Source organism: Streptomyces nymphaeiformis, assembly GCF_014203895.1.
In the GTDB taxonomy this organism is placed as follows: Bacteria; Actinomycetota; Actinomycetes; order Streptomycetales; family Streptomycetaceae; genus Streptomyces; species Streptomyces nymphaeiformis.
In genome coordinates this window covers 277,754-507,171 of sequence record NZ_JACHJY010000009.1, presented here as the reverse complement: position 1 = coordinate 507,171, position 229,418 = coordinate 277,754, and the positions used below count along the sequence as shown (strand labels likewise).

Annotated in this window: 202 protein-coding genes, 2 pseudogenes and 1 riboswitch (2 of these 205 running past the window's edge); of the genes and pseudogenes, 119 read left to right on the top strand and 85 right to left on the bottom strand. The window is 72.4% G+C overall.

Going from position 1 to position 229,418, the window contains the following annotated elements; translation table 11 throughout:
* The 8 genes from GGE06_RS30910 to GGE06_RS30880 form a co-directional block, all read right to left on the bottom strand.
* Positions 1-349, bottom strand: the 5' portion of a protein-coding gene (locus tag GGE06_RS30910; protein WP_116158509.1) for a rhodanese-like domain-containing protein. Its footprint begins 59 nt before the window's first position; the window shows 349 of its 408 coding nt (coding positions 1-349); its start codon is at positions 347-349; the stop codon falls past the left edge of the window.
* Complete coding sequence (locus GGE06_RS30905) at positions 346-882, bottom strand: cupin domain-containing protein (RefSeq protein ID WP_184932371.1); 537 nt, start codon at positions 880-882, stop codon at positions 346-348. The genes GGE06_RS30910 and GGE06_RS30905 overlap by 4 nt, the downstream gene beginning before the upstream one ends.
* Before the next feature lie 92 nt (positions 883-974).
* Complete coding sequence (locus GGE06_RS43870) at positions 975-1,046, bottom strand: putative leader peptide (protein WP_310851512.1); 72 nt, start codon at positions 1,044-1,046, stop codon at positions 975-977.
* 47 nt (positions 1,047-1,093) lie between these two features.
* Positions 1,094-2,761: an FAD-dependent monooxygenase gene (locus GGE06_RS30900; RefSeq protein ID WP_116158507.1), complete on the bottom strand. Its 1,668-nt coding sequence runs from the start codon at positions 2,759-2,761 to the stop codon at positions 1,094-1,096.
* A gap of 192 nt (positions 2,762-2,953) precedes the next feature.
* Positions 2,954-3,844, bottom strand: coding sequence for an amino acid ABC transporter permease (locus GGE06_RS30895; protein ID WP_116158506.1), 891 nt, complete (start codon positions 3,842-3,844; stop codon positions 2,954-2,956).
* Positions 3,841-4,515, bottom strand: a complete 675-nt coding sequence (locus GGE06_RS30890; RefSeq protein WP_116158505.1) for an amino acid ABC transporter permease — start codon at positions 4,513-4,515, stop codon at positions 3,841-3,843. The genes GGE06_RS30895 and GGE06_RS30890 overlap by 4 nt, the downstream gene beginning before the upstream one ends.
* A gap of 119 nt (positions 4,516-4,634) precedes the next feature.
* Positions 4,635-5,453, bottom strand: coding sequence for a glutamate ABC transporter substrate-binding protein (locus GGE06_RS30885; RefSeq protein ID WP_116158504.1), 819 nt, complete (start codon positions 5,451-5,453; stop codon positions 4,635-4,637).
* Between the two features lie 55 nt (positions 5,454-5,508).
* Positions 5,509-6,294, bottom strand: coding sequence for an amino acid ABC transporter ATP-binding protein (locus tag GGE06_RS30880; RefSeq protein WP_116158503.1), 786 nt, complete (start codon positions 6,292-6,294; stop codon positions 5,509-5,511).
* A 293-nt stretch (positions 6,295-6,587) separates the two neighbouring features.
* Here GGE06_RS30880 and GGE06_RS30875 point away from each other — a divergent pair, with 293 nt between their 5' ends.
* Together GGE06_RS30875 and GGE06_RS30870 are read left to right on the top strand one after the other, a co-directional pair.
* A complete protein-coding gene (locus tag GGE06_RS30875; RefSeq protein ID WP_116158502.1) occupies positions 6,588-7,301 on the top strand; it encodes a response regulator transcription factor in 714 nt (237 codons plus the stop codon).
* Positions 7,302-7,319: 18 nt separating this feature from the next.
* Positions 7,320-8,717, top strand: coding sequence for a sensor histidine kinase (locus GGE06_RS30870; protein ID WP_184932370.1), 1,398 nt, complete (start codon positions 7,320-7,322; stop codon positions 8,715-8,717).
* 37 nt (positions 8,718-8,754) lie between these two features.
* On the opposite strand, the gene GGE06_RS30865 is transcribed toward GGE06_RS30870, so the two are convergent.
* From GGE06_RS30865 to GGE06_RS30850, 4 genes are all read right to left on the bottom strand, one after another.
* The gene (locus GGE06_RS30865) at positions 8,755-9,753 is read right to left on the bottom strand and encodes a TAXI family TRAP transporter solute-binding subunit (RefSeq protein ID WP_116158500.1); all 999 of its coding nucleotides are present in this window, start codon (positions 9,751-9,753) and stop codon (positions 8,755-8,757) included.
* Between the two features lie 101 nt (positions 9,754-9,854).
* Positions 9,855-11,036: an RCC1 domain-containing protein gene (locus GGE06_RS43530; protein ID WP_116158499.1), complete on the bottom strand. Its 1,182-nt coding sequence runs from the start codon at positions 11,034-11,036 to the stop codon at positions 9,855-9,857.
* A 15-nt stretch (positions 11,037-11,051) separates the two neighbouring features.
* A complete protein-coding gene (locus GGE06_RS30855; protein WP_116165282.1) occupies positions 11,052-12,209 on the bottom strand; it encodes an RCC1 domain-containing protein in 1,158 nt (385 codons plus the stop codon).
* A gap of 14 nt (positions 12,210-12,223) precedes the next feature.
* The gene (locus tag GGE06_RS30850) at positions 12,224-13,453 is read right to left on the bottom strand and encodes an RCC1-like domain-containing protein (RefSeq protein WP_184932369.1); all 1,230 of its coding nucleotides are present in this window, start codon (positions 13,451-13,453) and stop codon (positions 12,224-12,226) included.
* A 667-nt stretch (positions 13,454-14,120) separates the two neighbouring features.
* On the opposite strand from GGE06_RS30850, the gene GGE06_RS30845 reads away from it, so the two are divergent.
* From GGE06_RS30845 to GGE06_RS30835, 3 genes are read left to right on the top strand one after another with little or no spacing between them, the layout of a single operon-like run.
* Positions 14,121-14,600 (top strand): hypothetical protein, encoded by a 480-nt coding sequence (locus tag GGE06_RS30845; protein ID WP_116158497.1) that lies wholly within the window; start codon positions 14,121-14,123, stop codon positions 14,598-14,600.
* 44 nt (positions 14,601-14,644) lie between these two features.
* Positions 14,645-15,601, top strand: a complete 957-nt coding sequence (locus GGE06_RS30840; protein ID WP_181924481.1) for a hypothetical protein — start codon at positions 14,645-14,647, stop codon at positions 15,599-15,601.
* An 18-nt stretch (positions 15,602-15,619) separates the two neighbouring features.
* Entirely contained in the window at positions 15,620-16,993 is a 1,374-nt protein-coding gene (locus GGE06_RS30835) for a hypothetical protein (protein WP_184932368.1), read from the top strand.
* Here the strand turns inward: GGE06_RS30835 and GGE06_RS30830 are convergent, their stop codons facing one another.
* On the bottom strand, positions 16,994-18,631 hold the full coding sequence (locus tag GGE06_RS30830; RefSeq protein ID WP_116158495.1) for a glutamate--tRNA ligase: 1,638 nt from the start codon (positions 18,629-18,631) through the stop codon (positions 16,994-16,996). It lies immediately after the preceding gene.
* Positions 18,632-18,815: 184 nt separating this feature from the next.
* On the opposite strand from GGE06_RS30830, the gene GGE06_RS30825 reads away from it, so the two are divergent.
* The 13 genes from GGE06_RS30825 (at position 18,816) to hemL (ending at position 32,882) form a co-directional block, all read left to right on the top strand.
* The gene (locus GGE06_RS30825) at positions 18,816-20,027 is read left to right on the top strand and encodes an MFS transporter (RefSeq protein WP_184932367.1); all 1,212 of its coding nucleotides are present in this window, start codon (positions 18,816-18,818) and stop codon (positions 20,025-20,027) included.
* A complete protein-coding gene (locus GGE06_RS30820) occupies positions 20,024-20,941 on the top strand; it encodes a TIGR03619 family F420-dependent LLM class oxidoreductase (RefSeq protein ID WP_116158493.1) in 918 nt (305 codons plus the stop codon). The genes GGE06_RS30825 and GGE06_RS30820 overlap by 4 nt, the downstream gene beginning before the upstream one ends.
* Positions 20,942-20,978: 37 nt before the next feature.
* Positions 20,979-21,890, top strand: coding sequence for a LysR family transcriptional regulator (locus GGE06_RS30815; RefSeq protein WP_181924480.1), 912 nt, complete (start codon positions 20,979-20,981; stop codon positions 21,888-21,890).
* Positions 21,891-22,047: 157 nt separating this feature from the next.
* Positions 22,048-22,977 (top strand): DMT family transporter, encoded by a 930-nt coding sequence (locus tag GGE06_RS30810; RefSeq protein WP_116158491.1) that lies wholly within the window; start codon positions 22,048-22,050, stop codon positions 22,975-22,977.
* A 117-nt stretch (positions 22,978-23,094) separates the two neighbouring features.
* Positions 23,095-23,700 (top strand): LuxR C-terminal-related transcriptional regulator, encoded by a 606-nt coding sequence (locus tag GGE06_RS30805; RefSeq protein WP_116158490.1) that lies wholly within the window; start codon positions 23,095-23,097, stop codon positions 23,698-23,700.
* Between the two features lie 37 nt (positions 23,701-23,737).
* Complete coding sequence (locus GGE06_RS30800) at positions 23,738-24,157, top strand: tautomerase family protein (protein ID WP_184932366.1); 420 nt, start codon at positions 23,738-23,740, stop codon at positions 24,155-24,157.
* Positions 24,158-24,320: 163 nt separating this feature from the next.
* On the top strand, positions 24,321-25,073 hold the full coding sequence (locus GGE06_RS30795) for a maleate cis-trans isomerase family protein (RefSeq protein ID WP_116158488.1): 753 nt from the start codon (positions 24,321-24,323) through the stop codon (positions 25,071-25,073).
* Entirely contained in the window at positions 24,974-26,335 is a 1,362-nt protein-coding gene (locus GGE06_RS30790) for an FAD-dependent oxidoreductase (RefSeq protein ID WP_312883370.1), read from the top strand. Before GGE06_RS30795 ends, GGE06_RS30790 begins: the two co-directional genes overlap by 100 nt.
* Positions 26,304-27,104 carry an aspartate/glutamate racemase family protein gene (locus GGE06_RS30785; RefSeq protein WP_184932364.1) on the top strand — a complete coding sequence of 267 codons (801 nt, stop codon included), beginning with the start codon at positions 26,304-26,306 and terminating at the stop codon, positions 27,102-27,104. The genes GGE06_RS30790 and GGE06_RS30785 overlap by 32 nt, the downstream gene beginning before the upstream one ends.
* A 67-nt stretch (positions 27,105-27,171) precedes the next feature.
* Positions 27,172-28,191 carry a porphobilinogen synthase gene (gene hemB, locus GGE06_RS30780; RefSeq protein WP_116158485.1) on the top strand — a complete coding sequence of 340 codons (1,020 nt, stop codon included), beginning with the start codon at positions 27,172-27,174 and terminating at the stop codon, positions 28,189-28,191.
* Between the two features lie 4 nt (positions 28,192-28,195).
* The gene (hemA, locus tag GGE06_RS30775; protein WP_184932363.1) at positions 28,196-29,536 is read left to right on the top strand and encodes a glutamyl-tRNA reductase; all 1,341 of its coding nucleotides are present in this window, start codon (positions 28,196-28,198) and stop codon (positions 29,534-29,536) included.
* Positions 29,533-31,587 carry an acetate--CoA ligase family protein gene (locus tag GGE06_RS30770; RefSeq protein WP_116158483.1) on the top strand — a complete coding sequence of 685 codons (2,055 nt, stop codon included), beginning with the start codon at positions 29,533-29,535 and terminating at the stop codon, positions 31,585-31,587. Before hemA ends, GGE06_RS30770 begins: the two co-directional genes overlap by 4 nt.
* A complete protein-coding gene (hemL, locus tag GGE06_RS30765; RefSeq protein WP_116158482.1) occupies positions 31,584-32,882 on the top strand; it encodes a glutamate-1-semialdehyde 2,1-aminomutase in 1,299 nt (432 codons plus the stop codon). Before GGE06_RS30770 ends, hemL begins: the two co-directional genes overlap by 4 nt.
* Before the next feature lie 97 nt (positions 32,883-32,979).
* Here the strand turns inward: hemL and GGE06_RS30760 are convergent, their stop codons facing one another.
* Positions 32,980-33,396, bottom strand: coding sequence for an organic hydroperoxide resistance protein (locus GGE06_RS30760; RefSeq protein WP_116158481.1), 417 nt, complete (start codon positions 33,394-33,396; stop codon positions 32,980-32,982).
* Positions 33,397-33,546: 150 nt separating this feature from the next.
* Here GGE06_RS30760 and GGE06_RS30755 point away from each other — a divergent pair, with 150 nt between their 5' ends.
* On the top strand, positions 33,547-34,641 hold the full coding sequence (locus tag GGE06_RS30755; protein WP_184932362.1) for a CaiB/BaiF CoA transferase family protein: 1,095 nt from the start codon (positions 33,547-33,549) through the stop codon (positions 34,639-34,641).
* Here the strand turns inward: GGE06_RS30755 and GGE06_RS30750 are convergent.
* The 7 genes from GGE06_RS30750 to GGE06_RS30720 all read right to left on the bottom strand — a co-directional run bounded on the left by GGE06_RS30750 (position 34,626) and on the right by GGE06_RS30720 (position 39,974).
* Positions 34,626-35,270 carry a response regulator transcription factor gene (locus GGE06_RS30750; RefSeq protein WP_116158479.1) on the bottom strand — a complete coding sequence of 215 codons (645 nt, stop codon included), beginning with the start codon at positions 35,268-35,270 and terminating at the stop codon, positions 34,626-34,628. The two genes, GGE06_RS30755 and GGE06_RS30750, sit on opposite strands and share 16 nt — an antisense overlap.
* Positions 35,261-36,364 (bottom strand): sensor histidine kinase, encoded by a 1,104-nt coding sequence (locus GGE06_RS30745; RefSeq protein WP_116158478.1) that lies wholly within the window; start codon positions 36,362-36,364, stop codon positions 35,261-35,263. The genes GGE06_RS30750 and GGE06_RS30745 overlap by 10 nt, the downstream gene beginning before the upstream one ends.
* A gap of 80 nt (positions 36,365-36,444) precedes the next feature.
* A complete protein-coding gene (locus GGE06_RS30740; RefSeq protein ID WP_116158477.1) occupies positions 36,445-37,131 on the bottom strand; it encodes a DedA family protein in 687 nt (228 codons plus the stop codon).
* A gap of 142 nt (positions 37,132-37,273) precedes the next feature.
* Positions 37,274-37,936: an NUDIX domain-containing protein gene (locus tag GGE06_RS30735; RefSeq protein WP_116158476.1), complete on the bottom strand. Its 663-nt coding sequence runs from the start codon at positions 37,934-37,936 to the stop codon at positions 37,274-37,276.
* The gene (locus GGE06_RS30730; RefSeq protein ID WP_116158475.1) at positions 37,933-38,286 is read right to left on the bottom strand and encodes a DUF4406 domain-containing protein; all 354 of its coding nucleotides are present in this window, start codon (positions 38,284-38,286) and stop codon (positions 37,933-37,935) included. The genes GGE06_RS30735 and GGE06_RS30730 overlap by 4 nt, the downstream gene beginning before the upstream one ends.
* A 95-nt stretch (positions 38,287-38,381) precedes the next feature.
* On the bottom strand, positions 38,382-39,167 hold the full coding sequence (locus GGE06_RS30725; protein ID WP_116158474.1) for a DeoR/GlpR family DNA-binding transcription regulator: 786 nt from the start codon (positions 39,165-39,167) through the stop codon (positions 38,382-38,384).
* A 138-nt stretch (positions 39,168-39,305) separates the two neighbouring features.
* Positions 39,306-39,974 carry a GntR family transcriptional regulator gene (locus tag GGE06_RS30720; RefSeq protein ID WP_116158473.1) on the bottom strand — a complete coding sequence of 223 codons (669 nt, stop codon included), beginning with the start codon at positions 39,972-39,974 and terminating at the stop codon, positions 39,306-39,308.
* Between the two features lie 145 nt (positions 39,975-40,119).
* On the opposite strand from GGE06_RS30720, the gene GGE06_RS30715 reads away from it, so the two are divergent.
* The 3 genes from GGE06_RS30715 to GGE06_RS30705 are packed head-to-tail and all read left to right on the top strand — an operon-like array spanning position 40,120 to position 43,516.
* On the top strand, positions 40,120-41,448 hold the full coding sequence (locus GGE06_RS30715) for an MFS transporter (protein ID WP_220378528.1): 1,329 nt from the start codon (positions 40,120-40,122) through the stop codon (positions 41,446-41,448).
* Positions 41,445-42,611 (top strand): maleate cis-trans isomerase family protein, encoded by a 1,167-nt coding sequence (locus GGE06_RS42090; protein WP_221518653.1) that lies wholly within the window; start codon positions 41,445-41,447, stop codon positions 42,609-42,611. Before GGE06_RS30715 ends, GGE06_RS42090 begins: the two co-directional genes overlap by 4 nt.
* On the top strand, positions 42,608-43,516 hold the full coding sequence (locus GGE06_RS30705) for a polysaccharide deacetylase family protein (protein WP_184932361.1): 909 nt from the start codon (positions 42,608-42,610) through the stop codon (positions 43,514-43,516). Before GGE06_RS42090 ends, GGE06_RS30705 begins: the two co-directional genes overlap by 4 nt.
* Before the next feature lie 26 nt (positions 43,517-43,542).
* On the opposite strand, the gene GGE06_RS42910 is transcribed toward GGE06_RS30705, so the two are convergent.
* Positions 43,543-44,088, bottom strand: coding sequence for an SMI1/KNR4 family protein (locus GGE06_RS42910; protein ID WP_246532850.1), 546 nt, complete (start codon positions 44,086-44,088; stop codon positions 43,543-43,545).
* Between the two features lie 233 nt (positions 44,089-44,321).
* Here GGE06_RS42910 and miaB point away from each other — a divergent pair, with 233 nt between their 5' ends.
* Together miaB and GGE06_RS30690 are read left to right on the top strand one after the other, a co-directional pair.
* Positions 44,322-45,848, top strand: a complete 1,527-nt coding sequence (gene miaB, locus GGE06_RS30695; protein WP_116158471.1) for a tRNA (N6-isopentenyl adenosine(37)-C2)-methylthiotransferase MiaB — start codon at positions 44,322-44,324, stop codon at positions 45,846-45,848.
* Between the two features lie 126 nt (positions 45,849-45,974).
* On the top strand, positions 45,975-46,679 hold the full coding sequence (locus GGE06_RS30690) for a class III extradiol ring-cleavage dioxygenase family protein (RefSeq protein WP_116158470.1): 705 nt from the start codon (positions 45,975-45,977) through the stop codon (positions 46,677-46,679).
* A gap of 90 nt (positions 46,680-46,769) precedes the next feature.
* Here the strand turns inward: GGE06_RS30690 and GGE06_RS30685 are convergent, their stop codons facing one another.
* Together GGE06_RS30685 and GGE06_RS30680 are read right to left on the bottom strand one after the other, a co-directional pair.
* Positions 46,770-47,027, bottom strand: coding sequence for an antitoxin (locus GGE06_RS30685; RefSeq protein WP_116158469.1), 258 nt, complete (start codon positions 47,025-47,027; stop codon positions 46,770-46,772).
* 81 nt (positions 47,028-47,108) lie between these two features.
* The gene (locus GGE06_RS30680; protein ID WP_116158468.1) at positions 47,109-47,345 is read right to left on the bottom strand and encodes a gliding motility protein; all 237 of its coding nucleotides are present in this window, start codon (positions 47,343-47,345) and stop codon (positions 47,109-47,111) included.
* 154 nt (positions 47,346-47,499) lie between these two features.
* On the opposite strand from GGE06_RS30680, the gene miaA reads away from it, so the two are divergent.
* From miaA to hflX, 6 genes are all read left to right on the top strand, one after another.
* Positions 47,500-48,438, top strand: a complete 939-nt coding sequence (gene miaA / locus GGE06_RS30675) for a tRNA (adenosine(37)-N6)-dimethylallyltransferase MiaA (RefSeq protein ID WP_116158467.1) — start codon at positions 47,500-47,502, stop codon at positions 48,436-48,438.
* A 108-nt stretch (positions 48,439-48,546) separates the two neighbouring features.
* The gene (locus GGE06_RS30670) at positions 48,547-49,059 is read left to right on the top strand and encodes a hypothetical protein (protein WP_181924847.1); all 513 of its coding nucleotides are present in this window, start codon (positions 48,547-48,549) and stop codon (positions 49,057-49,059) included.
* A gap of 218 nt (positions 49,060-49,277) precedes the next feature.
* A complete protein-coding gene (gene dapF, locus GGE06_RS30665; RefSeq protein ID WP_116158466.1) occupies positions 49,278-50,156 on the top strand; it encodes a diaminopimelate epimerase in 879 nt (292 codons plus the stop codon).
* A 175-nt stretch (positions 50,157-50,331) separates the two neighbouring features.
* The gene (locus tag GGE06_RS30660) at positions 50,332-52,470 is read left to right on the top strand and encodes a RelA/SpoT family protein (RefSeq protein WP_184932359.1); all 2,139 of its coding nucleotides are present in this window, start codon (positions 50,332-50,334) and stop codon (positions 52,468-52,470) included.
* Positions 52,471-52,670: 200 nt separating this feature from the next.
* Positions 52,671-54,161, top strand: coding sequence for a M1 family metallopeptidase (locus GGE06_RS30655; RefSeq protein WP_184932358.1), 1,491 nt, complete (start codon positions 52,671-52,673; stop codon positions 54,159-54,161).
* A 147-nt stretch (positions 54,162-54,308) separates the two neighbouring features.
* Positions 54,309-55,802 (top strand): GTPase HflX, encoded by a 1,494-nt coding sequence (hflX, locus tag GGE06_RS30650; protein WP_116158463.1) that lies wholly within the window; start codon positions 54,309-54,311, stop codon positions 55,800-55,802.
* A 110-nt stretch (positions 55,803-55,912) separates the two neighbouring features.
* Here the strand turns inward: hflX and GGE06_RS30645 are convergent, their stop codons facing one another.
* Both GGE06_RS30645 and GGE06_RS30640 read right to left on the bottom strand, forming a co-directional pair.
* Positions 55,913-57,076, bottom strand: a complete 1,164-nt coding sequence (locus GGE06_RS30645) for a trypsin-like serine peptidase (RefSeq protein WP_184932357.1) — start codon at positions 57,074-57,076, stop codon at positions 55,913-55,915.
* Positions 57,077-57,253: 177 nt separating this feature from the next.
* On the bottom strand, positions 57,254-58,426 hold the full coding sequence (locus GGE06_RS30640; RefSeq protein ID WP_184932356.1) for a trypsin-like serine peptidase: 1,173 nt from the start codon (positions 58,424-58,426) through the stop codon (positions 57,254-57,256).
* Between the two features lie 336 nt (positions 58,427-58,762).
* On the opposite strand from GGE06_RS30640, the gene GGE06_RS30635 reads away from it, so the two are divergent.
* The 5 genes from GGE06_RS30635 to GGE06_RS30615 all read left to right on the top strand — a co-directional run bounded on the left by GGE06_RS30635 (position 58,763) and on the right by GGE06_RS30615 (position 67,005).
* The gene (locus GGE06_RS30635) at positions 58,763-60,256 is read left to right on the top strand and encodes a diaminobutyrate--2-oxoglutarate transaminase family protein (protein WP_376773604.1); all 1,494 of its coding nucleotides are present in this window, start codon (positions 58,763-58,765) and stop codon (positions 60,254-60,256) included.
* Between the two features lie 192 nt (positions 60,257-60,448).
* Positions 60,449-62,374 carry an IucA/IucC family protein gene (locus GGE06_RS30630; RefSeq protein ID WP_184932392.1) on the top strand — a complete coding sequence of 642 codons (1,926 nt, stop codon included), beginning with the start codon at positions 60,449-60,451 and terminating at the stop codon, positions 62,372-62,374.
* Between the two features lie 62 nt (positions 62,375-62,436).
* Positions 62,437-63,093 (top strand): GNAT family N-acetyltransferase, encoded by a 657-nt coding sequence (locus GGE06_RS30625; RefSeq protein WP_184932355.1) that lies wholly within the window; start codon positions 62,437-62,439, stop codon positions 63,091-63,093.
* Positions 63,094-63,152: 59 nt separating this feature from the next.
* On the top strand, positions 63,153-64,997 hold the full coding sequence (locus GGE06_RS30620) for an IucA/IucC family protein (protein ID WP_184932354.1): 1,845 nt from the start codon (positions 63,153-63,155) through the stop codon (positions 64,995-64,997).
* Between the two features lie 37 nt (positions 64,998-65,034).
* Positions 65,035-67,005 carry an ATP-dependent DNA helicase gene (locus GGE06_RS30615; protein WP_184932353.1) on the top strand — a complete coding sequence of 657 codons (1,971 nt, stop codon included), beginning with the start codon at positions 65,035-65,037 and terminating at the stop codon, positions 67,003-67,005.
* A 73-nt stretch (positions 67,006-67,078) separates the two neighbouring features.
* On the opposite strand, the gene lexA is transcribed toward GGE06_RS30615, so the two are convergent.
* Positions 67,079-67,867, bottom strand: coding sequence for a transcriptional repressor LexA (gene lexA, locus GGE06_RS30610; protein ID WP_116158457.1), 789 nt, complete (start codon positions 67,865-67,867; stop codon positions 67,079-67,081).
* A gap of 437 nt (positions 67,868-68,304) precedes the next feature.
* Here lexA and nrdR point away from each other — a divergent pair, with 437 nt between their 5' ends.
* Positions 68,305-68,814, top strand: coding sequence for a transcriptional regulator NrdR (nrdR, locus tag GGE06_RS30605; RefSeq protein WP_116158456.1), 510 nt, complete (start codon positions 68,305-68,307; stop codon positions 68,812-68,814).
* A 173-nt stretch (positions 68,815-68,987) separates the two neighbouring features.
* Entirely contained in the window at positions 68,988-71,882 is a 2,895-nt protein-coding gene (locus tag GGE06_RS30600) for a vitamin B12-dependent ribonucleotide reductase (protein WP_184932352.1), read from the top strand.
* Positions 71,883-71,983: 101 nt separating this feature from the next.
* On the opposite strand, the gene GGE06_RS30595 is transcribed toward GGE06_RS30600, so the two are convergent.
* Positions 71,984-72,514, bottom strand: coding sequence for a TerD family protein (locus tag GGE06_RS30595; RefSeq protein WP_184932351.1), 531 nt, complete (start codon positions 72,512-72,514; stop codon positions 71,984-71,986).
* 237 nt (positions 72,515-72,751) lie between these two features.
* Here GGE06_RS30595 and GGE06_RS30590 point away from each other — a divergent pair, with 237 nt between their 5' ends.
* From GGE06_RS30590 to GGE06_RS30575, 4 genes are all read left to right on the top strand, one after another.
* Positions 72,752-73,486 carry an arylamine N-acetyltransferase family protein gene (locus GGE06_RS30590; protein WP_312883365.1) on the top strand — a complete coding sequence of 245 codons (735 nt, stop codon included), beginning with the start codon at positions 72,752-72,754 and terminating at the stop codon, positions 73,484-73,486.
* Between the two features lie 42 nt (positions 73,487-73,528).
* Positions 73,529-74,134 (top strand): YdbC family protein, encoded by a 606-nt coding sequence (locus tag GGE06_RS30585; protein WP_116158453.1) that lies wholly within the window; start codon positions 73,529-73,531, stop codon positions 74,132-74,134.
* A gap of 84 nt (positions 74,135-74,218) precedes the next feature.
* Positions 74,219-74,878: a histidine phosphatase family protein gene (locus GGE06_RS30580; RefSeq protein ID WP_116158452.1), complete on the top strand. Its 660-nt coding sequence runs from the start codon at positions 74,219-74,221 to the stop codon at positions 74,876-74,878.
* Positions 74,879-74,890: 12 nt separating this feature from the next.
* The gene (locus GGE06_RS30575) at positions 74,891-75,799 is read left to right on the top strand and encodes an ADP-ribosylglycohydrolase family protein (protein WP_184932349.1); all 909 of its coding nucleotides are present in this window, start codon (positions 74,891-74,893) and stop codon (positions 75,797-75,799) included.
* A gap of 138 nt (positions 75,800-75,937) precedes the next feature.
* On the opposite strand, the gene GGE06_RS30570 is transcribed toward GGE06_RS30575, so the two are convergent.
* A complete protein-coding gene (locus GGE06_RS30570) occupies positions 75,938-77,491 on the bottom strand; it encodes an MFS transporter (RefSeq protein WP_376773603.1) in 1,554 nt (517 codons plus the stop codon).
* Positions 77,492-77,623: 132 nt separating this feature from the next.
* Here GGE06_RS30570 and GGE06_RS30565 point away from each other — a divergent pair, with 132 nt between their 5' ends.
* The 3 genes from GGE06_RS30565 to GGE06_RS30555 all read left to right on the top strand — a co-directional run bounded on the left by GGE06_RS30565 (position 77,624) and on the right by GGE06_RS30555 (position 79,885).
* A complete protein-coding gene (locus tag GGE06_RS30565; protein WP_116158449.1) occupies positions 77,624-78,241 on the top strand; it encodes a TetR/AcrR family transcriptional regulator in 618 nt (205 codons plus the stop codon).
* Positions 78,242-78,438: 197 nt separating this feature from the next.
* A complete protein-coding gene (rnhB, locus tag GGE06_RS30560) occupies positions 78,439-79,149 on the top strand; it encodes a ribonuclease HII (RefSeq protein ID WP_184932347.1) in 711 nt (236 codons plus the stop codon).
* Between the two features lie 106 nt (positions 79,150-79,255).
* Complete coding sequence (locus tag GGE06_RS30555) at positions 79,256-79,885, top strand: hypothetical protein (protein ID WP_116158447.1); 630 nt, start codon at positions 79,256-79,258, stop codon at positions 79,883-79,885.
* A gap of 304 nt (positions 79,886-80,189) precedes the next feature.
* Here the strand turns inward: GGE06_RS30555 and GGE06_RS30550 are convergent, their stop codons facing one another.
* Together GGE06_RS30550 and GGE06_RS30545 are read right to left on the bottom strand one after the other, a co-directional pair.
* Positions 80,190-80,819: a hypothetical protein gene (locus GGE06_RS30550; protein WP_116158446.1), complete on the bottom strand. Its 630-nt coding sequence runs from the start codon at positions 80,817-80,819 to the stop codon at positions 80,190-80,192.
* A 231-nt stretch (positions 80,820-81,050) separates the two neighbouring features.
* Positions 81,051-83,234 (bottom strand): RecQ family ATP-dependent DNA helicase, encoded by a 2,184-nt coding sequence (locus GGE06_RS30545; protein WP_184932346.1) that lies wholly within the window; start codon positions 83,232-83,234, stop codon positions 81,051-81,053.
* Positions 83,235-83,365: 131 nt separating this feature from the next.
* Here GGE06_RS30545 and GGE06_RS30540 point away from each other — a divergent pair, with 131 nt between their 5' ends.
* The 7 genes from GGE06_RS30540 to GGE06_RS30510 all read left to right on the top strand — a co-directional run bounded on the left by GGE06_RS30540 (position 83,366) and on the right by GGE06_RS30510 (position 93,755).
* Positions 83,366-84,835 carry a DUF4192 domain-containing protein gene (locus tag GGE06_RS30540; RefSeq protein WP_116158444.1) on the top strand — a complete coding sequence of 490 codons (1,470 nt, stop codon included), beginning with the start codon at positions 83,366-83,368 and terminating at the stop codon, positions 84,833-84,835.
* Between the two features lie 115 nt (positions 84,836-84,950).
* Entirely contained in the window at positions 84,951-87,026 is a 2,076-nt protein-coding gene (locus GGE06_RS30535) for an amylo-alpha-1,6-glucosidase (protein ID WP_184932345.1), read from the top strand.
* 109 nt (positions 87,027-87,135) lie between these two features.
* Complete coding sequence (locus GGE06_RS30530) at positions 87,136-87,915, top strand: NUDIX hydrolase (protein WP_116158442.1); 780 nt, start codon at positions 87,136-87,138, stop codon at positions 87,913-87,915.
* A 122-nt stretch (positions 87,916-88,037) separates the two neighbouring features.
* Positions 88,038-89,819 (top strand): ABC transporter ATP-binding protein, encoded by a 1,782-nt coding sequence (locus GGE06_RS30525; RefSeq protein ID WP_116158441.1) that lies wholly within the window; start codon positions 88,038-88,040, stop codon positions 89,817-89,819.
* A 160-nt stretch (positions 89,820-89,979) separates the two neighbouring features.
* Positions 89,980-90,867 (top strand): FadR/GntR family transcriptional regulator, encoded by an 888-nt coding sequence (locus GGE06_RS30520; protein ID WP_184932344.1) that lies wholly within the window; start codon positions 89,980-89,982, stop codon positions 90,865-90,867.
* Between the two features lie 378 nt (positions 90,868-91,245).
* Positions 91,246-92,793 (top strand): RNA polymerase sigma factor, encoded by a 1,548-nt coding sequence (locus GGE06_RS30515; RefSeq protein WP_184932343.1) that lies wholly within the window; start codon positions 91,246-91,248, stop codon positions 92,791-92,793.
* A gap of 143 nt (positions 92,794-92,936) precedes the next feature.
* A complete protein-coding gene (locus GGE06_RS30510) occupies positions 92,937-93,755 on the top strand; it encodes a S1 family serine peptidase (RefSeq protein WP_184932342.1) in 819 nt (272 codons plus the stop codon).
* Between the two features lie 100 nt (positions 93,756-93,855).
* Here GGE06_RS30510 and GGE06_RS30505 read toward each other — a convergent pair whose 3' ends face one another.
* Positions 93,856-94,089, bottom strand: coding sequence for a DUF7455 domain-containing protein (locus GGE06_RS30505; protein ID WP_030687247.1), 234 nt, complete (start codon positions 94,087-94,089; stop codon positions 93,856-93,858).
* Between the two features lie 433 nt (positions 94,090-94,522).
* Between GGE06_RS30505 and GGE06_RS30500 the strand changes: the two genes are divergently transcribed.
* The 5 genes from GGE06_RS30500 (at position 94,523) to GGE06_RS30480 (ending at position 101,029) form a co-directional block, all read left to right on the top strand.
* Entirely contained in the window at positions 94,523-96,640 is a 2,118-nt protein-coding gene (locus GGE06_RS30500) for a DNA gyrase/topoisomerase IV subunit B (protein WP_116158437.1), read from the top strand.
* Positions 96,641-96,818: 178 nt separating this feature from the next.
* The gene (locus tag GGE06_RS30495; RefSeq protein WP_312883364.1) at positions 96,819-98,024 is read left to right on the top strand and encodes a sensor histidine kinase; all 1,206 of its coding nucleotides are present in this window, start codon (positions 96,819-96,821) and stop codon (positions 98,022-98,024) included.
* Positions 98,021-98,854: a response regulator transcription factor gene (locus GGE06_RS30490; RefSeq protein ID WP_184932341.1), complete on the top strand. Its 834-nt coding sequence runs from the start codon at positions 98,021-98,023 to the stop codon at positions 98,852-98,854. The genes GGE06_RS30495 and GGE06_RS30490 overlap by 4 nt, the downstream gene beginning before the upstream one ends.
* 142 nt (positions 98,855-98,996) lie before the next feature.
* The gene (locus GGE06_RS30485) at positions 98,997-99,440 is read left to right on the top strand and encodes a DUF485 domain-containing protein (protein ID WP_181924846.1); all 444 of its coding nucleotides are present in this window, start codon (positions 98,997-98,999) and stop codon (positions 99,438-99,440) included.
* On the top strand, positions 99,437-101,029 hold the full coding sequence (locus GGE06_RS30480; RefSeq protein ID WP_116158435.1) for a monocarboxylic acid transporter: 1,593 nt from the start codon (positions 99,437-99,439) through the stop codon (positions 101,027-101,029). Before GGE06_RS30485 ends, GGE06_RS30480 begins: the two co-directional genes overlap by 4 nt.
* A gap of 37 nt (positions 101,030-101,066) precedes the next feature.
* Here GGE06_RS30480 and GGE06_RS30475 read toward each other — a convergent pair whose 3' ends face one another.
* The gene (locus GGE06_RS30475) at positions 101,067-101,756 is read right to left on the bottom strand and encodes a DUF7342 family protein (protein WP_116158434.1); all 690 of its coding nucleotides are present in this window, start codon (positions 101,754-101,756) and stop codon (positions 101,067-101,069) included.
* Positions 101,753-103,459 (bottom strand): sensor histidine kinase, encoded by a 1,707-nt coding sequence (locus GGE06_RS30470; protein ID WP_184932340.1) that lies wholly within the window; start codon positions 103,457-103,459, stop codon positions 101,753-101,755. The genes GGE06_RS30475 and GGE06_RS30470 overlap by 4 nt, the downstream gene beginning before the upstream one ends.
* A gap of 119 nt (positions 103,460-103,578) precedes the next feature.
* Here GGE06_RS30470 and GGE06_RS30465 point away from each other — a divergent pair, with 119 nt between their 5' ends.
* Positions 103,579-104,631 (top strand): CobW family GTP-binding protein, encoded by a 1,053-nt coding sequence (locus GGE06_RS30465; protein WP_184932339.1) that lies wholly within the window; start codon positions 103,579-103,581, stop codon positions 104,629-104,631.
* On the opposite strand, the gene GGE06_RS30460 is transcribed toward GGE06_RS30465, so the two are convergent.
* On the bottom strand, positions 104,628-107,084 hold the full coding sequence (locus GGE06_RS30460; RefSeq protein ID WP_116158431.1) for a DNA gyrase/topoisomerase IV subunit A: 2,457 nt from the start codon (positions 107,082-107,084) through the stop codon (positions 104,628-104,630). The genes GGE06_RS30465 and GGE06_RS30460 overlap by 4 nt on opposite strands.
* 181 nt (positions 107,085-107,265) lie before the next feature.
* Between GGE06_RS30460 and GGE06_RS30455 the strand changes: the two genes are divergently transcribed.
* The 4 genes from GGE06_RS30455 to GGE06_RS30440 all read left to right on the top strand — a co-directional run bounded on the left by GGE06_RS30455 (position 107,266) and on the right by GGE06_RS30440 (position 112,022).
* On the top strand, positions 107,266-108,621 hold the full coding sequence (locus tag GGE06_RS30455) for a M16 family metallopeptidase (RefSeq protein ID WP_116158430.1): 1,356 nt from the start codon (positions 107,266-107,268) through the stop codon (positions 108,619-108,621).
* Positions 108,618-110,015 carry a M16 family metallopeptidase gene (locus GGE06_RS30450; RefSeq protein ID WP_116158429.1) on the top strand — a complete coding sequence of 466 codons (1,398 nt, stop codon included), beginning with the start codon at positions 108,618-108,620 and terminating at the stop codon, positions 110,013-110,015. Before GGE06_RS30455 ends, GGE06_RS30450 begins: the two co-directional genes overlap by 4 nt.
* Positions 110,016-110,213: 198 nt before the next feature.
* A riboswitch (cyclic di-AMP (ydaO/yuaA leader) is annotated at positions 110,214-110,377 on the top strand.
* 12 nt (positions 110,378-110,389) lie between these two features.
* On the top strand, positions 110,390-111,160 hold the full coding sequence (locus GGE06_RS30445) for a M23 family metallopeptidase (protein ID WP_116158428.1): 771 nt from the start codon (positions 110,390-110,392) through the stop codon (positions 111,158-111,160).
* A 178-nt stretch (positions 111,161-111,338) separates the two neighbouring features.
* Positions 111,339-112,022, top strand: coding sequence for a GntR family transcriptional regulator (locus tag GGE06_RS30440; protein WP_116158427.1), 684 nt, complete (start codon positions 111,339-111,341; stop codon positions 112,020-112,022).
* Between the two features lie 134 nt (positions 112,023-112,156).
* Here the strand turns inward: GGE06_RS30440 and GGE06_RS30435 are convergent, their stop codons facing one another.
* Complete coding sequence (locus GGE06_RS30435; protein WP_015036698.1) at positions 112,157-112,438, bottom strand: HPr family phosphocarrier protein; 282 nt, start codon at positions 112,436-112,438, stop codon at positions 112,157-112,159.
* A 185-nt stretch (positions 112,439-112,623) separates the two neighbouring features.
* Between GGE06_RS30435 and GGE06_RS30430 the strand changes: the two genes are divergently transcribed.
* The 4 genes from GGE06_RS30430 (at position 112,624) to GGE06_RS30415 (ending at position 118,253) form a co-directional block, all read left to right on the top strand.
* Positions 112,624-115,560, top strand: a complete 2,937-nt coding sequence (locus GGE06_RS30430; RefSeq protein WP_221518651.1) for a bifunctional acetate--CoA ligase family protein/GNAT family N-acetyltransferase — start codon at positions 112,624-112,626, stop codon at positions 115,558-115,560.
* A gap of 199 nt (positions 115,561-115,759) precedes the next feature.
* Positions 115,760-116,356 carry a DUF5998 family protein gene (locus tag GGE06_RS30425; protein WP_116165273.1) on the top strand — a complete coding sequence of 199 codons (597 nt, stop codon included), beginning with the start codon at positions 115,760-115,762 and terminating at the stop codon, positions 116,354-116,356.
* The gene (locus GGE06_RS30420) at positions 116,356-117,561 is read left to right on the top strand and encodes an alkaline phosphatase family protein (protein ID WP_184932338.1); all 1,206 of its coding nucleotides are present in this window, start codon (positions 116,356-116,358) and stop codon (positions 117,559-117,561) included. Before GGE06_RS30425 ends, GGE06_RS30420 begins: the two co-directional genes overlap by 1 nt.
* Positions 117,562-117,602: 41 nt before the next feature.
* Positions 117,603-118,253 carry a thymidine kinase gene (locus tag GGE06_RS30415; RefSeq protein WP_116158424.1) on the top strand — a complete coding sequence of 217 codons (651 nt, stop codon included), beginning with the start codon at positions 117,603-117,605 and terminating at the stop codon, positions 118,251-118,253.
* 4 nt (positions 118,254-118,257) lie between these two features.
* Here the strand turns inward: GGE06_RS30415 and GGE06_RS30410 are convergent, their stop codons facing one another.
* A complete protein-coding gene (locus GGE06_RS30410) occupies positions 118,258-118,992 on the bottom strand; it encodes a TetR/AcrR family transcriptional regulator (protein ID WP_184932337.1) in 735 nt (244 codons plus the stop codon).
* 120 nt (positions 118,993-119,112) lie between these two features.
* Here GGE06_RS30410 and GGE06_RS30405 point away from each other — a divergent pair, with 120 nt between their 5' ends.
* The 4 genes from GGE06_RS30405 (at position 119,113) to GGE06_RS30390 (ending at position 124,875) form a co-directional block, all read left to right on the top strand.
* Positions 119,113-119,715: an isochorismatase family protein gene (locus GGE06_RS30405; protein ID WP_116158422.1), complete on the top strand. Its 603-nt coding sequence runs from the start codon at positions 119,113-119,115 to the stop codon at positions 119,713-119,715.
* 153 nt (positions 119,716-119,868) lie between these two features.
* Entirely contained in the window at positions 119,869-122,421 is a 2,553-nt protein-coding gene (locus tag GGE06_RS30400) for a YfhO family protein (RefSeq protein WP_184932336.1), read from the top strand.
* A gap of 129 nt (positions 122,422-122,550) precedes the next feature.
* The gene (locus GGE06_RS30395) at positions 122,551-123,516 is read left to right on the top strand and encodes a glycosyltransferase family 2 protein (RefSeq protein ID WP_116158420.1); all 966 of its coding nucleotides are present in this window, start codon (positions 122,551-122,553) and stop codon (positions 123,514-123,516) included.
* A gap of 3 nt (positions 123,517-123,519) precedes the next feature.
* Positions 123,520-124,875 (top strand): polysialyltransferase family glycosyltransferase, encoded by a 1,356-nt coding sequence (locus GGE06_RS30390; RefSeq protein ID WP_116158419.1) that lies wholly within the window; start codon positions 123,520-123,522, stop codon positions 124,873-124,875.
* A 69-nt stretch (positions 124,876-124,944) separates the two neighbouring features.
* On the opposite strand, the gene GGE06_RS30385 is transcribed toward GGE06_RS30390, so the two are convergent.
* A complete protein-coding gene (locus tag GGE06_RS30385; protein ID WP_116158418.1) occupies positions 124,945-125,718 on the bottom strand; it encodes a VOC family protein in 774 nt (257 codons plus the stop codon).
* Positions 125,719-125,878: 160 nt separating this feature from the next.
* On the opposite strand from GGE06_RS30385, the gene GGE06_RS30380 reads away from it, so the two are divergent.
* The gene (locus GGE06_RS30380) at positions 125,879-126,706 is read left to right on the top strand and encodes a sulfurtransferase (RefSeq protein WP_184932335.1); all 828 of its coding nucleotides are present in this window, start codon (positions 125,879-125,881) and stop codon (positions 126,704-126,706) included.
* A 166-nt stretch (positions 126,707-126,872) separates the two neighbouring features.
* Here the strand turns inward: GGE06_RS30380 and sepH are convergent, their stop codons facing one another.
* Positions 126,873-127,913 (bottom strand): septation protein SepH, encoded by a 1,041-nt coding sequence (gene sepH / locus GGE06_RS30375; protein WP_116158416.1) that lies wholly within the window; start codon positions 127,911-127,913, stop codon positions 126,873-126,875.
* Positions 127,914-128,400: 487 nt separating this feature from the next.
* On the opposite strand from sepH, the gene GGE06_RS30370 reads away from it, so the two are divergent.
* Positions 128,401-129,285: a hypothetical protein gene (locus GGE06_RS30370; RefSeq protein ID WP_184932334.1), complete on the top strand. Its 885-nt coding sequence runs from the start codon at positions 128,401-128,403 to the stop codon at positions 129,283-129,285.
* 3 nt (positions 129,286-129,288) lie between these two features.
* On the opposite strand, the gene GGE06_RS30365 is transcribed toward GGE06_RS30370, so the two are convergent.
* Both GGE06_RS30365 and GGE06_RS30360 read right to left on the bottom strand, forming a co-directional pair.
* Entirely contained in the window at positions 129,289-130,629 is a 1,341-nt protein-coding gene (locus GGE06_RS30365; protein ID WP_116158414.1) for a D-arabinono-1,4-lactone oxidase, read from the bottom strand.
* The gene (locus GGE06_RS30360) at positions 130,568-131,833 is read right to left on the bottom strand and encodes an MFS transporter (RefSeq protein ID WP_116158413.1); all 1,266 of its coding nucleotides are present in this window, start codon (positions 131,831-131,833) and stop codon (positions 130,568-130,570) included. Before GGE06_RS30360 ends, GGE06_RS30365 begins: the two co-directional genes overlap by 62 nt.
* A 163-nt stretch (positions 131,834-131,996) precedes the next feature.
* Between GGE06_RS30360 and GGE06_RS30355 the strand changes: the two genes are divergently transcribed.
* Positions 131,997-133,124 (top strand): ferrochelatase, encoded by a 1,128-nt coding sequence (locus tag GGE06_RS30355; protein ID WP_116158412.1) that lies wholly within the window; start codon positions 131,997-131,999, stop codon positions 133,122-133,124.
* 9 nt (positions 133,125-133,133) lie between these two features.
* Positions 133,134-133,934 (top strand): inositol monophosphatase family protein, encoded by an 801-nt coding sequence (locus GGE06_RS30350; RefSeq protein WP_116158411.1) that lies wholly within the window; start codon positions 133,134-133,136, stop codon positions 133,932-133,934.
* 96 nt (positions 133,935-134,030) lie between these two features.
* Here GGE06_RS30350 and GGE06_RS30345 read toward each other — a convergent pair whose 3' ends face one another.
* A complete protein-coding gene (locus GGE06_RS30345) occupies positions 134,031-134,204 on the bottom strand; it encodes a hypothetical protein (RefSeq protein ID WP_181924475.1) in 174 nt (57 codons plus the stop codon).
* Positions 134,205-134,566: 362 nt separating this feature from the next.
* Between GGE06_RS30345 and GGE06_RS30340 the strand changes: the two genes are divergently transcribed.
* The 4 genes from GGE06_RS30340 to GGE06_RS30325 all read left to right on the top strand — a co-directional run bounded on the left by GGE06_RS30340 (position 134,567) and on the right by GGE06_RS30325 (position 138,217).
* A complete protein-coding gene (locus GGE06_RS30340; RefSeq protein ID WP_030687123.1) occupies positions 134,567-135,220 on the top strand; it encodes a response regulator transcription factor in 654 nt (217 codons plus the stop codon).
* A 4-nt stretch (positions 135,221-135,224) separates the two neighbouring features.
* Positions 135,225-136,463, top strand: coding sequence for a sensor histidine kinase (locus GGE06_RS30335; protein ID WP_116158410.1), 1,239 nt, complete (start codon positions 135,225-135,227; stop codon positions 136,461-136,463).
* 395 nt (positions 136,464-136,858) lie between these two features.
* Entirely contained in the window at positions 136,859-137,155 is a 297-nt protein-coding gene (locus tag GGE06_RS30330) for a DUF4193 domain-containing protein (RefSeq protein WP_003955561.1), read from the top strand.
* A gap of 12 nt (positions 137,156-137,167) precedes the next feature.
* Complete coding sequence (locus GGE06_RS30325) at positions 137,168-138,217, top strand: hypothetical protein (RefSeq protein ID WP_184932333.1); 1,050 nt, start codon at positions 137,168-137,170, stop codon at positions 138,215-138,217.
* A gap of 64 nt (positions 138,218-138,281) precedes the next feature.
* On the opposite strand, the gene GGE06_RS30320 is transcribed toward GGE06_RS30325, so the two are convergent.
* Positions 138,282-138,773 carry a DUF3093 domain-containing protein gene (locus tag GGE06_RS30320; protein ID WP_116158408.1) on the bottom strand — a complete coding sequence of 164 codons (492 nt, stop codon included), beginning with the start codon at positions 138,771-138,773 and terminating at the stop codon, positions 138,282-138,284.
* A gap of 58 nt (positions 138,774-138,831) precedes the next feature.
* Between GGE06_RS30320 and GGE06_RS30315 the strand changes: the two genes are divergently transcribed.
* The 8 genes from GGE06_RS30315 (at position 138,832) to GGE06_RS30280 (ending at position 146,269) form a co-directional block, all read left to right on the top strand.
* Positions 138,832-139,416 (top strand): PaaI family thioesterase, encoded by a 585-nt coding sequence (locus GGE06_RS30315; RefSeq protein WP_116158407.1) that lies wholly within the window; start codon positions 138,832-138,834, stop codon positions 139,414-139,416.
* The gene (gene dut, locus GGE06_RS30310) at positions 139,416-139,928 is read left to right on the top strand and encodes a dUTP diphosphatase (RefSeq protein ID WP_116158406.1); all 513 of its coding nucleotides are present in this window, start codon (positions 139,416-139,418) and stop codon (positions 139,926-139,928) included. Before GGE06_RS30315 ends, dut begins: the two co-directional genes overlap by 1 nt.
* Position 139,929: 1 nt before the next feature.
* Positions 139,930-140,688 (top strand): DUF3710 domain-containing protein, encoded by a 759-nt coding sequence (locus GGE06_RS30305; protein WP_116158405.1) that lies wholly within the window; start codon positions 139,930-139,932, stop codon positions 140,686-140,688.
* Positions 140,689-140,882: 194 nt separating this feature from the next.
* Complete coding sequence (locus GGE06_RS30300; RefSeq protein WP_093878590.1) at positions 140,883-141,611, top strand: ABC transporter ATP-binding protein; 729 nt, start codon at positions 140,883-140,885, stop codon at positions 141,609-141,611.
* Between the two features lie 119 nt (positions 141,612-141,730).
* On the top strand, positions 141,731-144,277 hold the full coding sequence (locus GGE06_RS30295) for a DUF4118 domain-containing protein (protein WP_116158404.1): 2,547 nt from the start codon (positions 141,731-141,733) through the stop codon (positions 144,275-144,277).
* A gap of 84 nt (positions 144,278-144,361) precedes the next feature.
* Positions 144,362-145,048 (top strand): response regulator, encoded by a 687-nt coding sequence (locus tag GGE06_RS30290; RefSeq protein ID WP_116158403.1) that lies wholly within the window; start codon positions 144,362-144,364, stop codon positions 145,046-145,048.
* A 69-nt stretch (positions 145,049-145,117) separates the two neighbouring features.
* Positions 145,118-145,516 (top strand): OB-fold nucleic acid binding domain-containing protein, encoded by a 399-nt coding sequence (locus GGE06_RS30285; protein ID WP_015036728.1) that lies wholly within the window; start codon positions 145,118-145,120, stop codon positions 145,514-145,516.
* A gap of 3 nt (positions 145,517-145,519) precedes the next feature.
* On the top strand, positions 145,520-146,269 hold the full coding sequence (locus GGE06_RS30280; protein ID WP_030687101.1) for a DUF3159 domain-containing protein: 750 nt from the start codon (positions 145,520-145,522) through the stop codon (positions 146,267-146,269).
* 128 nt (positions 146,270-146,397) lie between these two features.
* Here GGE06_RS30280 and GGE06_RS30275 read toward each other — a convergent pair whose 3' ends face one another.
* Together GGE06_RS30275 and GGE06_RS30270 are read right to left on the bottom strand one after the other, a co-directional pair.
* Complete coding sequence (locus tag GGE06_RS30275; RefSeq protein ID WP_116158402.1) at positions 146,398-147,081, bottom strand: potassium channel family protein; 684 nt, start codon at positions 147,079-147,081, stop codon at positions 146,398-146,400.
* The gene (locus tag GGE06_RS30270) at positions 147,081-147,749 is read right to left on the bottom strand and encodes a potassium channel family protein (protein WP_041131658.1); all 669 of its coding nucleotides are present in this window, start codon (positions 147,747-147,749) and stop codon (positions 147,081-147,083) included. The genes GGE06_RS30275 and GGE06_RS30270 overlap by 1 nt, the downstream gene beginning before the upstream one ends.
* Positions 147,750-147,984: 235 nt before the next feature.
* Between GGE06_RS30270 and GGE06_RS30265 the strand changes: the two genes are divergently transcribed.
* The 11 genes from GGE06_RS30265 to GGE06_RS43860 all read left to right on the top strand — a co-directional run bounded on the left by GGE06_RS30265 (position 147,985) and on the right by GGE06_RS43860 (position 161,550).
* On the top strand, positions 147,985-150,036 hold the full coding sequence (locus tag GGE06_RS30265) for an APC family permease (RefSeq protein WP_116158401.1): 2,052 nt from the start codon (positions 147,985-147,987) through the stop codon (positions 150,034-150,036).
* 101 nt (positions 150,037-150,137) lie between these two features.
* Positions 150,138-151,466: a class I SAM-dependent RNA methyltransferase gene (locus tag GGE06_RS30260; RefSeq protein ID WP_184932332.1), complete on the top strand. Its 1,329-nt coding sequence runs from the start codon at positions 150,138-150,140 to the stop codon at positions 151,464-151,466.
* 377 nt (positions 151,467-151,843) lie between these two features.
* Positions 151,844-152,788 (top strand): hypothetical protein, encoded by a 945-nt coding sequence (locus GGE06_RS30255; RefSeq protein WP_246532848.1) that lies wholly within the window; start codon positions 151,844-151,846, stop codon positions 152,786-152,788.
* 103 nt (positions 152,789-152,891) lie between these two features.
* The gene (locus tag GGE06_RS30250) at positions 152,892-153,926 is read left to right on the top strand and encodes a LacI family DNA-binding transcriptional regulator (RefSeq protein ID WP_116158399.1); all 1,035 of its coding nucleotides are present in this window, start codon (positions 152,892-152,894) and stop codon (positions 153,924-153,926) included.
* A gap of 95 nt (positions 153,927-154,021) precedes the next feature.
* Positions 154,022-155,314 carry a sugar ABC transporter substrate-binding protein gene (locus GGE06_RS30245; protein ID WP_184932331.1) on the top strand — a complete coding sequence of 431 codons (1,293 nt, stop codon included), beginning with the start codon at positions 154,022-154,024 and terminating at the stop codon, positions 155,312-155,314.
* A gap of 62 nt (positions 155,315-155,376) precedes the next feature.
* Positions 155,377-156,375 (top strand): carbohydrate ABC transporter permease, encoded by a 999-nt coding sequence (locus tag GGE06_RS30240; protein WP_116158398.1) that lies wholly within the window; start codon positions 155,377-155,379, stop codon positions 156,373-156,375.
* Between the two features lie 3 nt (positions 156,376-156,378).
* Positions 156,379-157,302 carry a carbohydrate ABC transporter permease gene (locus tag GGE06_RS30235; protein WP_116158397.1) on the top strand — a complete coding sequence of 308 codons (924 nt, stop codon included), beginning with the start codon at positions 156,379-156,381 and terminating at the stop codon, positions 157,300-157,302.
* 162 nt (positions 157,303-157,464) lie between these two features.
* Positions 157,465-158,508, top strand: a complete 1,044-nt coding sequence (locus GGE06_RS30230) for a glycoside hydrolase family protein (RefSeq protein WP_116158396.1) — start codon at positions 157,465-157,467, stop codon at positions 158,506-158,508.
* Between the two features lie 52 nt (positions 158,509-158,560).
* Positions 158,561-160,615: a glycoside hydrolase family 32 protein gene (locus GGE06_RS30225; RefSeq protein WP_184932330.1), complete on the top strand. Its 2,055-nt coding sequence runs from the start codon at positions 158,561-158,563 to the stop codon at positions 160,613-160,615.
* Positions 160,616-160,732: 117 nt separating this feature from the next.
* Positions 160,733-161,059, top strand: coding sequence for a hypothetical protein (locus tag GGE06_RS43865; protein ID WP_312883372.1), 327 nt, complete (start codon positions 160,733-160,735; stop codon positions 161,057-161,059).
* A 65-nt stretch (positions 161,060-161,124) separates the two neighbouring features.
* Entirely contained in the window at positions 161,125-161,550 is a 426-nt protein-coding gene (locus GGE06_RS43860) for a PfkB family carbohydrate kinase (protein ID WP_312883359.1), read from the top strand.
* An 853-nt stretch (positions 161,551-162,403) separates the two neighbouring features.
* On the opposite strand, the gene GGE06_RS30215 is transcribed toward GGE06_RS43860, so the two are convergent.
* The 3 genes from GGE06_RS30215 to GGE06_RS30205 form a co-directional block, all read right to left on the bottom strand.
* Entirely contained in the window at positions 162,404-162,700 is a 297-nt protein-coding gene (locus GGE06_RS30215; protein WP_116158394.1) for a putative quinol monooxygenase, read from the bottom strand.
* Positions 162,701-162,825: 125 nt separating this feature from the next.
* Complete coding sequence (locus tag GGE06_RS30210) at positions 162,826-165,384, bottom strand: glycoside hydrolase family 32 protein (protein WP_246532847.1); 2,559 nt, start codon at positions 165,382-165,384, stop codon at positions 162,826-162,828.
* Positions 165,385-165,597: 213 nt separating this feature from the next.
* Entirely contained in the window at positions 165,598-166,569 is a 972-nt protein-coding gene (locus tag GGE06_RS30205) for a carbohydrate kinase family protein (RefSeq protein WP_184932328.1), read from the bottom strand.
* 298 nt (positions 166,570-166,867) lie between these two features.
* Between GGE06_RS30205 and GGE06_RS30200 the strand changes: the two genes are divergently transcribed.
* The 4 genes from GGE06_RS30200 to GGE06_RS30185 all read left to right on the top strand — a co-directional run bounded on the left by GGE06_RS30200 (position 166,868) and on the right by GGE06_RS30185 (position 171,083).
* Positions 166,868-167,881: a sugar ABC transporter substrate-binding protein gene (locus GGE06_RS30200; RefSeq protein WP_184932327.1), complete on the top strand. Its 1,014-nt coding sequence runs from the start codon at positions 166,868-166,870 to the stop codon at positions 167,879-167,881.
* A gap of 223 nt (positions 167,882-168,104) precedes the next feature.
* Positions 168,105-169,100 (top strand): ABC transporter permease, encoded by a 996-nt coding sequence (locus GGE06_RS30195; protein ID WP_116158390.1) that lies wholly within the window; start codon positions 168,105-168,107, stop codon positions 169,098-169,100.
* Positions 169,097-169,930: an ATP-binding cassette domain-containing protein gene (locus GGE06_RS30190; protein ID WP_116158389.1), complete on the top strand. Its 834-nt coding sequence runs from the start codon at positions 169,097-169,099 to the stop codon at positions 169,928-169,930. The genes GGE06_RS30195 and GGE06_RS30190 overlap by 4 nt, the downstream gene beginning before the upstream one ends.
* Positions 169,931-170,039: 109 nt before the next feature.
* Positions 170,040-171,083, top strand: a complete 1,044-nt coding sequence (locus GGE06_RS30185) for a LacI family DNA-binding transcriptional regulator (RefSeq protein ID WP_184932326.1) — start codon at positions 170,040-170,042, stop codon at positions 171,081-171,083.
* Between the two features lie 240 nt (positions 171,084-171,323).
* On the opposite strand, the pseudogene GGE06_RS42905 reads toward GGE06_RS30185, so the two are convergent.
* Positions 171,324-171,458, bottom strand: a pseudogene (locus tag GGE06_RS42905) (DNA-binding protein); the annotation flags it as partial.
* Between the two features lie 896 nt (positions 171,459-172,354).
* A complete protein-coding gene (locus GGE06_RS30180; protein WP_181924472.1) occupies positions 172,355-172,510 on the bottom strand; it encodes a hypothetical protein in 156 nt (51 codons plus the stop codon).
* Positions 172,511-172,985: 475 nt separating this feature from the next.
* Here GGE06_RS30180 and GGE06_RS30175 point away from each other — a divergent pair, with 475 nt between their 5' ends.
* Entirely contained in the window at positions 172,986-173,210 is a 225-nt protein-coding gene (locus GGE06_RS30175) for a hypothetical protein (protein ID WP_184932325.1), read from the top strand.
* Entirely contained in the window at positions 173,207-174,115 is a 909-nt protein-coding gene (locus GGE06_RS30170) for a hypothetical protein (RefSeq protein ID WP_184932324.1), read from the top strand. Before GGE06_RS30175 ends, GGE06_RS30170 begins: the two co-directional genes overlap by 4 nt.
* A 200-nt stretch (positions 174,116-174,315) precedes the next feature.
* Here GGE06_RS30170 and GGE06_RS30165 read toward each other — a convergent pair whose 3' ends face one another.
* From GGE06_RS30165 to GGE06_RS30160, 3 genes and pseudogenes are all read right to left on the bottom strand, one after another.
* On the bottom strand, positions 174,316-175,824 hold the full coding sequence (locus GGE06_RS30165; protein ID WP_246532873.1) for a sensor domain-containing diguanylate cyclase: 1,509 nt from the start codon (positions 175,822-175,824) through the stop codon (positions 174,316-174,318).
* Positions 175,825-175,962: 138 nt separating this feature from the next.
* A pseudogene (locus GGE06_RS42900) lies at positions 175,963-176,583 on the bottom strand (caspase family protein); the annotation flags it as partial.
* Between the two features lie 5 nt (positions 176,584-176,588).
* Positions 176,589-176,972 carry an effector-associated constant component EACC1 gene (locus GGE06_RS30160; RefSeq protein WP_184932323.1) on the bottom strand — a complete coding sequence of 128 codons (384 nt, stop codon included), beginning with the start codon at positions 176,970-176,972 and terminating at the stop codon, positions 176,589-176,591.
* A gap of 95 nt (positions 176,973-177,067) precedes the next feature.
* Between GGE06_RS30160 and GGE06_RS30155 the strand changes: the two genes are divergently transcribed.
* Positions 177,068-177,700 (top strand): phosphatase PAP2 family protein, encoded by a 633-nt coding sequence (locus GGE06_RS30155; RefSeq protein WP_116158385.1) that lies wholly within the window; start codon positions 177,068-177,070, stop codon positions 177,698-177,700.
* 2 nt (positions 177,701-177,702) lie between these two features.
* Here the strand turns inward: GGE06_RS30155 and GGE06_RS30150 are convergent, their stop codons facing one another.
* From GGE06_RS30150 to GGE06_RS30050, 21 genes are all read right to left on the bottom strand, one after another.
* On the bottom strand, positions 177,703-179,022 hold the full coding sequence (locus GGE06_RS30150; protein ID WP_116158384.1) for a glutamate-1-semialdehyde 2,1-aminomutase: 1,320 nt from the start codon (positions 179,020-179,022) through the stop codon (positions 177,703-177,705).
* 7 nt (positions 179,023-179,029) lie between these two features.
* Positions 179,030-179,581 (bottom strand): dTDP-4-dehydrorhamnose 3,5-epimerase, encoded by a 552-nt coding sequence (gene rfbC / locus GGE06_RS30145; protein ID WP_184932322.1) that lies wholly within the window; start codon positions 179,579-179,581, stop codon positions 179,030-179,032.
* Positions 179,578-180,768 carry a polysaccharide pyruvyl transferase family protein gene (locus GGE06_RS30140; RefSeq protein ID WP_116158382.1) on the bottom strand — a complete coding sequence of 397 codons (1,191 nt, stop codon included), beginning with the start codon at positions 180,766-180,768 and terminating at the stop codon, positions 179,578-179,580. Before GGE06_RS30140 ends, rfbC begins: the two co-directional genes overlap by 4 nt.
* A complete protein-coding gene (locus GGE06_RS30135; protein ID WP_116158381.1) occupies positions 180,765-181,715 on the bottom strand; it encodes a glycosyltransferase family 2 protein in 951 nt (316 codons plus the stop codon). The genes GGE06_RS30140 and GGE06_RS30135 overlap by 4 nt, the downstream gene beginning before the upstream one ends.
* Positions 181,712-183,010, bottom strand: a complete 1,299-nt coding sequence (locus GGE06_RS30130) for an MATE family efflux transporter (RefSeq protein WP_116158380.1) — start codon at positions 183,008-183,010, stop codon at positions 181,712-181,714. Before GGE06_RS30130 ends, GGE06_RS30135 begins: the two co-directional genes overlap by 4 nt.
* Complete coding sequence (locus GGE06_RS30125; RefSeq protein WP_116165270.1) at positions 183,007-184,299, bottom strand: DUF4910 domain-containing protein; 1,293 nt, start codon at positions 184,297-184,299, stop codon at positions 183,007-183,009. The genes GGE06_RS30130 and GGE06_RS30125 overlap by 4 nt, the downstream gene beginning before the upstream one ends.
* Positions 184,296-185,321: an NAD-dependent epimerase/dehydratase family protein gene (locus GGE06_RS30120; protein WP_116158379.1), complete on the bottom strand. Its 1,026-nt coding sequence runs from the start codon at positions 185,319-185,321 to the stop codon at positions 184,296-184,298. Before GGE06_RS30120 ends, GGE06_RS30125 begins: the two co-directional genes overlap by 4 nt.
* Before the next feature lie 3 nt (positions 185,322-185,324).
* Positions 185,325-185,972 (bottom strand): PIG-L deacetylase family protein, encoded by a 648-nt coding sequence (locus GGE06_RS30115; RefSeq protein ID WP_184932321.1) that lies wholly within the window; start codon positions 185,970-185,972, stop codon positions 185,325-185,327.
* On the bottom strand, positions 185,969-186,763 hold the full coding sequence (locus tag GGE06_RS30110) for a glycosyltransferase family protein (RefSeq protein ID WP_116158377.1): 795 nt from the start codon (positions 186,761-186,763) through the stop codon (positions 185,969-185,971). Before GGE06_RS30110 ends, GGE06_RS30115 begins: the two co-directional genes overlap by 4 nt.
* Entirely contained in the window at positions 186,760-187,995 is a 1,236-nt protein-coding gene (locus tag GGE06_RS30105) for a class I SAM-dependent methyltransferase (RefSeq protein WP_184932320.1), read from the bottom strand. The genes GGE06_RS30110 and GGE06_RS30105 overlap by 4 nt, the downstream gene beginning before the upstream one ends.
* Complete coding sequence (locus tag GGE06_RS30100; RefSeq protein WP_184932319.1) at positions 187,992-189,203, bottom strand: glycosyltransferase; 1,212 nt, start codon at positions 189,201-189,203, stop codon at positions 187,992-187,994. The genes GGE06_RS30105 and GGE06_RS30100 overlap by 4 nt, the downstream gene beginning before the upstream one ends.
* Positions 189,204-189,210: 7 nt before the next feature.
* Positions 189,211-190,461 (bottom strand): O-antigen ligase domain-containing protein, encoded by a 1,251-nt coding sequence (locus GGE06_RS30095; RefSeq protein ID WP_184932318.1) that lies wholly within the window; start codon positions 190,459-190,461, stop codon positions 189,211-189,213.
* 1 nt (position 190,462) lies between these two features.
* Positions 190,463-192,004, bottom strand: coding sequence for a right-handed parallel beta-helix repeat-containing protein (locus GGE06_RS30090; RefSeq protein WP_184932317.1), 1,542 nt, complete (start codon positions 192,002-192,004; stop codon positions 190,463-190,465).
* 11 nt (positions 192,005-192,015) lie between these two features.
* Positions 192,016-193,968 carry an alginate lyase family protein gene (locus GGE06_RS30085; RefSeq protein ID WP_181924470.1) on the bottom strand — a complete coding sequence of 651 codons (1,953 nt, stop codon included), beginning with the start codon at positions 193,966-193,968 and terminating at the stop codon, positions 192,016-192,018.
* Complete coding sequence (locus GGE06_RS30080; protein WP_184932316.1) at positions 193,965-196,145, bottom strand: bi-domain-containing oxidoreductase; 2,181 nt, start codon at positions 196,143-196,145, stop codon at positions 193,965-193,967. The genes GGE06_RS30085 and GGE06_RS30080 overlap by 4 nt, the downstream gene beginning before the upstream one ends.
* A 17-nt stretch (positions 196,146-196,162) precedes the next feature.
* Positions 196,163-198,097 (bottom strand): asparagine synthase (glutamine-hydrolyzing), encoded by a 1,935-nt coding sequence (gene asnB, locus GGE06_RS30075; RefSeq protein WP_116158371.1) that lies wholly within the window; start codon positions 198,095-198,097, stop codon positions 196,163-196,165.
* Positions 198,098-198,100: 3 nt separating this feature from the next.
* Positions 198,101-199,621: a Wzz/FepE/Etk N-terminal domain-containing protein gene (locus GGE06_RS30070; protein WP_116158370.1), complete on the bottom strand. Its 1,521-nt coding sequence runs from the start codon at positions 199,619-199,621 to the stop codon at positions 198,101-198,103.
* Positions 199,618-200,982 carry a Wzz/FepE/Etk N-terminal domain-containing protein gene (locus GGE06_RS30065; RefSeq protein WP_116158369.1) on the bottom strand — a complete coding sequence of 455 codons (1,365 nt, stop codon included), beginning with the start codon at positions 200,980-200,982 and terminating at the stop codon, positions 199,618-199,620. Before GGE06_RS30065 ends, GGE06_RS30070 begins: the two co-directional genes overlap by 4 nt.
* A complete protein-coding gene (locus GGE06_RS30060; protein ID WP_376773602.1) occupies positions 200,979-202,337 on the bottom strand; it encodes a glycosyltransferase family 4 protein in 1,359 nt (452 codons plus the stop codon). Before GGE06_RS30060 ends, GGE06_RS30065 begins: the two co-directional genes overlap by 4 nt.
* Entirely contained in the window at positions 202,327-203,643 is a 1,317-nt protein-coding gene (locus GGE06_RS30055) for a nucleotide sugar dehydrogenase (RefSeq protein ID WP_116158368.1), read from the bottom strand. Before GGE06_RS30055 ends, GGE06_RS30060 begins: the two co-directional genes overlap by 11 nt.
* A gap of 73 nt (positions 203,644-203,716) precedes the next feature.
* Positions 203,717-205,198, bottom strand: coding sequence for a sugar transferase (locus GGE06_RS30050; protein WP_184932315.1), 1,482 nt, complete (start codon positions 205,196-205,198; stop codon positions 203,717-203,719).
* A 532-nt stretch (positions 205,199-205,730) separates the two neighbouring features.
* On the opposite strand from GGE06_RS30050, the gene GGE06_RS30045 reads away from it, so the two are divergent.
* From GGE06_RS30045 to GGE06_RS30035, 3 genes are all read left to right on the top strand, one after another.
* Positions 205,731-206,207 carry a hypothetical protein gene (locus GGE06_RS30045; protein ID WP_376773601.1) on the top strand — a complete coding sequence of 159 codons (477 nt, stop codon included), beginning with the start codon at positions 205,731-205,733 and terminating at the stop codon, positions 206,205-206,207.
* 79 nt (positions 206,208-206,286) lie between these two features.
* Positions 206,287-206,976: an RNA polymerase sigma factor gene (locus GGE06_RS30040; protein WP_312883357.1), complete on the top strand. Its 690-nt coding sequence runs from the start codon at positions 206,287-206,289 to the stop codon at positions 206,974-206,976.
* A gap of 3 nt (positions 206,977-206,979) precedes the next feature.
* Positions 206,980-207,741, top strand: coding sequence for a hypothetical protein (locus GGE06_RS30035; RefSeq protein WP_184932314.1), 762 nt, complete (start codon positions 206,980-206,982; stop codon positions 207,739-207,741).
* Here GGE06_RS30035 and GGE06_RS30030 read toward each other — a convergent pair.
* Both GGE06_RS30030 and GGE06_RS30025 read right to left on the bottom strand, forming a co-directional pair.
* Entirely contained in the window at positions 207,738-208,193 is a 456-nt protein-coding gene (locus GGE06_RS30030) for a tellurite resistance TerB family protein (protein WP_116158365.1), read from the bottom strand. The two genes, GGE06_RS30035 and GGE06_RS30030, sit on opposite strands and share 4 nt — an antisense overlap.
* Before the next feature lie 93 nt (positions 208,194-208,286).
* Positions 208,287-208,463: a hypothetical protein gene (locus GGE06_RS30025; protein ID WP_184932313.1), complete on the bottom strand. Its 177-nt coding sequence runs from the start codon at positions 208,461-208,463 to the stop codon at positions 208,287-208,289.
* Between the two features lie 138 nt (positions 208,464-208,601).
* Here GGE06_RS30025 and GGE06_RS30020 point away from each other — a divergent pair, with 138 nt between their 5' ends.
* From GGE06_RS30020 to GGE06_RS30010, 3 genes are all read left to right on the top strand, one after another.
* On the top strand, positions 208,602-209,516 hold the full coding sequence (locus tag GGE06_RS30020) for a dihydrodipicolinate synthase family protein (protein ID WP_184932312.1): 915 nt from the start codon (positions 208,602-208,604) through the stop codon (positions 209,514-209,516).
* A gap of 31 nt (positions 209,517-209,547) precedes the next feature.
* Positions 209,548-210,552: a proline racemase family protein gene (locus GGE06_RS30015; RefSeq protein ID WP_116158363.1), complete on the top strand. Its 1,005-nt coding sequence runs from the start codon at positions 209,548-209,550 to the stop codon at positions 210,550-210,552.
* Positions 210,553-210,626: 74 nt separating this feature from the next.
* A complete protein-coding gene (locus GGE06_RS30010; RefSeq protein WP_116158362.1) occupies positions 210,627-211,304 on the top strand; it encodes a GntR family transcriptional regulator in 678 nt (225 codons plus the stop codon).
* Positions 211,305-211,317: 13 nt separating this feature from the next.
* Here GGE06_RS30010 and GGE06_RS30005 read toward each other — a convergent pair whose 3' ends face one another.
* From GGE06_RS30005 to GGE06_RS29970, 8 genes are all read right to left on the bottom strand, one after another.
* Positions 211,318-212,820, bottom strand: a complete 1,503-nt coding sequence (locus GGE06_RS30005; RefSeq protein WP_184932311.1) for a long-chain-fatty-acid--CoA ligase — start codon at positions 212,818-212,820, stop codon at positions 211,318-211,320.
* Between the two features lie 17 nt (positions 212,821-212,837).
* Positions 212,838-213,770 carry an alpha/beta hydrolase family protein gene (locus GGE06_RS30000; RefSeq protein ID WP_116158360.1) on the bottom strand — a complete coding sequence of 311 codons (933 nt, stop codon included), beginning with the start codon at positions 213,768-213,770 and terminating at the stop codon, positions 212,838-212,840.
* Positions 213,767-214,726 (bottom strand): beta-ketoacyl-ACP synthase 3, encoded by a 960-nt coding sequence (locus GGE06_RS29995; protein ID WP_116158359.1) that lies wholly within the window; start codon positions 214,724-214,726, stop codon positions 213,767-213,769. The genes GGE06_RS30000 and GGE06_RS29995 overlap by 4 nt, the downstream gene beginning before the upstream one ends.
* Positions 214,727-214,868: 142 nt before the next feature.
* Positions 214,869-215,762 (bottom strand): enoyl-ACP reductase FabI, encoded by an 894-nt coding sequence (gene fabI, locus GGE06_RS29990; RefSeq protein WP_116158358.1) that lies wholly within the window; start codon positions 215,760-215,762, stop codon positions 214,869-214,871.
* On the bottom strand, positions 215,762-217,006 hold the full coding sequence (locus tag GGE06_RS29985) for a beta-ketoacyl-[acyl-carrier-protein] synthase family protein (RefSeq protein WP_184932310.1): 1,245 nt from the start codon (positions 217,004-217,006) through the stop codon (positions 215,762-215,764). Before GGE06_RS29985 ends, fabI begins: the two co-directional genes overlap by 1 nt.
* Entirely contained in the window at positions 216,999-217,280 is a 282-nt protein-coding gene (locus GGE06_RS29980) for an acyl carrier protein (RefSeq protein WP_116158356.1), read from the bottom strand. The genes GGE06_RS29985 and GGE06_RS29980 overlap by 8 nt, the downstream gene beginning before the upstream one ends.
* Positions 217,281-217,314: 34 nt before the next feature.
* Entirely contained in the window at positions 217,315-218,430 is a 1,116-nt protein-coding gene (locus tag GGE06_RS29975) for a radical SAM protein (RefSeq protein WP_184932309.1), read from the bottom strand.
* 323 nt (positions 218,431-218,753) lie between these two features.
* Positions 218,754-219,473 carry a Phenylacetic acid catabolic protein gene (locus tag GGE06_RS29970; protein ID WP_181924468.1) on the bottom strand — a complete coding sequence of 240 codons (720 nt, stop codon included), beginning with the start codon at positions 219,471-219,473 and terminating at the stop codon, positions 218,754-218,756.
* Between the two features lie 466 nt (positions 219,474-219,939).
* Between GGE06_RS29970 and GGE06_RS29965 the strand changes: the two genes are divergently transcribed.
* The 6 genes from GGE06_RS29965 (at position 219,940) to GGE06_RS29940 (ending at position 224,837) form a co-directional block, all read left to right on the top strand.
* Positions 219,940-221,166 carry an aminotransferase-like domain-containing protein gene (locus GGE06_RS29965; RefSeq protein ID WP_181924467.1) on the top strand — a complete coding sequence of 409 codons (1,227 nt, stop codon included), beginning with the start codon at positions 219,940-219,942 and terminating at the stop codon, positions 221,164-221,166.
* Positions 221,166-221,660 carry a PaaI family thioesterase gene (locus GGE06_RS29960; RefSeq protein WP_116158353.1) on the top strand — a complete coding sequence of 165 codons (495 nt, stop codon included), beginning with the start codon at positions 221,166-221,168 and terminating at the stop codon, positions 221,658-221,660. Before GGE06_RS29965 ends, GGE06_RS29960 begins: the two co-directional genes overlap by 1 nt.
* An 84-nt stretch (positions 221,661-221,744) precedes the next feature.
* Positions 221,745-222,176, top strand: a complete 432-nt coding sequence (locus tag GGE06_RS29955; protein WP_116158352.1) for a cell division protein SepF — start codon at positions 221,745-221,747, stop codon at positions 222,174-222,176.
* Between the two features lie 556 nt (positions 222,177-222,732).
* A complete protein-coding gene (locus GGE06_RS29950; protein ID WP_221518691.1) occupies positions 222,733-223,827 on the top strand; it encodes an AAA family ATPase in 1,095 nt (364 codons plus the stop codon).
* Positions 223,824-224,219 carry a nucleotide pyrophosphohydrolase gene (locus GGE06_RS29945; RefSeq protein ID WP_116158351.1) on the top strand — a complete coding sequence of 132 codons (396 nt, stop codon included), beginning with the start codon at positions 223,824-223,826 and terminating at the stop codon, positions 224,217-224,219. Before GGE06_RS29950 ends, GGE06_RS29945 begins: the two co-directional genes overlap by 4 nt.
* 126 nt (positions 224,220-224,345) lie before the next feature.
* Positions 224,346-224,837, top strand: coding sequence for a DUF6099 family protein (locus GGE06_RS29940; protein ID WP_116158350.1), 492 nt, complete (start codon positions 224,346-224,348; stop codon positions 224,835-224,837).
* A 32-nt stretch (positions 224,838-224,869) separates the two neighbouring features.
* On the opposite strand, the gene GGE06_RS29935 is transcribed toward GGE06_RS29940, so the two are convergent.
* A complete protein-coding gene (locus GGE06_RS29935) occupies positions 224,870-225,079 on the bottom strand; it encodes a hypothetical protein (protein ID WP_184932307.1) in 210 nt (69 codons plus the stop codon).
* Between the two features lie 244 nt (positions 225,080-225,323).
* Between GGE06_RS29935 and GGE06_RS29930 the strand changes: the two genes are divergently transcribed.
* The 4 genes from GGE06_RS29930 to GGE06_RS29915 form a co-directional block, all read left to right on the top strand.
* Positions 225,324-226,247, top strand: coding sequence for an LLM class F420-dependent oxidoreductase (locus GGE06_RS29930; RefSeq protein ID WP_116158348.1), 924 nt, complete (start codon positions 225,324-225,326; stop codon positions 226,245-226,247).
* A gap of 13 nt (positions 226,248-226,260) precedes the next feature.
* On the top strand, positions 226,261-227,229 hold the full coding sequence (gene mmuM, locus GGE06_RS29925; RefSeq protein ID WP_184932306.1) for a homocysteine S-methyltransferase: 969 nt from the start codon (positions 226,261-226,263) through the stop codon (positions 227,227-227,229).
* Between the two features lie 72 nt (positions 227,230-227,301).
* Positions 227,302-228,834 (top strand): 3' terminal RNA ribose 2'-O-methyltransferase Hen1, encoded by a 1,533-nt coding sequence (locus GGE06_RS29920; RefSeq protein ID WP_184932305.1) that lies wholly within the window; start codon positions 227,302-227,304, stop codon positions 228,832-228,834.
* On the top strand, positions 228,831-229,418 hold the 5' end (the start) of the coding sequence (locus GGE06_RS29915) for a polynucleotide kinase-phosphatase (protein WP_184932304.1). 1,941 nt of this gene lie beyond the right edge of the window; 588 of the gene's 2,529 nt are visible here — the first part of the coding sequence; the start codon lies at positions 228,831-228,833; its stop codon lies off the right edge, out of view. The genes GGE06_RS29920 and GGE06_RS29915 overlap by 4 nt, the downstream gene beginning before the upstream one ends.

Below are 229,418 nucleotides of genomic sequence, written 5' to 3'. Positions count from 1 at the left end.
CGCCGATGACGTCCGTCGCGCGGTGGAGGCCCAGGCGGCGCAGGGACTCGGCCGCCAGGGAGGAGGCGTAGCCCTCGTTGCAGAAGACCACCACCCGCAGGTCGTGGCTGACGGCCTCCGGGGCGCGGTGGCTGCCCTGCGGGTCGAGCCGCCACTCCAGTTCGTTGCGCTCCACGACCAGCGCGCCCGGGATCAGGCCGTCCCGCTCGCGCAGGGCCGCGTAGCGCGTGTCCACCAGGAGCGCGTCACCCGCCTCGTACGCCTCGTACGCGGCCCGGGGTTCGATCCGGTCGAGGCCCGACCTGACCCGCTCCAGGAGCTCGTCGATGCCCACGTGCTCTTCGCTCACTGCCACTCCTCCGGACGCTCGACCTGCTCCAGACGGAGCACCGCACCCGTCCGGCTGAACCGCCGGATCAGCGGGAGCGGCGGATGGTAGGCGTGCACCGACACCGCGTGGGTGTCCGCGGACTCGTTGAGCACCTCGTGCACGTGGTGCCGTCCGAAGGCCCGGCCGGTGCCTTCCGACAGGCGCCGGGAGCGGTCGAGGCCGTCGGCCAGTTCCAGGGTCTTCCAGCCGCTCGCCGGCAGGCGGACCGCGAGCGCGTTCTCGGTCAGGGTGCCACGCGCGGTCGCGAAGGCGCCCAGCGACTCGGCGTGGTCGTGCCAGCCGGTGCCGGTACCGGGCGGCCAGCCGATGAGCCAGGCCTCGCTGCCGCCGGGGCCGTCGAGCCGTACCCAGGTACGGCCTTCGGGGTCGAGGGGCAGGGAGTCGACGAGTTCCCGGTCGGCCGCCGTACGGCGCACGAAGTCGAGGAGTTCGGCCGACGTCGGGGCGGAGGCGGGAGACAGGGGGGTGGGGGTGGTGACGTGTTGGGGCACGGTGACCGTCCTGAGATCGCGAAAGAGCGCGCGACGGCACACACGACGCACGGACGTGCGTCAGCGGCGGGGCGCGCGGGGGCAGGGCGAGATCAGCAGGACGGGCGACACACGCAGCCCGCATAGCGGAGGAGGTCCATATGGACCCTCCGCCACAGGCGCACATCGGTGTCGGTCACGCTCCGGAGTACACCATGCGCGCCTGCGCGAATCAATGCATGTCCGCCGTGCGGTCGCTCCCCACCGGCACCTCTTCGGCGGGTTCCGGGTCCGTGGCCTCGCCGCCACGGGCCGCGTCCGCCGCCGCGTACAGCTCCTCAGGGCGGACCCCGGAGAAGGCGGCGACGAGGTGCCCGTCGGGCCGTACGAGCAGGACGGCGTGGGCCGGAGCCCCCGGGTAGGCCTCCGTCACCAGGACCTCGGCCTTCACCGGGAGCGCGTCGACCGCCTCTTCGAGCCGGGGCATCACCCCCGCGGTGCGCCAGTGGCGCCGGTCCCACACGCCGGTGCCGGGGGCGACCAGGAGGACCAGGAGGCGGCCCTGGCCGAGGCGGTCCCGGAGCCGTACGGTCGTGCCGTCGGGGGCGGTCACACGGACGTCCTCGACGGGGGCGCCCGCCGGGGTGCCGACGGGCGTCTGCCCCTCGGTGTACTCGGGCGCGAGCGGGGAGTGGGGGTACGCCGGGGGCGCGCCGAGCGGGCCGCGCCCCACGTGGCCGTCGGTCAGCAGGGCGTCGTGGCCGCGGCCGGCCCCGGGGAGGTACGTCCGCAGGCCCCCGCCGCCGCGCAGCACCGGCAGCGACTGGTCCGCGGCGCGCAGCCGGGTCGCGACGGCCGTCCGCCGCTCGCTCTGGTAGCTGTCGAGCAGCCGGTCCGAGCCGCCGTGGTGCCAGGTGTGGGCGAGCTTCCAGGCGAGGTTGTCCACGTCCCGCAGCCCCTCGTCGAGGCCCTGGGTGCCGACCGCGCCGAGCAGGTGCGCCGCGTCCCCGGCGAGGAGGACCCGGTCGACCCGCCAGCGGCGGGCGAGCCGGTGGTGCAGGGTGTGGACGCCGGTGTCGATGAGTTCGTACGGGGGTGTCACGCCCTCGCACCAGCCGGCCAGGGTCTCGCGGATGCGGGCGACCAGCGCGTCCGGGGTGACGAGGTCGCCGCGGGGCGGCAGCAGCCAGTCGATCCGCCACACCCCGTCGGGCAGCGGACGCGCGGTGATCTCCTCGGCGGCGCCGCGCCACGGTGGCTGACGGTGCAACAGGGCCTCGCCGGGCCAGGGGAGTTCGGTGCGCAGCGCGGCGACGGCGTGCCGCTCCACCGCCGTGCGGCCGGGGAAACGGATCCCGAGCAGCTTGCGCACGGTCGAGCGGGCGCCGTCGCAGCCGACGAGATGGCTGCCGCGCCACCAGGTGCCCTCCGGGCCGCGGGTGTGGGCGACGACGCCGTCCTTGTCCTGCTCGATGGTGTCGAGCCGGGACTCGGTGACGAGCCGGATCAGCTTCTGCCGGGAGATGGCGTCGCGCAGTCCGCGGGCCAGGGCGTGCTGGGGGATGTGCAGCGGGGCGGCCGGGGCGGCGGGCGCGTCGGGGTCCTCGGACCACTCCTCCGTGCCGCCGAGCCCCAGGTCGAGGGTGAGCCGGCGCACCTCCTGGCGGCGGCGCATCCCGCGCCAGCCGATCCAGCGGACGCCCTCGTCACGGAGGGTCGTGCAGCCGAGCCGCTCGACCATCGCGGCCATGTCGGCGCGCAGGACGACGCTCCGCGCCGGGCGGGGCTCCTCCTTGCCGGTGCCCTCGTCGAGGACGACGCTGGGCACGCCCTGCGCGGCGAGCGCGAGGGAGAGCGCGAGGCCGACCGGCCCCGCGCCCACGATGATCACCGGGTCCACGGCGCGGCTCCTGAAGGCCGGACGGTCATGGGGGCAGCACAGCTGAGTGTGGCACGAGCCCGGTGGTTGATCACAGACCGTATGCAACCCACTGAGGGTGCCCGCGTCAAGCGACGGGGTGGGCGCGGTGCGGTTGACCTGGGATCAGTACCGCTCCGGCCCACCCCTGGTGGCTCACGGACCTCTTGGCCGTCAGGCGCCGCTGACGGCTTCCGACTTCACGTCGGTGGCTCCCGCCTGGGCGGGGAGGGTCACCGAGGGGGACTTCCTGCCACGCCGCAGCCGCTTCTCGAGACGGCTCGCGAGGGTGGTGAGGAGGAAGTTGAGGACGATGTAGAGGAGCGCGATGACCACGAGCGTGGCGATGGTGTTCGCGCCGTAGTTGGCCGTGATCTGCCGGTTCTGGCTGAGCAGCTCCCCGAAGCCGAGCAGGGCGCCGCCGAGCGCGGTGTCCTTCACGATGACGACGAGCTGGCTGACCAGGGCCGGGAGCATGACGGTCACGGCCTGCGGCAGCAGGACGTACAGCATGGTCTGGCCCTTGCGCATGCCGAGCGCGACGGCCGCGTCGCCCTGGCCCCGGGGCAGGGTGAGCACGCCGGCCCGGACGACCTCGGCGATGACGGAGGCGTTGTAGAGCACCAGGCCGGTGACGACCGCGTACAGCGGGCGGAAGTCGGAGCTGACGGTCGTGAACTCGCGGTACAGGGCGCTCGCGAACATCATCAGGAGCAGCACCGGGATGGCGCGGAAGAACTCCACGAGCGCGCCGACGGGCACGCGTACCCAGCGGTGGTCGGAGAGCCGGCCGATGCCGAGGGCCGCGCCGAGCGGCAGCGCGATGACGATGGACAGCGCCGCGGCCTTGAGGGTCTCGGTGAGGCCGGGCAGCAGGTACGTCGTCCAGACCTGGGAGTCGGTGACGAACGGACTCCACTTGTCCGCGTCCAGCTGGTGCTTGGCGTTCAGGGCGTCGAGCACCCACCAGCCCACCAGGGCGAGGACCGCGAGGAAGACGATCGTGTAGACGACGTTGCGCCGCTTCGCGCGCGGGCCGGGGGTGTCGTACAGGACGGAGCTCATCGCTTCACCGCCAGTCGCTTGGCCGCCCAGCCGAGGACCAGGCCGGTGGGGAGGGTGAGGACGATGAAGCCGAAGGCGAAGATCGCGAAGACGGTGAAGAGGGCGTCGGTCTCGTTCTCCAGCATCGTCTTCATCAGGAGCGAGGTCTCTGCGGCGCCGATCGCGGCCGCCACCGTGGTGTTCTTGGTGAGGGCGATCAGGACGTTCGCGAGGGGGGTCACCGAGGCGCGGAAGGCCTGCGGGAGGATCACGAGCCGGAGGACCTGGGTGAAGCTCAGGCCCAGCGCGCGGGCGGCCTCGGCCTGGCCCGGCGGCACGGTGTTGATGCCCGAGCGCAGCGCCTCGCAGACGAAGGTGCCGGTGTAGGCGACGAGTCCGAGGACGGCGAGGCGGAAGCCGATGTTCTCGAAGGTCTCCGCGCCGAGCGTGACGCCCAGGGTCTGGTTGAGGCCCAGCAGGCAGGCGACGAGGACCACCGTCAGCGGAGTGTTCCGGACGATGTTGACGTACGCGGTGGCGAAGCCCCGCATCAGCGGGACCGGGCTGACCCGCATGGCGACCAGGGCGGTGCCCCAGACCAGTGAGCCGATCGCCGAGTAGAGGGCGAGCTGAGCCGTCACCCAGAAGGCGCCGAGCAGGTCGTACTGCCCGGAATCAAGAAAGTCGAACACGATGCCCCGCGCTCTCCCCTGGTGGTCGGTCGGTGTGGAGGCCGCCGCGTGGGCGGCGGCCGGTGCCGGTGCGACGGCCGCCCGAGTGCGGGGCGGCCGTCACGGCAGAGGCGGGTGGGTTACTTCTGGATCGCCGGCGCGGCCTCGTACTTGTAGCCGGAGGGGCCGAAGTTCGCCTTGACGAGCTTCTCCCAGGTGCCGTCGGAGACCATCTTCTCCAGCGCCTTGTTGATCTTGCCGCGCAGCTCGTCGTCGCCCTTCTTCAGGCCGATGCCGTAGTTCTCGTCGCTCATCTTCAGGCCGACGAGCTTGAACTTGCCCTGGAGCTCCTTCTGCGAGGCGTAGCCCGCGAGGATGGAGGCGTCCGTGGTGAGGGCGTCGACGGCCTTGTTCTCCAGGCCGGTGAGGCACTCGGAGTAGCCGCCGAGCTGCTGGAGGTCGGCCTTCGGGGCGAGCTTCTCCTTGACGTTCTGCGCGGAGGTCGAGCCGGTGACCGAGCAGAGCTTCTTGGAGTTGAGGTCCTCGACCTTGGTGATCGAGTTGTCGTCGGCGCGGACGAGGAGGTCCTGGTGGGTCAGGAAGTACGGACCCGCGAAGTCGACCTCCTTCTTGCGCTTGTCGTTGATCGAGTAGCTGGCGACGACGAACTTCACGTCACCGTTCTTGATCAGGTTCTCGCGCTCGGCGCTCGGCGCCTGCTTCCAGTCGATCTTGTCCTCGGAGTAACCGAGCTCCTTCGCCACGTACTTGGCGACGTCCACGTCGAAACCGGCGTACTTGCCGTCCGGGGTCTTCAGGCCCAGGCCCGGCTGGTCGAACTTGATGCCGATGGTGATCTTGTCGCCGTTGCTGCCGGAGTCGGAGCCGCTGCCGCAGGCGGTGGCGGTGAGGGCGAGGACGACGACGGCCGCGGCGGCGGCGGTGCTGCGAAGCTTCATGGAGGAAAGTTCCCTTGAGTAGGCGTGAGTGGGGAAGACTAGGTCGTCAACTCGCTCAGTGGTGAAGGATTTTGGACAGGAAGTCCTTGGCCCGGTCACTGCGCGGGTTGCTGAAGAACTCCTCGGGTGTCGCCTGCTCGACGATCTTTCCGTCGGCCATGAAGACGACGCGGTTGGCGGCGGAGCGCGCGAAGCCCATCTCGTGGGTCACGACCACCATCGTCATGCCGTCCCGGGCCAGCTGCTGCATGACCTCCAGGACCTCGTTGATCATCTCCGGGTCCAGGGCCGAGGTCGGCTCGTCGAAGAGCATGACCTTCGGGTCCATGGCCAGCGCGCGGGCGATCGCCACGCGCTGCTGCTGGCCGCCGGAGAGCTGAGCGGGGTACTTGTCCGCCTGGGTGCCGACGCCGACCCGGTCGAGCAGGGCCCGGGCCTTGGTCTCGGCGGCCTTCTTCTCCGTCTTGCGGACCTTGATCTGGCCCAGCATCACGTTCTCGAGCACCGTCTTGTGCGCGAAGAGGTTGAACGACTGGAAGACCATGCCGACGTCGGAACGCAGCCTTGCCAGCTCCCGGCCCTCCTGCGGCAGCGGCTTGCCGTCGATGGTGATGGTGCCGGAGTCGATGCTCTCCAGCCGGTTGATCGTGCGGCACAGCGTCGACTTGCCGGACCCGGAGGGCCCGATGACGACCACGACCTCGCCGCGGGTGATCGTCAGATCGATGTCCTGGAGGACATGCAGCGCGCCGAAGTGCTTGTTCACGTCGGACAGTACGACCAGGTCGTCCGCGGCACGCGGGGTGGCCTCGGGACTCTTGGACACTGACTCTCCGCTCATCGGCCTCTTGCTCCGTCCTCCTCGGTTGGGGAGGACACTAGAGACCCGATGTGACGACCGTCATCACATCTGAGCGGAAATTGAGGATAACGATACGGCCGCAACCGGACACAGAGTGTGAAGGTGACGGCCGGGCCGTACCGGGTCCATAACGGAAACGCCGACGTAACAGGGGGACACTTGACTGTGACACCCATGTTCGGTGTTCATGCCCTGGTGGCACCTGGTACACAGAGAGCCGCCATCGACAGACCACGAAAGATCACGAAGCAATCTTCACGGAGGAGGTACGCATGCGACTGCTGCTCGTCGAGGACGACGACCACGTCGCCGCCGCTCTCTCCGCGATCCTCGCGAAGCACGGCTTCACGGTCAACCACGCGCGCAACGGCGAGGAGGCCCTCCAGGCCGTCCTGCCCACCGCGCAGGGCGAGCGTCCCTCGTACGGGGTGATCCTGCTCGACCTCGGACTGCCCGACCAGGACGGCTACCAGGTCTGCGGCCGCATCCGGAAGCTCACCACCACTCCGGTGATCATGGTGACCGCGCGCGGTGACGTGCGCTCCCGGATCCACGGGCTCAACCTCGGCGCCGACGACTACGTCGTCAAGCCCTACGACCCCGGCGAGCTCCTCGCCCGCATCCACGCCGTCAGCCGGCGCCGCGCCGGAACCGAGGAGACCGGCGGCACCCAGGGCACCGCCGACGGGACCGTTCTGCGGCTCGGCGCCGTCACCATCGAGCTGCCCACCCGACGGGTCAGCGTCGACGGCGAGAGCGTCCCGCTCACCCGCAAGGAGTTCGACCTGCTCGCCCTCCTCGCCCAGCGGCCCGGCGTCGTCTTCCGCCGCGAGCAGATCATCAGCGAGGTCTGGCACACCAGTTGGGAGGGGACCGGCCGCACCCTGGAGGTGCACGTCGCCTCCCTGCGCTCCAAGCTGCGCATGCCCGCCCTGATCGAGACCGTACGGGGCGTCGGCTACCGCCTCGTCGCCCCCGCGGCGTAAAACCCGGACGGCTCCGACGTGCGCACCCGACTCCTCCCGCTGCTCATCGTGCTGATGGCCGGCGTGCTGCTCGCCCTCGGCTTCCCGCTGGCCGCCAGCCTCGCCGCGTCCGAGCAGCAGCGGGTCGTCGTCGACCGGCTCGACGACGCCGCGCGCTTCGCCGCCCTCGCCCAGTTCGTCGGCGAGAGCAGCCCCGGCACCGACGAGCGGCGCGCCACGCTCAGCGGCGAACTCGCCAGCTACCACGACGTGTACGGCATCCGCGCCGGGATCTTCTACCGCGACAACCGCGCCATGGCCGCCGCCCCCGAGGACTGGGTCGTCCCGGACGCCGGGGAGGGCAGGCGCGCCTTCAACGAGGCACTGCTCGGCCGCCGCAGCCACGACCCGCCGCAGGTCTGGCCCTGGCAGGGCGACGCCCGGCTCACCATCGCCTCGCCCGTCGTCCGCGACGGGGACGTCGTCGCCGTCGTCGTCACCGACTCGCCCACCGGACAGCTCCGCTCCCGCATCCTGCGCGGCTGGCTGCTGATCTTCGCGGGCGAGGCCGCCGCGATGCTGCTCGCCGTCGGCGCCGCCTTCCGCCTCACCGGCTGGGTCCTCCGGCCGGTCCGCGTCCTCGACGCCGTCACCCACGACATCGCCACCGGCCGGATGAACTCCCGCGTCGCCGCCACCGGCGGACCGCCCGAACTGCGGCGCCTCGCCCACTCGTTCAACGAGATGGCCGACAACGTCGAGGACGCCCTCGAACAGCAGCGGGCCTTCGTCGCCGACGCCTCCCACCAGCTGCGCAACCCGCTCGCCGCGCTGCTCCTGCGGATCGAGCTGCTCGCCCTGGAGCTCCCCGAGGGCAACGAGGAGATCGCCTCCGTACGGACCGAGGGCAAGCGCCTCGCCCAGGTCCTCGACGACCTCCTCGACCTGGCGCTCGCCGAGCACGCGGCCGCCGAGCTGCGGCTCACCGACGTCGGCGCGCTCACCGACGAGCGGGTCGCGTCCTGGCGCCCGGTCGCCGAGGACAAGGGCGTCACGCTGACCGGGGAGTGCGGGGCGGTCACCGCCTGGGCCGACCCGGTGGCGCTCTCCAGCGCCCTCGACGCGGTGATCGACAACGCGCTGAAGTTCACCCCCGCCGGGGAGGAGGTCACGGTCACCGTCGTCCCGGACCGGTCGACCGTCGCCGTCGTCGTCGCCGACCACGGGCCGGGCCTCACCGAGGAGGAGCTCGGCCGCGTCGGCGACCGCTTCTGGCGCTCCGGCCGCCACCAGAACGTCAAGGGCTCCGGCCTCGGCCTCTCCATCGCGCGCGTCCTGCTCACGGCGGGCGGCGGAGGCGTGACCTTCGCCCCGAACGAGCCGCACGGGCTCCGGGTGACGGTGACGGTCCCGCGGCAGGCGCCCGCCGAGCGCTAGGGCTTCACGGCCCGGTGACAGCGGTGGGCGCCGAGCGTCAGGGCTTCACCGACTGGTAGTAGCGGCGGGCGCCGTCGTGGAGTTTCAGGGGCTCCGTGTAGACGGCGGTGCGCAGGTCCACCAGCTGGGCCGGGTGGACCTGGCGTCCGATCCCGTCGCGGCTCCTGATCACCGTACGGGTGAAGCCCTCGACCAGGTCGTCGTCGGCGTCCACCGTGGTGACCAGGAGGTTCGCCACCGCCAGGGTCTCGATCGGCCGGCCCTCCTGCGCCTTGCCGTACGCGTCCGCCGGGATCACCGCCGACCGGTAGTAGCGGGTCGAGTCGCCGACGTCGTGCAGCCGGTCGACCAGCTTCTCGTCCAGCGGGATCAGCCGGATCCGGAAGTGCCCGGACAGCGCCTGCACCGCCTCGGTCGGCAGTCCGCCCGACCAGAAGAAGGCGTCGAGCTCGTCCCGCTCAAGCAGCCCCGGCATCGTGTCGATGCCCGCCGCGACCGACCGCACGTCCAGGTCCGGGGTCAGGCCCGCCGCCGCGAGCACTCGGTCGGCGATCAGCCGCACGCCGGACCCGGCCTGGCCGACCCCGACCCGGAGCCCGCGCAGGTCCTGGACCTTCCGCACCGGAGAGCCGCTGGGCACGACGAGCTGTACGTAGTCGTCGTAGAGCCGTGCGCAGCCGCGCAGCCGCTCGAAGCCGGCCCTGCGCTCGCGCTGGTACTGGGCCACGGCGTCGGCCGTCGCGACCGTGAAGTCGGCCTCGCCCGTGGCGACCCGGGCCAGGTTCTGCTGGGAGCCCTCGCTGTCCTTGAGCGTTATCGACACCTTGGGCAGGTCCTGCGCCAGGGCGTTCTTGAGGAGCGCTCCGTACTTCTGGTAGACGCCGGTGGGGACCCCCGTACTGAACGTGACCGAGCCGCTCGGGGCGGGGGAACCGAACGGGACCAGCCACCACACCAGCACCCCGCACAGCGCGAGCAGCGCGGCCGAGACCGCCAGGACACGGCGGCGGGCGGCACGGGAGAGCGAGGCGAACATGCGGCGATCCTGCCAGGTCGCCGGCGCGTCTGGCCAGGGACGGCGGTGCCGGAGGCCGGCGCCGGAGGCCCGTGCGGGTGCCGCACGGGCCTCCGGACCCGTCAGTAGGCGAAGGCGGACTTGCCCGTCATCGTCGTGGCGACCTGGGTGATGCCGCTGCCGGGCGGCAGCGCCACGGTGGTGCCGGTGGGGTTGGTGGTCGAGCCGTCGCCGAGCTGCGCGGCCGCGTTGGCGCCCCAGCCGATCACCGAACCGTCGTCGAGCGCGGCCACCGTGAAGTCGGCGCCGCCCGCGATGCTCTGGACGCCCTTGATCGAGTCCAGGACGACCGGGGTGGTGCGGTTGGCGTTCGTGCCGTCGCCGAGCTGCTTGTCGGTGTTCTTGCCCCAGCCGGCCAGGCTGCCGTCGTCGAGGACGGCGAAGCCGGACGCGGAGGTGGCGAAGATCTTCGCCACGGCGTCGAGGTAGGCGACGTCCACCGGCTTGTTGCTGTCGGTGGTCGAGTCGTTGCCGAGCTGGCCCTCGGCGCCCTTGCCCCAGGCCTTCACGATGCCGTCGGCGGTGAGCGCGAGGACGTGGTCGCAACCCACGGCGATCGACTCGACGTCGACGAGGTCCGGGACCTTCTGCGGGGTCTCGCGGGTGGTGTTGTTGCCGGTGCCGAGGCGTCCGTTGTCGCCCTTGCCCCAGGTCCAGACCGTGCCGTCCTGCCGGAGCGCCACGCTGAAGTCGCACCCGGCGGCGACGTCCTTCACCTTGTCGAGGCTCTGCACGGGGATCGGGGCCTTGTACGGGTTGGTGGTGTCCTGACCGGTGCCCAGCTGCTTCGAGGCGTTGCTGCCCCAGGCGAGGACCCGGCCGCCCTTGACGGCGAGGACGTGGTTGGCGCCCGCGGAGACCTCGCTCACGCCGGAGAGCCCGGCGACGGTCGCGGGGAAGGACTGGGCGGTGAGGGTGCCGTTGCCGAGCTGGCCGGTGGCGTTGGAGCCCCAGCTCTTGACGGTGCCGTCCTTGAGGAGGGCGACGGCGAAGGGGTTGGCGGTGGTGCCGGTGCCGCCTCCGCCGCCGGACAGCTCGCGGACGTCGTCACGGGTGATGCCGATGACGGCGGCGGGGGTCTGCTGGGCGAGGACGCTGCCGTTGCCGAGCTGCCCCTGGGCGTTCTCGCCCCAGGCGCGGACCCAGGGGTCGGTGCCGGCGGCGTGGGCCGTCAGGCAGGGGGCGGCGAGGGCGGTGGCCGCCGTCAGGGCGGTGAGCAGGGTGATGCGTGCGGGGAGTTTCATGGGGACCTTTCGAGGTCAGTAGGCGTAGCTGGACCTGCCGACGGTGGAGGCCGCGACGCGGGTCGCGCCGCTGCCCGGGGGCAGGGCGACGACGGGGGTGACGGAGTTCGTGGTGGAGGCGTCGCCGAGCTGGCCGGTGTCGTTCTCCCCCCAGCCGAGGACGGAGCCGTCGGCGAGGACGGCGACGGTGTGGCTGTAGCCCCCGGCCAGGCCGAGGACGTCGGTCAGGGCGGGGACGGGGACGGGGGTGGTGCGGGAGACCGTGCTGCCGTCCCCCAGCTGGCCTCGGCCGTTCCAGCCCCAGGCGCGTACGGCTCCGTCGTCGAGGACGGCGAAGCTGTGGTAGGCGCAGGCGAAGATCCGGGCGACGTCGTCGAGGTGCTGGACGTCGACGGGGACGGAGCTGGGTGCGGTGCTGTCGTTCCCCAGCTGCCCGTTGGTGTTGTAGCCCCAGGCCTTCACCGTTCCGTCCGCCGTGCGGGCGAGCGAATGGTTGCAGCCGGCGGCGACCTCCACCACGTCCGTGAGTCCGGGGACCCGCTGAGGGGTGTTCCGGTTGTCGTTGGAACCGAGGCCGAGCTGGCCGGAATTGTTCTGCCCCCAGGTCCAGACCGTGCCGTCCTCGCGGAGGGCGACGGCGTGGTAGCAGCCGGCGGCGATGTCGGCGACCCGGTTCAGACTCTGGACGGCGACAGGCCGGTTGGTGCCCGTCGTCGAGCCGTCGCCGAGCTGCCCGTAGGCGTTGTCGCCCCAGGCGAGGACCCGGCCGCCGCGGACGGCGTAGCCGAAGTGGTAGCCGGCGGCCACCTGGGACACCCCGGAGAGTCCGGCGACGGCGGCCGGGAAGAACCGGTCCGTCGTGGTGCCGTCGCCGAGCTGGCCTTTGGAGTTGCCGCCCCAGGCCTGGACCGTGCCGTCGTTCATGAGGGCGACGGCGAAGGCGCTGCTGTCGGTCCAGCCGCCTCCCGCCAGCTCGCGGACGCCGGCTCGGGCCAGGCCCTGGACGTCGGCCGGGGTCTGCTGGACGAGGGTGGTGCCGTTGCCGAGCTGACCGGCGCCGTTCGCGCCCCAGGCCCGTACCCAGGGATCACGGGGTTCGGCGTGGGCGGGGACGGCGGTGAGGGCGGCCAGGGCGAGGGTCGCGACGACAGCGCGTACGTGTGCGTACGTCATGCCGGTCACCGGCCTCAGTACGCGTATGTCGTGTTGCCGCCCAGGGAGACGGCCACGTCCTTGATCGCCGAGCCCTCGTTGAGGATCTTCACCGACTCGAAGCGGGAGACCGTCGTGCCGTTGCCGAGCTGGCCCTCGCCGTTGTGGCCCCAGGCGAAGACGTCGTCCGCGGTGACGGCGACGCCGTGCCGGGCGCCCGCCGCGAGGTGCTGGACGCCCTCCAGGCGCGGGATCTCGACGGGGGCGGTGCGGTTGGTGCGGGAGATGTTGTCGCCGAAGGCCTCGTCGCCCTCCAGGAGCTGGCCGTACTGGTTGTTGCCCCAGCCGTAGACGTGGCTGTCGCTCGTCTTGGCGTAGTTGTGCCAGGCGCCCGCCTCGATGTCGGAGACGCCCTCCAGCCAGTCGACGTCCACCGGGGTGGTGGAGGACTTGGTGGAGGAGTTGCCGAGTTGGCCGTAGAGGTTGTAGCCCCAGGACTTCACCGTGTCGTCGGCGGTCAGCGCGAGGGCGTGGTAGCAGCCGGCGTCGATCTCGACGATGTTCTCCAGGCCCTGCACCTGCCGGGGCACGGAGCTCGTGGCGCGGTTGCCGGTGCCGAGCTGGCCGTGGATGCCGCGGCCCCAGGCGTACACCTTGCCGTTCTCCAGGAGGGCGAGGCTGAAGTCGCAGCCGGCCGAGATCTGCTTGACCTTCGGCATGCCCTGGACGCGGTCGGGGACCGTACGGCTGTCACCGGTGCGGTTGTTGCCGAGCTGGCCGTAGGCGTTGTCGCCCCAGGAGTAGACCTGGCCGTTGGTGTCGAGGGCCAGGGCGTGCTTCCCGCCGGCCGCGATGTCCTTGATGTTGGTCAGGCGCGGGACGGTGGTGGGCACGGTCTGGTTGGTGTTGCCGCCGTTGCCGAGCTGGCCGGAGGAGTTGTGGCCCCAGGACTTGACCGTCTTGTCGGTCCGGGCGAGGACGAACGAGTCGGCCGAGGACGTGCCGCCGGCCGACATCTGGTCGACGTCGCCGCGGAAGAGGCTGGTGACCGAGGTCGGGCTCAGGCTGTCGGCCAGGGTGCCGTTGCCGAGCTGGCCGGTGCGGCCGGCACCCCAGCTCAGGACGGTCGGATTGCCCTCGTTGGCGCTTGCAGCGGCCGGGGCGAGCGCCGGGACGGCGGCGAGCGCGGCGGCCGTGAGGACGGCGGCGGCGAACGGTAGGCCGCGGGAGGGGGTACGCAGGGGACTGCGGCGTGTACGGGACATGGCTCTGCTCTCCTTCGATGGGGACATACGGGAGCGCTGCGCCCGGTCGGCCGGCGGCTCCGCGGGGGAGGGCGGAGGCGCGCGCGGGACGGGCGCGGGTCATGCGGACAGGCCGTGCCGGTGCCTTGGGCATGGGGTGCCCAAGGCCTGGTGCGGCGGCCGGGACGGGCCGCCGGGCACAAGATCAGACTGTCCGAGAACGATCACCGCGGCGAGCCGGAGGCGATGAAACACCCGTCTGACGGACGCCCGTTCGGGGACGCGCCGAAGGGGGGCGCGTTCACCCTCCGGCCGCGTGTCGGCGGGGTCTTCGCGGCCGGCTCCGGTGGGCGGCCGAACGGAGGCGGCCGGGGGAGTGAGGCCCCCCGCCGCGTACGGTCGCCCGCCCTCACGCCCATGCCCGGGAATCCCTGCGAAAGGGTGGACCGGCGGCTCTACGGACGGCCCGCGAACGTCCCCGGTCCGGCTCCTCGCGACGGCCCCGAATGCGCTCCGCCGAAGTGGTGAGCGGGCCCGTCGGCGCGCGCCGCGCCGTGTGTCCTGCCGGGCCGCCGGGGCCCCTGCGGTTAGCGTCGAGTCACGCTCGGTGATCTTGAGGGCAGTCCCCTGTCCGCCCCTGGCGTCCCCTTCCGAGCTCGTCAACTCACCCCTGTCCCAAGGGAGTTCCATGTCCCACGTGAAGCCGCGCCGCCTGCTCGGCGCCGTCCTGCTCGCCGCCGCCCTGGCCCTGCCCATGACCTCGGTCGCCCACGCCGAGGAGTGCAAGCCCGACGACCAGGCCTGCCTGGACAAGGAGGCCAACGCCAAGGAGGCCAAGAAGATCGAGGAACAGCAGAAGAAGACCCAGGAGGCGGCCGGCAAGGCCGACAAGGACATCAAGGACGTCGGCAAGAAGATCGACGAGTGCCCGCCCGGCTCCGATTCCTGCATGGGCAAGCTGACCTCTGGCCAGGGCGCCGCCGAGGAGAAGGGCGTCAAGGACATGACCGAGACCATCTCCACGTTCGAGCCCGAGCCCACCGACAACGCGCAGTCAGCCGTGACCTCCACCTGCGCGGACTTCCCCGGCTCCCTGCCGCAGGGCTCCGGCGACCCGGGGCAGTCCCCCTTCCCGGTCGACCAGCTCTGCTCCCTGCTCGGCTCCTGACGTCGCCCGCCATCCACCCCCACGTCCCGAAGGGTTCCTCCGCCATGTCTCCGCGCAGTCCCCGCGCCGTCCTGCCCGCGCTCGTCCTCGGCCTCGCCGCGCCGCTCGCCCTGCTCGCCCCGCCCGCCGCCGCCGACGACGCGGGGCCGGGCGAGACCCCCGTCCCCCGCGCCCTCACCGCCGACGGGCGCCCGGCCAAGGTCGGCGACGTGCTGAGGTACTGCGGCTCCCAGCGCTCCGCCTGCACGTTCAAGATCGACCCGAAGCTGGGCCGTGAGTACGTCACCTCCGTGAAGTCGCTCGGCAACGCGGTGGTCAACTGCACCCAGAGCGACATGGCCGTCGAGCGGACGGTCAACCTGAGGATCAGCAGCACCGACAACATCGGCGGCGAGATCTCGGGGAAGATCGCCGCCGAGGGCACGGTCTCCGCCTCCGGCGAGGTCACCACGAACCTCACCAACGACATCACCAGCGAGAACAAGACCCCCAACCTCAAGGACGGTCCGACCTCGACGAACGGCACCAAGACCGGCGTCGCCGCGGGCGGCAAGGTGGCCGGCTCGCTGAGCGCCAAACTCGCCTTCGAGGCCGCGTTCAAGGCCACGTATTCCCGGTCCTGGACCGTGGAGAACACCGAGACGACCGTCTACAAGTCCACCGTCAACGCGCACGACATGCTCGTCTTCGGCGCGAGCATCTCCATGCGGCGCGTGGTCGGCAGCCTCGTCGGCAAGAACGGGCAGCGGATCCTCAACATCGCGGTGGACAGCCCCTCGTCGGTCTCCAGCAGCATGTTCGTCGCCCAGACGTACGCCGCCCCCGCCGGCCTCTGCAACGGCACGCGGCCCACCGGCCCCACCGCCCCCACCCCGGCCCCCGGCCCCGGCCCCGCCCCTGCCCCCGCTCCGCCGTCCGCCGCCGAAGTGCCCGCCGCGCGGGCCGTGCCCCCGGGCGCCGAGCCGAAGAGCGTCGTCGAACTGCCCGCCGACGCTTCCTGATCCGGGAGGAGAACCACCATGAACCGCACCACGCTCTCCGCCCTCGTCGTCCTCGGGGCCGCCGGACTCCTGCTGCCCGCGCCTCCCGTGTCGGCCGCCCCCGCCGAGCAGGACGTCGCCGTCCTCAACGGCGACTTCGCCGAGCCCGTGATGAAGGGCGACGGCCCCACCACCGTCGGCATCGACTTCTGGACCGGCCTCAACCAGCGCTACTCGCCCACCGCTTCGGGCCGCACCGACGCCTCCCACGGCGTCGCCCTCCAGAAGGACGGCAACACCCTCCGCCAGCGGCTCCGCGGGGTCCGCGCCGGGGCCAAGGTCACCGTGACCTACGAGGACAGCCCCGCCGTCTCCAAGGAGTGCACCGGTCCACAGGTCGCCGACGGCCAGCCGTACGCGGTGGACGGCTCCGGCGGCCCCGTCCAGGAGGTCACCACCGCCGGCGACCCCGACCGGGTCAAGGGCACTCCCGGCAAGGGCCGTTGGACCGGACGCGCCTACGTCTTCACGGCTGGCGAGAACGAGCCGATGCTCACCTTCACCTCACGCGTCACCGACTCCAAGACCCATGTGACCTGCACGCCGATGATCGCCCGCATCCGCGCCGTCGAGGTGCCGCCGCCCGTCGACATGACCGTCGACAAGACGAACCTCGGCACCTCGGAGGCGTACAAGGGCAACGAACGGGAGAGCAGCCTGCACAACGCGGCCGCCGCCTGCAACGGCGAGAACGCCTGCACCTTCCGGCCGGACGCCCGGACCTCCTTCCGCTACTACGACGAGGCGCGGGTCGTCGGCGAGGCCTTCGTCAACTGCACCCGGAACACCCTGGAGCACAGCCGGCTCCTCTCGTACGCCGAGCGCAGCCACGACAGCATCTCCCAGACGTACGCCGAGGCCGGCCTCGCGCTCCCCGAGGTGGCCCGGCTGCCCACCACCGGCGTACGGGAGGAGGACGAGAAGCGGATCAAGGAGCGGCCGATGGCCACCCAGTTCGCCCTCGCCTACGAGCAGGGCTGGCAGCGGCCCTGGCAGTGGTTCAGCAGCGACCAGCGGACGGTGGTGGAGCGGATCCAGCCCGGTGAGGTCAGCTGGGTCGAGATGCAGCCGAGCCGCGAGCGGGTCGAGGGCTGGTTCGTCAGCAAGAAGGACGACTACCGGCTGCACGCCGTCATCGACGGACCCTCGCGTGCCGTGCCCGACCGGCTGCTCCAGCGCACCGGTCCCATGTCCGAGGCCGAGAAGCAGCGCTGCGGAGCCGCCCGGCCGATGACCACGACCCCCGTGGGGGCGACCGCTCCCGCGAGCTCCAGCGACAAGGGCCTCCTCAAGGCGCCGGCGCCGACCGCCCCGGGCGTCCGCGCCTCGGCCCGGAGCCTGCCGCTGACGTAGTCACGGGCCCGCCACGGCGGTCAGGCGGCGCACCACCTCGTCCCGGCCCAGGGCGTGCGCCACGGCGACGAGGTCCGGGCTGCGGGTGGCGCCCGTCAGCGCGACCCGGACCACGTTCGCGACCTGCCTCGGCGGTCCCGCCCAGCGGTCCGGGTCCCGGCGCCAGGAGGCCGTGTCCGGGGCGAAGCCGTGGCGCCCGGCGATCTCCCCGAGCCTCGTGAACCACTCGTCGGGAGAGACGGTGGCGAACTCGGCTGCGACAGCCCGCACTCGGTCTGAAGGCAGGCCGCCGTAGCGGTCGTCCCCGGGCTCCGGCGCCGGGCCGAACAGGTCCGCGAAGAAGAAGCCGTACCGGTCGCGGAAGCACGACCAGCGCTCCAGGTCCTTGCGGGCCGGCGCGCCCTCCGGTCGTCCCGTCGCCACGGCCGCCAGGGCGAGGTCCTCGTGGCGGGCGAGCACGGAGCCGAGCTCCGGGTCGTACTCCTCCGCCCAGGCGAGCAGCTGCCCGTACAGCTCGCCCGGGGAGAGCGAGGCGATGAACTCGCGGCTCAGCGAGTGCAGTTTGGGCAGGTCGAGCAGTGGCCCCGAGGGGCGCATGCCGTCGAGCCGGACGTCGGCGGCGAGCGCCTCCGCGGTGGGGACGTCCATGAGCCGGATGTTGGCCAGGCCCCGCAGATAGTGCTGGACCGCGGCGGGCGGATAGCCGGCGGACAGGTAGTAGCCGACGGACGCCTCGGGGTCCTTGCGCTTGCTGAGCTTGCGGCGCGAGGGCCCCTCCGCCTTCATCAGCGGGGCGAGGTGCGCGTACGAAGGCGGCTCGAAGCCGAGCGCCGCGTGCAGCTGCAGATGGACCGGGGTCGAGGAGAGCCACTCCTCGCCGCGTACGACGAGGGTCACCCGCATCAGGTGGTCGTCCACGACGTGCGCGAAGTGGTAGGTGGGGAGGGGCAGTTCCTCCTCGGAGGACTTGAGGAGGACGATGTCGTTGCCGTTGTCCTGCATGGTGACGGAGGCCCGGATGCGGTCCGTGAACCGGACCCGGCCGGGGAACTCGTACGGGCAGCGGAACCGCACCACGTACGGCTCGCCGGCCGCGAGCCGCCGCGCCGCCTCCTCCGGCGCGAGCGTCCGGCACGGCGCCCAGCGCCCGTAGTAGCCCAGCGGCGAACGCCCCGCGCGCTGCTCCTCCGCGCTCCGGGCGAGCAGCTCCCGCCCGCAGAAGCAGGGGTACGCGCGGTCGCGGCGAAGGAGGTCCCGCACATGGCTGAGGTACACCTCCCGGCGCTCCGACTGGAGGTACGGCCCCCACGCCCCGTCCCCGGCGACACCGCCCTCGTCCGGGGCGAGCCCGAAGGCCCCGAGCAGCCGCGAGAACTCCTCGGCGGCGCCCGCCACCTGCCGGGACCGGTCGGTGTCCTCGACGCGCAGCACGTGCACCCCGCCCGACTGGCGGGCGAGCGCCCGGGCGACGGCCGCCGTGTAGAGGCCGCCGATGTGCAGGTGTCCGGTGGGGCTCGGGGCGAAGCGCGTGACCTCGGCGCCGTCCGGCAGGGCGCGCGGACCGAACCGCCGCTCCCAGTCGGCCGGTTCCGGGAGGTCTGGCGGGAACATCGCGTTGATGACGGACAGATCGAGCACGGTGGACTCCCTCCTGGGGTTCCTGGAGAGATCCACGGTAGGTCGATGACCGGCCGATTCGAGAGGAGCGACGGTCGGAGGCTGCGGAACTCCGAACCCTCCTCGGCGTTGTGGGCTGCGACGGGCAGGTCCGGTCAGTAGCGTCCCGAGGACCGTATCCACGCAGCGAACGTCAGGGGGTGTGATGGGCGGCACGCGCGCGGTGGGCCTGCTCGCGCTCGGCTCCTTCGCCATGGGGACCGACGCCTACGCGATGGCAGGACTGCTCCCGGACATGGGCGCCGACCTGGACGTCTCCGTCTCCCTCGCGGGACAGTCCGTCACCGCCTTCACCCTCTGCTACGCCCTCGCCGCCCCGCTCCTCTCGGCCGTCCTCGCCCGCTGGGGCACCCGCACGGTCCTCGTCACCGCACTCGTCGTCTTCGTCCTCGCCAACGCCGGGACGGCGCTCGCCGGTTCGTACGCCGCGCTGCTCGGCACCCGGGCCCTCGCCGGCGCCGGAGCGGGCCTCTTCACCCCGGCGGCGGCCACCGCGGCCGTCGCGCTCGTCCCGCCCGAGCGGCGCGGGCGCGCCCTCGGCCTGGTCCTCGGCGGGATGAGCGCGGGCACCGTGCTCGGCGTGCCGCTCGGGCTGCTCGTCGCGGAAGGCTCCGGCTGGCGGGCGGCCCTGTGGCTGGTCACCGGGCTCGGTCTGGCCGCGCTGCTGGGCGTCGCGACGGCGCTGCCGCCGGTACGGGGAGCCGCGGCGCCCTCGCTGCGGGCCCGGATCGGCGCCCTCGCCCGGCCCCGGGTCGCCGTGGTCGTCGCCGTCACCTTCACCCAGACCGTGGCGAGCCTCGGGCTCTACACCTACCTCCAGCCGGTGCTGCACCGCGTCGCCGGCATCGGCAGCGCCGTGCCGTACCTCTGGGTCTGGGGCATCGGCGGGGTCTGCGGCAGCTTCCTCGCCGGGACCCTCGTCGACCGGACGGGGCGGCCCGCCCGCCTCGCCGTCGTCCTCCTCGGCACCCTCGGCGGCGCCCTGGCGCTGCTGCCGTGGACCGGCGCCGTACCCGGGCTCGTCCTGCTGCCGCTGCTCGTCTGGGGCGCGGTCGGCTGGGCCTTCGTCGTGCCGCAGCAGCACCGGCTGCTCGACGGCGAGGCCTCCGGGGCCGCCGCCGTCGGCCTCAACAGCTCCGCCACCTACCTCGGCGGCGCCGTCGGCTCCGCGCTCGGCGGCCTCGCCCTCGCCCACGGGCTCGACGCCGGCCGGCTCCCGCTCCTCGCCGCCGCGGTCGCGCTCACGGGAGTCCTCCTCCACCTCGCGGTGGCCCGGCGCCTCACCGGGCCACCGCTTCGGAACAACGCCCAAGGGGCCGGCGCCGTGACCGCGGCCCCCGAAAGGAACGCCTCATGAAGTTCGGCGTCAATCTGCCCAACTACGGGCCCGAAGCCACTCCCGACGCCCTCGCCGACTGGGCGCTGCGGGTCGAGGCGATGGGCTACCACTACGCCATGGTCTCCGACCACGTCGCGCTCACCCCGGACGTCCAGCACCTCTTCCCCGCCCCGTTCTACGACCCCTTCGCGACCCTCGCCTGGCTCGCCGGGGTCACCAGGACGGTCGGGCTCGGCACCACGGTGACGATCCTCCCGTACCGGCATCCCGTGCACACCGCCCGCGTCGCCGCCAACATCGACCGGTTCAGCAACGGCCGTCTCGTGTTCGGCGCGGCGGCCGGCTGGGCCGCCCGGGAGTTCGCCGTCCTCGACGTCCCGTACCGCAGGCGCGGGGCGATCAGCGACGAGTACCTCGCCGCGATCAAGGCCTGCTGGGCCGACGAGGTCGCCTCCTTCGACGGCGCCCACGTCTCCTTCCGCGAGGTCCACACCGGGCCGCTGCCCGTGCAGCGCCCGGGACCGCCCGTCTGGGTCGGCGGCCACAGCTACGGAGCGCTGCGCCGCGCCGTCCGCCTCGGCGACGCCTGGCACCCCACCTCCGTCTCCGGCGACTGGCTCCTCGGCGTGGGCCTGCCGACCCTCCGGCAGGTCGCCGAGGAGCAGGAACGGCCCGTGCCCGCCCTCTGTCCCCGGATCAAACTGCGGGTCACGTCCCGGCCCCTGGGCCCCGGCCGGCTGCTCGGCGAGGGCACCCTGGCGCAGATCGCCGACGACCTCGGACTCCTCCAGGACCTCGGGGCGGACGCCGTCGTCCTCGACCCCACCTACCCGGGCGACCGGCGGGAGGCGGGCCGCACCGCGCGGGACCTCGACGTCCTGGAGACACTGGTCAAGGAGGTCATCGACGTGGACGCCGGCTGCGTACGATGACGAGACGCTGACGAAGGGCGGGGGAGGGGTGCGGGACATGACCGATCCGGACCTGCGGAAGCTGCGCGTGCTCAGGGAGCTCAGCGAGCGCGGCACCGTCAGCGCGGCCGCCCAGGCCCTCCACCTCACCCCGCAGGCCGTCTCGCAGCAGATCAGCGCCCTGGGACGGGAGTTGGGCGTCCCGCTCACCGAACCGTCCGGGCGCCGACTGCGTCTCACCGGCGCCGCGCGGATCGTCCTCCGGCACGCCGACGCCGTGTTCACCCAGATCGAGCAGATGCGAGCCGAACTCGCCGCGCACGGCAGCGGCGAGAGCGGCGAGGTCGCGGTGGCCGGTTTCTCCACCACCCTCTCGGCGCTGATCCTGCCCGCCGTGGCCCGGCTCCGGGAGAGCCGGCCGCTGCTGCGGACCTCGCTGGCCGAGGTCGACCCGCCGGAGAGCTTCTCCCTGCTGCACCGGGGGGAGACGGACGTCGTCATCTCCGCGGACACCGCGGGGACGGCCGGCGAGGACCCGCGCTTCCACCGGGTCGCGCTCTGTGACGACCCCTTCGACATCGCCCTGCCGGAGGGCCACCGGCTCCTCGACAGCCCCCGGCTGCTCCTCGCCGACCTCGCCGAGGAGACCTGGATCTTCGCGACGACCGGCATGTGCCACGACATCGGCGTCGCCGCCTGTACGGCCGCCGGGTTCACCCCGCAGGCCTCCCACGCCATCGGCGACTGGGACGCGACGCTCGCGGCGGTGCGGCTCGGCCTCGGGGTCGCGCTCGTCCCGCGGATGGCCAAGCCGGCGCCCCGGCCCGAGGTGACGATCCGCGCGTTCAGCGAGCAGGCCCCGTCCCGCACGGTCTTCGCGGCCGTACGGGAGGGCAGCCAGGCCTCCCCGGAGATCGCCGCCGTCCTGGACGCGCTCCGCACGGTCGCCAGGGCGGCCGTCGCCGCCTGACCAGGCGGAACGCAATACGTCACGGCTCGTGGAAGGTACCGTCCACGAGCCGTTGCTGGACCCGCCCGTCCGCCGCTGCGAGGCTCGGTCCCGTACCGCGGACCACTTCGCGCGTCCCCTTCTTCTCCCCTTGCCTTCCCCTGGAGCAGGAACACCCATGTCCAAAGCCACGTACGCGCGGCTGGCCGCGCTGAGCCTCATCTGGGGCTCCGTCTTCCTGTGGATCAAGATCGCCGGATACGGCTTCTCGCCCGTCCAGATGGTGCTCATCCGGCTCGCCCTCGGCGCCGTCGTCATCCTCGCCATCGGCTACGCGAAGGGGCTCCGGTTGCCCAAGGACCCCGCCACCTGGGGGCACCTGACGGTCGCCGCGCTCCTCGGCAACGCCGTCCCCTGGACCCTCTACGCCGAGGGCGAGATCGCCGGGTCCAGCAGCGTCGCCGCCGTCGTCAACGGCAGCGCGCCCATCTGGACCCTCGCGGCCGCGCTGCTCCTCGGCCAGGAGAAGCGGGTCTCCGCCTTCAAGGCCGGCGGCGTGCTGCTCGGCCTCGGAGGCACCGCGCTCATCGCCTCCCCCTGGAACGCCGCCTCGGCGGGCACCGGTTGGAGCATCCTCTGCTTCGTCCTCGGCTCGATCAGCTTCGGCGCCAGCTTCGCGTACATGGGCAGGTTCCTCGTGGGCAGGGGCATTCCGCCGCTGATGCTGGCGGGCGGGCAGCTCAGCGCCGCGACCGTGCTCCTCCTCGCCGCCTTCCCGTTCCTCGGCCTCCAGTCCGTGACCTGGCGCGCCGACTCGGTGATCTCCGTCCTCGTCCTCGGCGTGGTCTGCACCGGCTTCGCCGCGCTGCTCAACTTCGAGCTGATCATCAAGGACGGGCCCACGGTCGCTTCCACCGTCACCTACCTGATGACCGCGGTGGCCGTCGTCCTCGGCGCCGTCGTGCTGCGCGAGCCGCTCGGCTGGACCGTGTGGCTGGGCGCCGTGGCGGTGCTCGTCGCCACCGGTCTGCTGCGCCGCAAGCCCCGCCCGGCGGCCGAACCGGCTCCCGAGGCCGTCCCCGTACCGGCGCCGGCAGCGGCCGATTAGCCGGACCTGACGCATTCAGCAGGACCCAGAAATGCCGGGCCGTCAGCCGCAACATCGTGTTCATTAATGGAGCGGGTGCCGGATGGTAGCGTCACAAGTGGAAACACCCGGCCTTTTATGGGGGAGTCGCACGTGGCTTTTGTGGTCGAACTCGTTTTCCGTGGCAATGAGACGGACCGGTTGAGTTTCGGAGAGGCTCACCGGGCCTACTGGAAAAGAATGGCCGCGCGCGGCATCCTGCTCGGCGGCGGGCCCTGGCGTGACGGCACCGGGGAGTTCCTGGTCTGCGAGGCCCCCGACCGCCGCACGCTCTTACGGGTGCTCTACGCCGACCCGTACGCACAGGCACAGGTCATCGGCGAGCTGCGGGTCCGGGAATGGAACGCCGTCATGGGGCACGTCGTGCTCGCCGGCCTCGAACGGTCCACCGGAGGCGCCGGGACCCACGAGCGAATACGCGGGGGCGCGCCGGCACCCGTCGCGCCGCTCGCCCCGCCGGCACCCGCCGCGCCGAGCGCCCGCGAGGAGCTGACCGCCCACGAGCGGCGCATCGCCACGATGATGCTCGACGGTCTGACGAACAAGCAGATCGCCGAGTCCTTCACGGTCTCCACCCGGGCCGTGGAGCTGCACATCACCCGGATCTACCGGAAGCTCGACATCCGCCGGCGCGCCCAACTGGCCGCTGCCATCGACCGGTTCGAAGCCGCGCTGGCCTGCTGATCAGACCGTTCCACCCCCGTGATGCAAGGGAGTCGTCATGCCGCTCGTCGAGATAACCGTCCCCGAGGGCACCCTGTCCGAGGCAGCCGCGGAGGTCCTGCAGCAGCAGGTCGCCGACTCCGTGCTGACGGCCATGGAGCTGCCCCGCACCGAGTTCTTCGCCGCCGCCACCTGGGTGTACGTCCGCGAGGCCGCCAAGGGGCTCGCCACCACCGGCGCCGGCCGGCCCCCGGGCGTCCTGGTCGTCGTCACGCCCCTGGAGGGCTTCCTCGCGCCCGAACGCAACGAGGCGCTGGCGGCCGAGGTGACCCGGCACGTGCACGCGGCGACCGGGCCGGACACCGTCGTCTGGCTCGTCGTGAACGAGATACCGGAGGGGAACTGGGCCGTGAACGGCGGACTGACCCGCCGCGCGAAGATCGACGAACTCGTCGCCGAGGCGAACCGCGCGAGCTGAATTCCGTATTCCATTCGGAAAGGGCGCCGCACCGTATTCACGGTGCGGCGTCATTTCCGTTTCCCGGTCCCTCGGGAAGGGGTGCGGATTCCCGTATCGATGTGCGAGTCGCCCGGGCCGTACGGTGATCTCAATGGCACCGACGGTTGGGAGAGACTCGTTCATGGCTCTGCAATCGGCTCCGCGACTCGGTGTGGTGGTTCCGTCCGGAAACGCCGCAGCCGAACCCGAGATCGGCAGCCTCGTCAGCCCCGCATTCAATGTGCACACCTCACGATTCCCGGTGCTTCCCGGAAAAGACCTGCGCGGTCGTCTGGAGAAGTACAACGACGTGCTCCCCGAAGTGCTGGGGAATTTCGGCGGACTGCGTCTCGACGCGGTCGTCGTCTCCTGCACCGGTTCGCACTACCTCCTCACGCCCGAAGGCGACCGCGCGCTCTGCGCGGAACTCTCCGAGCGCGCCGGAGCGCCCGTACGGTCCGCGGCCCTGGCCATCCTCGACACCGCGCGGGCGGTGGGCGCCGAGCGGCTCGTCCTCGTCTCGCCGTACGAGCCCTGGCTCACCGAACTCTCCCAGGCGTACTGGGAGTCGGCCGGCCTCGCGGTCGACCGGGTCGTCAAGATCCGGGCCGGCGCGCGGTTCTCCCCGTACGACGTGACCACCGACGAGCTCGTCGCCCAGGTCCGGGAGGCCGAACTCCCCGAGGACGCCACGCTGTTGTTCACCGGCACCGGCATGTTCACCTTCGACGCCCTCGCCGAGCTCGGCCGGGACGGCGGGCGCACCCTGCTCACCTCCAACCTGGCGAGCGCCTGGTGGGCCCGCGACGCCCTCGGCCTCCCGGCGGACGGCCCCGACGCCCACCCGCTGCTGCGCCGGCTGGCCGAGCGGTCAGCGGCCGCGACCGTGTCGTGAGCGGCTCCTCAGCGGCCCACGGACCTGCGTCCCACGCCCCCGTCGCCGTCGTCGGCGCCGGTCCCGTGGGTCTGACCGCCGCGCTCGTCCTCGCCCGGGCCGGAGTCCCGGTGACCGTCCTGGAGTCCAGGAGCGAGCTGGCCACCGAGTCCCGTGCCTCCACCTTCCACCCCGCGACCCTCGACCTCCTCGACGAACTCGGCGTGGCGGCCGCCCTGCGCCGCCAGGGCCGCACCGTCGACCGCGTCCAGTGGCGCGACCTGGACGGCGCCGTGCACGCCGAGCTGGACTACGCCCTGCTCGCCGGGCACACCCGCCACCCGTACCGGCTCCACGTCGAACAGGCCCGGCTCACCCCGCTCCTGCTCGACGCGCTGACCACGACCGGGATCGCCGACGTGCGGTTCGGGGCCACCGTCACCGGCGCCGAGCAGACCGGCGCCGGGGTGCGGCTGCGGACCGAGGACGCGGCGGGACGACCCACCCACACCCACCACCCGTACGTCCTGGCCGCCGACGGCAGCCGCAGCCGGCTCCGCGAGCTCGCCGGACTGCCCGGCACGGCACAGGAGTACCCGGACTACGCGCTCCGCGTGGTCACCGACGCCCCGCTCGACGCGCTGGTCCCCGGGCTCGCCGCGCTGACGTACGTCCGCGACCCGCGGGGCTCGGTCAGCGCGCTCGGGATGCCCGACCACTGGCGGCTCATCTTCCGGATCCCGCGCGGGACGCCCCGCGACGAGGTGCTCGCGCCGGACGCCGTGCGCGCCCGGGTCGACCGGGCCCTGCCGGGCGGCGCCGGACGGGCCGTGCGCGTCACGGACGCGCACACCTACCGGCTCGCGCGGTTCCTGCTGCCCCGCTACAGGGACGGCCGGATCCTGTTCGCCGGGGACGCGGCCCACCTCACCTCCACCGCCGGCGGCCTGAACATGAACTGCGGCCTGCACGACGCCGTGGAGACCGGCCGGGCCCTCGCCGCCGTGCTGACCGACGGCACCGGCGACGAGACCCCGCTCGACGCGGCGCTCGCACACCGCCGCTCCATCGTCGAGACGGCGGTCCTCCCCCGCAGCGAGGCCCGCACCGCCGGGCTGGACAGCCCCGCCGAACTCCGCGCCCGGATCGCCGACCTGCGGCGCACCGCCGCCGATCCCCGCGCGGCCACCGACTACCTGCTCAAGGCCTCACTTCTCGACGTCGCACCACGACCCCGGAAAGGCGAGACACATGCGGATCTGGTTTCACAAGCACACCGTTGAGGGACGTCTGCCGCTGCTCGACCAGTGGTACCGCGAGCACCTCGACGCGATCGCCGCACCCGGCACCACCGTCGACATCAAGACCCTGCCGGCCGACACGTACCCCGACCGCACCCCCTTCGGGCTCGTCGGCCACCACTCCGCCCAGGTGCTGTTCAGCCGGCACTTCTCCGAGTCCGCGCTCGTCGCGGAGCGGGAGGGCTACGACGCCTGGGTGATCGCCGCCGGCCAGGACCCCGGCCTGCGCGACGCCCGCCACCTCGCCTCCATCCCCACCCTCGGATACGGCGAGACGGCCTTCTTCCTCTCGGCGCTCACCGGCCAGCGCTTCGGCGTCCTCGGCTTCATGCCGCCCCTGGAGGAGCCCATCAGGGCCAACATCCGCCAGTACCGCCTGGAGTCCTCGCTCAGTTCGTACGAGGTCGTGCCCGGCGGCTGGGACTCCGTGCACCGCTCCCTGGAAGGCGACTTCGACGAGTTCGTCGAGGTGTACTCGGCGGCCGCCGAGCGCGCCGCCCGGGCCGGAGCCGAGGTCATCATCCCCGCCGAGGGCATCCCCAACGAGATCCTCTGGCACCTCGGCATCCACGAACTCCACGGCCTGCCCGTGATCGACCCCGCCGGACTCGCCGTGAAGCTCGCGGAGACCCTCGTCCAGCTCGGCGAGCTGAAGCTCTTCCAGCGCAGCGAGCACGGCTACTGGTTCAGCCGCCCCGACGAGCCCGTCTCCAAGCACCTGGAGCAGGTCTTCCTCGGCTCGGCCCTCTAGGAGATGCCGTGTCCGACCCCCTGTACGCGAGCCCGCACGCCCCCACGCCCTCGAAGGAGTCACGCCCATGACGTACGACGCCTACGGCCGCAACACCGCGGCCACCGACCCCGCCGCCCCCTACTACCGCCCGCGCCGGCTCCGCCGCACCCCCGCGCTGCGCCGCTTCGCCGCCGAGACCCGCGTCGGCCCCGCCAACCTCGTCCAGCCCCTCTTCCTCCGCGAGGGCCTCACCGAAGCGCGTGAGATCCCCTCCATGCCGGGCGTCTTCCAGCACACCCGCGACACCCTCCGCAAGGCGGCCGCCGAGGCCGTCGCCAACGGGGTCGGCGGACTCATCCTCTTCGGCATCCCCGAGCACAAGGACCCCACCGGCACCGGCGCCGTCGACCCGGACGGCATCCTCCAGGTCGCCCTGCGCGACGTCGTCGCCGAGGTCGGCGACTCCACCGTGGTCATCGGCGACATCAACCTCGACGAGTACACCGACCACGGCCACACCGGCGTCCTCGACGCCGCCGGCGACGTCGACAACGACGCCAGCATCGAGCTGTACGCCCGGGCCGCCGTCGTCCAGGCCGACGCCGGCGCCCAGATCGTCGCCCCCAGCGGCATGATGGACGGCCAGGTCCGCCGCATCCGCGAAGCCCTCGACCAGGCGGGACACCAGTCCGTCGCCATCCTCGGCTACTCCGCCAAGTACGCCTCGCACTTCTACGGCCCCTTCCGCGACGCCGTCGAGTCCACCCTGCGCGGCGACCGCAAGGGCTACCAGCAGTACCCCGGCAACATCCGCGAATCGCTCCTGGAGGTCTCGCTCGACGTCGCCGAAGGAGCCGACCTGGTGATGGTCAAGCCCGCCCTCGCCTACCTCGACATCGTCCGGCTCATCGCCGACCACGTGCAGGTCCCCGTCTCCGCCTACCAGGTCTCCGGCGAGTACTCCATGGTCGAGGCGGCCGCCGCCAAGGGCTGGATCGACCGCGACCAGGTCGTCCGGGAGAGCCTCGCCTCCATCCACCGCGCCGGCGCCACCCAGATCATCACCTACTGGGCCTCCGAGTTCGCCCAGAGCCTGGACCGGTGACCCGGTGACCTCGTCCGCCACCATGCTGGTCCTCGGCATCAGCCACGCCAGCGCCCCGCTCGACCTCCTGGAGAGACTCGCCGGCACCGACCGGCCCGCCGAGGACCTCGTCTCCGACGTGACCTCCGTCGACGGCATCGACGCCGCCGTCGTCGTCTCCACCTGCAACCGCCTGGAGATCTACGCCGAGACCCGGGGCGGCACCTCCGACCCGGGCGAACTCGACGGCCTCGGCGAGCTGTTCGCCCAGCACACCGGCGTCGACCACGAGGAGCTCGCCCCGCACCTCTACAGCCACCACTCCGACGGAGCCGTACGCCACCTCTTCGCCGTCGCCTCCGGACTCGAATCGGTCGTGGTCGGCGAGGACCAGATCCTCGGCCAGGTGAAACTGGGCCTCGAACGGTCCCAGCGGCTCGACCGGACCGGCCGCGTCCTCGCCAAAGCCGTCCAGACCGCCCTCAGGGTCGGCAAGCGGGCCCGCAACGAGACCGGGCTCAACGAGGCCGGCCGCTCGCTCGCCACCGCCGGGCTCGGCTTCTTCGAGCGCCGCGTCGGCTCCCTGCACGGCAAGACCGCCCTCGTCATCGGCGCCGGAGCGTTCGCCGGAGTCGTCGTCGCCGCCCTGCGCCGCTCCGGCCTCGACCGGGTCCACGTCGCCAACCGCACCCCGGAGAAGGCCCAGCGGCTCGCCGAGACCACCGGGGGAGCGGGCTACGACCTGGCCGACCTGCCCCGGCTGCTCACCGAGGTCGACGTCGTCGTCGGCGCCACCGCCGCCACCGGACACCTCGTCACCGCCCGGGACGTCGAGGAGGCGCTCGCCGCCCGGGACGGCCGCGAGCTGTTCCTGCTCGACCTGTCACTGCCGCACAACATCGCCCCCACGGCGGCGGAACTTCCCGGCGTCACCTTCGTCGACCTGCGGCGGATCGCGGAGGAGGGCCAGGAGGACGAGATCTCCGCCGCCAGCGTCCAGGCCGCCCACGAGCTGATCGACGCCGAGGTCGAGCAGTTCCGCACGGGCCTCCGGCTCGCCGGCGCCAAGCCCGTCCTCACCGCCCTGCGCACCGCCGCCGCCGAGGCCGCCGAGGCCGAACTCGACCGGCTCGCCCGCCGCCTCGAAGGACTCGACGGCGCCGCGCGGCAGGAGATCGGCCGCAGCGTGCGCCGGATCGTCGACAAGGCGCTGCACCAGCCCACGGTCCTGGTGCGCGAGCTGGCGGCCGACCCGGACGGCGCCCGGCACATCGCCGCCTTCACCCGCCTGTTCGCCGCCGCGGAGTCCACCGACGGCAGCGACACCGACACCACGAACGAGAAGAAGATCGAGGCCATCGCATGAGTGACATCTCGGCCCTCTGGGAAGCCGAATCCATCGCCGTCATCGGGGCCAGCGAGCGCCCCGGCGCTTTGGGCCGCAAGCCGCTCGACTACCTCCTCCGGTACGGCTACAAGGGCCGCATCCTGCCGGTCAACCCGCGCTCCCCGGAGATCCTCGGCGTCCCCGCCTACCCCAGCGTCAAGGACGCCCCCGGCCCCGTCGACCTGGCCCTGATCATGGTCTCCGCCGAGCGGGTCCCCGGCGCCGTCGACGACTGCGTGGCCGCCGGCGTCAAGCTCGCCGTCATCGCCTCCTCCGGCTTCGCCGAGACCGGCGAGGAGGGCGCCCGCCTCCAGGCGGAGGTCGTCGCCAAGGCCCGCGCGGGCGGCCTGCGGATCATCGGCCCCAACTGCATCGGCGCCGTCGGCTACGAGAACCGGGTCCTCGCCACCTTCAGCCCGCTCTTCGGCGCCGAGTCCGTGCCCTTCGAGCCCGGCACCCTCGCCTTCGTCAGCCAGAGCGGCGCCCTCGGCTTCGGCGCCGCCAGCCTCGCCCTGGAGCGGGGCCTGCGTCCCGGCTGGGTCGTCAGCACCGGCAACGACGCCGACGTCACCGCCCTCGAAGTCCTCCGCGAACTGTCCGCCGTCCCCGAGGTCACCGGCCTCCTCGGCTACCTGGAGGACACCCCCGACATCGGGACCCTCCGCGAACTGGCCGGCTCCGGCAAGCCCGTCGCCCTCCTCAAGTCCGGCCGTACGGAGGCGGGCGGCCGCGCCGCCGCCTCGCACACCGGCGCCCTCGCCACCGACGACCGGGTCCTGGACGCCGCCCTGCGCGGTCTCGGCATCGTCCGCGTCGAGGACATCGACGAACTCCTCGACGTCGCCCGGGTCTTCGAGTCCGAGCGGCGCCCCGCCGGCAACCGCGTCGCCGTCGTCACCACCTCCGGCGGCTCCGGCATCCTCGCCGCCGACGCCGTCGAGGCCCACGGCCTGGAGCTCAGCGCCCTGGAGCCGCGGAGCAAGGAGGCGCTCGCCGAGATCGTCCCCGCGTTCGGGGCCATCGACAACCCGGTCGACATCACGGCCACCGTCCTCAGCGACCCGTCCCTGTTCGACCGCTCCCTCGACGTCCTGATCGCCGACGAGACCGTCGACATCATCGTCGCCGCCTTCTGCGTGATGGCCGGACCCGACGTCGAGAAGGCCGTCAACGCCCTCTCCCGCGCCGCCGTGAAGGGCGGAAAGCCGATCCTCGTCGCCCGCACCGGAGCCGACTTCCTCGCCCCCGACGCCCCCCGCGACCTGCGCGAGGCCGGCCTCCCCGAGTACCCGACCCCGGCCCGCGCCCTGCGCGCCGCCGCCGCCCTCTGGGAGGTCAGCCGCCCCCGTACGCTCCCGGACGCCCCGCGCCCCGGGACGGTCGCGGGACCCGGTGCCGAAGCGACCGAGCCCGAGCTGAAGCGGCTCCTCGCCGACGCGGGGATCCCCGTGCCGAAGGGCCGGATCGCGGCGGACGCCGAGGACGCGGCACGGGCCGTGACCGAGGTCGGCGGTACGGCGGTGCTGAAGGCCGTGGTGCCCGGACTGCTCCACAAGACGGAGGCCGGAGGCGTCGAGATCGGCGTCACCGCGGACACCGCTCCCGAGGCGTACGGCCGGCTCGCCGCGCTCGGCGGCCAGGTCCTCGTCGAGGAACTCGTCGAGGACGGCGTCGAGTTGATCGTCGGCGTCCACACCACCGACCTGGGCCCGGTGCTCACCGCCGGTCTCGGCGGGATCTTCACCGAGGTCCTCGACGACGTCGGCCACCGGCTCCTGCCGCTGGCCCCGGGCGAGGGCGCCGAGCTCCTCGCCGGGCTGCGCGGCGCGAAGGTGCTCGCCGGCACCCGGGGCCGGGCCGCCGCAGACGTCGAAGCGGCCGCCGCGCTCCTCCACGAGGTCGGCGACCTGGTCCAGGACTGGCCCGCCGGTTTCGCCCTCGACCTCAACCCGGTGCGGGTGCTCACGAAGGGCGCGGTCGTCCTGGACGCGGCGCTGAGCTTCGACACCTCCGAGGAGACGGCCCGATGAGCGGTACGGAGAACAGCAAGGCCCTCTTCGAGCGCGCCCGCGAGGTCACCCCCGGCGGCGTCAACTCGCCGGTCCGCGCCTTCGGCGCCGTCGGCGGCACCCCCCGCTTCATCGCCTCCGCCGAAGGCCCGTACCTCACCGACAGCGACGGCAACGAGTACGTCGACCTCATCTGCTCCTGGGGCCCGATGATCCTCGGCCACCGCCACCCGGCCGTCGTCGAGGCCGTCACCCGGGCCCTGGAGCGGGGCACCTCCTTCGGCGCCCCGTCCACCGGAGAGGTCGAACTCGCCGAGGAGATCGTCGACCGGGTCGCCCCGGTCGAGCAGGTGCGCCTGGTCAGCTCCGGCACCGAGGCCACGATGTCGGCGATCCGCCTCGCCCGCGGCTTCACGGGCCGGAGCAAGATCGTGAAGTTCGCCGGCTGCTACCACGGCCACGTGGACGCCCTCCTCGCCTCCGCCGGCTCGGGCCTCGCGACCTTCGCGCTGCCCGACACCCCGGGGGTCACCGGCGCCCAGGCGAGCGACACGATCGTCCTGCCGTACAACGACCTGGCGGCCGTCGAGAAGGCCTTCGCCGAGATCGGCGACGAGATCGCCGCCGTCATCACCGAGGCGGCCCCCGGCAACATGGGCGCCGTCCCCCCGCTGCCCGGCTTCAACGGCGGTCTCAAGGAGATCACCGCCCGCCACGGCGCGCTGTTCATCTCCGACGAGGTCATGACCGGCTTCCGGGCCAGCCGCTCCGGCTGGTACGGCCGCGACGGCGTCGCCCCCGACCTGCTGACCTTCGGCAAGGTCATGGGCGGCGGCTTCCCGGCGGCGGCCTTCGGCGGACGCGCGGACGTCATGGCCCACCTCGCCCCGGCGGGACCCGTCTACCAGGCGGGCACCCTCTCCGGGAACCCGGTCGCCACCGCCGCGGGCCTCGCCACCCTGCGGCACAGCACCCCCGAGGTGTACGAGCGGCTCGACCAGGTCTCGGCCACCATCGGCGCCGAGGTCTCCGCCGCCCTCGCCAAGGAGGGCGTGGCGCACCGGCTGCAGTACTCCGGCACCATGTTCTCCGTCTTCTTCGGGGAGGACGAGGTGGTGGACTTCGACGGGGTCCGCGCCACCGAGTCGTACCGCTACACGCCGTTCTTCCACGAGCTGCTGCGGCAGGGCGTCTATCTGCCGCCCTCGCCCTTCGAGGCCTGGTTCATCTCCGCCTCGCACGACGACCGGGCCGTGAGCCGGGTGGTCGAGGCGCTGCCGGCAGCGGCGGCGGCAGCGGCGTCGGCGAAACGCTGAGGACCCGACGCACAGGAGTCGTACAGGAGTCGTACGTGAAGAGCCCCCGTGGACCACGGGGGCTCTTCCGCCTGCCAGGAGACCTACTCGGCGGGATCTACCCGGCGAGATCGATCCGCACCTCGACGTTCCCCCGTATCGCCTTCGAGTACGGGCAGCGCCCGTGGGCGGCGTCCGCGAGCCGCCGCGCCTCGGCGGCGTCGAGGCCGGGCAGGCCGACGGTGAGGACCACCGACAGGTGGAAGCCGCCCTCCTCCTTGTGCAGCGCCACCTCGGCGGTGACGGTGTCGTCCGCGAGCGCGGTCCTGGACTCGCGCGCGGAGACCCGCAGCGCGCTGTGGAAGCAGGCGGCGTAGCCGGCGGCGAAGAGCTGCTCGGGGTTGGTCGCGGTGCCGGAGCCGCCGACGGCCTTGGGGCTCGACAGCGGCAGGTCGAGGAGCCCGTCGGAGGAGTGCACGGCGCCGTTGCGCCCGTCTCCGGTGGAGGTGACCTCGGCGGTGTAGACGACGGTCATGCGGCATTCCTTTCGCAAGCGGAGAAAAGGGAATCGCCTCAGTCTCGGGCGCTGCGGAATTCCCGGCGCTACGGATCTCCGCAGTCCTTTCCATAAGGGCGCGCAATAGCGTGGAGACATCACAAGCCCATGAATTCAAGGGAGTTGGCCATGGCAGGACCGCTGAGCGGAGTGCGCGTACTGGAATTCGCGGGTTCGGCGCCCACCGCGTTCGTCGGCACCGTCCTGTCCGGTCTCGGCGCCGACGTCGTACGGGTGGACAGGGCGCCCGCCGGCCCGCCCGCGCCCGACGCGGAGCGCCCGGCGGAGAACCCGCTGTCCCGGGGCCGCCGTTCGGTCGCCCTCGACCTGAAGAGCCCCGAGGGGATCGAGCAGGCGCTCCTCCTCGCCGAGCACGCCGACCTCCTCGTCGAGGGCTTCCGCCCCGGCGTCGCCGACCGCCTCGGCATCGGCCCCGAGGCGGCCCTCGCCCGCAACCCCCGCCTGGTGTACGGGCGGCTCAGCGGCTGGGGCGGCGAGGGCGAGTGGGCCGGGCGCGCCGCCCACGACCTCGCGGTGCTCGCCCTGACCGGCGCCCTGGACACCGACCCGGAGAGCGGGGCGCCGGTGCCGCCGCCCACCGCGTACCTCTCCAGCTTCGCCGGCGGCGCCAACGCCCATGTGCACGGGCTGCTCGCCGCCCTCCACGAGCGGGAGCGCTCGGGCCGGGGCCAGGTCGTGGACACCGCCCTCGCCGACGGCGCCGCCCTGATCGCCACCCTGATCCACCAGTGGCGCGCGGTCCCCGGCAACCACACCGTCACCGACGCCCCGCACTACTCCCTCTACGCGGCCGCCGACGGCCGGCACCTCGCCGTCGCCGCCATCGAACCCCGGCTCTACCGGAACCTCCTGGAGCAGCTGGGCCTGACGGACGACGGCAGCCTCCCCGACCGCGCCGATCCGGCCGCCTGGCCCGAGCTGCGCGCCCTGATCGCGGCCCGTTTCGCGACCCGGGACCGCGAGCACTGGGTGAAGCTCTTCGACGCCGTGGACGCCGGAGTGGCCCCGGTGCTGACCGCCACCGAGGCGGCCGAGCACCACCAACTGGCGGCGCGCGGCTCCTTCGTGGAGGTCGGCGGCGCCCTCCAGCCGGCCCCCGCCTCCCGCTTCGACCGCACCCCGGCGGACGCTCCGGGCCGCGCCCCGCTCCCGGGCGAGCACACCGACGAGGTGCTGAGCGAGTGGGCTCAGGCCTCCAGGTAGCGCAGCACGGCCAGGATCCGCCGGCTGTAGCCGTCGGTCCGGTGGAGCTCCAGCTTGTCGAAGACGGCGTTGAGGTACTTCTCCACCGCGCTCAGCGAGAGGTGCAGCTGCCGGGCGATGGCCGCGTTCGTGTAGCCCTGGGCCAGTACCTCCAGGACCTCCCGCTCGCGCGGGGTGAGCCGGGCCAGCGGATCGGCGTGGGTGCTGCGGACGACCAGCTGGTGCACGACCTGCGGGTCGATCGCCGCCCCGCCCGCGTGGATCCGGTCCAGCGCGTCGAGGAACTCCTCGACCTGGGCCACCCGGTCCTTGAGGAGGTAGCCGACGCGTTCGGCGCCGGCCGCGAGGAGCCGGGCCGCGTAGCTGCGTTCGACGTACTGGGAGAGCACCAGGACCCCCGTCTCCGGCAGCCGCTCGCGGATCTCCACGGCGGCCCGCAGCCCCTCGTCCGTATGGGTGGGCGGCATCCGGATGTCGGCGACGACGACGTCCGGGCGCCGCGCCTCCACCTCGGCGACGAGCGTCTCCGCGTCGCCGAGGGCCGCGAGCACCTCATGGCCCTCCTCGACGAGCAGCCGTACCAGGCCCTCCCGCAGCAGGGTCGAGTCCTCGGCCAGGATCACGCGCACGGCAGCTCCGCGACAAGAGTGGTGGGTCCCCCGAGGGGGCTGTCGACATGCAGGGTCCCGTCGAGCGCGGCGACCCGGCTGCGCAGGCCGGTGAGACCGCTGCCCGCCGGGTCCGCGCCGCCCCGGCCGTCGTCCTCGACCCGCACGGTGAGCAGCGGGCCGGTCCGCGTCACGGCCACGGAGACGGTGGAGGCGGAGGAATGCTTGGCGGCGTTGGTGACGGCCTCCGACACCACGAAGTACGCGGCGGACTCCACCGGCCGGGGGAGCGGCGCGTCGCCCGCGTCGAAGCGGACGCGCAACGGGATCGCGCAGCGCTCGGCCACCCCGCCGAGCGCCTCTTCGAGGCCCAGGCTGTCGAGGGCCGCCGGATACACCCGCCAGGCCACGTCCCGCAGTTCGGCCAGGACGTCCTGGGCCTCCCGGTGCGCCTGCCACAGCAGGGCGTCCGCCTGCTCCGGGTCGCGCTCCCGGCCCCGGCGCGCCCGGCCGAGCAGCATCGCCAGGGCCACGAGCCGCTGCTGGACGCCGTCGTGGAGGTCCCGCTCGATGCGCCGGCGCTCGGTGTCGACGGCCTGGACGACGGCGGCCCGGCTGAGGGCGAGTTCGTCGATGCGGCGCCGCAGCAGCTCCTCCTCGGAGGGGCCGAAGCACGCGCGCGCGAGGCGGGCGTCGAGCGCGGCCAGCGCGTACAGGCCCTGGACGTCGAGGTAGAGCAGGACGCCGCCGAGCAGCAGCTGACCGGGGAGTTCGGGCCAGCCGAGCGAGCCCCGGACCAGGCCCCGGACGAGCAGGACGGCCAGGACCTCGCCGAAGACGAGGAGCCCGAGAACGATCCCGGTCACCAGACCGGCCCCCACGCGGGCGGCGAGGTAGCGGAGGATCCGCCGGTCGGGGACCTCGTACGCACCGGGGAACCGGTCGCCGAAGAAGACCGCGCGGCGCCTCCGCTCCAGGGCGGCGAGCCGCCGGGCCCCGGCCATCAGGAGCGGCCGCGCGCGGGGCCAGGGTCCGAGGGCGGCTCCGGCGACGAGCAGGAAGACCGCGCCGGGGAGGGCGCTCAGGCAGCCGAGCACCACGCCGACGAGCCGCATGCCCGCGGACCTGGCCCCCGTACCGTCCCCTTCGCCCCCTCGCACGGTCCCGGAGCCTAGTACGGGGGTCCGTGCCCCGCTCACGAGGTACGGCGGTGCTTGGTACGCCCGCGCCCCCGGAGCCGTACGGCGAGGAACGCGGCCAGAGCCACGAGGACCAGCACGAGCACGGCCTTGGACAGCACGCCCACGTACCCCTCGACGAGGTCCCAGCGGTCCCCGAGCCAGTAGCCGGCCATCACCAGCACGCTGTTCCAGACCAGGCTGCCCAGGGTCGTCAGCGCGAGGAAGACGGGCAGCGGCATCCGCTCGACGCCCGCCGGGACGGAGATGAGACTGCGGAAGATCGGCACCATCCGGCCCAGGAACACCGCCTTGGTGCCGTGCCGGGCGAACCACCGCTCGGTGCGCTCCAGATCGGAGACCTTCACCAGCGGCAGCCGGGCCCAGAGCGCGTGCATCCGCCGCCGCCCGAAGAGCGCGCCGATCCAGTAGAGGGCGACCGCCCCGGTCACCGAGCCCAGCGTCGTCCAGAACAGTGCCGAGACCAGGCTGATCACCCCCTGCCCGGCGGCGAAGCCGGTCAGCGGCAGGATCACCTCGCTGGGCAGCGGCGGGAAGAGGTTCTCCAGCGCGATGGCGAGCCCCGCGCCGGGCCCGCCCATCGTGTCGACGAGCCCGGCGGCCCACCCGGCGAATCCGCCGGCGGGCTCCCCGGCCAGGGCCAGGGGGAGGGGCGGATGAGGGACGAGCGCGCTGAGGGGCATGGTGGGTCTCCAGGACGACGAGCGACTTCCCGAGGCCCGCGCCCCGGCATGCCCTCACGCTAGAAATCCCTGCTCACCGCCGGTACGAGGCTTCCCACCCGGCCCCCCTGCGGAAAACCGCAGGGGGCGGGGCCGTCGAGGGTCAGGCGCCCGGCCGGAACGGGCCGTCGAGGGCCGCCCACTGGAGCAGCATCACGGTCTTCGCATCGGCGATCCTGCCGTCGCGAACCATGGCGAGCGCCTCCGCGAAGGGGAGTTCCACGGTGGTGATGTCCTCGCCCTCGGCGGCGACGCCGTGTGCGCTGCCGGGGGAGCGGGCCGGGTCGTAGGGGGCGGCGAAGAAGTGCAGCCGCTCGGTGACCGAGCCGGGGCTCATGTAGACCTCGAAGACCCGCTCGGGGACACCGATGGAGTACCCGGTCTCCTCCTCGGCCTCGCGGCGGATCGCCTCCTCCGGGCTCTCGCCGTCCAGGAGCCCGGCGGCGGTTTCGAGCAGCATGCCGTCGGGGTGCCCGTTGACGTAGGCGGGAAGGCGGAACTGGCGGACCAGCAGCACGGTGCGGCGGTCGGTGTTGTGGAGCAGGACGGTCGCCCCGTCCCCGCGGTCGTAGGTCTCGCGCTGCTCACGGCTCCAGTGCCCGTCACCGTGCCGGTAGTCGAAGGTGGTCTTCCGCAGGACGTACCAGTCGCAGGACAGCACCTCGACGTCATGGATCCGCACCCCCGGGTTGCCGGTCAGGTCGCGGCCGTGCCGGTCGAGGCCGGTGCGGCCGCGGCGGTCGGGGGTGTCGATGCCGGCCGTCATCGGGCGGCCGGGACGGCGGCGATGTCCGTGTACACGGCCGCGCCCTGTCCGAGGGCCCTGGCGACCATCCGGTCCGCGCCCTCGGAGGGGCCGCCGATCCGCAGCACCGCGTCGCAGCGGGACAGCAGCCGCTCGGCCACGGGGTGGAAGATCTCGTCGAAGAGGGGGTCGCCGGGACCGGCGCTGCCGGCGGTCTCCACGAGCGGGAGGGCGAGGGCTTCGCCCGTGACGGGCAGGTGCCCGGCACGGAAGAGCACGAGCGCCGCCTCGTTCATCGCCCGCACGTTGGCGGCGAGCCTGTGGGGGTCGTCGCCGGTGCCGGACCGGTAGGGCCCGGCGACGAGGATCATCAGGGGGCGGGGTTCAGGGGTCACGACCGCATCACTCCTTGAGCAGGGGTACGGGTGGGGGCGTAGGTGTAGGCGCGGGCGCGAGGCGCCAGGGTTCAGGCGAGCACCGTCTCGACGCCCGCGTCGCGCAGGGCGTCCAGGGTCTCGGGGCCACGGGGGTGCGTGGCGGCGTCCTCGGCGGCCCGGTCGGTGACGAACTGGTGCACCGCGTCGAGGGGGGCGACCCGGCTGAACGCGCGCACGCCCAGCTTGGTCGCGTCCGCGACGGCGACCGTACGGGCGGCCCGGGCGAGTCCGGACTGCTTGACGGCCGCGTCGTCGAGGGAGAACTCCGACCATCCGTGCCCGGCGTGCACACCGCCGATGGACATCACGAAGCAGTCGAAGGCCAGGTCTCCGAGGGTGCGCAGCGCGAGCGGTCCGACGAGGGAGCGCTCGCCGGGACGCGAGCGGCCGCCCACGACGAGGAGGTCGATCCCGGGCCGGTCGGCCAGGACTGCCGCCGCCTGGAGGCTCAGCACGGCCACCGTCAGCGGGCCGCGCCCGGCCAGATGCTCGGCGACGTGCACGGTCGTGGTCCCCGCGTCGAGGAGCACGCGCGAACCGGGCTCCACGAGCGCGGCCACGGCCGCGCCGAGCCGGTCCTTGGTCGCGGCCTGCCAGGGCTCCCGTGCGGTGAACCCGGCCTGCTCCGCACGCACGCGCGTGGCGACGGCGCCACCGTGCACCCTGCGCACCAGACCCTGACGCTCCAGCGCGTCGAGGTCCCTGCGCACGGTCATCTCCGAGACACCCAGGCGAAGGGAGAGCTCCGACACGGAGACCCGGTCGGAGCCCTGCACCAGCCGCAGGGTCAGGTCCAGACGATTGGCGACACCCATGGCACTTTTCTACCACGCAGATGTGCGAATGAACATCATGATGTGCGAACCGTGGGTGCGGGGCGCAGGGTGCGGGGCGCGGAGTCCACGTGCCGCCCGGCGGCCCGAGGGGCGGGGGTGTCCCGCTCCGCCCCGCGCTCACGTCCCGTCGAAGAGCAGCCCCAGCGCCACCTCGCGGTAGTGGCGGATGTGGCGGAGGGAGCAGTCGGCCGCCGCGTCGGCGTCGCCCGCGGCGATCGCCTCGTACAGCATGCGGTGCTCCGCCCAGAGGGAGCCGGGGTCGTCGATCTGCTGGAAGAGCCAGCGGAGGCGTCCCTCCAGGGACTCCAGGGTGGTGGCGAGCATGTCGTTGCCCGCGAGTTCCACGATGTGGTGGTGGAAGGCGGCGTTGGCGCGGGAGACGCGCTCCGGACGCCCGGACAGCGTCACCTTGCGCGCTTCCTCCAACAGGGCGCGGAGCTCTTCGAGTTGGGCCTCCGTGCGGCGTTCGGCGGCCCTGCGGGCGGCCAGCACCTCCAGGGCCTCGCGCAGGTCGAAGAGGTTCTCCACGTCCTGCCCGGAGAGTTCGCGGACGACGATCCGGCGCGGTGAGAGGGCCTGCAGGAAGCCCTCGCCGAGCAGGATGCGGATGGCCTCGCGCACCGGGACGCGGGAGACCCCGAACTCCTCGGCCACGTCGCGCTCGACGAGCCGGTCCCCCGGCCGCAGCCGTCCGTCGATGATGCGGTCCCGCAGCCCCTCGCAGACCTGGTCGCGGAGCCAGCCGCCGCCGCTGGAGATGGTCGCGGCGCCCTCGGTCTCGGTCATGTGCCCTCCCCGTATCGATGCGGTCACGGTATACCAAACGCTTGACGGCCTCTCGGCTCACTGCTTTGGTATACCGAAACGCGGCTCGGGGCCCCGCCGCGCTCGACGTCTCACCCTGTGCGATCTGTGAATCGAGGGTTTGTCCGTGAGTACCACACCGCTCGGCAAGACCGTCCCCGCCGCGACCGCCCCCGCCCCCGCCGGCGGCCGTCCCAGCCGGGTCCGCTGGAAGATGTTCGTCCTGCTCCTCGGCGTCGTCGCGCTCAACTACATCGACCGCGGCTCCGTCTCCGTCGCCCTGCCCCTGATCACCGACGACCTGGGCCTCTCCAAGGAGACCACCGGCTTCGTCCTCAGCGCCTTCTTCTGGACGTACGCGCTGATGCAGATCCCCGGCGGCTGGCTCGCCGACCGCTTCGGCCCCCGCAGGATGGTCTCCGGCGCCTGCATCGGCTGGGGCGTGGCCCAGGCCGCGACCGCCGCCGCCACCGGCGCGGGATCCCTGCTCGGCTACCGCCTCCTCCTCGGCGCCGTCGAAGCCCCCGTCATGCCCGCCGGCGGCAAGCTCAACGCCCAGTGGCTGCCCGCGAAGGAACGCGGCCGGGGCGCGGTGCTGCTCGACGGCGGCGCCCCGCTCGGCGCCGCGCTCGGCGGCATCCTCATCTCCGCGCTCATCGCCTGGACCGGCAGCTGGCGGACCAGCTTCGTCATCGCCGGCGTGCTGACCGTCGTCATCGGCCTGTGCGCCGCCTGGTACGTCCGCGACACCCCGCGCGAGCACCCCGGCGTGAACGACGCCGAGGCCTCGTACATCGAGAGCGCGCACGCCGCCGAGGACGCGGCCGGCCCGGCCGACGAGCGCACCGGCCTACGCCCGTACCTCAGGCACCGCTCGTTCTGGGCGATGTGCCTGGGCTGGATGGGCTTCAACGGCGTCTTCTACGGCCTGCTCACCTGGGGCCCGCTCTACCTCTCCGAGACCAAGGGCTTCGACATCAAGACCATCGGCTGGTCGACCCTGGTCATCTTCGGCTCCGGCTTCGTCGGCGAGCTCACCGGCGGCTGGATCTCCGACCGCCGCAAGGCCGCCGGGGCGGGCGCCAACGCCGTGATGCGCACCATGATGGGCGTCGCGGGCGCGGCCGTCGTCGCGGGACTGCTCGGCGTGGTCCTCGTACCGGACCCGACGACCGCCGTCGTCCTCCTCTCCGCCGTCATGTTCTTCCTGCGCTGGGCGGGCCTCTACTGGTCGCTGCCCTCCACCCTGGCCGGCCGGTCCAACGCCGGCGTCGTCGGCGGCGCGATGAACCTCGCCGGCAACATCGCCGGAATCGTCACCCCCATCGCCGTCGGCTACATCGTCGGCGGCACCGGCTCGTACACCTGGGCGCTGCTCTACTTCGTCGGCGCGGGTGTCCTCTTCACCGTCTCGTCCCTCGTCATCGACTACAGCAGGAGGCTCGCCGTCCGATGATCCGTATCGGCATGCTCACCCCGTCCTCCAACACCTGTCTGGAGCCGGTCACCTACCGCCTCCTCGACGGGGCCCGGGACCTCGCGAGCGCCCACTTCGCGCGCGTCCCCGTCACCCGGATCGCCCTCGACGGCGGCTCCGACGCCCAGTTCGCCGCCGAACCGATGCTCGCGGCCGCCCGGCAGCTCGCCGACGCCCGCGTCGACGTCATCGCCTGGAACGGCACCTCCGGCTCCTGGCTCGGCGTCGACCACGACCGGCAGCTGGCCGCCGCGATCACCGCGGAGACCGGCGTCCCGGCCACCACCTCCACGCTCGCGCTGCTCGACGCCTGCGCCGCGTACGGCGTGACCCGGCTCGGCCTGGCCGTCCCCTACACCAGTGACGTCGCCGAGCGGATCGTCACCACGTACGCCGCCGAGGGCCTGGACTGCGCGCTCGCCGAGCCGTTCGGGGTCTCCGACAACGAGGCGTTCGCCCGCATCCCCGAGACCGACGTGGCCCGGCAGATCGAACAGGCCGCCGCGGACGCCCACGCCGTCGCGGTCGTGTGCACCAACGTGTACGGCGCGGGTGCCGCCGCCGGACTGGAGACCACACTTGGTATACCGGTCTTCGACAGCGTGACCGCCACGCTGTGGAAGGCGCTCGACCTGGCGGGCGCACACCCCGCCCTCGACGGCCACGGCGACCTGCTGCGCTCCGGAAGCCTGCGCGCCGGCTTCCAGCGGGTGCTCACCGAGCTGCGCACGGCCATCGGCGCCGACCGCACCACCCTGCGGCTCGACCTGCCCGGGCACGGCCTGCACGTGGACCTCACCGCAGGCGAGGCACTCGGCCCCGGCGTCCGCTCCATCCGTCGCGACGCGGGCCTCGACCAGCGCCGGCTCAACACCGTCGAGTGGCTGGAGCGGCACCGGATCCCGCTCGTCCAGCCCCACTTCCGGGACGACCCGAGGCCGCCACAGGCCCTGATCGACGTCTACGGCGTCCGCGCGCAACTGCTCGCGCCGGTCGTCCGCGACACCGACATGACCGGCTGGATCTCCGCCCACAGCCTCGCGGAGCGCGAGTGGAGCGCCACCGGCCGGGCCGCCATGGCCGCCGCGATCGCCGATGTGCACCACCTGCTCGACACGTACGGAAAGGCCCACGCCGCATGACCACGAAGGACATCAAGATCGCCCTGGGCGTCGACGTCGACGCCGTCGCCGGCTGGCTCGGCAGCTACGGCGGCGAGGACTCCCCGAACGACATCCAGCGGGGCGTCTTCGCGGGCGAGATCGGCACCCCGCGCCTGCTCAAGCTCTTCGAGCGGTACGGGATCCGGACCAGCTGGTTCATCCCCGGCCACTCCATCGAGACCTTCCCCGAGCAGACCCGCATGGTCGTGGAGGCGGGCCACGAGGTCGGCGCGCACGGCTACTCGCACGAGAACCCGATCGCGATGAGCCCCCGGCAGGAGGAGGACGTCCTCGCCCGCTCCGTCGAGTTGATCGAGGAGTACACCGGCCGCCGCCCGCGCGGCTACGTGGCGCCCTGGTGGGAGATGTCCCCGCACACGGCGGCCCTCCTCCACAAGTACGGCTTCTCCTACGACCACAGCCAGAACTACCGCGACTTCACCCCGTTCTACGCCCGCGTCGGCGACAGCTGGACGAAGATCGACTACGCGAAGGACGCCAAGGACTGGATGAAGCCGCTGGTCCACGGCCACGAGGTCGACCTCGTGGAGTTCTGCGGCAACTGGTACGTCGACGACCTGCCGCCCATGATGTTCAACAAGCACGCCCACAACAGCCACGGCTACGTCAGCCCCCGCGCCCTGGAGCAGGACTGGCGCGACCAGTTCGACTGGGTGTACCGCGAGCTCGACTACGCGGTCGTCCCGGTGACCCTCCACCCCGACGTGAGCGGCCGCCCGCAGGTCCTCCTCATGCTGGAACGCTTCATCGAGTACGTGTCGGGGCACGCCGGCGTCACCTTCTGCACCCTGGAGGACGCCGCCGACGACTTCCGCCGCCGCTTCCCCTTCGAAGGCGGGGCCCGCCCGGCGGACATGCGCTGAGGCGACGCCCGCAGATCAGCAGCCGATCACCTGACGTCGTCGCTCAGGCCCAGCACGCGCGGGTCGTGCCCGGGGAAATCCCCGGGCATGCCGCCCACCTCGACGGTGCGCCCGTAGACGCCCGCCAGGAACGCCACGGCACCGACCGGGAACTCCGACCAGTCGCCGTTGTCCCCGCGCACGACCACCGGCCACGCGTCCGGGTCGGCGGCCGGGCTCGTCCTCCAGTAGAACGCGTCCCCGGAACCGGACGACGCCCAGGCGATCAGACCGCCCGGCCGCGGGAAGGGGAGGTAGTCCCCGGTGTCGCCCATCTCGAACAGATCCTGGAGGACCTCGTCGTTCCCGGCCTCGGACGCCCACAGCGCCTCGGCGCCGGGCCGGGGAACCGACACCGTCAGGAAACCGTCGACGACCAGCACCGGATACGCCTCCGCCAGGGAACGGAAGTCCGAGGGCAGCGCCGTCCCGAGGCCCGCCTCCAGGGCGACCCAGTCCACGCCGCGCCCACCGGGCACGCGCCACGGAGTCATCGACGGGAGTACGGCCTCCAGCTCTTCCACGCTCACCATGCCGTCCGCCCCTCCGCGCCGTCGCCCGATCACGACGTCGCCGAACAGTACTGCTCCGGAACGCGGTCGCCCGATCTGATCCCCGCTTGCGCATGCCGAGCCCCCTCGCGATCGGCGACCGTCACGTCCGGAGCGCCACCGCCACCGGAGCCTTCGGCCGCGCGACCCGCGCCGGGGGACGGGGGCGGCAGCACCCGGGCCGTCGCCCCTCCGGAAGCACCTACCCTTGAGCCATGACCCTCAGCAGCGACCGGAGCCCGGCAGTGAACGTTCAAGGAACCAAGACCTACGAGATCCGCACCTACGGGTGCCAGATGAACGTCCACGACTCCGAGCGGCTCTCCGGTCTGCTGGAAGAGGCGGGTTACGTCCGGGCCCCCAAGGGCGCGGACGGCGACGCCGACGTCGTCGTCTTCAACACCTGCGCGGTCCGCGAGAACGCCGACAACAAGCTGTACGGCAACCTCGGCCGCCTCGCCCCGATGAAGACCACGCGCCCCGGCATGCAGATCGCCGTCGGCGGCTGTCTCGCCCAGAAGGACCGCGACACCATCGTCAAGAAGGCCCCCTGGGTCGACGTGGTGTTCGGCACGCACAACATCGGCAAGCTGCCGGTCCTCCTGGAGCGCGCCCGCGTCCAGGAGGAGGCGCAGATCGAGATCGCCGAGTCCCTGGAGGCCTTCCCCTCCACGCTGCCGACCCGCCGCGAGTCCGCGTACGCCGCCTGGGTGTCGATCTCCGTCGGCTGCAACAACACCTGCACGTTCTGTATCGTGCCCGCCCTGCGCGGCAAGGAGGAGGACCGCCGGCCCGGCGACATCCTCGCCGAGATCGAGGCCCTCGTCGCCGAGGGCGTCTCCGAGATCACCCTGCTCGGCCAGAACGTCAACGCGTACGGCTCCGACCTGGGCGACCGCGAGGCCTTCAGCAAGCTGCTGCGCGCCTGCGGGCAGATCGAGGGCCTGGAGCGCGTCCGCTTCACCTCCCCGCACCCCCGCGACTTCACGGACGACGTCATCGCGGCCATGGCCGAGACGCCGAACGTCATGCCGCAGCTGCACATGCCGCTCCAGTCCGGCTCGGACTCGATCCTCAAGGCCATGCGCCGCTCGTACCGGCAGGAGCGTTTCCTCGGCATCCTCGAGAAGGTCCGCGCGTCCATCCCGCACGCGGCCATCTCCACCGACATCATCGTGGGCTTCCCCGGCGAGACCGAGGAGGACTTCGAGCAGACGATGCACACCGTCCGCGAGGCCCGCTTCGCGAACGCGTTCACCTTCCAGTACTCCAAGCGCCCCGGAACCCCGGCGGCGACCATGGAGGGCCAGATCCCGAAGGAGGTCGTGCAGGCGCGCTACGAGCGCCTGGTCGCCCTCCAGGAGGAGATCTCCTGGGAGGAGAACAAGAAGCAGGTCGGCCGCACCCTGGAGGTCATGGTCGCGGAGGGCGAGGGCCGCAAGGACGGCGAGACCCACCGGCTCTCCGGCCGCGCCCCCGACAACCGGCTCGTCCACTTCACGAAGCCGGACGAGGACGTCCGTCCCGGCGACGTGGTGACCGTCGAGATCACGTACGCGGCGCCGCACCACCTCCTCGCCGAGGGCCCGACCACGGCCGTCCGCCGGACGCGGGCGGGCGACGCGTGGGAGAAGCGCACGACCGCCGCCCCGAAGCCGGCGGGCGTCATGCTGGGCCTCCCGCAGATCGGCGCCCCGGCCCCGCTCCCGCCCATGGACACCCCGGCCTGCGGCACCCACTGACCCGCACGCCCCGGGGCCCCGCTTCGTGCGGGCCCGTGCCCGCTGCCGTGTGGGCGATCGTCCCGCCCCAGCGGAACGATCGCCCACGACGAGAGGGCGCCGCGCCGGCGCAGTAGGCTGCGGATCATGCTTGTCGCCGCAGCCGTCTGCCCCAGCCCCCCGCTCCTCGTCCCCGAGGTCGCGACCGGTGCCGCACCCGAGCTGGACGCCGCGCGGGCGGCCTGTGCGGACGCCGTCGGGCTGCTCGCCGCCTCCCGCCCGGACCGGCTGTACGTCGTCGGGCCCGCCGAAGAGGGCGGTGTGTACCCGGCCGGTTCGGTGGGCTCCTTCGCCGGTTTCGGCGTCGACCTCTCCGTACAGCTGGGGGAGGGGCCACGCCCCGCCGGCCGCCCCCTCCCCACGCCCCTCGCCGTCGCCGCCTGGCTCCTCGCCCGAGCCGCCTGGGCCGACGCGCCGATCGAGGGCCGGGCCGTCGACGCGGCGGCGACGCCCGACGTCTGCGCGGGGATCGGCCGCGAGCTGGCGGGTTCCGCCGAGCGCGTCGCCCTCCTGGTGATGGGCGACGGCAGCGCCTGCCGGACCGTGAAGGCCCCCGGCTACCTGGACGAGCGTGCCGCCGGTTTCGACGCGGAGGCGGCCCGCGCCCTGGGGACGGCCGACACGACCGCGCTGCTCGCGCTGGACGCCGGGCTCGCGGCCGAGCTGAAGGCGGCGGGCCGCGCCCCCTGGCAGGTCCTCGCGGGCGCCGCCGAGGGCGCGGGGCTCGACGGCCGGCTGCTCTTCGAGGACGCCCCGTACGGCGTGGGGTACTTCGTCGCTGCCTGGTCGTAAGAGACAGGAACGACGAACGGCGGACGGCCGCGGAGCGCGAAGCTCCGCGGCCGTCCGCCGTGCGGAGGGACTGTCGGGTGACGTCGGTCGTCAGGCGGCCGGCGGCGGCGTGGCGCCACCGCTCCCGGGCGTGCCGTCGTCCTTGTGACCGATCCGGTCGATGGCGTCCTTCGCCTTGCCCGTACCGGACTGGATCTTGTCGCTGTACTTGCCCTTGGTCTTCTCGTCGACGAACTTTCCGGCCTTGTCCAGGCCGTGGTCGATCTTCTCGCCGTGCTGCTGCGCGAGGTCGGCGACCTTGTCCTTGGCCGGGGCGAGCTTGGCCTTCAGCGAATCCAGGAGACCCATGGGGCACCTTCCCTCCGCGGACCTCGGGGGTCCGTGTTCCGTGTCGTGCGTTCCGTGTGCTGCCCCCAGGACCCCGGGGGCCTACCTGCGGGCGCCGTCGCCCGCCTCGTTGTCGGCGGCGGCCTCGACCGACTGCTGCTTCGGGATCTCCACGGCCGCCTCGACGACCACCTCGACGTCCCCGGCACGGTCCGCGCCGTCCCCGGCACCGTCCGCCTCGTCCTCGGCCGGAGCCGTCAGGGCCTCGGCGGCGACGTCCGCCCCGGCGTCGGTCCCGGTCTCCTCCGGGGAGGTCTCCTGCTTCTTACGGCGAAACATTGCAAAAAAGCCCATATCCACTCCATAGCGTACTCGGACGGGAGCGGCTCCGAGCTGATCGACAGTCGGAACCTCGCAACGGGCAACGAAGCCGGGGGAGGCCCGTCACGTAGCTCGTTCGGGGGCCGGTCCCGAGGTTTGCGAGACTGGGACGGTGAGAAGCGCAGCTCCCGCCCCGCGGGTCATCGCCGTCGTCGGCCCCACGGCAGCCGGAAAGTCCGATCTGGGTGTATTCCTGGCCCAGCAGCTCGGCGGCGAGGTCGTCAACGCCGACTCGATGCAGCTCTACCGGGGGATGGACATCGGGACCGCCAAGCTGACGCCCGAGGAGCGCGGCGGCATCCCGCACCACCTCCTCGACATCTGGGACGTGACGGAGGCCGCCAGCGTCGCCGAGTACCAGCGGCTCGCGCGCGCCGAGATCGACCGTCTCCTCGCCGCCGGCCGCACCCCGGTCCTCGTCGGCGGTTCCGGGCTCTACGTACGGGGGGCCGTCGACGCCCTGGAGTTCCCCGGCACCGACCCCGCCGTCCGGGCCCGCCTGGAGGCCGAGCTGGAGGAGCGCGGCTCCGGCGTCCTGCACGCCCGACTCGCCGACGCCGACCCGGAGGCGGCCCGCGCGATCCTGCCCAGCAACGGCCGCCGCATCGTCCGGGCCCTCGAGGTGATCGAGATCACCGGCAAGCCCTTCACCGCCAACCTCCCGGGCCCCGACTCCGTCTACGACACCGTCCAGATCGGCGTCGACGTGGCCCGCCCCGAGCTCGACGAGCGGATCGCCACGCGCGTGGACCGGATGTGGGAGGCCGGTCTCGTCGACGAGGTACGCGACCTGGAGGCGCGGGGGCTGCGCGAGGGACGCACGGCGGCCCGCGCCCTCGGCTACCAGCAGGTCCTCGCGGCGCTCGCGGGGGAGTGCACCGAGGACGAGGCGCGCGCGGAGACCGTGCGGGCCACCAAGCGCTTCGCGCGCCGCCAGGACTCGTGGTTCCGCCGGGACCCGCGGGTGCACTGGCTCAGCGGAGCCGCCGATCACCGCGGGGAACTCCCGCGGGAGGCGCTGTCGTTGGTCGAACGAGCGGTTACAGCCTGATCACGTGATGGCATCGGGACGCACTGCCCGTCATTTCGGCGGTCATGAGCGTGCCATCATCGAGCATCGATCGACCAAGTGAAGTCCGAGTGGGGAGGGCGCGTGGCGATGGAGGCCGGCCCTCGCGACAGAGAACAGCACGAGGCGGCCCTGGGTGACCCGACGGCGGATCCGTCGGTCGACACGCCGGGCCACCCGACGGACGACGCACCCGTCGCGGCCCCGGGGCTGACCCCGGACGGTCCCGACGACGCCGTGGGCACGGCCGTCGAGGTCGACACCGACGAGGTCGAGGTCGAGCTGCGCCCCCAGCGCCGGCTGCGGATCTGGCAGCTCGCCCCGATCGTGGGCCTGGCCGCCGTCGGCTCGCTGATGTTCGCCTTCCCGCTCGCGTTCGGCTCGGGGGACGGCGGCGCCGTCGTCGCCATGCTCGGACTGCTGATCAGCTCCTGCGCGGCGGGCTGGGGCATGATGGCCGCCCGCAAGGTCGGCTACACCTGGCCGGGACTCCCGCAGCGCGGCTCGGGCGAACGCCCCGACTGGCGCGTCCTCGCCCTGTACCTGACGACGATCGCGGCCCTGGTGGCCCTGGCCGTCTGGCGCGTGGCGCGCCTGCGCTGAACCGCGGGACCCGCACGGGCGCATGCGCGCCCTGCCTGCAGGCGCCTCCGCCCGTACGTGCCTTCGCCCGTACGGAGCCCCTCGCCCCGTACGAAGCCCGGCCCGGTCCCGGGCGGGCGTGGGCCGGGAGCGGAGGGGGCCGGGGGCGCCCGGTCCGGCGGGGCCCGGGCCGTGGACAGGTGGGTCGGGTGTCGGGGGTGGCACGTACAGTTGATCGTGTGACCAGCACGCAGACCTCGCCGCTCCCCTTCCTCAAGGGCCACGGCACCGAGAACGACTTCGTGATCGTCCCCGACGCGGAGAACGCCGTCGACCTGCCGCCCGCCGTCGTCGCGCGGCTCTGCGACCGGCGGGCCGGCATCGGGGGCGACGGGCTGCTGCACGTCGTGCGCAGCGCCGCCCACCCCGACGCCCGCCACCTGGCCGACGAGGCCGAGTGGTTCATGGACTACCGCAACGCCGACGGCTCGGTCGCCGAGATGTGCGGGAACGGCGTCCGGGTCTTCGCCCGCTACCTGGAGCACGCGGGGCACGTCACCGCGGGCGAGGTCGCGGTCGCCACCCGGGGCGGCGTCAAGTACGTCCACCTCGACAAGGACGGCTCCGTCACCGTCGCCATGGGCCGCGCCGTGCTCCCCGAGGACGGCGTCACCGTCACCGTCGACGGCCGCAGCTGGCCCGCCCGCAACGTGAACATGGGCAACCCGCACGCGGTCGCCTTCGTCGAGGACCTCGCCCACGCCGGGACCCTGTACGACGAGCCGCCGTACGAGCCGGCCGCCGTGTACCCGGACGGCGTGAACATCGAGTTCGTCGTCGACCGCGGCCCCCGCCACGTCGCCATGCGCGTCCACGAGCGCGGCGCGTCCGAGACCCGCTCCTGCGGCACCGGCGCCTGCGCCGTCGCCGTCGCCACCGCCCGCCGGGACGGCGTCGACCCCGCCGAGAGCGGCACCCCCGTCACGTACACCGTCGACGTGCTCGGCGGCACCCTGGTCATCACCGAGCACCCCGACGGCCGGATCGACATGACGGGACCCGCGGTCATCGTCGCCGAGGGCACCGTCGACCCGGAGTGGCTCCAGCCGGCTTCGTGATCGCCCGCGAGGGAATCGAAACTGTCAACGACTCGTTTATCGCTCGAATGGGTGATCCGATTCACGCTGAGCGAGAGCGTGACTGCGCCACGTGGTGGGGTCGGTAGCATCAAGCACCGGCCCCCCGGGCACATCTGGCCCGCCCACCGCCGGTCCATGTTGCCGGAGGTGCCCCATGAGCGCAGAGGCCACCAACCCCGAGGCCGCCCCCACCGACGTGACCGTCCGCAGACGCGGACGCGCCCGGATCGACCTGCGCCGCCTCGGCCGCGCCGCCCTGCTGAACGCCACCGCGGGACCGGCACCCCGTGACCGCCTGCCCGACGCCATCAGCCATGTGGCGGAGGCGCACCGCGCCCACCATCCCGAGGCCGACCTGACGGTGCTCGGCCGGGCGTACGTCCTCGCCGAGTCCTCGCACCGCGGCCAGTTCCGCAAGAGCGGCGAGCCCTACATCACCCATCCGCTCGCCGTCACCCTCATCCTCGCCGAACTCGGCGCGGAGACCACCACCCTGACCGCCTCCCTCCTCCACGACACCGTCGAGGACACCGAGGTGACGCTCGACCAGGTGCGCCGCGAGTTCGGCGACGAGGTCGCCTACCTCGTCGACGGCGTCACCAAGGTCGAGAAGATCGACTACGGCGCCGCGGCCGAGCCCGAGACCTTCCGCAAGATGCTCGTCGCCACCGGCAGCGACGTCCGGGTCATGTCGATCAAGCTCGCCGACCGCCTCCACAACATGCGCACCCTCGGCGTGATGCGCCCCGAGAAACAGGCCAGGATCGCCAAGGTCACCCGTGACGTCCTCATCCCGCTCGCCGAGCGCCTCGGAGTCCAGGCCCTCAAGACCGAGCTGGAAGACCTCGTCTTCGCGATCCTCCACCCCGAGGAGTGCGAGACCACCCGCGCGCTCATCGCCGACAACCCCGGCGCCGACGACGCGCTCGGCGCCGTCGCCGAACAGGTCACCGCCGTCCTGCGCGAAGCCGGCATCGGCGCGGAAGTCCTCGTCCGGCCCCGGCACTTCGTCTCCGTCCACCGGGCCCGCCTCAAGCGCGGCGAGCTGCGCGGCTGCGACTTCGGCCGGCTCCTCGTCCTCGTCGCCGAGGACGCCGACTGCTACGCGGTCCTCGGCGAGCTCCACACCTGCTTCACCCCGGTGATCTCCGAGTTCAAGGACTTCATCGCCGCCCCCAAGTTCAACCTCTACCAGTCCCTGCACACCGCGATCGCCGCCCCCGACGGCGCCGTCGCCGAGGTCCTCATCCGGACCCACCGGATGCACAAGGTCGCCGAGGCCGGAGTCGTCGCCCTCGGCAACCCCCACGTCGGCCAGGAGTCGGACACCGCAGGCTCGCAGGCCGACGACGGCGAGCGCGTCGACCCCACCCGCCCCGGCTGGCTCTCCCGCCTCCTCGACTGGCAGCAGTCCGCCCCCGACCCCGACACCTTCTGGACCTCGCTCCGCGCCGACCTCGCCGAGGACGACGAGATCACCGTCTTCCGCGCCGACGGCAGCGCCCCCGGCACGATCAGCCTCCCCGCCGGCGCCAGCTGCGTCGACGCCGCGTACGCCCAGCACGGCGAGGCCGCCCACACCTGCCTCGGCGCCCGCGTCAACGGCCGCCTCGCCCCGCTCAGCACCGTCCTCGGCGACGGCGACACCGTCCAGCTGCTGCTCGCCCAGGACGCCGTGTCCGGGCCGTCCCCGGAGTGGCTCGACCACGCCCGCACCCCCGCCGCCCGGATCGCGATCACCGGCTGGCTCCGCGCTCACCCCGAGAGCGCCGCGCCGCCCGCCCCCACCGACCCGCGCCCCCAGGTCAGCGTCCCCGCCGACCGCCGCTCCGGCGCCGAGCTCCACGCCGACCTGGACGGCGAGCAGCCCGCGGCCGTCCGCCCCGCGGGCTGCTGCACCCCCGTACCGCCCGACGAGATCACCGGCTTCCGCGTCCGCGGCGGATCGGTCACCGTCCACCGCGCCCGCTGCTCGGCCGTCGACGCCATGCGCGGCCTCGGCCGCGAACCCGTCACCGTCCGCTGGGGCGACACCCCGCAGGGCAGGGTCACCCTCGTCGCCGAGTCCTTCGGACGGCCCGGACTGCTCGCCGACCTCACCGAGGCCATCGCCACCTTCGGCGCCGCCGTCGTCTCGGCGAACGTCGAGCCGCCCAGCGAGCAGCGGGTCCGCCACACGTACACCCTCCACCTCCCCGACGTGACCGGCCTCGCCGCGCTCATGCGCGCCATGCGGGACGTGCCGGGGGTGTACGACGTCAGCCGCGCCCACCCGTCGCGGGGCGTGAGCTGAGCACGCCCCTCCTCCGGACGCCCGCCGTTCCCGCGGCCTGAGCGGAGGACCCCCCTTCCCCGGATGCCCGCCGTTCCCGCGTCCTGAGCCGGCGACCGGCCCCGGGTGTCCCCCTTCGGGTGGCCGGTGCGCGCGCCGCCCCCGCGCACGGCGGCCGCACTGGTAGCCGTAGGGCCATTCCTCCGGAAAGGCCCTGGCCCATGCCGCTCGTCCGAACGCCCCTGCCCCGCGCGCGGTGGCTCCGCTCCGCCGTCCTGGTCGCCGCCTCGGCCGGGCTCGTCGCCGCCGCGCTGCCCGCCCCCGCGCCGCTCGGCATCGGGGACCCGCTCTTCCCCCACCTCGGCAACCCCGGTTACGACGTCCTCGCGTACACGCTCGACCTCACCTATCCCGGGGCCAACACCAAGCCCCTCGCCGCCGTCACCCGCATCGACGCGCGCGCCACCGAGGAGCTGGAGCGGCTCAACCTCGACTTCACCCACGGCACGGTCTCCGCCGTCACCGTCGACGGCCTGCCCGCCCGGTACGAGAGCAGCGGCGAGGACCTGGTCGTCACCCCCGTCGTGCCGATCGACGCGGGCGAGGAGGTCGAGATCACCGTCACCCACACCAGCGACCCCACCGGTCCCGCCGCCACCGGCGGCTGGGTCCGCACCGGCGACGGCCTCGCCATGGCCAACCAGGCCGACGCCGCCCACCGGGTCTTCCCCTCCAACGACCACCCGTCCGACAAGGCCTGGTTCACCTTCCGGATCACCGCCCCCAGCGAGCTCACCGTCGTCGCCAACGGCCTCCCCGAGGGCCGCGTCGACCACGGCGCCACCACCACCTGGACGTACCGCAGCCGGCACCCCATGGCCACCGAGCTCGCCCAGGTCTCCATCGGCCGCTCCACCGTCGTCCACCGCGAGGGCCCCCACGGGCTGCCCGTACGGGACGTCGTCGCCACCGCCGACCGGCAGCTCATGGAGCCCTGGCTGCGCCGCACCCCCGGCCACCTGGAGTGGATGGAGCGGCAGGTCGGCCCGTACCCCTTCGAGACGTACGGCGTGCTCATCGCCGACGCGGACACCGGCTTCGAGCTGGAGACCCAGACCCTCTCGCTCTTCGAACGCGGCATCTTCACCGAGCCCGCCTACCCCGAGTGGTACGTCGACTCCGTCATGGTCCACGAGCTGGCCCACCAGTGGTTCGGCGACAGCGTCTCGCCCCGCACCTGGTCCGACCTGTGGCTCAACGAGGGACACGCCAGCTGGTACGAGGCGCTGTACGCCGAGGAGACCGCCGGCAAGTCGCTGGAGCGCCGCATGAAGGCCGCGTACGCCGCCTCCGACGGGTGGCGGGCCGACGGCGGCCCCCCGGCCGCCCCGGAACCCCCGACGCCCGACCACAAGATCAGCCTCTTCCGGCCCGTCGTGTACGACGGCAGCGCCCTCGTCCTCTACGCGCTCCGCCAGGAGATCGGCACCGAGCCCTTCAGGACCCTGGAGCGCCGCTGGGTCGCCGAGCACCGGGACGGGACCGCCACCACCGCCGACTTCGTCGCACTCGCCGGCGAGGTTGCCGGACGCGACCTCACCGCCTTCCTCCACGGCTGGCTGTACGAGGCGAAGACCCCGGCGATGCCCGGGCACCCGGACTGGCGCAGCCGCCCCGCCGGGGCACCGAAGACCGCGGCGAAACCCGGGTGAGGGACGCGCCGAAACCCGGGTGACGTGCCGTGTGGGGCCGTGACACCATCTTCAGGTCGGCGACGCGGCCGCGGACGGGAATCTTCCGGCATCCGCAGGCGTTGTGACCGGCACAGACACATATCTCCTCATCGACGTTAGGACCCAATGACCTCCTCTTCTTCCCCTTCCCAGGACGAGCAGAGCTTCGCGGAGACGAGCCGTACCGAGAGCCTTCGGGCCGATGCCCTGATGGAAGAGGACGTCGCCTGGAGCCACGAGATCGACGGAGAGCGGGACGGCGACCAGTTCGACCGCTCCGAGCGTGCGGCGCTGCGCCGTGTCGCGGGCCTCTCCACCGAGCTCGAGGACGTCACCGAGGTCGAGTACCGCCAGCTGCGCCTGGAGCGCGTCGTGCTGGTCGGTGTCTGGACCTCCGGGACGGTGCAGGACGCGGAGAACTCCCTCGCGGAGCTCGCCGCCCTCGCCGAGACGGCCGGCGCCCTCGTGCTCGACGGCGTGATCCAGCGCCGCGACAAGCCGGACCCGGCCACCTTCATCGGCTCGGGCAAGGCGCGCGAGCTGCGCGACATCGTGCTCGAGACCGGTGCCGACACCGTCGTCTGCGACGGTGAGCTCAGCCCCGGCCAGCTCATCGCCCTCGAAGACGTCGTCAAGGTGAAGGTGGTCGACCGGACCGCCCTCATCCTCGACATCTTCGCCCAGCACGCCAAGTCCCGAGAGGGCAAGGCGCAGGTCGCACTCGCGCAGATGCAGTACATGCTGCCGCGACTGCGCGGCTGGGGTCAGTCGCTCTCCCGTCAGATGGGTGGCGGCGGTGGCGGCGGCATGGCCACCCGTGGCCCCGGTGAGACCAAGATCGAGACCGACCGGCGCCGCATCCGCGAGAAGATGGCGAAGATGCGCCGGGAGATCGCGGAGATGAAGACCGGCCGCGACATCAAGCGGCAGGAGCGCCGTCGCAACAAGGTGCCGTCGGTCGCCATCGCCGGATACACCAACGCCGGCAAGTCCTCCCTGCTCAACCGCCTCACCGGCGCGGGCGTCCTCGTGGAGAACGCGCTGTTCGCCACCCTCGACCCGACGGTCCGCCGGGCCGAGACGCCCACCGGCCGGATCTACACCCTGGCCGACACCGTCGGCTTCGTCCGGCACCTGCCGCACCACCTGGTCGAGGCGTTCCGCTCCACCATGGAGGAGGTCGGCGAGTCCGACCTCATCCTGCACGTGGTGGACGGCTCGCACCCCGCCCCGGAGGAGCAGCTGGCCGCCGTGCGCGAGGTCTTCCGCGACGTCGGCGCGGTGAACGTGCCGGAGATCGTCGTCGTCAACAAGGCCGACGCGGCCGACCCGCTGGTCCTCCAGCGCCTGCTGCGGATGGAGAAGCACTCCATCGTGGTCTCGGCCCGCTCGGGCCAGGGCATCGACGAGCTGCTCGCGCTCATCGACCGTGAGCTGCCGCGCCCGGAGGTCGAGCTGGAGGTCCTCGTGCCGTACACGCAGGGCGGTCTCGTCTCGCGGGTGCACGCCGAGGGCGAGGTGGACTCCGAGGAGCACACCCCGGAGGGCACCCTGCTCAAGGCCCGGGTGCACGAGGAACTGGCGGCGCTGCTCGCGCCGTACGTCCCGGCCGCGCACTGACGAACGGCGAAGGCGCCGGGCTCCCCCCTCTCGGGAGGAGCCCGGCGCCTTCTGCTGTCCACCGCTCTGCTGTCCACCGCTCTCGGCGGGTCAGCCCGCGGCTCGGGGTGTCAGCCCGCGAACTTCTTGCTGACCATCTCGTGCACGGCCTGGGCGCCACGGCCGAGCTGCGGGCCGGCGAGCCAGCCGTTGCTGCCGGCCGGGCCGATCGAGGTGTTCGACACGAGCGCCGTCTTGCCGTTGGGCAGGACACGGAACCAGCCGCCGCCCGAGGAGCCGCCGGTCATCGTGCACCCGATGCGGTACATCGTCGGCGTGGCCGGAGCCGTGGTGAGGCGCGTCGGCCGGTCGAGGCACTTGTGCATGATCATGCCGTTGTACGGCGGCGCCGCCGGGTAGCCCCAGGCGCCCATCGTCCCGGCCTGCGCGGCCGACGGCGCGGAGAAGTCGACCGGCAGGGCGACGCCGACGGTCTCCTCCAGGGACTTCCCGCCGCGCTCCGGCTGCACGTGCAGCACGGCGTAGTCGTACGGCCAGGCCTGGTTGGTGCCGCCCGCGTTGATCCACTCGCCCGAGGTCACGGCCCAGTCGGCCCAGAACTGGCCGTACGGGTAGACCTCCTGCGGCTGCGCGTTCTCCAGCGCGGCGGGGGACTTGCCCAGGTCGTTGAAGGCCGGGACGAAGGCGATGTTGCGGTACCAGCCGCCCTTCTGGCCGGCGTGCACGCAGTGGCCGGCCGTCCAGACCAGGTTCGACTTCCCGGGGTGGCGCGGGTCCTTCACGATGGTGCCGGAGCAGACCATCGAGCCCTCGGGCGAGTCGAAGAAGATCTTGCCGACCGGGGCCGCGTTGCGGTGGTACGGCGTCTTCTCGCGCTGGGCCTGGACGGGGCGGGGCGTCGGGTCGGTGCCGCCGGTGCCCGCCTGCGCGGTGATCGTCTGGTCCGGGCTCTTCGCCGACTGCATGCGCGCCGGGTCCCAGAGGCCGTCGATCACCGGGTTGACGAAGTCCTCGGCCTCACGGAGCCAGGTGTCCTTGTCCCAGTTCTTCCACTCGCCGTTCTTCCACTTGTCCAGGTCGACGCCGTGCTTCTTCAGCTTGTCGGCGAGGTCCTTGGTGAGGTCGGCGCCGCCCTTGCCGGCGTCGGCGGAGCTGCTCGCCCCGGCGGCCGGCGTGCCGTCGGCCGGGGTCTCGGTGGGGCCGCAGGCCGTGGCGGTCAGCGCGAGCGCGGTGACCATGCCGAGGACGGCGGGTATGAGTCGTACAGAACGCATGAAGGTGATCCCCGTTGGTGTTGCCCGGTGTTCCCATGGGCACGCGCCGGCATGAAGGAGTGCCGCCAGGGACGCGTGTTGCCATGGACGTGTCATGAGTGGTGCACAGTATGCCGGTCGGGCCGGACATGGGGGGAGGCGGGACCCCCGAGGGCCCCGCCTCCGTGCTCAATGCCCCTACTGGCCTGCGTACTTCTTGCTGACCTCGTCGTAGACGGCCTTGGCCTCCGGACCGAGGCGCGGACCCGCGAGCCAGCCCGCCGTCGACGGGCCGATCGAGGTGTTCGACACCAGCGCCGGCTTGCCGTCGTGGCCCTGGGCGACCCAGCCGCCGCCGGACGAACCACCGGTCATCGTGCAGCCGATCCGGTACATCGTCGGCTGCTCGGCCTTCAGGGACAGCCGGCCCGGCTTGTCCGTGCACTGGAACATCTTCTGGCCGTCGAACGGCGGCGCCGCCGGGAAACCGGTCGCCGTCAGGCTCGCGATCTTCGGCACGGCGGGGGCGTTGAACTCCACCGGGAGCGCCGAACCGACCGTCTCCTCCAGGGACTTGCCCGAGGAGCCCTTCTCCGGGGTCACCTTGATGACCGCGAAGTCGTAGGGAGCACCGGCACCGCCGGTGGACGCGCCCTCGGCGATCCACTGGTCGGAGGTCTTGACCCAGTCGGCCCACCACACGCCGTACGGGGCGATCTGCTCCCGCGTGGCCTTCTCCAGGTCCGAGGTCGCCATCGCCGAGTCGTTGTACGACGGGACGAAGGCGATGTTGCGGTACCAGCCGCCCTGCTTGCCCTTGTGCACGCAGTGGCCGGCCGTCCAGACCAGGTTGGACTTGCCCGGGTGCGCCGGGTCCTTCACGACCGTGGCCGAGCAGACCATCGAGCCCTCGGGGCTGTCGAAGAAGACCTTGCCGGACTCGGGGGCGTTGTCGTGGTACTTCGCCGCCACGGCCTTCGCCTTCACCGGGGCCGGAGTCGGGTCGGTGACACCCTTGTCGCCCGAGATGTCCTCCTCCTCGACCGGCTTGTCGGGGCGCTCGGCCTCGCGCATCCGGTCCGGGTCCCAGAGGTCCTCGATGATCGGGTTGACGAAGTCCTTGGCCTCACGCAACCACTTGTCGCGGTCCCAGTTCTTCCAGTCGCCGTTCCGCCACTTGTCGAGATCGATCCCGTGTTCCTTCAGGCGGTTCTTCAGGTCCTCCGGAATCTTGATCTTGCCCGGGTCCAGGCTCGCGGGCGCGGAGGGCGTACCCCCCGCGTTCTCCTCGCTCGGACCGCAGGCCGTGACGGTGAGCGTCAGCGCCGCGACGGCGGAAGCCGCCATCAGCAGCGGACGAATCGATCGCATTCGTGATCCCCCTGGGACTACGTCAACTTGTGGAACGTGTGCAGCTCATGCATGCGCGAACAGCGGCCGGGCCCTCGCGGACACGACCGACGGCCCCCACTATGCCGGTGCCGGAGGGGACGGTACGCGCCCCGTCGGCGGTTCCGTGCATGGTTCAGCCGTTGCCGTGCCGTGATCCGGGACACGCCAAGTTCCTGCCTTTCGGCCCGTGATCCCCGGCAGTTCCCGTCGTTGGTACGTACGGGGGACACAACGGTGGCGTTCAGGGCGGCCCTTGCGACGGCTCCACGACGCCCCGATGTGCAACGCAACTGTTACAGCGGGAGGACACGAGCCGTGGCCGTGACCGAATCAGCTCCGGCCGCACCACCGGCCACGCACACCCAGACCCGGCCGACGGACCAGGGGGCGGAGCAAGCGACGGGCCAGGGGACAGGGCAGGAGAGAGGCCAGGGGGGCGAGCACGAAGGCATCCTGCGTCGCCAGTCCCAGCGCGAGTCCGCCGCGCGCACCTACGCCCGCTCCCTGCCGATCGTCCCCGTACGGGCCCGGGGGCTGACCATCGAGGGCGCCGACGGCCGCCGCTACCTCGACTGCCTGTCCGGCGCGGGGACCCTCGCCCTCGGCCACAACCACCCCGTGGTCCTGGAAGCCATCAGGAAGGTCCTCGACTCGGGAGCCCCCCTCCACGTCCTCGACCTCGCCACCCCCCTCAAGGACGCCTTCACCTCCGAACTGTTCGCCACCCTCCCCGGCGCGCTCGCCGACGACGCCCGCATCCAGTTCTGCGGACCGGCGGGCACGGACGCCGTAGAGGCGGCCCTCAAGCTCGTCCGGACGGCCACCGGCCGGAGCGGACTCCTCGCCTTCACCGGCGCCTACCACGGCATGACGGCCGGAGCCCTCGACGCCTCCGGAGGCGCGGCCGACGTCCGCGTCACCCGGCTGCCCTACCCGCAGCGGTACCGCTGCCCCTTCGGTGCCGGCGGCGAGCGCGGCGCCGAACTCTCGGCCCGCTGGACCGAGAACCTCCTCGACGACCCCAAGAGCGGCGTCACCACACCCGCCGGAATGATCCTCGAAGCCGTCCAGGGCGAGGGCGGGGTCATCCCCGCCCCCGACGACTGGATGCGCCGGATGCGCCGGATCACCGCCGACCGGTCCATCCCCCTGGTCGTCGACGAGGTCCAGACCGGCGTCGGCCGCACCGGCGCCTTCTGGGCCGTCGAGCACAGCGGCGTCGTGCCCGACGTGATGGTCCTCTCCAAAGCCATCGGCGGCTCCCTCCCGCTCGCGGTCATCGTCTACCGGTCGGAACTCGACGTCTGGGAACCCGGAGCCCACGCCGGCACCTTCCGCGGCAACCAACTCGCCATGGCCGCCGGCACCGCCACCCTCGCCTACGTCCGCGAGAACAAGCTCGCCGAACGGGCCGGCACCCTCGGCGCCCGTATCCTCGGCCGGCTCCAGGGACTCGCCGCCGCCCACCCCTGCGTCGGCGACGTCCGCGGCCGGGGCCTGATGATCGGCGTCGAACTCGTCGACCCCGACGCGGCCGGACCGGACGACTCCGTCCCGCCCCCCGCCCCCGCCCTGGCCCTGGCCGTCCAACAGGAGTGCCTCGCCCGCGGCCTCATCGTCGAACTCGGCGGCCGCCACTCCGCGGTGGTCCGGCTCCTGCCCCCGCTCACCCTCACCGACGAGCAGGCCACCGCAGTCCTGGACCGCTTCGCCGACGCCCTGGCCGCGGCCGAACGGGCCCACACCCCCCACCTGCCCGCCTCCCGCCGGGCCACGGCCCCCCGGAACGCCTCCGGCCCGTCCCTCTGACCCCGGACCGCCCCGGCCCCCACCCCCAAGGAAGCCCCCGTGAACCCCACCCCCACCTCCCCGACCCCCACCACCGACCGCCCCCACACCATCCCCCTCCCCGAATCCCCGCTCGACACGGAGGTCCTCAACGCGGAGGCCCTCAACAGGGAGGCCCTCAACAGGGAGGGCTTCCACGCGGATCCCCTCCTGCTGGAGCCCCTCCACCCGGAGCCCCTCCACCCGGCGCCCCTCCACCCGGCGCCCCTCCGTGCCGCGGCCCTTCGCGCCGAGGTCCTCCACCCCGAGGTCGTTCATCCCGAGGCCCTCCACCCCGAGGCCCCTCCCTCCGAGGAGCCGACCGTCCCGCGCCAGCACACCGGGCCGTTCGAGCCGCGGTCCCCGCGCCCGGCCGCCACCCCCGACCCCCTGGACGACCCCGACCCCCAGCGCGCCGCCGACGCCGCCGCCGTCGAGAACCTCCTCCGCTGCTGGGTCCGGGAGAAGAACCTGCCCGCCCCCGGATCCGCCCCCCTGCGCATCCCCCTCGACGCCAGCGGCACCGCCCTCCTCGTCCCCGTCCGCTACTGGTCGCCCACCGGCTGGCACCGCTTCGGCGCGCCCCTCCTCGAAGGGCTCCCGGCCTCGGCGCCGGCCGCCGACGCCGTCACGGTGGCCGCCCTGCTCAGCCGGGAGACCGGCCGCTCCGAAGGCGCCGATCTCGTCGGCCGCGTCGCCGACTCCGCCCGCCGCACCGCCGACTTCCTGGCCGAGCGCCGCCGCCGGCCCGAGCCCCACCCGGACGCCGACCTCTTCCTCGCCGCCGAACAGTCCCTGCTGCTCGGCCACCCGCTCCACCCCACCCCCAAGAGCCGCGAAGGACTCTCCGAGGCCGAGGGCCGGCTCTACTCACCCGAACTCCACGGCTCGTTCCCCCTCCACTGGATCGCGGTCGACCGCGCCCTCCTCGCCTCCGACTCCGCCTGGACCGAACAGGGCCGGCCCGTCAGCGCCGAACAACTCGCCTCCGGTCTCGCCGAAGGCCTCACCCTCCCCACCGGAACCGCACCACTGCCCCTGCACCCCTGGCAGGCCCGCGAACTCCTGCACCGCTCCGACGTCCGCGCTCTCCTCGACGCGGGCCTCCTCCACGACCTCGGCCTCCACGGCAGCCCCTGGCACCCCACCTCCTCCGTCCGCACCGTGCACCGCCCGGGCGCCCGGGCCATGCTCAAGCTCTCCCTCGGCCTGCGCATCACCAACTCCCGCCGCGAGAACCTCCGCAAGGAACTCCACCGCGGCGTCGAGGTCCACCGGCTGCTCCGCACCGGCCTCGTCGACGAGTGGCAGGCCGCCCACCCGAGCTTCGACATCGTCCGCGACCCCGCCTGGCTCGCCGTGGACGCCCCGGACGGCACCTCCGTCCCCGGCCTCGACGTCATGATCCGCCACAACCCCTTCGGTCACGGCGACGACGCCGTCTGCATCGCCTCCCTCACCGCTCCCCGCCCGTGGCCCGGAGCCACCACGATGCGCTCCCGGCTCGCCGACGTCATCGGACGGCTCTCCGCCCGCACCGGCCGCCCCACGGCCGCCGTCGCCGCCGAGTGGTTCCTCCGCTACCTCGACCAGGTCGTCCGCCCCGTCCTCTGGCTCGACGGCCACGCCGGCATCGCCCTGGAGGCCCACCAGCAGAACACCCTGGTGCTCCTGGATCCGGACGGCTGGCCGGTCGGCGGCCGGTACCGCGACAACCAGGGCTACTACTTCCGCGAGTCCCACCGCGGCGAGCTGGAGAGCCGCCTCCCCGGCATCGGCGCCGACAGCGACACGTTCGTCTCCGACCAGGTCACCGACGAGCGCTTCGCCTACTACCTCGGCATCAACAACGTCCTCGGTCTGATCGGCGCCTTCGGCGCCCAGCACCTCGCCGACGAACGCGTCCTGCTCGCCGCCTTCCGCAGCTTCCTCACCTCCGCCACCGGCCTCGGCTCACCCCTTCCCCACCGGCTCCTGGAAGCCGCGACCCTGCGCAGCAAGGCCAACCTCCTCACCCGTCTGCACGGCCTGGACGAGCTCGTCGGGCCCGTCGACACCCAGTCCGTCTACGTCACCGTCACCAACCCCCTCCGTACCTGAACCCGCCGGCGCCGTCCCACGCCCGCCCGACCACATCCCACCGCCGAGAGGAGAGCGACACCGTGTCACCCACCCGCCCACCGGCCGATCCGCCCGGGGACGACACCCTGGACCTGAGGGTCGACGACCTCGTCGCCCTCCTCGACGGCGATCTCCTCGACTCCGTCGCCGCCTGGGGACCCGCCGAGACCCCCGTGGGCTCCTTCCAGCTCGTACCCGTGCGACTCGAACGGGATCTGCCGCTGCTCGCCCGGTGGATGAACGCCCCCGCCGTCGCCGCCTTCTGGGAGCTCGCCGGCCCCGACACCGTCACCGCCGAGCACGTCCGCGCCCAACTCGAGGGCGACGGCCGCAGTGTCCCCTGCCTCGGCGTCCTCGACGGCACGCCCATGAGCTACTTCGAGATCTACCGCGCCGATCTCGACCCGCTCGCCCGGTACTACCCGGCGCGTCCCCACGACACGGGTATCCACCTGCTGATCGGAGGCGTCACGGACCGGGGCCGGGGCGTCGGCACCACGCTGCTGCGCGCCGTCGCCGATCTGGTGCTGGACCACCGTCCCCGCTGTACCCGCGTCGTTGCCGAACCCGACATCCTCAACACCCCCTCCGTCTCCGCGTTCCTCAGTGGCGGCTTCCGCTACGCGGCGGAAGCCGACCTCCCCGACAAAAGAGCCGCGCTCATGATCCGAGACCGGGCTCTTCGTCACGTTCTGTGATCACCCCTGCCTTGTAAACGCCGCTCCACCCACAGCGGTTCCCACTCCGAGGAGTCCTCGTGTCGACGTCCCCTGCACCTCACGACTCCGCACGACCCGCCCCCGCCGCCCCGGCTCCCGTCACCGAAGCCGATGCGGCTCCCGTGCTGCTCGCACCCCCCGAGCTGAACGCCACGGCCTGGGCGCGGGCGTCCTCCCGGCTCCTCGCCAAGGCCCTCTCCGAGTTCGCCTACGAGGAGATCGTCGAACCCGTCCCCACGGACGACGGCGAGTCCGACCGGTACGCACTGCGCCTCGACGACGGCACCACGCTCACCTTCCGTGCCCGCCGCGGCGCCTACGGCAGCTGGCACATCACCGCCGGCTCGATCACCCACGAGGGCCGGCCCCTCACCGACCCCTTCGACTTCCTGGTCCGCGCCCGCCGCCTCCTCCGGCTCGACGGCGCCACCCTCGGCCACCTGATCCGCGAGCTCTCCGCCACCCTGGCCGCCGACGTCCGCCTCGATCACACCGCACTCACCGCCGACCGGCTGGCCGACCTCTCCTACGCGGAACTGGAAGGCCACCAGACCGGCCACCCCTGGCTGGTCCTCAACAAGGGCCGCATCGGCTTCTCCGCCACCGACGCCGCCCGCTGGACCCCCGAGGCGCGCCGCCCGACCCGGCTGCCGTGGATCGCCGTCAGCAACCGCATCGCCGCCTACCGGGGCGTGGCCGGCCTGGAGACCCCCGACCGCCTCTACGCCCGAGAGCTCGACCCCGAGGTCCACGCAGCCTTCCGCGCCGCGCTGACCGCCCGAGGCCACGAGCCCGACGACTACTTCCTGCTGCCCGTCCATCCCTGGCAGTGGGACGAGGTCCTGCTCCCGCTCTACGCCCCGGCCGTCGCCGCCGGGACCGTCGTCCCGCTTCCAGCCGACGACGATCTTCGCCTGCCGCAGCAGTCCGTCCGTACCTTCCTCAACACCAGCCGCCCCGACCGGCACACCGTCAAGCTGCCGCTGTCGGTGCTCAACACCCTGGTCTGGCGCGGACTGCCCACCGAGCGGACCCTCGCCGCGCCCGCCGTGACCGCCTGGGTCCACGGCCTGCGCGACGCCGACCCGTTCCTCCGGGACGAGTGCCGGGTGGTCCTCCTCGGCGAGGTCGCCTCCGTCACGGTCGAGCACCCCCTGTACGACCGGCTGCCCGAAGTCCCGTACCAGTACAAGGAACTGCTCGGCGCGATCTGGCGCGAACCGCTGAGGCTGCCCCCGGGCGAGCGGGCCCGTACCCTCGCCTCCCTCCTCCACACCGACCCGGAAGGCCGGGCGTTCGTCGCCGAGCTCGTCGAGCGCTCCGGGCTTGCCCCCGCTGTCTGGCTCCAGCACCTCTTCACCGCTCTGCTCCCCCCGCTGCTGCATTTCCTCTACCGGTACGGCACGGTCTTCTCGCCCCACGGCGAGAACGCGATCGTCGTGTACGACGGCGACGACGTCCCGGTCCGGCTGGCGATCAAGGACTTCGTCGACGATGTGAACATCAGTGCCCACCCGCTTCCCGAACACGCCACCCTTGCGGATGACGTCCGTGACGTCCTGTTGACGGAGGCGCCCGGATTCCTGATCCAGTTCATCCACTCGGGGCTCTTCGTCGGCGTCTTCCGCTACCTGGCACCGCTCTGCGAGGACCAACTCGGGGTGTCCGAGGAGGATTTCTGGGGCCTCGTCCGGGCGGAGATCCTGCGGCACCAGTCACGCTTCCCGGAGCTGAAGGAACGGTTCGAGCTCTTCGACCTCCTGACCCCGCGCATCGAGCGGCTCTGCCTCAACCGCAACCGTCTGCACCTGGACGGCTACCGGGACCGGCCCGAGCGCCCGCACGCGGCCGTCCACGGGACCGTCCGCAATCCGCTCGCGTGACCCGGCTGTCAGTCCCGCCCCGTAGGGTGGGAGCGCTATGACGAAGCCATCCCTCCCCGACCTCCTCCACGCCGCCGTCTCAGCCGTCGGCGGCACGGAGCGGCCCGGCCAGGTCACCATGGCCGAGGCCGTGGCCGAGGCCATCGACGACAACTCCCACCTCCTCGTCCAGGCCGGCACCGGCACGGGCAAGTCGCTCGGCTACCTCGTGCCGGCGCTGGCCCAGGGCGAGCGGGTGGTGGTGGCCACGGCCACCCTGGCGCTCCAGCGCCAGCTCGTCGAGCGCGACCTTCCCCGGACGGTCGAGGCGCTGCACCCGCAGCTGCGCCGCCGCCCGCAGTTCGCCATGCTCAAGGGCCGGTCGAACTACCTCTGTCTGCACCGGCTCCACGAAGGGGTCCCGCAGGACGAGGAAGAGGGCCTCTTCGATCCGTTCGAGGCGGCCGCTCCGTCGAGCAAGCTGGGCCAGGACCTGCTGCGGCTGCGGGACTGGTCGGACGAGACGGAGACCGGGGACCGGGACGACCTGACGCCGGGCGTCTCCGACAAGGCCTGGGCGCAGGTCTCGGTCTCCTCCCGCGAGTGCCTCGGCGCGAGCAAGTGCGCGTACGGGCCGGAGTGCTTCGCCGAGGCGGCACGCGAGCGCGCCAAGCTCGCGGACGTCGTCGTCACCAACCACGCACTGCTCGCCATCGACGCCATCGAGGGCGCCCCGGTGCTCCCGCAGCACGAGGTGCTGATCGTCGACGAGGCCCATGAGCTGGTCTCCCGGGTCACGGGTGTCGCCACCGGCGAGCTCACCCCGGGCCAGGTCAACCGTGCCGTGCGCCGGGCCGCCAAGCTCGTCGACGAGAAGACGGCCGACCAGCTGCAGACCGCGGCGGAGGGCTTCGAGCGGGTCATGGAGCTGGCACTGCCGGGCCGCCTGGAGGAGATCCCGGAGGACCTGGCGTACGCCTTGATGGCGCTGCGGGACGCGGCCCGCGCCGTGATCACGGCCCTGGGCAACACCCGGGACCGGTCCGTGCAGGACGAGGACGCGGTGCGCAAGCAGGCCATGGCCTCCGTGGAGACCGTGCACGGTGTTGCGGAGCGGATCACCCACGGTTCCGAGTACGACGTCGTCTGGTACGAGCGCCACGACCGGTTCGGGGCCTCGCTGCGGGTCGCGCCGCTGACCGTCTCGGGCCTGCTCAGGGAGAAGCTCTTCACGGAGCGGTCCGTGGTGCTCGCCTCGGCCACGCTCAAGCTGGGTGGCGACTTCAACGGCGTCGGCGCGTCGCTCGGACTGGCCCCCGAGGGCACCGAGGGCGACGACCTGCCCGTCTGGAAGGGCATCGACGTCGGCTCCCCGTTCGACTATCCGAAGCAGGGCATCCTGTACGTCGCCAAGCACCTCTCGAAGCCCGCGCGTGACGGGCAGCGGGGCGACATGCTCGACGAGCTCACCGAACTGATGCAGGCCGCCGGCGGGCGGACCCTCGGTCTCTTCTCCTCCATGCGCGCCGCGCAGCAGGCGGCGGAGGAGCTGCGGAGCCGGGTCCCGGAGCTGCCGATCCTGCTCCAGGGCGAGGACACCCTGGGCGAGCTGATCAAGAACTTCGCGGCCGACCCGAAGACCTGTCTCTTCGGCACGCTCTCGCTCTGGCAGGGCGTGGACGTCCCGGGGCCGAGCTGTCAGCTGGTCGTGATGGACAAGATCCCGTTCCCGCGGCCGGACGACCCGCTGATGAGCGCCCGGCAGAAGGCCGTCGAGGAGGCCGGGGGGAACGGTTTCATGGCGGTCGCGGCGACCCATGCGGCCCTGCTGATGGCCCAGGGCGCCGGCCGGCTGGTGCGGGCGACCGGCGACCGGGGTGTCGTGGCGGTCCTGGATCCCCGGCTGGCCACTGCGCGCTACGGCAGCTATCTGAAGGCCTCGCTGCCCGATTTCTGGTACACCACGGACCGCAACCAGGTCCGGAAGTCCCTCGCGGCCATCGACGCCGCCTCGAAGGCGGCCGACTAGTGGGTCGGGACACGGCAGGGCCCCGAGACCGGCGCAGTGGGTCCCGGGGCCCGGTCAGAGCCGGCGGGGAGCATCACACCCGCCGCAGCACCGCCACGACCTTGCCGAGGATGGTGGCCTCGTCGCCGGGGATGGGCTGGTACGCCGCGTTGTGCGGGAGCAGCCAGACGTGGCCGTCCTCGCGCTTGAAGCGCTTGACGGTGGCCTCGCCGTCGAGCATCGCGGCGACGATGTCGCCGTTCTCCGCGACGGGCTGACGGCGGACGGTGACCCAGTCGCCGTCACAGATGGCGGCCTCGATCATCGAGTCGCCGACGACCTTCAGGACGAACAGCTCGCCGTCGCCGACCAGCTGCCGGGGGAGGGGGAAGACGTCCTCGACGGACTCCTCGGCCAGGATCGGGCCACCGGCCGCGATGCGGCCGACCAGCGGCACGTAGGACGCGGCCGGCTTGCCGGTGGTGTCCGTCGGCTGGGTGCTCGGCTGGTCGGAGCCGCGGACCTCGTAGGCGCGGGGCCGGTGCGGGTCGCGGCGGAGGAAGCCCTTGCGCTCCAGCGCCATGAGCTGGTGCGCCACCGAGGAGGTGCTGGAGAGGCCGACCGCCTGCCCGATCTCGCGCATCGACGGCGGGTAGCCGCGCCGCTGGACCGAGTCGCGGATGACTTCGATGACCCTGCGCTGCCGGTCGGTGAGTCCGGAGCTGTCGGCGCGGATGCCTGGAGGTCGTCCGGGGAGGGCGCGGGCGGGTCGCCCGGGCTCCTCGCCGTTCATGCTTGCGTCAGTCATGGCGTGCACCGGCTCGAGTCGGCCCTGGGAGCGGTCCTGGGCGGTGATGGTGGCACTGTCTGCGGTGGTGGTCACGTCGTCGGCCCCTCTCGAATGGTCTCCCTCGCTGGCACAACGGTAGTGGCTTTCGAAAGGTTGCGCCAAACACACGTTCGAGTGAAAATTCGCAGATTGCCTTACGCGCGTATGTGCGGGGGTGTATGAGCGGGTTCACGTCGCCGCCCCAAATCGGTCGTTACGGTAGCCTTCGCCGCTGGGGCGCGAGTGATCGGCGCACCGCTCAGTGTCGCATCCGGAGGGCCGGATCCCAGGGAGTGCCCGGGCCGCGACACGCGGAGGGGGCGGAAATGCCCCTAACCCAAGATCTAGTGGTTGGATGGCATCCGCCACCCAGGGGTAGTGGTCCCCGGTCTGCCGGGGGTGCTCGCATCGCCTATGCTGGTGGTCGCTTCGCGGGGCCTTGACAGGCCGGGCGAGGTGAGTCAGTCGTGCCGCGAGGAGGGTTGGAACCAATGCACTGCCCCTTCTGCAGGCACCCCGACAGCCGTGTCGTCGACAGTCGCACCACCGACGACGGGACGTCGATCCGACGTCGTCGCCAGTGCCCCGACTGCTCCCGTCGTTTCACGACGGTGGAGACGTGCTCGCTCATGGTGGTGAAGCGCTCCGGTGTCACCGAGCCCTTCAGTCGTACCAAGGTCATTTCTGGCGTGCGCAAGGCGTGCCAGGGGCGACCGGTCACCGAGGACGCCCTCGCCAAGCTCGGCCAGCGGGTCGAGGAGGCGGTGCGCGCCACCGGAAGCGCCGAGCTGACCACCCATGACGTGGGCCTGGCCATCCTCGGCCCCCTGCAGGAGCTCGACCTCGTCGCCTACCTGCGCTTCGCGTCCGTGTACAAGGCTTTCGACAGCCTCGAAGACTTCGAGGCCGCCATCGCGGAACTCCGCGTGCGGCCTCCCGCTGAGAACAGCGGGACCGGTGCGACCCCTGAGGTCCCCGTTCCCGCCACCGCCGCCGACTAGACCGGCGGTCCGGGCCTTCCACGGCCCGGCGACCGGCCGCCGTGCGGCCCGGCAGACGTGCCCCGGGTGACCTCTGTGGTCCCTGTGGCAGCAGTACAGAACGACGTACAGAAGACGGTGCCCTGGGACTATCTGGGTGCCAAAGTGTGTTTTGCCCGTATATGGGAGGCGGCATGACAGAGACGGCGAGCGGCCCGGCACGTGGTTCCCGCACCAAGGGAGCCAAGTCGGCGAGCAAGGGCCTGCGTATCGAGCGCATCCACACCACCCCCGGCGTGCATCCGTACGACGAGGTGGCGTGGGAGCCCCGTGACGTCGTCATGACCAACTGGCGCGACGGCTCGATCAACTTCGAGCAGCGCGGCGTCGAGTTCCCCGACTTCTGGTCGGTGAACGCGGTCAACATCGTCACCAGCAAGTACTTCCGCGGTGCCGTCGGCACTCCGCAGCGCGAGACCGGTCTCAAGCAGCTCATCGACCGGATCGTGAAGACGTACACGAAGGCCGGCGAGGAGTACGGCTACTTCGCCTCGCCCGCCGACGCCGAGATCTTCGAGCACGAGCTGGCCTACGCCCTCCTGCACCAGATCTTCAGCTTCAACTCGCCGGTCTGGTTCAACGTCGGCACGCCGCAGCCCCAGCAGGTCTCCGCCTGCTTCATCCTGTCCGTCGACGACTCCATGGAGTCCATCCTCGACTGGTACAAGGAAGAGGGCATGATCTTCAAGGGCGGCTCCGGCGCCGGCCTGAACCTCTCCCGCATCCGCTCCTCCAAGGAGCTCCTCTCCTCCGGCGGCAACGCCTCCGGCCCCGTCTCCTTCATGCGCGGCGCCGACGCCTCCGCCGGCACGATCAAGTCGGGCGGCGCCACCCGTCGCGCGGCCAAGATGGTCATCCTCGACGTCGACCACCCCGACATCGAGGACTTCATCGAGACCAAGGTCAAGGAGGAGGAGAAGATCCGCGCCCTCCGCGACGCGGGCTTCGACATGGACCTGGGCGGCGACGACATCACGTCCGTCCAGTACCAGAACGCCAACAACTCCGTCCGCGTGAACGACACGTTCATGAAGGCCGTCGAGTCCGGCGGCAAGTTCGGCCTCACCTCGCGCATGACCGGCGAGGTCATCGAGGAGGTCGACGCCAAGGCGCTCTTCCGCAAGATGGCCGAGGCCGCGTGGGCCTGCGCCGACCCGGGCATCCAGTACGACGACACGATCAACCACTGGCACACCTGCCCCGAGTCCGGCCGCATCAACGGCTCGAACCCGTGCAGCGAGTACATGCACCTGGACAACACGTCCTGCAACCTCGCCTCGCTGAACCTGATGAAGTTCCTCAAGGACGACGGCAAGGGCAACCAGTCCTTCGACGTCGAGCGCTTCGCCAAGGTCGTCGAGCTCGTCATCACCGCGATGGACATCTCCATCTGCTTCGCCGACTTCCCCACCCAGAAGATCGGCGAGAACACCCGCGCCTACCGCCAGCTCGGCATCGGCTACGCCAACCTCGGCGCCCTGCTGATGGCGACCGGCCACGCGTACGACTCCGACGGCGGCCGCGCCCTCGCCGGTGCCATCACCTCCCTGATGACCGGCACCTCGTACAAGCGCTCCGCCGAACTCGCAGCGGTCGTCGGCGCGTACGACGGCTACGCCCTCAACGCCGAGCCGCACCAGCGCGTCATGCAGCAGCACGCCGACGAGAACACCAAGGCCGTCCGCATGGACGACCTGGACTCGCCGATCTGGGCCGCCGCCACGGAGGCCTGGCAGGACGTGATCCGCCTCGGCGCCAAGAACGGCTTCCGCAACGCCCAGGCCTCGGTCATCGCCCCCACCGGCACCATCGGTCTCGCGATGTCCTGCGACACCACCGGCCTCGAGCCCGACCTCGCCCTGGTCAAGTTCAAGAAGCTCGTCGGCGGCGGCTCGATGCAGATCGTCAACGGCACCGTCCCGCAGGCCCTGCGCCGCCTGGGCTACCAGGAGGAGCAGATCGAGGCGATCGTCGCCCACATCGCCGAGCACGGCAATGTGATCGACGCCCCCGGCCTGAAGACCGAGCACTACGAGGTCTTCGACTGCGCCATGGGCGAGCGCTCCATCTCCGCGATGGGCCACGTCCGCATGATGGCCGCCATCCAGCCGTGGATCTCGGGCGCCCTCTCCAAGACCGTCAACCTGCCGGAGACGGCCACGGTCGAGGACGTCGAGGAGGTCTACTTCGAGGCCTGGAAGATGGGCGTCAAGGCGCTCGCGATCTACCGCGACAACTGCAAGGTCGGCCAGCCGCTCTCCGCCAAGAAGAAGGAGGACGAGAAGGCCGAGGTCACCGCGAAGTCCGAGGCGACGATCCGCGAGGCCGTCGAGAAGGTCGTCGAGTACCGCCCGGTCCGCAAGCGTCTGCCCAAGGGCCGTCCGGGGATCACCACCTCCTTCACCGTCGGCGGCGCCGAGGGCTACATGACCGCCAACTCCTACCCGGACGACGGTCTCGGTGAGGTCTTCCTGAAGATGTCCAAGCAGGGCTCCACCCTCGCCGGCATGATGGACGCCTTCTCCATCGCCGTCTCGGTCGGTCTGCAGTACGGCGTCCCGCTCGAGACCTACGTCTCGAAGTTCACCAACATGCGCTTCGAGCCGGCCGGCATGACCGACGACCCGGACGTGCGGATGGCGCAGTCGATCGTCGACTACATCTTCCGCCGCCTGGCGCTGGACTTCCTGCCCTTCGAGACCCGCTCCGCCCTCGGCATCCACTCGGCCGAGGAGCGCCAGCGCCACCTGGACACCGGCTCGTACGAGCAGGTGGAGGACGAGGACGTCGACGTCGAGGCCCTGGCCCAGTCCGCGCCTCGCGCCCAGGAGCCGAAGGCCGTCGCCGCCCCGGCCCCGAAGGCCGAGGTCCCGGCTCCGAAGCAGGCCCACACCTCCGCGGAGCTCGTCGAGATGCAGCTCGGCATCAGCGCCGACGCCCCGCTCTGCTTCTCCTGCGGTACGAAGATGCAGCGGGCCGGCTCCTGCTACATCTGCGAGGGCTGCGGCTCGACCAGCGGCTGCAGCTGACCCCGCCCCGGTGCGCTGAGGGGCGGAAGCCGCTGAGCGCACCGGATCGCCCGTGAGGGGGCGCCGACCACCGGTCGGCGCCCCTTTTCACATGAGGGGCGTCAGGACACCGTGGAGCCCAGGAGCGTGCCGAAGGTCTGCGGGTCGGCGTCGAAGCCGCGGCTGATCGAGCGGTACGACCAGCCGTCCGCCCCGTCACGGGTGAACTCCACGACCGTCGCCGCACGGGCCCCGGGGACGTCCGCGAAGTCATGGGTCAGCAGGTCGGTGTAGCCCTCGCGGACCCGTATGCCCGTGTTCGCTATGTCGCCGAAGGTCAGCCGCCCGCCGCCCTGCTGTATGGCCACGCCCACCACCACCCGCGCGTACCGCGCGTCGAGGCGGTTCAGCTCCACGGTCATGGCCTCGTCGTAGCCGAATCCCTGCCCCGTACGGCTGTCGCGGTGGAGCGTGATCGTGCCGTCCGGGGAGCGGCTGCCGAAGTGCACCAGATGGACCGGCGCACCGTGCGGATCGCCCGCGGCGAAGACCCCGGCGACCAGATCGAGGTCGTGCGCCGACGCGCCGGCCGGGGCGGGGTCCCACTTGAGCGTGACCTCGACGCGTCCCACCCCTTTGTTGAGTCCGCTCATGGTGCTTCCCCTCTCCGCGCACGCCCCCGCGCACGCCCTCGCCTCGTACCGTCGTCCCTTCAAAAGCCCGTGGTCGTGGGCCTCTTGCTCATGGTGTCATGTGCCTACGACAGAGGAACCGACGCTGAGGGGGAGAGCGGTTTGTGGAGTGGTGACGAGCTGGATCTCGACGCATATCTGGCTCGAATCGGATACGACATCGCGCGGGACGGGGAACTCGCGCCCGATCTGCGGACCTTGACGTCCCTTCATCGGGCGCACGCCTCGACCATTCCCTTCGAGAACCTCGACGTCGCCCTCGGGCGGCCGATCCCCCTGGACCTGAAGAGCCTGCAGGCCAAGCTCGTCGAGCGGCGCCGGGGAGGCTACTGCTACGAGCAGAACTCCCTCCTGGCGGCGGCCCTCGAACAGATCGGCTTCCACGTGGAGGGCCGCGGCGCGCGCAACCGCTCGCGGGGCACGACAAGGCCGCCGGTCACCCACGCGCTCCTCGCCGTGACGGTCGAGGGCGAACAGTGGCTCGCCGACGTCGGGTTCGGCTGGCAGGGGCCGCTGGAGCCCGTGCCGCTCCGGGACGGCGCGCGCGTCGAGCAGGACGGCTGGACGTTCGGCGTCGCCGTCGAGGACGACGGCACCCGTGTGCTGCGCTCGCTGCGGTCGACGGGCTGGATGGACGTGTACGCGTTCTCGCCGCAGGCGTACCAGCCCGGAGACTTCACCGTCCTCAACCACTACAGCTCCAGCCATCCGGAGTCACGTTTCCTGGGCCAGGTCGTCGCCCAGCGGCCGGGCGCGGACGTGCGGAGATCGCTGCTGCGCGGGACGCTCTCGCTCGTCCGCCCGGACGGATCCGTCGAAGAAAGGATCCTGACGGCCGACGAGTTGGCCGCCGCCCTGGAGACCGAGTTCGGCATCGAACTGGACGCCGAGGAGCGCGCGGGTCTGGAGCCACTGCACCCGGCGGGAGCCTGACGGGGTCTGCCGGGGTGCCCTCCGGCCCCGTACGATGGCGCGGTGCTGGTCAAGTGGATTCGCTGCACCGTCGTGGACCGTCGAGGGTTCGAGCGGGGACAGCGGAAATGGGCGGGGCTGCTCGGTGAGCCGGGATTCCGGGGACAGGGCGGCGGGTGGAGCCGGGGTCGCCCGGACGTCGCCCACATCTTCGCGTTCTGGGAGAGCCGCGCCTTCTACGACTCTTTCATGGCGAGGTCGCACGATCGTCTGGCGGCCTCCCAGGTCGGCACGTTCAAGGACGCCCAGGTCAAGCTCTTCGACCACCGCTTCGACGTGAAGACGGGCTTCGAGCCGCGGTTCGCCGACGCCGACGTGGCGCGGGTGGCGCACTGCCGGGTCCACGAGGACCGTGCCGAGCACTTCGCGCTCATGCAGGAGAAGGTGTGGAACCCGGCGATGGCCGGGTCTCCCGGCATGCTGCGGGGCCTGTTCGGCGAGGCGCCCGGCAGCGAGTTCCTGGTGCTCTCGATGTGGCAGTCCGCCGCCGAGCACGGAAAGTACCGGGTCGAGCGCGTGGAACGGCTGGGGCTGCGGGCCCGTACCGCGGCCGACGTGGCGGCGCTGAACGGGGACGTGGTGCAGCTCGAACCGTCCTGGACGGTCTGACCCCCCACCCCCTGCTCCCTCGGATGGACTCCGGGACCGGCCTCGGCTGCGCCCGCCGGAGAGCGGCGATCTAGGGTCGGGGGTATGGCACGACCGCGGCGCATCGTTCTCGTACGGCACGGAGAGTCCGAGGGCAATGTCGATGACACGGTGTACGAACGCGAGCCCGACCATGCCCTGAGACTGACCGAGACCGGGTGGCGGCAGGCGGCGGAGACGGGGGAGCGGCTGCGGGAACTCTTCGGGGACGAACCGGTCAGCGTCTACGTCTCGCCGTACCGCCGCACCCATGAGACCCTCCGTGCCTTCAGGCTCCCCGCGGAGCAGGTCCGGGTACGGGAGGAGCCCAGGCTGCGGGAGCAGGACTGGGGCAACTGGCAGGAACGGGAGGACGTCCGTCTGCAGAAGGCCTACCGGGACGCGTACGGGCACTTCTTCTACCGCTTCGCCCAGGGTGAGTCCGGTGCCGACGTCTACGACCGCGTCGGCGCCTTCCTGGAGAGCCTGTACCGCAGCTTCGAGGCGCCCGACCACCCTCCCAACGTCCTGCTCGTCACCCACGGGCTGACCATGCGGCTGTTCTGCATGCGCTGGTTCCACTGGACGGTCGCGGACTTCGAGTCGCTGTCGAATCCCGGCAATGCCGAGACCCGCACCCTCCTGCTCGGAAACGACGGCCGCTACCGCCTGGACAGGCCGTTCGAACGCTGGCGTACCCCGGAACCGTACGGCCCTACCGGATAGAGTGGTAGACCGATGACCGCTGACTCCTCACCCGACCGGCGCTTCGAACGCGCCCTGGCCAGCCTGCGCGGGCTGTCCGTGGGAGACGCCCTGGGCTCCCAGTTCTTCGTACCCTCGAACTATCCCCTGCTGAAGCGGCGCGAGCTGCCCGCCGGCCCCTGGCAGTGGACCGACGACACCGAGATGGCCTGCTCCGTCCTGGCCGTCCTCGCCCACCACGACCGGATCGACCAGGACGCCCTGGCCCTCTCCTTCGCCCAGCACCACGACTTCGACCGGGGCTACGGTCCGGCCGTCAACCGGATGCTCCGGCTCATCCGCGAGGGTGGCGACTGGCGGGAACTCGCCGCCGCGCTCTTCAAGGGGCAGGGCTCCTGGGGCAACGGCGCCGCGATGCGGATCGCCCCGCTGGGAGCCTGGTACGCCGACGACCCCGAGCAGGCGACCCACCAGGCCGAGATCTCCTCGTACACGACCCACCAGCACCGGGAGGCCGTGGTCGGCGCCATGGCCGTCGCCGCCGCCGCGGCGATCGCCGCCGACCCCGCCGGACCGCCGACACCCGAGTCGCTGCTCGACGGGGTGATCGCCCTGGTGCCGCGCAGCGCGGTCGGGGCGGGTCTGCGCAGGGCCCGCGACATGCTCGACTACGGCGACGCGAACACCGTCGCCGCGGTCCTCGGCAGCGGCCGCCGGACGAGCGCCCACGACACGGTCCCCTTCGCGCTCTGGTCCGCCGCGCGCGGGCTCGGCGACTTCGAGCGGGTGTTCTGGACGACCGCGCAGGTGGGCGGAGACGTCGACACGACCTGCGCCATCGCCGGCGGAGTGGTCGCCTCCACCGCGGCCGGCGCGCCGCCGGAGGACTGGCTGCGGCAGACCGAGGAACTTCCGGGCTGGGTCCCGGACGGGAGGGCCTGACGCGGGGTGATGTCTGTACGGGGGGCGCCATACGGCACGGGTCCGAGCGGAACCTGAACCTGCCGGTGCGGCGTCCCCCCCGGACCCCGACGTGTCCCCTGAGCCCCACGCGGGACTCAGGGGACGCCGACGTCCGGATCAGGCCATCGGCCCCGCGGCCTCCGCCCGGCCGCTCAGCGCCTCCAGGTCGCTCCTGCGGACCCGGATCACCAGGGCGGCCGTCACCAGTGCGATCAGCACCATGCCGACGGCGGCCGTGAAGGCCGAGGAGATGCCGGCGGTCAGCACCTCGTGGCCCCAGGGCGCGGGCAGTTCCTTCGCCTTCAACGCCTCGGCCTTCTGTTCGGGCGTCGCGTGCGCGAGGAAGTCCGGCAGCTGCTTCTCGCTCTCCTTCCGGCCGGCCGTGCCGAAGACGGTGACCAGGATGGAGAGGCCGAGCGAGCCGCCGACCTGCTGGGTCGCGTTGAGCAGACCCGAGGCGGCGCCGGCCTCGTGCTCGGCCACTCCGGAGACGGCCGTGAGCGTGAGCGTCACGAAGTTGAGGCCCATGCCGCAGCCGAACACGACCATCGGGCCGAGTACCCCGCCCAGGTAACTGCTGTCCGACGAGATGAACGTCAGCCAGGCGAGCCCCGCGCCGGTGAGCGACGCGCCGGTCACCATGAACGGCTTGGGACCGAGGACCGGCAGCATCCGCTGGGCGAACCCGGCCCCGACGCCGATCGCGACGGTCACGGGGAGGAAGGCGAGGCCGGACTTCACCGGGCTGTAGCCCAGGACGTTCTGCACCCACAGCACGATGAAGAAGAACATGCCGAACATGGCGGCCGACAGGCTGAGCATGATGACGTACGTGCCCGAGCGGTTGCGGTCCGCGAACATCCGCAGTGGCGTGATCGGTTCCTTGGCCCGCGACTCCACCACGGCGAACGCCACGAGCAGAACCACCGCGGTGACGAACGAGCCGATGGTCAGCTCGTCCTTCCAGCCCTCCTTGGACGCGCGGATGAACCCGTAGACCAGCGCCGCCATCCCCAGCGTCGACGTCGCGGCGCCCGCGAGGTCGAACCAGCCCGGGTGGCGCTCCGACTCCGCGATGTAGCGCGGGGTGAGGAAGGCGATCAGCAGGCCGATCGGCACGTTGACGAAGAAGACCCAGCGCCAGTCGAGCCACTGGGTGAGCGCTCCGCCGGCGAGCAGGCCGATGGCGCCGCCGCCGGCCGAGACCGCCGCGAACACACCGAACGCCCGGTTCCGCTCCGGTCCTTCGGGGAACGTCGTGGTGATCAGGGCGAGTGAGGTCGGCGAGGCGATCGCGCCGCCCACGCCCTGCAGGGCGCGCGCCGCGAGCAGCTGCCACGGCTCCTGGGCGAAGCCGCCGAGCAGCGAGGCGAACGTGAAGAGCAGGATGCCGGCCATGAACACCCGGCGGCGGCCCAGGATGTCTCCGGCGCGTCCGCCGAGGAGCAACAAGCCGCCGAAGGTGAGGGTGTAGGCGCTGAGCACCCACGACAGGTCGGTGGTCGAGAAGGAGAGCGCGTCCTGGATGTGCGGCAGTGCGATGTTCACGATGGTGGCGTCGAGGACGACCATCAGCTGGCAGGCGGCGATGACGGTCAAGGCGATGCCCGGCCGACCTTCGGCGCGAGCTGGCTCGTCCTTGACCTGTGTGTCCACCGGAGAAGTTGTCACTATGGATCCCCCCACGGAAAATTAGTGAACGCACCCGTTCACTGTTCACCACGGTAGTGAGTCCCCCTCAGTGAACGCAACCGTTCACTGAGAACTGCCGACGAATCGAATCGCGTCAACGGAGAGATCCTGATGGTTACTTCGCGCTCCACGGCCGCCGCCCGGCCGGAGGGGGCGGCGCTGCGACGCCGCGGACCCGTGCTCGAGCGGGCGATCCTGGAGGCCGCGCTCGACCAGCTGAGCAGCGTCGGCTGGAGCGGTCTCACGATGGAGGGTGTCGCGGTCGGCGCACAGACGGGCAAAGCCGCGGTGTACCGGCGATGGTCCTCCAAGGAAGACCTCGTCGCGGACGCGCTCCAGGCCGGACTGCCTGCGATCGACGAGGCTCCCGACACCGGTCGCGTGCGTCAGGATCTGTACGAGCTGTGCTGCCGGGTCCGGGACGTGATGTACTCCAAGCCCGGCTTCGCCCTGCGCGCCGTGCTTCACGAATGCGACACCGAAGCCGCCGAGCGCTTCCACGGGCTGATCGAGACGGGCGTGACCCAGCCCTCGAAGCGCCTCTTCCGGGACGTGCTGCGCCGCGGAATCTCGCGTGGAGAGGTGCGGAACGATGCGATCGACGACCTCGTCCTCGACGTCATCCCCGCCATGATGATGTACCGCTCCAAAGTGTGCGGAAGCGAATGGCCGGACAGTGAGATCGCCGACCTGGTCGACCGGATCATGGTGCCTCTGGTGCGTGCCTGAGCCGGACCGGGCGCTTTTCGGGTGCGGTGGCGGCTGCTCCCCGGGGCGAGGCGCCGGCGGCTTTCGGGGGCCGGGTGGCGGTGGGCTCCGGGGCCTGCTGGAGACCGGATCCCGGGCCTGGTGGAGCGGGCCTTCGGGCGCCCACGGGTAATCCGGGTATCGCAGGTGACGTCAGGCGGCGTAACCTGTCTGGCGCCATGCCGTACGAACCTCCCACCCACACTGTCGAGCGGTCGCTCCGAGCCACCACCGGCGCCAAGATCGTCGCCGGGGTCGACGAGGTCGGACGCGGAGCGTGGGCCGGCCCCGTCACGGTGTGCGCGGCCGTCACCGGCCTGCGCCGGCCCCCCGAGGGGCTCACCGACTCGAAGCTGCTCACCCCCAAGCGCCGGAACGCGCTGGCCGCGGAGCTCGAAGGCTGGGTCACCGCGTACGCGCTCGGCGACGCCTCCCCGCAGGAGATCGACGACCTCGGGATGACCGCGGCGCTGCGACTCGCGGCCGTCCGCGCCCTCGAAGGCCTTCCCGTACGGCCCGACGCGGTGATCCTCGACGGCAAGCACGACTACCTCGGCAGCCCCTGGCGCGTCCGTACGGTGATCAAGGGCGACCAGTCCTGCGTCGCCGTCGCGGCTGCCTCCGTCATCGCGAAGGTCCGGCGCGACGCCCTCATGACGGAGCTGGAGGCCGAGGGTGACCAGTACGCCGCGTACGCCTTCGGTGCCAACGCGGGCTACCCTTCGCCGGTCCACAAGGCGGCACTCGAAGAGCTGGGGCCCACCCCGTACCACCGTCTCTCCTGGTCGTACCTGGACGCGCTGCCCCAGTGGCGCCACCTCAAAAAGGTCCGCCTCTCCGCCGAGGCGGCCGCGCTGGAAAGCGGGGGCCAACTCGGCTTCGACTTCTGAACTTCCGGTCACGGAGCCCTGTCCAAGGGGCGTCCACGCGGCCGGGGTGCACATGTGTGCCCACCCGCCGGTGCTCCGCGCAGCGGCGTTTGATAGACATCCATTCATGCCTCTCATCCCCGAGGAGCCTCAGATTCACGAGAGCGCCCAGGGTCCCCGCGCCACCGCGGCCGCCGGCCGCCCCGCGTCGACCCCCCGTCCCGTACCCGGCCCGCGTTCAGCGGCCTCCCCGCGTCCCGGACGCCCCGTCCCCGGTCCGGCCAAGCCCGCCGCGCCGGCCCCGCACCCCGGTGCCGGGCAGTCTCCGGCCGAGCGCCCGGAGAATCGTTCCGACCAGCGATCCACCCCGCAGCTCCAGCTGATCCCGGCTCCGGTCGACGGCGCGCTCGACGCCGCCGAGGAGGCCCTGGACCTGCTCCTGGAGAGCGGACGCGCCCCCGGCGAGATCCTGGTGCTCACCACCGGCGACCCGCACCCGTGGGCGGCTCACGAGCTGTCCTTCGGTGAGGCCGCCTACTGGGCCCAACAGGACACCCGCGAGGACGTGTTCTTCGCCGATGCCTCCGCGGAGCAGGCTGCCGGCCGCCCCGTGGTGATCGTCGCCGTCAACGGCGGAGCCGAGGAGACGGCCGTTCGGGCCCTTCCGTCGGCGATGGCCCGCGCGGGCGCGCTGCTCGTCGTCTGCGGTGACCCGCAGCGCATCACGGCGCTCCTCGGAGTCGGCGCAGGCGTCTGACCGACCGAGCTCCTCCGCCGGCCCCCACCGGGGCCGGCGGGGGCCCGGCGCCGCGTGATCGGCGCCCTGAGGCTCGGTGCCGCTTGGCCTGATCTGCGCCCGGCGGCCCGGCGTCGCATGGCGTGATCGATGCCCTGAAGCTCCGGTGTCGCCTGGGGTGACCTGTGCCCAGCGGCCCGGCGGCCCGGCGCGGTTTGGCGTGATCGACGCGCCGTGGCCTTGTGCCGCCTGGTGGATCAGCGTGCGGCTCCCCGGCATCGTCCGGTGCGGTCAGCGTGCGGCGGCTGGGCGTGGTCCGGCGTGATCAGCGTGCGGCGGCCCGGCGCAAGGGTTCGGTCGCGCCGCTCGCCGTCCTCGGCGTGAGCAGGCCGAGCTCGGACGGCCCGTCACCCAACGGCAGGGGCAGCGAGTCGGAGCTCGGACGACGGCCTCCCCGGCCCTCACCGAGCACCTGCCAGCCCGCTCCGGTCAGCGTGATGTACGCGCCGCAGCGGAGCCCGTGCAGCGTGCAGGCGTCCCGGAGCCCCCACATCCAGGCCCCGTCCTCCTCCGTCCAGCGCTCGTCGCCGTCGCGGCAGTACAGCAGGACCGCCGTCCGCACGGGCGCGCGTCTGCGGAGGTCGTGCGGGATGACCCGCCGCAGATGTGCGAGCAGCGCGTTGCGGAACTCCCAGCCGTCCGCCGCGACGGGGCGACGGACGAACGAGGCACTCGCGGTGAGCCGCTCCTCGTGGTCCAGGACGGCGAGTACCGCCGTCCTGGGCGTGGGCGCGTGGCGCGAGTGGAGGCCGCTGACGACCTCACGCGGGTTGCCCAGCAAGGGGATTCCCGCCGCGGCCCACTCGGAGGGTGCGAGTATCCGGGCGAGGCGGCTGGCGGACTCGGACGACGATCTGAGCGAGGCGGCTGTGGGCGGAGCGAATCCGAGGGTCACGGTCCTCCCTTCGGATACGCGCCCGCTCGGCGGCGGGCAAGGTCGGGTGAGGGCGCACCACGGCACAGTCCTTCCGGACCGCTGACGGGCCGTGCGGGGCGGTTTCCCAATTCTTGCTGGCCCGTGCGCGGGCGGCAACGAGCAATTGAGTCTGCTGACGGGAATGGGCCGGTATGCCACTCATATCCCTGCCCAGTTGCCCATTGTTCACTCCCCGTTTCCCCTCCTGTTTCACCCCTGGACGGCGAGCACCAGCGGAAACACGCCTTCCGCTCCCGCCCGTCGCAGCAGCCGCGCCGCCACCGCCAACGTCCAGCCGGTGTCGGAGAGATCGTCCACGAGCAGAATCGGCCCGCCCGCGCCGGCCAGCCGCTCGCCCAGCTCCGGAGGGACCGTCAGCGTCCGCTGGAGACCCACGACCCGCTGGGCGCTGTTGGTCCGCGAGAGACGGAGGTCCTCCGCCTCCGGCGCGTACTCCACCATGCCGAGGAACGGCATCCTGCCGATCTCGGCGATCCGCTGCCCGAGCGAACCCACCAGACGCGGCTTGCGGTGGGAGGCGACCGTGACCACGCCGGCGGGCCGGGCCGGAGCGTCCGGCGCCCCGGAGGCCCAACCGCCGGGCCCCTTGGCCCAGTCCGCCAGCACATGCACCACCGCCTGCACGACATCGTCCGGAACGGGCCCGTCCGGCGTTGCGTCGGCAAGCAGCGGACGCAGTCGGTTGCCCCAGCCGATGTCCGAGAGTCGCCCCAGGGCCCGGCCGGCGAACGACTGCTCCCCGAGCGGAATGCGGCCCTTCAGGTCGACCCCGACCGCGGCGAGCCCGGTGGGCCACATCTTCCGCGGCTCGACCTCCACGCCGGGCCGCCCCAGCTCGCCCTTGGCCGCGTCCAGCGCCGCGTCGGACACCTTCGGGTCGAACCGGGACCCCGCGCAGTTGTCGCAGCGACCGCACGGAGAGGCCTCCTCGTCGTCCAACTGACGCCGCAGGAACTCCATCCGGCACCCGGTCGTCGCCGCGTAGTCGCGCATCGCCTGCTGCTCGGCCGCCCGCTGGCGCGCCACCCAGGCGTACCGCTCGGTGTCGTACACCCAGGGCTGCCCGGTGCTCTCCCAGCCGCCCTTCACCCGGTGCACCGCGCCGTCCACGTCCAGGACCTTGAGCATGGTCTCCAGCCGCGTCCTGCGCAGCTCGACCAGCGGTTCGAGGGCGGGCAGGGACAAGGGCCGGCCCGCCTGCGCGAGCACGTCGATCGTGCGGCGCACCTGCTCCTCGGGAGGAAAGGCCACCGAGGCGAAGTAGCGCCAGATGGCCTCGTCCTCCTGACCGGGCAACAGCAGCACCTCCGCGTGCTCCACCCCTCGCCCGGCCCGGCCGACCTGCTGGTAGTACGCGATGGGGGAGGACGGCGACCCGAGGTGCACCACGAAGCCCAGGTCCGGCTTGTCGAAGCCCATGCCGAGGGCCGAGGTCGCCACGAGCGCCTTGACCCGGTTGGCCTGGAGGTCGTCCTCCGCCTGCTGCCGGTCGGCGTTCTCCGTGCGCCCGGTGTAGGAGGACACCGTGTGCCCGCACTGGCGCAGATAGGCGGTGACCTCGTCGGCCGCGGCGACCGTCAGCGTGTAGATGATGCCGGAGCCGGGCAGCTCGCCGAGGTGGTCGGCGAGCCAGGCCAGCCGGTGCGCGGCGTCCGGAAGTCTGACCACACCCAGACTCAGGCTCTCCCGGTCGAGGGGCCCGCGCAGGACCAGGGCGTCCGTGCCCGCGCCCGTGCCGAGCTGCTCGGCGACGTCCGCCGTCACCCGAGCGTTCGCCGTCGCCGTGGTGGCCAGCACCGGAACACCGGAGGGCAGGTCCGCCAGCATGGTCCGCAGCCGCCGGTAGTCCGGCCGGAAGTCGTGGCCCCAGTCCGAGATGCAGTGCGCCTCGTCGACCACGAGCAGTCCGGTGGCCGCGGCCAGCCGGGGCAGCACCTGGTCGCGGAAGTCGGGATTGTTGAGCCGTTCCGGACTCACCAGGAGCACGTCCACCTCGCCGGCTGCCACCTCCTCCTGGACGGTCTCCCACTCCTCGGTGTTCGACGAGTTGATCGTCCGCGCGCGGATGCCCGCACGGGCCGCCGCCTCCACCTGGTTGCGCATCAGCGCGAGCAGGGGGGAGACGATCACGGTGGGACCGCTGCCGCGCTCGCGGAGCAGCGAGGTCGCCACGAAGTACACGGCCGACTTGCCCCAGCCCGTCCGCTGCACCACCAGGGCCCGGCGCCGGTCGGCGACCAGGGCCTCGATGGCCCGCCACTGGTCCTCGCGCAGTCTGGCCCTGCCCGTCGGGTCGGAGACGAGACGGGCGAGCACGGCGTCGGCGGCGGCTCGGAGGGCGGCGCGGTCTTCCAGCGGAGCTGCTTGGGTCATGCCCCCATGCAACCCGATGCCTCGGACATCGCGCGAACCGGACGCCGAACCTGTGGACAACTCGGATGCCGCGTTCCAGGAGTTATCCACAGGGGTTTCGGATTTCGGGAGATCACGAGACCGTCCTGACCATGAACGCGAATCACCACGAATCCAGTGGACCTTCCCGTACCCAGCAGATCACCCTGCGCGGCCCGGCGGAGCTGGCCGACGCCCTGCCCTTCGTGCTGGGCTTCCATCCCACCGACTCCGTCGTCCTGGTCGCCCTTCACGGCGAGCACGGCCGCTTCGGGGGCCGGGTCAGGCTCGGGATCCCCCGCTCGCCCCGGGAGTGGGCGTCCACGGCCGATCACCTGGCCGAGTGCCTCGTCGAGGGAGGCTCCCGGACCGGCGCGCGGCCGGACGGCATCGTCGTCTTCCTGTGCCAGGACCCCGCGCCCGGCGAGACGGGCCGCAGGGTCATGGAGCGACTGCGGCCCTTCGCCCAGCGCCTGAGGACCGCCTGCGGCGCGCTCGACATCCCCGTCTACGAGGCACTCTGCATCACCGACGGGCTCTACTTCTCGTACTGCTGCCCGGACCAGCGCTGCTGCCCGCCCGACGGGACCCCGCTCGCGCTCAGCGGCACTTCGGTGATGGCGGCGGCCGCGACGTACGCCGGAGTGCAGGTACGGGGCTCCCTGCGGGACATGGAGGCCCGGCTGAAGCCGCGCGGGGGACCCGGGGACGAGGAGCAGCGGGCCGCTCTCGACGCGTCCGCCGCCTCGCTCGTCCCCCGGATCCTCGAAGGCGCCGAAGGGCAGGGACGGGAGGAGGTGCGCGAAGCCACGCTGCGTCTCGCCCGCGAGATCCTCCGCCGATTCGTGAACCCGAAGCCCCCGAACAGCCCGAAGATCCCGAACGGTCCGGGGAGCCAGGCCGGTGCGGCGGGTGCGCTGAGCACGGCACGCCCGGTGCGGCCGGTCGTGCCGGCCCGGTTCGCCGGCGCCACGACCGCGGCAGCGGAAGACGCGGCCGACGACGCACTGATCACGGCCGACGAGGCGGCGGCTCTGGTCCTCGGCCTCCAGGACCGGGTCACCCGGGACCGCGCTGCGGAGTGGATGGAGGGCTGGGAGGGGACCGCCGCCCTGCGGCTCTGGCGCGTCCTGGCCCGGCGCTGTGTCACGCCCTACCAGGAGCACGCCGCCGCGCCCCTCACCCTCGCGGGCTGGACGGCCTGGTCCACGGGCGACGAGCCCACCGCCCGGGTCGCCCTCGGGCTGGCACTCGACGCCGACCCCGAGTACGTCTTCGCCCGTCTGCTGCACCAGGCCTGCAACGAGGGGCTCGACCCCGAGTCGCTCCGCTCCTGCCTGAGGAGCGAGCGGGACGACCGGGCCGCCGCGGAGCAGGAGACTCCGTCGCCCTCCAAGAGGACCCGGATGAGGGCCACGCGCAGGCCGGGCACCCCGCTGACCCTCAGGAAGCCGGGTCGGCAGACCGGTGGGAGCGAGCGCCGGGCGGCGGCCGGAGTCCGCCCCGGCGGGCCCGCGAGCGGGAGGCCGGGGAGCGGGATTCCACGGCACGGCGGGCAGCGCGGCTCCAGGAGTGACCGATGACGACCGTGACCCGGCCGCCCGCATGCGCGTTCACCTCTCTGGCGGAGTCGCACGAGCCGTCCCGCCGACACCCCGCCGGCCGCCCGGTTCGCACAGAGAGCACCCCGTACCCGCCATGGCTCCCAGCCCCGTACCGGCCCCCGGTCACCCCACCGGCCAGTCGTTCGGACACGCCTCCGGACACACGTCCGGCGCCGGCATCGCCTTCCCGCGCGCGGCCCGTCCCGCGGAACTCCCCGCGGTGCACGGTGCGCTCCTCTGCGTGGCTCTGCCCGCCCTCGCCGTCTGCGCCGAGCACGGCCAGCTCACCGGCGAAGGAGCCGAGGGGGTGTACGACGCGGGGCGACGGCTTCTGTCCCGCTGCGTCCTGCGGGTCGCAGGGCAGGAACCCGTCCCGCTCCAGGGACGCATGGAGGCCTCGGACCGGGCGGCGTTCCTCGGCGCCCTACGGGTCCCCGGCGACGCCGGGCCCGACCCCGCCCTCACCGTCGAACGCACGCGGAGCGCCGACGGAGCCGAGCGGATCACCCTGCGCAGCGCGGCGGCCCGGCCCCTCCGGCTCCCCGTGGAAGTCGCTCTGGGCACGGATCTCGCGGACCTGGGCACGGTGGCGTCCGGGAGAACCGGCCCCGAACTCGCCGCGACCGTCCACGGCACCGGACTGCGGTGGACCGGCGGCGACGGCCGGTCCGTCGCCGTCACGGCGGACCCGCCGCCCACGGACTCCCTGGCGGCGGCGGGAGTGCTGCGCTGGGAAGCCGAGCTGGCGCCCCGAGGCACGTTCACGATCCGGCTGCGCCTACGAGGGGAGTCCGCCGCCCGACCCGCCGCCTCCACCGGTGTGGGCTCCGGACGGCCCGGCGGCCACCTCCTCGCCGAGGTCCGCGCCGAGGGCGACGACCCGAGGCCGGGAGAACTGCTCCGCACATCCGTCGAGGACCTGCGGTCCCTGCTCCAGCGCGACCCGGCTCACCCCGCGGACGTGTACCTCGCCGCCGGCGTCCCCTGGCGCTGCGGACCGGTCACCTCCGAGGCGCTCTGGGCGGCCCGCATGGCCCTGCCCCTCGGCACCCGGCTCGCCGCCACCACCCTGCGCGCCCTCGGACGCACCCAACTCTCCGGCGGCGGAGCGGAGGCCGGCCGCCTCCAGGGAGCCCTCAGGGACGCGGGCCCGCACCTGCCGCCCCGCTGCACGGGCATCGAGGCCACCCTCGCCTTCCCGGCCGTGCTCGCCGAGGCCCGCCGCTGGGGGCTCCCGGCCACCGACCTGGAGGAGCTGCTCCCCGTGGCGGAGCGCTGCCTCGACTGGCTCCGGCGTACGACCGGTCGCGGCGGGTTCGTGCCGGACCCGGGCCCCGCCGGGCCTTGGCGGGCCGAGACCCAGGCACACGCCCACCGCGCCGCGCTGCTCGGTGCCGACCTCCTCGACGGCTGCGGGAGGCCAGGGGGAGACGCCCTGCGCGACCTGGCGCGGACGCTGCGCGAGCGGTTCCGGCGTGAGTTCTGGCTCGACGATCCGGCGGGCGGCCGCCCTGCCGTCGCCCGCACATCCGACGGGCGGACCTGGCCCCATCTGGGAGGTTGGGCCGCGCACCTGCTCGACACCGGGCTGCTCGGCGGCGGGCGGTACGCACCGGGCCTCCTGGACAGGACGGAGACGGAACAGGTGGCCAGGCTGCTCGGTACCCCGGCGCTCGACTCCGGCTGGGGATTGCGGAGTCTCGGGACGAAGGAGCCGGGCCACAACCCCTTCGGTCACCGGGCCGGAGCGGTCCGGGTGCACGAGACGGCGGTCGCCGTGACGGGCCTCGCCGCCGCCGGTCACGAGAAGGAGGCAGCCTCCCTCCTTCGAGGGCTGCTCGACGCCGCGGAGGCCTTCACCCATCGGCTCCCGGAGATGTACGCCGGGGAGCAGCGGACGGCGGGTGGGCGCCCGGTGCCGCACCCTGCGGCGTGCCGGCCGGCGGCCGTCGCGGCCGCCGGGGCGATTCAGGCGCTTCTCGCCCTCGTGGGCGTCAGGCCCGATGTGCCGGGCAGGTCCGTCTCGGTGCACCCGGTGGCCTCGGCCCCGCTCGGCGCGATCAGTCTGTCGGGGCTCGTGGTCGCCGGCGAGCCCTTCGCGGCGCGGGTGAGCAGGCTGGGTCTCGGTATGGTCGAGGAGGCCGCCGAGGGCCTTCAACTGGGGGTGTGACGGGATGCCGGGCACAGAGACGCGGGAAGCCTCGCGGCGCGGTGAGGAAGTCGCGGTCGATGCTTCCGCGGGGCGTGTTTATCGTCAGGAAGACGACTATGATCGCGGCATGCCTCCCTACGACCCGTCGGCCTTTCCTCCCTTCGCCGTGACCGTCGATCTGGTCGTGCTCACCGTGCGGCGCCACGCACTCTGCACCCTGGTCGTACGGCGAGGAGAGTCGCCGTACCAGGGGCGTTGGGCGCTTCCCGGCGGTTTCGTACGGGCGGAGGAGGACCTCGGGGCCGCGGCGGCCCGCGAGCTGGTCGAGGAGACCGGCCTCTGTGCGTACGACCCGGCCTCCCCGCCGCCCGTACCGAGCAACGGCGCGCACCTGGAGCAACTGGCGACGTACGGGGCGCCCGACCGCGACCCGCGCATGCGGGTGGTGAGCGTCGCGCACCTGGCGCTCGCGCCGGACCTTCCCGCGCCGCGCGCCGGCGGCGACGCGAACAGCGCCCGCTGGGCCCCGGTCGAGGAGATCCTCGGCAAGGACGAGGCCGCCGTGGCCGCCGCGGCCGAGGACGGAGGGCCGGAGGCGCTCGCGTTCGACCACGCCCGGATCCTCGCGGACGGGGTGGAGCGCGCCCGCTCCAAGATCGAGTACTCCTCCCTGGCCACGGCCTTCTGCCCGCCGGAGTTCACGGTCGGAGAGCTGCGGCGCGTCTACGAGGCGGTCTGGGGCGTGTCCCTCGACCCGCGCAACTTCCACCGCAAGGTGACCGGCACGCCCGGCTTCCTGGTCCCGGCCGGCGGCACCACGACCCGTCAGGGAGGGCGTCCCGCACAGCTCTTCCGGGCAGGTGGGGCCACTCTTCTCAACCCGCCGATGCTGCGCCCCGAGGTCTGAGAGCCGTGCGCATCCGGCACTCTTGGGCGCCAAACCTGCGTGGAAAGTCCGAAATGTAGCGTTATCTTGCTGCGGTAGCGCCGCCCTGCCGCGGAGCGGTGTCACCTACCGCGAGAGAAGCGATGCTCCAGGCAATCGGACTGACCAGCACTCCCCGCCGCGATCGCCCGCCCGCCGTGGACGATCTGTCCTTCGAGGCCCGGCCGGGCACCGTGACCGCCCTCCTCGGCCCTCGGGGATCCGGCAAGACCACGGCCCTCCGGCTCATGCTCGAACTGGAGCCGGGCCGTGGGATCACCTACTTCCGCGGCCGTCCGCTGCATCGCATCGCCCACCCCCCTCGCGAGGTCGGCGTGCTCCTCGGTGACGTCCCCGGACATCCCTCCCGCACCCTCCGGGGACAGTTGCGGATGCTCTGCGCCGCCAACGGTCTTCCCGCCGCGCGAGCCGATGAGCTGGTGCGGACCGTGGGCCTCGCCGGTCTCGAGCGCCGACGGATCGGCACCCTGCCGATCGGCGCCGACCGCCGACTCGGACTCGCCGCGGCACTGTTGGGCACCCCGCACACCCTGCTGCTCGACGAGCCGGCCGCCGGTCTCTCCGTACCCGAGAGCGCGTGGCTCCACGAGGTGCTGCGCGCGCATGCCGCGGAGGGGGGAACCGTGCTGTACACCACGGAGGACCCCAAGGACGCGGCCGGGAACGCCGACCGTGTCGTCACCCTCGACGGCGGACGGCTCGTCGCCGACCAGGACGCCGTCGAGTTCGCCCGGACCCGTCTGCGCCCCCGGGTCGTCGTCCGGACCCCGCACGCCGCGCGGCTGGCCGCGGTCGTCACGCAGGAGGCCCGAGCCGCCCGACGCCCCGTAGAGGTGGTGGCAGAGGACGGGAACCGTCTGTCCGTCTACGGCACCGACTGCGCGGCCGTCGGCGACACCGCCTTCCGGCACGGCGTGCCGATCCACCGGCTCGCCGACGAGAGGGGAGGAGACGGTGGCACCTCGCAGGCGCGGCGTACCCGGGAAGGCGAGGACGCAGGGAAAACCGAAACCCCTGCCGTCTCGTCCCCCGGTGCCGGGGGCGCGACGAAGGAAGGTCGGCGAAGGCGGCGGGGTGCCGGACGGAGGCCCATGCGCTCCCCCCTGCGCCCACTGCGGTACGAGCTTCACCGTCTCCTGGGCGTGCCCTCCACCCCGCTCGTCGTGGCTGCCGTGCTGCTCGTCTCCGTGACGCTCGCCCTGCTCCTCGGCCGCGGCGGTCGAGCCGAGCTGCCGGCCGTGTTCACCGGCTGGCCCGCGCTGTCCCCCCTGCCGCCCGCGGCTCTGGGCGCCGGGCTGCTCGGAGCCTTCTCCTTCGGCGAGGAGTACCGCTATCCCGCGCTCACCACGGGACGCGGAGCCGTGCCCCGCAGGCCGGGCCTGCTGCTCGCGAAGCTCGCCGTGGCGGCCGTCGTCGCCCTTGCGCTCGGGGCGCTCGTCGTGGCGGCCGACCTGACGGCCCTGCGATTCGTCTACGGCGGCGAGTTGGTCCCCGTGCCGAAGAACTGGCCCACTCTCTCGGCGAGTTGGCTTGGCCTGGTCGTGGGCTGCGCGTGGGCCGGGGTGCTCGGTGCCGGGGTGTTCCGGGCCGCCGCGGCCGGCGTGGCGGCGGTGCTCGCGGTGCCGGTCGCCTTCGTTCCGCTGATGCAGAAGGTGCTGTCGGGGCCGTCGGTGCGCTCGGCGGCCGGACTCCCGGCGCGACTGCGCGAGTTCGCCGGTCCGCAGTGGTCGCCGGCCTTGGACCGTTGGCTGGCGGGGGCGCTGCGAGTGGTCGCCCAGCCTGCGGGGGTGGCGCTCTCGCTGACGTTGACGGGCTTGCTCTGCGCCTACGTGTTCACCGGCCTTCGTCGCAAGGCTCGTTGGTGATCACTTGCCGACTCAAAGATTCCGGTTCCCCGCCAACTCCCTTAAAGTCCGCCTTAAATGTCCGATTGATCGTCAATTGTGTAGGGGGTGCCGATCACCCTTTCGTGTGCTTTTCACCAAAGACCTCAAGGGTCACGGAGGCAACGCCGACAAAGGATGCGTGAGTACCCTTGCGCACACCATGATGACCGCCGCCCGCCCCGTCGACTCCGGCCTCGGCGCCCCGGGCGATCTCGACCGCTACCCCTACGCGGAGGCGCCCGCCGCCGGCCGTGTGGCCCCGCCCGCCTGGGAGGGGGTGGACACCGACCTCGGCCGCGTCGGCCGCCGGACCGCCGGCAACCGGGGCCGCGGACTGCACGGGCAGCTCGTCCAGCAGCTCGGCCAGATGATCGTCTCCGGCGACCTGGGGGCCGACCGCCCGCTCGTCCCCGAGGAGATCGGCCAGCGGTTCGAGGTCTCGCGCACGGTCGTGCGCGAGTCGCTGCGCGTGCTCGAGGCGAAGGGGCTCGTGAGCGCCCGCCCGAACGTCGGCACGCGGGTCAGGCCCGTCAGTGACTGGAACCTCCTCGACCCCGACATCATCGAATGGCGAGCCTTCGGTCCCCAGCGTGACGACCAGCGCCGCGAGCTGAACGAGCTGCGGTGGACGATCGAGCCCCTGGCCGCCCGCCTCGCCGCCGGGCACGGTCGCGAGGACGTGCAGCAGCGCCTCGCCGACATGGTCGAGATCATGGGGCACGCGTTCGCCCAGGGAGACGGCATCACCTTCTCCCGGGCCGACACGGAGTTCCACTCCCTTCTCATCCAGCTGGCCGGAAACCGGATGCTGGAGCACCTGTCCGGCATCGTCGCCTCCGCGCTCCAGGTCTCCGGCGGCCCCGCCACCGGCTGCGACCGGCCGAGCGAGGCCTGCCTGGCGCATCACGCCCGGATCGTGGACGCGCTCGCCACCGGGGACGCCCATGGAGCCGAGAGCGCCATGCGGCAGCTGCTCACGGTCCACCCCGAGGGGGAGCGCGTCGTCCCCGCCCCTCGCGAACACTGACCCCCGGGCCGTGGCCGGGAGTACGCAGGCGCACGCACGGCGTGCCGCCGGGTCCGAGCACCACCCGGGGGCCCGGCAGGGCCTCCCCGGGCGGCGCCCGGGTTCCGGCGGCGCGAATGTGCCATGATCGACCGCTCTGGGCGTTTCGTCGCAAATGAGGTGTGACTCGGGCCACGAAGATTGGGCGTAACACTCCTCCGAGCCGTGCGATGACCTAAGAGGTGACAGCCGAGGAAGGAATACAGCAGCCGATGGAGGCGCTGTGCAGTTCCCCGGTCCAGCCCGCGCCGTCGACACATTCCCCGTCGACGGTCGTCGGCTCCAGCCCGATCCAGGGTGGGGCCGGAAGCCGTTTTCCATCGTTCCGAGAGGTTGTTCGTGTCGGCCAGCACATCCCGTACGCTCCCGCCGGAGATCGCCGAGTCCGAGTCTGTGATGGCGCTCATCGAGCGGGGAAAGGCTGATGGGCAGATCGCCGGCGATGACGTGCGTCGGGCCTTCGAAGCTGACCAGATTCCGCCAACCCAGTGGAAGAATGTTCTGCGCAGCCTCAATCAGATCCTCGAGGAAGAGGGTGTGACGCTGATGGTCAGTGCAGCGGAGTCGCCGAAGCGCGCCCGCAAGAGCGTCGCAGCGAAGAGCCCGGCCAAGCGCACCGCCACCAAGACCGTCACCGCCAGGACGACCGTGACGAAGACCACCGTCTCGGCTTCCACGGCCTCGTCGGCCGAGGGCACCGACCCGGCCGACGAGGCCGGATCGCCCGCGAAGAAGGCGGCCGCGAAGAAGACCGTCGCCAAGAAGGCGGTGGCCAAGAAGACCGTCGCCAAGAAGACGGCGGCCAAGAAGACCGCGTCCAAGAAGGACGCCGACGAGCTCGTCGAGGGCGAGGAGCTCCTCGAGGACGTCGCGCCCGGCAAGGGTGAGGACGAGGAGACCGAGGGCGAGAGCAAGGGCTTCGTCCTGTCCGACGAGGACGAGGACGACGCTCCGGCGCAGCAGGTCGCCGTCGCCGGTGCCACCGCCGACCCGGTCAAGGACTACCTCAAGCAGATCGGCAAGGTCCCGCTGCTCAACGCCGAGCAGGAGGTCGAGCTCGCCAAGCGCATCGAGGCCGGTCTGTTCGCCGAGGACAAGCTGGCGAACTCCGACAAGCTCGCCCCGAAGCTCAAGCGCGAGCTGGAGATCATCGCCGAGGACGGCCGCCGGGCCAAGAACCACCTCCTGGAGGCCAACCTCCGTCTGGTGGTCTCGCTGGCCAAGCGCTACACCGGCCGCGGCATGCTCTTCCTGGACCTGATCCAGGAAGGCAACCTGGGTCTGATCCGCGCCGTCGAGAAGTTCGACTACACCAAGGGCTACAAGTTCTCCACGTACGCCACCTGGTGGATCCGTCAGGCGATCACCCGCGCCATGGCCGACCAGGCCCGCACCATCCGTATCCCGGTGCACATGGTCGAGGTCATCAACAAGCTCGCGCGCGTGCAGCGCCAGATGCTCCAGGACCTGGGCCGCGAGCCCACCCCGGAGGAGCTGGCCAAGGAGCTCGACATGACCCCGGAGAAGGTCATCGAGGTTCAGAAGTACGGCCGTGAGCCGATCTCCCTCCACACCCCGCTGGGTGAGGACGGAGACAGCGAGTTCGGTGACCTCATCGAGGACTCCGAGGCGGTCGTGCCGGCCGACGCGGTCAGCTTCACGCTCCTCCAGGAGCAGCTGCACTCCGTCCTCGACACGCTCTCCGAGCGTGAGGCGGGCGTCGTCTCCATGCGCTTCGGCCTCACCGACGGCCAGCCGAAGACGCTGGACGAGATCGGCAAGGTCTACGGCGTGACGCGAGAGCGGATCCGCCAGATCGAGTCGAAGACGATGTCGAAGCTCCGCCACCCGTCGCGCTCGCAGGTCCTGCGCGACTACCTCGACTGATCCGTACGAGGTACGCACCGGCACACGGAAGGGCCCGGTTCCCCGAGAGGGGGAGCCGGGCCCTCCGGCTTTGCGCGGGTGCGGGGTCCGGGAGCGTGCTGGACGCTGGGTGAACCGACATCACCCGAGAGTCAGGAGGCTCCATGCGTGGTTCCCTCACCCGAGCATTGACGGGTGCTCTGGGCCTGATCGCCGCGGCGGCGGGGCAGCTCGTCACCGCCGGTTCCGTGGCCGCCGACAGCGTCGTGGTGGGCGGGCGGGCGACTCAGATCACGGACGCGCCGTGGGCCGTGGCGCTGTCCAGCCGTGACCGGTTCGGGGGTACGCGCGCGGGGCAGTTCTGCGGGGGTGTGGTCGTCGCGCCGACCAAGGTGCTCACGGCGGCCCACTGCCTGGGCCGTGAGGTGCTCGGCGGGGAGCCCTGGGAGGTGCGCGACTTCGTGGTGATCGCGGGCCGCGCGGCGCTGCGGGGGCAGGAGGGGCAGGAGGTGCGGATCTCCGACACCTGGATCAACCCCGACTACGACCCGACGACCAACTCGGGCGACCTGGCCGTGCTGACGCTGGTGAGCGCGCTGCCGCAGTCGTACGTGATCGGCGTCGCGCGGTCCGGGGACGCGGCGTACGCGCCGGGGACGGAGGCTGACGTCTACGGCTGGGGTGACACGACCGGCAACGGGACCTACGCCTCCGCGCTGCGGACGGCGCGCGTCCAGGTGCTGCCGGACACGGCGTGCGAGCGGGCGTACCCGGGCGGTTTCGGCGTCCGCTACCAGAGCGGGACGATGCTGTGCGCGGGGGACCCGCAGGGCGGGAAGGACGCGTGCCAGGGCGACAGCGGCGGCCCGCTGGTGGCCCGGGGGCTCCTCGTCGGTCTGGTGTCCTGGGGCAGCGGCTGCGGGCAGGCGGAGAACCCGGGCGTCTACACGCGCGTCTCCGCGGTGCTTCCCGCACGCTTCTGAGACGCCGTCGGATACGAGAACGGGCGGTCACCCGCGCGAGCGTGCGAGTGACCGCCCGTCGTCCGGTCAGCGACCGGCCCTGGGCTCGTCGTGGATGGCGTCAGGCGTGGTCCTCGCCCATCGTGCGGGCCGGCACGTCCGTCAGCCGGTCCGTCTCATCCTGTATCTCAACGGCGATCTTCTTGAGTTCCGGCTCGAACTTACGTCCGTGGTGGGCGCAGAAGAGCAAGTCACCTCCGCTGGTCAGAACGACGCGCAGGTATGCCTGGGCGCCGCAGCGGTCGCAACGGTCAGCGGCCGTCAGGGGGCTCGCGGGGGTCAGAACAGTAGTCACGTCGCCTCTTCTCTAGCTCGACGAGCTGTCGTACCAGGGTCAACATCCAACCAGGCCGAAAACGTTCCCGCTCGTGGCTTTCCCTTGAAACTTCTTCCCAAGGTGGCTGTCTGCTGCCGGTTGGCGGCGAATGAGCCGTATTGCGTCGCTCTACGGATTTCGCGTTGCTTGTGTCGGTTAGCCCTCCCGGCGTGGTTGCCGGTTGTTCATGAGGACGTGCCCGGAGCCTAAATGGTTCATGCCTGGAAGGGAACGTGATGTTCACGTCACCCCATCGAGGGATCGAACATCCATACGACCCTGGACTAGCATGAGGAATCGGGGTGGGTGGCGTTACAACGGCTCTACCAGGCATCGGTACCCTCTGTGCGGTGACCGACGCAGGGCCTTACCCCACCGGGCCAGATTTCAAATTCAGCGAGGAGCGAACCGCGTGACCGCCGAGACGTCCGTGCCGTCCAGTGCGCTGCTGACCGCAGACCGTGACGGTTCCAACTACACCGCGCGGCACCTGCTCGTACTCGAAGGGCTCGAAGCGGTCCGCAAGCGCCCCGGCATGTACATCGGGTCCACCGACAGCCGCGGCCTGATGCACTGCATCTGGGAGATCATCGACAACTCGGTCGACGAGGCCCTCGGCGGCTTCTGCGATCACATCGAGGTCATCCTCCACGACGACGGTTCGGTCGAGGTCCAGGACAACGGCCGGGGCATCCCGGTCGACGTCGAGCCGAAGACCGGCCTCTCCGGCGTCGAGGTCGTCATGACCAAGCTGCACGCCGGCGGAAAGTTCGGCGGAGGGTCGTACGCGGCCTCGGGCGGTCTGCACGGCGTCGGCGCCTCCGTGGTGAACGCCCTGTCGGCCCGCCTCGACGTCGAGGTCGACCGGAACAGCGCGACCCACTCGATCTCCTTCCGCCGCGGCGTCCCCGGCATCTTCACCGAGCAGGGCCCCGACAGCCCCTTCGACCCGGCCAACGGCCTCATCAAGGGCAAGCGCGTCCCCAAGACCCGCACCGGCACGCGCATCCGCTACTGGGCGGACCGGCAGATCTTCCTCAAGGACGCCAAGCTCTCCCTGGAGACGCTCCACCAGCGCGCCCGGCAGACCGCCTTCCTCGTCCCGGGCCTCACCATCGTCGTCCGCGACGAGCGGGATCTGGCCGGCGTCGGCAAGAGCGAGGAGACCTTCCGCTTCGACGGAGGCATCAGCGAGTTCTGCGAGTACCTCGCACAGGACAAGGCCGTCTGCGACATCCAGCGCCTCACCGGGCAGGGCACCTTCAAGGAGACCGTCCCGGTCCTCGACGAGCGCGGCCACATGACCCCGACCGAGGTCACCCGCGAGCTCGCCGTCGACGTCGCCCTGCGCTGGGGCACCGGCTACGACTCCACGGTCAAGTCCTTCGTCAACATCATCGCCACGCCCAAGGGCGGCACCCACGTCTCCGGCTTCGAGCAGGCCATCACCAAGACGGTCAACGAGGTGCTGCGCTCGGCCAAGATGCTGCGCGTCGCCGAGGACGACATCGTCAAGGACGACGCCCTGGAGGGGCTCACGGCCGTCGTGACGGTCCGCCTCGCCGAGCCGCAGTTCGAGGGACAGACCAAGGAGATCCTCGGCACCTCCGCCGCCCGCCGCATCGTGGCGAACGTGGTGGCCAAGGAGCTCAAGACCTTCCTCACCTCCACCAAGCGGGACGCCAAGGCGCAGGCGCGTGCCGTGCTCGAGAAGGCCGTCGCCGCGGCGCGGACCCGGATCGCGGCCCGCCAGCACAAGGAGGCCCAGCGCAGGAAGACCGCGCTCGAGTCCTCCTCGCTGCCGGCCAAGCTCGCCGACTGCCGCAGCGACGACGTGGAGCGCAGCGAGCTCTTCATCGTCGAGGGTGACTCGGCTCTCGGTACGGCCAAGCTCGCCCGGAACAGTGAGTTCCAGGCGCTGCTGCCGATCCGCGGCAAGATCCTCAACGTCCAGAAGTCGTCCGTCTCGGACATGCTGAAGAACGCCGAGTGCGGCGCGATCATCCAGGTCATAGGAGCGGGCTCGGGCCGCACCTTCGACATCGACGCCGCGCGCTACGGGAAGATCGTCCTTCTCGTCGACGCCGATGTCGACGGCGCCCACATCCGCTGCCTGCTGCTGACGCTCTTCCAGCGGTACATGCGGCCCATGGTCGAGGCCGGCCGGGTCTTCGCCGCGGTGCCGCCGCTGCACCGGATCGAGCTCGTCCAGCCCAAGAAGGGCCAGGACAAGTACGTCTACACGTACTCGGACAACGAGCTGCGGCAGACCCTCCTGGAGTTCCAGCGCAAGGGGGTCCGCTACAAGGACGCCATCCAGCGCTACAAGGGTCTGGGCGAGATGGACGCCGACCAGCTCGCGGAGACCACGATGGATCCGCGTCACCGCACCCTGCGCCGGATCAACATCGGCGACCTGGACGCGGCGGAGCAGGTCTTCGACCTCCTCATGGGCAACGACGTGGCGCCCCGCAAGGAGTTCATCACCGGCTCGGCGGCGACCCTCGACCGTTCGCGCATCGACGCCTGAGGAACTCCACCCGTGGGTGGAGCCATACGCTCCACCCACGGGCCGATCACACGATCGACTACTCTCCGTAGCATTGAACCGTCGGAGGGGGACGATGGCGATGACGGGCGAGAAGCGCGATCGAGGATTCGCGGGCGCGGGCACACGTACGAGTTCGGGCGCAGGCGCAGGCGCGAGGGTGAGGGAGTCGGCGGAGGCGAGTGGCGGTACGGCGCTCGGTGCCTCGTGGCGCTCCTGGCCCTCGCGGGAGGCACTCACCCGGGTCGGTTTCCCACGGGGTCGGATCGTCCTCGACTACACCATGATCGTGGGCCTGAGCGTCTTCGTGGTGACCGGCTGCTACACCTCGGGCGCGTTCGACGGCTGGTGGGCGCCGCTGCCTCCGCTGGGATTCGGGCTCTGCGCGGCGGCGGCGCTGCGGTACCACCACACGACCCTCGACCGTCGCCTCGCGGCCTCGTTGGGGCTGCTCGCGGTGATCACGCTCTGCGGTCTGGGAGCCTACGCGGCGGGCGCCCCGAAACCCGCGACGGTGCTCTGGTTCGTCGTCGCGGTCATGGCGATGGAGAGACTGCCGCTCTCGATCGGGCTGGCCACCGTGGCGGTGCTGGCGGCCGGGTTCGCGGAGGCCGACGAGACGGGGGTCATCGGGGCCGGTGTCACCACGGCGGCCGCGCTGCTCGCCGGCTACTCGCTCAGGCTGGACGCGGAGGCGCGGGGAGCCGGGTTCCAACTGCTCGCCCAGGAGCGCCTCGCCCGAGAAGCGGAGGCGGCCTCGGCGGCGCTCGCCGAGCGGGCCAGGATCGCCCGGGAGATACATGACGTGCTCGCCCACAGCCTCTCCGCCCAGATGGTGCGCCTGGAGGTCGCGCGGCTCCAGATCGAGGCCGGGGCTGACCGTGCGGAGATCCTGAAACTGGTGACCTCGGCAAGATCCATGGCCAAAGAGGGGCTCACCGAGACCCGCCACGCGCTCTCGGCCCTGCGCGGGGACATGGTGCCGGTCGAGGACTATCTGCGGGAACTGGCGAGGGAGGACCGCGCCGAGGTCGATGTCACCGGCGAGCGCCGGGACCTGCCCGCCGAGGCCGCGCAGGCCGTCCGTCGGGTCGCGCAGGAGGCCCTCGCCAATGTCCGCAAGCACGCCCAGGGGGCCAGGACCAGGATCCGGTTCGTCTACGGGACGGACGCGGTCTCACTGGAGATACGTGACTCCGGCCCGCCTCCCGCGGTCGACGGCGCGCGGCTGGGGGAGGAGCTGGGGTCCTCCGGCTCCGGGTACGGGCTGCTCGGCATGAGAGAGCGGGCCGAACTGCTCGGCGGCAGCCTGGAGGCGGGGCCCGAGGGGACCGGGTTCACGGTGCGGCTGCGGGTGCCGGTATGAGCGCCGCGGACGGCGACCGTGTCGCGCGCGTCCTCGTCGCCGACGACCAGGCCGTCGTGCGGGAGGGGATCGTGATGCTGCTGGGCCTGCTTCCCGGGATCGAGGTCGTCGGGTCGGCCCGGGACGGGGAGGAGGCGGTCGCGCTCACCGCCGAGCTAGGTCCCGATGTCGTCCTGATGGACCTGCGGATGCCGCGCTGCGACGGCGTCGAGGCCACCCGCCGGATTCGCGACCGGCATCCCGGGACGGAGGTCGTCGTACTCACCACGTACGCCGACGACGACTCGCTGTTCCCGGCGCTGCAGGCCGGGGCGCGCGGTTACCTCACCAAGGACGCCGGTGGGGAGGAGATCGAGCGGGCCGTGCGGGACGTGATCGACGGGCGGGCCGGACTGTCCCCCGCCGTGCAGCGACGGCTCCTTGAGAGGCTGATCGACCGGGATGGCCGGGCCGGCCGGGCTGAGAGGGACGGCGGAGACGGCGGGGATGGCTGGGGCGACCGCGACGACCGCGATGGCTGGGGCGATCCGAACACTCGGGGCGAGCCGTCGGTGGCGGGAGGGGGCCTGGGGGCGAGGTCCGGGGCCTCGGGCGGGTCGTCCGGGCCGGGCGTCGACGGGCTGACCGAGCGGGAGACGGAGGTGCTCGTGCTGGTCGCGGACGGGCTGTCCAACCCGGAGATCGCCGGGCGGCTGAGGATCTCCACGGCAACGGTCAAAACTCACATCAACAACCTCTTCGCCAAGACCGGGGTGCGCGACCGTGTGCAGGCGGTGCGGTACGCATATCAGCACGGTCTGGTCAGGGCGCCTGGGAGAAGAGTCACCTGATGGGGTGAAGAGAGGGAGGAGAAGAGTCCGGGATCTTCCCGCTCTGTCCATCCTTGGGCATACGCGGCCGAAACGGTTCGCTGACAAGGAGAGTTGGTCGGTGGAGCAGGTGGACAGGCAAGAGGGGCGCGACGCCACGGCGATGGCGGTCGACGACCCCTGGTACGAGGCGACGGCTTCCGGTTGGAGCGGAGAGACGGCGACCGGGGCATCCGGCGACGGCCGCCTCGACGCGGTGCCGCGGCAGCGGGTCCACAGCGCGGCGGAGATCTATCTGGAGGTCCAGCGGAGCCCCGCCTTCCAGGAAGTCCGCCGCCGCTACCGTCGGTTCGTCTTCCCGGCCACCCTGGCGTTCCTCCTCTGGTACCTCGCCTACGTGGTCGCGGCGACCGCGGCACCCGGGCTGATGGCGCGGCCGGTGGCCGGAGCGGTGAACGTGGCGATGATCGCGGGACTCGGGCAGTTCCTCACCACCTTCCTACTGACCTGGGCGTACGCGCGGCACGCGCGGCTGCGCAGGGACCGGGCCGCGCTGGAACTGCGGTGGGACACGCAGGAGATGACCCGGGGGATGGTGCAGCCGTGACCGGAAGCCACCAGACGCTGGCGCTCGTGCTGTTCAGCGTCTTCGTCGCCGTGACCCTGGCGATCACCACCTGGGTGAGCCGCCACCGCCACGGTTCGGCGGAGGAGTTCTACGCCGGAGGGCGACTGTTCTCGCCCCTGGAGAACGGCTTCGCCATCGCCGGGGACTACATGTCCGCGGCCTCCTTCCTCGGCATCTCCGGGCTGATCGCGCTCTACGGCTACGACGGCATGCTGTACTCCGTCGGCTTCCTCGTCGCCTGGCTGGTCGTGCTGCTGCTGGTCGCCGAACTGGTGCGCAACTGCGGCCGGTTCACGCTGGCCGACGTCGTCGCGGCGCGGATGGCGGAGCGGCCGGTGCGGATCGCCGCGGGAACGTCCTCGGTGGCCGTCTCCGTGCTGTACCTCGTGGCGCAGATGGTGGGTGCCGGGAGCCTGGTGGCGCTGCTGCTCGGCGGTTCCAGCGAGGCGGCGCGCTCGTGGACGGTGATCGGCGTGGGCGCGCTGATGGTGATCTACGTGTCGCTCGGCGGGATGCGGGCCACCACCTGGATCCAGATCGTCAAGGCGGTCCTGCTCATGGCGGGCACGATCGCGCTCACCGTCCTCGTCCTGCTCCGGTTCCACGGCGACGTGAACAGCCTGCTCTCCACCGCGGCCGAGCGCAGCGGGCACGGCCCGGGCTTCCTCGCGCCCGGGCTGCGGTACGGCGGCGACTGGACGGCCCGCCTCGACTTCATCAGCCTCGGCCTCGCCCTCGTGCTGGGCACGGCCGGACTGCCGCACATCCTGTCGCGCTTCTACACCGTGCCGACCGCCCGTGCCGCCCGCCGCTCCGTCGTCTGGTCCATCGGGCTCATCGGCAGCTTCTACCTGATGACCATCGTGCTCGGTTTCGGCGCGGCCGCGCTGATCGGCCCCGACGAGGTCCGTGCGTCCAACGCCTCAGGGAACACGGCCGTACCGCTGCTCGCCCTCGATCTCGGCGGCGGCGCGGGCTCGACCGGTGGCACGGTGCTGTTCGCGGTCGTCGCCGCCGTCGCCTTCGCGACCATCCTCGCCGTCGTCGCCGGGATCACGCTGGCCTCCTCGGCCTCCGTCGCCCACGACCTGTACACCTCGCTGCGCCGCCCGCACGCGAAGCAGTACAGCGAGGTGGCCGTGGCCAGGGTCGCCGCGGCCGGGATCGGCGCCGCCGCCATCGGCCTCGGCCTGCTCGCCCGCGACCTCAACGTGGCCTTCCTCGTCGGGCTGGCCTTCGCGGTCGCGGCCTCCGCCAATCTGCCGGTGCTGCTCTACTCGCTGTTCTGGCGGAAGTTCACCACCCGGGGCGCGGTCTGGTCGGTGTACGGCGGCCTGATCCCCGCGGTGCTGCTCGTCCTGGTCTCCCCGGTCGTCTCGGGCAGCCCGGAGTCGTTGTTCCCGGGCGTCGACTTCCACCTCTTCCCGCTGCAGAACCCGGGGGCGGTCTCCATCCCGCTCGGCTTCCTGGCCGGATGGATCGGCACCGTCACCTCGCCCGAGCCGCCCGACGAGGCCCGGCACGCAGAGACCGAGGTGCGCTCCCTGACGGGCGCGGGCGCGGTCTGACCGTCCCGTCGCTGGGCCACCCGTCCGGGCCCGGGCGTCAGCCGCCGGTCGGTGAGCTCGCCCAGGCGTACCGGTGCTCGGGGCGGCCGGTCTCCCCGTACCGGAGGGAGAGGCGCACCCGCCCGGTGCGTTCCAGGAGCTTGAGGTAGCGCTGGGCGGTCTGGCGGCTGACGCCGGCCCGCTCGGCGATCTCCTGGGCGGACAGCGGTCCGCCGGCCGCGAGCAGTACCTGCCGGACCACCTCGGCGGTGGTGGGGGAGTGGCCCTTGGGGAGGTCGGGGGTGACGGCGCCCGCCGACAGGACCCCGAAGATCCGGTCCACCTCGGCCTGCTCCGCCTCGCCGCCGCTCTCCAGGGTGCGGCGGAGCGTGGCGTACGCCTCCAGCTTGGCGCGGAGCCCGGCGAAGTTGAACGGCTTGACCAGGTACTGGAGCGCGCCGTGCCGCATCGCCGACTGCACGGTGGCCACGTCACGGGCCGCCGTCACCATGATCACGTCGCACTGATGGCCACGGGCGCGGAGCTCCCGTACGGCCGCGAGTCCGTTCTCGTCGGGCAGGTAGTGGTCCAGGAGGATCAGGTCGACCGGCTGTCCGTCCAGAGCGGCGAGTGCCTCGGCGGTCGAGTGGGCGGTGGCGACCACCCGGAAGCCGGGCACTTTGGCGACATAGGCGGCGTTGATCCGCGCGACCAGCACGTCGTCGTCCACCACGAGCACGTCGATCATCGCGACGCCTCCTCAGAGCGGTCCGAAGAGCGGTCCGAAGCCGGTTCCGGCCCGGTGGGCCCCGGCTCGGTGGGCCCCGGCTCGGTCAGGGCGTCCGGGAGGACGACCGTGAACACCGCGCCGCCCTCGGGACCGTCGGCCACCTCGGCGGTGCCGCCCCGGCGCTCGGCGAGCCGGCGCACCAGGGCGAGGCCGAGCCCGCGCTTCCCGTGGGACGGCAGCTCCTTCGTCGTCCAGCCTTCGGTGAAGATCAGCTCTCGACGGTCCTCGGGGACGCCCGGGCCACTGTCCGTGACCCGCAGCACCACCGTACGGCCGTCGGCGAGGAAGGAGACCTCGACGCGGGCGCCGGGGGTGCCGGCGACGGCGTCCAGGGCGTTGTCGACCAGATTGCCGACGACGGTGACCAGTTCGCGCGGGTCGACGAGTCGGTCCGGCAGCAGGGAGTCGGGTGCGAGCCGCAGCGAGACGCCCCGCTCGGCGGCGACGGTCGCCTTCCCGACCAGAAGCGCGGCGAGGAGCGGATCGTGGACCTTCTCCGTGACCTGCTCGGCGGTGGCCCGGTGCACGCCGACGACCTCCGTGACGAACTCGACCGCCTCCTCGTGCATCTCCAGCTCCAGGAGGCCGAGGAGGGTGTGCAACCGGTTGGCGTGCTCGTGGTCCTGGGCGCGGAGCGCGTCGATCAGGCCGCGGGTGGAGTCGAGCTCGCGTCCGAGGCGTTCCAGTTCGGTGCGGTCGCGGAGGGTCGCCACGGCGCCGCCGTCGTGCGTGGGCATCCGGTTGGCGATCAGGACCCGGTGCCCCCGGACGGTGAGCAGGTCCTCGCCGGTGACCCGGCCCGCGAGGACGTCGGCGGTACGGCCCCCGCCGAGGACCTCGTCGAGCGGCCGGCCCGCCGCCTCGGGGCCGAGGCCGAGGAGCCGCTGTGCCTCGTCGTTCATGAGACGGACGGAGCCGTTGCGGTCGAGGGCCACGACGCCCTCGCGGATGCCGTGCAGCATGGCCTCGCGTTCGGCGAGCAGCGCGGAGATGTCGGAGAAGGCCAGGTCGTGGGTCTGGCGCTGGAGCCGCCGGGAGATCAGATAGGCGGCGAGCGCCCCGGCCGCGAGCGCGCCGCCCGCGTAGGCCAGCAGGCCGGGGATGGCGGCGAGGAGCCGGTCGCGGACGCTGTCGTACTCGATGCCGACGGAGACCGCGCCGACGATCCGCTCGTCGGCGTCCCGCAGCGGCACCTTGCCGCGCGCCGAGCGGCCCAGGGTGCCGCTGTCGATCTCCATCACCTCGTGCCCGGCGAGGACGGCGCTCGGGTCGGTGGAGACGAGCCTGCCGATCTGCGCGGGGTCGGTGTGCGACCAGCGCACCCCGCGCGTGTCCATGACCACGACGTACTCGGCGCCCGTGGAGGTCCTGATCCGCTCCGCCTCCGTCTGGACCGGGCCCCGCGCGGACGGCCGGCTGCCGGTGAGGTCCGCGGCGAGCCGGGGCGACGCGGTGGTCCCGGCGATGGCGAGGGCCCGCCGCATGGCCTGGTCGTCGAGCTGGGCGCTCAGCGGGGCGAGGAACAGGCCGGTGGCGAGGACGGTCACACCGGTCGCGATGGCCAGCTGCATCAGCAGGACCTGCGAGAACACCCGCTGCGGCCACCCGAACCGCCGACGGCGCGCGCGGGCGCGCGGCGGGCTGGTCTGTGCGGGGCTCATGCCGGAAACCGTAAGCGGCCGCGCCCCGGGACCGGAAATGGTGACGGAACGGGCGCCTATTCTGGGGGCTGCCCACGGCGCCCACGGCCGTGGGACCGAAGGAACCGGAGGCACGTCCCTTGACCACGCAGCAGATCCCCGTCGTCGTCCTGGCCGGGTTTCTCGGGGCCGGGAAGACCACGCTCCTCAACCATCTGCTGCGCAGCGCCCGGGGCACCCGCATCGGAGTCATGGTCAACGACTTCGGTGACATCGGCATCGACGCGATGACCGTCGCCGGCCAGGTCGGGTCCACCGTCTCCCTCGGCAACGGCTGCCTGTGCTGCGCCGTCGACGCCGGCGAGCTCGACGAGTACCTGGAGGTCCTCACCCGGCCCGAGTCCCGGCTCGACGTGATCGTGATCGAGGCGAGCGGGCTCGCGGAGCCGGAGGAGCTGGTCCGCATGGTGCTCGCCAGCGAGAACGAGCGGGTCGTGTACGGGGGACTCGTCCAGGTCGTCGACGCGGCCGAGTTCGAGGCCACCTGGCAGCGGCACCCCGGGACCGACCGGCACCTCGCCCTCGCCGACCTCGTCGTCGTCAACAAGGCGGACCGGGTGGCGGAGGACGAGCTGCGGAGCGTACGGAAGACGGTGGCCGCGCTCGCCGGGCGCGCCGCCGTGGTCGAGGCCTCCCACGGGCGCGTCGATCCGGAGCTGCTCTTCGACCGGGTCGCACCGGAGGGCGAGATCGAGGGCCAGATGTCGATCGAGGACATCCTGTACGGCTCCGAGGACGACGACCACGCCCATCCGCACGCGGCCTACGAGAGCCTCTCGGTGACGTCCTCGACGCCGCTGCACCCGCGCCGCCTGATGGCCTTCCTCGACTCGCGCCCCGAGGGCCTCTACCGGATCAAGGGCTTCGTCGACCTCGGCCCCGCCGACCCGGCCAACCGCTACGCCGTACACGCCGTCGGCCGTTTCCTGCGCTTCTACCCCGAACCCTGGCCCGCCGGCGAGGAACGCCTCACCCAACTCGTCCTGATCGGCTCCGGCACCGACGCGTCCGCCCTGCGCAAGGAACTCGCCGCCTGCGAACTGAACGGCCCGCAGGACACCCCCGACGAACACAGCATGTGGGGCGTCCTGCGGTACGTGCAGCGGACGGAAGAGGAGCCTGACGAGTCCTAGCTCGCCGGGCCCGCCACCACGTCGATCGGCTTCGGGAGGGGGGTGCCCGAGCCGTCGCGGCGGGGGTCCGGGGTGGGGAGGTCGACCGGGGTGCCGTTCTTCTGGGCGGCGTGGGCCGGGGTGGGGCCCGCCCAGGCCAGGGTCAGGACGTCCTCGCCCTTCAGGAAGCGCTGGCAGCGGACGCCGCCGGTCGCGCGGCCCTTGCGCGGGTACTGGTCGAAGGGGGTCAGCTTCGCCGACGTGCCCGCCGAGGAGTCCAGGGTGCCGGTGGAGCCCGCCACGGTGAAGACGACGGCGTCCGACGCCGGGTCGACGGCCGTGAACGAGATGACCTCGGCGCCCGCGGTGAGCTTGATGCCCGCCATGCCGCCCGCCGGGCGGCCCTGGGGCCGCACCTGCGAGGCCTGGTAGCGCAGCAGCTGGGCGTCGGAGGTGATGAAGACGAGGTCCTCCTCGCCCGTCTGCAGCTCCGTCGCGCCGACGATCCGGTCACCGTCCTTGAGGGTGATGACCTCCAGCTCTTCCTTGTTCGCCGGGTAGTCCGGCACGACGCGCTTCACGACGCCCTGCAGCGTGCCGAGGGCGAGGCCCGGCGAGGACTCCTCGAGGGTGGTCAGGCAGACCACCGTCTCGTCCGCCTCCAGGGAGAGGAACTCGGAGAGCGGCGCGCCGCCCGCGAGGTTCGGGGCGGTCGCGGTGTCCGGGAGCTGCGGAAGGTCGATCACCGCGATCCGCAGCAGCCGGCCGGCCGAGGTCACCGCGCCGACGTCACCGCGCTGGGTGGCGGCGACCGTCGAGACGATCGCGTCGTGCTTGGCGCGCTTGCCGTCCGTCACGGGCGGGAGGTGCTCGGTCACCGTGCGGGCCAGCAGGCCCGTCGAGGAGAGCAGCACCCGGCACGGGTCGTCCGCGACCTCGAGGGACACGGCGGCTACGGGCGCGCCCGCCGATTCCAGGAGGACCGTCCGCCGGTCCGTGGCGAACTTCTTGGCGACGGCGGCCAGCTCCGCCGAGACCAGCTTGCGCAGCTCCGCGTCGGAGTCGAGGATCCCGGTCAGCTCGTCGATCTCGCCGTTGAGGCGGTCGCGCTCGCTCTCCAGTTCAAGGCGGTCGAACTTGGTGAGGCGGCGCAGCGGGGTGTCCAGGATGTACTGCGTCTGGATCTCGCTCAGGGAGAAGCGCTCCATCAGGCGCTCCTTGGCCTGGGCGGAGTTCTCGCTCTCGCGGATGAGCCGGATGACCTCGTCGATGTCGAGGAGCGCGACGAGGAGGCCCTCGACCAGGTGGAGCCGGTCGCGCTTCTTGGTGCGGCGGAACTCGGAGCGGCGCCTGACCACCTCGAAGCGGTGGTCGAGGTAGACCTCGAGGAGCTCCTTGAGGCCGAGGGTGAGCGGCTGTCCGTCGACCAGCGCCACGTTGTTGATGCCGAAGGACTCCTCCATCGGCGTCAGCTTGTAGAGCTGCTCCAGGACCGCCTCGGGCACGAAGCCGTTCTTGATCTCGATGACCAGGCGGAGGCCGTGGCTGCGGTCGGTGAGGTCCTTGACGTCCGCGATGCCCTGGAGCTTCTTGGAGCCGACCAGGTCCTTGATCTTGGAGACGACCTTCTCGGGGCCGACCGTGAAGGGCAGCTCGGTCACGACGATGCCCTTGCGGCGCGCCGTGACGGTCTCCACGGTCGCGGTGGCGCGGATCTTGAAGGAGCCGCGGCCCGACGCGTACGCGTCCTTGATGCCGGAGAGGCCGACGATCCGGCCGCCGGTCGGCAGGTCGGGGCCGGGCACGAAGCGCATCAGCGCCTCGAGGTCGGCGTTGGGGTAGCGGATCAGGTGGCGGGCGGCCGCGACGACCTCGCCCAGGTTGTGCGGGGGCATGTTCGTCGCCATGCCGACCGCGATTCCGGACGCGCCGTTGACCAGCAGGTTCGGGTAGGCCGCGGGGAGCGCGACCGGCTCCTGCTCCTGGCCGTCGTAGTTCGGCGCGAAGTCGACCGTGTCCTCGTCGATGGACTCGGTCATGAGCAGCGCGGCCGGGGCCATCCGCGACTCGGTGTACCGCATGGCGGCCGGCGGGTCGTCGTTGCCCAGGGAGCCGAAGTTGCCGTGGCCGTCGACGAGGGGGAGGCGCATGGAGAAGGACTGGGCCATGCGGACCATCGCGTCGTAGATCGACGCGTCGCCGTGCGGGTGGAGCTTGCCCATCACCTCGCCGACGACACGGGCGCACTTGACGAAGCCGCGGTCGGGACGGAGTCCCATCTCGCCCATCTGGTAGACGATGCGCCGCTGGACGGGCTTCATGCCGTCGCGGGCGTCGGGGAGGGCGCGCGAGTAGATCACCGAGTACGCGTACTCGAGGAAGGAGCCCTGCATCTCGTCGACGACGTCGATGTCGAGGATTCGCTCCTCGAACGCGTCGTCCGGCGGCGGTGTCTTCGTGCTGCGGCGGGCCATCGCGGCTGCGGCTCCTTCACCAACAAGGTTGATCTGACGCGGACCATTGTGGACCGTGCCACCGACAACGCCGACCGCGACCCGGAAGAGGGACATCACGAAGGTCCGGGAACTTCGCCAGGTGTCGGCGCGCTTGCATACAGTGGCAGGACTTTTTCACATCGCGATCGAAGGGACGTACATGCCCATGGGTCACACGGCCACGGCCGAGGCCGGCTCCGGCGGCCTGACAGCGACCGAGCACCGGTTGGCGAACGGCCTGCGCGTGGTGCTCTCCGAGGACCACCTGACCCCGGTCGCCGCGGTCTGCCTCTGGTACGACGTCGGCTCGCGCCACGAGGTCAAGGGCCGCACGGGCCTCGCCCACCTCTTCGAGCACCTGATGTTCCAGGGCTCGAAGCAGGTGCACGGCAACGGCCACTTCGAGCTGGTGCAGGGCGCCGGCGGTTCGCTCAACGGCACGACGAGCTTCGAGCGCACCAACTACTTCGAGACCATGCCCGCGCACCAGCTGGAGCTCGCGCTCTGGCTGGAGGCCGACCGCATGGGCTCGCTGCTCGCCGCCCTGGACGACGAGTCCATGGAGAACCAGCGCGACGTCGTCAAGAACGAGCGCCGCCAGCGCTACGACAACGTGCCGTACGGCACGGCCTTCGAGCGGCTGACCGCCCTCGCCTACCCGGAGGGCCACCCGTACCACCACACGCCGATCGGTTCCATGGCCGACCTGGACGCGGCCACCCTGGAGGACGCGCGGAACTTCTTCCGCACGTACTACGCCCCGAACAACGCGGTGCTGTCGGTCGTCGGCGACATCGACCCGGTGCAGACGCTCGCCTGGGTCGAGAAGTACTTCGGCTCCATCCCCGCCCACGACGGCAAGCCCGAGCCGCGCTCCGGCGAGCTGCCCGAGGTCATCGGCGAGCAGCTGCGCGAGGTCGTCGAGGAGGAGGTCCCGGCCCGTGCGCTGATGGCCGCCTACCGCCTGCCGCACGACGGCACGCGCGCGTGCGACGCCGCCGACCTGGCCCTGACGGTCCTGGGCGGCGGGGAGTCCTCCCGTCTGCACAACCGTCTGGTCCGCCGTGACCGTACGGCCGTCGCCGCCGGCTTCGGCCTGCTGCGGCTCGCCGGGGCGCCCTCGCTGGGCTGGCTCGACGTCAAGACCTCCGGAGGCGTCGAGGTCCCGCAGATCGAGGCCGCCGTCGACGAGGAGCTCGCCCGGTTCGCCGCCGAGGGCCCCACGCCCGAGGAGATGGAGCGCGCGCAGGCCCAGTTGGAGCGCGAGTGGCTGGACCGGCTCGGCACGGTCGCGGGCCGCGCCGACGAACTGTGCCGGTTCGCCGTGCTGTTCGGCGACCCGCAGCTCGCCCTGACCGCCGTCGACCGCGTCCTGGACATCACCGCCGACGAGGTGCGCGAGGCCGCCGCGGCCAAGCTGCGCCCCGACAACCGCGCGGTGCTCGTCTACGAGCCCCTGGCGACCGAGCAGAGCGACAACGCCGACGGCGATGACGAAGAGGGAGCGGACCAGTGACCGACGCCGCCGTGTCTTTGACGAGCATGGACTTCCACCCGCAGCCCCAGCCGGGCGCCGCGAAGCCGTGGGCCTTCCCGGCCCCGGACCGCGGCACGCTGGACAACGGGCTGACCGTGCTCACCAGCCACCGCCCCGGCCAGCAGGTCGTCGCCGTGGAGATCTTCCTGCCGGCCCCGCTGGACGCCGAGCCCGCCGGTCTCGACGGTGTCGCGACCATCATGGCCCGCGCGCTCTCCGAGGGCACCGACCAGCACAGCGCCGAGGAGTTCGCGGCCGAGCTGGAGCGCTGCGGCGCCACGCTCGACGCGCACGCCGACCACCCGGGCGTACGGGTCTCCCTCGAGGTCCCGGTCTCCCGGCTGCCCAAGGCGCTCGGGCTGCTCTCCGAGGCCCTCATCGCCCCGGCGTTCCTGGACACCGAGATCGAGCGCCTGGTGCGCAACCGTCTCGACGAGATCCCGCACGAGACGGCCAACCCGGGGCGCCGCGCCGCCAAGCAGCTCTCCAAGGAGCTGTTCCCGGCCGAGTCCCGGATGTCCCGGCCGCGCCAGGGCACCGAGGAGACCGTCGCCGCGATCGACGCCGCCGCCGTCCGCGCCTTCTTCGAGGCGTACGTCCGGCCCGGCACGGCCACCGCCGTGGTCGTCGGCGACCTGACGGGCGTCGACCTGGAGAAGGTCCTCGCCGAGACGCTGGGCGCCTGGACCGGTGAGCCGGCCGAGCCGCTCCCGATGCCGCCGATCACCGCCGACGACACCGGACGGGTCGTCATCGTGGACCGCCCCGGCGCCGTTCAGACGCAGCTGCTGATCGGCCGGGTCGGCCCCGACCGGCACGACGGCGTCTGGCCGGCCCAGGTCCTCGGCACGTACTGCCTGGGCGGCACCCTGACCTCGCGTCTGGACCGGGTCCTGCGCGAGGAGAAGGGCTACACGTACGGCGTGCGGGCCTTCGGCCAGGTGCTCCGCTCGGACGCCGAGGGCAACGGCGCGTCGATGCTCGCCATCAGCGGCTCCGTCGACACCCCCAACACGGGCCCGGCGCTCGACGACCTGTGGAAGGTGCTGCGCACCCTCGCCGCCGAGGGCCTCACGGACGCCGAGCGGGAGACGGCCGTGCAGAACCTGGTGGGGGTGGCGCCCCTCAAGTACGAGACGGCGGCCTCCGTCGCCGGGACGCTCGCCGACCAGGTGGAGCAGCACCTCCCGGACGACTTCCAGGCCCAGTTGTACGCGCGGCTGGCCGAGACCGGCACCGTCGAGGCGACGGCCGCCGTGGTCAGCGCCTTCCCGGTGGACCGGCTCGTCACCGTGCTCGTCGGCGACGCTTCGCAGATCGCGGAGCCGGTGCGTGCGCTCGGCATCGGTGAAGTGACCGTCGTGACGGGCTGATTCCGGCCCCGAGACGCCAACGAGAGGACCCCGACGGCATAGTTCGTCGGGGTCCTCCGCTTTGTCCGTATTGCGGTCAAGATGATCGTTTGCCCTGTGGCATGTCTTACAAAAGGCGTGTCCGGTTGGTGATTGAAAGACGATCCGCATAGCGTCGGTGCGGCTGTTCGTCAGTGCACGTGCCGCAACCGCGGCATCGGACAGTCATCGCCGAGTCCCCGTCAGGCGCGAGCCTGGGGAGCCGGGGACCCACATCGTCCCTGGGGTGAATCGGGCGCCTTCGTCTCGTGCGGAGGGGCTCGTAGGAGACCTTCCTGCTCCGAACCCGTCAGCTAACCCGGTAGGCGAGAAGGAAGGAAAGGACCAGCCTCTACATGGCGTTCACCCGTGCCACCGGGAAGCATCGTGGTCCGAGCCGGATGGCGCGCCGCAGCGTGGGCATCGCCGGCGTCGCGACGCTCGCCACCACCGGCGTCATCGGAACCCTCGCCTCCCCGGCACTCGCCGCCGACACGGACGACCGCTCCGTCGAGGACACCGGCCTCACCCAGGTGATCACCGAGGACTCCCTCGTCGACCCGATCAACGCCCAGGCCACCGCCCAGGAGCAGGAGGCCGTCGAGGCCATCGCCGAGGCGAAGGCCAAGGCCGAGGCGAAGCGCAAGGCAGAGGCCCGCGCCAAGGAGATCCGGCTGGAGCGCGAGCGCGCCGCCCGCGAGGCCGAGCGCCGCCGCCTCGCCTCCTTCCAGGCCCCCGTCGCCGGCTCGTACGTCTCCACCGGCTACAAGACCGGCGGCTCGCTCTGGTCCTCCGGCCACCACTCCGGCATCGACTTCCACGCCGCCTACGGCACCCGGGTCGGCTCCGTCGGCTCCGGCACCGTCGTCGAGGCCGGCTGGGGCGGCGCGTACGGCAACAACATCGTGATCCGGATGAACGACGGCACGTACACCCAGTACGGGCACCTCTCCTCCATCGGGGTCTACGTCGGCCAGACCGTCGAGCCGGGCCAGCAGATAGGCGTCTCCGGCTCCTCCGGCAACTCGACCGGCCCGCACCTCCACTTCGAGGCGCGCACCAGCCCCGAGTACGGCTCGGACATCAACCCGATCACGTACCTCCGCGCCCGCGGCGTGAACGTCTGACCCGCACCGCGTCTCAAAAGCCCCGGCTCGTACGGAGCCGGGGCTTTTCGCTGTCCAAAAGACTTCCATGGATTACGTCGGGGCATCGGAAATTCCGGCGGGCTGCAATAGAGTCGACGATCGGCGCAGAACAGGCGCCGCTGGAATTGTCTCGCGCGCACCAAGGCGGAGGTCGGACATGCGCATTCCCGCGCACTCGGTATGCACGGCGATCCGGGACGACATCGTCTCCGGCGTGTACGAGCGGGGCGGTCGGCTGACCGAGGAGCAGCTCGCCCGCCGGTACGGGGTCTCCCGGGTCCCGGTCCGCGAGGCGCTGCGCACCCTGGAGTCCGAGGGCTTCGTCGTCACCCGCCGCCACGCGGGCGCCCACGTCGCCGAGCCGACCGAGCAGGAGGCCGCCGATCTGCTCGACATGCGGGCGCTGCTCGAACCGCTGGGGGCCGCACGGGCCGCGCAGCGGCGCACCGACGCCCACCTCAAAGTGCTGCGCGGCCTGGTCAGGCTGGGGCAGGAGCGGGCCAGGCGCGATCAGGGCGAGGATCTGCGCTCGCTCGGCGGCTGGTTCCACGAGACGCTCGCGCAGGCCTCCGGGAGCCCCGCTCTGACGGCGCTGCTCATTCAGCTGAGGCAGAAGATCGCCTGGACGTACGTCGTGGAGCAGCCCGCCCAGCCGGTCGAGGCCTGGGCCGAGCACGGCGCGATCGTGGACGCCGTGGCGCGCGGGGACGCCGAGCGGGCGCGGGCGCTGACCGCGCTCCACGCGGAACGCTCGCTGCCGCTGCACCGGCTCAAAAGTCCGGAGCGGGGCCGTGTGAGGGTTTCGCAACATGCCGTCAACACGGCGAGCGCTCGGAATTAACAGCCGCACCGTATACAAAGAACAGGAATTCGGTGCGCGCTTTGTGCTGCCCGAAAAAAGGTCCTGATAATGCGCGTGGCCGTGTCCGCCGGAATTCCGGCGGACACGGCCACGCGTCGTGCGGGGGACCGGGCTCAGACGGTCTCGGGCAGCTCGTCCAGGCCCTCGGCGACCAGCTTCGCCAGGCGGTCGAGCGCGGCCTCGGCGCCGTCGGCCTCCGAAGCGAGAACGATCTCCTCGCCGCCCTGCGCGCCCAGGCCGAGCACCGCGAGCATGGAGGCGGCGTTCACGGGGGTGCCGTCGGACTTGGCGATCGTCACCGGCACGCCGGAAGCCGTGGCGGCACGGACGAAGATGGACGCGGGGCGGGCGTGCAGGCCCTCGGCCCAGCCGACGTTGACGCGGCGCTCAGCCATGGTGTTGCCCTTCAAGTCTCAAGCGGGTTGTCTAGACCAGTCTCTCACGGGTTGCGCGGTGCTCACGCCGACCTTCGGCCCGGACCGGACCGCCCTTCGGCCCTCCCTACCTTGCAACACCTTGCGGCCCGCACACCTGCCACGCGACCGGTGCCGCAGTCGTGTCGCGGCCGTAGGCTGACCCCATGCAGAGCGCGTCGGAGCAGTCGGAAGCGGCGAGAACACCGGCCCCACCCGCCCCGGCGGAGCACGCCTATCCCGACCACTGGGAGGCGGACGTGGTGCTCCGCGACGGCGGCACCGCGCGGATCAGGCCCATCACGGCCGACGACGCCGACCGGCTCGTCAGCTTCTACGAGCAGGTCTCGGACGAGTCGAAGTACTACCGCTTCTTCGCCCCCTACCCGCGCCTGTCCGCCAAGGACGTCCACCGCTTCACCCACCACGACTTCGTGGACAGGGTCGGGCTGGCGGCGACCGTCGGCGGCGAGTTCATCGCCACCGTCCGCTACGACCGCATCAACGCCCAGGGGCTGCCCGCCTCCGCCCCGGCCGACGAGGCCGAGGTCGCCTTCCTCGTCCAGGACGCGCACCAGGGCAGGGGCGTCGCCTCAGCCCTCCTCGAACACATCGCCGCGGTCGCGCGCGAGCGGGACATCCGGCGCTTCGCCGCCGAGGTGCTCCCCGCCAACACCAAGATGATCAAGGTCTTCACCGACGCGGGCTACACCCAGAAGCGCAGCTTCGAGGACGGCTCCGTCCGTCTCCACCTCGACCTCGAACCGACCGACCGCTCCCTCGCCGTCCAGCGGGCCCGCGAGCAGCGCGCCGAGGCCCGGTCCGTGCAGCGCCTCCTCACCCCCGGCTCCGTCGCCGTCGTCGGCGCCGGGCGCGCACCCGGCGGCGTCGGCCGGACCGTGCTCCGCAACCTCCTCGGGGCCGGCTTCACGGGACGGGTGTACGCGGTGAACGCCGCGCTCACCGGAGAGACCGAGCTCGACGGCGTCCCCGCCCACCCCTCGGTCGGCGCCATCGGCGAACCCGTGGACCTGGCCGTCGTCGCCGTCCCCGCCGAACGGGTCCCCGAGGCCGTCGCCGACTGCGGCGAACACGGGGTGCGCGGCCTCGTCGTGCTCTCCGCCGGATACGCCGAGAGCGGGGCCGCCGGCCGCGAGCGCCAGCGCGCGCTCGTACGGCAGGCCCGCTCGTACGGCATGCGGATCATCGGCCCCAACGCCTTCGGGATCATCAACACCGCCGACGACGTCCGGCTCAACGCCTCCCTCGCGCCGCAGATGCCGGCCGCCGGGCGGATCGGGCTCTTCACCCAGTCCGGCGCCATCGGGATCGCCCTGCTCGCCGGGCTCCACCGGCGCGGCGCGGGGCTCTCCTCCTTCATCTCGGCCGGCAACCGCGCCGACGTCTCCGGCAACGACTTCCTCCAGCACTGGTACGACGACCCCGGCACCGACGTCGTCCTCCTCTACCTGGAGTCGATCGGCAACCCGCGGAAGTTCACCCGGCTCGCCCGCCGCACCGCCGCCGTCAAGCCCGTCGTCGTCGTCAAGGGCGCCCGGCACAGCGGCAGCGCCCCGCCCGGCCACCGGGTGCCGGTCACCCGCATCCCGCACGCCACGGTCTCCGCCCTGCTCCGCCAGGCCGGGGTGATCCGCGTCGACACCGTCACCGAACTCGTCGACGCCGGGTTGCTCCTCGCCGCCCAGCCGCTGCCCGCAGGCCCCCGGGTCGCGATCCTCGGCAACTCGGAGTCGCTCGGGCTCCTCACGTACGACGCCTGCCTGACCGAGGGGCTGCGCCCGCTGCGGCCCCTCGACCTCACGACGGCGGCGGTCCCGGCGGACTTCCGGGACGCGCTGGCGGCGGCGCTCGCCGACGAGACCTCCGACGCGGTCGTCGTCAACGCGATCCCCTGGGTCGGCGAGGACGGGGCCACCGAGTTCGGCGACGGCGAGGTGCTCGCGGCCTCCCTCCGCGAGGCCGTCGCCTCCGCCCCCGCGCCGACCAAGCCGGTCGTCGTCGTCCACGTCGAGATGGGCGGCCTCGCGGAGGCCCTGGCGGTCGCCACGAGCACCCGGCCGGCGGCGGCCGGACGCGGCGCCGTGACCACGGAGAACCGTGCGGCCGGTGCGGCGGCGCCGGCGGGAGCGGGGACGACCGGATCCGCCCCCGGCCCCTCCGCCGCGGCCCCGGGCACCGCCGCCCCCGCGCAGTCCGGCACCCCCGCCCAGGCCACCATCCCCGCCTATCCCGCCGCCGAGCGGGCCGTACGGGCCCTGGCCGAGGCCGTCCGGTACGGGCAGTGGCGGCGGCAGGCCGCCGAGCCGGGGCGGGTGCCCGAGTACGAGGACATCGACGAGGCCGGCGCCGCCGCGCTCATCGAAGGGGTCCTCGGCGGCGACGGCGTGGACGACCGCGGTGTGACCCTCGACACCGAGGAGGCCGGGGCGCTGCTCGCCCGGTACGGGATCGCCGTCCGGCCGACCCTCCCCGCGCCCACGCCCGACGCCGCCGTCGCGGCCGCCGCCCGGCTCGGCTACCCCGTCGCGCTCAAGACGACCGCGCCCCACCTCCGCCACCGCCCCGACCTCGGGGGCGTCCGGCTCGACCTCGCCACCGAGGAGCAGCTGCGCACGGCGTACGCCGAGCTGACCGAGGTCCTCGGCAAACCGGAGGAGCTCCAGCCCGTCGTCCAGGCGATGGTGCCCCGGGGCGTCGACACCGTCGTCCGCTCCGCGATCGACCCGGCCGTCGGCGCCGTCCTCTCCTTCGGCCTCGCGGGCGCGCCCTCCGAACTGCTCGGGGACACGGCCCACCGGCTGGTCCCGGCCACCGACCGGGACGCCGCCGAACTCGTCCGCTCCCTGCGCACCGCCCCGCTGCTCTTCGGCTGGCGCGGCTCCGCGCCCGTCGACACCCCGGCCCTGGAGGAGCTGCTCCTGCGGGTCTCCCGGCTCGTCGACGACCACCCCGAGGTGGTCGCGGTCTCCCTGGAGCCGGTGGTCGTGGCCCCCCGCGGACTCTCCGTCCTCGGCGCGACCGTCCGACTGGCCCCGCCCGCACCCCGCACCGACCTCGGCCCGCGGAGCCTGCCGCGGTACTGAGACCGGCGGAGCCTTCCGCGTTCCTGAGACCAGCGGAGCCTCCCGCGTCACCGACACCGGCGGGGCTCCCGCGTCGCAGAGACCCGCGGGGCTCCCGCGTCACCGAGGCCCTCGGGAACCGCCGCGTCACCGAGGCCCGCGGAGCCGCCGCGTCGCGGACGGGCCTGAGGGGCCCCCTCCGCCCCGTAGGATGGAGCTCATGGCAAAGAGCGGTACGACGACCCAGGGGCTGCGCGCGGCGATCGAGCGCAGCGGCTACTACCCGGCCCTCGTGGCCGAGGCGGTGGAGGCCGCCGTCGGCGGCGAGGCCATCACGTCGTACGTGGTGCACCAGGAGACCACCTTCGACGCGAACGAGGTCCGGCGCCACGTCACCGTCCTCGTCCTGACGCCGCACCGTTTCATCGTCAGCCACACCGACGAGCAGGGCGCCGACACGAGCTCCCCGTCGCCGTACGCCACGACCTCCACCGAGTCCGTGAAGCTCGACCGGATCTCGTCGGTCGTCGTCAGCCGCGTCGTCGCCAACCCCGAGTCGTACACGCCGGGCACGCTGCCCCGCGAGGTGGTCCTCACCATCGGCTGGGGCGCCGTCTCCCGCATCGACCTGGAGCCCGCCGCCTGCGGCGACCCCAACTGCGACGCCGACCACGGCTACACCGGCAACGCCACCGCCGACGACCTCAGCCTGCGCGTGAGCGACGCCGGTGACGGCCCGGACACCGTCCGGCAGACCCTCGCGTTCGCCCAGGCCCTCTCCGAAGCCATCGCGGCGACCGCCGCGCCCACCCGCTGATGGTGCAGCCGACCGCCGTGACCCACGGCTGGCCCGACGACCCGGTCCCGCTCGCGCCGGAGACCGCGCCGGTGCCCGAGTACACCTCCGGCTCGCTCGGCGACCTGCTGCCGACGCTCGTGGCCGGCCAGGACGTGCCCGGCTTCGAGGCGCGGATCGCGGAGCTGGCCCCGGCCGACCGGAACTGCGTCTTCCTGATCGACGGGCTCGGCTGGGAGCAGATCAAGGCGCACCCGGACGAGGCCCCGTACCTGACCTCGCTCCTCGGCACCTCGCGCGGCGGCACGGGCCGCCCGGTCACCGCCGGCTTCCCCGCCACCACCGCGACCTCGCTCGCCTCCGTCGGCACCGGCCTCCACCCCGGGACGCACGGACTGCCCGGCTACACCGTGCGCAACCCCGAGACCGGCGAGCTGATGAACCAGCTGCGCTGGAAGCCGTGGACCGCGCCGCACGTCTGGCAGCCGTACCCCACCGTCTTCCAGCACGCGCACGAGGCCGGGATCCACACCGCCCAGGTGTCCTCCCCGATCTTCGAGCAGACCCCGCTCACCAAGGTCGCGCTCAGTGGCGGAACGTTTCACGGGCGGCTCTCCGGCGAGGAGCGCATGGACTTCGCCGCCGAGCAGCTCGCCGCCGGCGATCGCTCGCTGGTCTACACGTACTACAGCGAACTCGACGGCGCCGGCCACCGCTTCGGCATCGATTCCGACGCCTGGCGCGGCCAGCTGATGTTCGTCGACCGGCTCGTCCAGCGGCTCGCCGAGCAGCTGCCGCCCCGCTCGGCCCTGTACGTCACGGCCGACCACGGCATGGTCGACATCCCCTTCGACGAGCAGCACCGCATCGACTTCGACGAGGACTGGGAGCTGCGCGCGGGCGTCGCCCTCCTCGGCGGCGAGGGCCGCGCCCGTCACGTCTACGCCGTGCCCGGCGCCGAGGCGGACGTCCTCACCTGCTGGCGCGAGGTCGTCGGGGAGCAGTTCTGGGTGGCGAGCCGGGACGAGGCCATCGACCTCGGCTGGTTCGGCGCCGAGGTCGACGAGCGGGTGTACGGCCGGATCGGCGACGTCATCGCCGCGGCCCACGACGACGTGGCGATCACCGCCTCCGTCAACGAGCCCAACGAGTCCGCGATGGTCGGCATGCACGGGTCCATGACCCCCGCGGAGCAGCTCGTCCCGCTGCTCGAAGTCCGTTCCTGATCCCCGATTCCGCCCACGCCCCGAAAGGTCCCTGTCCCGTCATGCCCGAGCTGGTCTTCTTCTCCGGAACCATGGACTGCGGGAAGAGCACCCTGGCGCTCCAGATCGCCCACAACCGCGACGCGCGGGGGCTTCAGGGCGTGATCTTCACCCGTGACGACCGCGCGGGCGAGGGAAAGCTGTCCTCCCGGCTCGGCCTCGTGACGGACGCGGTCGAGGCACCGCGGGACATGGACCTGTACGCGTACCTCGTCAGCCAGCTCTCGCAGGGCGGCAAGGCCGACTACGTGATCGTGGACGAGGCCCAGTTCCTCGCCCCCGAGCAGATCGACCAGCTCGCCCGCATCGTCGACGACCTCGGCCTGGACGTCTTCGCCTTCGGGATCACGACGGACTTCCGCACGAAGCTGTTCCCGGGCTCGCAGCGGCTGATCGAGCTGGCGGACCGCATCGAGCAGCTCCAGGTCGAGGCCCTGTGCTGGTGCGGCGCCCGTGCCACGCACAACGCCCGTACGGTGGGCGGCGAGATGGTCGTCGAGGGCGAGCAGGTCGTCGTCGGCGATGTGAACCGCCCGGCCGAGGAGATCGGCTACCAGGTCCTCTGCCGCCGCCACCACCGCCGCCGCGTGACCTCGGCCGCGGCCCACGCGGGCGCCCTGTCCCCGGACGTCCTGCCGGTCGGCAACGCCTGACGTCTCAGTCCGACGGCCCGATGTCCGACGGCCCGATGTCCGACGGCCCGATGTCCGACGGCCCGATGGCCGGCGGTCGCAGGGCGCGCGTCAGGTCGTCGAGTGCCGTCCCGGTGACCGGAGCCGTTCCCGTCAGGGTGCCGACCAGGACCTGGGCCAGGACGGTCGCGGTGCCGAGGCGGTCGTCCTCGCGCTCGTCGCCGGTGACCGTCCCGATGACGGCGTCCCGTACCGCCGGCGAGACGGCGGGGTCCCCGAACAGTTCGGGGAAGGACAGCGCCATCATGCACACGCCCACGTTGGCGGAGAGGATCGACTGGCCGGCCAACTCCGGGGCCATGAGCAGGCGTCCGGCGTCGCGGCAGCGCTCCACGGCCTTCAGGAGGATCGCCTGGGCCTCCTTGATGGCCTGCGGCTTGGCGTCGCCCGTCGGCGTGAACATCAGGCGGTAGAGGTACGGGTTGCGCAGCGCGAACGCGACGTGGCTGTCCCAGGCCGTGCGCAGGTCCGCCACCGGGTCCTCGGTGAGCGGGTTCCGACGCTTCTCCGCGAGGAAGCGCTCGAAGCCGATGTCGGCGACCGCCGTGAGCAGCCCCTGCTTGTCGCCGAACTGGCGGTAGATCTCCGGCGCGCCGACCTTCGCCCGGTCGCAGATGGCCCGGGTGGAGATGGCCAGCGCGTCCTTGGTGGCGAGGAGTTCCCCGGTGGCTTCCAGGATGCGCTCTCGTGCCGTCGACATGGGTCCCACGATAACAGCGCTAACACGGCGGATCTGGGCAATCCCGGATGGGCGATAGCGTCGTTAACGAACTGTGTTAGCGTCTATAACGTCAGTTGCGCCCGACCGAGAGGAACCGCCATGACCGCGTCCACCACCCTGCGCGATGTGATCGGCCTGCCCCAGGAGCTGCCGCGCCTTGGCGACTCGGCCCTGATCCTGATCGACTTCCAGAACACCTACCGCACCGGTGTCATGCGGCTCCCCGGGGCCGAGGAGGCCGTCGCCGCCGGTGCCCGGCTGCTCGCCGCCGCCCGCGCCGCGGGTGCCCCGGTCGTCCACGTCGTCAACGACGGAGGTGAGGGCACCCCGTACGACATCCGGGCCGAGATCGGCTCCATCAGCGACGAAGTCGCCCCGGTCGAGGGGGAGAAGGTCGTCGTCAAGCAGTTCCCCGACGCCTTCCACGCCACGGACCTGGAGGAGACCCTCAAGGAGCTCGGCGTGGGCGGCGACCTGGTCATCGCCGGCTTCATGACGCACATGTGCGTCCTCTTCACCGCCCAGGGCGCCTTCAACCTCGGCTACCGCCCCACCGTGGTCGCCGAGGCCACCGCCACCCGCCCCCTGGAGGCGCCGGACGGCACCGTCCTGTCCCCGGAGGCCCTCCAGGCCGCGAGCCTCACGACGGTCCGGGACCTCTTCGGCACGGTGGCCCGCACGGTCGACGAGCTCGTCGGCTGACGCCACCGGCGCCGCCGGCACCCGGAGTTCACCAGGGGTGTGCCTGAAGAGCGCCTGCTGATCGGTTGCGGGTCGCCCGCCTCGGCGGTAATGGCGGACGGCCCGTGACGACCCCTCCGGGTCTCCCCGTGCCGTGTGCCCCCTGGAGGACGTGTGCCACCCGCCGCCGAGGCCGTGTACGCCGAGGACGAGACCGTACGCGAGGAGGCGGAGCGGCACCGCGGCGACGAGCCGCGGCGCTCCGCCCTCCGGGCCCCGGCCGCCGCCGCCCTGCTCACCGCCGTGCTGCTCTGCCTCGCCACCCGGCTCTCCCGCACGTACCCCTTCGGGCCGGTGACCCGGAACATCGTCGACCTCGGCCAGCAGTACCTGCCGTACCACGCCTACTGGCGGGCCTTCCTGCTCGGCGAGACGCACGGCGACGCCTTCCTCAACTGGAACTCCGGCTTCGGATCCAACTTCCTCGGCGACATCGGCACGTACCTGAGCAGCCCCTTCGACCTGCTCGTCGTGCTCTTCCCGGCGGACCGCGTCGAACTCGCGCTGTACGTCGTCACCGCCGCCAAGATCAGCGCCGCGGCGGCCGCGATGGCACTCCTCCTCCTGCGGCTGCGCCCCGGCCCGTGGCCGGTCGCCGCCGTGCTCGGCACCGCGTACGCCCTCTCCGGCTGGACCCTCAACTACGGCGCCACCGTCCCGATGTGGCTCGACGGCCTCGTCGCCTTCCCCCTGCTCTGCCTGGTCGGCGAATGGGCCCGCACCGCCCGCCGTCCCGTCCTCGGCCCGCTCGTCGTCGCCCTGGCCTGGATCTCCAACTTCTACACCGCGTACATGGCGACCCTCGGCGCGGCCGTCTTCCTCCTCGTCCGCCTGCTCACCGCCGAGGAGACCGCAAGCGCCCGGCAGCGCCTCGCCGGGGCGCTGCGCGCCGCCCGGAGCGTCCTCATCGGCATCGGGCTCGCCGCACCGCTCGTCGTGGTCGTCTTCCTCGCCACGAAGGTCGCCGACCCCACCCCCGAGACGGTCTTCGCGCCGGCACCCTGGACGGACGTCCTCGCCCGGTTCCTGCCCGCCACCGCGAGCGTCGCCAGCCCCGCCCTCTTCATCGGCACGCCCGCCCTCGCGCTGGCCCTCACCCTGCCCTTCAACCGGGCCGTCGCCCCGCGCGTCCGGGCCGGTTGGACGGCCGCGATCGTCCTGGTGACGCTCTCCCTGCAGTGGGAGCCCACACACCTGCTGTGGCACGCGGGCGCCTCGCCCAACGGCATCCCGTACCGTCAGACCTTCGTCCTGTGCGGCCTGCTGCTCATCGCCGCCTGGTTCTCCGCTGCCCGCGGCGTGCCCCGGCCGGCCGCGCTCCTCGCGGGCGTGACGCTGCTCGGGGTCCTGGCGTGGGCGGCCCGGGGGAGCGTCGACATCGACCGGTGGACCTTCCCCGCCTTCGGCACCGCCGCCCTCCTGGCGGGCGCCGCCGTCCTTCTCGCGCCGGCCGGCGCCCGCCGGGGGCACGCGCGCGTGCAGCCGGATCGGGTGCCACGCGCGCGCGTACTCCCCGTCCTGGCCGTGGTCCTGCTCGCCGCCGCACAGGCCGGCGAGGTGGCCGTCACCGGAATGCGGATCGAGGAGCAGCAGCGGAGCAAGGTCTCCTGGTCGCCCCGGGTCGGCCCCTGGCAGGAGGCCGCCGCCGACGAGGTCGCCCGCGCGGACGCCTGGCCCCGCCACCGCACGGACCCCGGCGAAGTCCCCGGCGGCAATGACGTGCTGCTCGTCGGAGGCCAGGGCGCCGACTACTACAGCAGTCTCACCGCCGACGTGACCTCCCGGACCCTGGCCTCCCTCGGCTTCGGCTACTACGCCAAGGGCAGGCACCCCGTCAGCCTGGACAACCCGGTCGCGGACGCCCTCTTCTCCATCGGCACCCGGCTGCGCTCGAAGCCCACGGAGCCGGTACGACAGGACGCGCCGCCCCGCGCCACGGTCACCGTCACCACCACCCCCGTCCCGCCGCTGGTCACGGTCCGCCCGCCGGGGCGGCCGGCCACACATCCCGGGGACTCGGCCTTCGCCCGGCAGGAACGCCTGCTCGGCGCCGACGTGTACGAGCTGCCTGCCCCACGCCGTACCGGACGCAGCCTCACCGCCCGCTGCCCCGCGGGCTCCCAGGTCTGGTTCTGGGCGCCCGAGTACCGGGGCGAGGCGGCCCTGGCGGGGGAGCGGCCCGTGGGCTTCGACGGCAAGCCGCCCTCCGTCCGCGCCCCCCTGCAGGCCCTCGGCACCGTCCCCGACTCCGGTGCGGTACGGATCGACCTGGCGCCCGAGGGCAAGCTGCGGCTGCCCCGTGAACCGGTCGGCTGCCTCGTCGCCGCCCGGCTCGACTCCGCCGTACGCCGGCTCACCGCCACCGGCGCCACGCGCGTGCGTGCCAGCGGACACACCGTCACCGCCGAACTGCCGCCCGGCAGCAAGGGCGTCGCGGTCCTCGCCGCGCCCCGCATCTCCGGCTGGCGCTGCGCCGCGGGCGACGCGGACGCCCGCCCCGCGCGCGCGTACGAGGGCCTCGTCGCCGTCCCCCTCGACGGGCGCGCGAGCTCGGTCAGCTGCTCCTTCCGGCCACCGGGGATGAAGCTCGGCGGCGCGGCCGGCGCGGCGGCGCTCCTGGCGCTCGCCGTGACGGGACTGCTGCATCGCCGACGGGTCCGGCGGTGACGGGGTTTCCGCCGGGGACGACAAGAGTTCACCCGGAGTGCACGCGTGGATCGTTCACCCGGAGAAGTCGGCCGTTACTGTGCCCGCCGTAACGGCGTTAAATTGTTCGATTCAGTGTGGGGATCCCGAGTGCCGAAACTGTCCGTCGTCGTACCGTTCCACAATGTCGGTCCCTATGCGCCCGACACCCTGCGCAGCCTCGCGAACAACGCGGATCCGGAATTCGAGTTCCTGCTGATCGACGACTGCTCGACGGACGACACCCCGGAGATCCTCGACCGCTGGCGCGACCGCCTGCCGAACGCCACCGTCATCCGGCACGAGACGAACAAGGGCGTCGCCCAGGCCCGGAACACCGGAATCGACGCCGCGCGCGGCGACTACCTCACGTTCCTCGACGGCGACGACTGGTACGCGCCCGGCCACCTGAGCGCCGCCGTGGCCGGAATCTCCCGCCTGGACTGCGATTTCGCCCGGACCGACCACGTCCTGTCGGAAGGCCGGAAACGGCAGATCCGCTATGCCCCGGCCAAGCGGCGCGACGCCGTGATGGACCCCAGGGACGGAATCTCGCCGGCCAGCATGGTGACGATGGTCGACTATCCGTTCGTGCCTTTCGGCATTTACAGCGGGCGTCTTTTCGAGAACGGGGAATCCCGTTTCGAGACCTCCCTCAGAACGGCCGAGGACCGCCTCTGGATCTGGCGGCTGCACCTCAAGGCGCGCACGTTCGCGGCGCTCTCCCTGCACGGCGTCTTCTACCGGCGGGGCGTCACCACCTCGCTCACCCAGATCACCGACAACCGGCAGCTGGACTTCATCCCCTCGTACGACCTCCTGCTCGACGACGTCTCCCGGGACCCCGAGGCCGACCGTTTCCTCCCGAAGGCGGTCCGCACCTACTGCGCGATGATCGCCTTCCACATGGGGAAGGCCGACGCGTACGAACCGGCCGTCGCCGCGCGCCTCCGCGCCGACGTCCGCGACGCGCTGCACCGCATGCCGCAGCAGGTCCTCGACGAGACCCTCGCCACCATGGACACCCCGCGCAGCACCCTCCTCCGGAGCCTGCGCGACACCGGAAGGACCGCCTGACCCATGGCCCCCGAAGCCACCCACGACCTGCCGGTCCAGATCTTCCAGGTGTCCACCCTGTACGGCGCGGCCACCCTCGCCGCCGCGCTCGACGCAGGACAGTTCGGCCCCCGCGACTCCGCCCGCAGGCTCCTGCTGATCTCGCACAACGCCGAGATCCCGGAGACCGCGCTCCGCCTGGAGACCATGACCGGGTACGAGCGGATCGCCGCCCGCTTCGACGGCACCCTCGACTGGAACGAGACGATCCACCCGTACCACCCCGCCGCCTGGGCCCCCCGCCCCGAGGAGGCCCCGCTCTGGCAGCGCGTCCTGCGCACCGCCTGGGACCTCGGCACCGGACCGGTCGAGCTGATCGTCGAATCCATCCAGGTCAACCCGGCCAAGGCGCTCGCCGGCTGCTTCCCCGAGAGCACCGTCCACGTCTACGCCGACGGTCTGATGAGCTACGGCCCGACCCGCTCCGACCTCGCGCAGTCCATCGCCTGCCGCGTCCGCCGCGTGCTCCACCTCGACCTGGTCCCGGGCCTGCGCCCGCTCCTGCTCAGCGAGTACGGGATCGAGCCCGAACTCGTCCCCGACACCGCCTTCCGCGCCGTCCTCGCCGAGATCGCCGAGGACGCGGCCGACGACCCGGACATCGCGCGGGCGGCCGCCGCCGAGCCGACGGCCCTGCTCCTCGGCCAGTACCTCGCCGCCCTCTCCCTGCTCACCGCCGAGGAGGAAGAGGAACTGCACGTACGGATGCTCCGCGGCGCCGCCGCGGCCGGACACCGCTCGGTGGTCTTCAAGCCGCACCCGACCGCCCCCGCCCGCTACTCCCAGGCCCTGGACGAGGAGGCCGAGCGGAGCGGCGTACGGCTCACGGTCCTCGCCGGTCCGCTGCTCGCCGAGACCTTCTACGAGCGCTGCCGGCCCGAGCTCGTCGTCGGCTGCTTCTCCACGGCGATGCTCACCGCCGCCGTCTACTACGACGTCCCCATCGCGCGCGTGGGCACGGCCGAGGTCCTCGAACGGCTCACCCCCTTCGAGAACAGCAACCGCATCCCGCTCACCCTCGTCGACCACCTCGTCGCGGACCTGGAGGGCGGAGAGGAGCCCGCCGTCCCGGGAGCGGCCCCGGCCTCGCTCACGCCCCTGGTCAGGGCCGTCGGCTACTGCATGCGACCCAAGGCGCACCCCGGGCTCCGCCAGGAGGCCGCCGCCTTCCTGGCGCAGCACCACGCCGACCCCGGCACCGCACACCACTTCACCGTCGAACGGCTGACCGAGCTCGGCCTCCCGGGCGGAGGACCCGCCCCGGACCGGACCGGCACGTCCCGGCTGCGTCGCAGCCTGGTCCGGAGCCGGCGCGGCTGAACCGGAGACGGCGCCGAACCGCGCGGCTGAGCCGGTGCGGGGCTCGGTGTGCGGGCTCGCTGCGCGGGCTCAGCGCGCGGCGGACCTGACCAGCGTGAAGACCGCGCCCTCCGGGTCCGCCACCACGGCGAGCCGTCCCGCCTGGCCCTCGCGCGGCGCGCGCAGCACATGACCGCCGAGCTCCTGGACGAGCCGCGCGGCCTCGTCCGTGTCGGCGACCTCGAAGTACGTCATCCAGTGCGGGCCCCGGTCCCGGGGGAGCGCGTTGCCGACGCCGTGCAGCGAGGCCACCGGCTCCCCGGCCACGTGCAGCGTCGCGTAGTCGTGCTCGGCGGAGACGACCGGCTCCACCTCGTAGCCGAAGACCATCCGGTAGAACTTGCCGGTCGCGGACGCCTCGTACGTGAGGAGCTCGTTCCACACCGGCGTCCCGGGCGGTCCCGCCGCCGCCGTGCCGTGGTGGGCCTCCGCCTGCCAGACGCCGAAGACCGCGCCGGTCGGGTCGGAGCAGATGGCGAGACGGCCCGCCTCGCCCGCGTCCAGCGGGCCGACGGCGACGGTGCCGCCGCAGCCGCGGATGGTCTCGGCGGTCTCGTCGGCGTCGTCGGTGGCCAGGTAGGGGGTCCAGGCGATGCGCAGGTGCCGGTCGGGCGGCAGCTGGCCGATGCCCGCCACCTCCCTGCCGTCGAGCAGCGCGCGCACGTACGGGCCGAGCTGCTGCGGACCGGGGATGAACTCCCAACCGAAGAGCGTGCGGTAGAACTCCTGCGTGGCGTCAATCCCGTGCACCATCAGGCTCACCCAGCAGGGTGTGCCCGGAGGGCGCGGAGTCGCCTCGGTCATCGTCGTACTCTCCTCGGACCGTCGTCGTGGCCGTGCTCCCGTCCGATGGTGACACCGACGCCGCGGCGGCGCGCCCCCGCCGCACCGATCGTGGCGTGATCCTGTCGGAGGTCGCCGGGTCCGTCCCGCGCGGCCGTGCGGCTGCGCGAGGATGGCTCCCATGAAGCCCATCATCTCCGCAAGCGAACTGCAGAGCGAGTCGGCCGGGGCCCGGCCGCCGGTCCTCCTTGACGTCCGCTGGACGCTCGGCGGCCCGCCCGGGCGGCCCGCCTACGAGGCCGGCCACCTCCCCGGCGCGGTCTACGTCGACCTGGACGCGGAACTCGCGGGCCCGCCCGGGAGCGGCGGCCGCCACCCGCTGCCCGACCCCGAGGCCTTCGGGGCCGTGATGCGCCGGGCGGGCGTCTCGGCGGACCGGCCGGTCGTCGTCTACGACGGGGGCCTCGGCTGGGGCGCGGCCCGCGCCTGGTGGCTGCTGCGCTGGGCGGGCCACCCGGACGTGCGGGTCCTGGACGGGGGCCTCGCGGCCTGGACGGGGGAGCTCACGGAGAAGGTCCCCGCGCCGGAGCCGGGCGACTTCCGGCCGGAGCCCGGCGCCCTGGGGCTGCTCGACGCCGACGGGGCCGCCGCGTTCCCGGACGCGGGTCTGCTCCTGGACGCGCGGGCGGCGGAGCGCTACCGGGGCGACGTGGAGCCGATCGACCGGGTCGGCGGGCACATCCCGGGCGCGGTCTCGGCCCCGACGACGGAGAACGTCGACGCCGAGGGCCTCTTCCTGGCCGCCGACGTCCTGCGGGACCGCTTCACCGCGCTCGGCGCGGCCGAGGGGACCCCGGTGGCCGTCTACTGCGGCTCGGGCGTCTCGGGCGCCCACGAGGTGCTGGCCCTGGAGATCGCGGGCATCCCCGCGGGCCTCTACGCCGGCTCCTGGTCGGAGTGGTCCTCGGACCCCGCCCGCCCGGTCGCCACGGGCCCGGACCCGCGGTAGCGGCATACGAGCAGGGCCCGCGCCGTCACCTGGCGCGGGCCCTGCTCGTACGCCCACTGCACACGTACGCGCGCGCGTGAAGCGGCCGGTCCCGCCATGCCCCTGCACGCGCGTAGAGCAGTCAGGCCTGCCACGCCCCCGGACGGGGGCCGGGCGCGTACCGCCGTCAGTCCTGCTTCTTCCTGCGGGTGCCGAAGACGATCTCGTCCCAGCTCGGTACGGCCGCGCGGCGGCCCGGGCGGACGCCGTCCGCCTCGGCCTGGCGGTCCGTGGCGCCGTGCAGACGGTCGCGGTGGCCCGAGACCGCGCGCGGCATCAGGACGTCGGCGTAGGCCGAACCCGCGCCCGCCGAGGCGGCCGGGGCCGGGGGCTCCTCCGCCTCCGTCTCCTCCGAGGGCTCGGTGTCCGGCTGCTCCGGCACGACCATGTCGCCGCGGAAGCTCGGCACGGCCTCCAGGAGGCTCGTCAGCGAGTCCCGCTCCTCCTCCGGCTCGACGGGCGAGGGCGCCCGCTCCAGCTGCCGGTCGGAACGGTCGATCTGGCGGTCCAGGGCACGGTCGAGCGGCCTGTCCCGGGGCAGCCGGGCGATGCGCGGCACGAACGGGAAGCTCGGCTCCGGCGCGGCGGCGATCGTGTCGTCCGTCTCGCCGATCAGGGCACGGGCCTCGTCGTCCACGGCCTGGACGAGCCGGCGCGGCGGGTCGTACGTCCAGCTGGCCGTGTGGACCTCGCCCGCGACGCGGTAGACGAGCAGCACCTCCCAGGTGCCGTCGTCCCGACGCCAGGAGTCCCACTGCACGGTGTCCTTCTCGGCGCCGCGCAGCAGCAGCCGCTCCTGCACCGCCTCGCCGAGCTGCGGGCCGCTGTTCTCGCCGGGCCTGCGCACCGGGGTCTTGCGGGCCCGCTCGGCCATGAAGGCGCGCTCCGCGAGCACGGGGCCCTCGAAGCGGCGCACGCGGTCGACGGGGATGCCGGCGAGCTGGGCGACCTCCTCCGCGGAGGCACCGGCCCTTATGCGCGCCTGGATGTCACGGGGGCGGAGGTGGCTCTCGACCTCGATCTCGATCTGGCCGAGGCGCGCGCGGTCGTTGCGCACGGCGGCACGCAGCCGCTCGTCGATCGGAAGCGTGTACTCCGTGCTGTCAGCAGCCTTCAGCACCAGTCGTGTGCCGTCGTTGGAGACGGCCACGACACGCAGTTCGGGCATGGGGACCTCCCGGGTGGTGCCTGCCGACGTCACGTGCGTCGCTGCTTCCGCTAGTCGAGTGTGGCCTGCCCGGGTGCAGCCTGCCACTACCTTGCCGAGTTGCCCGGCGTGTCGGGCATGGACCCTGGAGCGCCGTTATGACACGGTTACCTGTTTCACTACTCGGAGTGACTGGCGGTCACTCTGTGCAGTCGGTTCCCGTGCGATGCCGAGGCGCCGCCGGTTCGAGCGCCGTGTCCGGCCCCCTCCCCTTGATCCAGGGCACCCGTGAGGGCGTCCGGACCCAGGGTTCGTCAATGTACTCCATTCGGGCCACCTGGGTGGACCGGCGCGCCGCTCAACTTCTCGGGCGGTACGGGAGTTGAGTGTCCGCGATCTTCCCCCGTACGTGTCGCTCTTCACAGAAACAGCAGAAACGGAACTATTCGCTTCGCCGGTTTGTCCCTTCTGGGTGCAAGGCGAACGGATGAGCCACCAGGGGTCGGAGATGCGTCACAGGCCGGAAACCGACGGGGACGAGCCGGAGGAGGGGAAGAAGGGCAGCGGCAGGAGGATCGATCTGAGCGTGGCTCAGGTCTCGGGCAGTGCCCTGGCCGCGGTCGTCGCCGCCAAGCTCGCCTCGACCCTCGGCGTGTACGGCACGATCCTGGGCGCCGGTGTGATCAGTGTCATCGCGACCTGCGGCGGACCGCTCTTCCAACAGCTCTTCAAGCGCACCGGCGAACAGGTCCGCGACGTGACCGCGGCGGCCAAGCCGAAGGCGCGTCAGGTCCCGGCCCCGGCCGGTCCGCGGGACGACCGCACCCTCATGCTGGGCGCGCTCCCGGCCCCGGCGCCGTCCGACGAGGAGTTCGGCGAGGCGACCACCCACGGGACCCGCGTCCGGGGCTGGAAGCGCCCGGCGATCGCCGCCGCCCTGGTCTTCGGCGTCACCATGGGCGGCATCACCGCGTACGAACTGGTCTCCGGGGAGGACTTCAGCGGCAAGCAGGGGACCACCACCTTCGGCTCCGTCGTCCGCGGCGGCGGGAGCACCGGCCACGACGCGCCCGAGCGGGATCGCGGGCCCACCCCCGCGCCGTCGGGGTCCGCGGACGGCACCGGCCAGCGGCAGGACGGCGCCGGCACCCCCACGACGGGTGCCACGTCGACCCCGGGCGGCCAGGAGACCGGGACCGGGACGCCGTCGGCCGACCCCACCCCGTCCGGCTCCGCCGGCGAGGGGACGACGCCCCCGCCGACGCCGACCGGCCCGACGACGGAACCGACCGCGCCGACCCAGGAGCCGACCACCGGCACGGGACAGCCCGAAGCGCCGACGGCCCCGGCGACGGCCGGAGCCGACGCCGGGACCGGCACGGGAGCCGAGTGACCGTCAGTCGCCCAGGACGCGGCGCAGGTAGTCGTTGGCGAACAGACGGTCCGGGTCCAGCCGGTCGCGCAGGGCCGTGAACTCGGCGAAGCGCGGGTAGGCCTCGGAGAAGTAGGCGGCGTCGCGGGTGTGGACCTTGCCCCAGTGCGGGCGGCCCCCGTGCGCCGTCATGATGCGCTCCACCGCGGTGAAGTACGCCTGGTGGGGCGTGCCCTTGTAGAGGTGGACGGCGATGTACGCGGTCTCCCGCCCCGAGGCCGTGGACAGCGCGATGTCGTCCGCCGGGGCCGTGCGCACCTCCACCGGGAAGCTCACCTTGAGCGGAGAGCGCTCGATCATCGCCTTGAGCTCGCGCAGCGCGGCGACCGCGGCCTCACGCGGAAGCGCGTACTCCATCTCCAGGAAGCGGACCCGGCGCGGCGAGGTGAAGACCTTGTACGGGATGTCGGTGTACGTACGGGCCGACAGGGCCCGGCTGGAGACCTTGGCGATCGACGGGATGACCGGCGGCACCGCGCGGCCCAATGAGCAGGCGACCTGGAAGATCCCGTTGGAGAGGAGCTCGTCCTCGATCCAGCCGCTGATCCGCCCGGGGGGAGCGGCGGGGCCCGCGCTGCGGTTGTTGCGCTTGGTGTTGCAGTTGTCCGTGTGGGGGAACCAGTAGAACTCGAAGTGCTCGTTCTCCGCGTGCAGCGCGTCGAACTCCGAGGTGACCTGGTCGAAGCTCATCGGCTCCTCGCGCGCGGTGAGCAGGAAGACCGGCTCCACCGCGAAGGTGATGGCCGTGACCACGCCGAGGGCGCCGAGCCCGATCCTGGCGGCCGCGAACACCTCCGGATTCTCCTTCTCCGAGCAGGTGAGCAGCTCGCCCGAGGCCGTCACCAGCTCCAGCTCGCGGATCTGCGCGGCTATGGACGCCGACTCGCGGCCCGTGCCGTGGGTGCCCGTGGAGGTCGCGCCGGCGACGGTCTGCTCCATGATGTCGCCCATGTTCGTGAGCGACAGGCCCTCCCGGGCCAGCGCCACGTTGAGCCGCTTCAGGGGCGTGCCCGACTCGACCGTCACGGTCATCGCCTCGCGGTCGATCCGCCGGATCCCGGTCAGCAGGCCCGGCCGGATCAGCACGCCGTCGGTGGCCGCGATCGAGGTGAACGAGTGGCCGGTGCCGACCGTCTTCACCCGCAGCCCGTCCTCGGCCGCGCGGCGCACCGCCTCGGCGAGCTCCTCGGCCGAGGCCGGGCTCACCTCGCGCACCGGGCGGGAGGTGACGTTCCCCGCCCAGTTACGCCACGGGCTGCCCGCCGCCCCGGCGCTCCCCGACCCCGCTGCTGTCGTCCCGCTCACGCTGCCCCTCCCGGTTCGGCGCCGGCCTGCGCAGCCGGCGGTGTCCGAGGAGACCCACCGCGACCGCGAGCGCGCCCGAGACGACGGGCACCACGTACCCCGCCTTCGCCCCCGACGCGTCGACCACCCAGCCGGCGGCCGAGGAGCCGAGCGCCACGCCGATCGCGAGGCCGGTACCCGTCCAGGTCATGCCCTCGGTCAGCTTGGTGCGCGGTACGTGCGCTTCGACGAGGGCCATCGTGGTCACCATCGTCGGTGCGATGGACAGGCCCGCGACAAAGAGCGCCACGGCCAGCAACGGCAGGTTCCCGGCCAGTAGGAGGGGGATCATACTCACGGCCATCGCGCAGATTCCCAGGAGCCACCTGCGGGACGCCTCGCCCTTGAGGTGGAGCAGTCCGAAGACGGCGCCGGCCAGTCCCGAGCCCAGCGCGTAGACGGCCAGGACGAGGCTGGCGGCGGCCTTCTGGCCCCGCTCCTCGGCGAAGGCCACGGTCACCACGTCCACCGAGCCGAAGATCGCGCCGGTGGCGACGAAGGCCAGCGTGAGCACCTGGAGGCCGCGGGAGCGGAGCGCGGAGGTGCCCCGGGCGGTGCCCTCCGCGGGGTGGGGGACCGGCTCCGTGGCGCGCTGCGAGGTCAGCCAGAAGACGCCGACGGCCAGGAACCCCCCGGCGAACAGCGGCCCGGCCTCGGGGAACCAGGCGGTCGACAGGCCGATCGAGAGGATCGGCCCGAAGATGAAGCACACCTCGTCGACGATCGACTCCCAGGAGTACGCCGTGTGCAGGCGCCGCTCCTCGCCCCGGTAGATCTCCGCCCAGCGGGCCCTGGTCATCGCGCCGAGGCTCGGCACGCAGCCGATCACGGCGGTGAAGACGAACAGGGTCCAGTCCGGGGCCTTCTGCTGCACGCACAGGAGCAGGCCGGCGGCAGCGGCGAGCGAGACCAGCGTGACCGGGCGGAGCACCTTGCGCTGCCCGTGCCGGTCGACGAGGCGCGAGACCAGGGGGCCGAGGACCGCGGCGGACATCGCGAGCGTCGCGGAGAGCGCGCCGGCGAGGCCGTACCGGCCGGTGACCTGCGAAATCATGGTCACGATCCCGATGCCCATCATGGACAGCGGCATGCGACCGAGGAACCCCGCGACGGAGAACGAGGCGGTTCCGGGCGCCGCGAAGATCGCGCGGTAGGGACTGGGCAAGAGAGGTCCTTGGTCAACACGTGTAATTAATAGCTAAAGCCTACGGTGTTGAAGTCGATCGGTCATCCCTGTTTTTTCGGAGGAACTTCGGAAGAACGTCGGAAGAACACCCTCGGTCGGGCCGCGCCCGTGGCCGTCAGGGGCGGGTGGGAGGATCGGTGCCATGTCCGAGAAGCACGATCCCGCCCCGTACGACGCCCTGCTGCTGCTCTCCTTCGGCGGCCCCGAGGGCCCGGACGACGTGGTCCCGTTCCTGGAGAACGTGACACGCGGCCGCGGCATCCCGAAGGAACGGCTCAAGGAAGTGGGCCGGCACTACTTCCTCTTCGGCGGCGTCTCCCCGATCAACGGCCAGAACCGCGCGCTGCTCGACGCGCTGCGGACGGACTTCGAGCAGGCCGGGCTCGGTCTGCCGGTCTACTGGGGAAACCGGAACTGGGCGCCGTACCTCACCGACACCCTCCGCGAGATGATCACCGACGGGCGGCGCCACATCGCCGTCCTCACCACCAGCGCGTACGCCTCCTACTCCGGCTGCCGCCAGTACCGCGAGAACCTCGCCGACGCGCTCGCCACCCTGGAGGCGGAAGGGCTCCCGCTGCCCCGGGTCGACAAGCTCCGGCACTACTTCAACCACCCCGGCTTCGTCGAGCCCATGATCGAGGGCGTCCTCGCCTCGCTCGCCGAGCTCGACCCGGCCGTGCGGGACGGCGCCCACCTCGCCTTCACCACCCACTCCATCCCCGACTCCGCCGCCGACACCTCGGGACCGGTCACCGAGCACGGCGAGGGCGGCGCCTACGTGCGCCAGCACCTCGACGTGGCGCGGCTCATCGCCGACGCGGTCCGCGAGGAGACCGGGATCGACCACCCCTGGAAGCTCGTCTACCAGTCCCGCAGCGGCGCCCCCCACGTCCCGTGGCTCGAGCCCGACATCTGCGACCACCTGGAGGAGCTCCACGGCGCCGGCGCGCCCGCCGCCGTCATGGTCCCCATCGGCTTCGTCTCCGACCACATGGAGGTCCTCTACGACCTCGACACGGAGGCCACCGCCAAGGCCGCCGAGCTCGGCCTGCCCGTCCGGCGCTCGGCCACCGTCGGCGCCGACCCGCGCTTCGCCGCCGCCGTGCGCGAGCTCGTCCTGGAGCGGGCGGCGCACGAGCGGGGGAGCAGGGCCGAGCGGTGCGCCCTGGGCGCGCTCGGGGCCTCCCACGACCTGTGCCCGATCGGCTGCTGCCCGGCCAGGGCCGAGCGGCCCGCGGCGGCCGGTGCCGACAGCCCGTACGCGTAAGGAGTCAGCGTGACCGACCCTCTGCTCACCGAACTGCACGACCTCGCCCTGGAGGCCGCCCGGCGGGCCGGAGCGCTGCTGCGCGACGGCCGGCCGGACGACCTGGCCGTGGCGAAGACCAAGTCGAGCCCCATCGACGTCGTCACCGAGATGGACATCGCCGCCGAGAAGCTGATCACCGGCTTCCTCTCCGAGCACCGCCCGCACGACGGCTTCCTCGGCGAGGAGGGCGCGTCGAGCCCCGGGACGAGCGGGGTCCGCTGGGTGATCGACCCGCTCGACGGCACGGTGAACTACCTGTACGGCCTCCCCACCTGGGCGGTCTCGATCGCCGCCGAGCGGGACGGCGAGACCGTCGTCGGCGTCGTCGAGGCCCCGATGCGCGGCGAGACGTACCGGGCCGTCCTCGGCGGCGGCGCGTACGAGGGGGAGCGGCGCCTCGCCGTCCGCCCCTCGCCCGCGCTCGACCAGGCCCTCCTGGGCACCGGCTTCGGGTACGTCCAGGCCCGCCGCGCCCACCAGGCCGACGTGGCCCAGCGGGTCATCCCGCGCGTCCGCGACATCCGCCGCGGAGGCTCGGCCGCCATCGACCTCTGCGACGTCGCGGCCGGTCGCCTCGACGCGTACTACGAGCGCGGCCTCAACCCCTGGGACCTCGCGGCGGGCGCGCTCATCGCCCGCGAGGCGGGCGGCCTCACGGGCGGCCGCCCCGGGGAGCCGGAGTCCGGCGAACTGGTGCTCGCGGCCTCCCCGGGCCTCTTCGCGCCCCTCCAGGAGCTCCTGGAGGAGCTGGGGGCCTGGCACGACTAGCGCCTGCCGGGCGGACGCACGAGGGCCCCGGTGCCGGGACGGCACCGGGGCCCACGCGTACGTGCTCGAGGTCGGACAGGGTCCGGGTGAGACGGGTCAGACGCCCGGCGCGGCCACCTCCACGCCGTGCTCGGCGGCCAGCCGGTGCAGGTCGTCAAGCTCCGCCTGCTCCACCTCCGCCAGGTAGTCGTCGCCCGTCTCACGGGCCCGCGTGAGGTCCGTCTGCGTGGTCCTGATGCGGTGCAGCAGTCCTGCGGTGAAAGCGTCCATCGTGCGCCCCCTCCTCGTGGGTCCGGTGGCACGGGGGTGTGCCGAGGGTGGGTGGATCACGCACTGCGAACTCTGGGGGACAGAGAGCGGTAGGTGGCGCGCCACATACAGGGCGTGATCACGGGGTGTGCAGTCGTCCTCCCCAGCCCGTTCCTCAGAGAAACCTCAACTGGCCCGAGAATCCGGTGAATTCTTCGTTCCGGCGCACGCGCCCCGCCGCGCGCCCCCTCCCGCCGGAGGCCCCGCACCGCCGTCTTACAGCCGGTTTACGCGCGTACGGGGCAGGATGGACACGCACAGTCAGTGCTCAGTTTTCAGCCGGTCCCACCCCGGACAGCGGCTCAACGGGAAGGATTAACGACGTGCGCGTACTCGTCGTCGAGGACGAGCAGCTGCTCGCCGATGCGGTGGCCACCGGACTGCGCCGGGAGGCCATGGCCGTCGACGTCGTGTACGACGGCGCCGCGGCCCTGGAGCGCGTCGGGGTCAACGACTACGACGTCGTCGTCCTCGACCGCGACCTCCCGCTCGTCCACGGCGACGACGTCTGCCGCAAGATCGTCGAGCTCGGCATGCCCACCCGCGTCCTGATGCTCACCGCCTCCGGCGACGTCAGCGACCGCGTCGAGGGCCTGGAGCTCGGGGCGGACGACTACCTCCCCAAGCCCTTCGCCTTCACCGAGCTCACCGCGCGCGTGCGCGCCCTCGGCCGCCGCACCACCGTCCCGCTCCCGCCCGTCCTGGAGCGCGCCGGCATCAAGCTCGACCCCAACCGCCGCGAGGTCTTCCGCGAGGGCCGCGAGGTCCAGCTCGCACCGAAGGAGTTCGCCGTCCTGGAGGTCCTCATGCGCAGCGAGGGCGCCGTCGTCTCGGCCGAGCAGCTCCTGGAGAAGGCCTGGGACGAGAACACCGATCCGTTCACCAACGTCGTGCGCGTCACCGTCATGACCCTGCGGCGCAAGCTCGGCGAGCCGCCGGTCATCGTCACCGTCCCCGGCTCCGGGTATCGGATCTGACCCGATGGCCACGACCCCCGCGCCCCACCCCCAGGCGCCCCCGAAACCCACCTGGGACCCCCGCGACCCCGTCCGGCCGCTGCTGCGCCCGACCATCCGGATACGGCTCACGCTGCTGTACGGCGGGATGTTCCTGATCGCCGGCATCCTGCTGCTGTCGATCATCTACCTGTTCACCGCCCAGGCCCTCAGCGACAGCACCAGCCAGCTGCCCTTCAAGGTCGTCAACGGCACGGTCCAGCCCACCACCTCCTGGTGCCGGCTGCCCGAGTCGCCCACCGGCGACCAGCTCAACGACGCGGTCACGCTGTGCCTCCGGCACCAGAGCGACATCGCCCTGGAAGACCTCCTGCGCCGGTCCCTCTTCGCCCTGCTCGGCCTGAGCATCATCGCCTTCGCCTTCGGCTACGCCATGGCGGGACGGGTGCTCTCCCCGCTCGGCCGGATCACCCGGACCGCCCGCCAGGTGGCCAGTTCGGACCTGTCCCGGCGGATCGAGCTGGACGGCCCGGACGACGAGCTCAAGGAGCTCGCCGACACCTTCGACGAGATGCTGGACCGCCTGGAGCGGGCCTTCACGGCCCAGCAGCGGTTCGTCGCGAACGCCTCGCACGAGCTGCGGACCCCGCTCGCGATCAACCGCACCCTCCTGGAGGTCCACCTCTCGGACCCCGGGGCGCCGGTGGAGCTCCATCAGCTCGGCAAGACCCTGCTCGCCACCAACGAGCGCAGCGAACAGCTCGTCGAGGGCCTGCTGCTGCTCGCGCGGAGCGACAACCAGATCATCGAGCGCAAACCCGTCGACCTGGCCGAGGTCGCCGAGCGGGGCGTCGACCAGGTGCACGCCGAGGCCGACGCCAAGGGCGTGGAGATCCGCGGCGAGCGCGAGCCCGCCGTCGTCCAGGGCAACGGCGTCCTGCTCGAACGGATCGTCCTGAACCTGCTCCAGAACGCCGTGCGGTACAACGTGCCGGAGGGCGGCTGGGTGGAGGTCACCACCGAGGCCAAGGACGGCCAGGCGGTCCTGGTCGTCTCGAACACGGGACCGGTGGTCCCCGCGTACGAGATCGACAACCTCTTCGAGCCGTTCAGAAGGCTCCGGCAGGAGCGGACCGGCAGCGACAAGGGGGTCGGTCTCGGCCTGTCGATCGCGCGGTCCGTGGCCCGCGCCCACGGCGGCCGTATCATCGCGGAGCCGCGCGAGGGCGGCGGACTCGTGATGCGCGTCACTCTGCCGATCTGACACACTGCACGAGCCGACCGGTTCCGTTCGCTTTGCGCGGAATTCCGGGGCCCCGATTCTGAGACGCTCATGTGTGATCGATCACAGGAGAGGGTGTCCGGCCCTCCACTCTCCGTGACCGAGAAATCCCTCGGAAAACCAGGAAAAGTCCGGGTTTCCGGGGCCCGGAATGACGGGAAGTACACGGGGTGGCGCCCGTGAGGGTCGCCCGGAGGACCGTGTACGGTCCGGTTCGCCACCCGAAGCCGATCACTCGCGAGAGTGCCCGACGGGTGTCGATTGAGTAACAGACCTTGATGTGAGGCAAAATCTCCGCCTCAGGTCGGGCACAAGTCCGACCTCTCACGCGTTACGTGCGCTGGAGACACCGCAACCACCCAGAGGGGGAGAGCGACATGGCAACGGATTACGACACCCCACGCAAGACCGACGACGACGTCGACTCGGACAGCCTTGAGGAACTGAAGGCCCGCCGGAACGACAAGTCGACCTCGACCGTCGACGTCGACGAGTTCGAGGCCGCCGAAGGCCTGGAGCTTCCCGGCGCCGACCTCTCGAACGAGGAGCTGGCCGTCCGGGTCCTGCCCAAGCAGGCCGACGAGTTCACCTGCATGAGCTGCTTCCTCGTGCACCACCGCAGCCAGCTGGCCCGGGAGAAGAACGGCCAGCCGATCTGCCGCGACTGCGACTGAGACCGCTCGGCCGTGGCAGGCGACACACCGTCCCGGAAGCGGCGTCTGCGGCTCCCCAGGAGCTCGGAGACGCACAAGGGCGGCTCAGGCCCGGCAGAGGGCGCCCTGGAGGCACCTGAAGCCGAGCCCACCGCCTCGCTGCCCTCCCTCGGCGCACGTGACGACGAGCGAGGCCTCCCGGCCTCGCTCGAAGCAGTCATCGAGATCGCCGAGACGGATCCGGCGCGCCTGCCGGTCCGGCAGGAAGCGACCGAAGCCCCGGCCGCATCGTGGCAGGGCGGACGCTTCGGCGCCGTCAGGCGGCTGGCCAACCCCGCGCGGGCCCAGCTCGACCGGATCAGGATCGACTCCGACCGGATCGACGCCGTCCGGCGCGGCGTCACACAGGGCGTCCGGCAGGGCGTGAGGCGCAGCGGGGACGGCGCCAAGGCCGGCCTCGGCTACCTGGCCGACCGGCTGATCGACCTCGCCCCGCGGATCCCCGTCCGCGACCTGGCGACCCTGCGCAGACAGTTCCCCGGGCTCGGCCCCGAGGAGATCGCCGACAAACTCGTCGCAGGCGCGGCGAACGCGAGTTCGACCGTGGGTGCGGGCGTCGGCGCCGCCGCCATGCTCCCCGTGGCCCCGGCCATGCCCGCCGAGCTGGCGGCCGAGATCACCGGCGTCGCCGCCGTGGAGATCAAGCTCATCGCCGAGCTGCACGAGGTCTACGGGCTGCGGCCCCCCGGCCGGCTCACCCAGCGCTCGATGGCCTATCTGACCTCGTGGACCGAGGAGCGGGGCATCGAGCCCACCAAGCCCACCACGGTCAACGCCGCACTCGGCGGTCAGCTCAAGCGCGAACTGCGCCAGCAGATCATGAAACGCATGATGCGGAACCTGCCGAACCTCATGCCCTTCATGGTGGGCGCCGCCGTCGGCGCCGTCATGAACCGCCGCGACACCAAGAAACTCGCCGCGCACATCCGCAAGGACCTGCGCCGCCGCCAGATCCCCTGGGACGCACTCCCGGAGCTGCCACCGCTGGAGCAGCCCGAGAACCCGAAGGAACTGGGCTTCTGACGCCGGAGGGCGCGCCGGATGGGGCGCGCTCCGAACGAGCCTGCTCGGGTCAGGCCCGCTCGGGTCAGGCGCGCTCCGCCTCCAGGGCCGCGACCAGCGCCTCCGGCTCGCGGCTGGACAGGTACACGTACGGCGTCGGGTCCGCCGGGTCCGTCACCTCGACCCGTACCGCCTTCGGCACGTAGCTGCGCATCAGCATGAACGCGCGCGGGTCCGCCTTGTACGTCCGCCAGGCGCGCGCCTCCTCCGCGTCGAGCGTCTCGGCCGCCCCGAGCGCCTCCACCGGGATCCGCGCGTCGCCCGCCACCAGCGAACCGGAAACCACCCGGATCCGGGCGGAGCCGTACGAGGAGACCGCCACACCTGCGACCACCGCCGCCACGATCAGGCCGCCCAGCATCGGGACCGTGCCCAGCGGGAACATGATCAGGCCGCCGGACAGACCGAGCAGACCGACGATCACCCACCACGAGCGGGGCGCCGTCAGCCGCTCGTCGAAGCGCGGCGCGGCGGAGGGAGCGGGGGAGGAGGCCGGGGACGGTGCGGAAGGCTGCATGCGTCCAAGCTTGGCACGGCGCGACCTGCGCCCATCCGCGCGGGTAAGGTCTGCGGCTGTGACTGCAACATCTGCCGCCCTCACCCCGCCGGCCGACGCCATACCGCCGGTACGCCACCCCGACGCGCCGGCCCCCGGCGAGCTGCTCGGTGCGCACTACGAGTACTGCTTCGGGTGCGGCGGCGGGCAGCCCCACGGCCTCCACCTGGAAGCGCGCGCGGGCGAGGGCGTGACCGTCACCGCCGAGTTCACGGTGACCTCCGACCACCAGGGCGCCCCCGGCCTCGCGCACGGCGGCGTGCTCGCCACCGCGCTCGACGAGACCCTCGGCTCCCTGAACTGGCTGCTGCGGGTCATCGCCGTGACCGGACGCCTGGAGACCGACTTCGCCCGGCCCGTCCCGGTCGGCACCGTGCTCCACCTGGAGGCCGCCGTCACCGCCGTGCACGGCCGCAAGATCTACTCGACCGCGGTCGGACGGATCGGCGGGCCCGAGGGCCCCGTCGCCGTCCGCGCCGACGCCCTCTTCATCGAGGTCAAGGTCGACCACTTCATCGACAACGGCCGCCAGGAGGAGATCCAGGCCGCCATGTCCGACCCCGACCAGGTCCGGCGCGCCCGCGCCTTCGAGGTGAACCCCTGATGCGCAACCCCGTCGACGTACTGATCCGGCGAGTGGACCCGGAGGTGCCGATCCCGGCCTACGGGCATCCCGGCGACGCCGGGGCCGACCTCGTGACCACCGAGGCGGTCGTCCTCGCCCCCGGCGAGCGCGCCGTGCTGCCCACCGGGGTCTCCATCGCCCTGCCGGACGGGTACGCGGCCTTCGTGCACCCGCGCTCCGGTCTCGCCGCCCGATGCGGAGTGGCGCTCGTGAATGCCCCGGGGACGGTGGATGCCGGGTACCGTGGAGAGATCAAGGTGATCGTGGTCAATCTCGACCCGCGCGAGGACGTGCGGTTCGAACGATTCGATCGGATTGCCCAACTTGTCGTCCAGCAGGTCGAGAAGGTCCGCTTCCACGAGGTGGCGGAGCTTCCCGGGTCGGCGCGGGCCGAGGGGGGCTTCGGGTCCACCGGCGGTCATGCCGCCGTGGACGGCACAACGGGTGGGAATCGATACGCTTCGGTCGTATCCGACCGGGAAGGACAGTGACGTGTTCGGACGTCGCAAGAAGAGCGGTGCCGCCGAGGACGCGGCGAGCGAGGCCGAGCAGGTCGTCGACGCGGTGGAGGACGAGGACGCGGCCGCGCCGCGCCGCGTGAACCTTCCGCCGGCGCCCCGGCCCGACGGGCCCTGGGACATCTCCGAGGTCGCCAAGCCCGACGAGGGCCGCGTGGACCTCGGCGGGATCTTCGTGCCCGGAGTCGAGGGCATGGAACTGCGGGTGGAGGTGGCGGGCGACGCGATCGTCGCGGCCACCGTCGTCCTGCGTGACAGCGCCGTACAGCTGCAGGCCTTCGCCGCGCCCAAGAACGAGGGCATCTGGGGCGAGGTCCGCGACGAGATCGCCACGGGCATCGTCCAGCAGGGCGGCGCCATCGACGAGGTCGAGGGCCCGCTCGGCTGGGAGCTGCGGGCGCAGGTCCCGGTGCAGCTGCCGGACGGCAACCGCGGCGTGCAGCTGGTCCGCTTCGTGGGCGTCGACGGACCCCGCTGGTTCCTGCGCGGAGTGATCTCCGGGCAGGGCGCGGTCCAGCCCGAGGCCGCCGGCCTCCTGGAGCAGATCGTCCGGGACACCGTGGTCGTCCGCGGCGACGGCCCGATGGCCCCGCGCGACCCGATCGTCCTCAAGCTGCCGAACGACGCGCAGATGGTGCCGGACGGCGTGCAGCAGGAGGAGCAGGAGAACTCCCGCTTCTCCGGCGGCATGGGCCAGCTCCAGCGCGGCCCGGAGATCTCCGAGATCCGCTGATCCCCACGCAACACCGGTGGGCCGCTTCCCGTACCTCTCGTACGGGAAGCGGCCCACCGGCCGTTTTCCCCAGGCCCGCGGTCCGGCAAGGAGGCCGCGGGCCGTTTTCCACAGGTCCTGGCCCCGGCTCTGGTCCTCGGGCACGGCCGCGGACCATACTGGCGGCGCAGATGATCGAGGAGGGGGAGTACGGGATGAGTGAGAGCAGCACCAGGTCCGCCACGGCCGTCGTCGAGGACCCGGCCGGACCGCCGATGGTCCGTGTGGAGGGCCTGCGCCGCTCGTACGGCACGGGCGAGGCCGCCGTCCACGCCCTGCGCGGCGTCTCCTTCGAGATCCCGCGCGGCGAGCTCGTCGCGCTCAAGGGCCGCTCGGGCTCCGGCAAGACGACCCTGCTCAATCTCGTGGGCGGCCTCGACACCGCCGACGGCGGCCGGATCGTCATCGACGGCACCGACCTCTCCACGCTCGGCGAGAGCGGGCTCCTGGAGCTGCGCCGCGACCGGATCGGCTTCATCTTCCAGTCCTTCGGCCTGCTCCCGATCCTCTCCGCCGCCGAGAACGTGGGCGTGCCCCTGCGGCTGCGCAAGACGGACCCCAAGGAGCGCGAGGAGCGGGTCGCCCTGATGCTCGGGCTCGTGGGCCTCGCCGACCACGCGAACCAGCGGCCGGGCGAGCTCTCCGGCGGCCAGCAGCAGCGCGTCGCCATCGCCCGCGCCCTCGCCAACAAGCCGGCGCTGCTCATAGCCGACGAGCCCACGGGCCAGCTGGACGCGGAGACCGGCCTCGCCGTCATGCAGCTGCTGCGCGCGGTGGTCCGCAGCGAGGGCTGCACGGCCCTGGTCGCCACCCACGACCCCCAGCTGCTCGGCCTCGCGGACCGGGTCCTGGAGCTGAGCGACGGCGAGATCATCGAGCACTGACGCGCGGGGGGCGCGTCGGCGGCGGAGCAGGTCGCGGGGCACATCAGGATCACGTCAATACCGGCCCCGGCCTCTCCCCGTGCGCGGAATGTCCGATTGGCTGGAGATATGGTCGAGCCATGGGACGCGGCAAGCTTCGGATCTACCTCGGCGCGGCGCCGGGCGTCGGCAAGACCTACGCCATGTTGTCCGAGGCCCACCGCCGGGTGGAGCGCGGCACGGACTGCGTGGTGGCCTTCGTGGAGCACCACGACCGCCCGCGCACCGAGGTCATGCTGCACGGCCTGGAGACGGTCCCGCGCCGCACCCTGGAGCACCGGGGCGCGACCTTCACCGAGATGGACGTCGACGCCGTCCTCGCCCGCCGTCCCGCCGTCGCGCTGGTCGACGAGCTCGCCCACACGAACGTGCCGGGCTCCCGCAACCCCAAGCGGTGGCAGGACGTCGCCGAGCTCCTCGCGGCCGGCATCGACGTCGTGTCCACCGTGAACATCCAGCACCTGGAGTCCCTCGGAGACGTCGTCGAGGCGATCACCGGGGTGCGCCAGCGGGAGACCGTCCCCGACGAGGTGGTGCGCCGGGCGGACCAGATCGAGCTGGTCGACATGTCCCCGGAGGCGCTGCGGCGCCGGATGGCCCACGGCAACATCTACAAGCCGGACAGGATCGACGCGTCCCTGTCGAACTACTTCCGCCCGGGCAACCTCACGGCCCTGCGCGAGCTGGCGCTGCTCTGGACCGCCGACCGGGTCGACGAGTACCTCCGGCAGTACCGGGGCGAGCACGGCATCCGCTCGACCTGGCAGGCCCGGGAGCGGATCGTCGTCGGCCTGACCGGCGGCCCCGAGGGCCGCACCCTCATACGGCGCGCCACCCGGCTCGCGGAGAAGGGCGCCGGCGGCGAGGTCCTCGCCGTCTACATCGCCCGCAGCGACGGGCTCACCGCCGCCTCCCCGAAGGAGCTGGCGGTCCAGCGGACCCTCGTCGAGGACCTCGGCGGAACGTTCCACCACGTCATCGGCGACGACATCCCCTCCGCGCTCCTGGAATTCGCCCGCGGGGTCAACGCCACCCAGATCGTCCTCGGCTCCAGCCGCCGCAGGACCTGGCAGTACGTGCTCGGCCCCGGCGTCGGCCAGACCGTGGCCCGCGACTCGGGACCCGACCTCGACGTCCACATCGTCACCCACGGCGAGGTCGCCAAGGGCCGGGGCCTGCCGGTCGCGCGCGGAGCCCGCCTCGGCCGCTCCCGGATCCTCGGCGGCTGGCTCGTCGGCGTCGCCGGCCCGGTCTGCCTGGCCCTGCTGCTCACGCACGTCGACGCCGATCTCGGCCTCGCCAACGACATGCTGCTCTTCCTCGCCCTGACGGTCGGCGCGGCCCTCCTCGGCGGCTTCCTCCCCGCGCTCGCCTCGGCGGCCGTCGGCTCCTTCCTCCTCAACTGGTTCTTCACCCCGCCCCTCCACCGGCTGACCATCGCCGACCCCCTGAACATCGTCGCCATCGCCGTCTTCTTCGGCGTCGCGATGGCGGTGGCCTCCGTGGTCGACCTCGCCGCCCGGCGCACCCATCAGGCCGCCCGGCTGCGCGCCGAGGCGGAGGTGCTCTCCTACCTCGCCGGCAGCGTGCTGCGCGGCGAGACGAGCCTGGACGCCCTCCTGGAACGGGTCCGCGAGACCTTCTCGATGGAGTCCGTGGCCCTTCTGGAGCGCGCGGACGAGATCGAGCCGTGGACCAGGGCGGCCAGCGTCGGCCCCCACCCGGCGGCCCGGCCGGAGGACGCCGACGTGGACATGCCGGTCGGTGACCACCTGGCGCTCGCCCTGAGCGGCCGGGTGCTGCCCGCCGAGGACCGGCGGGTGCTCGGCGCGTTCGCGGCGCAGGCCGCGGTCGTCCTCGACCGGCAGCGGCTCGTCGACGAGGCGGAGGAGGCCAGGAAGCAGGCCGAGGGCAACAAGATCCGCACGTCCCTGCTCGCCGCCGTCAGCCACGACCTGCGGACCCCGCTCGCGAGCATCAAGGCGTCCGTCTCCTCGCTCCGCTCCGACGACGTCGACTGGTCCGAACAGGACCGGGCCGAGCTCCTGGAGGGCATCGAGGCCGGCGCCGACCGCCTGGACCACCTCGTGGGCAACCTCCTGGACATGTCCCGCCTCCAGACCGGCACCGTCACCCCCCTGATCCGTGCGGTCGACCTCGACGAGGTCGTCCCCATGGCCCTCGGGGGAGTGCCGGACGGCAGCGCCGAGCTCGACATCCCCGAGACCCTGCCCATGGTCGAGGTCGACAAGGGCCTCCTGGAGCGGGCCGTCGCCAACATCGTGGAGAACGCCGTGAAGTACAGCCCCGGGGGCGTGCCCGTCGCCGTCGCCGCCAGCGCCCTGGGCGCGCGGGTCGAGTTGCGGGTCACCGACCGCGGCCCCGGCGTCCCCGACGAGGCCAAGGAGGGCATCTTCGAGCCCTTCCAGCGCTTCGGCGACGCCCCGCGCGGCGCCGGCGTCGGCCTGGGCCTCGCGGTCGCCCGCGGCTTCGTGGAGGCCATGGGCGGGACGCTCGGAGCCGAGGACACCCCCGGCGGCGGCCTCACGATGGTCCTCACCCTGCGCGCCGCGCCGGGCGGCCCCCAGGCCCCGCCCGCCGACCTCCCGGCCCACGCCGTGACCTGACCGCCGGGCCCGTACCCGCGCCCGTGAGCACAGCCGCACCCACCTCCGTACCCACCGATACGACGAAGAAGGCAGGCCCCCTCCATGACCCGGGTCCTCGTGGTCGACGACGAGCCGCAGATCGTCCGCGCCCTGGTGATCAACCTGAAGGCGCGGAAGTACGAGGTCGACGCCGCGCCCGACGGCGCCACCGCCCTCCGGCTCGCCGCCGAACGCCATCCCGACGTCGTCGTCCTCGACCTCGGACTGCCCGACATGGACGGCGTCGAGGTCATCAAGGGCCTGCGCGGCTGGACGAGGGTGCCGATCCTGGTCCTGTCCGCCCGGCAGACCTCCGACGAGAAGGTCGAGGCGCTCGACGCGGGCGCCGACGACTACGTCACCAAGCCCTTCGGCATGGACGAGCTGCTCGCCCGGCTGCGCGCCGCCGTGCGCCGCGCCGAGCCCGTCGGCGGCGCCGAGGACGGGGTCGTCGTGGTCGAGACCGAGGACTTCACCGTCGACCTGGCCGCGAAGAAGGTGCACCGCGACGGGCGCGACGTCCGGCTCACCCCCACCGAGTGGCACCTCCTGGAGGTCCTCGTCCGCAACAGCGGCCGTTTGGTCAGCCAGAAGCAGCTGCTCCAGGAGGTCTGGGGACCCTCGTACGGCACGGAGACCAACTACCTCCGGGTCTACATGGCGCAGCTCCGCCGCAAGCTGGAGACCGACCCCTCCCACCCGCGCCACTTCGTCACCGAACCGGGCATGGGGTACCGCTTCGAACGCTGAAACGGGGGCCGTACGGACGGGTGGTCCGGGGCCGCCGCCGGCGTCGGCGGCGGCCGGTACGCTTTCTGTATGAGTGCTGCACCGCGTACAGAGAAGCCGGCCGGACGGTTCCGCCGGATGCTCGACCGGCTCTCCTCCTCGCCGGAGGACCTGGAGTCGGAGGAGCTCCAGGAGGACGCCGAGGCCTCGGGGTGCACGCGTATCTCCGACTGCTCCGACCGACAGATAGTCAAGGTGACTGGTACCTTGCGCACGGTCACGCTGCGTCCCCGGGCCGGTGTGCCCGCGCTGGAGGCCGAACTCTTCGACGGCACGGCACCGCTCGACGTCGTGTGGCTCGGTCGGCGCTCCATCGTGGGCATCGAACCGGGCCGCAAGCTGATCGCCTCCGGCCGGATCTCCATGAGCCACGGCCGGCGGGTCCTCTTCAACCCCAAATACGAGCTCCGACCGCTCGGACAGGAGTAGCCGGTGACGTCCCTCGACAAGCCGACCGCGGACCGGTCGACCCCGGACCAGGACGCCCAGGCGGACAAGGCCGTGACCGAGGCCGCGCTCTTCGAGGCCTTCGGCGGTCTGCGGGGCATGATCGAGACGGTCCTGCCCGGCCTGCTGTTCGTCACGATCTTCACGATCAACAAGGACCTGCACGTCTCGGCGATCGCCGCGCTCGCGGTCTCGCTGGTCCTGGTGGCCGTCCGGCTGATCCGGCGGGACACCGTCAAGCACGCCTTCAGCGGCGTCTTCGGCGTCGCCTTCGGCGTGGTCTTCGCGATGATGACGGGCAACGCCAAGGACTTCTACCTGCCGGGCATGCTCTACACGCTCGGCCTCGCCCTCGCGTACATCATCACCGCGCTCGCCGGAGTGCCCCTGATCGGCCTGATCCTCGGCCCGGTCTTCAAGGAGAACCTCTCCTGGCGCACCCGCAACCCGGGCCGCAAGAAGGCGTACACCAAGGCCAGCTGGGCCTGGGGCCTGATCCTGCTCGGCAAGTGCGCGATCCTCTTCCCGATGTACTGGTGGGCCGACACCACCAAGTTCGGCTGGGTCCTCGTCGCCCTGAAGATCCCGCCGTTCCTGCTCGCGGTCTACCTCACCTGGGTGTTCCTCGCGAAGGCCCCGGCGCCGATCGACGTCTTCGCCGAGATGGAGGCCGAGGAGCGCGCCGAGAAGGAGCGCAAGGCGGCCGCGGCCGCGCAGCGCCACCCGGAGGCCTGAGCCGGCGCACGGGGAAGCCCCCGAAGCCCGGGACGGTACGCGGAAGGGCCCGGACCTGACGAACAGGTCCGGGCCCTTCCCCGTACTCGTACGCGCTCCGGAGCGGTACTCGTACGCACTCCGGAGCGTCAGGCCTCCGTGCCGCTGCCCTCGCGGCGGACCTGCAGGAGGTCCTCCAGCTGCTCCTCGCGGGCCTGCGCGGCCACGAACAGCAGCTCGTCGCCGGCCTCCAGGGTCTCCTCGGCGCTCGGCGTCAGCACCCGCGAACCGCGGATGATCGTCACCAGCGAGGTGTCCTGCGGCCAGGCCACGTCCCCGACGGCCGTGCCGGCGACCGCCGACTCCGGCGGAAGCGTCAGCTCGACCAGGTTCGCGTCGCCGTGGCTGAAGCGCAGCAGCCGGACCAGGTCGCCGACGCTCACCGCCTCCTCGACCAGGGCCGACATCAGGCGCGGCGTCGAGACGGCCACGTCCACGCCCCAGGCCTCGTTGAACAGCCACTCGTTCTTCGGGTTGTTCACCCGGGCGACCACACGCGGCACGCCGTACTCGGTCTTGGCGAGCAGCGAGACGACCAGGTTCACCTTGTCGTCACCGGTCGCCGCGATGACCACGTTGCAGCGCTGCAGCGCCGCCTCGTCCAGCGAGGTGATCTCGCAGGCGTCGGCGAGCAGCCACTCCGCCTGCGGCACCCGCTCCACCGAGATGGCGGTCGGCGCCTTGTCGACGAGCAGGACCTCGTGGCCGTTCTCCAGGAGCTCGCCCGCGATGGACCGGCCCACCGCACCCGCGCCCGCAATAGCGACACGCATCAGTGACCGCCCTCCTCGGGACCCTCGGCGAAGGCCGCCTCGACCTTCGCGATCTCGTCCGTACGCATCATCACGTGCACCAGGTCGCCTTCCTGGAGCACCGTCTGCGAGGTCGGCAGAATCGCTTCGCCCAGTCGGGTGAGGAAGGCGACGCGGACGCCGGTCTCCTCCTGGAGCCGGCTCACCTTGTGGCCGATCCACGCAGGGGAGGTGTGCACCTCGGCGAGCTGCACGCCACCGCTCGGGTCGCGCCACAGCGGCTCCGCGCCCGAGGGCAGCAGCCGGCGGAGCATCTGGTCGGCGGTCCAGCGGACCGTCGCGACCGTCGGGATCCCGAGGCGCTGGTACACCTCGGCGCGACGCGGGTCGTAGATCCGCGCCGCCACGTTCTCGATGCCGAACATCTCGCGCGCGACCCGCGCCGCGATGATGTTGGAGTTGTCGCCGCTGCTCACCGCGGCGAAGGCACCGGCCTCCTCGATCCCGGCCTCACGCAGCGTGTCCTGGTCGAAGCCCACGCCCGTGACCCGCCGGCCGCCGAAGCCCGAGCCCAGGCGGCGGAAAGCCGTCGGGTCCTGGTCCACGACCGCGACGGTGTGCCCCTGCTGTTCGAGGGTCTGCGCGAGAGCGGCTCCCACTCGCCCGCAGCCCATGATGACGATGTGCACGTCCCCGCTACCCCGCACTCCTGATCGCCTTGCTGACCTGCGAATACACCCTGCTCACAACTTTCCTCGCCCGATCGGCCCGGGCCGTGGCGGACGACGCCCTGACGGGTCGCCCGGTCCGAGCTTAAGCGGCAACGCTGGCGAGGACCGCACCGGAGGTGGTACTCAGGGAGATTCGGTGCGGATCGGGGGTGCCGGTGCGCGTGGCTCTTTTCGAACGCTTACGATCCTCTCCGTGTCCAAACTGACCGACGTGCCCAAACGGATCCTGATCGGGCGGGCCCTGCGCAGCGACAAGCTGGGAGAGACCCTTCTCCCGAAGCGGATCGCCCTCCCCGTCTTCGCCTCCGACCCGCTGTCCTCGGTGGCGTACGCGCCCGGCGAGGTGCTGCTCGTCCTCTCCGTCGCCGGCCTGTCGGCCTACCACTTCAGCCCGTGGATCGCGCTCGCGGTCGTCGTCCTGATGTTCACGGTGGTCGCGTCGTACCGGCAGAACGTGCACGCGTACCCGAGCGGCGGCGGCGACTACGAGGTCGCCACCACCAACCTCGGGCCGAAGGCCGGACTCACCGTCGCGAGCGCGCTGCTCGTCGACTACGTCCTGACCGTCGCCGTGTCGATCGCCTCGGGCATCGAGAACCTCGGTTCGGCGATCCCCTTCGTCGTCGAGCACAAGGTGGCCTGCGCGGTCGGCGTCATCGTGCTGCTCACCCTGATGAACCTGCGCGGGGTGAAGGAGTCGGGCAGCCTCTTCGCGATCCCGACGTACGTCTTCGTCGCCGGTGTCTTCATCATGATCATCTGGGGCGCGTACAAGGGCATCGTCCTCGACGAGACCATGAAGGCCCCCACCGCCGATTTCACGATCAAGGCCGAGCACCAGGGCCTGGCCGGCTTCGCGCTGGTCTTCCTGCTGCTGCGGGCGTTCTCCTCCGGCTGTGCCGCCCTCACCGGCGTCGAGGCCATCTCCAACGGCGTCCCCGCCTTCCGCAAGCCGAAGTCGAAGAACGCCGCCACCACGCTCGCGCTCATGGGCGGCCTGGCCGTCACCATGTTCTGCGGCATCATCTTCCTGGCCATGGCCACCGACGTCCGGATGGCCGAGAACCCGGGCGAGGACCTGCTGCACAACGGCGTCCCGCTCGGCGCGGGCTACGTCCAGGACCCGGTGATCTCCCAGGTCGCGGCCGCCGTCTTCGGCGACGGAACGTTCTTCTTCGTCGTCCTCGCCGCCGCCACCGCGCTCGTCCTCTTCCTGGCCGCCAACACCGCGTACAACGGCTTCCCGCTCCTCGGCTCGATCCTCGCCCAGGACCGGTACCTCCCGCGCCAGCTGCACACCCGCGGCGACCGCCTCGCCTTCTCCAACGGCATCGTGCTCCTCGCCGGCGCCGCAGCCCTCCTCGTCTGGGTCTACGGAGCCGACTCCACCCGGCTGATCCAGCTCTACATCGTCGGCGTGTTCGTCTCCTTCACGCTCAGCCAGATCGGCATGGTCCGGCACTGGAACCGGCACCTGGCGGCGGAGCGCGACACGGCCAAGCGCCGCCACATGATCCGCTCCCGCGCGATCAACGCCTTCGGTGCCTTCTTCACCGGCCTCGTCCTCGTCGTCGTCCTCGCCACCAAGTTCACGCACGGCGCCTGGGTCGCCCTGCTCGGCATGGTGATCTTCTACGGGACGATGACCGCGATCCGCAGGCACTACGACTCCGTGGCCGACGAGATCGCCGCCGCGGAGGAACGCCCCGACGAGTACGTGCGCCCCTCCCGGGTCCGCTCGCTCGTCCTCGTCTCCAAGCTCCACAAGCCGACCCTGCGCGCCCTGGCCTACGCCAAGCTGCTGCACGCCAACGAGGTGGAAGCGCTCACGGTGAACGTCGACCCCGCGGAGACCAAGGCGCTCAAGGAGGAGTGGGAGCGGCGCGGCATCAACGTGCCGCTCAAGATCCTCGACTCGCCCTACCGCGAGATCACCCGGCCGGTCATCGAGTACGTGAAGAACATACGCCGCGAGAGCCCGCGCGACGCCGTCTCCGTCTACATCCCCGAGTACGTCGTCGGCCACTGGTACGAGCACCTGCTGCACAACCAGAGCGCCCTGCGCCTCAAGGGCCGCCTGCTCTTCACCCCCGGCGTGATGGTCACCTCCGTCCCGTACCAGCTCCAGTCCTCCGAGGCCGCGAAGAAGCGGGCCAGGAAGCGCCAGGAGTGGAACGCGCCGGGCTCCGTCCGCCGCGGACCGGTGGAGAAGCGCCAGAAGGAACCGGCCGCAAAGAACAACTGAGAAACAGCAACTAGACTGGTGGGCTGCCGTCGGACTCGGGTCCGGAACGGCAGCCCGCTCTCTATCTCCCCCATCTCCCCCTCTCCCTGGAGTCCCCGCTCATGCAGAACACCCCTGTTACGTCGCTGGTCGGGGCGGAGTACGAGGTAGAGGTCGGTCCGGTCGCCCACGGCGGCCACTGCATCGCCCGTACGGAAGCCGGCCGGGTCCTCTTCGTCCGCCACGCCCTGCCCGGCGAGCGCGTCCGGGTCCGGGTCACCGAGGGCGAGGAGACCTCCCGCTTCCTGCGCGCCGACGCGATCGAGATCCTCGACGCCTCCAAGGACCGCGTCGAGGCCCCCTGCCCCTTCGCGGGCCCCGGAAAGTGCGGCGGTTGCGACTGGCAGCACGCCAAGCCGGGCGCCCAGCGCCGCCTCAAGGGCGAGGTCATCGCGGAACAGCTCCTGCGCCTGGCCGGGCTCACCCCGGAGGAGGCCGGCTGGGACGGCACCGTCATGCCGGCCGAGGGCGACAAGCTCCCCTCGGGCGAGGTCCCGCAGTGGCGCACCCGCGTCCAGTACGCCGTCGACGCCGAGGGCCACGCCGGCTTGCGCAAGCACCGGTCCCACGAGGTCGAGATCATCGACCACTGCATGATCGCCGCCGAGGGCGTCTCGGAGCTGGGCATCGAGAAGCGCGACTGGCCCGGCATGGCCTCCGTCGAGGCCATCGCCGCCTCGGGCTCGAACGACCGCCAGGTCATCCTCACCCCCCGCCCCGGCGCCCGCCTCCCCCTGGTGGAGCTGGACAAGCCGGTCTCGGTCATGCGCGTCGACGAGAAGGACGGCGGAGTCCACCGCGTCCACGGCCGCGCCTTCGTCCGTGAGCGCGCCGACGACCGCACCTACCGCGTCGGCAGCGGCGGCTTCTGGCAGGTCCACCCCAAGGCCGCGCAGACCCTGATGCTCGCCGTCATGCAGGGCCTCACCCCCCGCAAGGGCGAGACGGCCCTCGACCTCTACTGCGGCGTCGGCCTCTTCGCGGGCGCCCTCGCCGACCGCGTCGGCGACCAGGGCGCGGTCCTCGGCATCGAGTCCGGCAAGCGCGCGGTCGAGGACGCCCGCCACAACCTGGCCGGCTTCCCGCGCGTCCGCATCGAACAGGGCAAGGTCGAGTCGGTCCTCCCGCGCACCGGCATCACCGAGGTCGACCTCATCGTCCTGGACCCCCCGCGCGCCGGCGCCGGCAAGCAGACCGTCCACCACCTCGCCGGCCTCGGCGCCCGCCGCATCGCCTACGTGGCCTGCGACCCGGCCGCCCTGGCCCGAGACCTCGCCTACTTCGCGGACCGCGGCTACCGGGTGCGGACGCTGCGGGCGTTCGACCTGTTCCCGATGACGCACCACGTGGAGTGCGTGGCGATCCTGGAGCCGGTGAAGAAGGAAGCCTGACCTGCGGTTTCGCGGGTGCGCGGTCTGTGCGGTGTGGGCGTTGCGGGCGATGTCTCGACGCTGAGATGACGCTCGCGACGCTCATTTGACGCTCGTTCTGATGGAGCGTCAAGCTCGGGGGTCGGCCAGGCCCGACGAGCACCGTGCACTGCCCTACCCTCCGGTGGAGCGAGTCAGGCCCCTTCCACGACCGAGAGGTGGTGGCGGAGTTCGTCGGCCACTCGTGCCATGTCGCCGTCGGCGGGGAGGCGCCAGTCGGTCTCGATGCCCCGTTCCACGGTCGGCTCGCTGCTGAAGCGGACGAGGTCGGGGGCGGGCAGGTAGGCGTCGCGCAGCCAGAGAAGGAAAGACGCCGCCTCGCTGGCCGTGGTGTCGTCGTGGACTTCGTGCTCACGATCGGGATCTCCATCGCTGCCGCCGCCAGCGCCGTCATCGCACTCTTCCCGGGCCTCGTGCCCTTCCGGATCCCGCTTGCGTTGCTCCTGCTGCTCGTGGTGGCGGGACTGACCTGGTTCGGACACGTCGGCAGACTGCTGTTCGCCGTCATGACGGTGGCCTTCGTCCTCGTGTGCGTCTCCGTGCTCGTGCGCGGATTCGCCGCCCCGCACTCGGTCTGTACGGCGTCCGCCGCCACCGACCCGGGCAGGTCCGCCGCACTCGCGGTCGCCCTCGCGTTCCCTGTGGCGACGGCCCTGGCCACCGGAGTCGAAGCCCCGTCCACGGCCATCGCCCAGCTCGGCCGGCTCGACGACACCCACCGCCGGCGCTTCGGGCGCGGCACACTCGCCCTGCTGTCGGTCGTGGTCGGCGGGCTCACCCTGGCCCTGACGGCTCTCGCGGTACGCCTGCACATCGGCATCCCGGGCGAGGACTCCACGCAGATCGCGGACATCGCGGTCGCCGCGGCCGGATCCGGGTGGCTCTACGGCGCGTTCCAGCTCACCAGCTCCTTGCTGCTTCTCGCCGCCGCCGGCTCCTCCTTCCAGGCGGGGCCGGGGCTGCTCAAGGCTCTCGCCGGCTCGGCCGAGCGGCCCGGGATGATCCCCGTGGTACCGGGCGGGGCGATGACCCTCCTCGCCGTACCCCATGCCCCGAACAGCCGACCACTGGTCCATACCGTTTCGGTCACGTGCCCGCTCGGGGTCGGCCGTTCCCTCACGAAGTCGGCGTCCAGCGGGTCCGGCGCCCGCTCGGCCGCCCCGGTCGGGGACCATGGTCGACCCTGGCCGGCTCGCGGAGCCGCCCGGGCGCCTCGGCGACCCGTCCCGCGGGACGGGCGGAGAGGTCGCCGGACCGGATGTCGGGAGCCGATGTTGCAGTGAGGTCACGCCCCCACGGATGCCTTGACCGTGTAACGAGGCGGTTGCATACTCACTGCGCGGCAGTTAATCGATTAAACACAGAAGAAGCGAGTGGTGGTTCGTCATGGCTCGGGTGCGGATGTCGGACGTCGCGGTCGCCGCGGGAGTCTCGACCGCCACGGTGTCGATGGTGCTGAGCGGTGCCGGCAGCGACCGCATCTCGCCGCAGACGCAGGCGCGCGTCCGGGAGGCCGCCGCGGCGATCGGGTACGCGCCCAACTCCGTGGCCCGCAGCCTGCGGACCCAGCGGACGCGCATGATCGGGCTGGTCTCGGACACGATCGCCACCACGCCGTTCGCCGGCCGCATGCTGGCCGGCGCCAACGACGTCGCCAGGGACCACGGCAACCTCGTGGTCCTGGTCAACACGGACGACGACGCGGCGCAGGAGAGGCAGGCGATCCAGGCGCTGACCGGTCAGCGCGTCGACGCGATGATCTACGCCCGGATGTGGCACCGGGTGGTGGACGCGCCGGCGGGCCTCCCGGCGGACACGGTGTTCCTCGACTGCCGGCCCGCCCAGGGCGGCTGGCCGGCCGTGGTACCGGACGACCGGCGGGGCGGCGTCGTGGCGACGCGCGAGCTGGTGGCCGCCGGCCACCGGCGGATCGCCTACGTCGACGCGCCGCGGGACGACGAGGTCGTGGCCTCGCGGCTGCGGCACGAGGGCTACCTGGAAGTGCTCGCCGAGGCGGGCATCACCCCGGACCCCGCCCTGCACGTGCGTGGCATCACCGATGCCGGCGGCGGTCGGGCGGCCACCGAGGAACTGTTCGCGCTGCCCGCGGAGCGGCGTCCGACCGCGATCTTCTGCTTCAACGACCGCATGGCGATGGGGGCCTACACCGCCGCGTACCGCCGCGGCCTGAGGATCCCGGACGACCTGTCGATCGTCGGCTACGACGACCAGCAGCTGATCGCCGCGGAGATCGACCCGCCGCTCACCACGGTCGCACTGCCCCACTACGAGATGGGCCGGTGGGCGATGGAGGTCGCCCTCGGCGTGCGGGAGTCCGACCGGGACGCCCCGCTTCTCATGGACTGCCCGATGATCCGTCGGGACTCCGTGGGCCCGCCGCCGACCCCGGCCGGAAACTGAGACCGGCGGCGGACTCACCGACAACACATGGCAGTTGACGCTGCCATTCATGCGGAGTTCGACCTGGCAGTCGAACTCCGGGAAAGGGACCACCTGTGCGCAATCCCCTTGCGATCGTAGCAGCGGCGAGCCTCCTCGGGACGGTGGCACTGACCGGCTGCGCCAAGGCCAAGCACGACGGCACGTCCTCCGGGGGCGGCCCGACGCAGATCACCATGTGGACGCACTCCGCGGGCAACCCCGGGGAGCTGGCCGTCTACAAGAAGATCATCGGCGATTTCAACGCCTCGCAGAAGAAGTACCAGGTCGTCCAGCAGAACTTCCCGCAGGGCTCGTACAACGACGCGATCACCGCGGCCGCCGCCGCCCGCAACCTGCCCTGTCTCCTCGACATGGACGGCCCGATCATGCCCAACTGGGCCTGGGCCGGCTACCTTCGGCCGCTCGACCTGCCGACCTCACTGACCGACTCGCTGCTGCCCACCGCGGTCGGCCGCTACAAGGGCAAGGTGTACTCCGCGGGCTACTGGGACGCCGCGCTGTCGATCTTCGCCCGCAAATCGGTGCTCGACAAGGCCGGAATCCGGATTCCCACCGTCGACAAGCCGTGGACCCTGGATGAGTTCGACGCCGCGGTCGGCAAGCTGAAGGGCTCCGGATACAAGACCCCGCTCGACCTCGGCGCGGCCGACAAGGGCGAGTGGTGGCCGTACGCGTACTCGCCGATGCTGCAGAGCTCGGGCGGCGACCTGATCGACCGCGGTGCGATGAAGTCCGCCGACGGCGCGCTCAACGGTCCGGACTCGGTGAAGTTCTTCTCCTGGTTCCAGAAGGCGTTCAAGAACGGCTGGGCGAACAGCGACGGTCCCATCGGCAACCAGCGGTTCATCGACGACAAGGTCGCGCTGAGCTACACCGGCGTGTGGAACGCCAAGGACGCGCTGGACAAGGTCGGTTCGGACCTGCTGATCCTTCCGCCCGTCGACTTCGGCAAGGGACCCAAGATCGGCGGCGGGTCCTGGCAGTGGGGCATCTCCAGCGGCTGCGGCGACGAGCAGGCCGAAGGCGCCCGTGCGTACCTGAAGTTCAGCTTCCAGGACAAGTACCTCACGGCCTTCGCCGACAGCCAGGTGGTCATCCCGGCGACCGACGGTGCCGCCGCCGCCTCGAAGTACTTCGGCGCGAACGGCTCGCTGCGCCAGTTCGCCGTCCTGTCACGGAAGTTCGCTCTGGCCCGGCCGGCCACTCCCGGATACCCGCTGATCTCGACCACGTTCGAGAAGGCCGCCAAGGACATCATGAACGGCGCCGACGTCACGTCGACCCTGGACACCGCCGTGAAGGCGATCGACACCGACATCAAGTCGAACAACGGCTACGGCAACTGACGCGGCGGCAAGCGGAGGAGGGGCGGCGGCCCGCCTCCTCTCCTCCGGAAAGGCGTGACACCATGACGGCGACCTTCCGTCTCGAAACCCCAGCCGGCCCCGACGACGGCACCCCGTCGCCCGCGGCGGAGCGCGACACCCTGGACGCGGCCCGGCCCCGGCCACGCGGGCGCCGCCCGCGCGCCGCACGCCGCGGCGAGGCCCGCGCGGGCCTCGCGATGGCGACCCCCGCGATCGTCCTGTTGCTCGGCTTCCTGATCGTGCCGGTACTGCTCGGCTTCGCGCTCTCCTTCACCAACGCCCGGCTGATCTCACCGGAACCCCTGCGGTTCGTAGGCTTCGACAACTTCGTCCGCGCGTTCACCATCGACCCGACCTTCTTCCGTTCGGCGCTCAACACCTTCGCCTTCGCGGCGGTGGTCGTGCCCGTGCAGGCCGGCTTCGGGCTGCTGCTGGCCCTGCTGGTCAACCAGAAGATCCGCGGCGTGACCGCGTTCCGGGTGATCTTCTTCATCCCGGTCGTGACCTCGATCGTCGTGGTCTCGATCCTCTGGAAGTTCATGTACCAGCCGGAAGGGCTGATCAACTCCTTCATCGACTCGATCACCTTCGGCGCCTGGCAGGGCACGGCCTGGCTCAACGATCCGGACACCGCGTTGCCCGCGATCATCGTGCTGTCCATCTGGCAGGCCGTCGGCTTCCACATGCTGATCTGGCTGTCCGGACTGCAGACCATCCCGGAGGAGCTCTACGAGGCGGCCCGGATGGACGGCGCCGGCACCTGGCGCCAGTTCAAGGACGTCACCTGGCCTTGCCTGCGGCCGACCAGGATCTTCGTCCTGATCACCATCACCATCGCGGCGCTCGGCCTGTTCGTGCAGATCGACGTGATGACCCAGGGCGGCCCGGTCGACTCCACGTCGACGCTCGTGTACCACGCCGTGCTCACGGGCTACCGCCAGCAGCAGATCGGCTACGGCTCAGCGCTGTCCCTGATCTTCTTCGTGATCGTGCTCGTCATCGCGCTGATCCAGCGCCACCTCACCCGTGACAAGGACTGACCCATGGCCCAGACACCGCGTACCCGCCGTACGCGCCCCGAGGCGAGCGAGCGCCGGTTCCGCAGCCGCCGGCGCGTCTGGTCCTATCTGGTCCTGGTCGGCCTGGCCGTGTTCTTTCTCTTCCCGCTGGTCTTCATGTTCGTGGCCAGCCTCAAGCCGGACAGCCAGATCCTCTCCGACCTCGGCGGCTGGCGGGCGTTCCTGCCGGTCGGCGAGGTGGGCCTGGACAACTACAGTGCGGTCTTCGACCGGGTGCCGGTCGGGCAGTTCCTGTTCAACTCTCTGCTGGTCACCGTGCTGATCGTCGTCCTCGGCCTGGTCGTCAACTCGATGGCAGGCTTCGCCCTCTCCCGGCTGCGCTGGCGCGGCCGCGGGCTCGTGCTCAGCGTCGTCATCGCCACACTGATCGTCCCGTTCGAGACGTACGCCGTCCCGCTCGTCTACTGGGTCGCCCACCTGCCCACCCTGCTCGTACAGGACGGCACGGTGGTGTACGACATCGGCTGGCTCAACAGCTACGAGGTGCAGATCATCCCGTTCGTCGCGAACGCGTTCTCCATCTTCCTGTTCAGCCAGTACTTCTCGACCATCCCCACCTCGCTGGACGAGGCCGCCCGTATCGACGGCGCGAGCTGGTTCACCATCTACCGGAAGATCGTGGTCCCGCTGTCCGGGCCGGCCTTCGCCACGGTGGCGATCCTGACCTTCCTCCCGGCCTGGAACCAGTACCTGTGGCCGACGATGGTGGTCCAGGACGAGAAGCTGCGGCCCGTCATGGTCGGCATGCAGTACTTCTTCCAGGACAACCCCGCCTGGGGCGAGATCATGGCGTACACCTCGATGATCACCCTGCCGGTGCTCGTGGTCTTCCTCGCCTTCCAGCGCGCCTTCGTCAGCAGCGTCGCCGCCAGCGGCGTCAAGGGCTGACCCCGCCGGGCCCGGCCCCGCCGCGCAGCCGCGGGTCCGCGGTCGGCACGTCGTCGGAGGCCCGGCACTTCCTCCGGCGGCCCCGCATCCGACGTCATTTCATCCCTCACCCGCCGCGCCGCGCGCGGCCGGGTTCCTCACGCCTGCCTCGAAAGGCCCCGCATGTTCACGCTGCCCGACTCCTGGGTCTGGGACTTCTGGTTCGCCGACGACGGGGAGCAGTACCACCTGTTCTTCCTGTACGCCTCCCGCGCCCTGCACGACCCCGACGCCCGGCACTACCGCGCCTCCATCGGCCACGCCGTCTCCACCGACCTGGAGCACTGGACCCGCGTCCCCGACGCCCTGGTCCGCGCCGACCCCCCCGCCTTCGACGACCTCGCCACCTGGACCGGCTCGGTCGTCCGCCACCCCGACGGCACGTGGTTCCTGTTCTACACGGGCTCCACCCGCGCCACCGACGGCAAGAACATCCAGCGCATCGGCTACGCGACCTCCGCCGACCTGATCACCTGGCACAAGGCCGGAGACAACCCGGTGCTCGGCGCCGGCGGCACCTGGTACGAGACCCTCACCGACGGCCAGTGGCACGACGAGGCCTTCCGCGACCCCTGGGTCTTCGCCGACCCCGGCGGCGACGGCTGGCACATGCTGATCACCGCACGGGCCCCCCACGGCGCGGCCTTCGAGCGCGGCGTCGTCGGCCACGCGGTCTCCGCGGACCTGCGCCACTGGGAGCTGCGACCGCCGCTCTCCGCCCCCTCCTCGCACGGCTTCGGACAGCTGGAGGTGACGCAGACCGAGATCGTCGACGGTCGGCCCGTACTCGTCTTCTCCTGCCTGGCGGAGCACGCCTCCGAGAGCCGCCGCGCCACCGGCACCCGCGGCGGCATCTGGGCGGCCCCCGCCGACAGCCTGCTCGGTCCCTTCGACATCGACACCGCCGAGCAGGTCACCGACGACCGCTTCTACAGCGGCAAGCTCCTCCGCCGGCGCAGCGACGACCGGTGGGTGCTGATGGGCTTCCACCACACCGGCCCCGACGGCGGTTTCGCCGGCGGTGTCAGCGATCCCATGCCGGTCCGCTGGGACGGCCGCCGCCTGTCGGTGGAGGCCCCGCACGCCGTCCTGGACGCCGAGTCCTCCCCCAAGCTCTCGGCTTCGCTTGAGCAGGGGGGACCCTCATCTGCACCCGTGGCCCTCTGACCACCCGCGCTCACCCCGTACGCCCCTCCCCCCAGAAGTTCAGGAGTCGCGCATGACCTCCCGCTCTTCGCACCACGGGGCCGACGCCGCCGGGACGCCGCGCCGGCCCCGCCCGGCCCGGCTCGGCCTCGCCGTCCTCCTCGGCCTCACCCTGACCTCGCTCGGCATCGCCGCCCCCGGCCCGGCCGCACCACCCGCGGCCCGGGCCGCCGACGCCGGCGACTCGTACCGCGCCGTCTACCACTTCACCGTGCCCGACCACTGGAAGAACGACCCTCAGCGGCCGATCTTCGTCAACGGCGCGTTCCAGTACTACTACCTCTACAACGCCGACTACGGAGAGTCCGTCGGCACCGCGTGGCGGCTGGCCACCACCACCGACAACGTCGCCTTCCACGACCAGGGCGTCGCCGCGCCGAAGAAGACCAACGCCAACTACGACCTCTGGTCCGGCTCCGCTGTCGTCGACACCGGGAACACCGCTGGATTCGGGGCGGGGGCGATCGTCATCATGGTCACGCAGATGGACCACCCCACCCCCGCCGAGATCGCCGACGCCTCGGGCCCGCAGGCCCAGTTCCTCTGGTACTCCACGGACGGTGGCCGCAACTTCCGCCCGTACGGCGACACTCCCGTGCTGCCCAACGCAGGCCGCAAGGACTTCCGCGACCCCAAGCTCGTCTGGGACGCCCCGCGGCAACGCTGGGTCGCGCTCATCGCCGAAGGCGACCGCGTCGGCTTCTACACCTCACCGGACCTGAAGAACTGGACCCCGGCCTCCGAGTACGTCAACACCACCCTCGGCACCCTCGAATGCCCGGATCTCTTCCAGATCAGGGCCGACGACGGCACCACCCACTGGGTGATGGGCGTCAGCGCCAACGGCTACCTCACCGGTGACCCCAATACGTACGCCTATTGGACCGGCAGCTTCGACGGCACCGTCTTCACACCCGACACCACGGCGCCCCAATGGCTCGACCGTGGCTTCGACTGGTACGGCGGCGTCACCTGGGACGACCCGGCCGCTCCGCTCGACCGCCGCTTCGGCGTCGGCTGGATGAACAACTGGTCCTACGCGCACTCCGCCCCCACCTGGACGTCCGACGGTTTCAACGGCACCGACTCGATCACCCGCGAGATCACGCTCAAACGCTACGCCGACGGCTACGCCCTGGCTTCCCGGCCGGCGGCCGCTCTCGCCCAGCACGCCACCGACGTCAAGAACCTCGGCACCGTCCAGGTCGACGGGGTGACACCGCTCGGCCACCGCGGCACCGCGTACCGGCTCGACGCGGACGTCAGCTGGAGCACCCTCGACAACCTGGGCGTGCGACTGCGGGTGTCCGCCGACGGCACCCGTCACACCGACGCCGGCATCTACCGCGACCACAGTTACCTGAACCGGCGCGACGGCGGGAACCCCGACCCGTCCGGAGCGCACGCGGAGAGCCACGCACCGTACGACCCGGCGAAGAAGCAGGCGCATCTGACGATCCTGGTCGATCGCACCTCCGTCGAGTACTTCGTCGACGACGGCCGCCAGGTTCACTCCAGCCAGGTCTTCGCCGACCCCGCCGACGACGGCCTGGGGCTCTTCACCAGCGGCGGCAGCGCGACGTTCTCCGACATCACCATCACCGAGTACGAGAACCTCGCCCAGCGCCCCGCCAAGGTCCTCGCGGACTTCGAGGGCGGCACGTACGGAGAGGCCTGGACCGCTACCGGCGGCTTCGCCGGCACCGGGCCGACGCAGGCGCAGCCACCGGGTTCCGTCGGCACCGCCGTACTGGACACCTTCACGGGCGGCGGGGACCCGGCCACGGGCACCATCACCTCGCCCGCCTTCACCATCGACCGCCGCAGCCTCCACCTGCTCCTCGCCGGCGGCGACCATCCGCTCGGCCTGCCGGGCGCCACGAGCGTCAACCTGCTCGTCGACGGACAGCCCGTACGCACGGCCACCGGCGACGACACGGGCGAGCTGAAGCCCGTCTCCTGGGGCCTCGACGACCTTCAGGGCCGGAGCGCGCAGCTGCAGATCCTCGACGATGCCACCGGTAGCTGGGGACACCTGATCGTCGACCAGGTCACCTTGACCGACTGACGGCCGGGCCGGGCCGGCGCGCCGGGCACGCGGGAGCGCGTCGCCGACGTCGTCCGCGCTCCCGGCCGACCGGCCGACCCGCCCCCCGGCGGCAGCCCGGCCAACGGCTCCTACGGCCTGGCCAGGCTCGGCCTGCGGACCGCGCTCCTCACCCCGCTCGGCCGGGACCTGATGGGCGAACTGATCCGGACCCACCTGACCGGCGCGGGCGGGGCGGTCCTGACGGACGACAGCGAACCGCCCACCCCCACGGCGCTCGTCACCCTCGACGAACAGGGCCAGGCCCACTGCGAGTTCGCCATCACCTGGAGCCTCCGGCGAGCGTCGCCGCCGCGCGCCGGCCACGTCCACCTCGGCTCCCTCGCGTCGGTCATGGTCCCGGGAGCGGCCCATGCGCGCCAACTGCTGCGGGATCTTCGCGCCTCGGGGACAACCGTCTCGTAGGACCCCGACATCCGCGCCGTGCTGTTCGGCGAACAGACTGCCGGATCGCAGCCGTGGAGGAATGCGTGACGCTCAGCTATGCGGTCAAGGCCGGCCACGAGGATCTGGAATGGCTGTACCCGGGAGTTCCGGCCGGCGAGAGCGCGGCCCGTCGGCTCGCACCGGGTCCGGACGTCGTGATCGTCACCTGCGGCCGCGAGGGGGCGTTCACGCTCACCCGCGACGGCGAGTTCCGTGCCGCGGCGATACCGAGCGAGGTCGTCGACACCGTGGGTGCCGGGGACTCGTTCACGGCCGCCGTACTTGCGTCACCGGCCGGCCATGCCCCGGACGCCCGAGCGGTTTTGCGCTCCGCGCTGAGGGCGGCGACGGCCGCCGCGGCGATCACCGTCTCCCGCGTCGGCGCCAAGCCCCCCACGGCGACCGAGCTCGTCGAGAGCCTGTCTGGAGCAGAGGCAGAGGCAGAGGCAGAGGCGGGAGCAAGCGCGTAGCGCAACCGGGCGGGCTCCCTGTTCATCGAGCGCTCCTGGCGCAGCCCCAGCTCGTCCCGCTTCTGGTCGCTCGCGGTTGTTCCTGCGTTCGTGCTGCTCGTAGCCGTCCCCCATCACCGCCGGAACGGTCTCCGTCGACCGCGACCGCGACCGCGACCGCGACCGCGACCGGGCCTGCCCGGCGGTGCGTCCGGTGCGTTCGCCGGTGGCGGTGGGCGTCGGCCGGTGCGGTACTCGACCAGCACCTCCCGGCGTACGAGGTGGACGAGGACGCCGCAGGCCACACCCCACCACAGGCCGTTGAAGGTTCCGACGACCACGGCCAGGGCGGCCGGGACGATGACGGCGGCCGTCGCGACCGCGCCCGCGGGGACGCCTTGGTGGGCGGCGGCCCCGCCTTTGGCCGCGAGATAGGCGTAGACGCGCGGGAGGCGACCACGGCCGGCGCGGTGGCCGCGGCTCGAACAGGGCCCCGGCGTCGGCGAAGTGGGTCCGGCCGGCGATGTCGTGCAGCGGTCGGTGGTCGCTGACGTCGGCGCCGTCGAGGAAGTGCGCCTGGCCCGGACCACGGTGTGGGAGGCGGGTCAGCCGGGAGGGGACGGGGACGGTTTCGAGGACGGCAAGGCGCCAGGCGGGGATGTCGACGGACGGGGAAGCCGAAGGCGTCGTGCGGGGGCCGGCCTTCTTCCACCCTTGCCCGGGGCACTGCAGTGGGCCGCTCGGGCCGGGCAATGCGACTTCCGCACGGCCGACTTCACGGCTCAGCGCCAGGAGTGGTCGGAGCGCTGTGCGGAGGAGTTGCGGAAGCCGTCGGCGAGGAACGCGGCGTACGCACGCGAGGTGCGCCGCCGGTTCATCGGTCGAGCGGGCTCAGGAAGGTGAGCACGGACTCCTTCTCCTCGATCAACGGCTGGAGCGCGGCGTTGAACGGTGGGCCATAGGGTGCTGCCAAGTGGGCCCGGAAGGCGGCTTCGTCCGTGTACACCTCGAAGATGCAGTAGGCCAGGGGAGCGGCTTCCTTGGTGTACACCTCGAACGCCAGGTTCCCGGGCTCTTCACGGACACGAACGGCGTAGTCTTCGACCAGCTCGGCGACGTGTTCCGCGCTTCCGGGGAGCACGGTGAACTCGGCCAGCAGTGTTTTCCTCATGTCTGCCTCCTGTCTCTCGCCGGCCACACCGGCATGGCGGAACGGCGCGGAGGCGATACCGGAGCGGTCCGCCTCCACACCGTCAACGGGTTCGCACAGGTGGTTCAGTCGCGACACGCGTGTGGTCAGTCGCGGTACGACCGCACCTGCCGGACCTTGGCGCTGTCCAGACGGGCGGAGCCGCCTTCGGCGAAGACCTGGATGCCATCGCTGTCCGGGCTCGGGAAGATCTGGTCCGTGATCACGGCCTCTCCGCCGCCGCCGAACACCTCGACCGACGACCAGTCGACCAGGATGCGGAGCTCGACCTTGCCGTTCCGGGCCGTCAGCGGCGCGCGCTGCACGCCGGGGAAGTCACTGTGGAAGTCCACCGCTCCCGACCGGGTCCGGTCGACGTACAGCTCCTGTGTCTCGGTGTCGTAGCCGATGACCGTCTTCTGCCCCTCGCCCGTGCGGACCGTGAAACCGAACCGCTCGGCGTCACCCGGGGAGAACGTGGCCCGGATGTCGAGTGCCTTGCCGTCGGCACGACCCCCTGCCAGTGGCGCGGAGCCTTCCGCGATCTTCACGTCGCGCACACCGACCGCGGTTCCGGCGTACAGCGACTCCACCGTGGACACAGGCTGCTGGGTGAGCCGGAGCCGGCCGTTCACGGTGCGCAGCGCCATCTCGCGCGGGATGCTCTGCGCGCTGCGCCAGGGGGATGTCGGAATGTCGTTACCGTACTGCCAGTTGTTCATCCAGCCGATCATGCGTCGCTTGCCGTCCGGGGTGTCCTCCCAGGAGACGGCCGCGTAGTAGTCCTTGCCGTGGTCGACCCAGGAGGCCCGCCGGACGCTCGGGATCGCCGGCTGGTCGGCGGCGACGAAGTGGTCGGCCAGGATGTGGCCCCAGCCGCCCCGGTTCACGTCGACGATCTGGATGACGGCTTGCTTGCCCTGGTGGGCGCGCAGGTCGAAGGACGCCCAGTCCAGGCTGCCGCCGTTCCCGCCGGTCTCGCTCTGGACGATCTCGCCGTCGATGAGGAGATCGACCGCCGTCTCGGTCGAGCGGGGGCGCGCCGGGGTGTCGGACTGCATGACCTGGTCGAGCAGGATGTGCCCCCAGCCGCCGGTGCTCTGGTCGACGACCTCGATGTGCGCGGTCCTGCCGGCGAGGTCGTCGACGTCCCAGGAGGCCCAGTTGAGCTCTTCCGTGTCGGAGCCGGTGGCGCTGCGCAGGGTCTTGCCGTCGACGACGAGCCGGACGGCGGTGGGTGCGTCGGAACCGGAGGGGTGATTGCCGCCGCCGATGAGGAAGTTGATGTGCTTCGCGGTGATGGTGAACTCGGGCGAAGTGAGGGTGCCCGTGGTCGCGTCGCCGTCGAGGAAGCTGTTCACCAGGCCGTCGCCGTCGTGGCCGGTCACCGTGGACTGCCCGGGGAGCGTGCCGTGTGCGGGGCCGTTGCCGAAGGCGGTGCCCGTGGCGGTCCAGGAGCCGTAGCCGTTCTGCTCGAAGTCGGCGAGAACCTCTCCCGCGGGCGCGGGAGAGTCGCCCATCGCGGAGCCGGGGATGTGCGGGTGACGGCCGCCGGCCACCTTGAAGTTGAGATAGGCGCTGTCGATGGTGAAGGGCGGTGAGGTGAGGGTGCCGGTCTCGACGTCGCCGCCCCGGAAACTGTCGACGAACCCCCGGCCCTCGACCCCGCTCGTGCCCGACGTGCCGGGCGCGGGCGCGGGGACCGGTCCGTCGCCGAAGGCGGTGCCGGTCGTCTGCCAGGTGCCGTAGTCGTCCCCCTCGAAGTCCTGCACCACCACTCCGGGCGGGGGCGTGTAGGAGCCGTCGTCGTCGGCGGTGAACCGCTTGCCGTCGAAGTCGCCCACGAAGTACTGGGCGGCCGAACCACCGGCGATGCCGCCGGGGTTGATGTTGACGACGAGTACCCACTTGATGCGCTTGGGGTCGCCGTCGACGGGCAGCGGGAACAGGTCCGGGCACTCCCAGACGCCGCCCACCGCGTTCTGCGGGCCGAAGTCGCTCAGATACGTCCAGCTCTTGAGGTCCTTGGAGGAGTAGAACCGGACTTTGTGCTCGGCGGACAGCGACACCGTCATCAGCCAGGTCCTGGTGGGTGCGTACCACTGGACCTTGGGGTCGCGGAACTCCTTCGACCCGATGTCGAGCACGGGGTTCCCGGCGTACTTGGTCCAGGTGCGGCCGCGGTCGGTGCTGTACGCCAGGGACTGCGCCTGCTTGCCGTCGTCCTTGAAGTGGCTGGTGTAGACGGCCACCATCGCGGGGTTCTCCTTGGTCCCGAACCCCGTGGTGTTCTCGTGGTCGACGACGGCGCTGCCGGAGAAGACCATCTCCTCGTCGTCGTGCGGGATGGCGAGGGGGAGTTCCTGCCAGTGCACCAGATCCTTGCTGACGGCGTGGCCCCAGGACATGTTGCCCCAGGTGTTGCCGCTCGGGTTGTACTGGTAGAAGAGGTGGTACTCGCCCTGGAACCAGACCAGTCCGTTGGGGTCGTTCATCCAGTTCTTCGCGGGGCTGAAGTGGAACTGGGGGCGGTACGTCTCCGCGTACGGCCGGCTGACCTCCGCCGCCGCCTGGGGGGTCACGGCGGTGACGGTCAGCGCGCAGGTCGCGGCCGCGGCGGCGACGAGGCGCAGCGGGACACGACGGCGTGCGGGGGCTCGGCTCATGGTTTCTCCTGCACTGGGGGGCGGCGGCGTCGTGTCCGCGTCCGCTGCGGCGGTACGGCGCCGGGGGATTCGCAGTGCCGGGCGGTGGGGGCGACCCGGAAACGGATTGTCATCGATGACATGTGACAGCGATGACATCCGTTGGGGGGTGATGATGTGCGTGGTCCGGGCGGCGCGTCAATGCCCTGGGCCGAGTTCGATCGGTCCGTGCGTTCAGCGGACGGTGCGTCCGGCCGCGGGTGCCGGCAGCCGCAACTGGCCGGCCCACGGAGGGTTCGGCCCGACGACGCCGCAGGTCAGCGCCGCCACCTGGGAGGCGAAAGCGCAGGCGTCGAAGACGTCGTCGACCCGCAGATCCGTCAGGCGCCCACCGAGGAGACCCTTGGCGCCGAAATGGTGCAGGAGCCCGGCGGTGAAGGAGTCGCCGGCGCCGACGGTGTCGACCACGTCGGTCAGGGGTGCCGGTACGACGACCCGCTCGCCGTCCAGCGAGGCGACCGCGCCGCGTTCCCCGCGGGTGATCACCACGAGCGGGACGCCCGCCGCATGCCAGGCGTCGCAGGCTCGCTCGATTGTGTACTCGGGTAGCAGCAGTTCCAGGTCGTCCTCGCTCAACCGGAGGATGTCCGCGAGCGCGCACCAGCGCGGCAGGCGTTCGCGGTAGACCTCAAGACCCACGAGCAGCGGCCGGACGTTCGGGTCGACGGAGATCGTGGCCGTGGCGGAGGCGCGCGCGAGGAACTCCTCCACGACCGTGTCGCCCGGTTCCCGCACCAGGGCCAGGGAGCCCGAGTGCAGGCAGGCAGTGGAGGCGAGGTCCGTCGTGGCGAGTTCGTCCGCCGTCCACTGCCAGTCCGCGGTGCCCTGGGCGTGGAAGGAGTACGCCGCCCGGCCCTGGGCGTCGAGTTCGGCGATGGCCAGCGTGCTGGGCTCGGGTGCGTGGATGGCGGCCGTGAGATCGACACCCGAGGCCTCCATGTGACTGCGGAACAGGCGGCCGAAGACATCGTCGGACAGTCGTGCCAGGAGGCGGGCGGGTGTGCCCAGGCGGGCGAGCGCCACGGCTGTGTTCGCCGGACCACCGCCCGGCAGGACCCGCAGGGCGAGCTCGCCCTGCGTGGGTGCGGGGACGGTGAAGGCGTCCGCGACGCATTCTCCGAGGACGGTGACCAGAGGCAGGCGCATGACTCGTTCTCTCCAGGTGGGCAGCGCGAGAAGGCTGCGATCGCAAGGGGCTTTGAGGAATCTCACGGAGAGCGCTGCTCTCGATGTGAGGCGGTGCGGGCGGCGTTGCCGATTTGTGACGGCGCCAAGGCATTGACGTTTCCGGGTGACGGAGTTCATCATCCTCCGCAAGCAGTGTCAACGATGACATAGGTCAACGATGACACCGCCGCCAGTGCGCTCGACAGCAGCAGTCCCCTCGCGCCGCGGCCCTTCGATCCGCGCGGCCGCTCCGCCCTCGTCCAGCAGGAGATCAGTCATGCTTCGCAGAAACCGCACCATCCGCGCATCCATCGGATTCACCGCTCTCGCCGCCGTCTCGGCGCTGACACTGACGGCCTGCGGCTCCGGTGCGCAGGGAGGCTCCGGCGGCGGTGGAACCAAGGTCGGGCTGATCACCAAGACGGACACGAACCCGTTCTTCGTGAAGATGAAGGAGGGCGCCGAGCAGGCCGCGAAGGACAACGGCGTCGAACTCGTCAGCGCGGCCGGGAAGTTCGACGGCGACAATGCGGGCCAGGTCACCGCCATCGAGAACATGGTCAACTCCGGTGTGAAGGGCATCCTCATCACGCCCAACGACTCCAAGGCCATCGTCCCCGCCCTCCAGAAGGCACGCGCCAAGGGCGTCCTGGTCATCGCGCTCGACAGCCCGACCGAGCCGCAGGACGCCACCGACGCCCTGTTCGCCACCGACAACGTCAAGGCGGGCGAGCTCATCGGCCGGTACGCCAAGGCCGCCATGGCCGGCAAGGCGGCGAAGATCGCCACCCTGGACCTCGCTCCCGGCGTCGCGGTGGGTGTGCAGCGCCACCAGGGCTTCCTCAACGGCTTCGGCGTCGCGGAGGGCGCCCCGTCGATCGTGTGCATGCAGGACACCGGCGGTGACCAGGCCAAGGGCCAGGCGGCGATGGAGAACTGCCTCCAGAAGTCCCCGGACATCAACGTCGTCTACACGATCAACGAGCCGGCGGCGCTGGGCGCCTACACCGCGCTCAAGGCGAAGGGCCTGGAGAAGAAGGTCCTGGTCGTCTCCGTCGACGGCGGCTGTACCGGTACGAAGGCCGTCAAGGAAGGCAAGATCGCGGCGACCTCGCAGCAGTACCCGCTCGAGATGGCGTCCCAGGGCGTCAAGGCGGTCGCCGACTTCGCCAAGGGCGGCAAGAAGGCCTCCGGCTACACGGACACCGGCGTCACACTCATCACCGACGCGGCCGAGCCGGGTGTCGACGCCAAGGACACGGCGTACGGCCTGGAGAAGTGCTGGGGCTGATGCGCGGTGACAGGGCGCGCCGCGGAAGTCCTCTTCTGACCGGCCGCCTCGCGGCCGAACCTTCCGAACCCGACCTCGCTGTCCCTGGGGTCGGACCGCGCGCCCTTCCGAGGATCACCCTTGCGGCACTCTCCGGCGAACGCCTCCTGCGGCGAGAGCCCTCTGGCACGTCACCCCTGACGAACCCCGCTCCGCCGACCATCGACCACCGCCAAGGACCACCATGACTGCCACACCCCTGCCTTACGACCAGCTGAAAGGGCCGACCACGGTCCGACGACTGCTCGCCACACCGACCACGGGCCCACTCGTCGCCCTGCTGCTGGCCTGCGCCTTCTTCTCCCTGACGACCGAGCAGTTCCTCTCCGGCGGGAACTTCTCGCTGATCGTCCAGCAGGTCATGGTCGTGGGCACGCTGGCCATCGGTCAGACCCTGATCATCCTCACCGCCGGCATCGACCTCTCCTGCGGTGCCGTCATGGCGTTCGGCAGCATCGTCATCGCCAAGACGGCTGCCGAGGGCGGCCTGCCGCCACTCGCCGCGATCACTCTCGGCCTGGTCGTCAGTGCGGTCTTCGGCCTGGTCAACGGCCTGCTGGTGCAGCTGATCCCACTCCCGCCGTTCATCGTCACCCTCGGCATGCTGAACGTGGCGTTCGCCCTCACCCACATCTACTCGGCCGAGCAGACGATCACCAGCCTCCCGGCGCAATTGACCGCCCTCGGCGAGACGTTCCCGCTCGGCAACACCGACATCACCTACGGCTCGCTCGTGACGATCGCCCTGTTCCTGCTCTTCGCCTACGCGCTGAGCGGCACGTCCTGGGGTCGGCACGTGTACGCGCTCGGCAACAGTCCCGAGGCCGCCCGCCTCAACGGCATCCGCACCTCCCGGCTGACGATCGGCCTGTACACCCTGGCCGGAGTCGTCTACGGGATCGCCGCACTGCTCCTGATCTCCCGCACCGGCGTCGGCGACCCGCAGGCCGGCCAGACCGACAACCTGGACAGCATCACCGCCGTCGTCCTCGGCGGCACCAGCCTCTTCGGCGGGCGCGGCTCCGTCCTCGGCACCTTCATCGGCGTCCTCATCGTCGGTGTGTTCCGCAACGGTCTCCAGCTGATGGGCGTCGCCTCCATCTACCAGACCCTGATCACCGGCGTGCTGGTGATCCTGGCCGTGACCGTCGACCAGATCTCCCGGAGGAAGGCACGATGACCACTGCCGATGTCACGCCAGTGCTCCAGGCCCGCGGCCTGGTCAAGCGGTACGGTCATGTCACCGCCATCGACGGCGCCGACTTCGATCTGCTGCCCGGTGAGGTCCTCGCCGTCATCGGCGACAACGGCGCCGGAAAGACGAGCCTGATCAAAGCCCTCACCGGTGCGATCACCCCCGACGAGGGCGAGATCCGGCTGAACGGCGACCCCATCCGGTTCACCGGGCCGCAGAGCGCCCGGCAGCACGGCATCGAGACCGTCTACCAGGACCTGGCCGTCGCTGCCTCCATGGACATCGCCTCCAACATGTTCCTCGGCCGCGAACTGCGCCGGCCGGGCTTCCTCGGCAGCGCGCTGCGCATGCTCGACAAGAAGCGCATGCGCCAGGAGGCGGCGGCCCACATGGCCGACCTCAAGATCGGACTGCGGTCGCTGACGCAGCCGGTGGAGACACTGTCCGGCGGTCAGCGCCAGGCCGTGGCGGTCGCGCGGTCCGTCGCCTGGGCCAAGAGCGTCGTCGTGATGGACGAGCCCACCGCCGCGCTGGGGGTCAAGGAGTCGGGGCAGGTCCTCGACCTCATCCGCCGAGTCCGCGACAAGGGCATGCCCGTGGTCCTGATCAGCCACAACATGCCGCACGTCTTCGAGATCGCCGACCGCATCCACATCCACCGGCTCGGCCGCCGCGAGGCGCTGATCAAGCCGTCCGACCATTCCATGGCGGAGGTCGTCGCCATCATGACGGGGGCGCTCAGGGTGAGCGACGATGGAGGTACCGTCGTTGCCGACGCGGATGCCGCCGAGGCGGCAGGCGTGTCCGCCCACTGAGTAGCCGCAGGGGCGACGCCTCGCAGACCACAGGGTCGCCGCACAGGCAGAACAGCGGGACCGGCCCCGGGCAGGGCCGGTCCCGACGAACGCACAGGAACGGTGGAACATGGCCGCGAACCGCCGCCCCACACTGGCCGATGTCGCCAGGGAAGTGGGCGTCAGCGCCAAGACGGTGTCCCGGGTGCTCAACGAGGACGGGCCGAGTTCCCCCCAGACTCGCGAGCGCGTGCTCGCCGCGGTCGCCAAGCTCGGCTTCCAGCCGAACCTGATGGCCCGCAATATCCGTGTCGGGGGCCCCGACACCACCGTCGGCCTGGTCGTACCCGACCTCGGCAACCCCTTCTTCGGCACCGTCGCCAGCGGCATAGAGGACGTCGTGCGCAGCCGTGGGCTCACCCTTCTTATGGGCTCGTCGGCCGAAGACCCGGACCGAGAGCGGGCGTTGATCCAAACCTTCCTCGCCCGGCGTGTCAGCATGCTGATGGTCGTCCCCGCGTTCGGAGCCGATCACAGCCATCTCAAGGCACCGCGCGCGGCCGGTCTGCCGGTGGTGTTCCTCGACCGGCCGGGAGTCGGACTGTCCGCCGACTGCGTGGTCAGCTCCAACCAGACCGGCGTCCACGAGGGGGTCTCCCACCTCATCGCCCGCGGCCACCGCCGAATCGGTTTCATCGGAGACCTTCCCGCCAAGCTCTACACCCGGCGCGAACGGCTCGCCGGCTACCGCTCGGCGCTCGCCGAGGCCGGCCTGTCCTACGACCGGACCCTGGTGACCGGCGCCCACAGCCAGGAAGCGGCCGCCGCCGCGACCACCGCACTGCTTGACCTGCCGCACCCCCCCACCGCCCTGTTCGCGGCGAACAACATCATGGCCCTCGGGGTCATCGCCCGACTCACCCGTGCGGGACGCAAGGACATCGCCCTGGTCACCTTCGACGACCTCCCGCTCGCCGATGTCCTCGAACCGGCCCTGACCGTCGTGGCCCAGGACCCGGCGGCCGTCGGCGAGGCGGCGGCCAGGACCGCCCTCGCCCGCCTGGACGGCGACCGCACCCGCGCCCGGACCATCATGGTCCCCACCCGTCTGGTGGTCCGCGGCTCCAGCGAACTGCTTCCGTATCCCGCCGAGCAGGCACCGGCCGGGAGCTGAGCAGCACGACCGTGGCGCGCCCGGGCTCGGGGCCCTGCCCTTGGCGAGGGAGAGGGAGCCCGAGGAGACCGGCCAGGCGACGCGGTCCGCGGTGGCCGGCACGCTGTGCGACGGAGTCGTGCCGGAGCTGACCCGGATGGGCCAGGACGGCGTCCTTTGGATAACGCCATCCCTACCCACCTGGCCGCGCGAGCACAGGTCGCGGTACGCCGGTGCCCGGCGCCGGCTCTTCGGATCGACCGCGCACAGCAGTGTGGCGACGGACTGGGCGAGGGAGCGGGTGACGGGTTCGACCCGTAGCCGGGACAGGGTCCACTTCAGCGCGGTGTCGTTGATCCGGAGGTGGATCACCTCGACGAGGATCGCGGCCGAGGATCAAGGCGCCGCTCACGCGGCCGTCCCGGCGTCGGAGGATGAGCTGCCGGTGCCGGGACGGTCGCCGGGAGGGAAGTCGGGTTCGCCGTCAGCCTGACACGGGTATGGCATTTCGAATGCCATACGGCGAGATTCTCGGCAACGCGGACCCTCGGATGCCCTTCGGGACGTGCGTCCGACGTCGCGCGAAGCGCCCAGAGTGCACGTAATACACATCGATCCTGAGCCCGTTTTGCGTCTCGCGCGCTGCTGACCTGCGGTTTCGCGGGTGGGCTTGATGTGCGGTGTGGGCGTTACGGGCGATATCTTGACGCTGAGATGACGCTCTTTCTGGTGGGCCGTCAGGCGATTTCGCGTGCCATTCAGCACCAGGTCGGGTGCGACGGACGGGTGGTTCGTGAGCGTGCACGGGCCGCCTGAGCGTGAGGGGTACATGGCGCAGCCGACTGGGCTCGCCGGAGACAGACGAGAAAGAGCGGCAAGGGACTGGCAAGGCCGCTGCCACTCCAGCCATGTCGACGTGGACGACCGCTCAGAGCTTCCGCGCCGGCGTGTCTCATGAGGTGGTGGCCGATTTCCCCCTCGCACTCGAAGTGTGCGGGTGACTCACCGCCTGCTTCGACGGACCCGAGACAGTTCTCGCTGCGGCCCGCGCCCAGGGCTGGATTCGGGATATCGACCGCCCCCGCACTGCGGTTCTCGATCCCTGCCTCGTGGCCGGCATCTCGCTTGAGGACGTGTCGGTGCTTGTCCATGACTGCGGCCCGCGGACCGGGTTGCTCGCCCGGCAGGTGTGGGCTGAACCCGTACTCGGCGATCCGTACATGTGGTGCGCCAGCTTCAGCGCGAGCGTGCCCCTCATGCGGCACACGGGAACGAAGGCGCGTGCATGGCGACTACGAGCCAGGGGACGGTGTGAGCCCCGGCTCGATCGTCGAGCGGAGGTAGATCCGGGTCGTGCCCGGCGTGTACTCGTGAGAGAACACCTTCACGCAGTAGGCGAGGTGCTCGGCGTCGGGCGAATCCACGTTGTCGGGGCAGAAGCCTCCCATGTGACGACCAGATTCATCGACCCCGAACCCGCGCCTTCGGGACCGGCCGAGTTGAGCCGAGTTCCCGCCGACTGTCGGTCCCGCGACGCGGACACGATCGTGGCCCAGTCGTCATCGAACCCCATGACTTACCCCCGCTCGACGTCAATGGCTTGCCGAAAGCCCCATGCGACGAGTGACGTTGACGTCGTTGCACATGTTATGGCCAGCTCATCGAGGCGAAGCAGGTTCGGGACCCGGACTGTACGAGCAAGAGCTTCCGCACACTCGACCGAGTCGAGGACCTCTAAGGGCCGGCCGCAGGCAAGCAGCTCAAACCGCCCAACGCGCGCCACACTGTTTCGGGGGCGACCGGTGGTGAGGTGAAAGAGAGCAGCAGCGTCATCCTGCGAGGCCATCAGAGCGCTGTTGCCCGGGACACAGCCGGCATCGCCAGCGGTAAGGCGACCTACGTCAAGGACCCGACCGCTACGAGGTGAACGGGCGGACCCACGGTGTCGAAGACTCAGGAAGGGTCTATCCCGACTCCGGTCCGGGCATCGTGAAGCTCGGCAGAAACGAGTACGCAGCCCTGCAGCAGGTAGCCAAGGCGAAGGGGGGCATCAGCGCCGCACCGCAGCTGACCAGGAACCCGCGTTTCACCAACGACCCAGGCACCGTCGAGAAAGCCCTGGCCATCTACAACGGGACGTATCCGTGACGTACAACCTCCTTACCGTCGGCGCCGTCAGCCCCGAGACCATGGGCGTCGCACTTGCCGGAAGCCTTGGTATCGCGGGCGGTGATGTGGAGGTGGCCGATCCTGACGGCGACCCCGACCTCCGGAACTGGGATGCGCCCGTCTCGTGCGAACACCGCGCGGTCCACGGTGACATCGCGTGGTCGCTGGACATTTATGTCCAGGACGAAGCGGCTGATCAGCCGCTCGAGTCCGAGATTGCCGCGGCTTTTGCGAAGGCGGCCACGACGACGGTCCTGTACCCCGCAGCCGAAGCACTTCCGAGCGCCTATTGGGCAGTGACGCCGGACGGCCTTCTCACCCGCGCCCGGCTCGAACTCTCCGACGACGAACCCCCTCTCTACGAGGTCACCGCCGTCGAGGCGCCGGTGCCGCAGTTGCCCCGGGCGATCGTGACGAGGTTTGCCGAGATCGTGCGGGAACAGAAGCCGGACACTCCTGTGGCCGAAGCCTTTGCGACATCGGTGGAGCAGGTGCGGGAAGCAGCCTCGGGCCTGGCGCGGCTTGCCTGGGACGCCGACACGGGCAGCCCCGTCTGGTCCGCCAAGGGCAACCTGGTCGTATGGGAGCGAGCCGTCAGGCAGCTGGAATCCGGGTGGGCGCCATCGGGGTGGTATCCGGCCGACCTCTATCGAGAACGGTTGGAAGCCCGCGACGAGCTCGCCGGCATCGGTGTCCGACTGCCTCGCGAGGTCACCGAGCTGCTTGACGAAGCTCTGGAGGAACTGGACAGCCGGTTTGCCGCGGCAACGGCTGAAGACCCCTCGGGAAGCCTTCGCAGGGAGCTGACCGGGGCGACTGAACAGACCTCGGTCGGCTGGTGGTGGCATCGCCGCCCAGATCCCACACCGTGGGAACAGGACTGACTTCGTGCAGACCGATCTGGTCCTGCCTTTACGGCACCGGGCCTGCCGCCACGGAGTGGGGAGCGGTCAGCCTCCATCGCCTGGCTGGAGGCTGCCTTCGGGCGGAAGCCTGACGGAACAACCATGGACCGCTCGCCAACGCCCCGGTCTGCAGATGGTCAAGAAGACAGGGCTTACAGGCCGTCACGAAAGTCCATGCGTCACGTTCGGGTGGGTCCGGGCAGGAGTTTCCTGCCGTGGAGCAGCTCTCCCGAGCGCCCCAGCACCTGGTCGGCGGTGGTGCCGCAGGTCGCCCAGCACAGGATGCCGGTCGCCTCCAGGGGGCCGGTACGGAGAGCTTGGCGCAGTCGGGCCACCAGCGTCTCGGCGGGCGCCTTGTCCAGGTCCGGAACGAGGGCGACGAACTCGTCTCCTCGGATCCGGGCGAGGACCGCGGGCTCCCGGTCTCCCCCGCCACTCCGCTCGCGGTCCAGCTCGTTCCGGAGCCGGCCGGCGATTTCCACGAGCGCGGCGTCCCCGGCAGCCCGGCCGTGGCGCGCGTTGTACGGCTTGAACCCGTCGACGCCAAAGTGCAGCACGGCGAGCGTGGGATCCGGGCCGATCGGCAGGCCTCGGTGCCGGTGGGGCGCGTACGGTTCGAGGCCGTACGGATCGTTCGCCCCGGGGGCCGCGTCCGGTGTGTCGCACAACGCGCGGGCCAGGCGGATCCGTAGCTCCGACTCCGTGTAAAGGCCGGTGAGTTCGTCGAGGGTCGCCCGGCGCTCCAGCTCGGACTCGCGCTGTTTCCGCTCACCCATGTCAACGACGTGGGTGAGGAGGAACCGGGGCCCGTCGGCGGTGTCGGCGACGACGGAGTTGGACACCGAGACCCAGACGTACGAGCCGTCGCGGCGGCCGAGCCGCAGCTCGCCGCTGCCGCCCTCGGCGGAGGTACGGAGCAGGACGTCGACGTCCTCCGGGTGGACGAGGTCGCTGAACGAGTAGCGGCGCAGGGTGGACTGGGGCCGGCCGAGCAGTCGACACAGGGCGTCGTTGGCACGCAGCAGCCGCCCGTGGCTGTCGCCGCCCATCTCGGCGATGGCCATGCCGGCCGGCGCGTACTCGAAGGCCTGCCGGAACGACTCCTCGCTGGCGCGCAGGGCCGTCTGCTCGCGGTCCAGCCGCACCAGCGCCCGCTGCATGTTCGCCCGCAGACGCGCCATGCTGATGGCGATGGCGGAGTGGAAGGCGTACGTGCGCAGCGCCTCGCGAGCCTGGGCGCCCGGGCGGCGGCCGTCCTTCGGACGGTCGACGGAGATCACGCCGACCAGCTCGCCGTGCGGCGCGTACATGGGTGCGAAGAGCCGGTCGTCGGGGTGCCACCCGTCGTCGTGCTCGGGCGGGGGGCCTTCGGTGTGCCACTGCGGTACGTCGTCGTCGTTGAGCACCCAGCCTTCCGTGTGCGGGATGAAGCGCAGCCCCGACCAGTCCTCGCCCATGTGCAGCCGGCGGTCCCAGGAGGCGCGGGAGCCGACCCGTCCGGTGATCAGCGCCTCGGCGGCGGGGTTGCCCGCCAGGGCGGCGACGATGAGGTCTCCGTCGGGGCGGACGAGGTTGACGCAGGCCAGCTCGTAACCGAATCCGGAGACGGCAGCGTCGGCGATGGCCTGGAGCGTGTCGGCCAGGCTGCGGGCCGTGTAGATCTCGGCGATGGCCTGGTCGGTCCGCAGGGGCTCCGGCGCCTGGGGCGGGCCGGTGACGAGTGTCGGCTCGGGCGGCGGGGTGTAGGCGGCGTTGCGGATGAAGGGCGCCTGCCCGAGCTGGTTGCGGCACAGCCGCTGCGGCTCCGGGCGGTCGCGGGTGACCAGTCGCGTACGGAGCCGGGTGAAGAGCGTGTCGAGGTCCAGGTACTCGGGCCCGCCCGGCATGCCCTCCTGCATCAGCGTGACCAGCTCACCGGTGAAGGCGGTGAGCGGCTCGCCCGGCGGGGAGAGCGCCACGGCCGTCTCCGCGGATGCCGCGAGGAGGTAGGTGCCGTCCACCTCCAGCGCGGCGGCGGCCGACTGGACCCCGAAGGCCCGCGCGCTGTAGCAGCAGTCCAGGACGACGATCCGGCGCATGGCCGGGCTCTTCTCGACCGGCCAGCGGATCCACTCGTAGGGCGTGGCGGTGTCGTGGACCGACTTGGGATCGCTCGTCTCGGTGGCCAGGTGGAGTTTCCCGGTACGGGGATCGAGCAGGCCGTGACCCGCGTAGTAGACGAGCAGGGTGTCCGTGGCCGCGTCGACGGCCTCCTGGACCGCCCGCGACACGTCACGGGGGATGGAGGGGTTCGCGACCACGGTGACGTGACCGGGCGGCAGTTTCCACAGGTCCGTGAAGAGGTCGCGGAGCAGGGCCAGATTGCCCGCCACGGCCGACAGGCCGTCCAGGGAGGTGAACTCGCTCGCCCCGATCAGCAGGACCCGGGTCCCGTCCGGGTCGGGCAACGCGGTCAAGCCGCCGAACCCCCCGGACCCTCGCCGTCGTTCAGGAGCGAGCGCATCAGTTTCTCCGCCTCCTCCTGGCTGTGCCCGCTGATCTCGACGCGGGTGCCGTCGGGCCGCTGCACGACGAGTGTCGGCGACGGCGTGCGGGTGGATCGCCAGGAGGCGACGGCGGCGGCGAGCGAGGCGGCGCCGAGGCCGCTGCTGAGGACGAGGGAGAGGATGTCGATCCCGTCGCCTTGCTGCCCGGGCACGGGCGCAAGTGAGCTTCCCAACTCGCCGCGGACATGCCGCCGTACCACCCGGTCGTCCTCCAACCAGGCTCCGAGGGACTGCAGTTCCGCCTCGACGGCGGCTGAATCGCCGGCCGCGCGCACGGTGATGATCGTCATACGGTCAGCTTAGGGCTCGCGGAGAATCAACATCAGGCCCGCTCCGCTTGATTAGGGTGGCAAGGGGCTTCGTCGTAGGGGGAGGTGCGTCGCGGGTGCGGGGTGTCGTGTCGCCTGTGGTGCTGCGGTCTTGGCTTGCGGGGATCGCCGGTTTCGGTGCGGTGGTTCTCTTCGGGCTCGGGGTTCTCTTTGCCGGGGACAGTCGGGCCAGTGTGGTGGACCTGCGGGTGTGGGCCGTGGTCAACGGGGCGGCGCCGCCGTGGTCGTACGTCGCTCAGGTCATGGACTTCCTGGGCGAGCCCGTCGGAGCGCCCCTGCTCGTCGGGGCCGCCGTGCTGGGCTGCCTGCTCCTGCGGCGGCCCCGTGCCGCGGTGTTCGTCGTGCTCGGGGTCGGGACGGCCGTCGGGGTGGCCAAGGTGCTCAAGTCCCTTGTGGGGCGCACCATTCACGGTGACAACCTGTCGTTCCCCAGTGGGCACACCGCTTTCTTCACGGCGTTCGCCCTGGTGGTGGCGTTGCTCGTCGCCGGGGGGCTCCGGGTCGGCAGGACCGTGGGGGTGTCGCTCGTGATGGTGTCGACCCTCTTCGCCGCCGCCTTCATGGGCTGGGCGCAGGTCGTGCTCGGTGCGCACTACCCGACCGACGTCGTCGGCGGCTGGTGCACCGCGGTGGCGGTGGTACCGGCGGTCGCCTGGGGCGTCGATCGGGTGGCTGACGGCCGGCGGTGACCCTATGCCCGGCGGCGGAACACCGGCTTCACCGGTCTGCCCGCCAGCCAGGCGGTGGGGTCCCCGGCGTCCAGGGCCTTCCGGTACACCGCGCACGCCTCGGACACCGCCTCGACCGTGCGGTCGATGTCCTCCTCGGTCAGTGCGCTGCTCACCACGAACGACGGGGCCAGCACCCCGCCCGCGAGCAGCCGGTGCAGGAACAGGGTGCGGTACTCCTGTGACGGCTGCCCGTTCTCGTCGAGCGTGGCGAAGACCAGGTTGCTCGGCCTGCCCCGTACGACCACGTGGTCCCCTACGCCCGTCGCCGCTGCCGCCGCACGGACGCCTGCCGCCAAGCGCTCGCCCAGGGCGTGCAGTTGGGCCGTGATGCCTTCCTCCGTGTACGTGGCCTGGACCGCCATCGCCGCCGCCAGGGAGTGCGTCTCCGCGCCGTGTGTGGTGGAGAGGAGGAAGACGCGGTCGTCCGAGTGGCGCAGGCCTCCTCGTTCCATCAGGTCGCGGCGGCCCGCCAGTGCCGAGACCGCGAAGCCGTTGCCCAGCGCCTTGCCGAACGTCGAGAGGTCCGGGACCACGCCGTACAGGCCCTGCGCGCCCGCCTCGGACCAGCGGAAGCCGGTGATCATCTCGTCGAAGATCAGGACGCAGCCGTGTCTGTCCGCCAGTTCACGGAGGCCCGCCAGGTAGCCCTGCGGCGGTTCCGTCTGGGTGGCCGGTTCCAGGATCAGACAGGCTATGTCGTCCCCGTGCCGGGCGAGCAGCTCCTCCGTGGCCTTCAGGTCTCCGTACGGGAACTTCAGCGTCAGGTCCGTGGGCGGGATTCCCGCCGCCATCGGTGTCGTGCCGATGAACCAGTCGTCCACGGAGAAGAAGGGGTGGTCCGCGCAGAGCGCCACCCTTGCGCGGCCCGTGACCGCGCGCGCCAGGCGCACCGCCGCCGTCGTGGCGTCCGAGCCGTTCTTCGCGAACTTCACCATCTCCGCGGTCGGCACGGTGGCCAGGAAGCGTTCCGCCGCCTCGACCTCCAGGACCGACGGGCGGACGAAGTTGCTGCCGCGGTCCAGTTCCCGCCGCGCCGCCTCCACCACGCGCGGGTGGGCGTGGCCGAGGCTGACCGACCGCAGGCCGGAGCCGTACTCGATGTAGCGGTTGCCGTCGACGTCCCACACATGGGCGCCCCGGCCGTGGCTGATGACCGGGGCCAGGTGCTCGGGGTACTGGTCGTCGCCCTTGGCGTAGGTGTGCGCGCCCCCGGGGATCAGGGTGTGCAGGCGCTCGTTCGCCTCCCGTGACCTGGGGAGTTCGAACTGTTCGGTGTTCACGCCGACCTCACTTCTCTTGGTGCTTCAGGACCTCGGCGAGGCTCGGTGCCTCCCGGTCCCGCTGGGACATCGACGTGACCGGCAGAGGCCAGGGGATGGCGAGTTCCGGGTCGTCGAAGACGATCGTCACGTCCTCGGTGGGGTCGTGCGGGCGGTCTATCCGGTACGAGGTGTCCGCGGTCTCCGTCAGCGCCTGGAAGCCGTGCGCGCACCCCGCCGGGATGTACAGGGTCGTCTGCGTCTCGTCGGAGAGGTGGAAGGTGGCCACGTTGCGGTACGTGGGGGAGTCCGGGCGCAGGTCCACCACGACGTCGAAGATGCGTCCGTACGAGCAGCGCACCAGCTTCGCCTCGCCCTCGCCGGAGCGCAGGTGCAGGCCGCGCAGGACCCCGCGGACCGAGCGGGACAGGCTGTCCTGGACGAAGGCGTACGGGTCGAGGCCCACCGAGCGGACCACGTCCACGTCGAAGGTGCGGCTGAAGAAGCCGCGCTCGTCGGCGTACGGCGTCGGCTCGAACAGGTACGCGCCGGCGATCTCCGGGACTTCGGTCGCTTTCATGTGGCCTTCCGGTGTGCGGGGAACAGGGTCGTCGTCAAGGTGGTGAGATGGGCCGTCAGTTGCTCTGCCGCTGCCTTGTTCCGGTCATTCAGGGTCTGGCGCAGTTCGGGCGATCGCTTCTCCAGGGAGCGGAACTGGTCCAGCAGGCGGTCCGCGTCCAGTTCGCGTGCCGGGTGGCAGTACTCGCCGAGGCCCATCCCGGCCATGAGCGCGTCGCTCTTCGCCGCGTAGGTGACCGCGAGCACCGGGGTTCCCGTCTTCAGCGCGCAGATCAGGTTGTGGTAGCGGATCGCCACCACACTGTCCGCGGCCGCCATCTCCTTCATCAGGTCGGCCAGCGAGGACGTCTCGGCCGCGGTGAGCAGCGGCGAGTCCACCGCGTCGAGGATCGACGCGACCACCGGCCCGTCGACCTCGTCGCCCGTGAGCAGCCGCACCTGCCTGCCGTCCTCGACCAGCGCGCGGACGAAGCGGGTCGTCCCGTCCAGATAGCGCCGATGGATCTCCTCCGCCCGGGCCCGGTCGTCGTTGCCCCCGTGGAAGGCCATGACGCCGACGCAGACCAGACCCGGGGCCGCGCTCGGCTCCGGCGTCGGCAGGGCGAACGCGAGGTCCGGGTGGACCTCGTCGCGCGCCGTGTCCACGCCCATCGCCCGCATGGCGTCACGGGACTGGGCGTCCCGGTACGAGCGGTACGCGGCGAGCCGTGCCGACCAGCGCACCAGGGCCCGGGTCGGCCGGTTGCGGATCGTCGCGGCGCCGACACCGACCAGCGCGACCGGGGTGCCGACCAGACGGCCGGAGGCGCAGAGCAGGAACAGCGCGTACGGGAAGCCCCACGGCCGCAGCGGCAGCGTGGCCTCCAGGACGCCCATGCCCGGGACGATCACCACGTCGTGCCTCCGCACCCAGGCGGCCGTGCGGAAGACGTCGACGAGCTTGCCCAGGCCCTTGCCCGCGACCGCGCCCGCACGCGAGGCCGTCCGGTACTCCCCGCGGTACCAGTGCAGTCGCGTCGCGGGGATCCCGAACCGGGCCGTCACCGCCTCGGGCCCGCCGCAGAGCGCGTCGACGACCGCCTCCGGGTGCTCCGCGCGGAGGTGGCCGAGGACGGCTTCGAGCGATCCGTCGTTGCCCAGGTTCCCGGAGCCGAGCAGGCCGAAGACCCCGACCCGTACCGGCGTCACGACCGCCGTCCTTCACGCCCCGCCACCAGCGCGTCGACCGAGACGGCGAGCAGGGCAGGGTCGACCGGCGCCCGGTCCTCGACCCGCTCGCCCGCGCCGCCCGGACGGGCCCGGCTGGACGCCCACTCGGCCAGGTGGCGGTAGCAGGCGCGCCGGTCGGCGGCGGACAGCGGCGCCCGCCGGATCGCCGAGACGAAGCCCCAGACGTACTCGGCGAGCAGCCGGGGCGTCGGGTGCAGCCGGCCCGCCCGGCGCGGGTCCAGGTTGACGCACCGGGAGCGCTTGGAGGGGTTGGCCCGCTCGGCGCGGGTGGGGTGGTCGCGTCGGAAGTACAGCAGCTCCGGCACCTGGTGGAAGGCTCCGTGCAGGCCGATCTCGGAGACGAACGTGCGGTCCGCGTGGTGGTAGCTGTCGAGCGGCTTCACCCGGCGCAGCACATCGGCCCGGATCACCCCGTAGAAGTCGTCGCCGCCCGGCTCGAACAGCATGCTGCGGAACCGCACCGGCGCCTTCGGGGAGCCGGTGGCGAGCTTGTACTCGTACGGGACCTTCACCTGGCCGTCCTCGTCGACGACCGCCTGGTCGGCGTGGGCGAGGATCACGTCCGGCCGCTCGTCGAGCGCCTCCACGCAGCGCTTGAGGAGGTCCCGGGCGTACAGGTCGTCGTGCGAGGCCCACTTGAACAGTTCGGTGCGGCACTCGGCGAACACACGGTTGTGGTTCGGCGTGGCGCCGACGTTCCGGGGCAGCCGGATGTACCGGATGCGCCCGTCCTTCTCCGCGTACGCGCGGCAGATGTCCTGGGTCCCGTCGGTCGAGGCGTTGTCGGAGATGACCAGCTCGAAGTCCCCGTAGGTCTGGCCGAGGAGGGCGTCGAGCGATTCGGCGAGGTACTCCTCGCCGTTGTACACGGGCAGGCCGATGGTCAGCCTGGGTCGGGCGGTCATGAGGTCCTCACTTCGGGGATCGAGTTCACGTGGTGCTCGCGCCGGCCGGCGCGCAGGTGCAGCCACCACACGGCCGAGCTGCCGACGGTCGCGGCGGCGACGCCCCAGGCCGAGCCGACCGTGCCGGCCACGGCCGCGCCGCCGAGCCCGCCGCCGGCGTAGCAGACGGAGGCGAAGAGCTGGGCGCGCAGGCTGCGCCGGGCCGCGCCGAGCGCGCGCAGCCCGGCCGCCGCGCCGGTGCCGAGGCCGGCGCCCGCGACACTGAGCGTGGCCGGCACGATGAGCTCCGAGGCGGAGTGCCAGACGCCGCCGAGCACGAGCTCGCCGAGCCCGTCCGGTACGAGGAGCAGCGCCGCGCCCCAGAGCAGCGCGGCGACGGCCTGCCCGCCGCCGAGCAGCAGACAGAACCGGCCGAGCCGGTCCGGGGCCCGCCGCAGCACCCGCGCCGCCTCGGCGACGGTGACGAGGGACAGGCCCATGAGCAGGGCGAGGAACGGGCCCTGCAGGAGCTCCGCGCCCCGGACCGCGCCCACCGCGCCGACACCGGCGATCGCGCCGAGTCCGTACGCCCGCAGCTGGCCCGCGCCGCTGAGGCTGCTGTTCTCGACGAGGTACCGGTAGCCGAGGTCGCGCTGCTCGCGGAGCCACCCGCGGGCCTGCGCGAGGCGGGGCCGGATGCCGGACTGGAGGGAGCCGTAGCCCGCGGCGACCGCCGCGGACCCGCCCCAGGCGAGCACGAAGGCGGCCACGCTGCCCATGCGCGCCGCCACGACCATCGCGGGGACGAGCGCGACGCCCCACACGAGGTCGTTGAGGAACGCCTTCTTCCCGGCGCCGGCCGCGAAGAACGCGAACCGCCAGGCGTCCTGCAGCAGCAGTCCCGGCAGGACGACGCCCAGGCAGGCGAACGCGGGGCCCACGCTGCCGCCGAGCGCGAGCCCGACGAGGAGGCACACCGCGCCGACGGCGGCACCGAGGCCGAGCGCGGCGCCCGACGACCGGGCCACCGCCGCGCGCCAGGACGCCTCGGGCACGGCGCTGAACCGCACCACCAGCGGGTCGGTGGCAAGCCCGCGGGAGGCACCGAGCACCACCCCGTACGTCACCCAGGCCAGGCTGAACACGCCGAACGCGGTCGGCCCCAGCGAGCGCGCCACGTAGACACCCACCGCGAAGTTGCTCATGCTGGAGGCCGCCTGGTCGGCAAGGCCCCAGGACAGGCGGCCGACGACGGCCCGCCGGGCGGACCCGGCCGGTGCCGTCGTCTTCTCCTCCTCGGTGGTCACCGGCGTCATGCCTCGATCAGCCCGGCGCCCCGCAGGGCGTCGGCCGCGGCGGCGACGGTGTCGAACGGCAGCCCGGACCGCTCGGCGACGTCGAGCAGACCGTGCTCGCCGTCGGAGAGGTTGAGCACCCACAGCATCGCCATCTGGGCCTGCTTGGTGTCGCTGCGCCCGCCGAGCGCGTCGTACAGACCGCGCCGGCCGAGCTGCGGCTCGCCGTACGGGCTGAGGTTGACGTACCGCCGATTGCGGTCGAGGAGGGCGAACGCCTCGCGGCAGACGGCGAGCGTGTCCGCCATCGCCTCCGGGGAGACGAAGTCCAGGTCGTCCGCCGACGTGTGGTACTCCGGATAGCCGGCGTACGGGGTCCGGGTGAGCGAGCCCACGCCGAGGTCGAACCCGGGGGAGCAGAACTGCCGCTCGTCGTAGCCGTACGGAGTGAACTCGGTGATCCGGTGCGGGCGTTCGGAGGTCTCCAGGACGTGCCGCAGCACCCGGTCGATCTCCGCGTCCCCGCGCCTGCTCCGCTTGTACGTCAGCGAGCCCGGGTCGCCCGCGCAGGCCAGGACGAGCCCGTGCTTGACCCGGTCCACCCGCTCCCTGTTGCGGGCCAGCCAGGTGATCGCCCCGATCGTGCCGGGCGCGAACAGGAAGCGGTACGTGTAGTACGGCGTCCGCTCCGCGAGCTCCCGGGCCAGGAACGTCGCCACCGCGATGCCGGCCAGGTTGTCGTTGGCCAGCGACGGGTGGCAGACGTGGCAGGAGACGATCACCTCGTCCTCGACCTGCCCGGGGACCACGTGCTCGGCGTAGGTGAGGTGGCCGTCGGCGAGCGTGGAGTCCACGCGCACCTCGTAGTCGCCCTCCGGCAGCGCGTCCAGGGTCTCCTGGGCCAGGCAGAACCCCCACTCCGGCTTGTAGTAGCTGGTGCGGTACGGCACCCAGGACGGGTGCTCCGGCAGGGTGTGCAGGTGGGGGCGCAGCTCGGACAGCGGCATGGTCGCCGACACCGGCACGCTGTAGCCGAGCACGTGCAGGCTGGACGCGGCGAAGTCGACGACCCGCCTGCCGGTGGCGTCGGCGACGTACGCGTCCCGGACGTTCCACTCCTGCGGCACCGTCCAGTCGAGCACCTGCGTCCCGGTCGGCACCTCGTGCACCTGGAGCGGGATGTACTCGCCGACGATGTCCAGGGTGGCGCGCACGCCGTCGCCGGTGATGCTCCGGCAGAGCGGGTACATCCGCTCCACCAGCTTGTGCATGTCCTCGCCGGTCGCGGTGACCGGCTGTGCCTCGGTCATCGGCGCCACCGCAGGGTGTCGTCGACCGTGCCGTTCTCGGACGCCGCGCGGAGCACGGCGAGGCGGGTGAAGCGCTGCTCGAAGGCCTCCTTGGTCAGCCCGTGCTTCCGGTAGGCGTCGGCGAGTTCGAGCGCGCCCTGCTTCACCGTCCACGCGCAGTCGAAGCCGGGGATCGCGCCGCGGAAGCGCGAGAAGTCCACCCGGTACGAGCGGGGGTCGGCGCCGTTCTCGCCGGTGATCCGCACCTTGGCGCCCTCGACCGCCTCCGCGACCTGCTCGGCGATCTCGGCGACCGTGACGTTGTTGACCTCGCTGCCGATGTTGAACGCCCGGTCGTGCACCGCATCCCGGGGCGCGTCGAGCGCGGCCGTGAAGGCACGGGCGATGTCGGCGGCGTGCACCAGCGGGCGCCACGGGGTGCCGTCGGAGAGCACGAGGACCTCGCCGGACAGGAGCGCATGGCCCACCAGGTTGTTGAGGACGATGTCGGCGCGCAGCCGCGGCGAGTAGCCGAAGGCGGTGGCGTTGCGCATGTACACCGGGCTGAAGTCGCCGTCGGCCAGCTCGTGCAGGTCGTCCTCCACCCGCACCTTGGACTCCGCGTACGGCGTCACCGGGCGCAGCGGCGCGTCCTCGGCCACCAGGTCGTCACCACCCGCGGCGCCGTACACCGAGCACGTCGACGCGTACAGGAAGCGCCGCACCCCTGCTTCGCGGGCCAGCCGGGCGAGGCGTACGGACGCGTGGTGGTTGATGTCGTAGGTGAGCTCCGGTGCCAGCGAGCCCAGCGGGTCGTTGGACAGCGCGGCCAGGTGGATCACGGCGTCCACCCCGGCCACGTGCTCGGCCGTGACGTCGCGCAGGTCCACGCGGGGCCCCTGCGGGTCCGCGGGCTGCGGGCCGAGGACGCAGTCGGCGAACAGACCGGCGTCGAGGCCGACGACTTCGTGTCCGGCGGCCGTGAGGACCGGGGCCATCACGGTGCCCAGGTAGCCCTGGTGTCCGGTCAGCAGTACGCGCAAGGTTCATTCCCCCAGGTCGAGAGTGAGTTTGGTGACGGCGAACGCCTCGGCGTAACGCGTCTGGCTTTCGATGCCCCGGATCCGGGCCAGGCCGAGGAAGGCCTCCCGGTCGTACCAGGGGCGGTGCCGCTGCGAGGGGTAGTGCTCCTGCAGCAGCCGCACCTTCTGTTCGGCGACCTCCGGCGACAGCGGCTGGTACGCCACCGGCCGGCCGAGGTCGGCGTCCCACTTGACGATCTCGTAGCCGAGCACGAGGTGGTCGCGGAACGCGGTGGGGATCAGCTGCGCCAGGCCGCGGTGGTCCTGGTGCGCGTCCTCGGTCCGCGGGGCCAGGACCAGGTCAGGCTCGGTCCGCCCGCGCAGCTCCTCGACGGCGGACTTGGCCTCCTCCCAGTGCGCGGGCATCCGGCCGTCCGGCAGCTTGAGCACGGTGAGGCGCAGGTCGGCGCCCGGGCAGAAGGCGGCGAGCGCGGCCTGTTCCTCCTGCTCGCGCTCGGTGCCGCCGCCGGAGAGCACCAGCGCGTCGACGCGGATGCCCGGCCGCGCGAGGCACAGCGTCAGGAGCGTGCCGCCGGCGCCGATGGCGATGTCGTCGCAGTGCGCGCCGACCGCGACGATCCGGTCCGGGCGCCCGGCCTTGAGCTTGATCACGCGCCCACCCCGGCGTCGTCCCGCTCCCACACGGCCCACGGCCGGTCGCCCCGCGCGTAGGCCTCGTCGAGCGCGGCCCGCTCCTTCACGGTGTCGGTCGGCTTCCAGAAGCCGCGGTGCTGGTGCGCCACCAGGCGGCCCTCCTTGGCCAGGCCCGCGCATCCGTCGGCGACCAGGTCGCCGTTCTCGGGTATGTGGTCGAAGACCTCCTGGCGGAGCACGAAGTAGCCGCCGTTCTCCCACAGCGGCAGATCGCTCACCGCGGTGATGCCCCCGACCAGGTTGTCCTCGCCGAGCTCCACGCAGTGGAACGAGGACTGCGGCGGCACCACCATCATCGACGCGCCGGCGTCCCGCTGGGAGAACCGGTCGATCATCTCGTCGAGCGGCGCGTCGGTGAGCACGTCGGCGTAGTTGGCGAGGAACATCTCGTCGCCGTCCAGGTGGTGCCGGACCCGGCGCAGCCGCTCGCCGATCGGCGACTCGATGCCGGTCTGCGCGAACGTGATCGTCCAGTCGGATATGTCGGTGGACAGCAGCTCGGTCCGCCCGCCGCGCAGGACGAAGTCGTTGGACGTCGTCTCCTCGTAGTGGAGGAAGAAGTCCTTGATGTGGTGGGCCCCGTAGCCGAGGCACAGGATGAACTCCGTGTGCCCGAAGTGCGCGTAGTAGCGCATGACGTGCCAGATCAGCGGCCTCGGGCCGACCATCGCCATCGGCTTGGGCACGTCGTCGGAGGTCCCGTTGCGCATCCGCATCCCGTAACCGCCGCAGAACAGTACGACCTTCATCGCTCCACCTCGACCATGCTCAGTTCCGGGATGGGGAAGACAAGGCGGCCGCCCCACTCGTGCACGAAGGACAGCTGCTCGACCAGCTCGGCCCGCAGGTTCCACGGGAGGACGAGGACGTAGTCCGGCCGGTCCTCGGCGATCCGCTCGGGCGGCAGGATCGGGATGCGGGTGCCCGGGGTGAACCTGCCGTGCTTGTACGGGTTCCGGTCGACCGTGTACGCGAGGAGGTCGGGCCGGATGCCGCAGTGGTTGAGCAGGGTGTTGCCCTTGCCGGGGGCGCCGTAGCCGACGACCGTCTCACCGCGGTCGGCCGCCTCGATGAGGAACCGCAGCAGGTCCCGCCGCACCTTCGCCACCCGGTCGGAGAACTCGGTGTACCCGGACAGCTCCTGGAGCCCGGCCGCCTTCTCCCGGTCGAGGACCTCGGCCACACGACCGCTCGGCTCCCCGGCCACCGCCGCAGGCCGGGCCCACAGCCGGATGGAGCCGCCGTGCGTCGGCAGCAGCTCGACGTCCACCAGCGTGAGTCCGCCGCTCGCGAGCGCGCGGATCGCGGACGCGACCGTGTAGTACTGGAAGTGCTCGTGGTAGATCGTGTCGTACTGGTTCTCCTCGATCAGGGTCAGCAGGTGCTGCACCTCGATGGAGACCCAGCCGTCGTCCGCGACGAGGGCCCGCAGCCCCTGGGTGAAGCCGACGACGTCGGGGATGTGCGCGTACACGTTGTTGGCCACGACCAGGTCCGCCGGGCCGTGCTCCGCGCGGACGGCCGCGCCGGTGTCCGGGCTCAGGAACTCCGTGACCGTGGGCACGCCCGCCTCCCGCGCGGCGGCGCCGACGTTCACCGAGGGCTCGACGCCGAGGCAGCGGATCCCGCGGTCCACCACGTGCTTCAGCAGATAGCCGTCGTTGCTCGCGACCTCGACCACGAACGAGTCGCCGCCGAGGCCGAGCCGCTCCACGGCGTCCGTGACGAACGTCCGCGCGTGCTCCACCCAGGACGTCGAGTACGAGGAGAAGTACGCGTACTCCTTGAACGTCTCCTCCGGCGTGATCAGCGGCGGGATCTGCGCCAGCCAGCAGTCGGTGCAGACCCGCAGGTGCAGCGGGTACGCGGGCTCCGGCCGGTCCAGCTGGTCCGCGGCGAGAAAGCTCTCGCACGGTGGCGTCGCCCCCAGATCGACGACGCTCGCCAGCGTCGCCGAGCCGCAGAGTCGGCATCGTGTCATTTACTGCCCCCCATTGATTCCGTCCGACCCGCGATCGCGGTGCGGTACTCCTCCACCAGACGCTCCAGCCCGACGGACGGGCTGAAGAGCCGCTCGTAACGGCGCCGGGCCGCACGGCCCATCTCCCGGTTCCGGTCCGGCCCGTCCGTGACCCGCCGCAGGCAGGCGGCGAGCGAGGCGGCCTCGCCCGGCCGGTGCAGCAGCCCCGTCACCCCCTCGTCGACGAGTTCGACGAAGCCGCCGTGACCGGCGGCGACCGCCGGGACCCCGGCCGCCATCGCCTCGGCGACCACCAGGCCGAACGTCTCCCTCGCCACCGAGGGGGCCACCACGGCGACCGACCGCGCGACGGCCTCCCGGCACTGGGCCGGGTCGTACAGGCCGGCGTACCGCACGTCGTCCCGGCCCGCCGCCCAGGCCGTCACCTCCGGCTCCATCGGCCCCGCGCCCGCGAGCACCAGCGGCACGCCCACACCGCCGTCCGCCGCCAGCGCGTCCCACGCGGCCATGAGCAGCCGCACGCCCTTGGGCTCGGCCAGCCGGCCCAGGAAGAGCACGTGCTCGCCCGTGCCCGTGCGGACGGTGCCCGGATCCGGCACGAAGTTGTGCTTCACCGCGAGGCGTTCGGCCGGCATGCCCGAACTCACCAGGAGGTCGCGCTGCGCCGAGGAGATGCAGAGGAACCGCTCCACGCCCGACCACCACCGCCGCCGGTTGACCGCCAGGCTGACCGCGAGCGGCACCGTCGCGAGCCGCGAGTTCCGGTAGCAGCCGTGCCGGACGGCGGGCAGCGACGTCGCCGACCCGACGCACTCGGTGCACGGCCGGCCGTCCCGGTGCAGCGTGCCGGGCGGGCAGACCTGGGTGTAGTTGTGCAGCGTGGCGACGACGGGCACGCCCGCGTCGGCGCACGCGGTGATGACCGCGGGGGAGAGCAGCGGGAAGACGTTGTGGACGTGCACCACGTCCGGCCGGTCGGCGCGCAGCCTCGCCGCCAGCTCCGTACGGACCGCGGGGTTCCACGGCACGAGGAGCGGCACCGCGGCCTTGCCGAGGAGGGAACGGCCGGCGATGTCGTCACTGCGCCGCTCGAACAGCTCGACCCGGTGGCCGGCCGCGCGCAGCAGCCCCACCTCCTCGTCGACGACCCTGTTCTCCCCGCTCGGCTGCGCCGACGAGTAGCGGTTGTGCACGACCAGTACACGCATGCTCAGATCACCTCCGGGCCCATCGCGGGACACGTATGCGGGAAATGTCGGACCTCTGTCGGGGAAGCTCGGGCGTCGGGAGGGGCTCGGCCGGGGCGGGCGCCGCGAGCAGCGAGGCGGCCAGGGCCAGGTGCAGCAGATACGCCGAGGCGTCGCCGAGACCGACCTCGGTGTACGAGGAGATCGCGCAGTAGCTGATCAGGAAGATCGCGCAGGCCCTCGACAGCGACGGCGGCCGCAGCAGCGCGATGCCGCCGAGCGCGAGGAGGAACGCCGCCACGATGGCGACGCCGAGCAGCCCCTGCTCGTTGTAGACGGCCAGCCAGCTGTTGTCGATCGGCAGCCCGTCCCACGACTTGTCGCCCAGGCCCAGGCCGAAGACCGTCTCCCCGGTCGTCCGGGGCGCCGACAGGAGGGAGTCCCAGACCTTGGCCCGGCCGGTGAGGTTGGAGAAGTTCTCCTGGCTCTGCCCGCGCAGGAACCAGGTCCGCAGCGCGGAGCCGAACACCACCGCGCCCACCGAGGCGCACAGCACCGTCCAGCCGAAGAACCTGCGCGCCGCGGCGCTGGTCAGGAAGAGGGAGCCGATCGCCAGGACCAGACCGATGATCATGCCGAGCGTCGCCGTCCGGGTGTGGGTCATCGCGAGCAGCACGAACGACGGCACGATGACCACCGCCGCCCCGGTCAGCGTGGTCCGGCGGCCGAGCAGGAGCAGCACGGAGAGCCCGATGACCACCGCGGAGTACTGCCCGATCTGCGGCGGCGTCAGCGGCCACAACGCGCCCACGAGACGCCCGCCGTAGTACTCGGGCATGGCCGTGCCCGGTGAGACGACCAGGCCGGCGGCCACCAGGACGAGCACCGCGAAGTACATCCGGATGTGGTACCGGACGAACCTCAGGCTGCCGTCCCACCAGCGGCTGAGCAGCCACAGCGTGCCGACGAACAGCGCGAGGCGCGCGCAGCGGAACAGCGCGCCGGCCCCGACGTCCACGCTGGAGATCAGGCTCGGTACGAGCAGCAGGGTCAGCAGGAACACGAAGGCGCTGGGCCGGATCCGCAGCCGGAGGTTGGCGGTGAGCGCCAGCGTGAACGCGCCGACCAGCGCTCCCATGGTGACCATCTGGATGAGGGAGCGGGGGATCGTGACGACGGTCTTCGCCCCGGCGGAGCCGAGCACGTTGAGGGCGAGGAGCGCCCAGGCCGCCCCGACCGACTTCGGCGCCTCGTCCGCGTGCCTCTCGACGGTACGCATCTCAACCACCGTCCTGCGTACGGAAGGTGCTGCCCGCGTCCTGCCCGTACGGCGTGCCCTGCCACTGCCCGGAGCCGAGCGTCCGGCCCGCGTCGTGGGCGACGAACGTCCACGGCCCGACGTACACGTTGTCGTGCCAGCGGTTGTCCTGCCGGAGGGTGATCGCCTGCGCCACCCGGTCGCCCTTGTACGGCGACCAGTCCGGAGAGGTGCCCTCGTTCGAGAGCACCGCCATGCGGTCGCACAGGACCGTGCAGCCGAGGACGGACTTGTCGAGGACGAAGCGGTTGCCGTGGATGTCCACCCGCTGGGTCTTCCACCGGCAGTCCGCGTAGAGCGGCGCGGTCGCGATCCCCGGCTGCGCGCAGCGCTTGGTGCCCTTCACCAGCAGGGTGCAGTAGCCGGTCGAGGTGTTGGCCGGGCTGTTGCAGAACCGGTCGGCGTTCTCCCACAGGGTGATCCCGGACCAGTTGTCCTCAAGGACGTTCCCGTAGATCTCGATCCTGTCGGTGCGGGCGGGGATCCGCGGCTCGCCGCCCGCCTCCGACACGTAGACGGTCGCGTACGGGAAGTCGTCGCCGTCCTTGGCGGCCGCGCGGCCCTCGACCCAGTTGTTCCGCCGGATCGTGTTGTTCCGGACGACCGCGTTGTAGCTGGTCTCGTACATCAGCGCGGCACCGTCGTTGGCTTCGAGGACGTTGTCCTCGAAGAGGAAGTCGTTGTTGTTGTTGTCCGCCCACAGCCCGGTTCCACGGTTGTCGTGCACCCAGTTGCCGCGGATGTCGGCGCCGTCGACCGCCCAGAACTTGATGCCTCCCGTGCAGCCGCAGCCCGGCTGCTTCCGCTCCCAGTCGTCGGTGTTGTTGCCGGTGATCTCGTTGCCCTCGACGACCAGGCCCTTGATGGAGTCACCGGTCTTGTACGCGTTCATGCCGTACTGGCCGTTGCCGCGCAGGCAGCTGGCGCGGACCCGCTGACGGGCACCGGCCATCAGCCCGGCGCCGGAGTTGTGCTGGATCGTCGCGTGCTCGATCACCCACCCGTCGGCCATGTCGTGGTTGACCACGCCCTCGTCCTGCGGCGCGGTGAAACCCTGCACGGTCAGGTACCGGATCGTGACGTCGCGGGCGGTGCCGCCGAACGCGTAGTGGTTGGTCCGCGCGCCGTCGAGCACCGCGCCCGGCGCCCCGAGGTACGCGTTCCCCTCCTTGGGGAGGACCTGGTCGTACTCGCCCGGGTCCAGCCTGTGCCGGCCCGGCCGCAGCCAGAACGTGGTGTGCGGCGGACTGTCCTCGGTCTTCGCCGCCAGGTCCCCGACGACCCCGGGGTCGACCGTCACCGCGCCCGCCGGAGCCTTCGCAGGACCGGCCGCGGGCTCGGCGCACACCCGGGCCACGGCCGCGGACGCGGACGGAGCGGCGGTGGCCCCCGGCCGTGCGTCCGGCGTCGACCCCGCGTCCGGCGTGCCGCTCTCGCAGCCGGTCGCCACGAGCAGCGCCAGCAGTGCCGCCGGCACCGCCCGGTGCCGCCACGTGATCCCCAAGGTCCTCCTCCCTAGCCGTGGAACCCGAGTACGGTCACGAACTCCGCGCCGTCGGCGACGCCCGTGCCGACCAGCGTGGTGGCCGGCTCCTTGCGCCCGAAGCCCGCGGAGTACCAGCCCAGCGGAGGGTTGCTCTCGCCGCGGTGCGCCCGCCAGGACAGCTGCGCGGGCAGGTCGAGCACCGCGGAGCGGTCCTCCCCGTCCACGCTCCAGCTGAGCACCGCCCGGCTCCCGACCAGCTCGGCGGCGACCGTCGGGCCGAGGTGGAACGCCAGCTCCACGGCCGCGCGCGGGCCGCCCCGCACCTCGTCGACCACCCGGAGCTCCCGGCTCGCGGCCGTCAGCTCCACCCGTCGGCGGTGCGTCGAGGGCTGGTAGCCGTCGTGCTCGGCGCACCAGCGGGACACCTCCGGGTTGGAGGTGTCCGCGACCAGGACGCGGCTCCCGGCGTGCCGGGTCCACAGGAACGGGCCGCCGGAGACGGACTGGTCACGGCCGTCGAGCCGCAGGGTGTTGTGGCCGAGGGTCGACCGGAAGTACTGACGCCACTCGGGCTGCCCGTGGTAGCAGTACGTCCCCGGGTCGGCGAGCACGTCGACCCCGTCGTGCCGGACCTCCACGGACAACGCGTCCGCGTGCCCGTGCGCGGCGATGGACAGGAACCCGTGCGGACCGCCGTCGCAGCGGACCCAGACCTCTCCCGGACCCCTCAGGATCGTCATGCCGGCGTCGGGGAAGTGGACCGGCCGGCTCGCCGGGCGGGTCCACGTCCTGACGCCGGGCCCGATCAGCGCGGCGAGCAGCGGGGTGCGCACATCGGTGCCGGTCACCTCCGGCCACCACGCCAGCCGGCCGAACACGGCGTCGCCGGTGGCGAGGAGCGAGCCCCAGCGGTCGGTGCCCGAGCCGTCCACGACCAGACCGTGCCCGTCGTCCGCGTCACCCTGGCGCGGCGGCCGCAGCCGGCCGTCCACGACGGCCGCGAGCGCGTCGGTCATCCGCAGCAGCACGAGCCGGACCGTCGCGGGCACCGGCACGCCCGCGGCGTCCGCCTCGGCCAGCGCGGCCAGGCCGAGTTCGAGGACGAGGCCGTGGTACTCGGAGGCCAGCTCGCGGTTCAGGCCCGACAGGAAGGTGTTGCCGCGAAGGTGCCGGTCGAGGGAGCGCAGCGCGTCGTCCCGCCAGCGCGCCGAGGAGGGGAACCAGTCGAACGCGCAGGCCGCGGCGAACTGCCCGGCGGCCTCGGCGATGACGTGGTTGTTCGCCGACGACCCCCGGCTGGGGAAGGCGGCCAGCCAGCGCTGGTGGTGCCAGATCTGCCGGAGCGCCACCGGGTTCTCCTCGAACAGCGCGGCCGCGCCCGGCCAGCCGTCGAGCAGCCGGCGCACCCACACCCAGGAGAGCAGCCGGATCCCCAGCTCGATGCCGCTGGTCCAGTGCACCCCGCGCAGCGGCGGGTTGCCCGCCCACCACGACCGCAGGTGACGGGCCACGCGCTCCGCGTACCGCTCGTCCCCGGTGACCGCGTAGGCGGCGGCGAGCACGGTGAGGTACTGGTGCCGGGACAGCTCCCAGATCTGCTTGACGTCCCCGACGGTCTCCTCGTCCCGGTACGGCACGTCGAAGGCGTACCCCGACGGGGCGCGGCGCCCGGTCTTCGGGTCGAACCACCAGTCCGGGTCGGCCAGGTCGTCCCGCTCCACCCCGAAGTACTCGGCGTACCCGGCCATCAGCCGGTCCGCCTCGGCGACGAGACGCTTCGCGGCGTCCGGAGCCACCGCGTCGAGCGTCCCGGCGGGGAGCACGGCGGTGAACCGGGCGCCGGTCACGTCCGGGCAGTCCGGGCGCGCCGACCGCCACCGCCGTCTGCGCACCGCGTCGACCGCCCGGCCGCCCACCTCGCCGGGTCCCATGGCGGACAGCCGGCGCAGGTACCAGCCCGGACTCCCCGACTTCACGGTCATCGCCGCTTCTCCAGCGTCACCGGCGCGCCGCCCGCCAGGCCGGCCGGCACGGCGAGGGTGGCCGCCGTGGTGGCGACGAGCGACTCCAGCGGCACCGGCATCGGACCGCCGGTCCGCACGGCCCGGACGAACGCGGCCAGCTCGGCGTTCTGGCCCTTGTCGCGGGCCTTGGGCAGCCGCGAACTGACCCACCGCTTCTGTCCGTAGACCGACGCCCGGACGAAGTCGTCGAGCCGCAGCACCTTGCCGTCGGCGACCAGGTCGAGGGTCTCCTTGGGGTAGCCGGAGGCGCCGGTGGTGACGTAGCTGATGGTGGCGGTGGAACCGTCCGGGTAGCGCAGCACGACCTGGAGGTCCTCGTTGCCGGGGGTGGCCACCGCGTACACCGACACCGGGTCGGCGTCGAGCAGCCAGCTCGCCGTGTCGATGAAGTGCCCGCCCTCGCCGGCGAACCGCGAGCCCTCGCTGCCCTGCCGGAGGTACCAGCTGCCGTGCTCCAGACGCCCGGCGTTGACCAGGTAGCGGAGGTTCGCGGGACCGGTCCGGGCACCGAACCGCTTCTTCGCCTCCTGGAGCAGCGGCGCGAACCGGCGGTTGAAGCCCACCTGCAGCCGGTCGTTGCCGGACTCCTCCACCGTCGCGAGCACACCGGCCAGCTCGTCCTCGCTGAGCGCCAGCGGCTTCTCCACGAACACGGCCTTGCCGGCGAGCAGCGCCTTCCGGGTCAGCTCGGCGTGCGAGCTGTGCCGGGTGACCACGAACACCGCGTCGACGGACTTGTCGCCGAGGACGGCGTCGAGATCGGTGGTCGCCCGCGCGAAGCCGAACTTCCGCTGCGCGTTGGCCGCGGACAGGGCCGTCGTGGTGACGACCGTGGACAGCTCGACGCCCTCGCGCTCGGCCAGGTGCGGCAGCAGCATCGACGTGGCGTAGTTGCCCGCGCCGACGAACGCGATCCGTACCGGCGATCCGGCGGGCCGGGCCTTCGCCGGCTTCACGTGCACCGCGGGCACGGCCACCGCCGGCGCCTCCGCCGCACCGGCCTCCTCCGCCTGTTCGGGGTACCGGAACAGCACGGCAACGGCCTTCAGTTCGCCGTCCTTCAGCGACCGGTACGTCTCGACGGCGTCGTCGAAGTCGGCGACGTGGGAGACCAGGGGCTCCACGTCGACGCCGCCCCGGGCCATGAGGTCGAGGAAGCAGGCCAGGTTCCGGCGCTCGGTCCAGCGGACGTAGCCGATCGGGTAGTCCCGGCCCTCCAGCTCGTACTCCGGGTCGTAGCGCCCCGGGCCGTAACTGCGGGAGAACCGGACGTCGAGCTCCTTCTCGTAGTACGCGTTCCACGGCAGGTCCAGACGGCACTTGCCGATGTCGACGACCCGGCCCCGGTCCCGGCACAGCCGGGCGGCCAGCTCGACGGGCTGGTTGCTGCCGCCACCGGCCGCCAGGTACACCTGGTCCACGCCGTGCCCGTCGGTGAGCTCGGCGACGGCGGCCTCCACCGCCGACGACCCGGGATCGGCGCAGGCGTCGGCGCCCAGCCGCTCGGCGAGCTCGCAGCGCGCCGGGTCGGGGTCGGCGCCGACGACGCGGACGCCCGAGGCGGCGAGGAGCTGCACCACCAGCTGCCCGATCAGCCCGAGGCCGATGACGAGCGCCACCTCGCCGAGCCGCGACTCGCCCTGGCGGACGCCCTGGAGCGCGATGGACCCGACGGTGCCGAAGGCCGCGTGCCGCGGCGCGAGGCCGTCCGGCACCGGGGTGTACAGGTTCTTCGGCACCCAGTTCAGCTCGGCGTGCAGGGCGTGCTCGTTGCCCGCGCAGGCCACGAGGTCGCCGACCTTCACGTCGTCGACGCCGGCGCCGACCTGCTCGACCACCCCGCACAGCGAGTAGCCCAGCGGCGTGTACGAGTCCAGCTTGCCCATCACCTTGCGGTAGGTCGCGGGCACCCCGTTGGTCGCCACGCTCTGCACGACCTTGGCCACCTGGTCCGGGCGCGAGCGGGCCTTGCCCAGCATCGACATGCCGGCCTCGGACACCTTCATGAGCTCCGTACCGGTGGATATCAGCGAGTAGGCGGTCCGGACGAGGACACCGCCCGGCTTGCACCCCGGCACCGGCACGTCGAGCACGGCCAGTTCGCCGCTCTTGTAGTTCTGTACGACCTGTTTCACCGAAGTCCTCTTGTTCTCTACGCAGTCAAGGAAGCGGTCTGGCCGGACCCGGAGGTCGCGCCGCGGTACCAGTACTCGAGGGTCAGCACGTGCCACAGATGCTTGGAGTGGTCCCGGTGCCCGGCCGCGTCCTCGGCGGCGAGCCGCGCCAGGGCGTCGCGGCGCAGGAACCCGGAGCGGACGAGCTCGCCGTCGTGGATCACCTCGCGCACCAGCGGGGCCAGGTCCCGGCTCATCCAGGCGCGCAGCGGGGCGCTGAACAGGCCCTTGGGCCGGTAGACGATCTCCCGCGGCAGGACCGAGGCCGCCGCCTCCTTGAGGACGGCCTTCCCCTGCCGTCCCACGATCTTGCGGTCGCCGGGCACGGTGAACGCCGCCTTGACCACCTCGACGTCCACGTACGGCACCCGCACCTCCGTCGACGCGGCCATGCTCGACCGGTCCGTGTAGGCGAGGTTCAGGCCCGGCAGGAACATCCGGGAGTCGCCCAGGCACATGCGGTTGACGAAGTCGTCGAGCTCGTTGTCCTCGTACACGTCGGCGTGCTCGGTCAGCACGTCGTCGACCGTGCCGGCCAGGTCCGGATCGATCAGGTCGAGCAGCTCGTCCCGGTCGTACATGGTGTAGCTCCGCCGGAACGCGGTCTCCTCCGGCAGATCGGCGAAGGACAGGAACCGCTTCGCGAACCGCACCGACCGGTACCCGCGTCGGGCCGAGGCGACCGGCAGCCGGTCCACGGCCGCGGACACCCCGCGCCGCAGGGGCCTCGGGACGCGCTGGTAGCGCAAAGCGATCAGGTTGGCCAGGTGCTTGCGGTACCCGGCGAACAGCTCGTCGGCCCCCATCCCCGACAGCATCACCTTCACCCCCGCCTCCCGGGCGGCCGAGCAGATCAGGAAGGTGTTGATCGCGGCGGGATCGCCGATCGGCTCGTCCAGGTGGTACGTCATCCGCGGCAGCAGGTCCAGCACGTCCGGAGCGATCTCGATCTCGCGCAGGTCGACGCCGAACCGCTCGGCCACCTGCCGGGCGTAGCGCAGATCGTCCGGCATCGCCTCGAACTTGGCGTCCTCGGCGCGGAACCCGATCGTGTAGGCCGAGATCCCCGGCTGCTCACGGGCCGCGAGCGCGGTCAGATAACTGGAGTCGAGCCCGCCCGACAGGAAGGTCGCCACGGGCACGTCGGCCAGCAGATGGCGCCGGGTCGACTCCTCGACGATCGCGGCGAGATCCGGCAGCTCGCCGGCCAGGGCCCGCTCCCTGCCCTCGGCGGCGACGTCCTTCAGGTGCCAGAACCGGCCGCGCTCCACCCGTCCGTCGGGCCGGCACCGCAGCCAGCTCCCCGGCGGCAGCTTCTCCGCCTCGCGGAACGCGCACCGCGAGTCCGGCACCCAGTAGTAGAGCAGCGAGGCCACCAGGGCCGCGTGGTCCACCTCGAGGGAACCGCCGGTCACGGCGGCGAGCGCCTTGAGCTCGGAGGCGAACACCAGACCCTCGCCGCGCCGCAGCAGGAACAGCGGCTTGATGCCCAACTGGTCGCGGACCAGCACCAGTTCACCGGTGCGCTCGTCGAAGATCCCGAACGCGAACATGCCGCGCAGCCGGGGCAGACAGTCCGTGCCCCAGCGCCGCCACGCCTCCAGGACCACCTCGGTGTCCGACGTACCGCGGAAGCGCACACCGGCCGCCGCCAGCTCGGCCCGCAGCTCGGGCGCGTTGTACAGCTCGCCGTTGTACGTCAGGACGAGGCCGTCCGACACCATCGGCTGGGCGCCGGTCTCGGACAGGTCGACGATGGACAACCGGCGGTGCCCCAGGTGCACTTCGCCGTCACCGACGGGATGGCCGTACCGGCCGGACCCGTCCGGACCACGATGGGCGAGGGTGTCGGTGAGCCGGTCGGTCACTTCCTTCCCGTCAGGCCAGCGGTACGTGCCTGCGATGCCACACATGTGCTACCGAGCCTCCTGGTCGTTCTCCGGGACCGTCGCCCACGCGGGCAGCCGCTCCCTCTGCCGCCTGCCCGCGCCGTTCGGCCGGGCCGGCCCCTCGTTCTGGCCGCGCGGCGCGGCCGACGGCCCCCCGTCCCACAGCGTGCCGTCGGTCCGGTCACGCGGATCGGGGTCGATCAGCACCACACCGAGCACGAGGATCCGCTGGTCGGCGAGCTGCCGCGCCACGGTGTGCAGCCAGGCGGCGCTCTCGTGACCCGCCCGCACGACGAGCACGGTCCGCGTGCCGAGGTACGGCAGGTCGGTCCACGCCGCGCCGGGCGCCACCGAGCCGACGCCGATCCGGCGCTCCTGGTGCGCCACGGTCGCGGCGCGCTCAAGGCCGACCACGGTCGGGTCCCCGGGCCGCGGGCGGCGGTCGGCGAGCTCCGGTCCCGGCAGGCCGTCGACGACGACCACCGGTCCCTCCTCGCCCAGCACCCAGGCGAGGTCGAGGGCGATCACGCTCGCACCGCGCGCACAGCCCAGTTCGAGGAGGGACATCGGCTCCGCGGAGCCGCGCGCGGTGCGGGCCAGGGACGCGGTGAGCCGCGTCCGGGCCGCCCGGGCCCGGCGGCGCCGCCACCGGCTGCCCGGCCGACCGGGCAGCTCCGCGATCACCGAGACGCCGAGGTGCGCCGCGATCTCCCGGCGCAGCACGGGACGGTCCGCCACCACCGTGCCGACGGCCGCCACCGCGAGACCCAGGGCCAGCCCGAGGACGAGCCCGATCCCGGCGTCCTTGGCGAGGGTCTTGAGCAGGGACCGCTCGACCGGGCGCGGGTCGTCCACGATCTGCGTGCCGGCGATCAGCCGGGGCGTGCCGATGCGGGCCTGCTCGGCGCGCTGGCTGAAGTCGGAGATCCGCGAGGTGAGTTCGGCCCGGCGGGAGAACAGCGACTCCGTGTTCGCGGAGGCCTTCGGCGCGCTCGTAGGCGACTCGTCCCCGATCTCCTTGTTGACCTGGGCGAGTTCGTCCTTCAGCCGGTCCCGCTGGTCGAGCAGCGCCTTCGCGTCGGCGTTCGCCGCCTGCTGTATCCGCCGCACGTGGTCCGCGACGAACGCGTCGGCCAGCGCCTTGACGCGGGTCACCGCCTCCGCCTCGCTGTCACCCCTCGCGTTGATCTGCAGCAGGTTGTTGGTGAGGCCGAGACCCTCGTACTCCTTCATGAAGTCCTCGGGCTTCTCCGGTGACTTGAGGGCCTTCAGGGCGTCACCGGCGATCCGCGTGGTCTGCAGCAGCGCGACGTCGGTGCGGATCAGCGTCCCGGGGTCGTTCGGCTGGTCCTCCTGCCGGGCGACGAGCACCTTCGTCATCGCGGTCGGCGGCGCCGGCAGCAGGACCGCCACCGCCGCGCCGAGGACCATCCCGAGCAGCGCGAGCGACCCCCAGAGCCGGCGGCGTCTGCGTACCGCCACCACCAGGGAGTGCAGATCGAGCAGCGGAGCGGCGGCCGGGGACTCCGCGGTCGCACGTGTCGTCACGCCGTACCTCCCGTCGCGTCGGCGCCCACGGCGACCGTCGGCTTCGCGGCCTCCCGGGGCCGGCCGGCGGACCGCTTCGTACGGGTGCGGACCGTGCCGGCGAGGACGACGCCGACGACCTCGTGCCCGGCGTCCGCGCACGCCTCGGCGATCCCGGCGAGCTCGGCGGCCGTCCACTGGCCCGCGCTGAGCACGACGAGGGCGCCGGACGCGTCGTCGCGGTCCGGCACCATCGGCTCGGACACCGACACGTCCACCGTCCGCAGCGCGGGGTCGCTCCCGGCCTCGGTGACGAGCTCCCCGGCGGCCCGGCGGGCGATCGGGTCGCCGTCCGGGACCACGACGAGCAGCCCCCCGGGGCCCGGCAGCCGGTCCCGGAGACGGGCGCACACCCGCCGGTAGCGGATCTGCCGGCCGGCCTCGTCGCCCGAGCGCGGGGGCGGGACGTCCCACCGGACGTCGATGCCGAGGAGCCGGCGGAACCAGGTCCGCGGGCCGCGGCCCTCCGGCCGGTGCGCGTGCCGCTCACCGGGCACGTCGACGGTGCCCAGGAGCGCCACGCCGAGCGCCCCGGCGATCTCCCCCTCGGTGCGCAGCCGGCGGCTCATCCGCGCGGCGGTGAGATGCCCGATGACCGTGACCAGGAAGAACAGCAGCGCCCCTGCGGCGATGAGCTGCGGCCGCGTCGGCGGGGCTTCGCCGGTGGGCCGGGCCGCCGGGCCCATGACGACCATGTGGGCCTTGCTCGACGTGGGGTCGGCCTGGCCCAGCTTCTCGATGGCCGACTGCAGCGAGGTGCGCAGCCCTTCGAGCTCGGTACGGGTCTGCACGCTCTCCACGCTCCGCCCCGTACCGGACGCGTCGGCCAGTTCCGTGATGCGGCGGCTGGTCTGCACGACCGTCTGCCGCAGGGTCTCCAGACGCGCGGCCGCCTCGGGGTCGGCGTTGTCGCCCACGATCCGCGCGGCGAAGGCGACGAACTGCGCCGCCACCTGGTCGGAGAGCTGCTGTGCGCGCTCGGGCGTGTCGGCGGTGCCCGAGATCGCGATGATGTTCCCCTCGGTGGCCTTGGCGGTCACCCGGTCCTTCAGCTCGGTGGTGCCGATCCCGCTCCAGTGGAGCGCGGACGCCACGCGGTCGATCACCACCGAGCTGGTGGCGACCTCCGCCTGGGTCCGCAGCTCGCGCTCCTCCCAGGCGCCCGGCAGCAGGACGGACGCCGACGTCGTGTAGCGCGGCGGGATCAGCAGCGAGGTGCCGTACCCGACGAGCGCGCCCACGAGGACGACGACGGTGAGCAGCCGCCGTCGCCGACGGAGGATCCGCCCGATCGTGACCAGGCGTATGGTGTCATCGCTCAACGGAGCGGCCTCGTCCCTTCCCGGTCCGTGTCGTCCCGGTCCGTGTCGTGTGCCTCGTTGTCGTCCGCCTCCGTGTCGTCCGCCTCCGTGTCGTCCGTCGACGCCGGAGCGTGCGGACGGCAGGCGGCGGCGTAGGCGGCGAGCAGCGCGCGCTGGGAGTTGGGCCAGGACAGCGGCCCGCCGATCCGCTCCTGGCCGATCTTGCCCATGAGCTCCCGCTTCTCCGGATCGTCGAGGAGCCGCGCGACCAGCCGGGCGAACTCGGCCTCGTCGTTGGCCGGTGCGTAGACGGCGGCGTCACCGGCGGAGACCCGCGCCTCCCGCAGGTCGAAGGAGACGATCGGCCGGCCCATGACCATGTACTCCAGGACCTTGTTCATGGTCGACACGTCGTTGAGCGGATTGTGCGGGTCGGGGGAGAGGCACACGTCGGCGGTGGACAGGTAGCGCACGAGGTCGGCGTCCGGGATCCGCCCGGTGAACTCCACCTGCTCCGAAAGACCCAGCTCCCGGGACAGCTCCACCATCGCGTCGAAGGTGTCGCCGCCGCCGACGAACACCGCGTGCCAGTCGCTCCGTCCGACCTCGTCGCGCAGCCTCGCGAGGGCGCGCAGGGCGTAGTCGACGCCGTCCTGCGGGCCCATCACGCCGAGGTAGCACAGCAGATGGGGCTTGCCGCGCTTCAACTCCGGCTCGGGCGGCACGGGATGGAACCGGTCGACGTCCGGGGCGCTGCGCACCACGAACACGTCCGAGGGCCGCCGGCCACCACGGCGCACCGCGACGTCCTTGTAGCTCTCGTTCGTGGCCAGCACGACGTCCGCGGCCCGGTACGTCATCCGCTCGAGCGCGCACACGCCGCGGTAGAGCAGGTCCTTGCCGCGGTCGAACCGGGACAGGTACAGCTCGGGCACCAGGTCGTGCTGGTCGAAGACGAACCGCGTGCCGCGCCGCTTCAGCCAGAGCGCGGGCAGGAACAGCAGGTCCGGCGGGTTGCAGGCGTGGACCACGTGGACCGGGCCGACCTTCCGGGCCAGCCGGAAGGTGTGCCACAGCGCCGATCCGTACTCCTTGAGGTATCCGGCCGGTCCTCCGGTGGCCGCGCGCAGCGGGTAGCGGTGGATCCGCACCCCGTCGATCTCCACCTCCCGCTCCGTGTCCCGCTTGCTTCCCTGCGGGCAGATGACGTCCACCGTCCAGCCCGCGTCGCGCAGCGTCGTGCACTCCTGCCACACCCGCCGGTCGAACGGCACCGACAGGTTCTCGACCAGGATCAGCGCGCGCCGAACCCGCTTCCCGCCGCCGGACTTCGTGCCACCGGACGTCGTGCCGACGGACTTCGTGTCACCAAGCAAGACCCATGTACCCCGGTTCGGCCCGCCGCGCGTCCGCGTCGGGAAGGTGGATGAGATCGACGATCACCGGGCCGTCACCGTGGGGGAGCGCCGAGAGCACGGCCGGATCCCGGGTGCCGACCAGGCAGACCTCGGCGTGTTCGAGCACCTCGTCGACGGAGTCCGTGAGCAGCTGCGCGAGGTGCGGCAGCCGGGACTCGATGTACTCGCGGTTCGCGCCGAGCAGCCGGGAGAGGTGCACGTTGGCGTCGTAGATCCGCAGCTCGTACCCCTTGCCGTAGAGCCGCTCGGCCAGTTCGACGAGCGGGCTCTCGCGGAGGTCGTCGGTGCCGGGCTTGAAGGAGAGCCCGAACAGGCCGACCCGGCGCTTGCCGGTGCGCTCGACCAGCTCCACCGCCCGCTGGAGGTGGTCGGCGTTGGAGGGCAGTACGTGGGACAGGATCGGCACCGAGACGTCGGCCCGCTGTGCCGCGTGGACCAGGCTGCGCAGGTCCTTGGGCAGGCAGGAGCCGCCGAAGGCGAAGCCGGGCCGCAGATAGGCGGGGCTGATGTTCAGCTTGCGGTCGGCCAGGAACACGTCGATCACCTGGTGCGAGTCGACCCCGAGCGCCTGGCACACGGCGCCCAGCTCGTTCGCGAAGCCGATCTTGAGGCCGTGGAAGGCGTTGTCCGCGTACTTGATGGCCTCGGCCACCGGCACGGGCACCCGGAACACCTCGCCGGGCAGGCCCTCGTACAGCGCCGCCACCACATCGCCGCTCGCCGCGTCGAGTTCGCCGACGACGGTCTTGGGCGGGTCGAAGAAGTCCCGCACGCTCGTGCCCTCGCGCAGGAACTCCGGGTTGACCGCCACCCCGACGTCCACGCCGGCCGTGCCGCCGACGTTCTTCTCCAGGATGGGCACGAGCAGGTTCAGGCAGGTGCCCGGGAGCATGGTGCTGCGGAACACGACGGTGTGCCGTCCGCCCCGCTCGGCGAGCGCGGCGCCGATCTCCTCGGTGACCCGCTCCAAGTACGTCGTGCACAGGCTGCCGTTGGGCTCCGAGGGCGTGCCCACGCAGATCAGCGACACCTCGCTGTCCGCGATCGCCTCGCGGACGTCGCCGGTGGCGCGCAGCGCCCCCGACTTCACGACCTCGGCGACGAGTTCGCCGATCCCCTCCTCGACCACCGGGGCCTTGCCGTCGTTGACCAGGTCGACCTTCACCGGGTTCACGTCCACCCCGATGACCTCGTGACCCATGCTGGCCAGGCACGCGGCCGACACGCAGCCCACGTAGCCGAGTCCGAACACGCTGATTCTCATGACCCGTTCCTCCCCCCAGTCAGGCCCTTCCGGCCTGTGGTCCGCGTGCAGGCCGGACGGCTTCCCCCGCGCATCAGTACGCCCCCTGCCCGTAGAGCACCGCGCGCAGCGTCTTCCACAAGATCACCGTGTCCAGGGCGAGCGACCAGTCCTCCACGTACCGCAGGTCGAGGCGGACCGCCTCCTCCCACGGCAGGTCGCTGCGGCCGCTGATCTGCCACAGACCGGTGAGTCCGGGCTTGACGAGCAGGCGCCGCCGGATGTCCGGGCCGTACGCGGCGGACTCCTCCGGTAACGGCGGCCGCGGGCCGACGAGCGACATCGAGCCGGTGAGCACGTTGAAGAGCTGCGGGAGCTCGTCGATCGAGTACCGGCGCAGCACCGTCCCCACCCGGGTCACCCGCGGGTCCCGGCGGAGCTTGAACAGCGGTCCCGCGCCTTCGTTGCGGTCGGCGAGCGCGGCGCGCGCCGCGCCGTCGGCCCCGGTGACCATCGTGCGGTACTTGAGGATGGTGAACTCGCGGCCGTCCTTGCCGACCCGGCGCTGGCGGTAGAACGCCCCGCCCCGGCTGTCCAGCATGACGAGCAGCGCGACGAGCACCATCAGCGGCGCGAACAGGACCAGCAGGGTCGCCGCGCCCAGCCGGTCGACGACGCCCTTGATCGCCCGGCGGCCGCCGGTGAAGGTCGGCATGCTGACCCGGAGCAGTGGGATGCCGAGCACCGCGTCGACGTGCAGCCGCGGGCCGGCCACCTCCATCAGGACGGGCGCCACGACCATCTCGGCGTCGCTGCCCTCGAGGTTCCAGGCGAGCCGCCGCAGGCGGTCCGGCGACCAGTGCGCGTCCGGGGTGACCGCGACGACCCGGTAGCCGTCGTGGCGGACGTGCTTGGCGACGTCCGACAGCTGCCCGACGACGGGAACCCCGTCGAGCAGGTCGCCGTCGAGCCCGCGTCCGTCCGTCGTGCAGACCGCCTCCACCCGCCAGCCGATGTGCGGGAACTTGCGGGTCCGGGTGATCAGGTCGCGCACGGTCGCGGGGCTTCCGGCCGCGAGCACCGGGCGCAGGCAGCGCCCTTCCTTCCGCTCCCGGTGCAGCCAGAGCCGCAGCAGGTACCGCGCGGTCATGGTGACCAGCGCGATCGCGGGGATCGCGACGAAGATCCAGAGCTTGATGTTCCGCGAGGTGAGGGCTATCCCGCCGAGCGCCAGGACGACGACCACCGTGAACAGGGAGCGTCCGAGTCGGCGGAACTCCTCGGCGCCCTGGCCGAGCACGGCCGGGGCCCACGAGCGGTTGACCGCGAGCGCGCCCAGCACGAGCAGCTGGGTGCCGAACGCGAGAATGCCCCACTTCTCATGCCAGTTGGCCGCGTCCCGCGCCCCGAAGAAGTCGCCTATCGCCGTCACCACGAAGGCGGTGGACACGGCGTCGCTGATGATCACGGTACGGCGGTAGCGCTGTTCCCACTCGAGCGCGGGCCGGCTTATCGCCCCGTCCGTCAGACGCTCGTGCGCCGACGGAAAAGGGCTGACTACTCCCCCTTGCCGCACAGAACCCCCCAGGTCCCAGTGGTTCGACGTGTTCGCCCAACACTCCCCCAGGAGCCCGCGCCCTCCCCGGCGGCAGACATCCCGGCCCTACTCAGAGCTGTGCAAACGGGAACCGGTCCGCGCCCCGGGTGCTCCCCGCACCCGCGGCCCTCCCGGGCCCCGGAACTGATCGTCCCCATGGCTGGTGGCGGGGACGTGACTACTGGCTTTCCATGGCGCCGGACCTGTGGTGGATGAGTGGTCGCCTCGTGTCCGATCACCTGAAGCACGGTCAATCTAGAGCATCGAGGACCGGTATGAAGAGGGAATGTGTGAAATTTGTGCCCGAGGTTCGAGGCTGGCCGGATCCGCCGATCGGTGACCGGTTATGGGCGCCTTGATGCCGCTGTGTTCTCTCGTAACTCGCCGCCACTCCAGGGGCGTTTGCGACGGCTGTGACCAGGGTCACGTGCGCGCCCCGTGATGTTTCCCGGGGCGGATCCGCTGGGTCACCCGGTGGCTTCCGCCACTCCTACGGGGAAGGTGGTCATCAGTGGACTGCGAGAGCCTGACGTTGCGCGCGGACGGCATGGGGCGGCGTGCGGAGGAGTTCGTCGAGAGGGCGACCGCGAGGGCGCGGCTGCCGCTGGACTACTCCGTCGGCAGCCTGCGCGTCGTCGACCGGGTCGTCGACGGGCTGCGGCGGGGCGGCGCCGGACGGGAGGAGGTGGCCGGGACGCTGCTCGGCCTCGGGGCCTATGTGGGGGAGGTGCTGGTGCGGGAGGCCGGGGGCGCCTGGGTGGACCTGCCGGACGCGCACATGCTGCGGTCCGTCTTCGGGTACCCCGTCGCGGTGCGGATGCCGGACGGCCGGGTGTGGAACCCGCTCGGCCGGACCGTGAACCGCTTCGAGATCGGCACGAAGGAGTCCCTGTACCTGTACTTCCTCACCCTGCACGGCCGCCGGTCGGCCGGTCCGCGCCGCCTCCTGACCCCTCACCCCGACAGAGTGTCGGGAAAGGCCTGTTGACCGTCTGACAGGATGGACGTCCTCCGGTTGTTCCGTGGGGACCGGGGTTCGTGGGTGTACGGGTTGTGAAGAGGGTCGGGTGGGCGAGGGAACGGGGCACGCGCCCGCCAGGGCACACGACCCCGAACACGACGAACCGTCCGGCCCCGAGCACGACGAACCGTCCGGTTCCGAGCCTGCGGCTCTCCCCGGTCCCGAGCGCGAAGACCCGTCCGGCCCCGAGTGGGACGTCCGCCTCGCCGAGGCCGTCGAGCGGGCCCGGCGCGGGGACGAGGGGGCGTTCGCGGAGGCGTACCGGATCGTGCATCCCGGACTGCTGGGCTATCTGCGCGGGATCGTCGGCGAGGACGCCGAGGACGTCGCCTCCGACGCGTGGCTGGAGATCGCCCGGGACCTCGGCCGCTTCCGCGGCGACGGCGCGGGCTTCCGGGGCTGGACCGCGACCATCGCCCGCCACCGGGCCCTCGACCACCTGCGGCGCGTGCGGGCGCGCCCCCGCCCCAGCCGGTTCGAACAGGACATGCTGGAGCTGCCGGCCGCCGGTGACGCGGCGGGCGAGGCGCTGGACGCGCTGTCGACGGAGACGGCACTCGCCCTCATCGCGGGTCTCCCGCGCGACCAGGCCGAGGCCGTGCTGCTCCGGGTCGTCGTCGGGCTCGACGGCCCTTCGGCCGCCCGAGTGCTGGGCAAGCGTCCCGGTGCGGTACGGTCCGCCGCACATAGGGGATTGAGGCGACTTGCGAAACAACTCAAGGGGAGAGGGAGGTGACGGATGCCTGACGAGATGCGCGACGGAGAGCTGGGGGAGCTGATGAGAGCCGCTCTGCGCGAGGAGAGCGTCGCCGGAGGGGAGAAGGGCGCTCTCGCCGCCTTCCGGGAGGCCCGTGACGCGGGGCTGCACACCTCACGACCCACCCGTGACCGCGACGACTGGACACCGGCCGAGGAGCGGCGGCGTCCCCGGCGTTCACTGAAGACGGCCGTGGCCGCGCTGGTCGCGAGCGTGACCCTCGGCGGCGTGGCCGTCGCCACCGGCGACCTTCCCGAGCCCTTCCTCGGCACCACCGCCCCGACCTCCGAACCGAGCCCCGCCACCCACTCGGCGCCGGGTACCGACCCCGCTCCTGCTTCCGCTTCCGCTTCCGCGGAGCGCGGTGCGACAGCGGGTGCGACCCGGACCCCGCCGCCCGGCACGACCGCTCCGCTGCGTCCGGAGAAGGATCCGCCGGAGCTCCCCGGCAGGAGCCGTGAGGCCCTCTGCGACGCCTTCGAGAAGACGGAGGGGGAGGCGAAGGGAAACGGGAACGGGAACGGTAAGGCGAAGACGAAGGCCGGAGCACCCCCGTCCACCGCGCGGCAGCGGCTCGTCGCGGCCGCCGGCGGCGAGGAGTTCGTGGCCGAGTACTGCGGGCACGAACTCCGCCCCGCCCGTGACCCGTCCGCCGCGCCCCGCCCGAACGACGGCACGGGCCGCGCCGGCTCCTGGGCCGGCCCCGGCAGGGGCGACGCGCACGCGCGCGCCGACAGGCCCTAGAGGTCGAACTCGTGCGGCGGCAGGTCGAGCGTGAAGCACGCCTCCCGCACCACGGCCTGCTCCGTCTTGTCGAAGTCGCCGTCCGCGCCGCCGATGACGATGCCGATCTGGACGACGGCCCGGGCCTCGGCCGGCTTCTTCTTCGCCTTGGCGATCTCCTGGAGCACGCTGACCTTGCCGAAGTCGAAGTCGGCGGTCAGCTTGTCCAGGTTGGCGTCGAACCGGCGCTGGAGGTCGGTCGCGTCGAAGTTCTGCAGGACCTCGTTGGTCGAGATCAGCTGGGCGACCCGGCGGCGCTCGGCGGGGTCGATCGTCCCGTCGGCGGCGGCGACCAGCGCGCACATGGCCATGCTCGCGTCGCGGAACGCGCCGCTCTTCAGGTCGTTCTTCTTCGCCACCAGCTGGGTCTGCATCGTCGATGCGGATTCCTTGATGCGGTCCCACAGAGCCATGGTCGAGTACTCCAGACGTCGATTGTTTCTACGGACTTGTAGAACGTAGCAGTGGAGCCCGAGGTTCCCGGGACGTGGGAAACGGCGTGCCGGTCACCCGCCGGACATCTGCGGCGAGGCCCACAGCGCCACCGTCGACGCGGTGAGGGCGGCGGGGAGGGCGAAGGTCGCCTCGGGCAGGCGGAACGGGCGGGCGACGGCGCCGGCGAGGGTCACGACCAGAGTGAGCACGGAGACGGATGGAGCGAGGGCGAGCATGTGTTCGGTCATCCGGGTCGGCCGGGGCGGATCATGAAGGGGGGGGTGCCCCACCCCGCCTGACCGGTCGTCAGAACTGGGTCCGTACCGAACCCTTGTGGACCCCGCCTCCATCAATAAAATGTCACACACCACAGTAGGGAGTCCTTCATGGTCCACGAGCAAGCCCCCGTGCACCGCGCCCGCCCCTGGCACGGGATCATGGTCGCCACCGCCCTCCCCTTCCGCGCGGACGGCGCCGTCGACCACGACGCCTACGCGCGGCACGTGGCCCGGCTGATCGCCGACGGCTGCGACGGCGTCGTCCCCAACGGCTCCCTCGGCGAGTACCAGACCCTCACCGACCAGGAACGCGCCCAGGTCGTCCGTACCGCCGTCGAAGCCGCCGGGGACGGGGCCAGGGTCATGCCGGGCGTCTCCGCGTACGGCAGCGCCGAGGCCCGCCGCTGGGCCGAACAGGCCGCCGACGCCGGCTGCGGCTCGGTCCTCCTCCTGCCGCCCAACGCCTACCGGGCCGACGAGCGGTCCGTACGCGCCCACTACGCCGAGGTCGCCGCGGTCGGCCTGCCCGTCGTCGCCTACAACAACCCGTACGACACCAAGGTCGACCTCGCCCCCGCCCTCCTCGCCCGCCTCCACGCCGACGGCGGCATCGTCGCCGTCAAGGAGTTCAGCGGCGACGTCCGCCGCGCCTACGAGCTCGCCGAACTCGCCCCCGGCCTCGACCTGCTCGTCGGCGCCGACGACGTCCTCCTCGAACTCGCGCTCGCCGGCGCCGTCGGCTGGATCGCCGGCTTCCCCAACGCCCTCCCGCGCGCCTGCGCCACCCTCTACCGCGCCGCCGTCGCGGGCGACCTCGCCGTCGCGCTGCCGCTCTACCGCGCGCTGCACCCGCTCTTCCGCTGGGACTCCAGAACCGAGTTCGTCCAGGCCATCAAGCTCTCCATGGACCTCGCCGGCCACACCGGGGGCACCACCCGGCCGCCCCGCCTCCCGCTGACGCCCGAACAGGAGGCCGTCGTGCGCGCCGCCACGGAGAAGGCCCTCGCCGAGGGCCACGCGTAGAGCCCGTCATCCACCCACCAGAAGGGACCCCATGCGCACCCGCCACGTCTACCACGCGGTGGACTCCCACACCGAGGGCATGCCCACCCGCGTCATCACCGGCGGCTTCGGGATCATCCCCGGCGCCACCATGGCCGAGCGGCGGCTCCACTTCGCCGAACACCTCGACCACGTCCGCACCCTCCTCATGTACGAACCGCGCGGCCACGCGGCGATGAGCGGCGCGATCCTCCAGCCGCCCACCCGCCCCGACGCCGACTACGGCGTCCTCTACATCGAGGTCTCCGGCCTGCTCCCGATGTGCGGACACGGCACCATCGGCGTCGCCACCGTCCTCGTCGAGACGGGCATGGTGCCGGTCGTCGAACCGGTCACCACCGTCCGGCTCGACACCCCCGCCGGGCTCGTCAGCGTCGACGTCCGCGTCGAGGACGGCCGCGCCCGCTCCGTAACCCTCACCAACGTGCCCGCCTTCTCCGTCGGCCTCGACCTCAAGACGGACGTGCCCGGATACGGCACCGTCACCTACGACCTCGCGTACGGAGGCAACTTCTACGCCTTCGTGGACCTCGACTCCCTGGGCCTGCCCTTCGACCGCGCCCACAAGCAGGAGCTGCTCGCCGCCGGGCTCGCGGTCATGGACGCCGTCAACGCCGGACCCGACCGCCCCGTCCACCCCGAGAACCCGGCCTTCGCCGGCGTCAAGCACGTCTACCTGACCGCACCCGGCTCCGACGCGACCCGCTCGCGCCACGCCATGGCCATCCACCCCGGCTGGTTCGACCGCTCCCCGTGCGGCACCGGCACCAGCGCCCGCATGGCCCAGCTGCACGCGCGCGGACTGCTCGCCCCGCACACCGACTTCGTCAACGAGTCCTTCATCGGCACCGAGTTCACCGGCCGGATCGTCGACGAGACGACCGTCGGCGGGCTGCCCGCCGTCGTCCCGACCGTCACCGGACGCGCCTGGATCACCGGCACCGCCCAGTACTTCCTCGACCCCGACGACCCGTTCCCCGCCGGATTCCTGCTCTGACCGCCCGCAGGACCGTCCGCCGGGGAAACGTGACATTGTACGATGCTCCCCCGTGACATCTCGGAGGACGCACGATGGGTGACCTGAAACAGTACGGCCTCGTCAGAGCCCAGGAACGGCTCCGCGACCAGGTCGGCCACGCCCTTCGCGCCGCCCTGATCGCCGGGGAGCTCCGCCCGGGCCAGGTCTACTCGGCCCCCGGCCTCGCCGGCGACCTCGGCGTCTCCGCCACCCCGGTCCGCGAGGCCATGCTCGACCTGGCCCGGGAGGGCCTGGTCGAGCCCGTCCGCAACAAGGGCTTCCGCATCACCGAGGTCAGCGAGCGGGACCTCGACCAGTACACCGAGCTCCGGACCCTCATCGAGGTCCCCACCATCGGCCGGGTCACCCGCAGGGCCACCCGGGAGCAGCTGGAGGAGCTGCGCCCGGTCGCCGAGGAGATCGTCTCGCGCGCCCGCGAGCACGACCTCATCGGCTACCTGGAGGCCGACCGCCGCTTCCACCTGGCCCTCCTCGCCCTCTCCGGGAACGAGCGGCTCGTCGAGACCGTCGGAGACCTGCGCAAGCGCTCCCGGCTCTACGGCCTCACCGGCCTCGACGAGGCCGGCAAGCTCGTCTCCTCCGCCGAGGAACACCTCGAACTCCTCGACCTGATGATCGCCGGGGACGCACCCGGCGCCGAGGCCTGCATGCAGCGCCACCTCGGCCACGTCCGCTCCCTGTGGGCGGACGCGGACGACTCCTCGGACTGACCGGCGGGGCCCGCTACGCACCCTCCGGCGGGACGATCTCCCGCTTGAGCACCTTCCCCGTCGGGCCCTTCGGCAGCGCGTCCGTCAGCCAGATCCGGCGCGGGTACTTGTACGGGGCGAGCCGCTCCCGCACGTGCGCGCGCAGCTCGGCGGGGGAGACCCGGCCGCCGGGCCGCAGGACGACCGCGGCCGCGACCTCCTGCCCGTGCACCGGATGCGGGACGCCGAGCACGGCGGCCTCCGCCACGCACGGGTGCAGGTGGAGGACCTCCTCCACCTCCCTCGGATACACGTTGAACCCGCCGCGGATCACGACGTCCTTGACGCGGTCGACGACCCGGAAGTCGCCGGACGCGTCCCGGGTGCCCAGGTCGCCGGTGTGCAGCCAGCCGTCCCGTACCGTCTCGGCCGTGGCCTCCGGGCGGCGCCAGTACCCCTTCATCACGTTGTGGCCCCGGATGACGAGCTCGCCGACCTCACCGTCCGGGACCTCCTTGCCGTCCCGGTCCACCACCCGCATCTCCACCCCCGGGACGGGGATGCCGATGGTGCCCGGGGAGCGCGGCCGGTCGATCCGGTTCACACAGGCCAGCGGCGACGACTCCGACAGCCCGTACCCCTCCAGGACCGCGCAGCCGAAGGCGGACTCGAAACCGGTCAGCACCGCCACCGGCAGGGGCGAGCCGCCGCACAGACAGACCCGCAGCGACGACACGTCGTGCAGCGCGCGGTCCGGGTGCCGCAACAGCAGCCCGTACATGGTGGGGACACCGAGGAAGACCGTGACCCGGTCCCGGGCGACGAGCGCGAGCGCACCCGCCGGGTCGAAGCGGGCCATGAGGGTCAGACAGGCACCCACGGCCACCGCACAGTTCAGCCCCATCACCTGCCCGAACGAGTGGAAGAGCGGCAGCCCGCCGAAGACCACGTCCGAGGGACCCAGCTCCAGGACCCGCACGCCTTCGTCGACATTGCGCCGGATGTTGCGGTGGGTCAGCTCGGCGCCCTTCGGCGCCCCCGTCGTGCCGGAGGTGTAGAGCACGACCGCCGTGTCCTCGGGGGTACGGGAAACGGGCTCCACGCGCGCGTGCTCCGCCAACAGCGTGCTGAAACCAGCCGGTTCGACCACGAGGTGCGGGGTGCCCGCGAGCCGGGCCCCCTCGGCGGCCTCCCCGCCGTCCCCGTGCCACGAGAGCATCAGCGCGGCCTCGGCGTCCGCCAGACAGTGACGGACCTCGCCCGCGCGAAGCAGCGGGTTGAGCGGGACGACGATCGCCCCCGCGCGCAGGATGCCGTAGTAGAGCACCGCGAACAGCGTGCTGTTCGGCAGCATGAGGGCCACCCGGTCACCCGGCCCCACCCCGCGCGCGTGGAGCAGCGCGGCGGCCCGCCCGGCCAGGTCGTCGAGCCCGCCGTACGTCAGCGTCTCGGCGCCGAGCCGCAACGCGCTCCGGTCGGGGTGCGCGCCCGCGCTCCGGGCGAGCAGCGCGGGAACGGTGCCGTCGTCGACGCTCATCAGAGGTACTCCTTCGCTCACGCCCGGGCCTCCGACCGGGTGTCGGTGCCCTGCCACTCGCCGGCGTCGCACGTCGCCGGGAACTCCGCCCACGCGGCGATCCGCTCCACCAGGCCCGCGTTGTGTCGGATCCAGCGGAAGTGGTCGAGCCGCCGGCCGCCGGCGTCCGACGACCGGTAGCTCCAGCGCTCGACCCGCGCCGACGGGAGCTTCGCGCACAGGTGGTCCACGGCCCGCGGCGGCGCGAGCGCGTCACCCTCCACGTCGACGGCGAGCACGGGCAGGTCGACGCTCCGCAGCGCCTCCTCGTAGTCCGCGGCCGCGCCCCTGGCCCCGTACCGCCCGGTCCGCATCTGCCGGGCCCAGTCCCGCATCACGCCCACCGACTCCCGCCCGCCGAAGCCGAACCGGTGCCCCGGCCAGTACCCGAGCAGCTCCGCACCGGCCACGCACAGCAGGCTCCGTACGAGCCACCGCGCACCCGGCCGGGGATCCGCCCCCGTACCGAGCGCGCGCCACCACGCCGAACCGCTCGCGACCAGGACGACCCCCGCGAGACGCGGCCGCAGCAGACCGCAGTGCACCAGCCCGAGCTGGCCGCCGAGACTGTGCCCCAGAAGCAGCCTCGGCGCCTCAGGGAAGGCCCGCTCGACGGCGTCCAGGACCGCGCCGAAGTCGTGCTCGACGAGCTCGCGGTAGCCGAAGCGGACCCCGCGCACCGGAACCGGGGTGCTCTCGCCGTGGCCCCGCAGGTCCGTCGTCACCACGGTCGCGCCCCGCCGGTGCAGCGCCCGTACCAGCGGCGTGTAGTGGCGGGCGGCGGTGCCCATCGCCGGGAGGACGACCACGACCGGGGCGGTCGGCTCGGGGCGCGCGTGGACACGGACCACGAGCCCGGCGCCGTCCGGGGCGGTCAGCTCGGCCAGTACGGGGAAGGGAGACGTCCTCATCGGCTCTCCGCGTCCGCGGGACGCCAGCCGATCACGCCCGCCCCCCACGTGACGCCCGCGCCGAACGCCGCCACCCCCAGCAGGCCCGTCGGACCGAGACGCCCCTCCTGCCAGGCCTGGTGGAGGGCGATCGGGATGGAGGCGGAGGAGGTGTTGGCGACCCGGTCGACGTTGAGGTACAGCCGCTCCTGCGGGACACCGAGCTCCTTGCCCACCGCCCGTACGATCCGCGCGTTGGCCTGGTGGGCGACGAACAGGTCGACGTCGTCGGCGGTCAGCTCCCGCCGCGCGAGCACGTCCCGGGCCGCCTCGCTCATCCGCTCCACCGCCTGGACGAAGATCTCGGGACCGTCCATCCGCAGCTTCCGGTCGTACCGGTCGGCGTAGAGCAGCGGGATCAGATCCCCGTCCGAACCGAGCCGGAAGGCGGGCTCGACGGAGGGGCCCGGGTCCACGTCCGCCACGACCACCGCCCCCGCGCCGTCGCCCAGCAGCACCGCCGTCGACCGGTCCTCGTGATCGGTGATCCGGGTCAGCGCCTCGGCCCCGCAGACCAGGACGGTGCCCGCCCGGCCCGACTCGATCAGGGCCACCGCGTGGTCCAGGGCGTACACGAACCCGGCGCAGGCCGCGTGCAGATCGAACGCGGCGGCCCGGTCCGCCCCCAGCCGGGCGGCCACCTCCACGGCGAGGCCCGGGGTCGTCCGGTCGGGCGTCGTGGTCGCCACGACGACGTGCCCCACCTCGCGCGCGGCGCGCCCCGACTGGGCGAGCGCCGTCCGGGCCGCCGCCAGGGCGAGGTCGGCGAGGTGCCCGTCCTCCGGCAGGAAGTGCCGCTGCCGGATGCCGGTCCGCTTGACGATCCACTCGTCGGAGGACCCGATGGCGGCGAAGTGGCTGTTGGGCACGGCCCGTTCGGGCAGCGCGGAGCCGACACCGACGATCGCCGCGGTCATGAGCGGTCCTCCTTCACGAGTGGTCCTCTTTCACGAGCGGTCGTTCTTCGCGAGCGGTCTGACTTCACGGGCGGTCGTTCTTCGCGAGCGGTCTGACTTCACGGGCGGTCCACTGGTACGAGGGGTCCTCAGCGGTCCTCTTTCACGAGCGGTCCTCCTTGCCCGCGCGGGGCGGCGCGCCGATCCCCGGGGGCTCGCCGACGGCGCCGACCCCCATCCGGACCGCGTGCATCCCGCCGTCCGCGTGCACGATCTCCCCGGTGACCGTGGCCGCCAGGTCCGACAGCAGGAACAGGACGGGGCCGACGAGCCGCGCCGGATCGGCGCGGCTCCAGCCGAGCGGCGCCTCCTGCTCCCAGCGGTCGGCGATCCGGTCGAAGGTGCTGACGGCCCGCCCGGCCACGGTCTCCACCGGGCCGGCGGCGACGAGGTTGACGCGGATGCCGGAGTGCCCGAGATACAGCGCGAGGTAGCGGCAGACCGCCCCGAGCGTGGCCTTGCCGACGCCCATCCAGTCGTACCCCGGCCACGCCCCGGACGAGTCGAAGTCGAGCCCGACGACACTGCCCCGGGCCCCGCCCGCGCCCCCGCCCTCGCGCAGCAGCGGCGCGAGCGCCGTGGTCAGCGAGTGCAGCGAGAACGCCGCCGTGCGCAGCGCGAGCGTCGCGCTCTCCACGGGCGTGGTGAGGAAGTTGCCGCTGAGCGCGGACTGCGGGGCGGCGGCGATCGCGTGCAGGACGCCGTCCACCGCGCCCCAGCGTCGCTCCAGCTCCTTCGTCAGCGCGTCGAGGTCCTCGGGCCGCGTCACGTCCAGCTCCAGGACGTCGGCCGGGTACGGCAGGCCGGACGCCGCCGCCTCCGTGATCCGCCGGGTCCGCCCGAAACCCGTCAACAGGACCTCCGCGCCCGCCTCCTGGAGCGCCCGCGCGGTGTGCCAGGCGATCGAGTCGTCGTTGAGGACCCCGGTGACCAGATAGCGGCGCCCGGAGAAGCCGAGCAGGTCGGGAACGCCGTGGGGATCGCGGGACGCGCGCATCAGGACCGCCCTTCCACGGCCAGGACCAGGGCCGCGTTGTGTCCGCCGAAGCCGAACGAGGTGGAGAGCCCGAACAACCCGCCTGCACCCGCCGGCGCGGTGAGCTTCCTCGCCGTACGCACGAGGTCGAGCGGGCCGAGCGCCGGATCGGGACGGCGCAGCCCCGCCGTCGGCGGCGCCACGCCGTGCCGCAGCGCCTGGAGGGTGACGATGGCCTCGACCGCGCCCGCCGCACCGAAGAGGTGCCCGAGCGCGCCCTTCCCGGAGGAGAGCGGCAGCTCCGCGAGGACCCCGGCCCCGAGGGCGCCCCGCAGGGCCTCGCACTCCAGACGGTCGTTGAGCGCGGTGCCGGTCCCGTGGGCGTTCACGTACGCCAGCTCCCCGGGCGCCACCGACGCCTCCCGCAGCGCGAGCGACACCGCCCGGCCCGCCGGCCCGCCGCTCGGGTCGGGCGCGGTCACGTGATGCGCGTCGGAGGTCGCCGCGTACCCCCGTACGACTCCGAGGACCTCGGCCCCGCGCCGGGCGGCGCCCGTGGCCGTCTCCAGGACGAGGATCCCGGCGCCCTCGCCGATCACGAAGCCGTCGCGGTCCCGGTCGAAGGGACGGGAGGAACCGCTCGGGGAGAGCGCGCCGGCGTTCGCGAAGGCGGCCGCCACCAGGTCGGACGAGGAGGCCTCGGCGCCACCGACCACGACGGCGTCGGCCGCGCCCGAGGCGAGCAGCCGCATCCCCGTACCGACGGCCTGGGCGCCGCTGCTGCACGCGGACGCGACACACAGGCTCTCGCCGTGGAGACCGTGCCGCATGGAGAGGTGGGCGGCGGCCGCGTTCGCCATCATCTGCGGGATCATCAACGGCGACACGAACCCCGCGCCGTCCCTCTCGTACACCTCCCGCTGCGCCTCGAAGGAGGCCGTGCCGCCGAGCCCGCACCCGATGACACAGGCGACCCGCTCGGGCTGCCAGGGCGACGGCGTGCCGTCCCGCTTCCCGGCCTGCGTCAGGGCCTCCTCGGCCGCCACAAGGGCCAGCTGGGTGAACCGATCGGTGCGGCGCACCACGTTCCGCGGCAGGTGATCGGCGGCCGTGAAGTCCGCGTGCCGGACGGCCGGATGGGAACCCGCCACCGCCACGTCCCCGGCGACGGCGCGCTCGTGGAGCACGCCGGCGCCGACGCCGAACGGGGTGACCGCGCCGAAACCGGTGACGACGACCTCCCGGCCCCGGCGCGGATCACTCAACTCCGGCCTTCTCGTAGCACAGTTCGAGGATCTGACCGACGGTGTCGATGCCGTCGAAGTCCTTCGTGCGGACCGGGACGCCGAGGTCCCGCTTGACGGACTGCGCGAGCTCGACCATGTCGAGCGAGTCGATCTCCAGATCGTCGAGCGCTGCCCCGGGCACGACGTCGGAGGCGTCGACGCCCAGCTCGACGAGGGCGTCGGTGATGAACTGCTCGATGGAGGCGCGGTCCAGCGTCGTGGACGCCGCGGATGTCGCTGATGTCTCGGACATGACTCTCCCGTGAAGTAAGGGGCCGGGGCTGCGATCAGGGGGTGATGAGCTTCGAGGAGTGGTACGGGGACCAGTGCCACTGCCGCCAGTAGCTCTCCGCGATGTCCACCCACTCCTCCAGGCGCGCGGCGCTGTCCAGGAAGCGGGAGGCGCTCACCACCAGCCAGCTGTAGACGGCCTGGCTGTCGCGGCAGCCGCCGCAGTCCCCGGACGTGCAGCAGAACTGCAGCGACTCGTAGTCGGCGCCCCAGGCCGCGAAGCCCGGGATCACCGGGTTCCCGTTGGCCACCCGCTCCTCGTGGTCGGGGTGGTCGACGCTGAGGCTCGGGCACACGTCGTACCCGAAGCGCGCCCCCCAGTGCGAGGTGCCGGTGATGAGGCTGCGGATGAAGTACGGGTGGCTGACCACGGCCTCCGGATAGGCCTCCTTGACCCGCAGGGCCTCCTCGAGGACGCGGCGCTCGTTCTCGATCTGGATCGGGTTGTCGGAGCCGTGCTCGCTGTAGAAGTTGAAGGTGACGATGTTGCCGTTCTCGGCGATCCGGCGCACGGTCGGTTCGAGGTACGGCAGCCCCGCCTCGGAGAGCGCGAAGATGAACAGGACCCGCGGATCGTCCTTGTAGTGCGACAGCGCCGTGTCGAACAGGCCGGTGAACTTGGAGCCGTTGACCCGGATGGCCCGCAGGTCGTCGTCGAGCGGCCCGCCCCCGAAGATGCTGACGGCGACGGCGATGTGCTCGAAGCCCTGCACGGGCATCGGACGCAGGCCGTTCGTCGAGATCGTGATGTACGGCAGCTCCTCGACGAAGGCCTCCACCCGGCGCAGCACCAGGGTCGGCTCACCGCCGATGAGGGTGGCCTGGTTGACCCCCTCGTCCCGCAGCCGGCGGGCGAAGGCACGGATCCGGTCGACGTCCGAGAGCTCGCGCACGGCGGTGTCGAAGCCGCCCTCGAAGTACCAGCAGCCCTTGCAGCGGATGTTGCAGGTGTTGGTGAGGTGCACCTCGCACGAGCGGACCTCCCGGCCGAGACGGCGCAGCCGGTGCAGACGCTCGGCGAGATCGGGACGTTCGGCCAGGAGGGCGGCGGTGCGCTCCTTCGCCTCGCGGCGGCCGAGCGGGCGCGGGGTGATGGTCAGGGGGGTGGCCATGGGGTGCGGACTCCTCGATCGGACGGCTGCTCGGTCACACGGGCGCGCTGCCTGGCCCTCCGGGGGCGTCTCGGGGCTGCTCGGGGCGGCTCCGGGCTCGTCGGGCCTGCTCGGTCTGCTCGGTCTGCTCGGTCTGCTTGGTCTGCTTGGTCTGCTCGGGATTGTTCGGGCGGCTCGGGCCTGCCGGTGTCTGCCCGGGCGGCTCGGGCCGCTCGGGCTCGCCGGTGCCTGCTCGATCCGCCCAGGCCTGCCGGTGCCCGTCCGGGCCGCTCGGGCCCGCCGGTGCCTGCTCGGACCACTCGGGCCGCTCGGGCCCGCTCGGTCTACTCCGGTACCTTCAGGCCAAGGCCCTCGATGCGCGGGGTGACCTTCGCCCGCCAGATGTCCCGCGCCTCCCCGTTGGTGGTCTGCCGCAGACCGAAGCGGACCGCGAGCTTCGACCGCTCCGAACGCGCGCTCCCGAAGATCCGGTTGAATCCCGGCCACAATCGGTCGAGCCCCTGCTGGAGTTCCTCGCGGCCCTCCTCGGTGCGGGCGAGATTCCGGCAGACACGCGCACCGTGCGCGATGTGCACCTTCTCGTCGAGAATGATCGTGCGCACCGCCTCGGCCCACGGCTTGTAACTGCTCTGCGCGAATTCGGAGATCATCACCATCGCGGTCTCCTCACCGATGTACGAGAAGATTCCGCGCTCGGCCCACGTGGTGCACGTGTGGAACTCGTGGCCGGCGAAGAGATCACGGTCGGCGAGCCGCTGCTGCTCCATGTATCCGGTGTCCACGCCGATGTCGGCCAGGATCCTTTTGCCGATCTTGTAGTGGTCGTACTCCTCGACGGCACGCTCGGCGCACACCTGCCGCTCCTCGGCGTTCGGCGCGAGCGGAAGAAACACCTGGATGTAGTCGTCGGCGCCGGACAGTTCGCCCTCTGTGTTGACGATCATTCCCCGGACTGCGATCTCCCGGTAGTCCTCGGGCATGGCGAGGAATTCCTCGGGAGTGCGGACGACGACTGCCTCGTCGACGGGAACGGAAGATGACATGGTGATCCACTCGCCTCGCTCGTTCGACTTCGACCCGAAAGACCGCTGACATCGCGGTGGTGGAGCGGTCGAACGCTATCCACGGCACCGCCGTCCATCAATGAGACCGAGGACCGGAATGGCCGGTTTCCCCGAGTCGTCCACGACGCGTGGAGAACCGGATCGAGAACCGGTCGCGGCGCGTCGGACAGGAGAGAAGAAGATCACTCCGCCCGCCCTCTCCCGAGTCGACCAGCGGGAAAGGCGAGGGGAGGGAAATCCTCCGAATTCACCGCCCGCGGCTGGATTCCCACGGCCCGCAGAGCGGCCGAATCATGGCCGAATCAGGTACGGAGCACGCGGGCGGCAGGCCGGCGACACGCCCGGAATTCGCCCTGCGTGAGGGGTCTGAAGAGTGTCAACTCGGCCACGCCGGGCGGGAATCGAACGACCTGGACACCGTCTTGAATCTCTATATGCTGGCGCCATGCTTTCTGCCGCCTCCGCGCCCGCGAACGCCACCTCCACCACCCCCTCCGTGCCCGCGCCGGCCACCGCCTCACGGCTGGCCAACGTCGGCTCGTCGCCGGTACGGGAGATCCTGGCGCTCACGGCACGGCCCGAAGTGATCTCGTTCGCCGGAGGCCTGCCCGCCCCCGAGCTGTTCGACATCGCCGGCATCCGCGCGGCGTACGACCGGGTCCTCGCGGAGAGCCCGCAGACCGCCCTCCAGTACTCGACGACCGAGGGCGACCCCGACCTGCGCACCGCCGTCGCCGCCCGGCTCACCGCGCGCGAACTGCCCACGGACGCCGACGACCTGCTCGTCACCACCGGCTCGCAGCAGGCCCTCACGCTCCTCACCACCGCCCTCGTCGAACCCGGCAGCGTCGTCCTCGTCGAGGACCCCTGCTACCTCGCCGCCCTGCAGACCTTCGGCTTCGCGGGCGCGCGCGTCGTCCCCGTGCCCACCGACGACCAGGGCATCATCCCGGAGGCCCTGGAGGAGATCGCGGCCCGCGAGAAGGCGACCCTCCTCTACATCGTCCCCACCTTCCAGAACCCCACGGGCCGGACCCTCCCCGCCGAGCGCCGCCACGCCGTCGCCGAGGCCGCCGCGCGGCACGGCTTCTGGATCGTCGAGGACGACCCGTACGGCGAACTGCGCTACGACGGCGAGCGCGTCCCCGCCATCGCCGCCGACCCCGCCGCGGCCGACCGCACCGTCCTGCTCGGCTCCTTCTCCAAGGTGATGGCCCCCGGCCTCCGCCTCGGCTACCTGCGCGCCCCCGCCGGCCTCCGCCGCGCCTGCGTGATCGCCAAGCAGGCCGCCGACCTGCACACCTCGACCATCGACCAGGCCGCCGCCGCGCGCTATCTCCGCGACAGCGACCTCGACGCACACGTCGCGGTGATGCGCGCCGCCTACCAGGAGCGCAGGGACGCCATGCTCGACGGCCTGCCGGGCGCCCTGCCCGAGGGCAGCCGGTGGAACAGGCCGGAGGGCGGCATGTTCATCTGGGTCACCCTCCCCGCGGGCCACGACGCCACGGCCCTCCTGAAGACGGCCGTCGGCCACGAGGTGGCCTACGTGCCGGGAGCCCCGTTCTTCTGCGGCGAACCCGACCCGGGCGCGATGCGGCTGTCGTTCACGACGCACTCGGCCGACGAGATCAGGGAAGGCCTCCGCCGCCTGGCGAAGAGCTTCGCCTGATGAGGGACACGGGGAGCCCGATACGCGAGACGCAGGCCCCGGACCCGGCGACAGCGCCCGCTGCCCGCCCGCTGTCGCCGGACGAGCTCAACGCGCTCGTCCAGCGGCAGTTCCCCGACTACGCGGCCTGCCGGGTCACCGACGCGAGCGGGACGTACCTCCTCATGGAGGCGGACGGCGCCCGCCTCCGCACCCGCCCCGGCGGCACGATCTCCGGTCCCGAACAGGCCGGGCTCGTCGACCTCGCCGCGTTCCTCCTCATCAACGCCCGGCTCGGACGCCCCACCCCGATGGCGCTCACCACCTCGCTCCAGATCAGCTACCTCAACCGCCCCCGCCCCGGACTGCTCCGGACGCACGCGCGCATGGCCAAGTTCGGCCGCCGCCTCTGCGTGGTCCTCGCCGAACTCAGGGACGAGGCGGGCGATCTGGCGGCCTCCGCCACCGTCACGTACTCCGTCCCGCCCGCCGGCGCAGGTCAGGGCACCGGCTGACCAGGAGCCGCGCGCGGACCGCCCCCGGGCCATCACCTCGTGTCGTTGTTGGGCCGAACGGGTGAGGAGCGGGAGGATGGACCCATGAGTAGGTACGAGAGGTACGACGTCACCGACGAACAGTGGGAGGGCCTCGCCCAGGTCCTGCCCCTGCGCGGCCGTGACGAATGGCCGTCCAGGGTCGACCACCGCACGATCCCCGAGCAGTACGAAACCGCCGAGCAGCGCCGCATGGTCGTGCTCCGCGTGCAGGTCTTCGCCGACGCCCGTGAGGTCGCCGAGTACCTCATCGCCCAGATCCCGGTGCTCCTCGATCTGACGAGCGCCGACACCGAGGTCGCCAAGCGGATCCTCGACTTCAGCAGCGGCGTCGTCTTCGGCCTCGGCAGCGGGATGCACCGCGTCGACCGGAACGTCTTCCTGCTGGCCCCGGCCGGTACGGAGGTCGAGGGCGCGGAGGGTGAGGGCGAGGACGACGTCGTGGGCGGCAGGACCGCCGGCGTCCCTCGATCGTAGGAAGGTCATCTCGCCGTAACGGTTCGTCAGGGAATGATCTGCGTACGGTCCGGGCATGGACCTCACCGGCGGCCCCACGCTCGCCCGCACGTCAGACGCCCCTTCCTCCGACGTCGTTCCTTCCTCAGTTCACCCTTCCTCGATTCACCCTTCCCCGGTTCAGTCGCCCTCGGCTCACCCTGCCTCGACCGAAGGCGCCGCGACCGGGCTCGCCTCGGTCGGAGCTCCCCTGACCGGGCCTTCCTCGGTCGGGCCTTCCTCGGACGGGCCTTCCTCGGGATCGGACGGTGAAGCCTCGGCCGGCCCTGCCTCGGCCGGGCCTTCCCCAGTGGGTTCTTCCTCCGTCGCGCCCGCTTCCGCCGCCCGCTTCGCCGGACCCCGGGTCTCCGGGCCCCGCGTCTCCGAGCCCAGGGTCTCCGGGCCGGGCGAGTCCAGGCCCGTCGCGACCGCGCCCCGCGCCTCCGTCCCCGAGGCGCGGGGCCCGGTCGAGGCGGAGGGACGGGGCGGACCGGGGCGGCGGGGCGGACCGCTCACCGCCCGGCCCGCCGTCACCGAACTGCGGCTGTCCGCGTTCGCCGGCCACCGTTCCGCCGTGCACCCGCTCGGACCCGTCACCCTCTTCGCCGGGCCGAGCGGCAGCGGCAAGTCCACCACCCTGCGGGCGTACGAGGCGCTCGCCAGGCTCGGCGCGGGCGACCCGCTCGACGAGGTGTTCCCCGACGCCGCCGACTGCGTCCCCGAACGCGCCCGGCCCGACGCCCAGGGCAGGCGCGGCTTCCGGATCGGATGCACGGTCGACGGACCCGAGGGCCCCGTCCACCTGGACCTCGCCGTGCAGGCCGAGCCCAGGCTCCGCATCGTCGGCGAGCGGCTCACCGGCCGGGGCCGCACCCTGCTCGCCACCGCGCTCCGCGACCCCGGCCGCAGCACCGTCCAGGCCGCCTGGCACACGGCGGGCACCACCCCCGTCACCCGCGCCCCGCTCCCCGACGACCTGCTGGGCACGGCCCTGCTGCCGCTGCGCGTCGCGGGCAAGACCCAGGGGCAGCTGGAGGTCCTGGCCGCCGCCGAGCAGGTCGTCATCGGCCTGCGGTCCGCCTTCGCCTGCGACCCCCGGCCCGAGCGGATGCGGGCCCCCGTGCCGCCGGGCGAGGGGCGGCTGCGGCGCGGCTGCGGGAACCTCGCCGAGGTCCTGCACCGCACCCACACGGACTGCCCGCGCCGCCACCACCGTCTCGCCACCGTCGCGGGAGCGGGCTGCGTGGGACCGGTCACCGGAGTCGGCGTACAGGAACTCCCGGAAGGCACCGTACGCGCCGTCCTCGAACGCGGCGGCCGGCCCGCGACCCCGCTCGGCCGCCTCGGCGACGGCGAACTCCGCTACCTGGCCCTCGCGCTCACCCTGCTCACCGGCCCCGGAGTCCTGGAGATGGACCGGATCGCCGAGGTGCCGGACGCCATGCAGAGCCTGACGCTGCTCGCCGACGACCTCGACCGGGGGCTCGACGGACGCCAGGTGGGCGAACTGCTGCGGCTCGCGACGGGCATCGCCGCCGACGGGCACATCCGGGTGGCGGGCACGGTCGGGGAGCGTGCGGCGGGGGAGGCGCGCCGGACGCCCGGGGTGACGGTGGTAGACCTGAGCGGGTGACGGACGACAACGACGTGGCAGGGCTCCAGCGCAGGCTGGCCGAGTTCGCGGCGGCCCGCGACTGGCAGCCCTACCACACACCCAAGAACCTGGCGGCGGCCCTCAGCGTGGAGGCCGCCGAACTCCTTGAGATCTTCCAGTGGTTGACGCCGGAGCAGGCGGAACGGGTGATGGACGACCCGGAGTCGGCGCACCGGGTCGCCGACGAGGTGGCGGACGTGCTCGCCTACCTCCTCCAGTTCTGCCAGGTGCTCGGCGTCGATCCGCTGGCGGCGCTCGCGGCCAAGATCGACCGGAACGAGGTCCGGTTTCCCGTCCGGAGGCGGGGCGGAGGGCGTGAGGAGGGGCTCACGGACGCCGATACGGACGAAGATCGTCACTCTTCGGAGTGATCGACTTGCCCCCGTCAGGCTTCCTGTCCACAGATTTCCGAATTCCTCTGGTGTTGGGGCTCAGTCGGCCTCACTCTGGGTAGTGGACTGAGTGGGCAGTAAGTCGTACGAACGGGGGCGGCGTTGATGGAAGCGGAGCGACTCATCGCGCTGGGCCGACAGGCGCTGGCGGAGAGCGGGACGGCACAGGACATCGTGGCGGAGGCCTGGCAGGCGCAGGCGCTCGCCCAGGCGATAGGGCGTCACCTCGCGCTCTGCGGACCGCAGGAGCTGCGCGGCGAGGCGCGGGGGCTGAGCGAGATCGGGGAGTACCCGGCCTGGGGCTCCGGCGGCCCGCGCGCGGGCCGGCTGACCGAAGTCGCGGACCCGTGCGGGTCGTTGACCGCGCTCGGGGAGCTGCTGGGGGAGGTCGGGATCGCGCTGGTGGGGGTGGCCTGCGCCACCGACGAGGAGGGGCTCTACTGGCAGTGCATCGAGGCGATCGACGCCGCCGACGAGTCGAGCGACCGGGTGCGCGGGATGCTGCGACGCCTCGCCGTGCGCGACGGGGACCGCGCCCGCCCACCCGACCCCGCCCGGGGCCGAGCGGGCCCGAGCGGCCGGGACCCGTCGTGGTAGCGGGGTCGCCGGCTCCCGTGATGCGGCTCGGGTCAGGGCTCGGGGTCCGGAGAGGGGGCCAGGCGGTCGGACGTGGACTGGAGGTCGGCGTCCAGCTGGGAGAGGTCGGCGGAGAGCGCCGCCATCAGCTCCTCCATCTGCTGGAGCAGGCCCTTCGGAGCCTCGGCGCCCTTCTGCTCGGGCACGGACTGCGACGCGGGCTGTTCGGGCACGGCCCGCTCCGGTGCGGCTTCCTGGGACATGGCGGCCTCCTCGGCCCGGGGCCCGCCGCCGAGGGCGGGACCGTGAGGGAGACGCACCGGCAGCGGCCGCCGGCACGCGGGCCGGGCGGTCCGGCTCCGCCCGAGCCAACGACGGGTGCCCGGCCCCGGTCACTGGCCAGGGCGGACGCGCCCCGCCACGGGTCGGATATTCACCCGCCCGAGCCGGTGCGGACGGGGAGCTGACGGAGAGGTTGACACGCACCCGACGGTGCAGGATGGAGGTATGGACCTTCGCATCTTCACCGAACCCCAGCAGGGGGCCGACTACGAGACGCTCCTCGCGGTGGCCCGGGCCACCGAGGAGCTCGGATTCGACGCCTTCTTCCGCTCCGACCACTATCTGAGCATGGGGTCGGGCGACGGGTTGCCGGGGCCGACGGACGCCTGGATCACCCTGGCCGGCCTGGCCCGGGAGACGAAGCGGATCCGGCTCGGCACGCTGATGACGGCCGGCACCTTCCGGCTCCCCGGGGTCCTGGCCATCCAGGTCGCCCAGGTGGACCGGATGTCCGGCGGACGGGTCGAACTGGGCCTGGGCGCGGGCTGGTTCGAGGAGGAGCACAAGGCCTACGGAATTCCGTTCCCGAAGGAGAGGTTCGGCCGGCTGGAGGAGCAGCTGGCGATCGTCACCGGCCTGTGGGAGACGGAGGTCGGCAAGACCTTCAGCCACCACGGGAAGTACTACCAGCTCACCGACTCGCCCGCGCTTCCGAAGCCGGCCCAGTCCAGGGTCCCGGTGCTGATCGGCGGGCACGGCGCGAGCCGTACGCCGCGGCTGGCCGCGCGGTACGCGGACGAGTTCAACATCCCGTTCGCGTCCGCAGAGGACAGTGAGCGGCAGTTCGGCCGGGTCCGGGCCGCCGCCGAGGCGGCGGGACGGGCGGCGGACGACCTGGTGTACTCGAACGCGCTGGTCGTCTGCGTCGGCAAGAGCGACGCCGAGGTGGCCCGCCGGGCGGCAGCCATCGGCCGGGAGGTGGACGAGCTGAAGGCGAACGGGCTCGCGGGCTCGCCCGCCGAGGTCGTCGACAAGATCGGGCGGTACGAGGCGATCGGCTCCTCCCGGGTCTACCTCCAGGTCCTGGACCTGGAGGACCTGGACCACCTGGAGCTGATCTCCGCCCGGGTCCAGTCGCAGCTGGGATGAGCGGGGCGCACCGATGAGACCGGTCCGTACGTTCGCCGAAGCCCTCGGGGCGGGGGTGCTCGTCCTCGACGGCGGGCTGTCCAACCAGCTGGAGGCGCAGGGCTGCGACCTCTCCGACGCGCTCTGGTCCGCGCGGCTCCTCGCCGACGGGCCCGAGCAGATCGAGGCGGCCCACAGGGCGTACGTACGGGCCGGTGCGCGGGTGCTGATCACCTCCAGCTACCAGGCGACGTTCGAGGGCTTCGCCCGGCGCGGCACGGGCCGGGCGGAAGCCGCGCGGCTGCTCGTCCGCAGCGTGGAGCTGGCCCGGAGGGCAGGAGAAGGGGCCACGGGGGAAGGGGCCACGGGGGGAGGGGAGGGGGCGGGGGCGGGGGCCCCGGGGGAGGTGTGGGTTGCCGCGTCCGTCGGGCCGTACGGGGCGATGCTCGCCGACGGCAGCGAGTACCGGGGGCGGTACGGGCTCTCGGTGGGTGCGCTCGAGCGGTTCCACCGGCCCCGGATCGAGGTGCTCGCCGGGGCGGCGCCGGACGTCCTCGCCCTGGAGACGGTTCCGGACGTGGTGGAGGCCGAGGCGTTGCTGCGGGCGGTCGAGGGGTGCGGGGTGCCGGTGTGGCTCTCGTACACGGTCGGGGGCGGGCGGACGCGGGCCGGGCAGGACCTGGCGGAGGCCTTCGCGGTCGCCGCGGGGAACGACCAGGTGGTGGCGGTCGGGGTGAACTGCTGCGACCCGGCCGAGGCGGGGGACGCCGTGGAGCTCGCCGTGGCCGTGACCGGGAAGCCGGCCGTCGTCTACCCCAACAGCGGGGAGCGCTGGGACGCCGGGGCGCGGGACTGGCGCGGGGACACGGCCTTCGACCCGGCCCGGGCCGTCGCCTGGACCGGGGCGGGGGCCCGGCTCGTCGGCGGCTGCTGCCGCGTCGGACCGACGACGATCGCCGCGCTCGCCGATGCCCTGGCGGGGGAGGGCACGGACACCGGCTGAGGTCGCGCCCCGAGGCCCGGCCCCGCGGAAAATGCCTGGTGGGGAGGGGAGGGGCGACCCATACTCGAAGGTGTGTTCCTGACGATCAGTACCTACGGCAACCCGGAGCGCCCCGCGACCGATCTCGGATTTCTGCTGCACAAGCATCCCGAGCGGGCGCAGGTGTTCTCGACTTCGCATGGCACGGCGCACGTCCTCTATCCCGAGGCGAGTGCCGAGCGGTGCACGGCGGCACTCCTCCTGGAGGTGGACCCCGTGGCGCTGGTGCGCCGCGGCAAGGGCAAGGGCCGGGGCGGCGCCCCGGACTCGGCGCTCGCGCAGTACGTCAACGACCGGCCCTACGCGGCGTCCTCGCTGCTCGCCGTCGCGCTCGCCAAGGTCTTCAAGACCGCGCTGCACGGCGAGTGCAAGGCGATGCCCGAGCGGGCCGCCGCGCCGCTGCCGCTGCGCGTCGAGGTGCCCGCGCTTCCCGCCCGGGGCGGTGCGGAGCTGGTGCGGGCGCTGTTCGGGCCGCTCGGCTGGGACACGGTGGAGGCCGAACCGGTGGCGCTGGACGCGGAGTTCCCCGAGTGGGGCGACTCGCGGTACGTGCGTCTGGTCCTGGAGGGCGAGCTGCGGCTCGCGGACGCCCTCAACCACCTGTACGTCCTGCTGCCGGTCCTCGACGACGCCAAGCACTACTGGGTCGCGCCCGACGAGGTCGACAAGCTGCTGCGCGCCGGTGACGGCTGGCTGGCCGCCCACCCCGAGCGGAAGCTGATCACCGCCCGCTACCTCTCGCGCCGCTGGGGCCTGGCCCGTGAGGCGACGGAGCGGCTCGAACTGGTCCGGCTCGCCGAGGCCGACGGCCTGGACGTCGAGGACGTCGACAACGCCGTCGACGAGACGACCGACACGGAGGAGCGTCCGGTGCCGCTCGCCGAGCAGCGGCGCCAGGAGATCCTTGCCGCGCTGACCGGAGCCGGGGCGGCGCGCGTGCTCGATCTCGGCTGCGGGCAGGGGCAGTTGGTGCAGGCCCTGCTCAAGGACCCGCGCTTCACCGAGATCGTCGGTGTGGACGTGTCCGCGCGTGCCCTGAGCGTCGCCGCGCGCCGGCTGCGCCTCGACCGGATGGGCGAGCGGCAGGCCGCGCGGGTGAAGCTGACGCAGGGTTCCCTCGCGTACACCGACAAGCGGCTCGCCGGTTACGACGCGGCCGTGCTCAGCGAGGTGATCGAGCACCTGGACCTGCCGAGGCTGCCGGCCCTGGAGTACGCGGTGTTCGGCTCGGCCCGGCCCCGTACGGTCGTCGTGACCACGCCGAACGTCGAGTACAACGTGCGCTGGGAGTCGCTGCCGGCCGGGCACGTCCGGCACGGCGACCACCGCTTCGAGTGGACCCGCGAGGAGTTCCGGGCCTGGGCGGAGGGGGTCGCCGGGCAGTTCGGGTACGGGGTCGAGTTCGCCCCCGTGGGACCGGACGACCCGGAGGTCGGCCCGCCGACGCAGATGGCCGTCTTCACCCGTACGAGTACCGACGGCAGCACCGAATCCCGTACCGGGAGCCGTACCGAATCCCGTACCGAATCCCGTACCGACGAGGCCTTGAAGGAGGTCACGGCATGACCCGCACCCTGCCCGTCACCGATCTCTCCCTCGTGGTGCTCGTCGGTGCCACCGGTTCCGGCAAGTCCACCTTCGCCCGGCGTCACTTCAAGCCGACCGAGATCGTCTCCTCCGACTTCTGCCGCGGGCTCGTCGCCGACGACGAGAACGACCAGTCCGCGAGCAGGGACGCCTTCGACGTCCTGCACTACATCGCGGGCAAGCGTCTGGCGGCGGGGCGGCTGACCGTCGTCGACGCCACCAACGTGCAGCAGGAGGCCCGGCGTCAGCTGGTCCGGCTGGCCAGGGAGCACGACGTGCTGCCGATCGCGATCGTCCTCGACCTGCCCGAGGAGGTGTGCCGCACGCGGAACGCCGCCCGGCCCGACCGCGCGGACATGCCGGCGCACGTCATCCAGCGGCACCGGCGGGAGCTGCGGCGTTCGCTGCGCGGTCTGGAGCGCGAGGGCTTCCGCAAGGTGCACGTGCTGCGTTCGGTGGAGGAGGTCGAGGGGGCCGAGGTCGTTCTGGAGCGGCGCTTCAACGATCTGCGGCACCTCACCGGCCCGTTCGACATCATCGGCGACATCCACGGCTGCCGTTCC

Bases quoted from the DNA above. Each gene is read 5' to 3' on its own strand.
- GGE06_RS29935 (WP_184932307.1), bottom strand. From the start codon at position 225,079: ATGTCCCAGGAAGCCGCACCGGAGCGGGCCGTGCCCGAACAGCCCGCG.
- GGE06_RS30135 (WP_116158381.1), bottom strand. From the start codon at position 181,715: ATGACCGCCCGACCCAGGCTGACCATCGGCCTGCCCGTGTACAACGGC.
- GGE06_RS30805 (WP_116158490.1), top strand. From the start codon at position 23,095: ATGGGGGAGTCGCACGTGGCTTTTGTGGTCGAACTCGTTTTCCGTGGC.
- GGE06_RS30025 (WP_184932313.1), bottom strand. From the start codon at position 208,463: ATGACCGAACACATGCTCGCCCTCGCTCCATCCGTCTCCGTGCTCACT.
- GGE06_RS30735 (WP_116158476.1), bottom strand. From the start codon at position 37,936: ATGACGGCCGGCATCGACACCCCCGACCGCCGCGGCCGCACCGGCCTC.
- GGE06_RS30110 (WP_116158377.1), bottom strand. From the start codon at position 186,763: ATGAAGGTCGTACTGTTCTGCGGCGGTTACGGGATGCGGATGCGCAAC.
- GGE06_RS42090 (WP_221518653.1), top strand. From the start codon at position 41,445: ATGATCCGTATCGGCATGCTCACCCCGTCCTCCAACACCTGTCTGGAG.
- GGE06_RS30455 (WP_116158430.1), top strand. From the start codon at position 107,266: ATGCCCATGGGTCACACGGCCACGGCCGAGGCCGGCTCCGGCGGCCTG.
- GGE06_RS30240 (WP_116158398.1), top strand. From the start codon at position 155,377: ATGACGGCGACCTTCCGTCTCGAAACCCCAGCCGGCCCCGACGACGGC.
- GGE06_RS30275 (WP_116158402.1), bottom strand. From the start codon at position 147,081: ATGCGTGTCGCTATTGCGGGCGCGGGTGCGGTGGGCCGGTCCATCGCG.
- GGE06_RS30460 (WP_116158431.1), bottom strand. From the start codon at position 107,084: ATGGCCCGCCGCAGCACGAAGACACCGCCGCCGGACGACGCGTTCGAG.
- GGE06_RS30285 (WP_015036728.1), top strand. From the start codon at position 145,118: ATGAGTGCTGCACCGCGTACAGAGAAGCCGGCCGGACGGTTCCGCCGG.
- GGE06_RS30035 (WP_184932314.1), top strand. From the start codon at position 206,980: ATGCCTGACGAGATGCGCGACGGAGAGCTGGGGGAGCTGATGAGAGCC.
- GGE06_RS30825 (WP_184932367.1), top strand. From the start codon at position 18,816: ATGGGCGGCACGCGCGCGGTGGGCCTGCTCGCGCTCGGCTCCTTCGCC.
- GGE06_RS30525 (WP_116158441.1), top strand. From the start codon at position 88,038: ATGCTCCAGGCAATCGGACTGACCAGCACTCCCCGCCGCGATCGCCCG.
- GGE06_RS30290 (WP_116158403.1), top strand. From the start codon at position 144,362: ATGACCCGGGTCCTCGTGGTCGACGACGAGCCGCAGATCGTCCGCGCC.
- GGE06_RS30490 (WP_184932341.1), top strand. From the start codon at position 98,021: ATGAGCGCCGCGGACGGCGACCGTGTCGCGCGCGTCCTCGTCGCCGAC.
- GGE06_RS30215 (WP_116158394.1), bottom strand. From the start codon at position 162,700: ATGAGGAAAACACTGCTGGCCGAGTTCACCGTGCTCCCCGGAAGCGCG.
- GGE06_RS30335 (WP_116158410.1), top strand. From the start codon at position 135,225: ATGGCCACGACCCCCGCGCCCCACCCCCAGGCGCCCCCGAAACCCACC.
- GGE06_RS30785 (WP_184932364.1), top strand. From the start codon at position 26,304: ATGCGGATCTGGTTTCACAAGCACACCGTTGAGGGACGTCTGCCGCTG.
- GGE06_RS30545 (WP_184932346.1), bottom strand. From the start codon at position 83,234: ATGACCCAAGCAGCTCCGCTGGAAGACCGCGCCGCCCTCCGAGCCGCC.
- GGE06_RS30875 (WP_116158502.1), top strand. From the start codon at position 6,588: ATGCGACTGCTGCTCGTCGAGGACGACGACCACGTCGCCGCCGCTCTC.
- GGE06_RS30125 (WP_116165270.1), bottom strand. From the start codon at position 184,299: ATGACCGAGGCACAGCCGGTCACCGCGACCGGCGAGGACATGCACAAG.
- GGE06_RS29970 (WP_181924468.1), bottom strand. From the start codon at position 219,473: ATGTCATCTTCCGTTCCCGTCGACGAGGCAGTCGTCGTCCGCACTCCC.
- GGE06_RS30100 (WP_184932319.1), bottom strand. From the start codon at position 189,203: ATGCGTGTACTGGTCGTGCACAACCGCTACTCGTCGGCGCAGCCGAGC.
- GGE06_RS30540 (WP_116158444.1), top strand. From the start codon at position 83,366: ATGAACGCGAATCACCACGAATCCAGTGGACCTTCCCGTACCCAGCAG.
- GGE06_RS30320 (WP_116158408.1), bottom strand. From the start codon at position 138,773: ATGCAGCCTTCCGCACCGTCCCCGGCCTCCTCCCCCGCTCCCTCCGCC.
- GGE06_RS30425 (WP_116165273.1), top strand. From the start codon at position 115,760: ATGGCAAAGAGCGGTACGACGACCCAGGGGCTGCGCGCGGCGATCGAG.
- GGE06_RS30755 (WP_184932362.1), top strand. From the start codon at position 33,547: ATGGCAGGACCGCTGAGCGGAGTGCGCGTACTGGAATTCGCGGGTTCG.
- GGE06_RS30705 (WP_184932361.1), top strand. From the start codon at position 42,608: ATGACCACGAAGGACATCAAGATCGCCCTGGGCGTCGACGTCGACGCC.
- GGE06_RS30005 (WP_184932311.1), bottom strand. From the start codon at position 212,820: ATGAGCGTCGACGACGGCACCGTTCCCGCGCTGCTCGCCCGGAGCGCG.
- GGE06_RS30690 (WP_116158470.1), top strand. From the start codon at position 45,975: ATGCTTGTCGCCGCAGCCGTCTGCCCCAGCCCCCCGCTCCTCGTCCCC.
- GGE06_RS30820 (WP_116158493.1), top strand. From the start codon at position 20,024: ATGAAGTTCGGCGTCAATCTGCCCAACTACGGGCCCGAAGCCACTCCC.
- GGE06_RS30535 (WP_184932345.1), top strand. From the start codon at position 84,951: ATGGCTCCCAGCCCCGTACCGGCCCCCGGTCACCCCACCGGCCAGTCG.
- GGE06_RS30865 (WP_116158500.1), bottom strand. From the start codon at position 9,753: ATGTTCGCCTCGCTCTCCCGTGCCGCCCGCCGCCGTGTCCTGGCGGTC.
- GGE06_RS30435 (WP_015036698.1), bottom strand. From the start codon at position 112,438: ATGGCTGAGCGCCGCGTCAACGTCGGCTGGGCCGAGGGCCTGCACGCC.
- GGE06_RS30085 (WP_181924470.1), bottom strand. From the start codon at position 193,968: ATGACCGTGAAGTCGGGGAGTCCGGGCTGGTACCTGCGCCGGCTGTCC.
- GGE06_RS30440 (WP_116158427.1), top strand. From the start codon at position 111,339: ATGCGCATTCCCGCGCACTCGGTATGCACGGCGATCCGGGACGACATC.
- GGE06_RS30295 (WP_116158404.1), top strand. From the start codon at position 141,731: ATGGGACGCGGCAAGCTTCGGATCTACCTCGGCGCGGCGCCGGGCGTC.
- GGE06_RS30800 (WP_184932366.1), top strand. From the start codon at position 23,738: ATGCCGCTCGTCGAGATAACCGTCCCCGAGGGCACCCTGTCCGAGGCA.
- GGE06_RS30130 (WP_116158380.1), bottom strand. From the start codon at position 183,010: ATGACGCCGGTGACCACCGAGGAGGAGAAGACGACGGCACCGGCCGGG.
- GGE06_RS30195 (WP_116158390.1), top strand. From the start codon at position 168,105: ATGACTGCCACACCCCTGCCTTACGACCAGCTGAAAGGGCCGACCACG.
- GGE06_RS30770 (WP_116158483.1), top strand. From the start codon at position 29,533: ATGAGTGACATCTCGGCCCTCTGGGAAGCCGAATCCATCGCCGTCATC.
- GGE06_RS30095 (WP_184932318.1), bottom strand. From the start codon at position 190,461: ATGCGTACCGTCGAGAGGCACGCGGACGAGGCGCCGAAGTCGGTCGGG.
- GGE06_RS30445 (WP_116158428.1), top strand. From the start codon at position 110,390: ATGGCGTTCACCCGTGCCACCGGGAAGCATCGTGGTCCGAGCCGGATG.
- GGE06_RS30160 (WP_184932323.1), bottom strand. From the start codon at position 176,972: ATGACGATCATCACCGTGCGCGCGGCCGGCGATTCAGCCGCCGTCGAG.
- nrdR (WP_116158456.1), top strand. From the start codon at position 68,305: ATGCACTGCCCCTTCTGCAGGCACCCCGACAGCCGTGTCGTCGACAGT.
- GGE06_RS30555 (WP_116158447.1), top strand. From the start codon at position 79,256: ATGCCTCTCATCCCCGAGGAGCCTCAGATTCACGAGAGCGCCCAGGGT.
- GGE06_RS42910 (WP_246532850.1), bottom strand. From the start codon at position 44,088: ATGGTGAGCGTGGAAGAGCTGGAGGCCGTACTCCCGTCGATGACTCCG.
- GGE06_RS30845 (WP_116158497.1), top strand. From the start codon at position 14,121: ATGTCCCACGTGAAGCCGCGCCGCCTGCTCGGCGCCGTCCTGCTCGCC.
- GGE06_RS30615 (WP_184932353.1), top strand. From the start codon at position 65,035: ATGACGAAGCCATCCCTCCCCGACCTCCTCCACGCCGCCGTCTCAGCC.
- hflX (WP_116158463.1), top strand. From the start codon at position 54,309: ATGACCTCCTCTTCTTCCCCTTCCCAGGACGAGCAGAGCTTCGCGGAG.
- GGE06_RS30850 (WP_184932369.1), bottom strand. From the start codon at position 13,453: ATGTCCCGTACACGCCGCAGTCCCCTGCGTACCCCCTCCCGCGGCCTA.
- GGE06_RS30810 (WP_116158491.1), top strand. From the start codon at position 22,048: ATGTCCAAAGCCACGTACGCGCGGCTGGCCGCGCTGAGCCTCATCTGG.
- GGE06_RS30015 (WP_116158363.1), top strand. From the start codon at position 209,548: ATGCGCACCCGCCACGTCTACCACGCGGTGGACTCCCACACCGAGGGC.
- GGE06_RS30380 (WP_184932335.1), top strand. From the start codon at position 125,879: ATGAAGCCCATCATCTCCGCAAGCGAACTGCAGAGCGAGTCGGCCGGG.
- GGE06_RS30010 (WP_116158362.1), top strand. From the start codon at position 210,627: ATGGGTGACCTGAAACAGTACGGCCTCGTCAGAGCCCAGGAACGGCTC.
- GGE06_RS30430 (WP_221518651.1), top strand. From the start codon at position 112,624: ATGCAGAGCGCGTCGGAGCAGTCGGAAGCGGCGAGAACACCGGCCCCA.
- GGE06_RS30235 (WP_116158397.1), top strand. From the start codon at position 156,379: ATGGCCCAGACACCGCGTACCCGCCGTACGCGCCCCGAGGCGAGCGAG.
- GGE06_RS30640 (WP_184932356.1), bottom strand. From the start codon at position 58,426: ATGCGATCGATTCGTCCGCTGCTGATGGCGGCTTCCGCCGTCGCGGCG.
- GGE06_RS30055 (WP_116158368.1), bottom strand. From the start codon at position 203,643: ATGAGAATCAGCGTGTTCGGACTCGGCTACGTGGGCTGCGTGTCGGCC.
- GGE06_RS30510 (WP_184932342.1), top strand. From the start codon at position 92,937: ATGCGTGGTTCCCTCACCCGAGCATTGACGGGTGCTCTGGGCCTGATC.
- sepH (WP_116158416.1), bottom strand. From the start codon at position 127,913: ATGCCCGAACTGCGTGTCGTGGCCGTCTCCAACGACGGCACACGACTG.
- GGE06_RS30020 (WP_184932312.1), top strand. From the start codon at position 208,602: ATGGTCCACGAGCAAGCCCCCGTGCACCGCGCCCGCCCCTGGCACGGG.
- GGE06_RS30565 (WP_116158449.1), top strand. From the start codon at position 77,624: ATGGTTACTTCGCGCTCCACGGCCGCCGCCCGGCCGGAGGGGGCGGCG.
- GGE06_RS30760 (WP_116158481.1), bottom strand. From the start codon at position 33,396: ATGACCGTCGTCTACACCGCCGAGGTCACCTCCACCGGAGACGGGCGC.
- GGE06_RS30230 (WP_116158396.1), top strand. From the start codon at position 157,465: ATGTTCACGCTGCCCGACTCCTGGGTCTGGGACTTCTGGTTCGCCGAC.
- GGE06_RS30385 (WP_116158418.1), bottom strand. From the start codon at position 125,718: ATGACCGAGGCGACTCCGCGCCCTCCGGGCACACCCTGCTGGGTGAGC.
- GGE06_RS29940 (WP_116158350.1), top strand. From the start codon at position 224,346: ATGGAAGCGGAGCGACTCATCGCGCTGGGCCGACAGGCGCTGGCGGAG.
- GGE06_RS30190 (WP_116158389.1), top strand. From the start codon at position 169,097: ATGACCACTGCCGATGTCACGCCAGTGCTCCAGGCCCGCGGCCTGGTC.
- GGE06_RS30680 (WP_116158468.1), bottom strand. From the start codon at position 47,345: ATGTTTCGCCGTAAGAAGCAGGAGACCTCCCCGGAGGAGACCGGGACC.
- GGE06_RS30685 (WP_116158469.1), bottom strand. From the start codon at position 47,027: ATGGGTCTCCTGGATTCGCTGAAGGCCAAGCTCGCCCCGGCCAAGGAC.
- GGE06_RS30370 (WP_184932334.1), top strand. From the start codon at position 128,401: ATGCGTCACAGGCCGGAAACCGACGGGGACGAGCCGGAGGAGGGGAAG.
- GGE06_RS30415 (WP_116158424.1), top strand. From the start codon at position 117,603: ATGCCCGAGCTGGTCTTCTTCTCCGGAACCATGGACTGCGGGAAGAGC.
- GGE06_RS30895 (WP_116158506.1), bottom strand. From the start codon at position 3,844: ATGAGCTCCGTCCTGTACGACACCCCCGGCCCGCGCGCGAAGCGGCGC.
- GGE06_RS30880 (WP_116158503.1), bottom strand. From the start codon at position 6,294: ATGAGCGGAGAGTCAGTGTCCAAGAGTCCCGAGGCCACCCCGCGTGCC.
- GGE06_RS30725 (WP_116158474.1), bottom strand. From the start codon at position 39,167: ATGGGTGTCGCCAATCGTCTGGACCTGACCCTGCGGCTGGTGCAGGGC.
- GGE06_RS30575 (WP_184932349.1), top strand. From the start codon at position 74,891: ATGACCGCTGACTCCTCACCCGACCGGCGCTTCGAACGCGCCCTGGCC.
- GGE06_RS29995 (WP_116158359.1), bottom strand. From the start codon at position 214,726: ATGACCGCGGCGATCGTCGGTGTCGGCTCCGCGCTGCCCGAACGGGCC.
- GGE06_RS30840 (WP_181924481.1), top strand. From the start codon at position 14,645: ATGTCTCCGCGCAGTCCCCGCGCCGTCCTGCCCGCGCTCGTCCTCGGC.
- GGE06_RS30250 (WP_116158399.1), top strand. From the start codon at position 152,892: ATGGCTCGGGTGCGGATGTCGGACGTCGCGGTCGCCGCGGGAGTCTCG.
- hemL (WP_116158482.1), top strand. From the start codon at position 31,584: ATGAGCGGTACGGAGAACAGCAAGGCCCTCTTCGAGCGCGCCCGCGAG.
- GGE06_RS30645 (WP_184932357.1), bottom strand. From the start codon at position 57,076: ATGCGTTCTGTACGACTCATACCCGCCGTCCTCGGCATGGTCACCGCG.
- GGE06_RS30260 (WP_184932332.1), top strand. From the start codon at position 150,138: ATGCAGAACACCCCTGTTACGTCGCTGGTCGGGGCGGAGTACGAGGTA.
- GGE06_RS30030 (WP_116158365.1), bottom strand. From the start codon at position 208,193: ATGGCTCTGTGGGACCGCATCAAGGAATCCGCATCGACGATGCAGACC.
- GGE06_RS30580 (WP_116158452.1), top strand. From the start codon at position 74,219: ATGGCACGACCGCGGCGCATCGTTCTCGTACGGCACGGAGAGTCCGAG.
- GGE06_RS30795 (WP_116158488.1), top strand. From the start codon at position 24,321: ATGGCTCTGCAATCGGCTCCGCGACTCGGTGTGGTGGTTCCGTCCGGA.
- GGE06_RS30670 (WP_181924847.1), top strand. From the start codon at position 48,547: ATGGAGGCCGGCCCTCGCGACAGAGAACAGCACGAGGCGGCCCTGGGT.
- GGE06_RS30000 (WP_116158360.1), bottom strand. From the start codon at position 213,770: ATGAGGACGTCTCCCTTCCCCGTACTGGCCGAGCTGACCGCCCCGGAC.
- GGE06_RS30200 (WP_184932327.1), top strand. From the start codon at position 166,868: ATGCTTCGCAGAAACCGCACCATCCGCGCATCCATCGGATTCACCGCT.
- GGE06_RS29930 (WP_116158348.1), top strand. From the start codon at position 225,324: ATGGACCTTCGCATCTTCACCGAACCCCAGCAGGGGGCCGACTACGAG.
- GGE06_RS30405 (WP_116158422.1), top strand. From the start codon at position 119,113: ATGACCGCGTCCACCACCCTGCGCGATGTGATCGGCCTGCCCCAGGAG.
- GGE06_RS30835 (WP_184932368.1), top strand. From the start codon at position 15,620: ATGAACCGCACCACGCTCTCCGCCCTCGTCGTCCTCGGGGCCGCCGGA.
- GGE06_RS30410 (WP_184932337.1), bottom strand. From the start codon at position 118,992: ATGTCGACGGCACGAGAGCGCATCCTGGAAGCCACCGGGGAACTCCTC.
- GGE06_RS30475 (WP_116158434.1), bottom strand. From the start codon at position 101,756: ATGATCGACGTGCTCGTGGTGGACGACGACGTGCTGGTCGCGCGGATC.
- mmuM (WP_184932306.1), top strand. From the start codon at position 226,261: ATGAGACCGGTCCGTACGTTCGCCGAAGCCCTCGGGGCGGGGGTGCTC.
- GGE06_RS30420 (WP_184932338.1), top strand. From the start codon at position 116,356: ATGGTGCAGCCGACCGCCGTGACCCACGGCTGGCCCGACGACCCGGTC.
- GGE06_RS29965 (WP_181924467.1), top strand. From the start codon at position 219,940: ATGCTTTCTGCCGCCTCCGCGCCCGCGAACGCCACCTCCACCACCCCC.
- fabI (WP_116158358.1), bottom strand. From the start codon at position 215,762: ATGCGCGCGTCCCGCGATCCCCACGGCGTTCCCGACCTGCTCGGCTTC.
- GGE06_RS30660 (WP_184932359.1), top strand. From the start codon at position 50,332: ATGAGCGCAGAGGCCACCAACCCCGAGGCCGCCCCCACCGACGTGACC.
- GGE06_RS30740 (WP_116158477.1), bottom strand. From the start codon at position 37,131: ATGCCCCTCAGCGCGCTCGTCCCTCATCCGCCCCTCCCCCTGGCCCTG.
- dut (WP_116158406.1), top strand. From the start codon at position 139,416: ATGCGCAACCCCGTCGACGTACTGATCCGGCGAGTGGACCCGGAGGTG.
- GGE06_RS30345 (WP_181924475.1), bottom strand. From the start codon at position 134,204: ATGGACGCTTTCACCGCAGGACTGCTGCACCGCATCAGGACCACGCAG.
- GGE06_RS30300 (WP_093878590.1), top strand. From the start codon at position 140,883: ATGAGTGAGAGCAGCACCAGGTCCGCCACGGCCGTCGTCGAGGACCCG.
- miaB (WP_116158471.1), top strand. From the start codon at position 44,322: ATGACCCTCAGCAGCGACCGGAGCCCGGCAGTGAACGTTCAAGGAACC.
- GGE06_RS29980 (WP_116158356.1), bottom strand. From the start codon at position 217,280: ATGTCCGAGACATCAGCGACATCCGCGGCGTCCACGACGCTGGACCGC.
- GGE06_RS30595 (WP_184932351.1), bottom strand. From the start codon at position 72,514: ATGAGCGGACTCAACAAAGGGGTGGGACGCGTCGAGGTCACGCTCAAG.
- GGE06_RS30720 (WP_116158473.1), bottom strand. From the start codon at position 39,974: ATGACCGAGACCGAGGGCGCCGCGACCATCTCCAGCGGCGGCGGCTGG.
- GGE06_RS30530 (WP_116158442.1), top strand. From the start codon at position 87,136: ATGCCTCCCTACGACCCGTCGGCCTTTCCTCCCTTCGCCGTGACCGTC.
- hemB (WP_116158485.1), top strand. From the start codon at position 27,172: ATGACGTACGACGCCTACGGCCGCAACACCGCGGCCACCGACCCCGCC.
- GGE06_RS30185 (WP_184932326.1), top strand. From the start codon at position 170,040: ATGGCCGCGAACCGCCGCCCCACACTGGCCGATGTCGCCAGGGAAGTG.
- GGE06_RS30180 (WP_181924472.1), bottom strand. From the start codon at position 172,510: ATGGGAGGCTTCTGCCCCGACAACGTGGATTCGCCCGACGCCGAGCAC.
- GGE06_RS29975 (WP_184932309.1), bottom strand. From the start codon at position 218,430: ATGGCCACCCCCCTGACCATCACCCCGCGCCCGCTCGGCCGCCGCGAG.
- GGE06_RS30105 (WP_184932320.1), bottom strand. From the start codon at position 187,995: ATGACACGATGCCGACTCTGCGGCTCGGCGACGCTGGCGAGCGTCGTC.
- GGE06_RS29955 (WP_116158352.1), top strand. From the start codon at position 221,745: ATGAGTAGGTACGAGAGGTACGACGTCACCGACGAACAGTGGGAGGGC.
- rnhB (WP_184932347.1), top strand. From the start codon at position 78,439: ATGCCGTACGAACCTCCCACCCACACTGTCGAGCGGTCGCTCCGAGCC.
- GGE06_RS30815 (WP_181924480.1), top strand. From the start codon at position 20,979: ATGACCGATCCGGACCTGCGGAAGCTGCGCGTGCTCAGGGAGCTCAGC.
- GGE06_RS30470 (WP_184932340.1), bottom strand. From the start codon at position 103,459: ATGAGCCCCGCACAGACCAGCCCGCCGCGCGCCCGCGCGCGCCGTCGG.
- GGE06_RS30730 (WP_116158475.1), bottom strand. From the start codon at position 38,286: ATGATCCTCGTCGCCGGGCCCTACCGGTCCGGCACCGGCGACGACCCC.
- GGE06_RS30205 (WP_184932328.1), bottom strand. From the start codon at position 166,569: ATGCGCCTGCCTCTGGTCACCGTCCTCGGAGAATGCGTCGCGGACGCC.
- GGE06_RS30355 (WP_116158412.1), top strand. From the start codon at position 131,997: ATGTCCGAGAAGCACGATCCCGCCCCGTACGACGCCCTGCTGCTGCTC.
- GGE06_RS30485 (WP_181924846.1), top strand. From the start codon at position 98,997: ATGGCGGTCGACGACCCCTGGTACGAGGCGACGGCTTCCGGTTGGAGC.
- GGE06_RS30600 (WP_184932352.1), top strand. From the start codon at position 68,988: ATGACAGAGACGGCGAGCGGCCCGGCACGTGGTTCCCGCACCAAGGGA.
- GGE06_RS30885 (WP_116158504.1), bottom strand. From the start codon at position 5,453: ATGAAGCTTCGCAGCACCGCCGCCGCCGCGGCCGTCGTCGTCCTCGCC.
- asnB (WP_116158371.1), bottom strand. From the start codon at position 198,097: ATGTGTGGCATCGCAGGCACGTACCGCTGGCCTGACGGGAAGGAAGTG.
- GGE06_RS30210 (WP_246532847.1), bottom strand. From the start codon at position 165,384: ATGAGCCGAGCCCCCGCACGCCGTCGTGTCCCGCTGCGCCTCGTCGCC.
- GGE06_RS29960 (WP_116158353.1), top strand. From the start codon at position 221,166: ATGAGGGACACGGGGAGCCCGATACGCGAGACGCAGGCCCCGGACCCG.
- GGE06_RS30745 (WP_116158478.1), bottom strand. From the start codon at position 36,364: ATGCGGCTCGTCGGCGTGGTGCTCGGCTGCCTGAGCGCCCTCCCCGGC.
- GGE06_RS30655 (WP_184932358.1), top strand. From the start codon at position 52,671: ATGCCGCTCGTCCGAACGCCCCTGCCCCGCGCGCGGTGGCTCCGCTCC.
- GGE06_RS30225 (WP_184932330.1), top strand. From the start codon at position 158,561: ATGACCTCCCGCTCTTCGCACCACGGGGCCGACGCCGCCGGGACGCCG.
- GGE06_RS30330 (WP_003955561.1), top strand. From the start codon at position 136,859: ATGGCAACGGATTACGACACCCCACGCAAGACCGACGACGACGTCGAC.
- rfbC (WP_184932322.1), bottom strand. From the start codon at position 179,581: ATGAAAGCGACCGAAGTCCCGGAGATCGCCGGCGCGTACCTGTTCGAG.
- GGE06_RS30390 (WP_116158419.1), top strand. From the start codon at position 123,520: ATGGCCCCCGAAGCCACCCACGACCTGCCGGTCCAGATCTTCCAGGTG.
- GGE06_RS43530 (WP_116158499.1), bottom strand. From the start codon at position 11,036: ATGAAACTCCCCGCACGCATCACCCTGCTCACCGCCCTGACGGCGGCC.
- GGE06_RS30855 (WP_116165282.1), bottom strand. From the start codon at position 12,209: ATGACGTACGCACACGTACGCGCTGTCGTCGCGACCCTCGCCCTGGCC.